Annotated in this window: 228 protein-coding genes, 1 other RNA gene, 4 pseudogenes and 1 riboswitch (1 of these 234 only partly in view); of the genes and pseudogenes, 39 read left to right on the plus strand and 194 right to left on the minus strand. The window is 56.4% G+C overall.

What is annotated here, in order from left to right:
• Window positions 1–294 precede the first annotated feature (294 nt).
• From ACTUHY_RS00005 to ACTUHY_RS00075, 15 genes and pseudogenes are all read left to right on the plus strand, one after another.
• Entirely contained in the window at window positions 295–1,563 is a 1,269-nt protein-coding gene (locus ACTUHY_RS00005; RefSeq protein ID WP_442826075.1) for a nickel-dependent lactate racemase family protein, read from the plus strand.
• Between the two features lie 17 nt (window positions 1,564–1,580).
• Window positions 1,581–2,849: an SLC13 family permease gene (locus tag ACTUHY_RS00010; RefSeq protein ID WP_442826076.1), complete on the plus strand. Its 1,269-nt coding sequence runs from the start codon at window positions 1,581–1,583 to the stop codon at window positions 2,847–2,849.
• 215 nt (window positions 2,850–3,064) lie between these two features.
• Complete coding sequence (locus tag ACTUHY_RS00015; RefSeq protein WP_442826077.1) at window positions 3,065–4,111, plus strand: DUF362 domain-containing protein; 1,047 nt, start codon at window positions 3,065–3,067, stop codon at window positions 4,109–4,111.
• A gap of 12 nt (window positions 4,112–4,123) precedes the next feature.
• Window positions 4,124–4,348, plus strand: coding sequence for a twin-arginine translocase TatA/TatE family subunit (tatA, locus tag ACTUHY_RS00020; protein ID WP_442826078.1), 225 nt, complete (start codon window positions 4,124–4,126; stop codon window positions 4,346–4,348).
• A gap of 4 nt (window positions 4,349–4,352) precedes the next feature.
• Window positions 4,353–5,036, plus strand: coding sequence for a twin-arginine translocase subunit TatC (gene tatC / locus ACTUHY_RS00025; protein ID WP_442826079.1), 684 nt, complete (start codon window positions 4,353–4,355; stop codon window positions 5,034–5,036).
• A gap of 164 nt (window positions 5,037–5,200) precedes the next feature.
• Window positions 5,201–6,028, plus strand: coding sequence for an ATP-dependent sacrificial sulfur transferase LarE (gene larE, locus ACTUHY_RS00030; RefSeq protein WP_442826080.1), 828 nt, complete (start codon window positions 5,201–5,203; stop codon window positions 6,026–6,028).
• A 2-nt stretch (window positions 6,029–6,030) separates the two neighbouring features.
• Window positions 6,031–6,795 carry a nickel pincer cofactor biosynthesis protein LarB gene (gene larB, locus ACTUHY_RS00035; RefSeq protein ID WP_442826081.1) on the plus strand — a complete coding sequence of 255 codons (765 nt, stop codon included), beginning with the start codon at window positions 6,031–6,033 and terminating at the stop codon, window positions 6,793–6,795.
• Window positions 6,788–8,194, plus strand: a complete 1,407-nt coding sequence (gene larC, locus ACTUHY_RS00040) for a nickel pincer cofactor biosynthesis protein LarC (RefSeq protein WP_442826082.1) — start codon at window positions 6,788–6,790, stop codon at window positions 8,192–8,194. Before larB ends, larC begins: the two co-directional genes overlap by 8 nt.
• 2 nt (window positions 8,195–8,196) lie before the next feature.
• On the plus strand, window positions 8,197–9,216 hold the full coding sequence (locus tag ACTUHY_RS00045) for an energy-coupling factor ABC transporter permease (protein WP_442826083.1): 1,020 nt from the start codon (window positions 8,197–8,199) through the stop codon (window positions 9,214–9,216).
• Window positions 9,191–9,976: an energy-coupling factor transporter transmembrane component T family protein gene (locus tag ACTUHY_RS00050; RefSeq protein WP_442826084.1), complete on the plus strand. Its 786-nt coding sequence runs from the start codon at window positions 9,191–9,193 to the stop codon at window positions 9,974–9,976. Before ACTUHY_RS00045 ends, ACTUHY_RS00050 begins: the two co-directional genes overlap by 26 nt.
• A gap of 105 nt (window positions 9,977–10,081) precedes the next feature.
• Window positions 10,082–10,756: pseudogene (locus ACTUHY_RS00055) on the plus strand (energy-coupling factor ABC transporter ATP-binding protein); the annotation flags it as partial.
• Between the two features lie 71 nt (window positions 10,757–10,827).
• Complete coding sequence (locus ACTUHY_RS00060; protein ID WP_442826085.1) at window positions 10,828–11,565, plus strand: NifB/NifX family molybdenum-iron cluster-binding protein; 738 nt, start codon at window positions 10,828–10,830, stop codon at window positions 11,563–11,565.
• Between the two features lie 101 nt (window positions 11,566–11,666).
• On the plus strand, window positions 11,667–12,197 hold the full coding sequence (locus ACTUHY_RS00065) for a TlpA family protein disulfide reductase (protein ID WP_442826086.1): 531 nt from the start codon (window positions 11,667–11,669) through the stop codon (window positions 12,195–12,197).
• Window positions 12,197–12,883, plus strand: a complete 687-nt coding sequence (locus ACTUHY_RS00070) for a cytochrome c biogenesis CcdA family protein (RefSeq protein WP_442826087.1) — start codon at window positions 12,197–12,199, stop codon at window positions 12,881–12,883. The genes ACTUHY_RS00065 and ACTUHY_RS00070 overlap by 1 nt, the downstream gene beginning before the upstream one ends.
• Window positions 12,884–13,042: 159 nt before the next feature.
• Window positions 13,043–14,266, plus strand: coding sequence for a dicarboxylate/amino acid:cation symporter (locus tag ACTUHY_RS00075; RefSeq protein WP_442826088.1), 1,224 nt, complete (start codon window positions 13,043–13,045; stop codon window positions 14,264–14,266).
• Window positions 14,267–14,484: 218 nt separating this feature from the next.
• On the opposite strand, the gene ACTUHY_RS00080 is transcribed toward ACTUHY_RS00075, so the two are convergent.
• The 3 genes from ACTUHY_RS00080 to ACTUHY_RS00090 form a co-directional block, all read right to left on the minus strand.
• Window positions 14,485–15,084 carry a TIGR04100 family radical SAM protein gene (locus ACTUHY_RS00080; protein ID WP_442826089.1) on the minus strand — a complete coding sequence of 200 codons (600 nt, stop codon included), beginning with the start codon at window positions 15,082–15,084 and terminating at the stop codon, window positions 14,485–14,487.
• A complete protein-coding gene (locus tag ACTUHY_RS00085; RefSeq protein ID WP_442826090.1) occupies window positions 15,059–15,625 on the minus strand; it encodes a TIGR04002 family protein in 567 nt (188 codons plus the stop codon). Before ACTUHY_RS00085 ends, ACTUHY_RS00080 begins: the two co-directional genes overlap by 26 nt.
• 94 nt (window positions 15,626–15,719) lie before the next feature.
• The gene (locus ACTUHY_RS00090; protein ID WP_442826091.1) at window positions 15,720–16,589 is read right to left on the minus strand and encodes a bifunctional hydroxymethylpyrimidine kinase/phosphomethylpyrimidine kinase; all 870 of its coding nucleotides are present in this window, start codon (window positions 16,587–16,589) and stop codon (window positions 15,720–15,722) included.
• A gap of 505 nt (window positions 16,590–17,094) precedes the next feature.
• On the opposite strand from ACTUHY_RS00090, the gene lexA reads away from it, so the two are divergent.
• Entirely contained in the window at window positions 17,095–17,739 is a 645-nt protein-coding gene (gene lexA / locus ACTUHY_RS00095; RefSeq protein ID WP_442826092.1) for a transcriptional repressor LexA, read from the plus strand.
• 158 nt (window positions 17,740–17,897) lie between these two features.
• Here the strand turns inward: lexA and ACTUHY_RS00100 are convergent, their stop codons facing one another.
• The 36 genes from ACTUHY_RS00100 to ACTUHY_RS00275 form a co-directional block, all read right to left on the minus strand.
• A complete protein-coding gene (locus tag ACTUHY_RS00100) occupies window positions 17,898–18,026 on the minus strand; it encodes a hypothetical protein (protein WP_442826093.1) in 129 nt (42 codons plus the stop codon).
• A 152-nt stretch (window positions 18,027–18,178) separates the two neighbouring features.
• Window positions 18,179–19,420, minus strand: a complete 1,242-nt coding sequence (locus tag ACTUHY_RS00105) for a methionine gamma-lyase family protein (protein WP_442826094.1) — start codon at window positions 19,418–19,420, stop codon at window positions 18,179–18,181.
• A gap of 24 nt (window positions 19,421–19,444) precedes the next feature.
• On the minus strand, window positions 19,445–21,256 hold the full coding sequence (hflX, locus tag ACTUHY_RS00110) for a GTPase HflX (protein ID WP_442826095.1): 1,812 nt from the start codon (window positions 21,254–21,256) through the stop codon (window positions 19,445–19,447).
• 18 nt (window positions 21,257–21,274) lie between these two features.
• Window positions 21,275–22,897 carry a DEAD/DEAH box helicase gene (locus ACTUHY_RS00115; protein WP_442826096.1) on the minus strand — a complete coding sequence of 541 codons (1,623 nt, stop codon included), beginning with the start codon at window positions 22,895–22,897 and terminating at the stop codon, window positions 21,275–21,277.
• Between the two features lie 62 nt (window positions 22,898–22,959).
• Window positions 22,960–24,204 carry a competence/damage-inducible protein A gene (locus ACTUHY_RS00120; RefSeq protein WP_442826097.1) on the minus strand — a complete coding sequence of 415 codons (1,245 nt, stop codon included), beginning with the start codon at window positions 24,202–24,204 and terminating at the stop codon, window positions 22,960–22,962.
• A 6-nt stretch (window positions 24,205–24,210) separates the two neighbouring features.
• Complete coding sequence (gene rimO / locus ACTUHY_RS00125) at window positions 24,211–25,539, minus strand: 30S ribosomal protein S12 methylthiotransferase RimO (protein ID WP_442826098.1); 1,329 nt, start codon at window positions 25,537–25,539, stop codon at window positions 24,211–24,213.
• Between the two features lie 22 nt (window positions 25,540–25,561).
• Complete coding sequence (locus tag ACTUHY_RS00130; protein ID WP_442826099.1) at window positions 25,562–26,989, minus strand: helix-turn-helix domain-containing protein; 1,428 nt, start codon at window positions 26,987–26,989, stop codon at window positions 25,562–25,564.
• 66 nt (window positions 26,990–27,055) lie between these two features.
• Window positions 27,056–29,377: an FtsK/SpoIIIE family DNA translocase gene (locus ACTUHY_RS00135; RefSeq protein ID WP_442826100.1), complete on the minus strand. Its 2,322-nt coding sequence runs from the start codon at window positions 29,375–29,377 to the stop codon at window positions 27,056–27,058.
• 35 nt (window positions 29,378–29,412) lie between these two features.
• The gene (locus ACTUHY_RS00140; RefSeq protein ID WP_442826101.1) at window positions 29,413–31,086 is read right to left on the minus strand and encodes a ribonuclease J; all 1,674 of its coding nucleotides are present in this window, start codon (window positions 31,084–31,086) and stop codon (window positions 29,413–29,415) included.
• Between the two features lie 204 nt (window positions 31,087–31,290).
• Window positions 31,291–32,268, minus strand: a complete 978-nt coding sequence (locus ACTUHY_RS00145; protein WP_442826102.1) for a TAXI family TRAP transporter solute-binding subunit — start codon at window positions 32,266–32,268, stop codon at window positions 31,291–31,293.
• Between the two features lie 30 nt (window positions 32,269–32,298).
• Window positions 32,299–33,216, minus strand: a complete 918-nt coding sequence (locus tag ACTUHY_RS00150) for an NAD-dependent epimerase/dehydratase family protein (protein ID WP_442826103.1) — start codon at window positions 33,214–33,216, stop codon at window positions 32,299–32,301.
• Complete coding sequence (locus tag ACTUHY_RS00155; protein WP_442826104.1) at window positions 33,213–34,217, minus strand: lysylphosphatidylglycerol synthase transmembrane domain-containing protein; 1,005 nt, start codon at window positions 34,215–34,217, stop codon at window positions 33,213–33,215. Before ACTUHY_RS00155 ends, ACTUHY_RS00150 begins: the two co-directional genes overlap by 4 nt.
• A 144-nt stretch (window positions 34,218–34,361) precedes the next feature.
• Complete coding sequence (locus ACTUHY_RS00160; RefSeq protein WP_278675986.1) at window positions 34,362–35,270, minus strand: Asp23/Gls24 family envelope stress response protein; 909 nt, start codon at window positions 35,268–35,270, stop codon at window positions 34,362–34,364.
• A 58-nt stretch (window positions 35,271–35,328) separates the two neighbouring features.
• The gene (locus tag ACTUHY_RS00165) at window positions 35,329–36,162 is read right to left on the minus strand and encodes a PHP domain-containing protein (protein ID WP_442826105.1); all 834 of its coding nucleotides are present in this window, start codon (window positions 36,160–36,162) and stop codon (window positions 35,329–35,331) included.
• Between the two features lie 128 nt (window positions 36,163–36,290).
• Window positions 36,291–37,679, minus strand: a complete 1,389-nt coding sequence (locus tag ACTUHY_RS00170; RefSeq protein WP_442826106.1) for an MATE family efflux transporter — start codon at window positions 37,677–37,679, stop codon at window positions 36,291–36,293.
• Between the two features lie 95 nt (window positions 37,680–37,774).
• The gene (locus ACTUHY_RS00175; RefSeq protein WP_442826107.1) at window positions 37,775–40,189 is read right to left on the minus strand and encodes a ribonucleoside triphosphate reductase; all 2,415 of its coding nucleotides are present in this window, start codon (window positions 40,187–40,189) and stop codon (window positions 37,775–37,777) included.
• A 120-nt stretch (window positions 40,190–40,309) separates the two neighbouring features.
• Window positions 40,310–41,020, minus strand: coding sequence for an anaerobic ribonucleoside-triphosphate reductase activating protein (locus ACTUHY_RS00180; protein ID WP_442826108.1), 711 nt, complete (start codon window positions 41,018–41,020; stop codon window positions 40,310–40,312).
• 198 nt (window positions 41,021–41,218) lie between these two features.
• Window positions 41,219–42,460 (minus strand): sodium/glutamate symporter, encoded by a 1,242-nt coding sequence (locus ACTUHY_RS00185; RefSeq protein WP_442826109.1) that lies wholly within the window; start codon window positions 42,458–42,460, stop codon window positions 41,219–41,221.
• A 351-nt stretch (window positions 42,461–42,811) separates the two neighbouring features.
• Window positions 42,812–43,672, minus strand: a complete 861-nt coding sequence (htpX, locus tag ACTUHY_RS00190) for a zinc metalloprotease HtpX (protein WP_278675768.1) — start codon at window positions 43,670–43,672, stop codon at window positions 42,812–42,814.
• Window positions 43,673–43,693: 21 nt separating this feature from the next.
• Window positions 43,694–44,599, minus strand: coding sequence for a site-specific tyrosine recombinase XerD (gene xerD, locus ACTUHY_RS00195; protein WP_278675769.1), 906 nt, complete (start codon window positions 44,597–44,599; stop codon window positions 43,694–43,696).
• Window positions 44,574–44,843, minus strand: coding sequence for an RNA chaperone Hfq (gene hfq, locus ACTUHY_RS00200; RefSeq protein WP_347567805.1), 270 nt, complete (start codon window positions 44,841–44,843; stop codon window positions 44,574–44,576). The genes xerD and hfq overlap by 26 nt, the downstream gene beginning before the upstream one ends.
• 86 nt (window positions 44,844–44,929) lie before the next feature.
• Entirely contained in the window at window positions 44,930–45,889 is a 960-nt protein-coding gene (gene miaA / locus ACTUHY_RS00205; protein ID WP_442826110.1) for a tRNA (adenosine(37)-N6)-dimethylallyltransferase MiaA, read from the minus strand.
• Window positions 45,886–46,677: a class I SAM-dependent methyltransferase gene (locus ACTUHY_RS00210; protein ID WP_442826111.1), complete on the minus strand. Its 792-nt coding sequence runs from the start codon at window positions 46,675–46,677 to the stop codon at window positions 45,886–45,888. Before ACTUHY_RS00210 ends, miaA begins: the two co-directional genes overlap by 4 nt.
• 22 nt (window positions 46,678–46,699) lie before the next feature.
• Complete coding sequence (mutL, locus tag ACTUHY_RS00215; RefSeq protein ID WP_442826112.1) at window positions 46,700–48,670, minus strand: DNA mismatch repair endonuclease MutL; 1,971 nt, start codon at window positions 48,668–48,670, stop codon at window positions 46,700–46,702.
• Window positions 48,670–51,279: a DNA mismatch repair protein MutS gene (gene mutS / locus ACTUHY_RS00220; RefSeq protein WP_442826113.1), complete on the minus strand. Its 2,610-nt coding sequence runs from the start codon at window positions 51,277–51,279 to the stop codon at window positions 48,670–48,672. The genes mutL and mutS overlap by 1 nt, the downstream gene beginning before the upstream one ends.
• Window positions 51,276–52,604, minus strand: a complete 1,329-nt coding sequence (gene miaB / locus ACTUHY_RS00225; protein WP_442826114.1) for a tRNA (N6-isopentenyl adenosine(37)-C2)-methylthiotransferase MiaB — start codon at window positions 52,602–52,604, stop codon at window positions 51,276–51,278. The genes mutS and miaB overlap by 4 nt, the downstream gene beginning before the upstream one ends.
• Before the next feature lie 266 nt (window positions 52,605–52,870).
• Window positions 52,871–53,206 (minus strand): hypothetical protein, encoded by a 336-nt coding sequence (locus ACTUHY_RS00230; RefSeq protein WP_442826115.1) that lies wholly within the window; start codon window positions 53,204–53,206, stop codon window positions 52,871–52,873.
• A 13-nt stretch (window positions 53,207–53,219) separates the two neighbouring features.
• A complete protein-coding gene (locus ACTUHY_RS00235) occupies window positions 53,220–53,450 on the minus strand; it encodes a hypothetical protein (RefSeq protein ID WP_442826116.1) in 231 nt (76 codons plus the stop codon).
• A 38-nt stretch (window positions 53,451–53,488) separates the two neighbouring features.
• Window positions 53,489–53,743: a hypothetical protein gene (locus ACTUHY_RS00240; protein WP_442826117.1), complete on the minus strand. Its 255-nt coding sequence runs from the start codon at window positions 53,741–53,743 to the stop codon at window positions 53,489–53,491.
• Window positions 53,744–53,931: 188 nt separating this feature from the next.
• Window positions 53,932–54,507, minus strand: a complete 576-nt coding sequence (locus tag ACTUHY_RS00245; RefSeq protein WP_442826118.1) for a DUF7338 family protein — start codon at window positions 54,505–54,507, stop codon at window positions 53,932–53,934.
• A gap of 4 nt (window positions 54,508–54,511) precedes the next feature.
• Complete coding sequence (locus ACTUHY_RS00250; RefSeq protein WP_442826119.1) at window positions 54,512–55,093, minus strand: hypothetical protein; 582 nt, start codon at window positions 55,091–55,093, stop codon at window positions 54,512–54,514.
• Between the two features lie 5 nt (window positions 55,094–55,098).
• The gene (locus ACTUHY_RS00255; RefSeq protein WP_442826120.1) at window positions 55,099–55,695 is read right to left on the minus strand and encodes a peptidoglycan recognition protein family protein; all 597 of its coding nucleotides are present in this window, start codon (window positions 55,693–55,695) and stop codon (window positions 55,099–55,101) included.
• Window positions 55,655–55,882 (minus strand): hypothetical protein, encoded by a 228-nt coding sequence (locus tag ACTUHY_RS00260; protein ID WP_442826121.1) that lies wholly within the window; start codon window positions 55,880–55,882, stop codon window positions 55,655–55,657. The genes ACTUHY_RS00255 and ACTUHY_RS00260 overlap by 41 nt, the downstream gene beginning before the upstream one ends.
• A 110-nt stretch (window positions 55,883–55,992) precedes the next feature.
• A complete protein-coding gene (locus ACTUHY_RS00265) occupies window positions 55,993–56,277 on the minus strand; it encodes a hypothetical protein (protein ID WP_442826122.1) in 285 nt (94 codons plus the stop codon).
• Window positions 56,278–56,293: 16 nt separating this feature from the next.
• On the minus strand, window positions 56,294–56,434 hold the full coding sequence (locus ACTUHY_RS00270) for a hypothetical protein (RefSeq protein WP_442826123.1): 141 nt from the start codon (window positions 56,432–56,434) through the stop codon (window positions 56,294–56,296).
• Entirely contained in the window at window positions 56,431–56,868 is a 438-nt protein-coding gene (locus ACTUHY_RS00275) for a hypothetical protein (RefSeq protein ID WP_442826124.1), read from the minus strand. The genes ACTUHY_RS00270 and ACTUHY_RS00275 overlap by 4 nt, the downstream gene beginning before the upstream one ends.
• 115 nt (window positions 56,869–56,983) lie before the next feature.
• On the opposite strand from ACTUHY_RS00275, the gene ACTUHY_RS00280 reads away from it, so the two are divergent.
• Complete coding sequence (locus ACTUHY_RS00280) at window positions 56,984–57,937, plus strand: tyrosine-type recombinase/integrase (protein ID WP_442826125.1); 954 nt, start codon at window positions 56,984–56,986, stop codon at window positions 57,935–57,937.
• Between the two features lie 791 nt (window positions 57,938–58,728).
• Here ACTUHY_RS00280 and ACTUHY_RS00285 read toward each other — a convergent pair.
• The 56 genes from ACTUHY_RS00285 to ACTUHY_RS00560 form a co-directional block, all read right to left on the minus strand.
• A complete protein-coding gene (locus ACTUHY_RS00285) occupies window positions 58,729–59,199 on the minus strand; it encodes a hypothetical protein (protein WP_442826126.1) in 471 nt (156 codons plus the stop codon).
• Entirely contained in the window at window positions 59,196–59,501 is a 306-nt protein-coding gene (locus ACTUHY_RS00290) for a hyaluronate lyase N-terminal domain-containing protein (RefSeq protein ID WP_442826127.1), read from the minus strand. Before ACTUHY_RS00290 ends, ACTUHY_RS00285 begins: the two co-directional genes overlap by 4 nt.
• Before the next feature lie 12 nt (window positions 59,502–59,513).
• Window positions 59,514–60,563, minus strand: coding sequence for a hyaluronate lyase N-terminal domain-containing protein (locus ACTUHY_RS00295; protein WP_442826128.1), 1,050 nt, complete (start codon window positions 60,561–60,563; stop codon window positions 59,514–59,516).
• Window positions 60,564–60,848, minus strand: a complete 285-nt coding sequence (locus tag ACTUHY_RS00300) for a hypothetical protein (protein ID WP_442826129.1) — start codon at window positions 60,846–60,848, stop codon at window positions 60,564–60,566.
• A 119-nt stretch (window positions 60,849–60,967) separates the two neighbouring features.
• On the minus strand, window positions 60,968–61,174 hold the full coding sequence (locus ACTUHY_RS00305; protein WP_442826130.1) for a hypothetical protein: 207 nt from the start codon (window positions 61,172–61,174) through the stop codon (window positions 60,968–60,970).
• A gap of 6 nt (window positions 61,175–61,180) precedes the next feature.
• Entirely contained in the window at window positions 61,181–61,753 is a 573-nt protein-coding gene (locus ACTUHY_RS00310; protein WP_442826131.1) for a phage tail-collar fiber domain-containing protein, read from the minus strand.
• The gene (locus tag ACTUHY_RS00315; RefSeq protein WP_442826132.1) at window positions 61,746–62,390 is read right to left on the minus strand and encodes a phage tail protein I; all 645 of its coding nucleotides are present in this window, start codon (window positions 62,388–62,390) and stop codon (window positions 61,746–61,748) included. Before ACTUHY_RS00315 ends, ACTUHY_RS00310 begins: the two co-directional genes overlap by 8 nt.
• The gene (locus ACTUHY_RS00320; protein WP_442826133.1) at window positions 62,387–63,508 is read right to left on the minus strand and encodes a baseplate assembly protein; all 1,122 of its coding nucleotides are present in this window, start codon (window positions 63,506–63,508) and stop codon (window positions 62,387–62,389) included. The genes ACTUHY_RS00315 and ACTUHY_RS00320 overlap by 4 nt, the downstream gene beginning before the upstream one ends.
• Window positions 63,495–63,815: a GPW/gp25 family protein gene (locus tag ACTUHY_RS00325; RefSeq protein WP_442826134.1), complete on the minus strand. Its 321-nt coding sequence runs from the start codon at window positions 63,813–63,815 to the stop codon at window positions 63,495–63,497. Before ACTUHY_RS00325 ends, ACTUHY_RS00320 begins: the two co-directional genes overlap by 14 nt.
• Complete coding sequence (locus ACTUHY_RS00330) at window positions 63,808–64,224, minus strand: phage tail protein (protein WP_442826135.1); 417 nt, start codon at window positions 64,222–64,224, stop codon at window positions 63,808–63,810. Before ACTUHY_RS00330 ends, ACTUHY_RS00325 begins: the two co-directional genes overlap by 8 nt.
• Window positions 64,225–64,226: 2 nt before the next feature.
• Window positions 64,227–64,517 (minus strand): PAAR domain-containing protein, encoded by a 291-nt coding sequence (locus ACTUHY_RS00335; protein WP_442826136.1) that lies wholly within the window; start codon window positions 64,515–64,517, stop codon window positions 64,227–64,229.
• 12 nt (window positions 64,518–64,529) lie between these two features.
• Window positions 64,530–64,934, minus strand: a complete 405-nt coding sequence (locus ACTUHY_RS00340) for a phage baseplate assembly protein V (protein ID WP_442826137.1) — start codon at window positions 64,932–64,934, stop codon at window positions 64,530–64,532.
• Window positions 64,924–66,000 (minus strand): phage late control D family protein, encoded by a 1,077-nt coding sequence (locus ACTUHY_RS00345; protein WP_442826138.1) that lies wholly within the window; start codon window positions 65,998–66,000, stop codon window positions 64,924–64,926. Before ACTUHY_RS00345 ends, ACTUHY_RS00340 begins: the two co-directional genes overlap by 11 nt.
• A 2-nt stretch (window positions 66,001–66,002) precedes the next feature.
• Complete coding sequence (locus tag ACTUHY_RS00350) at window positions 66,003–66,206, minus strand: tail protein X (protein WP_442826139.1); 204 nt, start codon at window positions 66,204–66,206, stop codon at window positions 66,003–66,005.
• On the minus strand, window positions 66,199–68,439 hold the full coding sequence (locus ACTUHY_RS00355) for a phage tail tape measure protein (protein WP_442826140.1): 2,241 nt from the start codon (window positions 68,437–68,439) through the stop codon (window positions 66,199–66,201). The genes ACTUHY_RS00350 and ACTUHY_RS00355 overlap by 8 nt, the downstream gene beginning before the upstream one ends.
• A 176-nt stretch (window positions 68,440–68,615) precedes the next feature.
• Window positions 68,616–68,942, minus strand: a complete 327-nt coding sequence (locus tag ACTUHY_RS00360; RefSeq protein WP_442826141.1) for a hypothetical protein — start codon at window positions 68,940–68,942, stop codon at window positions 68,616–68,618.
• Window positions 68,943–68,993: 51 nt separating this feature from the next.
• A complete protein-coding gene (locus ACTUHY_RS00365) occupies window positions 68,994–69,515 on the minus strand; it encodes a phage major tail tube protein (protein ID WP_442826142.1) in 522 nt (173 codons plus the stop codon).
• A 14-nt stretch (window positions 69,516–69,529) separates the two neighbouring features.
• Window positions 69,530–70,990, minus strand: coding sequence for a phage tail sheath family protein (locus tag ACTUHY_RS00370; protein WP_442826143.1), 1,461 nt, complete (start codon window positions 70,988–70,990; stop codon window positions 69,530–69,532).
• 3 nt (window positions 70,991–70,993) lie between these two features.
• Window positions 70,994–71,242: a hypothetical protein gene (locus tag ACTUHY_RS00375; RefSeq protein ID WP_442826144.1), complete on the minus strand. Its 249-nt coding sequence runs from the start codon at window positions 71,240–71,242 to the stop codon at window positions 70,994–70,996.
• Window positions 71,229–71,687: a hypothetical protein gene (locus ACTUHY_RS00380; RefSeq protein ID WP_442826145.1), complete on the minus strand. Its 459-nt coding sequence runs from the start codon at window positions 71,685–71,687 to the stop codon at window positions 71,229–71,231. Before ACTUHY_RS00380 ends, ACTUHY_RS00375 begins: the two co-directional genes overlap by 14 nt.
• Window positions 71,684–72,250, minus strand: coding sequence for a hypothetical protein (locus ACTUHY_RS00385; protein ID WP_442826146.1), 567 nt, complete (start codon window positions 72,248–72,250; stop codon window positions 71,684–71,686). The genes ACTUHY_RS00380 and ACTUHY_RS00385 overlap by 4 nt, the downstream gene beginning before the upstream one ends.
• Window positions 72,251–72,261: 11 nt before the next feature.
• Complete coding sequence (locus ACTUHY_RS00390) at window positions 72,262–72,597, minus strand: hypothetical protein (protein ID WP_442826147.1); 336 nt, start codon at window positions 72,595–72,597, stop codon at window positions 72,262–72,264.
• Window positions 72,594–72,833, minus strand: a complete 240-nt coding sequence (locus tag ACTUHY_RS00395; protein ID WP_442826148.1) for a hypothetical protein — start codon at window positions 72,831–72,833, stop codon at window positions 72,594–72,596. The genes ACTUHY_RS00390 and ACTUHY_RS00395 overlap by 4 nt, the downstream gene beginning before the upstream one ends.
• 3 nt (window positions 72,834–72,836) lie before the next feature.
• The gene (locus ACTUHY_RS00400; protein ID WP_442826149.1) at window positions 72,837–73,892 is read right to left on the minus strand and encodes a major capsid protein; all 1,056 of its coding nucleotides are present in this window, start codon (window positions 73,890–73,892) and stop codon (window positions 72,837–72,839) included.
• A gap of 13 nt (window positions 73,893–73,905) precedes the next feature.
• Entirely contained in the window at window positions 73,906–74,244 is a 339-nt protein-coding gene (locus ACTUHY_RS00405; protein ID WP_442826150.1) for a hypothetical protein, read from the minus strand.
• Between the two features lie 5 nt (window positions 74,245–74,249).
• Complete coding sequence (locus tag ACTUHY_RS00410; protein WP_442826151.1) at window positions 74,250–75,356, minus strand: head maturation protease, ClpP-related; 1,107 nt, start codon at window positions 75,354–75,356, stop codon at window positions 74,250–74,252.
• A complete protein-coding gene (locus ACTUHY_RS00415; protein WP_442826152.1) occupies window positions 75,340–76,980 on the minus strand; it encodes a phage portal protein in 1,641 nt (546 codons plus the stop codon). Before ACTUHY_RS00415 ends, ACTUHY_RS00410 begins: the two co-directional genes overlap by 17 nt.
• 21 nt (window positions 76,981–77,001) lie before the next feature.
• Window positions 77,002–77,223: a DUF6148 family protein gene (locus ACTUHY_RS00420; RefSeq protein WP_442826153.1), complete on the minus strand. Its 222-nt coding sequence runs from the start codon at window positions 77,221–77,223 to the stop codon at window positions 77,002–77,004.
• 12 nt (window positions 77,224–77,235) lie between these two features.
• Window positions 77,236–79,131, minus strand: a complete 1,896-nt coding sequence (locus ACTUHY_RS00425; RefSeq protein WP_442826154.1) for a phage terminase large subunit family protein — start codon at window positions 79,129–79,131, stop codon at window positions 77,236–77,238.
• A complete protein-coding gene (locus tag ACTUHY_RS00430; protein ID WP_442826155.1) occupies window positions 79,118–79,642 on the minus strand; it encodes a hypothetical protein in 525 nt (174 codons plus the stop codon). The genes ACTUHY_RS00425 and ACTUHY_RS00430 overlap by 14 nt, the downstream gene beginning before the upstream one ends.
• Window positions 79,643–80,103: 461 nt before the next feature.
• A complete protein-coding gene (locus tag ACTUHY_RS00435) occupies window positions 80,104–80,556 on the minus strand; it encodes a hypothetical protein (RefSeq protein WP_442826156.1) in 453 nt (150 codons plus the stop codon).
• Between the two features lie 78 nt (window positions 80,557–80,634).
• Entirely contained in the window at window positions 80,635–81,276 is a 642-nt protein-coding gene (locus ACTUHY_RS00440) for a DUF3310 domain-containing protein (protein ID WP_442826157.1), read from the minus strand.
• Complete coding sequence (locus ACTUHY_RS00445) at window positions 81,273–81,458, minus strand: eL24 family ribosomal protein (RefSeq protein ID WP_442826158.1); 186 nt, start codon at window positions 81,456–81,458, stop codon at window positions 81,273–81,275. The genes ACTUHY_RS00440 and ACTUHY_RS00445 overlap by 4 nt, the downstream gene beginning before the upstream one ends.
• A complete protein-coding gene (locus tag ACTUHY_RS00450; protein ID WP_442826159.1) occupies window positions 81,455–81,679 on the minus strand; it encodes a hypothetical protein in 225 nt (74 codons plus the stop codon). The genes ACTUHY_RS00445 and ACTUHY_RS00450 overlap by 4 nt, the downstream gene beginning before the upstream one ends.
• Window positions 81,676–82,050, minus strand: coding sequence for a hypothetical protein (locus ACTUHY_RS00455; RefSeq protein WP_442826160.1), 375 nt, complete (start codon window positions 82,048–82,050; stop codon window positions 81,676–81,678). Before ACTUHY_RS00455 ends, ACTUHY_RS00450 begins: the two co-directional genes overlap by 4 nt.
• 5 nt (window positions 82,051–82,055) lie before the next feature.
• Entirely contained in the window at window positions 82,056–82,277 is a 222-nt protein-coding gene (locus ACTUHY_RS00460; protein ID WP_442826161.1) for a hypothetical protein, read from the minus strand.
• A 2-nt stretch (window positions 82,278–82,279) separates the two neighbouring features.
• Window positions 82,280–82,513: a hypothetical protein gene (locus ACTUHY_RS00465; RefSeq protein ID WP_442826162.1), complete on the minus strand. Its 234-nt coding sequence runs from the start codon at window positions 82,511–82,513 to the stop codon at window positions 82,280–82,282.
• 115 nt (window positions 82,514–82,628) lie between these two features.
• Window positions 82,629–84,005, minus strand: a complete 1,377-nt coding sequence (locus ACTUHY_RS00470; protein ID WP_442826163.1) for an SNF2-related protein — start codon at window positions 84,003–84,005, stop codon at window positions 82,629–82,631.
• Window positions 84,002–84,331, minus strand: a complete 330-nt coding sequence (locus ACTUHY_RS00475; RefSeq protein ID WP_442826164.1) for a VRR-NUC domain-containing protein — start codon at window positions 84,329–84,331, stop codon at window positions 84,002–84,004. Before ACTUHY_RS00475 ends, ACTUHY_RS00470 begins: the two co-directional genes overlap by 4 nt.
• Window positions 84,332–84,645: 314 nt before the next feature.
• Complete coding sequence (locus ACTUHY_RS00480) at window positions 84,646–87,084, minus strand: virulence-associated E family protein (RefSeq protein WP_442826165.1); 2,439 nt, start codon at window positions 87,082–87,084, stop codon at window positions 84,646–84,648.
• A gap of 37 nt (window positions 87,085–87,121) precedes the next feature.
• Entirely contained in the window at window positions 87,122–89,092 is a 1,971-nt protein-coding gene (locus ACTUHY_RS00485) for a DNA polymerase (protein ID WP_442826166.1), read from the minus strand.
• A gap of 54 nt (window positions 89,093–89,146) precedes the next feature.
• Entirely contained in the window at window positions 89,147–89,743 is a 597-nt protein-coding gene (locus ACTUHY_RS00490) for a DUF2815 family protein (RefSeq protein WP_270441164.1), read from the minus strand.
• Window positions 89,744–89,748: 5 nt separating this feature from the next.
• Window positions 89,749–90,915, minus strand: a complete 1,167-nt coding sequence (locus ACTUHY_RS00495; RefSeq protein ID WP_442826167.1) for a DUF2800 domain-containing protein — start codon at window positions 90,913–90,915, stop codon at window positions 89,749–89,751.
• Complete coding sequence (locus ACTUHY_RS00500) at window positions 90,912–91,382, minus strand: hypothetical protein (protein WP_442826168.1); 471 nt, start codon at window positions 91,380–91,382, stop codon at window positions 90,912–90,914. The genes ACTUHY_RS00495 and ACTUHY_RS00500 overlap by 4 nt, the downstream gene beginning before the upstream one ends.
• Window positions 91,383–91,466: 84 nt before the next feature.
• Entirely contained in the window at window positions 91,467–91,769 is a 303-nt protein-coding gene (locus tag ACTUHY_RS00505; RefSeq protein WP_442826169.1) for a hypothetical protein, read from the minus strand.
• A gap of 59 nt (window positions 91,770–91,828) precedes the next feature.
• Window positions 91,829–92,167, minus strand: coding sequence for a hypothetical protein (locus tag ACTUHY_RS00510; protein ID WP_442826170.1), 339 nt, complete (start codon window positions 92,165–92,167; stop codon window positions 91,829–91,831).
• A 16-nt stretch (window positions 92,168–92,183) separates the two neighbouring features.
• On the minus strand, window positions 92,184–92,576 hold the full coding sequence (locus ACTUHY_RS00515) for a hypothetical protein (RefSeq protein ID WP_442826171.1): 393 nt from the start codon (window positions 92,574–92,576) through the stop codon (window positions 92,184–92,186).
• Window positions 92,563–92,835, minus strand: a complete 273-nt coding sequence (locus tag ACTUHY_RS00520; protein WP_442826172.1) for a hypothetical protein — start codon at window positions 92,833–92,835, stop codon at window positions 92,563–92,565. The genes ACTUHY_RS00515 and ACTUHY_RS00520 overlap by 14 nt, the downstream gene beginning before the upstream one ends.
• Window positions 92,836–92,837: 2 nt before the next feature.
• On the minus strand, window positions 92,838–93,104 hold the full coding sequence (locus tag ACTUHY_RS00525) for a hypothetical protein (RefSeq protein WP_442826173.1): 267 nt from the start codon (window positions 93,102–93,104) through the stop codon (window positions 92,838–92,840).
• Between the two features lie 2 nt (window positions 93,105–93,106).
• A complete protein-coding gene (locus ACTUHY_RS00530) occupies window positions 93,107–93,400 on the minus strand; it encodes a hypothetical protein (protein WP_442826174.1) in 294 nt (97 codons plus the stop codon).
• 3 nt (window positions 93,401–93,403) lie between these two features.
• Window positions 93,404–93,691 (minus strand): LysM peptidoglycan-binding domain-containing protein, encoded by a 288-nt coding sequence (locus ACTUHY_RS00535; protein WP_442826175.1) that lies wholly within the window; start codon window positions 93,689–93,691, stop codon window positions 93,404–93,406.
• On the minus strand, window positions 93,675–93,896 hold the full coding sequence (locus ACTUHY_RS00540; protein WP_442826176.1) for a hypothetical protein: 222 nt from the start codon (window positions 93,894–93,896) through the stop codon (window positions 93,675–93,677). Before ACTUHY_RS00540 ends, ACTUHY_RS00535 begins: the two co-directional genes overlap by 17 nt.
• Window positions 93,896–94,366, minus strand: coding sequence for a hypothetical protein (locus tag ACTUHY_RS00545; RefSeq protein WP_442826177.1), 471 nt, complete (start codon window positions 94,364–94,366; stop codon window positions 93,896–93,898). The genes ACTUHY_RS00540 and ACTUHY_RS00545 overlap by 1 nt, the downstream gene beginning before the upstream one ends.
• The gene (locus tag ACTUHY_RS00550) at window positions 94,363–94,668 is read right to left on the minus strand and encodes a helix-turn-helix transcriptional regulator (RefSeq protein ID WP_442826178.1); all 306 of its coding nucleotides are present in this window, start codon (window positions 94,666–94,668) and stop codon (window positions 94,363–94,365) included. The genes ACTUHY_RS00545 and ACTUHY_RS00550 overlap by 4 nt, the downstream gene beginning before the upstream one ends.
• Before the next feature lie 27 nt (window positions 94,669–94,695).
• Window positions 94,696–94,863 (minus strand): hypothetical protein, encoded by a 168-nt coding sequence (locus tag ACTUHY_RS00555; protein ID WP_442826179.1) that lies wholly within the window; start codon window positions 94,861–94,863, stop codon window positions 94,696–94,698.
• Complete coding sequence (locus tag ACTUHY_RS00560; RefSeq protein WP_442826180.1) at window positions 94,860–95,105, minus strand: DUF739 family protein; 246 nt, start codon at window positions 95,103–95,105, stop codon at window positions 94,860–94,862. The genes ACTUHY_RS00555 and ACTUHY_RS00560 overlap by 4 nt, the downstream gene beginning before the upstream one ends.
• 142 nt (window positions 95,106–95,247) lie before the next feature.
• Between ACTUHY_RS00560 and ACTUHY_RS00565 the strand changes: the two genes are divergently transcribed.
• From ACTUHY_RS00565 to ACTUHY_RS00580, 4 genes are all read left to right on the plus strand, one after another.
• Window positions 95,248–95,646, plus strand: coding sequence for a helix-turn-helix domain-containing protein (locus tag ACTUHY_RS00565; protein WP_442826181.1), 399 nt, complete (start codon window positions 95,248–95,250; stop codon window positions 95,644–95,646).
• A gap of 3 nt (window positions 95,647–95,649) precedes the next feature.
• Window positions 95,650–96,465 (plus strand): ImmA/IrrE family metallo-endopeptidase, encoded by an 816-nt coding sequence (locus tag ACTUHY_RS00570; RefSeq protein WP_442826182.1) that lies wholly within the window; start codon window positions 95,650–95,652, stop codon window positions 96,463–96,465.
• Window positions 96,466–96,477: 12 nt separating this feature from the next.
• Window positions 96,478–97,032 (plus strand): hypothetical protein, encoded by a 555-nt coding sequence (locus ACTUHY_RS00575; RefSeq protein WP_442826183.1) that lies wholly within the window; start codon window positions 96,478–96,480, stop codon window positions 97,030–97,032.
• Window positions 97,033–97,256: 224 nt separating this feature from the next.
• A complete protein-coding gene (locus ACTUHY_RS00580; protein ID WP_442826184.1) occupies window positions 97,257–98,324 on the plus strand; it encodes a site-specific integrase in 1,068 nt (355 codons plus the stop codon).
• 149 nt (window positions 98,325–98,473) lie between these two features.
• Here ACTUHY_RS00580 and rnhA read toward each other — a convergent pair whose 3' ends face one another.
• The gene (rnhA, locus tag ACTUHY_RS00585) at window positions 98,474–99,169 is read right to left on the minus strand and encodes a ribonuclease HI (RefSeq protein ID WP_442826185.1); all 696 of its coding nucleotides are present in this window, start codon (window positions 99,167–99,169) and stop codon (window positions 98,474–98,476) included.
• A gap of 141 nt (window positions 99,170–99,310) precedes the next feature.
• Between rnhA and crcB the strand changes: the two genes are divergently transcribed.
• The 3 genes from crcB to fba are packed head-to-tail and all read left to right on the plus strand — an operon-like array spanning window position 99,311 to window position 101,523.
• Entirely contained in the window at window positions 99,311–99,670 is a 360-nt protein-coding gene (gene crcB, locus ACTUHY_RS00590; RefSeq protein WP_278675633.1) for a fluoride efflux transporter CrcB, read from the plus strand.
• The gene (locus ACTUHY_RS00595) at window positions 99,670–100,548 is read left to right on the plus strand and encodes an RluA family pseudouridine synthase (protein ID WP_442826186.1); all 879 of its coding nucleotides are present in this window, start codon (window positions 99,670–99,672) and stop codon (window positions 100,546–100,548) included. Before crcB ends, ACTUHY_RS00595 begins: the two co-directional genes overlap by 1 nt.
• Window positions 100,549–100,593: 45 nt before the next feature.
• On the plus strand, window positions 100,594–101,523 hold the full coding sequence (fba, locus tag ACTUHY_RS00600; protein ID WP_278675636.1) for a class II fructose-1,6-bisphosphate aldolase: 930 nt from the start codon (window positions 100,594–100,596) through the stop codon (window positions 101,521–101,523).
• Window positions 101,524–101,549: 26 nt separating this feature from the next.
• Here the strand turns inward: fba and ACTUHY_RS00605 are convergent, their stop codons facing one another.
• The 4 genes from ACTUHY_RS00605 to ACTUHY_RS00620 form a co-directional block, all read right to left on the minus strand.
• Window positions 101,550–102,239: a TetR/AcrR family transcriptional regulator gene (locus ACTUHY_RS00605; RefSeq protein ID WP_442826187.1), complete on the minus strand. Its 690-nt coding sequence runs from the start codon at window positions 102,237–102,239 to the stop codon at window positions 101,550–101,552.
• A 213-nt stretch (window positions 102,240–102,452) separates the two neighbouring features.
• Window positions 102,453–103,001, minus strand: a complete 549-nt coding sequence (locus ACTUHY_RS00610) for a ferritin family protein (protein ID WP_012938354.1) — start codon at window positions 102,999–103,001, stop codon at window positions 102,453–102,455.
• Window positions 103,002–103,175: 174 nt separating this feature from the next.
• Window positions 103,176–115,982 (minus strand): YadA-like family protein, encoded by a 12,807-nt coding sequence (locus tag ACTUHY_RS00615; RefSeq protein ID WP_442826188.1) that lies wholly within the window; start codon window positions 115,980–115,982, stop codon window positions 103,176–103,178.
• 24 nt (window positions 115,983–116,006) lie between these two features.
• Complete coding sequence (locus ACTUHY_RS00620; protein ID WP_442826189.1) at window positions 116,007–118,157, minus strand: ESPR-type extended signal peptide-containing protein; 2,151 nt, start codon at window positions 118,155–118,157, stop codon at window positions 116,007–116,009.
• Window positions 118,158–118,551: 394 nt separating this feature from the next.
• Between ACTUHY_RS00620 and ACTUHY_RS00625 the strand changes: the two genes are divergently transcribed.
• The 4 genes and pseudogenes from ACTUHY_RS00625 to ACTUHY_RS00640 all read left to right on the plus strand — a co-directional run.
• The gene (locus tag ACTUHY_RS00625) at window positions 118,552–119,076 is read left to right on the plus strand and encodes a sugar phosphate isomerase/epimerase family protein (protein ID WP_442826190.1); all 525 of its coding nucleotides are present in this window, start codon (window positions 118,552–118,554) and stop codon (window positions 119,074–119,076) included.
• A gap of 16 nt (window positions 119,077–119,092) precedes the next feature.
• Entirely contained in the window at window positions 119,093–119,761 is a 669-nt protein-coding gene (locus ACTUHY_RS00630) for an extracellular solute-binding protein (protein WP_442826191.1), read from the plus strand.
• A complete protein-coding gene (locus ACTUHY_RS00635) occupies window positions 119,709–120,113 on the plus strand; it encodes an extracellular solute-binding protein (protein WP_442826192.1) in 405 nt (134 codons plus the stop codon). Before ACTUHY_RS00630 ends, ACTUHY_RS00635 begins: the two co-directional genes overlap by 53 nt.
• 249 nt (window positions 120,114–120,362) lie before the next feature.
• Window positions 120,363–120,461: pseudogene (locus ACTUHY_RS00640) on the plus strand (hypothetical protein); the annotation flags it as partial.
• A 134-nt stretch (window positions 120,462–120,595) separates the two neighbouring features.
• On the opposite strand, the gene ACTUHY_RS00645 reads toward ACTUHY_RS00640, so the two are convergent.
• Window positions 120,596–120,769 carry a hypothetical protein gene (locus ACTUHY_RS00645; protein WP_442826193.1) on the minus strand — a complete coding sequence of 58 codons (174 nt, stop codon included), beginning with the start codon at window positions 120,767–120,769 and terminating at the stop codon, window positions 120,596–120,598.
• Between the two features lie 80 nt (window positions 120,770–120,849).
• On the opposite strand from ACTUHY_RS00645, the gene ACTUHY_RS00650 reads away from it, so the two are divergent.
• From ACTUHY_RS00650 to ACTUHY_RS00665, 4 genes are all read left to right on the plus strand, one after another.
• Window positions 120,850–121,467 (plus strand): ABC transporter permease, encoded by a 618-nt coding sequence (locus tag ACTUHY_RS00650; RefSeq protein ID WP_442826194.1) that lies wholly within the window; start codon window positions 120,850–120,852, stop codon window positions 121,465–121,467.
• Window positions 121,412–122,542, plus strand: a complete 1,131-nt coding sequence (locus ACTUHY_RS00655; RefSeq protein ID WP_442826195.1) for an ABC transporter ATP-binding protein — start codon at window positions 121,412–121,414, stop codon at window positions 122,540–122,542. Before ACTUHY_RS00650 ends, ACTUHY_RS00655 begins: the two co-directional genes overlap by 56 nt.
• Window positions 122,539–122,688 (plus strand): PHP domain-containing protein, encoded by a 150-nt coding sequence (locus ACTUHY_RS00660; RefSeq protein ID WP_442826196.1) that lies wholly within the window; start codon window positions 122,539–122,541, stop codon window positions 122,686–122,688. Before ACTUHY_RS00655 ends, ACTUHY_RS00660 begins: the two co-directional genes overlap by 4 nt.
• 93 nt (window positions 122,689–122,781) lie before the next feature.
• Window positions 122,782–123,021, plus strand: coding sequence for a PHP domain-containing protein (locus tag ACTUHY_RS00665; protein WP_442826197.1), 240 nt, complete (start codon window positions 122,782–122,784; stop codon window positions 123,019–123,021).
• A 39-nt stretch (window positions 123,022–123,060) separates the two neighbouring features.
• Here the strand turns inward: ACTUHY_RS00665 and thrS are convergent, their stop codons facing one another.
• From thrS to ACTUHY_RS00750, 17 genes are all read right to left on the minus strand, one after another.
• Window positions 123,061–124,971: a threonine--tRNA ligase gene (thrS, locus tag ACTUHY_RS00670; RefSeq protein ID WP_442826198.1), complete on the minus strand. Its 1,911-nt coding sequence runs from the start codon at window positions 124,969–124,971 to the stop codon at window positions 123,061–123,063.
• A 391-nt stretch (window positions 124,972–125,362) separates the two neighbouring features.
• Entirely contained in the window at window positions 125,363–125,998 is a 636-nt protein-coding gene (locus tag ACTUHY_RS00675; RefSeq protein WP_442826199.1) for a vWA domain-containing protein, read from the minus strand.
• 77 nt (window positions 125,999–126,075) lie between these two features.
• Window positions 126,076–127,065, minus strand: coding sequence for a macro domain-containing protein (locus tag ACTUHY_RS00680; protein WP_442826200.1), 990 nt, complete (start codon window positions 127,063–127,065; stop codon window positions 126,076–126,078).
• Between the two features lie 45 nt (window positions 127,066–127,110).
• Window positions 127,111–127,449, minus strand: a complete 339-nt coding sequence (locus tag ACTUHY_RS00685) for a 7(1) septoil knot domain-containing protein (protein ID WP_442826201.1) — start codon at window positions 127,447–127,449, stop codon at window positions 127,111–127,113.
• Window positions 127,450–127,553: 104 nt separating this feature from the next.
• On the minus strand, window positions 127,554–128,252 hold the full coding sequence (locus ACTUHY_RS00690; protein WP_442826202.1) for a C40 family peptidase: 699 nt from the start codon (window positions 128,250–128,252) through the stop codon (window positions 127,554–127,556).
• Between the two features lie 22 nt (window positions 128,253–128,274).
• Window positions 128,275–128,397: riboswitch (cyclic di-AMP (ydaO/yuaA leader) on the minus strand.
• A gap of 42 nt (window positions 128,398–128,439) precedes the next feature.
• A complete protein-coding gene (locus ACTUHY_RS00695) occupies window positions 128,440–129,381 on the minus strand; it encodes a glycosyltransferase family 2 protein (RefSeq protein WP_442826203.1) in 942 nt (313 codons plus the stop codon).
• 18 nt (window positions 129,382–129,399) lie between these two features.
• Window positions 129,400–129,717: a thioredoxin gene (trxA, locus tag ACTUHY_RS00700; RefSeq protein WP_442826204.1), complete on the minus strand. Its 318-nt coding sequence runs from the start codon at window positions 129,715–129,717 to the stop codon at window positions 129,400–129,402.
• Window positions 129,718–129,758: 41 nt separating this feature from the next.
• Window positions 129,759–130,101: RNase P RNA component class A (gene rnpB / locus ACTUHY_RS00705), an RNA gene on the minus strand.
• A 32-nt stretch (window positions 130,102–130,133) separates the two neighbouring features.
• On the minus strand, window positions 130,134–131,057 hold the full coding sequence (locus ACTUHY_RS00710; RefSeq protein WP_442826205.1) for a 3'-5' exoribonuclease YhaM family protein: 924 nt from the start codon (window positions 131,055–131,057) through the stop codon (window positions 130,134–130,136).
• Between the two features lie 13 nt (window positions 131,058–131,070).
• Window positions 131,071–131,889 carry a Nif3-like dinuclear metal center hexameric protein gene (locus ACTUHY_RS00715; RefSeq protein WP_442826206.1) on the minus strand — a complete coding sequence of 273 codons (819 nt, stop codon included), beginning with the start codon at window positions 131,887–131,889 and terminating at the stop codon, window positions 131,071–131,073.
• Window positions 131,825–132,574: a tRNA (adenine(22)-N(1))-methyltransferase gene (locus tag ACTUHY_RS00720; RefSeq protein ID WP_442826207.1), complete on the minus strand. Its 750-nt coding sequence runs from the start codon at window positions 132,572–132,574 to the stop codon at window positions 131,825–131,827. The genes ACTUHY_RS00715 and ACTUHY_RS00720 overlap by 65 nt, the downstream gene beginning before the upstream one ends.
• Complete coding sequence (locus ACTUHY_RS00725; RefSeq protein WP_442826208.1) at window positions 132,571–133,314, minus strand: BUD32 family EKC/KEOPS complex subunit; 744 nt, start codon at window positions 133,312–133,314, stop codon at window positions 132,571–132,573. Before ACTUHY_RS00725 ends, ACTUHY_RS00720 begins: the two co-directional genes overlap by 4 nt.
• Window positions 133,315–133,333: 19 nt before the next feature.
• The gene (gene ptsP / locus ACTUHY_RS00730; RefSeq protein ID WP_442826209.1) at window positions 133,334–134,968 is read right to left on the minus strand and encodes a phosphoenolpyruvate--protein phosphotransferase; all 1,635 of its coding nucleotides are present in this window, start codon (window positions 134,966–134,968) and stop codon (window positions 133,334–133,336) included.
• Window positions 134,969–134,981: 13 nt separating this feature from the next.
• Entirely contained in the window at window positions 134,982–135,239 is a 258-nt protein-coding gene (locus ACTUHY_RS00735; protein ID WP_012938187.1) for an HPr family phosphocarrier protein, read from the minus strand.
• A 73-nt stretch (window positions 135,240–135,312) separates the two neighbouring features.
• Entirely contained in the window at window positions 135,313–137,232 is a 1,920-nt protein-coding gene (locus tag ACTUHY_RS00740) for a PTS fructose transporter subunit IIABC (RefSeq protein WP_442826210.1), read from the minus strand.
• Between the two features lies 1 nt (window position 137,233).
• Window positions 137,234–138,136: a 1-phosphofructokinase gene (pfkB, locus tag ACTUHY_RS00745; RefSeq protein ID WP_442826211.1), complete on the minus strand. Its 903-nt coding sequence runs from the start codon at window positions 138,134–138,136 to the stop codon at window positions 137,234–137,236.
• Between the two features lie 28 nt (window positions 138,137–138,164).
• Window positions 138,165–139,016 carry a ChbG/HpnK family deacetylase gene (locus ACTUHY_RS00750; RefSeq protein ID WP_442826212.1) on the minus strand — a complete coding sequence of 284 codons (852 nt, stop codon included), beginning with the start codon at window positions 139,014–139,016 and terminating at the stop codon, window positions 138,165–138,167.
• A gap of 244 nt (window positions 139,017–139,260) precedes the next feature.
• Between ACTUHY_RS00750 and ACTUHY_RS00755 the strand changes: the two genes are divergently transcribed.
• Both ACTUHY_RS00755 and ACTUHY_RS00760 read left to right on the plus strand, forming a co-directional pair.
• Window positions 139,261–139,866 (plus strand): ECF transporter S component, encoded by a 606-nt coding sequence (locus tag ACTUHY_RS00755; protein ID WP_442826213.1) that lies wholly within the window; start codon window positions 139,261–139,263, stop codon window positions 139,864–139,866.
• A 133-nt stretch (window positions 139,867–139,999) separates the two neighbouring features.
• A pseudogene (locus ACTUHY_RS00760) lies at window positions 140,000–140,964 on the plus strand (lactate/malate family dehydrogenase).
• Between the two features lie 276 nt (window positions 140,965–141,240).
• Here the strand turns inward: ACTUHY_RS00760 and ACTUHY_RS00765 are convergent.
• Entirely contained in the window at window positions 141,241–142,521 is a 1,281-nt protein-coding gene (locus ACTUHY_RS00765; protein WP_442826214.1) for a M18 family aminopeptidase, read from the minus strand.
• A 129-nt stretch (window positions 142,522–142,650) separates the two neighbouring features.
• Here ACTUHY_RS00765 and ACTUHY_RS00770 point away from each other — a divergent pair, with 129 nt between their 5' ends.
• A complete protein-coding gene (locus ACTUHY_RS00770) occupies window positions 142,651–144,096 on the plus strand; it encodes an amino acid permease (RefSeq protein ID WP_442826215.1) in 1,446 nt (481 codons plus the stop codon).
• Between the two features lie 50 nt (window positions 144,097–144,146).
• Here the strand turns inward: ACTUHY_RS00770 and ACTUHY_RS00775 are convergent, their stop codons facing one another.
• Window positions 144,147–145,802: an ATP-dependent nuclease gene (locus ACTUHY_RS00775; RefSeq protein ID WP_442826216.1), complete on the minus strand. Its 1,656-nt coding sequence runs from the start codon at window positions 145,800–145,802 to the stop codon at window positions 144,147–144,149.
• A 106-nt stretch (window positions 145,803–145,908) separates the two neighbouring features.
• Here ACTUHY_RS00775 and ACTUHY_RS00780 point away from each other — a divergent pair, with 106 nt between their 5' ends.
• A complete protein-coding gene (locus ACTUHY_RS00780) occupies window positions 145,909–147,282 on the plus strand; it encodes an SGNH/GDSL hydrolase family protein (RefSeq protein ID WP_442826217.1) in 1,374 nt (457 codons plus the stop codon).
• 37 nt (window positions 147,283–147,319) lie between these two features.
• Here the strand turns inward: ACTUHY_RS00780 and ACTUHY_RS00785 are convergent, their stop codons facing one another.
• From ACTUHY_RS00785 to ACTUHY_RS00855, 15 genes are all read right to left on the minus strand, one after another.
• Entirely contained in the window at window positions 147,320–147,580 is a 261-nt protein-coding gene (locus tag ACTUHY_RS00785; protein ID WP_012938234.1) for a stage V sporulation protein S, read from the minus strand.
• A gap of 172 nt (window positions 147,581–147,752) precedes the next feature.
• Window positions 147,753–148,310: an NUDIX domain-containing protein gene (locus ACTUHY_RS00790; RefSeq protein ID WP_442826218.1), complete on the minus strand. Its 558-nt coding sequence runs from the start codon at window positions 148,308–148,310 to the stop codon at window positions 147,753–147,755.
• Window positions 148,294–150,015, minus strand: coding sequence for a DNA repair protein RecN (gene recN, locus ACTUHY_RS00795; protein ID WP_442826219.1), 1,722 nt, complete (start codon window positions 150,013–150,015; stop codon window positions 148,294–148,296). Before recN ends, ACTUHY_RS00790 begins: the two co-directional genes overlap by 17 nt.
• Before the next feature lies 1 nt (window position 150,016).
• Entirely contained in the window at window positions 150,017–150,472 is a 456-nt protein-coding gene (gene argR, locus ACTUHY_RS00800; RefSeq protein WP_442826220.1) for an arginine repressor, read from the minus strand.
• Window positions 150,473–150,487: 15 nt separating this feature from the next.
• Window positions 150,488–151,366 (minus strand): NAD(+)/NADH kinase, encoded by an 879-nt coding sequence (locus tag ACTUHY_RS00805; RefSeq protein ID WP_442826221.1) that lies wholly within the window; start codon window positions 151,364–151,366, stop codon window positions 150,488–150,490.
• Window positions 151,367–151,386: 20 nt separating this feature from the next.
• A complete protein-coding gene (locus ACTUHY_RS00810; RefSeq protein ID WP_442826222.1) occupies window positions 151,387–152,190 on the minus strand; it encodes a TlyA family RNA methyltransferase in 804 nt (267 codons plus the stop codon).
• Window positions 152,187–154,070: a 1-deoxy-D-xylulose-5-phosphate synthase gene (gene dxs, locus ACTUHY_RS00815; protein ID WP_442826223.1), complete on the minus strand. Its 1,884-nt coding sequence runs from the start codon at window positions 154,068–154,070 to the stop codon at window positions 152,187–152,189. The genes ACTUHY_RS00810 and dxs overlap by 4 nt, the downstream gene beginning before the upstream one ends.
• 24 nt (window positions 154,071–154,094) lie before the next feature.
• Window positions 154,095–154,970 carry a polyprenyl synthetase family protein gene (locus ACTUHY_RS00820; protein WP_442826224.1) on the minus strand — a complete coding sequence of 292 codons (876 nt, stop codon included), beginning with the start codon at window positions 154,968–154,970 and terminating at the stop codon, window positions 154,095–154,097.
• Window positions 154,970–155,218, minus strand: a complete 249-nt coding sequence (gene xseB, locus ACTUHY_RS00825; protein ID WP_278674074.1) for an exodeoxyribonuclease VII small subunit — start codon at window positions 155,216–155,218, stop codon at window positions 154,970–154,972. The genes ACTUHY_RS00820 and xseB overlap by 1 nt, the downstream gene beginning before the upstream one ends.
• Entirely contained in the window at window positions 155,215–156,429 is a 1,215-nt protein-coding gene (gene xseA / locus ACTUHY_RS00830; protein WP_442826225.1) for an exodeoxyribonuclease VII large subunit, read from the minus strand. Before xseA ends, xseB begins: the two co-directional genes overlap by 4 nt.
• Window positions 156,426–157,385, minus strand: coding sequence for a Kae1-like domain-containing protein (locus ACTUHY_RS00835; protein WP_442826226.1), 960 nt, complete (start codon window positions 157,383–157,385; stop codon window positions 156,426–156,428). Before ACTUHY_RS00835 ends, xseA begins: the two co-directional genes overlap by 4 nt.
• Window positions 157,375–157,794: a transcription antitermination factor NusB gene (nusB, locus tag ACTUHY_RS00840; RefSeq protein ID WP_278674069.1), complete on the minus strand. Its 420-nt coding sequence runs from the start codon at window positions 157,792–157,794 to the stop codon at window positions 157,375–157,377. The genes ACTUHY_RS00835 and nusB overlap by 11 nt, the downstream gene beginning before the upstream one ends.
• Window positions 157,795–157,811: 17 nt before the next feature.
• A complete protein-coding gene (locus tag ACTUHY_RS00845) occupies window positions 157,812–158,036 on the minus strand; it encodes a DUF2273 domain-containing protein (protein WP_278674068.1) in 225 nt (74 codons plus the stop codon).
• A 14-nt stretch (window positions 158,037–158,050) separates the two neighbouring features.
• Complete coding sequence (gene amaP, locus ACTUHY_RS00850) at window positions 158,051–158,572, minus strand: alkaline shock response membrane anchor protein AmaP (RefSeq protein ID WP_278674067.1); 522 nt, start codon at window positions 158,570–158,572, stop codon at window positions 158,051–158,053.
• Window positions 158,569–159,162 (minus strand): Asp23/Gls24 family envelope stress response protein, encoded by a 594-nt coding sequence (locus tag ACTUHY_RS00855; RefSeq protein WP_442826227.1) that lies wholly within the window; start codon window positions 159,160–159,162, stop codon window positions 158,569–158,571. Before ACTUHY_RS00855 ends, amaP begins: the two co-directional genes overlap by 4 nt.
• 256 nt (window positions 159,163–159,418) lie before the next feature.
• On the opposite strand from ACTUHY_RS00855, the gene ACTUHY_RS00860 reads away from it, so the two are divergent.
• Window positions 159,419–160,552 carry a hypothetical protein gene (locus tag ACTUHY_RS00860; RefSeq protein ID WP_442826228.1) on the plus strand — a complete coding sequence of 378 codons (1,134 nt, stop codon included), beginning with the start codon at window positions 159,419–159,421 and terminating at the stop codon, window positions 160,550–160,552.
• On the opposite strand, the gene ACTUHY_RS00865 is transcribed toward ACTUHY_RS00860, so the two are convergent.
• From ACTUHY_RS00865 to ACTUHY_RS00920, 12 genes are all read right to left on the minus strand, one after another.
• Window positions 160,549–161,064: a hypothetical protein gene (locus ACTUHY_RS00865; protein ID WP_442826229.1), complete on the minus strand. Its 516-nt coding sequence runs from the start codon at window positions 161,062–161,064 to the stop codon at window positions 160,549–160,551. The genes ACTUHY_RS00860 and ACTUHY_RS00865 overlap by 4 nt on opposite strands.
• Before the next feature lie 27 nt (window positions 161,065–161,091).
• Window positions 161,092–161,892 carry a right-handed parallel beta-helix repeat-containing protein gene (locus ACTUHY_RS00870; RefSeq protein WP_442826230.1) on the minus strand — a complete coding sequence of 267 codons (801 nt, stop codon included), beginning with the start codon at window positions 161,890–161,892 and terminating at the stop codon, window positions 161,092–161,094.
• Window positions 161,892–162,902: a hypothetical protein gene (locus tag ACTUHY_RS00875; protein WP_442826231.1), complete on the minus strand. Its 1,011-nt coding sequence runs from the start codon at window positions 162,900–162,902 to the stop codon at window positions 161,892–161,894. Before ACTUHY_RS00875 ends, ACTUHY_RS00870 begins: the two co-directional genes overlap by 1 nt.
• A 12-nt stretch (window positions 162,903–162,914) precedes the next feature.
• Window positions 162,915–163,676: a TPM domain-containing protein gene (locus ACTUHY_RS00880; protein WP_442826232.1), complete on the minus strand. Its 762-nt coding sequence runs from the start codon at window positions 163,674–163,676 to the stop codon at window positions 162,915–162,917.
• 10 nt (window positions 163,677–163,686) lie between these two features.
• Window positions 163,687–164,796 (minus strand): TFIIB-type zinc ribbon-containing protein, encoded by a 1,110-nt coding sequence (locus ACTUHY_RS00885; protein WP_442826233.1) that lies wholly within the window; start codon window positions 164,794–164,796, stop codon window positions 163,687–163,689.
• 18 nt (window positions 164,797–164,814) lie between these two features.
• Window positions 164,815–166,257, minus strand: coding sequence for an SPFH domain-containing protein (locus ACTUHY_RS00890; RefSeq protein ID WP_442826234.1), 1,443 nt, complete (start codon window positions 166,255–166,257; stop codon window positions 164,815–164,817).
• Window positions 166,258–166,325: 68 nt separating this feature from the next.
• Window positions 166,326–167,354, minus strand: a complete 1,029-nt coding sequence (locus tag ACTUHY_RS00895; protein WP_442826235.1) for a hypothetical protein — start codon at window positions 167,352–167,354, stop codon at window positions 166,326–166,328.
• 226 nt (window positions 167,355–167,580) lie between these two features.
• A complete protein-coding gene (locus ACTUHY_RS00900) occupies window positions 167,581–169,179 on the minus strand; it encodes a bifunctional metallophosphatase/5'-nucleotidase (protein ID WP_442826236.1) in 1,599 nt (532 codons plus the stop codon).
• A gap of 18 nt (window positions 169,180–169,197) precedes the next feature.
• Window positions 169,198–170,298 (minus strand): nucleoside hydrolase, encoded by a 1,101-nt coding sequence (locus ACTUHY_RS00905; protein WP_442826237.1) that lies wholly within the window; start codon window positions 170,296–170,298, stop codon window positions 169,198–169,200.
• 369 nt (window positions 170,299–170,667) lie between these two features.
• Window positions 170,668–171,285: a response regulator transcription factor gene (locus ACTUHY_RS00910; protein ID WP_012938209.1), complete on the minus strand. Its 618-nt coding sequence runs from the start codon at window positions 171,283–171,285 to the stop codon at window positions 170,668–170,670.
• Window positions 171,260–172,672: a histidine kinase gene (locus ACTUHY_RS00915; protein WP_442826238.1), complete on the minus strand. Its 1,413-nt coding sequence runs from the start codon at window positions 172,670–172,672 to the stop codon at window positions 171,260–171,262. The genes ACTUHY_RS00910 and ACTUHY_RS00915 overlap by 26 nt, the downstream gene beginning before the upstream one ends.
• A complete protein-coding gene (locus tag ACTUHY_RS00920; RefSeq protein WP_143025737.1) occupies window positions 172,666–174,255 on the minus strand; it encodes a hypothetical protein in 1,590 nt (529 codons plus the stop codon). The genes ACTUHY_RS00915 and ACTUHY_RS00920 overlap by 7 nt, the downstream gene beginning before the upstream one ends.
• 319 nt (window positions 174,256–174,574) lie before the next feature.
• On the opposite strand from ACTUHY_RS00920, the gene ACTUHY_RS00925 reads away from it, so the two are divergent.
• A complete protein-coding gene (locus ACTUHY_RS00925; RefSeq protein ID WP_442826239.1) occupies window positions 174,575–176,032 on the plus strand; it encodes a class I adenylate-forming enzyme family protein in 1,458 nt (485 codons plus the stop codon).
• 88 nt (window positions 176,033–176,120) lie between these two features.
• Here the strand turns inward: ACTUHY_RS00925 and tyrS are convergent, their stop codons facing one another.
• The 30 genes from tyrS to dprA form a co-directional block, all read right to left on the minus strand.
• Complete coding sequence (gene tyrS / locus ACTUHY_RS00930; RefSeq protein WP_442826240.1) at window positions 176,121–177,347, minus strand: tyrosine--tRNA ligase; 1,227 nt, start codon at window positions 177,345–177,347, stop codon at window positions 176,121–176,123.
• 75 nt (window positions 177,348–177,422) lie between these two features.
• Window positions 177,423–177,863, minus strand: a complete 441-nt coding sequence (gene mscL / locus ACTUHY_RS00935; protein WP_442826241.1) for a large conductance mechanosensitive channel protein MscL — start codon at window positions 177,861–177,863, stop codon at window positions 177,423–177,425.
• A gap of 12 nt (window positions 177,864–177,875) precedes the next feature.
• On the minus strand, window positions 177,876–178,241 hold the full coding sequence (locus tag ACTUHY_RS00940; RefSeq protein ID WP_278675259.1) for a VOC family protein: 366 nt from the start codon (window positions 178,239–178,241) through the stop codon (window positions 177,876–177,878).
• Window positions 178,242–178,260: 19 nt separating this feature from the next.
• Complete coding sequence (locus ACTUHY_RS00945; protein ID WP_442826242.1) at window positions 178,261–179,190, minus strand: DMT family transporter; 930 nt, start codon at window positions 179,188–179,190, stop codon at window positions 178,261–178,263.
• A 34-nt stretch (window positions 179,191–179,224) separates the two neighbouring features.
• On the minus strand, window positions 179,225–180,136 hold the full coding sequence (gene murB / locus ACTUHY_RS00950; protein WP_442826243.1) for a UDP-N-acetylmuramate dehydrogenase: 912 nt from the start codon (window positions 180,134–180,136) through the stop codon (window positions 179,225–179,227).
• A complete protein-coding gene (locus ACTUHY_RS00955; protein WP_278675255.1) occupies window positions 180,136–180,471 on the minus strand; it encodes a YlbF/YmcA family competence regulator in 336 nt (111 codons plus the stop codon). The genes murB and ACTUHY_RS00955 overlap by 1 nt, the downstream gene beginning before the upstream one ends.
• A 333-nt stretch (window positions 180,472–180,804) precedes the next feature.
• Window positions 180,805–181,827, minus strand: a complete 1,023-nt coding sequence (locus ACTUHY_RS00960; protein WP_442826244.1) for a M15 family metallopeptidase — start codon at window positions 181,825–181,827, stop codon at window positions 180,805–180,807.
• Window positions 181,820–183,469, minus strand: a complete 1,650-nt coding sequence (locus ACTUHY_RS00965; RefSeq protein ID WP_442826245.1) for a sensor histidine kinase — start codon at window positions 183,467–183,469, stop codon at window positions 181,820–181,822. The genes ACTUHY_RS00960 and ACTUHY_RS00965 overlap by 8 nt, the downstream gene beginning before the upstream one ends.
• Window positions 183,466–184,164 (minus strand): response regulator transcription factor, encoded by a 699-nt coding sequence (locus ACTUHY_RS00970; RefSeq protein ID WP_278675252.1) that lies wholly within the window; start codon window positions 184,162–184,164, stop codon window positions 183,466–183,468. Before ACTUHY_RS00970 ends, ACTUHY_RS00965 begins: the two co-directional genes overlap by 4 nt.
• 179 nt (window positions 184,165–184,343) lie before the next feature.
• Window positions 184,344–185,009 (minus strand): metal-dependent hydrolase, encoded by a 666-nt coding sequence (locus tag ACTUHY_RS00975; protein WP_442826246.1) that lies wholly within the window; start codon window positions 185,007–185,009, stop codon window positions 184,344–184,346.
• A 16-nt stretch (window positions 185,010–185,025) separates the two neighbouring features.
• Window positions 185,026–185,952, minus strand: coding sequence for a homoserine kinase (gene thrB, locus ACTUHY_RS00980; protein WP_442826247.1), 927 nt, complete (start codon window positions 185,950–185,952; stop codon window positions 185,026–185,028).
• A gap of 18 nt (window positions 185,953–185,970) precedes the next feature.
• Entirely contained in the window at window positions 185,971–187,281 is a 1,311-nt protein-coding gene (locus ACTUHY_RS00985; protein WP_442826248.1) for a homoserine dehydrogenase, read from the minus strand.
• Between the two features lie 114 nt (window positions 187,282–187,395).
• Window positions 187,396–187,848, minus strand: coding sequence for an ACT domain-containing protein (locus tag ACTUHY_RS00990; RefSeq protein ID WP_278675247.1), 453 nt, complete (start codon window positions 187,846–187,848; stop codon window positions 187,396–187,398).
• A gap of 73 nt (window positions 187,849–187,921) precedes the next feature.
• Entirely contained in the window at window positions 187,922–188,914 is a 993-nt protein-coding gene (locus ACTUHY_RS00995; RefSeq protein WP_442826249.1) for an NAD(P)H-dependent glycerol-3-phosphate dehydrogenase, read from the minus strand.
• 105 nt (window positions 188,915–189,019) lie between these two features.
• The gene (plsY, locus tag ACTUHY_RS01000) at window positions 189,020–189,622 is read right to left on the minus strand and encodes a glycerol-3-phosphate 1-O-acyltransferase PlsY (RefSeq protein WP_442826250.1); all 603 of its coding nucleotides are present in this window, start codon (window positions 189,620–189,622) and stop codon (window positions 189,020–189,022) included.
• A 15-nt stretch (window positions 189,623–189,637) separates the two neighbouring features.
• Complete coding sequence (der, locus tag ACTUHY_RS01005) at window positions 189,638–190,969, minus strand: ribosome biogenesis GTPase Der (protein ID WP_442826251.1); 1,332 nt, start codon at window positions 190,967–190,969, stop codon at window positions 189,638–189,640.
• A 15-nt stretch (window positions 190,970–190,984) separates the two neighbouring features.
• On the minus strand, window positions 190,985–192,037 hold the full coding sequence (gene fni, locus ACTUHY_RS01010; protein ID WP_442826252.1) for a type 2 isopentenyl-diphosphate Delta-isomerase: 1,053 nt from the start codon (window positions 192,035–192,037) through the stop codon (window positions 190,985–190,987).
• A 20-nt stretch (window positions 192,038–192,057) separates the two neighbouring features.
• On the minus strand, window positions 192,058–194,100 hold the full coding sequence (locus ACTUHY_RS01015; protein ID WP_442826253.1) for a bifunctional 4-hydroxy-3-methylbut-2-enyl diphosphate reductase/30S ribosomal protein S1: 2,043 nt from the start codon (window positions 194,098–194,100) through the stop codon (window positions 192,058–192,060).
• A 9-nt stretch (window positions 194,101–194,109) separates the two neighbouring features.
• On the minus strand, window positions 194,110–194,700 hold the full coding sequence (locus ACTUHY_RS01020; RefSeq protein ID WP_442826254.1) for a lysophospholipid acyltransferase family protein: 591 nt from the start codon (window positions 194,698–194,700) through the stop codon (window positions 194,110–194,112).
• A gap of 1 nt (window position 194,701) precedes the next feature.
• Window positions 194,702–195,367: a (d)CMP kinase gene (gene cmk, locus ACTUHY_RS01025; protein WP_442826255.1), complete on the minus strand. Its 666-nt coding sequence runs from the start codon at window positions 195,365–195,367 to the stop codon at window positions 194,702–194,704.
• Entirely contained in the window at window positions 195,364–196,626 is a 1,263-nt protein-coding gene (locus ACTUHY_RS01030) for a BaiN/RdsA family NAD(P)/FAD-dependent oxidoreductase (protein WP_442826256.1), read from the minus strand. Before ACTUHY_RS01030 ends, cmk begins: the two co-directional genes overlap by 4 nt.
• A gap of 1 nt (window position 196,627) precedes the next feature.
• Window positions 196,628–197,359, minus strand: coding sequence for a pseudouridine synthase (locus ACTUHY_RS01035; RefSeq protein ID WP_442826257.1), 732 nt, complete (start codon window positions 197,357–197,359; stop codon window positions 196,628–196,630).
• A 15-nt stretch (window positions 197,360–197,374) separates the two neighbouring features.
• The gene (gene scpB, locus ACTUHY_RS01040) at window positions 197,375–197,923 is read right to left on the minus strand and encodes an SMC-Scp complex subunit ScpB (protein WP_442826258.1); all 549 of its coding nucleotides are present in this window, start codon (window positions 197,921–197,923) and stop codon (window positions 197,375–197,377) included.
• Window positions 197,901–198,629, minus strand: a complete 729-nt coding sequence (locus ACTUHY_RS01045; RefSeq protein WP_442826259.1) for a segregation and condensation protein A — start codon at window positions 198,627–198,629, stop codon at window positions 197,901–197,903. Before ACTUHY_RS01045 ends, scpB begins: the two co-directional genes overlap by 23 nt.
• Window positions 198,630–198,648: 19 nt before the next feature.
• Complete coding sequence (locus ACTUHY_RS01050; RefSeq protein ID WP_442826260.1) at window positions 198,649–199,275, minus strand: site-2 protease family protein; 627 nt, start codon at window positions 199,273–199,275, stop codon at window positions 198,649–198,651.
• Between the two features lie 184 nt (window positions 199,276–199,459).
• A complete protein-coding gene (codY, locus tag ACTUHY_RS01055; RefSeq protein ID WP_278675872.1) occupies window positions 199,460–200,236 on the minus strand; it encodes a GTP-sensing pleiotropic transcriptional regulator CodY in 777 nt (258 codons plus the stop codon).
• Between the two features lie 11 nt (window positions 200,237–200,247).
• The gene (xerC, locus tag ACTUHY_RS01060) at window positions 200,248–201,183 is read right to left on the minus strand and encodes a tyrosine recombinase XerC (protein ID WP_442826261.1); all 936 of its coding nucleotides are present in this window, start codon (window positions 201,181–201,183) and stop codon (window positions 200,248–200,250) included.
• A 62-nt stretch (window positions 201,184–201,245) separates the two neighbouring features.
• Window positions 201,246–202,562: a methylenetetrahydrofolate--tRNA-(uracil(54)-C(5))-methyltransferase (FADH(2)-oxidizing) TrmFO gene (trmFO, locus tag ACTUHY_RS01065; protein ID WP_442826262.1), complete on the minus strand. Its 1,317-nt coding sequence runs from the start codon at window positions 202,560–202,562 to the stop codon at window positions 201,246–201,248.
• Window positions 202,563–202,580: 18 nt separating this feature from the next.
• A complete protein-coding gene (gene topA, locus ACTUHY_RS01070; RefSeq protein WP_442826263.1) occupies window positions 202,581–204,656 on the minus strand; it encodes a type I DNA topoisomerase in 2,076 nt (691 codons plus the stop codon).
• Between the two features lie 12 nt (window positions 204,657–204,668).
• Complete coding sequence (gene dprA / locus ACTUHY_RS01075) at window positions 204,669–205,775, minus strand: DNA-processing protein DprA (RefSeq protein WP_442826264.1); 1,107 nt, start codon at window positions 205,773–205,775, stop codon at window positions 204,669–204,671.
• A gap of 282 nt (window positions 205,776–206,057) precedes the next feature.
• Here dprA and hydF point away from each other — a divergent pair, with 282 nt between their 5' ends.
• On the plus strand, window positions 206,058–207,278 hold the full coding sequence (gene hydF, locus ACTUHY_RS01080; protein ID WP_442826265.1) for a [FeFe] hydrogenase H-cluster maturation GTPase HydF: 1,221 nt from the start codon (window positions 206,058–206,060) through the stop codon (window positions 207,276–207,278).
• A 45-nt stretch (window positions 207,279–207,323) separates the two neighbouring features.
• On the opposite strand, the gene ACTUHY_RS01085 is transcribed toward hydF, so the two are convergent.
• The 17 genes and pseudogenes from ACTUHY_RS01085 to ACTUHY_RS01165 form a co-directional block, all read right to left on the minus strand.
• Entirely contained in the window at window positions 207,324–208,430 is a 1,107-nt protein-coding gene (locus tag ACTUHY_RS01085) for a hypothetical protein (protein ID WP_442826266.1), read from the minus strand.
• 4 nt (window positions 208,431–208,434) lie between these two features.
• Window positions 208,435–208,950 carry an HD domain-containing protein gene (locus ACTUHY_RS01090; RefSeq protein ID WP_442826267.1) on the minus strand — a complete coding sequence of 172 codons (516 nt, stop codon included), beginning with the start codon at window positions 208,948–208,950 and terminating at the stop codon, window positions 208,435–208,437.
• Between the two features lie 95 nt (window positions 208,951–209,045).
• Window positions 209,046–209,441: an OmpA family protein gene (locus ACTUHY_RS01095; protein WP_442826320.1), complete on the minus strand. Its 396-nt coding sequence runs from the start codon at window positions 209,439–209,441 to the stop codon at window positions 209,046–209,048.
• A 39-nt stretch (window positions 209,442–209,480) separates the two neighbouring features.
• Window positions 209,481–210,101, minus strand: a pseudogene (locus ACTUHY_RS01100) (outer membrane beta-barrel protein); the annotation flags it as partial.
• A gap of 177 nt (window positions 210,102–210,278) precedes the next feature.
• Window positions 210,279–211,448, minus strand: coding sequence for a hypothetical protein (locus tag ACTUHY_RS01105; RefSeq protein ID WP_442826268.1), 1,170 nt, complete (start codon window positions 211,446–211,448; stop codon window positions 210,279–210,281).
• Window positions 211,449–211,455: 7 nt separating this feature from the next.
• Window positions 211,456–212,844: an NADPH-dependent glutamate synthase gene (gltA, locus tag ACTUHY_RS01110; RefSeq protein WP_442826269.1), complete on the minus strand. Its 1,389-nt coding sequence runs from the start codon at window positions 212,842–212,844 to the stop codon at window positions 211,456–211,458.
• Window positions 212,841–213,683 (minus strand): sulfide/dihydroorotate dehydrogenase-like FAD/NAD-binding protein, encoded by an 843-nt coding sequence (locus ACTUHY_RS01115; protein ID WP_442826270.1) that lies wholly within the window; start codon window positions 213,681–213,683, stop codon window positions 212,841–212,843. The genes gltA and ACTUHY_RS01115 overlap by 4 nt, the downstream gene beginning before the upstream one ends.
• A 90-nt stretch (window positions 213,684–213,773) precedes the next feature.
• A complete protein-coding gene (locus ACTUHY_RS01120) occupies window positions 213,774–215,051 on the minus strand; it encodes an amidohydrolase (RefSeq protein ID WP_442826271.1) in 1,278 nt (425 codons plus the stop codon).
• A 9-nt stretch (window positions 215,052–215,060) separates the two neighbouring features.
• The gene (gene mtnP, locus ACTUHY_RS01125; RefSeq protein ID WP_442826321.1) at window positions 215,061–215,888 is read right to left on the minus strand and encodes an S-methyl-5'-thioadenosine phosphorylase; all 828 of its coding nucleotides are present in this window, start codon (window positions 215,886–215,888) and stop codon (window positions 215,061–215,063) included.
• A 5-nt stretch (window positions 215,889–215,893) separates the two neighbouring features.
• Window positions 215,894–216,565: an HAD-IA family hydrolase gene (locus ACTUHY_RS01130; RefSeq protein WP_442826272.1), complete on the minus strand. Its 672-nt coding sequence runs from the start codon at window positions 216,563–216,565 to the stop codon at window positions 215,894–215,896.
• A gap of 148 nt (window positions 216,566–216,713) precedes the next feature.
• Window positions 216,714–220,037, minus strand: a complete 3,324-nt coding sequence (locus tag ACTUHY_RS01135; protein ID WP_442826273.1) for a UvrD-helicase domain-containing protein — start codon at window positions 220,035–220,037, stop codon at window positions 216,714–216,716.
• Window positions 220,038–220,041: 4 nt separating this feature from the next.
• Window positions 220,042–223,062 carry a PD-(D/E)XK nuclease family protein gene (locus ACTUHY_RS01140; protein ID WP_442826274.1) on the minus strand — a complete coding sequence of 1,007 codons (3,021 nt, stop codon included), beginning with the start codon at window positions 223,060–223,062 and terminating at the stop codon, window positions 220,042–220,044.
• A gap of 118 nt (window positions 223,063–223,180) precedes the next feature.
• Window positions 223,181–224,221 carry a hypothetical protein gene (locus ACTUHY_RS01145; RefSeq protein ID WP_442826275.1) on the minus strand — a complete coding sequence of 347 codons (1,041 nt, stop codon included), beginning with the start codon at window positions 224,219–224,221 and terminating at the stop codon, window positions 223,181–223,183.
• A gap of 98 nt (window positions 224,222–224,319) precedes the next feature.
• Entirely contained in the window at window positions 224,320–224,850 is a 531-nt protein-coding gene (locus ACTUHY_RS01150) for a hypothetical protein (protein ID WP_442826276.1), read from the minus strand.
• Window positions 224,837–225,643: a hypothetical protein gene (locus ACTUHY_RS01155; RefSeq protein ID WP_442826277.1), complete on the minus strand. Its 807-nt coding sequence runs from the start codon at window positions 225,641–225,643 to the stop codon at window positions 224,837–224,839. The genes ACTUHY_RS01150 and ACTUHY_RS01155 overlap by 14 nt, the downstream gene beginning before the upstream one ends.
• Before the next feature lie 91 nt (window positions 225,644–225,734).
• Window positions 225,735–227,348 carry a hypothetical protein gene (locus ACTUHY_RS01160; RefSeq protein ID WP_442826278.1) on the minus strand — a complete coding sequence of 538 codons (1,614 nt, stop codon included), beginning with the start codon at window positions 227,346–227,348 and terminating at the stop codon, window positions 225,735–225,737.
• Window positions 227,345–227,844 carry the 3' portion of a MuF-C-terminal domain-containing protein gene (locus ACTUHY_RS01165; protein WP_442826279.1) on the minus strand. It continues 190 nt past the right edge of the window, so 500 of the gene's 690 nt are visible here — the last part of the coding sequence; its start codon lies off the right edge, out of view — the gene reads right to left on this strand; the stop codon is at window positions 227,345–227,347. Before ACTUHY_RS01165 ends, ACTUHY_RS01160 begins: the two co-directional genes overlap by 4 nt.

Genomic DNA, 227,844 nt, shown 5'->3' on the forward strand with positions numbered 1-227,844 from the left:
TATTCTCCTTTCAGTTCTTCGTGGTGGTTGAGGTGAAATGTAGCTTAGATATGTCTTTATTTTATCGTAAGACAAGGGGTCTTGTGAACAGGAGTGTCCACAAGACCCCAACATTTATTATAGAACCATATTTCAGTTCGCGCAGTTCCATAGGATACTCCTTAGTAGTGATTTTATCAATACTTGATAGTCAATATTATTTATGGTTACGATGATAAATCTAGTATATCATAAAACATGCAAGAAGCGAATAAACGGATTGCTTTGAATAATAAAAAAGGAGCGGACAGTATCATGAAAATCAAAGTTCCCTATGGCAACGACTTTCAGGAAGCGGAAATCCCAGATTCCGTCAGCACGGAGATCATCGACCCAGCTGTAGCGCCTGTAAAGAAATCGGTCGAGGCGTTTATCCAGGAAGCGCTGGATTATCCCATCGGGACCCCCAGACTGGAAGAAATGGTGGTCCCGGAAGACAAGATCACCATTGTGGTCAATGATCAGACCCGGCCCGGTCCTACGGCGCAGATGACGGCAGAAATCGTGAAACGGCTGAAGGGGGCAGGGGTGCCCAAAGAAAATATCACTTTTGTGATTGCCACGGGAAGCCACAAAGGTCCCAATGAAGAGCAGCTCCATACCATTTTGGGTGGCCTGGAAAAACGGATGAAAGTCCATGTCCACGACTGCCAGGATGGGCATCATCTTTACATGGGCCGGACTCAGACTTATGATGTCCCCATCTATCTAGATGAATTCGTGGCCCATTCTGATTTCATCGTCACCACTGGGCTGATTGCGCCCCATCACTCTGCCGGTTTTTCAGGTGGAAGAAAAAGCATTGTTCCGGGGGTTGTGGATCTGAAGACCCTGAAAGTGCATCATTCTCTTCCCATCCGTCCCTATGAACCTGCCATCAATTTCTTTGAAGGCAATCCTTTCCATAAAGTCGCCTTGGAAGCGGCTCGCCTGGTCAAGGTCCGTTTCATCCTGAACATGGTCCAGGATGTGCACAAGCAGATTGCCGGCGCTGTGGCAGGGGATCTGGAGGAGGCCCATAATGCGGGAGTGGAAATCTGCCGGAAGATCAATACCGTTGAAATCAACGGCCGGGCCGATTTGATCGTCACCAGCCCCGGTGGGGCCCCCAGAGACATCGATCTGTGGCAGAGCCAAAAAGCACTGTCGGTAGCAGAAATGCTTGCTTATAAAAAGGGAACCACTTTTATCCTGGTGGCAGAAGCCAAAAACGGCATCCCCCAGCTCTTCGTCGATTGGATGACGGCAGCCAAGTGCCCGGAAGAAGTCATCGAACGCTACCGCCAAGAAGGGTTCGATATCGGGACCAATAAGGCCTTCATGTATGCACGGGCCATGACCAAAGGGAAAATCATCCTGGTCACCCAGGGCATGACAGAAGAAATGGCTCACCGCTGCATGCTGGATTGGGCTCCTGATCTCCAGTCCGCCATCAACAAGGCTCTGGCAGAAAAGACGCCCAAGAAGGCCATCGTACTGCCCAGAGCCGTCAACATCATCCCTAAGATCAAAGTGACTGAATAACAGAGAAAGGGGAAACTATGTCACCGGCAATTATTACCTTAATCATCCTAGTCCTTGCTATCGTGATTTTTGTTACAGAAATCGTACCCATGGGAACGGCTGCATTGATTGTAGCGATGGCACTGTATTTCACCGGAGTCATTGATGCAAAGACTCTTTTTAGTCAGTTATCCAACCAGAATGTCATCCTGGTTGCGGCCATGTGTGTCATTGGCCACGCATTTTTGAAAACGGGAATGGCTTTTAAAGCCGGAAGTCTGATTACACGCTTTGCCAAAGGCAGGAAAGCTGTCATGGTTGCCGTCATGATTGTGGGCGGTGTGATGTCCGGATTCCTTTCCAATACGGGAACCGTTGCTGTGTTGATGCCTGTTATCCTGGGCATTGCAACGTCCACCGGCATCAGTCCCAGCAGATTGCTGATGCCCCTGGTCTTTTCTGCCACCATTGGAGCTGATCTCAGCATCATTGGTTCTCCTGGGAACCTCATTGCCAAAACGACGGTGGAAGCCTTGAGCGATAATACCCTGACTTTTACCTTCTTTGAATATGCAAAAATCGGGATTCCGCTTTTACTGGGCATCATTGTTTTTATGTATTTCTTTGGCGCAAAACTAATACCCGACCGTTCTGCCGGTTTCTATCACAACAAACTGAATTACAGCAATATACCAAAATGGCAGCAGAATATATCTTTATGGGTACTGGTTGTAGTAATTGTAGGTATGGTTGCTTCTAGTTCTTTTAAAGTTCTGCCTCCTTTCCATATCATCGCTTGTCTGGGAGCCATTGTGTTGGTTGTCACTGGTGTCCTGTCCGAAAAAGAAGCCATGCAGCATTTAGAGATGCTGGCGGTATTTTTAGTAGCTTTCATGCTTCCGTTGGGATCATCACTGAATAAAACTGGGGCAGGAAAAATGATGGCGGATGCGGTCCTCAGTGTTACAGGTTCCTATGGACCCTTTGTCATTATGATGAGCTTGTATTTGATCACCTGGGTCATGACTCAATTTATGTCAAATACGGCAGCATGTTCTTTGCTGTGTCCCGTAGCCTATACCTTAGCATCCGGTATCGGCGCTGATCCAAGAGCAGCTGTAATCGCTGTGTTCATTGGTAGCAGTGTAGCGGTTTGTACACCTTTAGCAATCCCGGCAAATGCCATGATTATGGAACCCGCAAACATCAGCTTCAAAGATTTCATCAAACCGGGTCTCGCCGTTTCATTTGTTTGTTTTGTGATCAGTATGATCATACTGCCGATCCTATATCCGTTTTACCCCTGATTCTCAACCGTTGCAGCATGTTTTTATTTCTCCTACCATACAATCCCCGCATAACAACTCATAAAATCTAAGCATTTTTCATATCCAATCCTTCCTGCTATACTGCAGACGAAGAGAGCCGGGAGCTGTCCCGACCTGTCACAATATGTTTGCTTGACCGATTGTGCACTCCCGGGTGTACAAGGTCCTAAAGGTAAGAAACAGGAGGGATTGGTATGAAAGAAATATCCAGACGAGATTTTTTGAAAGTTATGGGCGGGGTGGCTGCTGGAGCTATTTTGGCCAAAAGCGGTCTGTCCCATGTAAGTGCCCAGGCCCCTGTGGTGGGGTCTGAGGACGAAACCGGCAAAAAAACGGCGGACGGGGAAGGCTCTCGGGCCAAAGTGTACTACACCAAGCACATCGATGCAGCCCATCTCATTGCCCTGTACGATAAAATCAGCGAAGGAATCTATGGGAAAGTGGCTGTGAAGCTCCATACAGGAGAAAAGCACGGCCCCAACATCCTGCCCCGGGAGATGGTGAAAGCTCTGATTTCGCATATCCCCAACAGCAGTATCGTGGAAACCAATACTATGTATAATGGAGACCGGTATACCACGGCTTCTCATAGGGAAACCCTGAAGGTCAACGGCTGGGACTTCTGCCCGGTGGACATCATGGATGAAGAAGGGGATGTGAACCTGCCGGTCCGTGGTGGCAAGCACCTGAAGGAAGTGGCCATGGGCGGCCATATCGTCAACTACGATTCTATGGTGGTGCTGACCCATTTCAAGGGCCATGCCATGGGCGGCTACGGCGGTTCCCTGAAGAACATCGCCATCGGCTGCGCTTCCGGCCAGCATGGGAAGCGCCAGGTCCACGGGTATCTCACGGGGGCCATGCCTCCTTCCGGGGCGGACTGGGGGAAAATGCCTATGCAGGACACTTTCATGGAACTGATGGCAGATTCTGGGAAAGCCACGGTGGACTATTTCGGCAAGCATATCGTATTCCTGAACGTGCTGCGCCGGATGTCCGTGGACTGCGACTGTGCCGGGACTTCCGCCGCCGAACCCAAGATCGCCGATTTGGGAATGCTGGCTTCTACGGATATCCTGGCGGTTGACCAGGCCAGTGTGGATCTGATCTACGACCGGCAAAACGATGACAAGAAGGATCTCATCGAACGAATCGAATCCCGTCATGGGCTCCATCAGCTCCAGGCCATGCGGGACCTTAAGATGGGCAACGACAAATACGAACTGATTTCCATTGACTAAGGAGGCTGGATTATGTTTGGATTAGGTGTACCGGAACTGTTGCTGATCTTGGTGATCGCCCTGGTGGTCTTTGGACCGGGGAAGCTGCCCTCCATCGGGGCCGCCTTGGGCAAGAGCATGCGGGAATTCAAAGATGCGGTGAATGCGGTGGAAACCATTGAACCAGCGGAAAAGAAAAAGGAGGGGACGGAGCCGGCTGAGGCCCAAAAAAATCCCAGCCGGGGGAGGCCCAAGTAGAGAAATGACCTTCACGGAGCACCTGGGGGAACTCCGCACCCGGCTGATCCGCTGCCTCATGGGACTGGCTGTGGGAGGGGCCCTCAGCTTCTGGCAGATTGACCGGATCGTGTCTTTCCTCACAGCTCCGGTGCCCCAGCTGTATGTGATGAAGCCGGCGGAGGCCTTCATGATTTATGTGAAGATAGCCCTTTGGAGCGGGGCCATCCTGGCTTCCCCTCTTTTGGCCTGGGAATTCTGGGCCTTTCTGGTGCCGGCTTTTACGGAACGGGAAAAGCGGACCCTGCTGCTGTTCGTGCCGGCATCGGTACTGCTGTTCCTGGCGGGACTGGCTTTTTCCTACAGTCTGATCCTGCCTCAAGGGCTCCAGTTCCTGCTGGTCTTCAGCCAAGGGGCTGTGCAGCCTCTCTGGTCATTGGAGTCTTATCTGGATTTCGTGGCTCTGATGGTGCTGCCGGTGGGGCTTTTCTTCGATCTGCCCCTGGCACTGCTGCTTTTGGCTAAAATGGGTTTGGTGACTTCAGATGGGCTGAAAAAAGCCCGGCGGTATGTAATTGTGTTGGCGTTCATCGTGGCTGCAATGATCACTCCTACTACGGACATGGTCTCCCAGACCCTGCTGGCTCTACCGCTGCTCTTGCTCTATGAAATCAGCCTGGTGCTGATCCGGGTTTTCCTGAAACGGTAGAGCAGACGAAGGGAACTTTTCCCAAGCACCCCGACCTATGGTATAATAAGTACAGACTTTCAAAATCCTGAGACAATTCCATATATACTTTGCAAATAGAGTCTTTTTTTCTGAGACTCTATTTCTGTAAGGATCTAAAATTCCAGTAAGAAAGGAACGAAAGAATGGCTGATGCAGTGAATCGATCAAAATTGGAAAAATTGAAAACCATCCTCCGCCAGCTGGGCAGTGTGGCCGTGGCATTTTCTGGCGGGGTAGATTCCACCTTTCTCCTGAAGGTAGCCCATGATACCCTGGGAGACAAAGTACTGGCGGTAACCGCCCGGTCCTGTTCCTTCCCGGAACGGGAGCTAGAGGAAGCCAAAGCCTTCTGCGCCAAAGAAGGAATCCGCCACCTGGTAGTGGATTCGGAAGAACTGTCCATTCCCGGTTTTTCCCACAATCCCACCAACCGATGCTATCTGTGCAAGCATGAACTGTTCGAAAAGATCCTGGCCGTGGCCAAGGAAAACCAGCTGGCAGCGATAGCGGAAGGTTCCAACCTGGACGATGAAGGGGATTACCGTCCTGGGCTCCAGGCCATTGCGGAACTGAAGATTGCCAGCCCCTTGCGCCAGGCAGGACTGTACAAAAAAGAAATCCGGGCTTATTCCAAAGAACTGGGGCTCCCCACCTGGAACAAACAGTCCTTTGCCTGTCTTTCTTCCCGATTCGTCTATGGAGAAGAAATCACCCCTCAGCGGCTGGGGATGGTGGACAAAGCAGAACAGTTCCTGCTGGATCTAGGGTTCCATCAGTTGCGGGTGCGGATCCACGGAGGGAACCTGGCACGGATCGAAGTGATGCCGGAAGAACTCCAGAAAGTGCTGGACCACCGGCGTGAGATTGCGGAAAAACTGAAGGGATACGGCTTTGCCTATGTGACCATGGATCTTTTGGGCTACCGGACTGGCAGTATGAATGAAACCCTGTCCTCGGAAAAGAAGGCCTGATCATGGGAACCAAGGAGATCCTGGAAAAAGTCCGGAACGGAGAGATTTCTGTGGAAGCTGCAGAAAAATATTTCCGGAAGAAACCTTTTGACGACCTGGGTTTTGCCAAGCTGGATACCCACCGGAAGATCCGCACCGGGTTCGGGGAAGTGGTGTTCTGCAGCGGCAAAAGCGATGACCACCTGGAACAGATCTTCCAGAAGCTGGCGGAAGACGAAGGCAATGTGCTAGGCACTCGGGCCAGCAGGGAACAATTCGAGCTGATCCGTTCCCTATGCCCAGATGCAGTGTACGACCCCTTGGCCCGACTGGTGAAGGTAATCCGGAAGCCAGTGGAGCTCCAGGGGTCTGTGGCTGTCTGCACAGCAGGTACGGCGGATATCCCGGTGGCGGAAGAGGCGGCCCAGACGGCGGAATTCTTCGGCAGTAAAGTGAACCGGGTCTATGATGTGGGGGTCAGTGGCCTCCACCGGCTCCTGGCCAGTCTGGACCCAATCCAGGAAGCCAACTGCGTCATTGCGGTGGCCGGGATGGAGGGGGCACTGCCCAGCGTCCTGGGCGGCCTAGTGAGCAATCCGGTGATTGCGGTGCCCACTTCCATTGGGTATGGTGCCAGCCTCCAGGGGATTTCAGCCCTCCTCACCATGCTCAATAGCTGTGCCAACGGCATTGCGGTGGTAAATATCGACAACGGATACGGTGCCGGGTATCTGGCCACCCAGATCAACCGGCTGGCCGGCAGAAAGGATACGGAAAATCATGGATAAACTGCTCTATCTGGAATGTAAAAGCGGCATCAGCGGGGATATGACCGTAGGGGCCCTGCTGGACCTGGGGGCGGACGAACAGGTGCTCCGGAAGGCATTGGCTTCCCTGCCTCTTACCGGGTATACAGTGGAAATCAGCCGGGTGAAAAAGGCAGGATTGGACTGCTGCGATTTCCTGGTACGGCTAGATGCGGAACACGAGAACCACGATCACGATATGGACTATCTGTACGGCTTTGCCAGGACCCGGGCTGAGGCAGAAATCCCGGAAGGGACGGGCCATCACCATCATCAGGAGCATCATGGGCACCAGCATGACCATGAGCCCCTGGAAGTAGGAGCAGAAATCTCTCACCCGCATCACCACCATCATGTGCACCGGGGCCTCCGGGAAGTGCTGGATATCCTGTCTCAGGGAGACCTGACGGAAGGGGCCCGTACTCTTGCGGTGAAGATTTTCACCATCCTGGGAGAAGCAGAAGCCAAAGCCCACGGTATTACCATAGAAGACGTCCATTTCCATGAAGTGGGGGCGGTGGATTCCATCGTGGACATCGCCGCTGTGGCGGTGTGTCTGGACAATCTGGGGATCCGGGAGGTGGTGATTCCGGTACTCAACGAGGGGACCGGCAGCGTCCGCTGTGCCCATGGCATCCTGCCCATCCCGGTGCCGGCGGTGGCCAACATCGCCGCCGCCCATCAGCTTCCCCTCCATATCATGCCTTTTGCCGGCGAATATGTGACACCGACGGGAGCCGCCATCGCTGCCGCCATCCGGACCCGCAGCCAGCTGCCAGAAACCTTTACTGTGGCCAAAGTGGGCTTGGGAGCGGGGAAACGGGAACAGGCTATGCCCAGCCTGCTCCGGGCCATGCTTTTGGAGGTGCCGGAGAGGAAAGCCGCGGAACCTTGGGATACGGATACAATCTGGAAATTGGAGACCAACCTGGATGACTGCACCGGAGAGGCTCTGGGCCACGTGCTGGAACGTCTCCTGGCTGCCGGAGCCCGGGATGTGCAGTATGCTCCCGTTTATATGAAAAAGAACCGGCCTGGATGGCTGGTCACGGTGCTGTGCAAGGAAACGAAACGGAGAGCCCTGGAAGCCCTGCTCTTTGCAGAAACCACCACCATCGGCATCCGCCGCTGCCAGATGGAACGGAGCATCCTGAAGCGGCAGGATCGGATCGTGGAAACGGCGCTGGGCCCGGTACCGGTGAAGGAAGTCCAGGTACCGGAATTTTCTCCGGAAGGACGCCCCACTGGAAAAAGTGAAATCCGTCTGTATCCTGAATATGACGGTATCGCAGCCCTGTGCCGCAGCACCGGACGCAGCTATCAGGCTATCTGGCAACAGGTACTGGGAGAACTGACAGCTGCCAGAGAAAGGGAGGAGTAATTATGCATATGGCAGATGCCCTGCTGTCTCCTGGAGTGGCGGGGACGATGTATGCCGTATCCGGCATGGCGGCCTGGTATGCGGTCCGGAAGGTCAAAGAAGAAAAACAGGACGAGATCATTCCGGAGATGGGAGTGCTGGGGGCCTTTGTGTTCGCTGCCCAAATGATCAATTTTGCTATTCCCGGCACTGGGTCCTCTGGCCATCTCTGCGGGGGCATGCTGCTTTCTGCGGTGGTAGGACCCTATGCCGGTTTCCTGACCCTGATCGGCATCCTGACTCTCCAGTGCCTGGTCTTTGGAGACGGAGGCCTGCTGGCACTGGGGGCCAATGTATGGAATATGGCTTTTTACGGCTGTTTTGTAGGGGGCGGTATCCTCTGGCCACTCTTGACCCGGCAGGGGCTGACCAAAAAGACCATTACGGCTGCCAGTGTGATCGGCAGTGTGCTGACCCTCCAGCTGGGGGCGTTTTCCGTTGCAGGAGAAACCTATCTTTCGGGGATCACGGAGCTGCCTTTTAGCGCTTTTCTGCTGATGATGCAGCCCATCCATCTGGCCATCGGGTTGGGGGAAGGGCTGATAACTGCGGCGGTGCTGAGCTTTGTCTATGAAAACCGTCCGGAGATCCTGTGGCAGCCAGCTCCTTTTGAGACGGTGGGACAGAAAGGGACTTGGAGTCGAAAGAAACTGCTGGGGGCTTTGGGCGCCCTATCCCTTGCAATCGGCGGAGGCTTATCCCTGCTGGCTTCCGAAGATCCAGATGGGCTAGAATGGTCCATTGCCCGGCTGACTGGCTCTCCGGAACTGGAAAGCTCGGAACAGGGAATCTATGGAATCGCAGCCCGTATCCAGGAAGTGATGGCCCTATTCCCGGATTATCAGATACCGGGGCTCGAGGGTCCTTTGGGGACGGCCCTGTCCGGGATCATCGGCACCCTCTTGGCTTGCGGGATCATCTGGTTCCTGGGCAGGAATTTACGGAAGACAGGGCATCATGAAGTCTCTACACCGCGCCATTGAGACCATCCATCTGTTGGATGATCTGGCAGGGGAAGATACATTCTTCACCCGGCTGTCCCCCCTGGCCAAGCTGGGGTCCTTGTTTGTCTTCCTGGTGTCTCTGGCTTCTCTGGGCACGGACCAGCTGGCCAGTGCTTTCCTGCTACTCCTGGTGCTCCCGGCAGGATACCGGCTGGGACGTATCCCCTGGAAGCAGCCTCTGCGCCAGCTGGTCCCGGTGCTGGGCATGGTGGGAGCGATCGGCCTTATGAACCTGTTCTGGTTCCAGGGACCGCCTGTTCCCCTGGGACCGGTTGAAGTACCAGGAGGAATCGGAGTACTGCTGCTCCTTGTGTTGAAAGCCATAGGCTGCGTACTGGGGGCTTACCTGCTCCTAGCTACCACCTCCCTGGAAAAGCTGGCCTGTGCCCTCCAGAAGCTGCCGCTGCCTCAGGTGCTGATCATATCCCTGCTGCTGACCTGGCGGTATCTGGTGCTGCTGCTCCAAGAGGGGGACCGGATGGCGTCTGCCTGGCGGCTCCGGGCTCCGGAAAACCGAGGGATCCCTTGGAAAATCAGTGGCAGTCTCCTGGGCCTGCTCTTCCTCCGGAGCCTGGAGCGAGCCCAACTGGTTTATGAAAGCATGAAGCTCAGAGGTTTCCAAGGCCGTTTCCCGGAACAGGGAACCATAGGATCCCTGAAAGGAAACCTGCTGCTTTTCGGGGGCACCCTGGCCTGGTGCCTGTTCTGCCGGGTCTGGCTGCCATCTTTTATTTTTTGATGCCATGATATTCACATCAGGGAGGTCCTTGTGGCTGCTATTTTGACTCTTTCCCAACTGCAATTCCAATATCCATCACTCCGTCCCGGCCAAGATCCGGTCCCCGTCTTCCATGACCTTTCTTTTGTTCTGGAAGCAGGAGAAAAAGTGGGCCTCATCGGCAGCAATGGGGTGGGGAAGTCTACTCTGCTGAAGCTGCTGGTGGGACTCCTTCCCCTTCAGGGAGGATACCTGAGTGTGTGCGGCCTGCCTCTCACCGAACAGACTCTCCCCGCCATCCGTCGGAAGACGGGGTATGTTTTCCAAGATTCCGAAAGCCAGCTGTTCATGCCCACGGTGGAAAGCGATGTATCCTTTGCCCTTAGGAATGCCGGCCTGCCGGCAGAAGAAGTGGAACAAAAGACGGAGAAGGCCCTGGCACAGGTAGGGATGGAAGGTCTGGCCAGGCGGCAGATCTACAGGCTTTCCGGAGGACAGAAAAAGCTCACTGCCATTGCCGGCCTACTGACCCAGGAACCGGACCTGCTGTTGATGGATGAACCCTCTGCTGCCTTGGATCCCCGGAACCGTCGGAAACTTGTGGAAATCCTCCGGCAGCTGTCCTGCGTCCAGCTCATCGCTTCTCACGATTTGGATTTCATCTGGGATACCTGTGATCGGGTGATCCTGTTGGCGGATGGCAGACTCCAGGAGGATAGCTCCGCTCATGATGTATTGTCCAACCAGTCCCTGCTGGAAGCCTGTGGATTGGAACTCCCTCTGCGGCTGCAGAAAATATGACCCTTGACAATAAATGGCATATACCATATACTAACAATAATGGTATATGCCATTTATAAAGGAGGAATGAGATGCCAAGACCTGTACGGAAACGGACCATCTACCAGAAACCAGACTGCACTTTTTTTGCGGCTGAAGGCTCTCAAAAAGAGACTGTGCAGCTGACTCTGGATGAATTGGAAGCCCTGCGGCTGATGGATGAAGTGGGGCTGGATCAGGCTGGCTGTGCCCTGCGGATGCATGTGGGACGCAGCACATTCCAGAATATCCTCAACGGGGCACGGAAAAAGGTAGCCGGAGCGCTGGTCCATGGACGTGACATCGAAATCTACGGGGGCCAGGTGGAAGTTTCCGACGACGCAGAGCTGGGCTGCTGTACGTTTGCTCTGCGGACCCTGGACCGGGTCGGCGGCATCTCCCAGAGGGAGGAAAAAGAAATGAAACTTGCCGTAACCTATGATCCGAAAAACGGAGAAATCTTCCAGCATTTTGGCCGGACCGAATATTTTAAAGTTTACGACCTGGCGGACGGGAAAGTGCAAAAGTCTGAAGTCTGCAGCACCCAGGGACAGGGCCACGGAGCTTTGGTGGGGGTGCTCCAGCAGCTGGGCGCAGAAGCTGTGATTTGCGGGGGAATCGGAGGAGGCGCCCAGGAAGGCCTGAAAAAAGCCGGCATTGCCTTCTACGGGGGATGCAGTGGCCAGGCTGACCAGGCGGTAGCCGATTTCCTGGCGGACAAACTCCAGTACCAGGAAGATATCCAGTGCGACCATCATGGAGACCATCACGAGGGCGGCTGTCATCACTGAGGAAAAATGACAAAAGACGAGGAGATGTTGCCAAGCAGCATCTCCTTATGATATTATAAAGAAAAATTCCTGATTAATATTTTTTCTACAGGAGGAACTTCATGAAATCCAAGTTGATTTTTTCCGCGCTCCTTACTGCAGCAGTTCTCTTTGTCACCGGCTGTGGCGGCCCTGCCGGCAGTTCCCAGGGCAGTGCTCCGGCAACTGCTTCCCAGGCTTCTGCCCAGAAGGCCCAGGCACCGGGATTTTCCCTCAAAGATACCGCCGGGACTTCTCATTCCATCCAGCCCGGCGACGGCAAGATCTATGTAATCAATTTCTGGGCCACCTGGTGCCCACCCTGCCGGAACGAAATGCCGGAGATGAACGCTTTTGCCAGCAAACACAAGGACAAAGTGACTTTCTATGCCGTAGATCTCCAGGAAGAAAGCAGCAAAGTCCAGGCCTTCCTAAAAGACAACGGCTATACCCTGCCAGTACTCCTGGACCAGGAGGGGAAAGCAGCAGCCCTGTACAAGGTCCGAGTGGTCCCCACTACAGTCATCCTGGATGAAAAAGGGAACATCCTCCAGCGCCACGAAGGCATGGCTACCGCCCAGCAGCTAGAAGACTTCCTGAAAGGGAAACGGTAATGGGTCCCCTGACCCTGGGGGCCGCTTTTGGAGCAGGGCTCCTGTCCTTTATTTCGCCCTGCGTCTTGCCCATGCTGCCCACTTTCCTGCTGCTCCTGGCAGGCTCCAGCCAAGAAGGGAAAGAGGGGAGAGAGCGTCTATTGGGCAATACCCTGGCTTTCCTCGCTGGCTTTACCCTGGTTTTCCTGGCTATGGGGGCCACAGCGACGCTTTTAGGCCAGTTGGTGCTGAACTATTGGAAAGTACTGGAAAAAGCAGCTGGAGTGATCCTGATCCTTTTGGGGCTTTTTATGAGCGGATGGTGGACGCCTCTTTTTCTCCTCCAGGACAGGAGGCCCTTCCTCCAGCAGAAAAAAGAGGGGATACTGGGTTCTTTCTTTTTGGGAGCTTCCTTCACCCTGGGCTGGACTCCCTGTACCGGTCCCATCCTGACCGCCATCCTTATGGCCGCCGGCAGCCAGCAGACCGCCCGGCAGGGCATCTTCCTGCTGCTGGCCTATGCCCTGGGCTTCTGCCTCCCATTTCTTTTGGCAGCGCTCTTCTGGCAGAAAATCGGTTCCACCCTGCGCCGGGGCTACAGCTGGCTGCCCCGGATCCAGAAAGCTGCAGGTCTCTTTTTGATTATCTTCGGGATCCTCATGCTCAGCGGCATGACGCTCCGGATCATGGCCTTCCTGGCAGGCTAGGGACTGCTATCTGGGCAGCAGTCCCTAGATAATATTTTAAATATTCTGGACTTTCAGACGAATATCTGGGAGTCTATATGCTATAATGGATGCAAAGAGGACTGTAGACGAATTCAATACAGTTCTATGTCCCAGATGATCTAAAGGAGGCTGATTGCAATGGATGGAGAACAAAAGAAAAAGAAGATCCCTCTGGCCGGACAGATTTTCATCGCGCTGATCCTGGGGATCATGGCAGGGCTGGCCCTGCAGGGGAATGTAAAATTTGCTGTAACGTACATCAAACCCTTTGGCACAATCTTCCTGAATCTGGTGAAATTCATCGTGGGTCCCATCGTCCTCTTTTCCATCATGGCAGGAGTCGTTTCCCTCAGCGATATCCGGAAACTGGGATCCATAGGCGGCATCACCCTGGTCTATTATTTCATTACCACCGCCATTGCTACCACCATCGGGCTATTCATCGCCAACAGCTTCAAGCCTATATTTCCAGCCCTGTCCGTGGCGGAACTGTCTTTTAAGGTCAAAGGGGGATCCACAGGTCCTATGAAGATGCTGGTGGATCTGTTTCCCTCCAACTTCCTGGCGCCCTTGACCAGTGCCAATATGCTCCAAGTCATCGTCATGGCGCTATTGATCGGGATCGCTATCATCGCCCTGGGGAAAAGGGGCGAAAAAGCCGCTGATTTCATCAATACCTGGAATGAAGTCTTCATGAAAGTCATGGAAATGATCCTGGCTCTGTCTCCTATCGGGGTATTCTGCTTGTTATGTCCAGTGGTCGCCCAGAACGGGCCTGCGGTCATTGGCTCTCTGGCCAAAGTCATCCTTTGTGCCTACATCGCCTATGCTCTCCATGCTATCCTGGTCTATTCCATGGCGGTCCGGGCCGTCGGCGGAATGAGTCCGCTGAAATTCTTCAAGGGCATGATGCCGGCTATGCTATTCGCTTTTTCCAGTGCTTCTTCGGTAGGGACCCTGCCCATCAATATGGAATGTGCCAACAAACTGGGAGCCTCTAAAGAAGTCACCAGTTTCGCCCTGCCGCTGGGGGCCACCATCAACATGGACGGGACGGCTATCTATCAGGGTGTCTGTGCCGTATTCATCGCATCCTGTTATGGGCTGGACCTGACCCTGTCCCAGATGCTCACCATCGTGGTGACCGCTACCTTGGCTTCCGTAGGGACGGCGGGTGTGCCCGGTGCTGGGATGATCATGCTGGCCATGGTACTGGCCTCTGTCAATCTGCCGGTAGATGGTATTGCCCTAGTAGCCGGTGTGGACCGGATCTTCGATATGGGCCGTACCACCCTGAACATCACCGGTGACGCCTCCTGCGCCATCATCGTGACCCATTTGCTGGAGAAGAAGAAGAAATAGAAAGGGGGTATTGCACGTTTGGTGCAACACCCCGGTCTCGGGTCTCGAACCGTGAGTCGCGGGCTTGTTGGCACAGGCCGAAAATTCCGCTTTGCAGATTCCATTGGATTTTGCTTTATTATCCTATAGAAAAAGGACAAATGGCTTAAAACGTACAGGCTCGCAACCCGCGACCCGTGACTCGAGACGGAGAGTGTGAATTTTTCACACTCTCTTTTTCACGCAAAATGTCTCACCCGCAGCTTGATGCCGCAGCTTTCTGCTACTTTCCGGCTGGCTTCGATCTGTTCTGGAGGCAGTACGTCCACCACCGTCATCCGGGTGTCGGGTATCTTCTTTTTGCATTCCCGGGCAAAATCCAGCATGGCCTGATAAGCTCCGGGCAGGGTAGGGCGGGTCACCTTATTGTAATCCGCTTCATCCGGCGCATTGAGACTGATAGATACGGCATCCAGCACCTGGGCCAGTTCCGGTACGATATCCCGGCCGTTTTCCAGGGAACCCAACCCATTGGTATTCACCCTCAGCTTCAGTTCTGGATGGGTCTTCCGCACATACCGGGCCGTCTTCAGCATCAGGTCCAAGGCACAGGTCGGTTCCCCGTACCCGCAGAAGACCAGTTCTTTGAATCCGGTGAAATCAAAGGCGTCCACTGCGGCTTTTATCTGGTCCCAGTTGGGATTCGCTTTGTGCCAGAGGGTAGGAGCATCCCCGATCCCTTCATGCTGGAACCGGACACAGAATGTGCACCGGCAGTTGCACAGATTGGTCAAATTGGCATATACACCATCTTTATAAGTATAAAGAATCTGAGCCATGGTATTTCGTCATCCTTTCTGTTTTTACGAAAATCTTGTTTTTCACGTCCTGTTTATCCAGTACACCGGCCACCAGGTAATAGAACAGCAGGCTCCCGCCAGACTGGATGGCACTTCCCAAGATGGAAGTGACCAGGGCTGCATAGGACCCGAAGATCAGCCTTTCGGCCAGATAATAGCCAATGGTAGAAATGATCCAGGACAGGAAGGGGGCGATCCGGTTCCGGGTACAGAGCAGTTTCTGGGCTTTCCAGGTAAAAGGCAGGGTAATCAGGGCTTTGATGATAAGGGTAGACGATGCCCACATGGGAGAAGTCAGGAGATCCGCCAGCCCTCCGCCGATGGCTGCCGCCAGGAGTGCGTAAGGCTGGGGCAAGAGGGAAGCTGCCACATAGATCAGGGTATCCCCGAAATGGAGATAGCCCCCGTTGGCGCCCATGGGGATATGGCAGATATAAGCCGTAAAGAGACAGATAAGACCTGCGAACAAGCCTGTCAGGACCAACAGCCGAAGCCGTTCCTGTGGATTCCTTTGTTTCATGAGCAATCAATTCCTTTCAATATGATTTATCATAACAACGCCAATAAAGCACAACAGCGGGCCCTCCCTATTTTTACTTCTGCCAGGTTCCACTTCATCCCAGAGGTTGGAAAGAGGAGGGGGAGAGGAGACCCAGATAGGGTTCATAATTGATTCCTTCATTCCAGGGAGTCTGTTCTTTTTGGGCATCGGCAATCCCTCTTACGATCAGCTCTCCTGCCAGGTGTACACCTTGTTCCAGGTTTCTTTTCTGGAGCTGGCTGCCCATCAGAATGGCTGCAAAGATGTCTCCCGTGCCAGAGTAACTGCCTTCCAGACGGGGCGAAGAAATGGCTACCGGTCTTTTCGTGTGGTCGATGATCAGATTCGCTAAGAGCTGTTGATCCCGGATCCTTATGGGGATCCCTGTGATGACCAGTGCCTGATCTTTAAAGAGATACGCTCGGCCTTTCAGGAGACGGTACAGCTCTTCCGGGTCTTCCTGTCCCAGTTTCTTAAGAGGCTCCATCTCTGTATCTGTAAGGATGCAGAATTCCGTCAGATTGGGAGTCAGGATATCCGCCTGGAAAGCCAGCTGGCGGACCGCCTGGATGGAAGCAGGGGTAAAACCTCGATATGCTTTGCCATTGTCGCCCAAGACGGGATCGCAAAGGTACAAGACACCAGGAGTATGGAAATTTTCCAGGAACTCCTGTACGTGAGAGGCTGCATCCGGAGTGGCCAGATAGCCGGACAGGATGCCCTGGAAAGAAACCTGCATTTCCTGCCAGTGCTCCGTATAGCTGTACATCTGTTTGGTGAAAGGAACACAGCGATACCCAGGATATCCGGTCTGTGCAGTCAGTACTGCCGTAGGCAGCGGGCAGGCTTCGATGCCCATAGCGGCCAGGACGGCGATATCGACAGTCAGTGAACAGCGTCCCAATCCGGACAGATCATTGATGGCGGCAACGCGCTGGTGCATAATGAAAATCTCCTTTGTGGATTGATTTATCCGTACTGGATCGGATGATTCTTGTTATAGCACAGAAGGAAACAGAAAAAAAGGAACGGTTTGGGAAAATCCTAACGCAAACCGTGTCGGTCAAAGGATATTTCAGAAATTCTCATGGTGCGGACAGATTCTGAAGTCAAGTTATCCACAATATTTTACATAATATATATTATCGGACGTATAATTTTGTTGAAAATCGACTGTCCATGGCAGCTGGATTGCTGGCTCCACTTTCTTTCCCTATCAAAACCCGGCTCATCTGCAGTTGCGTTTCCTTTTAAATCGTTCTTCAAATCCGTGGACCATTTCTGGGATCCAGGCTGTCGCTATTTTTGATTGGGTCTCAGTGTCCTTATCCGATAAAATCTCCTTCATCAAACGCTTGTTTGACACACAGCTGTTTTCTTGTTATACTAAATTAACGAAACTGGATCTGTGTACCGCTCATCCATCCTATATAAAGGAGTCTGATCCTATGACTGAACCTGAAATGAATAAAAAGAATCCTCGATCCATCAATGCTCGCCAGAGCCAGATCCTGGAATATATCAAACAATACATCTTTTCCAATGGATATCCCCCCTCTGTCCGTGAAATCGGCAAGGCAGTCGGGCTTTCTTCCAGTGCTTCTGTCCATAACAATCTCAAGAAGCTGGCGGAGGCTGGCTTTGTCAGCTGGGATCCAGAAAAGCCTCGTACCTACGGCCTGACCGATGAGATCAGCTGGCGGAAGAAAAGCATGGTTTCTGTGCCTTTAGTTGGCGCTGTCCATGCCGGTGATCCGATCCTCGCAGTGGAGAACATCGAAGACACCTACCCCATCCCTTTGGATCTGATCGGCTGCAAAGAAGATGTGTTCATGATGGTCGTCGAGGGCGACAGCATGAAAAATGCTGGGATCCTGGACCGGGATTATGTGTTCGTCCGGAAGCAGAATTATGCGACCAATGGAGATATCGTAGTGGCACTGATCAATGGTGAGGAAACCACCATCAAGCGGTATTTCCGGGAGCTAAAACAGATCCGTCTCCAGCCGGAAAATGATTCTTATCCTGCCATTGTGGGTACGGACAACATTGAAATCAAGGGAAAAGTGATCGCGGTGTTCCGGACTCTCTAAGTTGAGCTACCCAAAACCGGCAATTCTTTCTAAGACGCTCAAATTTTCGATTTGAGCGTCTTTTCCCATTTCTGCTATTCCTTACTTGCGGGCTATATAAAAACAGCCTCTGAAATAGAATTCAGAGGCTGTTTTTCTAGCTTCATAGCTACTGTGCGTCATTTCTCCATTTTTGCTTCCAGCCGGGCCAAAGCTGCTTTCAGCGCACCGATTTCCTTATCCTGGGCCGCCAGTTTTTCTCTCATGACAGCGTTCTCCATATCCTGGGCGGCCATTCTTTCTTTCATAGCTGCATTTTCTCCCGTATTGTCATTTTACTAAATATTCAAAATAAGCACACTGTACTAAAGTACAGGTTTTGGACTTTTTTGACAAATAGGAAAAATAGGGGGATGTTGCACGTCCTGTGCAACATCCCCCAACCTTTGCCAAAGGACCTTTATTTTTTGGCCATGATCTGACGGGCTGCTGCCATGACGGCGATCCGGCCATGTTCGAAAGTCAGCCCTCCCTGCATGAAAACCTTGTAAGGAGCCCGCATCGGTCCATCTGCACTGAGTTCGATGGAAGCTCCCTGGACGAAGGTCCCTGCAGCCATGATGATGTCGTCCTGATAGCCAGGAAGCGGCGAGGGAACCGGCGTCACATGGGAATCGATGGGAGAATGGGCCTGGATGGCTTCACAGAAGGCACAAAGGTTCTCCGGTGTATCCAGGGTGATGGTCTGGATGATGTCGCTCCGGACGTCATCCGGGAGAGGAGAGACTTCAAATCCCAGGGACTGGAACACGGAAGCGGCGAACAGAGAGGTCTTCACTGCTTGGAGGGCCACATGGGGAGCCATGAACAGCCCCTGGTAGAATTCCCGTGCCGTATCCCCCAGGGTGCAGCCCATCTCGCCGCCCAGACCGGGGGCGGTGAGCCGATAAGAAGCCTGTTCCACCAGATCCTTTTTCCCTACGATATAGCCGCCGGTGGGAGCAAAACCGCCTCCCAAGTTCTTGATCAGAGAACCGGCCATCAGGTCGGCACCCACTTCCGTAGGTTCCTTGTCTTCAATGAATTCGCCGTAGCAGTTGTCCACGAAGCAGATGATATCCGGACGGACGGCTTTCACGGCCTGGAAGATCTCCCCAATCTCTGCCACGGTCAGGGTCTTCCGTTTGCTGCTGTAGCCACAGGAACGCTGCACATGGATCAGGCGGGTCCGGGGCGTCAGGGCTGCCAGGAGGGAAGGGATATCCGGATGGTCCTCTTCCATAGGGATCTCTTTATAGGCAACGCCCAGGTCCGTCAGGGACCCAGGAGTCTTCACCGGATAGCCGATGATGGTCTGCATGGTATCATAGGGTTCTCCCGTAGCGCCGATCATTTCGTCTCCGGGATGCAGGTTCCCCAGGAGTGCCACGGCCAGGGCATGGGTGCCGGAAACGAACTGAGAACGGACTAGAGCGTCTTCCGTCTTGAAGATATCGGCGTAGATCAGATCCAGTTGATCCCGACCGGTATCGGAATAGCCGTAGCCCGTGGTGGGTTTCAGGTAATAATCTGCCACCTGGTACTTGGCAAAGGCGTCCAGCACCTTTTTGGTATTGGCCAGGGCGGCTGCTTCATGGCTTTTGGTATGCTGGGCAACGGTGTCCAGTGCTTTCTGTTCGATTTCGTCCCATTGGATGGTCATTGGGTTCAAGTTCCTCCTTTGTTACTACTGGATATATTTTTTCAGCTGATCCGCCAGCGTTTTTTTCAGTTTGACCTTCATCAGGATCCCGGTTTCGCCGTAGTTTTCTTCCAGGACCTTGGCTTCTTCGTGGAGCCGAGCGGCCAGGCGGCTTTCTCCATAAGGAATGGAGAACATTGCTTCTGTTATATCCTGGCCCAGGAGCCGGGCCAAGGTCTCCAGGAGTTCCGGGATCCCTTCCCCGGTCTTGGCCGAGACACAGAGGCTGTCTTCCGTCTGTTCCAGGCGATGGCGCAGCCCTTCATGCTGCCGGAGCCGATCCACTTTGTTGTAGACGGTCAAAATGGGTTTGTCCGTGACTTCCAGTTCCCGGAGCACCTGATACACGGCCTCGGTCTGCTCCTGATACAATTCATGGGAACTATCGATCACATGGAGCAGCAGATCCGCATCTTTGACCACTTCCAAGGTGGATTTGAAGGCTGCTACCAGCTGATGGGGGAGCCGTTGGATGAATCCTACGGTGTCCGTCAGGGTACAGCTGCTGCCGTCGGGCAGACCCAGCTGCCGAGTGGTGGGGTCCAGGGTGGCGAACAGCTGATCCTGGGCATAGATGTCCGAATGGGTCAGGGTATTGAGCAGGGTGCTCTTGCCTGCGTTGGTATAGCCTACCAGACAGATCTGCTTCACTTCATTCTTGTTCCGGGCCCTTTGCTGTTGCTGCCGGCTGCCCTTCATCCGGCGGATCTGTTCTTCCAGGAAGGCGATCCGGTCCCGGATCCGCCGCCGGTCCATTTCCAGTTTGGTTTCCCCAGGGCCCCGGGTACCGATGCCCCCGCCCAGACGGGACAGGCTGGTCCCCTGCCCCATGATCCGGGGCAGCATGTACTGGAGCTGGGCCAGCTCCACTTGGAGCTTCCCTTCGCTGGTCCGGGCCCGTTTGGCGAAGATATCCAGGATCAGCCCGGTCCGGTCGATGATCCGGACGCCTAAGGCCCGTTCCAGGTTCCGCTGCTGAGCCGGGGAAAGTTCATCATCGAAGAGGCACAGGTCGATGTCTTCCTGCTGGGCAAAGAGGGCCATTTCCTGGACTTTCCCCTTGCCGATGAAGAACACCGGATCAGGTTTCGGCCGAGACTGGATGAATTTCCCTACCACTTCGGCCCCTGCTGTTTCCGCCAGCTGGGCCAGTTCTTCCACTGAATCTTGGGCACTCCAGCGGGAAGCAGTGTCTCCCCAGGCCAGGGAAATCAGCATGGCCCGTTCCGGCCCCTCCGCCAGGTTATGGCCTCGGGACCGTTTGGCCAGGATTTTCTCCACTGTGTGGACCACATTCCCGAAAGGCATGGCAGCCACATCCTTCACTTTGAAAGGGCCGAATTCCTGGAGCACGGGCTGCTGTTCCTCATCCAGGTCCGTGATCATCCCGAAGCTCAGGAGCGGTTCACTCTGGGGTGTTTCCCAAGCCATGGCAGCCATGGCATCGAAGCGCAGGTCCCGGAGAGCGGACAGATCCACCCCGCTGAGACGGGGAGCGCCCGAAGGATGGGTATGGATGCAGGCCGCTCCGCAGAGCCGGTTCTGGCTCCTCCGGGAATCAGTACGGGGCAATTCCACATAGCAGTCGCTGCCCACGGCCACAGCCGTCACCTGCCCCTTCCGGTCGATATACAGGGAGATTTCCCGATTGATGGCTTCGGTCAGGTCCCGCAAAAGGAGGGCCAACTCCTGACTGATCAGTTGGCCCTCGTCCACTCTCAGCTCATAGATCGCTTCCAACTGGGTGAGGACCTGTTTTTTCAGGCCCTCCGTCCTTCCGTAGATCATTTGAGTCATAAGAGAACTCCTTTATGTTTATTCCCGTGCTTTCGCCGGTTCCATATTTACCCGGCAGCCCCGGATGGTGTTCCTGTGCATGACACCCAGGACTTTTTCCGCATATTCCATGGGCACTTCCACAAAGCTGAACTTGTCATAGATGCTGATCCGTCCGATGCTCCGAGCGGGAATCTCCGCTTCGATGGCAATGCTCTGGATGATATCCCGGACGGTGACCCGGCTGGAACGGCCGATATTGATGAACAGACGGACCATGCCCGGTTTGGCCCCGGTATTAGCCAGGGAATCCGGCAGGGTTTCCCCTTCTGCTTCCGGCTCTTCCAGGGCTTTGGCCCCTTCCTGCATGAACTTCAGAGCGGCGGCTGCGATATCCTGGATATCGTAGTCTTTTTCCAGGGTCTCCACAATGGGCAAGTAATCTTGATACCGGTCCTGTTCCAGGATGGTCTGCATCTTGGAAACGATCTGTTCCCGCTGCCGTTCCAATACACTGGCATCTGTGGGCAGGGTGCCACGGATGATCTTGGTCTTGATGCTCCGTTCGATCAGTTTCAGCTGACGGAATTCCCGGGGCGTAATGAAGGTCAGGGCCACGCCGGTATTCCCAGCACGGCCGGTCCGGCCGATCCGGTGCACATAGCTTTCACTGTCACTGGGCACGTCGAAGTTCACCACATGGGTGATGTTATCGATGTCCAAGCCTCTGGCCGCCACATCCGTGGCCACCAAGATATCCACCTGGCCGCTGCGGAATTTCTTCATGACCCGGTCCCGCTGGTTCTGGCTCAGATCCCCATGGAGACCTTCGGCTTCGTAGCCTCGGGTGGCCAGGGCGATGACCAGTTCATCTACACCTTTCTTGGTCCGGCAGAAGATGATCATCTTGCAGTCATCGGTGGTATCTAGGATCCGGCACAGGCCGTCCACCTTGTCCCGGGTCTCGTAATAGTACTGGTCGATAGTAGGCGCCGTCACCACTTCTTTGTGGATGGCCACCACCTTGGGGGCCCGCATATACTTTTTGCTGATGCTCAGAATAGGACGGGGCATGGTGGCAGAAAACAGCATGGTCTGCCGTTCCGGAGGCACGTTCTTGATGATGTCTTCCATATCATCCACAAAGCCCATATCCAGCATCTCATCGGCTTCGTCCAGCACCAGGAAATTCACGTATTCCAGATCGATAGTGCCCCGGCGGATGTGGTCCAAGAGCCGGCCCGGCGTCCCGATGACCACTTGGATGCCCCGTTTCAGGCTGCGGATCTGCCGTTCGATGGGCTGGCCACCGTAGACCGGCAGCACCCGGACCCGTTTGGTCCGTCCGATCTTGCTGATCTCATCGGCCACTTGGATGCACAGTTCCCGGGTAGGGCTCATGACCAGGGCCTGGATATGCCGATCTTTTTCATTGATCTTCTGGATGATAGGGATCCCGAATGCGGCAGTTTTCCCAGTACCCGTCTGGGCCTGACCGATCAGGTCATCACCTTCCAGTGCCAGGGGGATGGCCCCTTTCTGGATGGGGGAGGGTTCTTCGAAGCCCATTTCCTTCAGGGCAGCCAGGATCTTCCGATCCAGATGGAGATCTTCAAAAGAAGTGATCTCCTGGGTGTTTTCTGTTTGTAACGTTTCTGTCATAATTTCTCCTTCAGTCTATTGCAAGGGGAGCATCCCACGGAGTGCCCCCTCCAGGTTCCGTTTTACAGCGCTTTGACCCGGTCCATGGCCAGGGACAGTGCGTTCATGGCCGCCCGGAGTTTGATGGTGGTCCGGGCTGCCTTAAACCGGCATTCCAGGACTTTCGTTCCGTTTTTGTCTGCTGCACCGATGTACACCAGACCTACAGGCTGGGTGGGGGTTCCGCCCCCGGGGCCGGCAATGCCGGTGATGCTGATGCCCAGATCCGTTCCGATCTTTTCCCGGATCCCCTGGGCCATTTCCCGGGCCGTCTGTTCGCTGACGGCAGTGTAAGTGTCCAGGGTTTCCTGTTTCACCCCCAGCAGCCGGTGCTTCACATCATTGGTATAGGAGACCACCGAACCCATGAGATATTCCGAGCTGCCGGGGATATCGGTGACCAGGCTGGATGCCAGGCCCCCGGTGCAGGATTCGGCAAAGGCGATGGTCAGGTGCTTCTCTTTCAGCCGTTTCCCCAGGGCTTCCGAAAGGGTCTCGTAATCTACTCCATAGATATACTGTCCCAGGATGGCCCGGATCTTCTCTTCGATGGCCAAATTCATGGCCTCCGCCTTTTCCAGGGTATCGTTCTTAGCCGTGATGCGGATGATGATCTCCCCTTTGCGGGCGTACAGGGCGATGGTGGGGTTGGTCTGAGCCATGATGATGGCATCCAGTTTTTCCGCCACCATGGATTCCGTCAGTCCCCGCAGATGCAGCACCCGGGAATGGATGATTCCCTGGGCTGCATAGCTCTTCCGCAGGTAGGGCATCACCTGCCGGCTGAACACATGGGTGGTTTCCGCCGGGGGGCCCGGCAGCATAACAATCAGTTTGTGATCCGGGGTCCAGACACCCACTCCCGGTGCCGTTCCCACATCATTGTTGAAGACCACCGCCCCTTCCGGGATCATGGCCTGTTTCTTGTTGTTTTCCGTCATGACCACATGCCGGGCGGCAAAATACCGGGTCAGCTTATCCAGCCAGAAGGCGCTGGGCACCAGGGGCAGATGGAGTTTCCTGGCCACCATTTCCTTGGTGATGTCTCCCCGGGTGGGCCCCAGGCCCCCGGTGGTGATGATGATGTCCGCCCGCTCCAGGGCAATGGACAGGGCTTCCAGCAGTCGGTCCCCGTTGTCCCCGATGGTGGTCTGGTACAGCACATTGAAACCCGCATCGTTCAGGGTCCGGGACAAGTACTGGAAGCTGGTGTTCACAATATCCCCCAGCAGCAGTTCCGTACCTGTATTGATGACTTCTACGTTCACGGCTGATCACTCCTTTACGATCTGTCCCACAGCTTCGTAGGTGAAGCCCTGGCTGATCTTGACTTTCACAAAATCCCCAGGCTGGAGGTCCGCCGCTTCTTCCACATAAATCTTCCCGTCGATGTCCGGGGCTTCCGCATAGCTGCGCCCCAGGGCCAGGTTGGGATCTTCCTCATCCTTGCCTTCGATGAGCACTTCTAGGGTACGGCCTTCCCGTTCCTGCTGGATTTCTTCGGAAATCTCCGCCTGGAGACTCATCAGGGCATGGTACCGGTCCTGTTTCACTTCGTCCGGGATCTGGTTGGGCATGGCCCCGGCTTCGGTGCCGTCTTCCTGGCTGTAGGGGAACACCCCGGCACACTGAAACCGTTCTTTTTGGACAAAATCCAGCAGCTCCTGGAACTGTTCATCCGTTTCTCCTGGGAAACCCACGATGAACGTGGTCCGCAGGCAGATATCCGGCATCCTTTCACGCAGCTTGGCCAAAAGGGCTTCCACCTGTTCCCGGGTATCCCGCCGATGCATGGTATGGAGCAGGCTGTTGCTGGCGTGCTGGAGGGGCAGATCCACATAGTGGCAGACTTTGCGGCACTGGGCCATGGTCTCGATCAATTCATCCGTAAAGGAATCCGGATAGCAGTACAGTACCCGGATCCATTTCAGATCCGGCAGGGTATCCAGATCCCGCAGCAGTTCTGCCAGCCGCAGTCTGTGGTACAGATCGATGCCGTACTGGGTGGTATCCTGGGCCACCAGGATCAGTTCCCGGACCCCCTGGCTCACCAGTTCCCGCGCTTCCTGGAGGATCTCTTCATAGGGACGGCTCCGGTACGGTCCCCGGATCTTAGGGATGGCGCAGTAGGAACAGCGGTTGTTGCAGCCTTCCGCGATCTTCAGGTACGCCGTGTACTGCGGGGTGGCCAGCACCCGTTTGGCTCTCTGGGTATATTTTTGCGGCGGCTTCAGCAAGGTGAAACGTTCCCCCGCTTTCACCCGGTCGATGACGCTGCCGATTTGATCATAACATTCTGTGCCGATGATGGCATCCACTTCCGGCAGGTCCGCAAACAGTTCATCCGCATACCGCTGCCCCAGACAGCCGGTCACGATCAGTTTCCGGCGGGCATCCGTCTTCTTGTATTCGGCCATCTGCAGGATCGTATTGATGGATTCTGTCTTGGCACTCTCAATGAAGCCGCAGGTGTTGACGATGATCACATCGGCATGGGTGGGATCATTGGTGATGGTCCACTGCCGTTCCCGGATCAATCCCATCATGACCTCTGAATCCACCAGGTTCTTAGGACACCCCAGGCTGACTACTCCGATTTCCAAAATATTCTCCTTCCTGTGCTCGTTACTTCGCTTTGAAGGTCCGAGTCACTACGCCCCATTCTTTGGAACCATAGGGCACTTCTTTCCCGTTGACGGTGATGACCACATCCCGGATGCTGCCGAAATTGACAGAAACGCTCTTATCTCCTTTGTACGTACGGGTAGAGCCTTTGGCCACCGTAGCCGCTTCCACCTGTCTGCCGTCAATGGTGGTCTGGGTCCAGACCGGCTTCTTATAGGTGACCACCACCGTCAGCCCGCTGCCTTTGCCCAAGGTCTTCGTATCCCCCTTGGGTTCTTCCTCTTTTTTGGGAGCTGCGGCTTCCGTTTCCTTCTTACTTTTCTCGCTTTTTTCCGAAGAATGGTCGGATTTGACCCCATCGGTGATGGTATTGGTGGTCTTCAGTTCCGGCGAAGTCTTTCCGCCGAAGACGAAATAGGCCATGACGAGGGTGAAAACAGCCAGGCAGACCACAAAGACCGTGGTGAATACCTTGAAGCTGAAAGCGGGGGCCTTGCTATCCCCGGCGGAAGTAGCACCGAATTCTTCTCCCGCTTCATCCTCGGGTACGGTTTCATAGAGATTCTCATCGATGAAATCCCGGATCCGGTCCAGCCAGCTTCCCTTGTGAGCTTTTCCGGCATCCAGGACTTCCTCCATTTGCTCCCGGTCCAAGGCCTGTTCCGTTGACTCCAGCCCTTCTTTCTGCAGGTGAGAGGGCTTTTCTTTTGGGATATCCGAAGGCTCTTCCTTGCCTTTGGGCTGTGCTCCCTGGGACGGCTGATCCTGGTGGGCCTGTGTCTTTGCTTTCCCGCTCGCCGCCTGTTTCTCCTGGTCCAGCTGCTCGGTCGGCAGCACTTTCTGCTGAGGAGGTACAAGTTTCTCTGTCTTGATAGTTTCTTTGGCTCCAGCCAGGGACGGTCTTACAGGTGCCATGATCCGGGTCGCATCCATGGACGCCTTTTCAGCAGCAGGTTCCTGCCTGGCGGCTGGGACTTTGTCCTGGTTCGGCCGGTGGGCTGCTCCATGGCCCACTGGTTCCATCTGTTTCAGGGCCGTCACCTTATCGAAAGGTTCCCCACCCGCTTCTGAGGGAGAAACCGCTTGTTTCGCCGGAACTGCCGGGGCAGCAGGTTCCCGGCGGAGGATCAGGGTGTCCGTGCTGGGAGACGGAGAAGGAATAGATTCCTCCACTGCCTTCAGGATTTTTTCCGGTTCGCTTCCGGTCCGGTATGCCTCCACCAGTCCGTTGCCGTCCAGCCCCAGATAGTTCCCATAATTGCGGAGGAAACCCCGGATAAATACATCCCCTGGGATCTTGTGGAAATCTCCCTCCTCCAAGGCAGCCAGATAAGGTTCCCGGATGCCGGTCTCTTCCGCAGCCTGCTGCAGGGTCAGCTTCCGGTTTTCCCGGTGCTGCCGTAAATAGCTTCCAATTTTATTTTTCATGGTTCGTCCTCTTTCTTAGGCGGTGGGTATCGATCGTGCCAGCCAGGGAATCCCGGCCTTCCGGCTTCAGACTCCCTCCTGCTTCAGTCCTTTGGTGAAGAACTTCTCCTTGATGGTGGTAGGGCTCATAAGGAGCGGCCTGGGTTTGCTGCCGTCCGCCGGCCCTACGATGCCCTTTTCTTCCATAGCATCCACCAGCCGGGCAGCCCTTGTATAGCCGATCCGGAACTTTCGCTGGAGCATAGAAGAGGAAGCCTGCTGGGTGGCCATGACCAGTTCCACGGCATCCTGGAACAGTTCATCCTCTTCGCTGCCTTCTTCCTTCTTCTCCTCATCCGCTCCATTGAGCTGCTGAGTGGTCACTTCCTGAGTATAGGACGTGGGGATGGCTTCTGCCTTGATGAAATCTACCACCCGGTTCAATTCGTCGTCTGCGATATACGCTCCCTGGACACGGATGGGCTTGTTGGCTCCCGTAGGGAAGAACAGCATATCCCCCCTGCCCAGGAGTTTTTCCGCTCCGCTGGCATCCAGGATGGTCCGGCTGTCGATCTGGCTGGATACGGCAAAGGCAATCCGAGAGGGGATATTGGCTTTGATGGTCCCGGTGAGTACGTCCACCGACGGCCGCTGGGTAGCCAGGATCAGGTGGATCCCGGCCGCACGGGCCTTCTGGGCCAGCCGGAGGATAGCATCTTCCACGTCCACCGCCGCTACCATCATCAAATCGGATAATTCGTCGATGATGACCACGATGAAGGGCAGTTTCTCCCCGGGCTGGACCAGGGCATTGTAATCGTCGATCTTCCGCACCTGGGTCTTGGCAAAGAGACTGTAGCGCCGTTCCATTTCCACCACCGCCCAGTGGAGGGCGGAAGCAGCCTGTTTGGGCCCGGTGACAACAGGGGTCAGCAGATGGGGGATGCCATTGTAATTGGTCAGTTCCACCACTTTCGGATCTACCAGGATCAATTTCACTTCATCCGGAGCCGCTTTGTACAGCAGGCTGCAGATGATGGTGTTGATGCATACGCTTTTCCCGGAACCGGTGGATCCGGCGATGAGCAGATGGGGCATCTTGGAAAGATCCGCTACCACCACATGGCCGGAGATGTCCTTCCCCAGACCGATGCAGAGCTTGCCCTTGGCATTCTTCACTTCCGGACAGTCCACGATGGACCGGAAAGAAACCGGTTCCGATGTCTTGGAGGGGACTTCGATGCCGATGGCCGCTTTCCCTGGGATGGGTTCGATCCGGACGCTGGAAACTGCCAGCTTCAGGGCAATGTCTTCTGACAGGTTCTGGATCTTGTTCACTTTGACCCCGGGGGCCGGTTCCAATTCATACCGGGTCACCGACGGTCCCTTGGTCACGTTCACCAGGGTGGCATTGACTCCGAAATCATGGAGGGTCTGTTCGATGGTCCCTCCCTGGGCTTCGATCTCTGCCTGGAAATTCTTCTTGTTCACCGGTTTATCCCGGTTCAAAAGATCCAGAGGAGGGAATTCGTAGGGAATGACTTCCCCCGTTTCTGCATTCTCCAGCTGGGCTGTCTGGGCTTCCGGGCTGGGGGCTTCCCACTGGGGGTCCTCTTTAGTCCGGGCATCGTCCGCCGTGGTAATGGTGAATTTCCGGGGCGGTTCCCCCGTCCCTACCTGTTCCTTCTGGAATTTCAGGAGAGGCGCAGTACCGGCCGCCGTCACCTTCTCTTTCAGCCGTTCTGCCAGTGTCGGTTTCTTTTCCGGCTCCGGTTTCCGGTTGTAATAGCCGTCATCTTTTTCCTGGTCATAGAAAGAATCGTGATGTTTCTTCCGCCGTTCCTGGTAGTCTTCCCATTTCTGGGCTACGGTCTCCGCGCCTTCTCTCACCCCATCCTGGGCCGTGAGCAGCGGACTGCGCAAGGAGAATTTCCCGGAAAGGACCAGGGACACAAGGGCAGAAGTCACCAGGATGATCCCAGAGCCGATCCGGCCGACGGCCTTTGTGAAAACAAACACGATGGCGCCTCCCAGGAGGCCGCCACCGGTCATCAGATACTCAGGGATCAGTTCCTTTCCTTCCGGAACCTTGTGCATATGCCACAGGCTCAGGACAGAAACAAGGAACAGCAGGAGCGTAAAGAACTTCTTGGAAAACCGCAGATGCTCGTGATTCAGGATATACCCCAGGCCCAGCACCAGCACATACAGGGGAAAGAGGAAGGCCCCCATCCCCAGCGCATAGCGCAGCACCTTATTGAGGTAATCCCCGGCACTCCCTGTGGGGAGCCCGGCCAGGGCGCAGAGCATGAAGAGGGCGAAAGCCGCCAGCAGGATGCCCAAGACTTCCCGGTTAAAGGTGAATTCGATTTTCTTGTTATTTCTGCGAGTCCGTTCTTTTTTTTCCACGCTGTTCCCTTCCTGAAGATTTTTTGTCAGTCAGATCAGATTTCCATGATCAGAGGGAGGATCATGGGACGCCGTCTGGTCTTTTCGAACAAGTACCGGCTCAGGCTGTCCCGGACGGCACTCTTCAGTGCGGACCATTCGGTGATGTTGTTTTCATGACATTTATCCAGTGTGCTCAGCACCCGGTCCCGGGCCCCTTCCATCAGTTCTTCGGATTCCCGGACATAGACAAAGCCTCTGGATACGATATCCGGACCGGCTGCGATCCGGTAAGTGCTGTGGTCGATGGTCACCACTACGATGAGGATCCCATCTTGCGACAGCTGGCGGCGGTCACGGAGCACCACATTGCCCACATCTCCTACGCCCAGGCCGTCGATGAGTACCCGGCCAGCGGTGACTTTCCCGGAGATTCCGATGGAATCTCTTGTCAGGTCCACCACGGAACCATTTTCAGCGATTACGATATTTTCCTTGGGCAGGCCCAGCTGCATGGCCAGCTTCTTATGTTTCACCAGATGACGGTATTCCCCGTGGACCGGCATGAAGAACTTGGGATGGACCAGCCGGTGCATCAGTTTGATCTCTTCCTGGCTGGCGTGGCCGGATACGTGGATCCCCTGTTCCCGGCCGTAGATCACTTCTGCTCCCTGTTTGTACAGGTTGTCAATGGTCCGGGCCACACCCTTTTCGTTGCCCGGGATCGGAGTAGCGGAAATGATCACCGTATCTCCAGGCATGATGGAGACTTTCCGATGGTCGCTATTGCTCATCCGGGTCAGGGCGCTCATAGGTTCGCCCTGGCTGCCAGTGGTGATAATGGCAATCTGCCGGGGAGCATAATTCCGACATTCATCGATATCGATCAACACGCCCTGGGGCACCTTCAGATACCCCATTTCAATGGAAATGTTCACCACATTCACCATGCTCCGGCCGATGACAGCCACTTTCCGGCGGGTCATCACAGCCGCATCGATCACCTGCTGGATCCGATGGACGTTGGAAGAGAAGGTAGCGACGATGACCCGGTTCTTGGCCAGCCGGAACTGTTCGTCCAGGGTCTTGCCTACGCTCTTTTCGCTGGGCGTGTACCCGGTCCGTTCGATATTGGTGGAGTCGCTCATCAGCAAGAGGACGCCTTTGCGGCCCACTTCTGCCAGCTTGGCATAGTCCGTGACCTGGCCGTCCACCGGAGTCTGGTCGAACTTATAGTCACCGGTGTGGACGATGACCCCTACCGGTGTATGGATCGCCAGGGCAACCGCATCGGGAATGCTGTGATTGACCCGGATGAATTCCACCCGGAAGGCGCCAGCCCGGACCGTAGCCCCCGGCTTCACCATCTTGCATTTGCTGTCAGAGACGCCGTTTTCCTTCAGGCGGCCGGACAGAATCCCCAGGGTCAGGGGCGTCCCATAGACCGGCACATCAAAGTCTTTCATGACATAAGGCAGAGCCCCGATATGGTCTTCGTGGCCGTGGGTCAGGAAGATGGCCTTGAACTTGTCCTTGTTTTCCATGAGGAAAGTGGTATCGGGGATCACCAGATCGATTCCCAGCATGTCATCATCGGGGAATGCCAGGCCGGCATCCACCAGGATCATGTCATTGCCGTACACGAATGCGGTCATATTCTTGCCGATCTCTCCCAGACCGCCCAATGGGATGATGGATAATTTCTTTTGCTGCCCTTTATTGTTATTCAAAGGGGCACCTCCTTTATAATTTTGCATATTAAAAGATTGGAGTATCTTTGCGTTCCATACTCCCTTTCGAAACTATGTTTTCAATTCCCGTATCCCCTACGAATCCGAACGATGCAGTCACAGTCAGATCCTGTAGGACTAGTCTCTTGTTCACCATTATACAGGTTTGATGCGTGTTTTGCAAATGGAGTTTTGCCAATGGTCTCAGGAACTGACCTTTCTTCCATCCCTGAATTGTTCGGCACCGGGTGCTAACGGCAGGACAGGCGCCTGGAAGAACGTTTTTTCTGCATCCCGGGGCAGCCAGGGATATTTCCTCTGGAGTTCCCCCCAATGGGGCCAGAACCGCTGGAGGATCCCAGCTAAGGACTCCTGAGAAAGCCGCTCCCGGGCTACCAGGAGGCACTGGACCCCTACGCTGCTGCAGGAACGGGTCTGGTTGGGATAGGTCCCTACGGGGATGGTCACCGGCTGGTACAGGGGATAGGCGCCCAACAGGCCATCCAGTGCCTGTCCCTCCACCGGGATGAGGACCAGTCTCCGCTGCCGGGCCAGCTCTTTCAGCGCCGGATGGGGCAGGGAGGAAGTCAGGAAGGCCGCATCCACCGTCCCTTCTTTCAAGGCCCGCACTGTATCGGTGACGGACAGGTACTGGACCCGCACATCATCCTCTGTCAGGCCGGCGGCTTCCAGGATCTGCCGGGCGTTCAGGGAGGAGCCGGATCCGGCTGCCCCCACAGAAACCGTCTTTCCCTTTAGATCCTGGAGCTTGCGGATCCCGGTCAGGTCGTAGGTGATGATCTGGACTGTTTCCGGATAGAGCACCCCCACCTGCTGGAGATCGTCCAGGGCCCTGTCCTGGTATATCCCAGACCCGGTCCGGGCATACCAGGCCACGTCGCTCTGGACTAGGGCCAAATCAGCCTTTCCCTGCCGCAGGAGTTCGATATTGGCCAAGGATCCGCTGCTTTCCAAAGCCTTGAGGGATGGGGTCCGGCCATCCTGGTCCACACTGGCTGCCAGGTCATTTCCCAGGCTCCCATAACTGTCCAGGCTCTGGCTGGCAGCCAGTGTCAATTCTTTTGCGATTTTCCGCCCGCCGGGTCCTTGGCCTGCTTTCCCTCCACAGCCTGTGGTCAAGAAAAAGAGCAGGGCCAGAACCGAAAGGACGATTTTCTTCATGCCGTTCCCTCCTTGTTCTCCCTGCTCCTGTCAGCGTTGGAAATAGTCCATGGTCTTCCTGAGGCCAGCTTCCAGATCAGTGTACTCCTGCATCCCCAAGGTCTCCTTCAGAGCTTTATGGCTCAACACCGAGGCATAGATATCTCCCGGCCGTACCGGACCATACTGGACTTCCATCCGATGGCCCAGGACCTTCTCCAATACGCCGATCAGCTGATTCAGAGAGACTTCCTGGTTGGTGGATACGTTCAGAGTGGCATTGCCGGCATAGCCCACGGCCAGGCACATAGCCCGGGCGATATCCCCCGCATAGACAAAGTCCCGGGTCTGGTTCCCATCCCCGAAAATGGTCAACGGTTCCTTATGGGCGATTTTCCGGGCAAAGATGGAAATCACGCCCCCTTCGCCGGTTTCCCCTTGTCGCTCTCCATACACATTGGCGAAGCGGAAAATCACATGATGGAGGCCGGACACCTGGCTGTAGAGACGGATATAGCTTTCTCCCACGGTCTTGGACAGGCCGTAGAAGGAAGTCGGGGCCGAGACTTCTGTTTCCGTAAGGGGCAGATGCTGGTTGTCCCCGTAAATGGCCGCACTGGAAGAGAAGATGATCTGTTCCACACCGCTTTTCCGACAGCCTTCTAAGAGATGGACCAGGCCAGCCACATTCAGATCCTCATCGGCTTCCGGATGCTCCATGGAATAAGGCACCAGCGTCTGGGCAGCCAAATGGATCACCGTCTGGAATCTTTCCCGCAGCAGGAACTCTTCCAGTTCCCGGGACCGGATATCCAGCAGATGGAAAGGCACTTCTTTCGGCACATAGGCCCGCTTGCCGGTGGACAGATTGTCCAGGACGGTCACTTCACAATCCCCCTGCTCCAAAAGGGCCGGGACCACATGGGAACCGATGAACCCGGCTCCTCCTGTCACTAAGATCTTTCTCATGAATCCATTTCCCTCCGATCACGGATCTTGGTCAGAATATCCAAGCCGAAACATTTGATGGTCACAATGGCGCCAATGGTGAACGGGATGTATTCACAGAAGAACCGCCACAGGACAGCCAGCACCCCGGAGACCCCGGGAGGAAGCAGCGAATTGAACAGGACCAGGAAGCCCCCTTCGGCTACGCCGCTGCCGCCGGGGGTAGGCGTGAAATACAGCACCAGATTGATCAGGCACATCCGCCCCATGATGATATAGTACGGCAGATTGATGCCGAAAGCCTTGATGAAGACGGGCACCACCGAATAGATGAAAAGCAGGCTGATCCCCGATTCAGCGAAGGCACGGAAGACCTGGCGAGGATTGTCCTTCAGCATGAACATGGCCTGCTGGAAATCCCGGTAGCCCAAAAAAATTGCTTCCTGGACACGGGGCGAGAAACGGCGGCTGAACCGGGCCAGCCATCGTTCCAAGCGGCCGCCCATGATCAAGTGCCATAGCAGCCAGGGAGCCCCGATGAAGAACGCACACACCAGGATGATGACACTGGTGGGCATCCAGCTGACCAGTTCCGGATCAAAGAAGAACACCACCGGCATCATGAGGAACAGGAAAAGGATGGAAAAAACGGTCCGGACGATGATGATCAGGGTGGATTTGGCCACCGGCACCCCAGCCCGCTTCATGAACATGAGCATGGCGATGCCGCCTCCCCCCTGCCCCGGTGTCAGCAGAGCCAGGAAGTAGTTGCTGAAGACCGCATAGAAAATATGGGCATAGTCCATCTTCTCGCCGGAAAGCCGTGTCAGGGTGATCAGCCGGGTGGCGTCGAAAAACAGCCCTACGGACAGCACGCCCAGTGCCAGGAGGGCATAATACCATTTGAAGGTTGTCAGATATTCCAGTGCCCGTACATCGAAAGTAAAATAAACCACGCCTGCTGATACGAGGATGATTACGACAAACAATACGCACAGCATGCGGAACAGAGTTTTATTCATAGAGTATGACCTGCCAGTGATTTTATAGTTTATGGATCCAGGGAATCGATTCTCAGGCTCCCGATGGAACATCATTTCATATTATAGCATAGGAGGGAGGGAAAAAGGGAAAACAAATGATAAATTGCCCAAGGACCGCCCTCTTTACAGGGCATCATCCACCTGTGCGGTCTTTTCCTTCTCTGTCTCCGGGACCGTTTCCTGGTCCAGGAGATCTTTCGGCAGATCGGCGGGACGCACCGTCAGGCTGCGGATGGACACGTCGATATTTTTCACCGGCATGCTGGTCATCCCTTCCACCTTCAGCTTGATCTTGGTCTGGAGGCTTTTCACCACTTCATAGATGGGCGCTCCGAAGAAGAGGATGATCTCCAGGAAAATGGTCATCCCCTTGCTGGTGTCCGAAGGACGGCGCACTTTGATGGATGTGATCCGGTCCACTTCCCGGTTCTTTTTGACCACGATGCGGACGATATCGCTGACCACATAATCGGACACAGTGATTTTCCCATAATAGCTGAAAGAGGGCCGGACGATGGACTTTTCCGGCAGGGCATGGTGCTTCTTGTTCCGGGAAAACAGCCGGTGCGGCAGATCCACCAGGACCCCGGAAAGATGGGGCTTTAGTTCGATGGTGGGTACCGGCACCACATGTTTCCCTTCTTTGATCCTCGTCTCCCGGGCTTTTTTCATTTCCCGGGTGGTGGAAATGTCCTGGATATAGACCGTCTCCGAAGGAGCCGGCACCTGGAGCCGTTTACAGATGGTCCGGACCATCTTATCCGAGGTCCCGATCACCAGGAGGGTCTGGATATCGCTCTGGGCAAGGGCTTCCCGGACAGCCTGGCAATGATCCTTTTCCATAAAGATGGCCCTCTTCACTGCCTGGACCTTGTTCTGTTCCGTCTTGGCGCTGGTCCCGGCCAGGATCTTGGTTCCCTCGATCAAGAGTCCGTCATCGATGATGCCGTCACAATGGTGGTCGTGGGCCACACCGATGGCCCGGAAACTCTTCCCGGTGCCGCTGGGTCCCACAAAGGCTACAACTTTCATGTTCAACACCTGCTTTTCAGGGAGATACGGCGCCGAGGCCGTTTACTAGGTACAAAGATCAAGGTCGCTTCCCGCCGACGATCCCTGCCACATCTTGGTATGGTACGGGAAATTCCCCCAGATGCCTAGGGAACCGCCCTGGATTCCCATGGAGATCGCTGCCACCGCTGGTCAAAAGGCCGTGGGCCCGGGCCGTCTGGAGCCAGTCATGATGGGGATGTTCCTGGAGGACGGAGGGATGCCACACTTCCAGGCCGTCAAAGGGCACCGTATCCAGCAGTTCTTCCGCCAATGCTGGATCTCCGATTTCCGCCGGATGGGCCAGGACGGCCAACCCGCCCGCCCCGTGGAGCAGTGCTACCGCCTCTCGGGGCAGGAGCTTCACCTGACGGCAGTAAGCGGGACGTCCGCTGGCAATCAGGGCATCGAATACGGCCTGGGTATGGGAGAACAGCCCCTTCTTCACCAGCACCCGAGCGATATGGGGACGGCCCAGGCTTTTGGATCCGTTGGCCTCCTGCCGGACTTCGGCAAAAGTCAGGGGATAGCCCAGTCCGTTGACTTTTTCGATGATCTTCCGGATCCGGGCGATCCGTCCCACCCGAGTCCAGGTCATGGCCTGGAGCAATGCCCGGTTCTCCGGATCGAAATGATACCCCAGCACATGGACATCCCTGCCCTTGTAATCCGTATCGATTTCCACCCCCCGGATCAGCTGCAGATCCAGATGGCGGGAATGGATGGTCCGGGACGCCCAATCATAGGCCTGGATATTGTCGTGATCCGTTATGGCCAGGGCTGTGATCCCGGAAGCACGGGCCTGGGCAATGATCTGTTCCGGAGTATACACTCCATCAGAAAACGTAGTATGGATATGTAAATCAGCCAGCATGGCAATTCTCCTTCATCTCTTCTTATCTTTTGATTATACCATAGAGGGAGAAAAAAGGAAAAAGGAGCTGCTAAGATGAAAGCCTTCCTTTTTACTAGTTTATAAAGGATCTTCCATTTTGCTGAAAACTATTTTACACGAAGGAGGGTCAGCCTCTGCTTCCTCATCTCTCGCCAGAACAATCCCCCGATCAGCACATCGGCCGTCAGCCAGCTCAGTGGATAGCAGTACATGATGTTCCGATAGGTGGGGTTGGCGGCGTAAAAGGTAGCCAGCCACAGCATCCTGACACCGACGATGCTTACCAGCATGGCCAGGGCCGGCGCCAGGGAATTGCCGAATCCCCGCAGGGAAGCGGACAGGCTTTCGTAGACGGTGGATAGGAAATAAAATCCGATGATGAGATGGATTTTTACAAGGCCCAGTTCCACCGCTTCTTCCTGGAGTCCAAAGATTTCCAGGAAAGGCCTGGCCATCAGGAAAACCAGCCCGATCAGGCCGCAGGTGAACAAGAAGTTCAGGCAAAGCCCCCGGCGTATCACTTCCCGGCAGCGTTCCTGGTTTCCGGCGCCGAAATTCTGGCTGGTGAAGGTGGTGATAGCCTGGCCGAAAGCGATGATGAAAGGATAGCTGTTGATTTCCAGTACATAGGCCGCAGCCGAGGCCGCCATGGCCAGGGCTCCTTCGCTGTTGATGGCGGACTGGATCACCATATTGGACAGGTTGAACACCATGCCCTGGATCCCGGCGGGCACCCCCACCCGGAGGATTTCCCGGATGTCATCCAAGCGGATCCGGATGGCCCCCGGGTAAAAATGGAGCACCCCATGTCCATAGCGCAGCATCCGGAGCAGGAGCCCGGAACTCACATAGTTGGCCACCGCCGTAGCCACCACCACGCCGGCCAGCCCGAACCCCAGGAATACCGCCAGGAAATTCCCTCCGATATTCACCAGGCTGGCAGTGACCAAGGACAGCAGCGGGGTGCGCACATTCCCATGGCTGCGGTAGATGGCGGAAAGGAAATCATACAGGGTCATCCCCGGCATTCCCAGCAGGTAAATGCGCAGGTAGAATTCCGAGGAGGCCCGCACTTTCTCTGGGACCCCCATCCAACCCATGAGGGGACCCGCCAGGATTTCCCCTATCACCAAAATGAAAAGTCCGGTCAAAAGGGCCATGAGCACTGTGGTATGGACGGCTCCCGACGCCTCTTTCAACTGCCGGCCTCCCAGCCGCCGGGCAATGAGCACATTGGCCCCCAGGGAGATTCCCAAAAAAAGATTGACCATGACCCCGATCACTGGGGCATTATTCCCCACCGCTGCCAGGGCTTCCGTTCCCACGTACCGCCCCAGGACCATGATGTCCGCCGTATTGAACATCTGCTGCAGGATCCCAATCAGGGCCACCGGGATGGCAAATTGAAACAAAGGCTTCGTCAGAGAGCCTTCCAGCATATTGATTTGAGAAGCAGCCAACGCACTGATTCCTCTCTTTCCAATGATTTCGAACAAATCTATTATACACATTACAATGAAGAAAAAGAACCCGTCCTTCAAAAGGGCGGGTCCTTTCCTTATTGCGTGCTCGGGACTGGCGGCTCCAGTCTTCACATCCCCTGCTCTTTGATGAAGGCCCGGATCGGTCCGAAGCCTTCGATCTTGCTCAGGGTATCTCCCTGGTTCACCAGCAGGGTGGGTGCACTCTGGACCTGGTATTTTTCTGCCAGTTCCGGATGTTCTTCGGCAAAGATCTCTTTAAAAGCCGCTCCATGTCTTTCCAGTTCCCGGACAGCCATCTTGCAGTTGGGGCAGGTATGGGTCCCGAAGAGGATCCAGGTATTTTCCTGATCCTGACCGCTCTTGGCCACACGCTTCCCTTCCGCCGGAACCGGCTTCACCGCCGGTTTCTGGAATGTCGTCCGTTCTTTCGGAGCTTCCCCCTTGCGAAGGTGGGACTGCCCCAGATCATAGACCTTCCGATCCTTGAATTCCTGGACTTTCCCATCATTCCAGTTCTGGACCGGCCGGTAATACCCGGTGATACGGCTGTAGACCTCCGTCTTCTGTCCACAGTACGGGCAGGTATACTGCTCCCCTGTCAGATACCCGTGTTCCCGGCAGATGCTGTAGGTGGGCGACAGGGTAAAATAGGGCAGCTTGTAGTTGTTGGCGATTTTCCGTACAAGCCCGGCGGCCGACTGCCAATCCGGCAGCTTTTCGCCTAAGAAGGCGTGGAATACAGTCCCGGAAGTATACAGGGTCTGGAGATCATCTTCCATATCCAGGGCCGTAAAGAGATCCTGGGTATAGCCCACCGGCAGATGGGAGGAGTTGGTATAGTACGGAGTCCCATGTTCATTGGCCGTGATGATGTCCGGATACTGTTCCTTATCATGCTTGGCCAGCCGGTAGGTGGTGGATTCCGCTGGAGTCGCTTCCAGGTTGTACAGATCCCCGTATTTTTCCTGGTAGTCCTTCAGCCGTTCCCGCATGTGGGTCAGCACTTCTTTGGTGAAGGCCAGGGTCTCTGGATGGGTCAGGTCTTTCCGGAGCCAGTTGGCGTTAAGGCCCACTTCGTTCATGCCGATGAGACCGATGGTGCTGAAATGGTTCTTGAAGGTACCCAGGTACCGTTTGGTATAGGGGTAGAGTCCGGCATTCAGCAGCTTGGTGATCACGGTCCTCTTGGTCTTCAGGCTCCGGGCAGCGATGTCCATCATATGGTCCAGCCGGTCATAGAAGTCCTGTTTGTCCTTGGCCAGATAGGCGATCCGGGGCATATTGATGGTGACCACCCCTACGGACCCAGTGGATTCCCCAGACCCGAAGAAGCCTCCGGATTTCTTCCGCAGTTCCCGCAGGTCCAGCCGCAGCCGGCAGCACATGCTCCGCACATCGCTGGGTTTCATATCGGAATTGATGTAGTTGGAAAAATATGGAGTCCCATATTTGGCCGTCATCTCAAAGAGCAGCCGGTTGTTCTCCGTTTCGCTCCAGTCGAAATCCTTGGTTATGGAATAAGTGGGGATGGGATACTGGAAACCCCTCCCGTTGGCGTCCCCTTCGATCATGTTCTCGATGAAGGCTTTGTTCACCATATCCATCTCTTTCTTGCAGTCGCCATAGGTGAAGTCCTGCTCCTTGCCTCCTACGATGGCAGGCACGTCCTTCAGATCGTCGGGACAGGTCCAGTCCAGGGTGATGTTGGAGAAAGGCGCCTGGGTGCCCCAGCGGCTGGGGGTGTTCACCCCGTAGATGAAGGACTGGACGCACTGCTTCACTTCCCTGTAGCTCAGGTTATCCTTTTTCACAAAGGGCGCCAGGTAGGTATCGAAGGAGGAGAATGCCTGGGCTCCGGCCCATTCGTTCTGCATGATCCCCAGGAAGTTCACCATCTGGTTGCACAGGGTGGACAGGTGGCTGGCAGGAGAAGAAGTGATCTTCCCGGGAATGCCCCCCAGTCCTTCCTGGATCAGCTGTTTCAGGCTCCATCCGGCGCAGTAGCCGGTGAGCATGCTCAGATCATGGATGTGCATAGCTGCGCTCTTATGAGCATCGGCCACTTCCTTGTCGTAGATTTCGTTCAGCCAGTAGTTGGCGGTGATGGCGCCGCTGTTGGACAGGATCAGCCCGCCCACAGAATAGGTCACCGTAGAATTTTCTTTCACCCGCCAGTCGTTCACCCGCAGGTAATTGTCCACCAGTTCCTTGTAGTTCAGCAGGGAGGAATTCACGTTCCGGATCTGTTCCCGCTGCTTCCGGTACAGGATATAAGCCTTGGCCACATCTGCATAGCCAGAATCGGACAGGACTTTTTCCACGCTGTCCTGGATGCTCTCTACACTGATCCGATCCTCTTTGATCTTGGGATCGAAGTCAGCCGTCACCTGCAGAGCAAGCATATTGATGATGCTGGGATGATAGTTCTTATGCAGTGCTACGAATGCTTTCGTGATGGCACTGCTGATCTTGGTCACGTCAAAATCAACGATCTGGCCATCGCGCTTAACCACGGAATACATGGCTCCATTCCCTCTTTCTCTCGAATTTACATTTCCATAATGCTCTTCCATTGTAGACCGGAATCTCCGGATTGTCAATATGTAGTGGTTCTATACAACGTTGTATACTAAATGTTGTGTCTACAAGCCACGTATCATGACACGGTCGGAAACCGCCGCCAGGCAGGTCCCGTACCGTTCCAAGGTCTTTTTATCCGGCGCCGTCAAACCAGCAAAGGGGACCGTTTCCCGATCCTTGAATGCCTGGAGATAAAAAGCGGGGATCTTTTTCCCAGTTTTGGCAACCAGCGGCTCCAGGAAATCCCTGATTTTTTCGAACGAGTGTTCATTATGCAGCTGCTCCACAACGGTTGTACGAAGCTCAAAAGGGGTCGTTCCCGTCAGCAGCTGTTCCAGGCTCCGGGTGATGGCCTCCACGGGGACATTCTCCCGTCCGCTGGTCACCCCATATTCATCGGGTGCATTTTTCCAGTCCATGGCTACGTAGTCCACCAGACCTTTCTGGAGGATCTGTTCCAGGAGATCGGGAAAACAGCCATTGGTATCCAGTTTCACCAGGAGGTCTTCTTGCTTCAGCCGTTCCAGGAACTCGGGCAGATCTGGCTGGAGACAGGGCTCGCCGCCGCTGACCACCACAGCATCCAGGATGCCCTTCCGGGCCTCCAGGTAAGCAAAGATCTCTCGGCTATCCTGGGAAGGGATCCGTCCTTCCAGCAGTTCGCTGTTGTGGCAATAGGGGCAGCGGAGATTGCACCCTCCCGTAAAAAGGGTACAGGCGACTTTCCCTGGATAATCCACCAGGGATACTTTCTGCCAGCCTGCAATATGCATCGTCTTCCCTCCCTTCTCCGCAAACTGTACTCATTATAACACCACAGAAAAAATAGAAAAGACTTGACAAAAACGTATGTTCATGGAAGACAAGGCAGGACGCGGGTTTGGAGAATTTTCTCAGATATGGAAAAAGAGGATCCTCTGGAGCAGGATCCTCTTTGTGTCGTTGGGATATTCTGTTGGTACCGTTTTCCCTTACAGTCCCATAGCCATCTGCATGGTATGGGCGATGTCCAGGAACTTACTGATGATGATGGCGTTGGTGATGTTGCTCAGGAACCCGCCGATCACCGGCACAACGAAGAAGGCTAGTTTAGAATACCGGTACTTCTTGCAGACAGCGGTCATGGTTACCATGGATACAGGCACAGCACCCAGGCCGAACCCGGTATGGCCCACGGCGATGACAGCCGCATCGTAGTTCTTGCCCATGCCGAAGAAGTCCACGAAGTAGGAGTAGAAGATGATGAAGATGGCCTGAGCCATGCACAGGATGAACAGCTGGACACCCATGCCGGCCAGGGTCCACAGTTTCATGGAAATGATGGACATGGAAACGAACAGACCCAGGGAGAAATCCCCGACGGTATCGATGCCTTCGTACAGGGCGGTATGGTCAGCGCCCTTCTTGGCATCGAAGAACAGACGGATCAGGATGCCGGCGAACATGCAGCATACGTGGATCGGGAAGGAAATGTGCAGGGCTTTCAATACGGTGAAGAAAGCGCCACCCACACCCAGGGCAAAGCACATCAGGTACATGGCTTGGACCACATCGCCTTTGTGCATCAGGTTGCCCATGGTGGATTTCCCGGATTCTTCTTCCATTTCACCCTTGCCATCCAGAGCCGGATCTTCCAGGTGATGTTTCCGAACGATGAAGCGGCCGAAAGGCCCGCCGATGATAGCCCCGGAGATCAGACCGAAGGTAGCAGCAGCGATAGCGGCTTCCATCGCATTGCTCTGGCCGAACTGGACGGCGATGGGAGCAAAAGCTGCCGCGTTGCCGTGGCCGCCGGTCATCGGGATGGAACCTGTCATCATAGACAGCAGAGGCGGAACTGCCAGGACCTTGCCCAGGCCCAGAGCGATACCGTTCTGGAGAGCGGCCAGGACAGCGGCGGAAATACAGAACATCACCACATATTTCCCGCCGGTCTTCAGCAGGCTCAGGCTGGCAGCTGCACCGCTGGCAGCAAAGAAGATGCAGTAGAACAGGCTGTTGGCCACCTTGTAATCGAATTGCAGTTCGCAGACACCGGCATTATAAAGCAGTAAACTGATGATAGCAAAAATCGTACCGCCGACAACTGCGCCCGGCAGGCAGTACTTTTTCAGGACGGGGAATTTGGACCGCAGCCAGTCACCGAACCAGATAGAAAGTACCCCCAAAGCCAGGGTGTGGAACATGGATAATTTGATAATCATCCTCTCCATTTAAGATCCTCCTCCAATAGATAAAATATAATATATAGAGCATGCAACGCGCTGTCCGTCTCCAGTCCGGACAGCCTTTGTTACGGAAACATTCTATCATACGAGTCCTTGAATAACAAGGAAAATATCAGAAAATTACCAACAATAATGGTTATCTTATTAATCACAAAAAATTATATATCTATATTATGTATACAAAATCAAACAACCGTGAAATATTTCTTGCAAATCCATGACATTTGATAGTCTATGTAATGAAAATGAGAGCATTACACGTCCGTCGTCCTGACAGATGGAATGCTCTCTTTTTGTTAAATACAATGAAAAATGTCAGCTGGAGCCGGACCGCTTTCAGACTAGTGGCTGGATCATCCCTGCCTGACGCATCTGCTGGGCTTCCGCCCGGAGCCGTTCGATCCGCTTCTCCGTAGAAGGATGGGTACTGAAAAGAGCCTGGGCATCCTTGGCAGAGAAAGGAGAGATGATGAACATATGAGCAGTCGCTTCCGTAGCCCGGGGCATGGTCCGGGTCCGGGCATAGCTCTCGATCTTGGCTAGGGCGTCTGCCAGGGCATCCGGGTCCCCGCTGAGCTGGCCGCCGGTATAATCGGCCATATATTCCCGGGTACGGGAAATGGCCAGCTGGATGATGGCAGCCGCCAGGGGCGTCAGGACCAGCATCAGGATCCCTACCACAGGGTTGTTCCGCCGGTCGTCCCGGTCCCCGCCGAACCAGAAAGCGAAGCGGGCCATGACGGAAATGATCCCGGCCATGCCGGCGGCAATGGTGCTGATCAGGATATCGCCGTGCTTAACATGGCTCATCTCGTGGCCCAGCACCCCAGCAATCTCCCGGGGTTCCAAGAGCTCCATGAGGCCCGTGGTGACACAGACCGCTGCGTGTTCCGGATTCCTTCCCGTAGCAAAGGCATTGGGCAGCCCTGTATCGATCACATAGACCCGGGGCATAGGGAGCTGGGCCCGCTGGGCCAGGCCCTGGACGATCCCGTAGAGCATGGGGGCGCTCTGGGCATCCACTGGCTGGGCGTTGTACTGGGAGATCACTAGCTTGTCACTGTACCAGTACATCAAAACGTTGGAGATCAGGGAGAAGGCCAGCATCACGGTCATGCCGCTGCTCCCCCCGATATAGTCACCGATCAAAAGCATCAGGCCCGTCATCAGGCCCATCAGTAAAGTTGTTTTCAGCATCGTCGTTCACCTCGGATTCTTTCACGCCCGGGGATGGCTCTTGTCAAAGACCGTCTTCAGGCGGCTGTTGGTCAGATGGGTATAGATCTGGGTGGTAGAGATATCCGAATGACCTAGGAGTTCCTGCACCGTCCGGAGATCCGCCCCGTTATCCAGCATATGGGTGGCAAAAGAATGGCGCAGGATATGGGGAGTCAGGGGCTTCTGGATCCCGGCCTTCACCCCATATTCCTTGATGATCTGCCAGAACCGCTGCCGGGTCATCCCCGTCCCTCGGATGGTCAGGAAGAGACTGTCATCTTCCCGTCCGTTCTTCACAAAGAGAGGCCGCACCTCCCTCAGGTATTTCTCCAGGAACTGGATAGCTGCCTTGCCCAGGGGAATCAGCCGTTCCTTGGCACCTTTCCCATAGGCGATCACATAGCGGGTCTCCAGGTTCACGCTGGCCCGTTTCAAGTTCAAGAGTTCTGAGACCCGCATGCCGGTCGCATACATCACTTCCAGCATGGTCCGGTCCCGGAAGCCTTCCGGCTGGCGGAGATCCGGGGCTGCTAGAAGCTGCTCCACTTCTTCCAGGCTCATCACCTTGGGCAGGACCACACCCCGGTTCCCCGCTTCGACCACTTCGGACGGATCTTCCTCCAGGAAACCCTCCGCCGTCATAAAGCGGAAAAAAGCCTTCAGAGCCGCCAGTTTCCGGGAAGCTGACGTGGGTGCATACTGCTGCTGCCGGAGCATCTTCATATACGCCAGGATATCCTCCCGGCTTACTTCCGTCAAGGGTTTCTTGATCCATCCGGCAAAGAGCCGGAGATCCCTACCATAGGATTCCCGGGTATTGTAGGCCAGTCCCATTTCCACCGTCAGATATTCCAAAAACAGATTGATTTCTTTTTCCAGCTTATTCCTTATTGACACCCTGATCATTTCCTTTTTTTAAGACTAGGATTGTCTCTGCCTCTAAGGGAGCAATGGTAGAAATTGCATGTTTGTAAATCAGCTGCTGCTTGCCTTCGCTTTCCATGATCACCGTGAAATTGTCGAAGCCCCAGACCTTGCCGCGAACCTGGAAGCCATTGAGCAGATAGACCACAATGGTCTTTTTTTCACTGCGCACCCGGTTCAGGAAACTGTCCTGCAGATTCAGTGGTTTGTTTGTACCCATTGTCATGATATTCCTCTCCTTGTCGTGTACGTATTACAGGAAAAACCCGAAAAATCTTCCTGCCTTGAACTTCAGTATCCGAAGAAGGATGCTTAGCGCCTCAGGGTTCCTGATTCCTGGATAAAATCTTTGGCCTGCAATGCGGCCAGCATGTCTGCAACACAACGCTGATACTCGGGAGGATCTTCCAGCTGGAACCATTGGATGTAGGGCATTTTCTTGTACCAAGTGATCTGCCGTTTGGCAAAATTCCGGGTAGCCTGCTTCAATTTGGCGATGCATTCTTCCTGGGTCCATTTCCCATGGAAATACTGCAGCACCTGTCGGTAGCCGATGCTCTTCATGGACTGGGCCGTTTCCGGCACCCCCATGGCCATCAGTTTCCGGGTCTCTTCGAACAGGCCCTGTTCCACCATCTGATCCACCCGCCGGTTGATCCTCTCATAGAGAGAAGCCCGAGGCATACTCAATCCGAAGACAACCGCGTCGTAGGGACTCTCTGCCGCCTTGGCTGCAGAGACCCGTTCCCCGCCAAGGGTTGTTTCGATGGCTCTTATTATACGCCTTCTGTCATTAATCTTCAATTCCATGGCTTTATCCGGATCCAGAGCTTCCAATTTTTGGTGGAGTGCCTCATTCCCCTCCCGTTCGGCAAAGGCGTCCAGTTCCTGGCGCAGGGAGGCAGATTCGTCCACCTGGGAAAAATCGTATCCTTCTAGGAGAGCCTTGACGTAGAGGCCGGTCCCCCCTACCAGGATGGGCATCTTTCCCCTGGCCTGGCAGTCCCGGATCAGCCGGTCCGCCTGCTGTTGGAAATCCACCACGGAAAATTTTTCTTGCGGATCCAGGATGTCCACCAGATGATGAGGCACCAGTGCCAGTTCCTCTGCCGTCGGCTTGGCTGTAGCGATATCCATATGGCGGAACACCAGCATGGAATCTCCGGAGATGATCTCGCCTCCCAGCTCCTGGGCCAGGGCGATACCGCAATGGCTCTTGCCCGTAGCCGTAGGGCCGATGATGGCGATGACTTTCGGTTTGCCCTTTATCACACTACTGCCTCCCTTTCGATGATTCCATACCGGATCCGGCTGTATTTGCCCCCCTGGATCTCCCGGGCACCCAGGCTCCGGAGCAGGTCTTCATCCCGTTCCTTCACCACCACACGAGGGGCCAGGCGCAGGGCAGCCCGGATCATGGACGGATCCAAAGATTTATGGTAGGAAGCCGGGCGCAGGGGCTGCATACTGGCCGAATTCCCTACCGGATTCCTGAACATGGGATCGAAATAGACCACATCGAAAGAATCCGCCGGGAACGCAGGTAGCAGGTCTTCTGCTTTTCCCAGACGGGCCTGGATGCGGTGGAGGCTCTCTGTGATATCCTGATCCTCGATGACATAGTGCTGGAGACCCTGGGAAACGGCCCAATACAGGACGGGAGAAGCTTCCAGTCCCACCACTTTCCCTTCCGGTCCCGTCACGAAGGAGGCCACCACCGCATCGGCGGCCAGGCCCAAAGTGCAGTCCAGCACCCGCATCCCCCGCTGGAGCTGGCAGGCCTGGACCAAGTGATCCGTGCCGCTCCGTTTCAGGTTCCGGATCCGTGGGACACCCATGGAGGGATGATACCGGAGGATCCCTTCTTCCGTACAGACCTGAGGGCCCTGATGGGTGGCCACCAGGACAGCCCTCAGGCCTTTTTCCTGCAGGAACTGCTCCATGGTCCCATGGAGGGGCCGGGGAAAGAAAGGAAGGCCCAGGGTACGGGCCCAGGTACGGGCTTCCTGATAGAGTTCGGTCCCGCATTTGCGGATGACCGTGACCCCGTAAATGGACATGGCTTCGGTTCTCCTTTCCTGTTCAAGTCCGCTTGAACATATGGTACAGTTCTTCGCTGGAAAGCTGAATCATGCAGGGCCGTCCGTGGGGACAAGTAAAGGGATGCTCTGTGTTCAGCAGTTCCAGGATCAGCTGGCGCATCTGGCGGATGTTCAGCACTTCTCCCGCCCGGATGGCACTGTGGCAGGCCGCATAGTGGAGCACGCCTTCCCGCAGGTCGCTGGTCTTGATTTTCTTGTTTTCCGACAGCAGCTTCAGGATATCTTCGATGAAGCCTTCCGCCTGTCCGTTTTCCACATCCGCCGGCAGTGCCGAGACCCGGAGGGCGGTTTCCCCGGCAGGTTCCACATCCACTCCCAGTTCCAGGAATTCCTGCCGGTAGCTTTCGATCAGTTCCACATCGGGCTTGGTCACATTGAGGAACAAAGGCAGGAGCAGCTGCTGGGAAGGGATCTTCTGCTGCTGACGGACGAATTTGTCATACATGATCCGTTCATGGGCCGCATGCTGGTCGATCAAATATAAGGCTGTCTCCGACTGGGCCACGATGAAGACCCGGTCCACCTGGCCCAGGGGCCAGATCATATCCACGCCGCTGTTTGACGCAGCGTCCCGGGCTTCCTCTGTCAGCGCTACATCGCTGATAGGGGCTTCCATCCCGGATCCCGCCGGGCTGCCAGTCATCTCCCCGGTTCCGGCTGCGGTTCCCGCCGGGATCGGTTCTTCCCGGCGCTGGGCCGCAAAGAATTTTGCCGTGGTCTCTTCAGAGATTTCCTCGGGCACCTTCCATACTGGCTGGCCGTAGCTGCCGGAAGGGCTGGACGCATAGCTCCGCCCAAAGGAACTGATCCGAGGCTGATATCCCCGGCCATCTCCCTGGAAGAGGGGCTTCTGTTCCGGCGCTGTCCCTGATGTCCGTCCCGGGAGCGCTGCCGTTTCCGGCTTCTGGAAGCCAGGCTGCGCCAGGGCAACGGAACCATCCCCTGCAGATTTCCCCGTCATGGGCTGGGTCAGGGCCTGGCAGAGGCCGTGGTATACCGCCCGGTACACGGCGCTTTCATCCCCGAACTTGATTTCGCTTTTCTGGGGATGGACGTTGATATCGATGAGATGGGTATCGATGCCGATGTCCAGCACGGCGAAGGGGAATCCGGCTTTGGGGATTTGGGACTGGTAGGCATGGTCGATGGCCTTGCTCACCATCCGGTTGTTGATGCAGCGGCCGTTCACAAAGAGGGTCTGCCACTGCCGGGTCCCCTTCAGCAGGGTGGGCCGGCTGATATACCCTTTAACGGAAATCCCGTCCTGGGCATAGTCCACCGTCAGCAGTTCTCGGGTCACTTCTTTCCCGTAAAGAGACCCGATGGTGTCCAGGATATCCCCGCTGCCCGGGGTATTGATTACTTCCTTGTCATCCCGGGTCAGGATCATATGGACATCCGGCCGGGACAGAGCGATCTTGGAGAGGATCTCGCTGATGTACCGGCCTTCTGTATGGGTCGTCCGGAGGAACTTCCGCCGGGCTGGGACGTTATAGAACAGATCTTTCACGGTGATGGTGGTCCCCACATCCCCGCCCATGGATTCCACTTCCATCTCTTCGCCCCCGTCGATGGTGATCCGGGTGGCGAAGTCCGATCCGGCTTCCCGGGTCAGCAAGGTGAAATGGGAGACAGAAGCGATACTGGGCAGGGCTTCCCCCCGGAAACCCAGGGTGTGGAGGGTGAGCAGGTCGTCTGCCTTGACGATCTTGCTGGTGGCATGGCGCAGGATGGCCATCCGGGCATTGGCTTCATCCATTCCGGACCCGTTATCCCGGACCCGGATGAATTCCGTCCCTCCGGCAAAGATGCTCACCTCGATCTGGCTGGCACCGGCATCCAGGGAATTCTCCACCAGTTCCTTCACCACGGAAGCAGGTTTTTCCACTACTTCCCCGGCAGCGATCTGGTTGGAAGTATTCTGGTCCAGCAGCTGTACTTTGGCACTCATCAGTTCCGACCTCCCTCCCGTTTGGCTTCTTCCTGGAGTTTATACAGGGTATTCAGCGCCTCCAGGGGCGTCATAGTTATCACATCCAGGCTCCGCAGGGTATCCCCGATCACATCGCTGAAGAGGCTGGGCTGCAGGTCTTCTTCCTGAGGTCTGGCCGCCTTCCGGGGGGCCGGAGCCGTCGGTTTCCCAGTACTCCCCTGGGCCGTATAGCCTGTCAGCAGCTCGTCCGCCCGCTTCACCACTTTTTCCGGCAGGCCGGCCAGACGGGCCACATGGATCCCGTAGCTCTTATCCGTGCCCCCAGGGACGATCCGCCGGAGGAAGACCACTTCCCGGCCTTTTTCCTTGACAGCCACCGAATAGTTCTTGATCCCCGGATCCAGCTGTTCCAGTTCGATCAGTTCGTGGTAGTGGGTGGCGAAGAGAGTCTTGGCTTTGATCTTGTCATTGATGTATTCCACCACCGCCCGGGCGATGCTCATGCCGTCGTAGGTGCTGGTGCCCCGGCCCACTTCATCCAGGATGATCAGGCTGCGGCTGGTGGCGTATTTCAGGATGTTGGCCACTTCGTTCATTTCCACCATGAAGGTACTCTGGCCCGTGGCCAGGTCATCGCTGGCCCCCACCCGGGTGAAGATCCGGTCCACCGGGCACACATCTGCTTCCCGTGCCGGGATGAAGCTGCCCATCTGGGTCATCAGGGTAAGGAGGGCCACCTGGCGCATATAAGTGGATTTCCCCGCCATGTTGGGGCCTGTGAGGATGATCAGCCTTTCGTCGGTGTTATTCAAGTGCACATCGTTGGGCACGAACAATTCCCGTTCCAACAGCTTTTCTACCACCGGATGCCGACCGTCTTTGATGGTGATCTCCTGGCGGTTGTTGAGCTGGGGGCACACATAATTCCCTTTGAAAGCTGCCATGGCCAGGGAATAGAGCACATCCAGCACCCCCAGGCCCCGGGCCGTTTCCTGGACCTCAGCAAGATGCTGGCGGATATCCTGGCGGATCCCGTCGAACAGGTAATATTCCAGCTGCTGGATCTTTTCCTTGGCGCTGAGGATCTTGTTCTCGAAATCCTTCAGTTCCGGCACGATGTACCGTTCTCCGTTGACCAGGGTCTGCTTCCGGATGAAGCTGTCCGGCACCTGGGAAATCTGTCCTTTGGACACTTCGATATAATAGCCGAAGACTTTGTTATACCCTACCTTCAGGTTCTTGATCCCGGTCTGGTCCTTGATCTTCTGTTCGAAGTGCAGCATCCACTGGTTGTTGTTTTCTGCAATGTCGTGGACTTCGTCCAGTTCCGCATTGAAGCCCCGCCGAATCATGCCCCCTTCCCGGACAGTGAAAGGAGGATCATCCACGATGCCCCGTTCCAGTTCATCCAATAGATCCTGGTGCAGGCTGATCCGGCCGTCCAGGGTATGGAGGAGTCCCGCCGGGATCCCGGAAAGCAGCTGCTTCACCTGGGGCAGGGCCCGGAGTGCCGTCCGCAGGGCCGCCAGGTCCCGGGCATTGGCAGACCCCACTTCGATCCGGGACAGGATCCGTTCCAAGTCGGTGATTTCTCCCAGGCCGTCTCCCAGGTCCGTGCGGAACCGGGCATGGTCCACCATATAGCCGATGGCCTGCTGCCGCAGCCGGATCCGGGCCGTATCCAACAGCGGGCTTTCCACCCACTGCCGGAGCTGCCGGGCCCCCATAGCCGTCCGGGTATAATCCAGCACTTCCAGGAGGGTCCCATGGCGAGTGCCGTCCTTCATGCTCTTCACCAGTTCCAGGTTCCGGATGGCCGTGGCATCCAGATTCATCACCGCATCCGTAGTGATTTCCCGGAGCCGGTTGATCTGAGCCAGGTCGCTCTTTACATTTTCATGGATGTACTGGAGCATATGCTCCACCGTCCCATGGACCAAAGGTTCCTTGGCTGCCGGGCAGTCTTCTCCGAAATGCTGGCGGAAGTAATCCAGGCCGGGCACCGGATCATACTGGTTCACCATGCAGTCCGGTAGTTTCTGGGCCATTTTATCCAGCAGGCCGCCCAAGGCCTCTTGGGGTTCCGTCAGCACCAGTTCTGCCGGCTGGATCCGATAGAGCTGGTCCAGCACAGCTTCCTCCCGGTCCTTTCCCCGGGCCAGGTACCAGGCACATTCCCCGGTGGACACATCGGCAAAGGCCAGGCAGAACCCGCTGTCATCCTGTTCCAGGCAGGCCAGGTACTGGTTGTGGCTCTCCTCCAGCACCGCATCGCTGAGCACCGTCCCCGGGGTCAGGATCTTGGTCACTTCCCGTTTCACGATGCCCACGGCTTTTTTGGGATCTTCCATCTGGTCGCAGATGGCGATCTTGTAGCCTTTTTTGATCAGTTTGGCCAGGTAGCCGTCCACCGAATGGAAGGGCACCCCGCACATGGGCATGGAGCTGGAAGCCCCTGCCTTCCCTCCGGCCCGCTTGGTCAGGGTCAGGTTCAGTTCCCGGGACGCCGTGATGGCATCTTCATTGAAGAGCTCATAGAAATCGCCCAGCCGGAAGAAAAGCAGCTCGTCTTTATGTTGTTCCTTGATCTCCAGATACTGCTGGAGCATCGGAGTTAACGTCGTCATAACACAGCACGTCCTTTGAGCAGCCAGGTCTGAGCGGTTTCAATGGCCACGGGGACGATGTCCCCAGGATTGAAGATCCGTTCCCCCACCGGCCAGAGCACCAGCTTGTTGCCGTCGGTCCGGCCGCTCCACATTTTTTTGTTGTTGTGGCTCAGGCCTTCCACCATCACCGGCAGGGTCCGCCCCACCAGTTTCTGGTTATGTTTCAGGCTGTGCCGGTTCTGGAGCTCCATGAGCCGGTTCAGCCGATCTTTCTTCACCTCTTCCGGCACCTGGGCTTCCATGGCGGCTGCCGGAGTCCCGGAACGCTTGGAGTAGATGAAGGTATAAGCCGCATCATAGCTGACTTCCTCGAAAAGGCTCAGGGTCTCCTGGAAGTCCTCCTCCGTCTCTCCCGGGAAGCCCACGATGATGTCTGTGGTCAGCACCGCTTCCGGCACGTAGCGCCGGATGGTAGCCACCAGCTGGAGATAGGATTCCCGGGTATAGCCCCGGTTCATAGCCTGCATGATCCGGGTGCTGCCGCTTTGGACGGGGATATGGAAATGCTTGCACACATGTTTGCTTTCCGCAATGGTCCGGATCAGTTCCTCGCTCATATCCCGAGGATGGCTGGTCATATAGCGGACCCGTTCCACCCCGGGGATGGCATCCACCTGGCGCAGGAGAGCGGCAAAAGCATCCTTGTCTCCCCGGTCTTTTCCATAGGAATTCACATTCTGTCCCAGGAGCGTGAATTCCCGGTAGCCCAGGTCCACAGCCTTCCGGATTTCCTCACAGCTGGCCTCGGCACTGCGGCTCCGTTCTCGGCCCCGGACATAGGGCACGATGCAGTAGGTGCAGAAATTGTTGCAGCCGTACATGATGGGCACCCAGGCCGCATAGCTGCTCTTCCGCACGAAATGGCCCTCGAATTCCCTGGGCATGACGGTGAGATCATTGAACATGCCAGATTTCCGCTGGGTCTGGTGCAGATAATCCTGGAGGATGGCACTGAAGTTATTCACATGGGCCGTACCGATGAGCAGGTCCACCTGGGGGTACTTCTTCAGGAAGTCCGCCCCATCTTTCTGGGCCATGCAGCCGGTGACACAGAGAACTTTGGAAGGATCTTCCCGTTTGATCTGCTTCATTTCCCCGATCTTGCCCAGGATCTTCTTCTCTGCACTTTCCCGGACACAGCAGGTATTGATCAGGATCACGTCTGCATCATGATAATCTTCGGTATAATGGTAGCCCAGGTCAGACAGCTGCCCGGCATAATGTTCTGAATCGCTTTCATTCATCTGACAGCCGTAATTCAGAATGGTGTAACTCTTGGTCATTGGTTCTCTGTTTCCCTTCTATCTTAAGATTCCAGCAATTGACAGTGAAAAGTCTCAATAGTTTATTTTATCACGGGTCCGGGAAAAATGATAGAGACAAGCTGTTTTGATAGGCTGTATGCAGGTTTTAGCCAAGGGCCACTTTTTTAAAAAACGCTCTGATAGGTACGTTTTGGCTTAAATTTCTGCCGTATTTTTGCCGGCAAAAAAATAGAGGGCCGTCACTGACGGTCCTCTTTGGCTATCCTTTTGAGCTTTCGGACGATTTAGTTTACAAGCTCTTCTATCATTTTGATTTTTTCGGCGGCTGTCATGCTGTCGATTTTTTTAGCAAGGGCTTCCCGGATTTCCGGCGTTTCCAAAACGCTGTCCTGGATTTCAAAGCCCAGGGAATGAATAAACCCCGCAGAAATCTTTGCGCCAGCAAGAACCTCGCCCAGGATGTGCATTTCTTCCGGAGAAAATTTTGGCGGTTTAGGTGTTAGCTTCATGATTGCGTCGTACCGCTCCACGATTTCACCCAGGCGGCGGGAAAACCCGCCGTCCGGGGTCTGCTCATTGAGCTTATATAACGGGTCGTTCATGTAAATGGTTTTTTTCATGGTTTTAACTCCTTCATTCAGCGTGGAGACTGAAAATTTCTTCGGCTCCATCCCTGACTATAATCAGCAGGGAATGGGATGCTCCAAATTTCTTGTCCAGGCGCTGCTGAGTTGGCTTCATTTCTTGAATTAAATCCTGGACCCATGTGTCAACCTGGTGTTCAGCTTCCGCCGGAACAGTCAGCACCCGATATGCGTCCTCCTCACCGTTGTCGCCATTAATAAAATTCACAAAACATTTCATGGTGTTCAGCTCCTTTCAAGTGGTGGCGGGGCTTAAAATCACTCCTCCCAGAAATCATCCCAGAAATCATCGTCTTTCGTCATCCACCTCCGGATTTTCCTCTTTGCGCTTTCGTCCGTCATACCATGGAGGGAAAAATCGCAAGTTCCGAGAACCTGGCTATTTTCGTTCCGGGAAAGGTCGATTCTGAAAACGCCATCTCCTCGATTATTGGTAGCCCAGTAAACATTATCATCGTCGTTCCATCTCCACATCCAACGATTCTCGTCTTTTTCATAACTTAATCTCTTCATGGTTTTTCCTCCTTTGAAGGCTTCCGTTTTTTCGGTGCCGTTCTCAAGTTCTTCAGGGCTTTCCTTCCTCCCTGTGACTATATAATACCATATGTACGCATATTTTGCAATAGTTTGTACGCATATTTTTTAAATTTTATATGTATACATAAAAATAGAGCCCCCAGGGGCTAGCCCTGGAGGCGTTTTTACTTGCGGCTGATCCACAGCCTGGTAGCGATCATGGCCCGGTAGTCCGTCTGCATGGTCCGCTGGAGCTTCCAACCCAGGTAGATCTTCCAGCACCACCGGCCCGTGATCCGGGCCTCGTTTTTGTAGGCCCAGACCAGGCCGGAGCGGCAAAAGTACCATCCGTCCCCGCTCTTGGTCTGGATCGGGTACTGCTGGGGCCAGACAGTGGCCCCCAAAAGGTAAAAGGCAAAGCCATAGGCGCAGTTGCGATACAGCCAGTGGACCCGGCAGCAGTAGCGCCGGAGCCGGTCAGCCAGTCCAAACGGCTTGATGAGCCTCTCCGTGTAGCGGATCTGTCCGCACTCCATCCTGTGCTCCTGGATATAGTGTGCGTCCCAGTCGTAGCGCAGGCAGGATGGCATCCGCCCCATGTCCGTCCGATTGTCCAGGGTGTCGTCCCAGGTCTGCCACATGCGCAGCAGGCCAGGCAGCTCTCCATGCTCGTCCGCAAAGAGCACCACCAGCCAGTTGGTGAGGTAGCAGAGCACCATGCAGATCAGCTGCAGGGGCAGGTAGATTATGTATCTTATCATATCGTCACCACTCCTTAACGGTATATGTGATGGAGCCAGCCTCCACCTTGCGGCCGGTCCTGGTGTAAAGCATGCCCTCCCACCGGCCGTACTGGTATCCAGCGCCGATGTATGTCTTGTCTCCGGTGGTCATGGCCCCCACCTTGATCTTGTGGGGCTTGCGCAGATTAACCTTGTACACATCCACCTTTTGACGGTCGTGGTCAGCCGTGACCACCGTGCGGTCCGCCTTTTCCCTGGCAGCTGCCGGGACGGATGGCTTATCCTCCTGGATGTCCCGGGCCACGGTCTCCGCTCCGGCCGTCAGATCCGGAGCCTGGACGTAGTAGGTCACCTGGGGCGTGGGCTGGGCCTGCTGGATCCGATAGATCTCCTTGGTCACCGCCCGGGCGGAGTCCTCGGAAAGCTTGAGCTGATTGGCAGCCTCGACCGGGTCCGTGGTATCCTGATACGGCATCACAGTTGGCTGGGCGGCCTTTTGCTCCTGTTTGCATCCATGGATCATCCCTGCGACGAGACAGAGCAAGCCAGCACCTGCCATGATAAGGACCGTCTTCCGGACGTCCGGGTCCTGCATATCTATCATAGGGATCACTCCCCCATCTGCTGGCGGTACCAGATTGCCTTACCCCGGAGCACGTTGCCCCCGGTCCGAGGATCATCATAGTCGACGGTCCACTCCGGGCTCTCAGCTGTGCCCAGGTACTGGAGATCCCAGCGCTCGCAGGTGGTCTGGGGCCCGTACTCATCTTCTACGGGCAGCAGGCCGTCGATGTTGTCCGCGGCCTCTGCATGGGTCAGTACCCGATCCCGGTCGATAGTCAGCCATAAGGCTTTGGCCAGGACAGCCACCACCTGGGCCATGGCCTCGATCTGGGCAGCCGTGGGCGGATAGTCCCCCAGGTCTGCCGTATCGGCTCCATAGCAGCAGCACAGTGTCACGCCTACAGAGCCCGTGTTACGATGCCATGTGTGAGCAAGAGTCTCGCTCAGGTCGTCTGTGCTGGCATAGATAGTCCCGTCCTGGTCGATGTTGAGATGGTAGTCATCAAAAAACTGGCCATAACGGCCAGCAGTCCAATGCAGATAGATTTTGACATCTCTCCGCATGTTCCGGGCATCCTCCCAGAGCTGGGCACGGGACGCCTCAGCCTGCGTCCGGATGTCGTCCAGAGTCACTTGTCTCATTTTTAGCTGCCTCCTTATCTTGCCCCTCCTGGTCTACGTCCGGCACCCCGTCCCCATTCTCGTCTCGGACCCGGGGAACCAGGTTGAGGGCTGCGGTCACGGCGGCCGGGGCAAAGATCTGACCACTGATCCGCAGGCAGCTGTCGATCATGGGGATCACCCACGGGTCGTGCCTGCCTGTCACCATGGACCACCCCCAGGCGGCGAGGGCCAGCACGTAGGGGGTGAGGCCCAGCAGGACGATGACCCTAAAAAGCCAGACGGACCGGATCTCAAACCGCAGCCGTTTGAGCTGTTTTAGTTGACTAAAGATTTGCTTATACATCTTTTTTGCTGCTCCTCCAGTCGGTCAATCCTGTGGCCATTGCTCTTACAGCGGTCCTCCACCCTCTGTATCCGGAGCTCCAGCTCCTGCCTGCGGTTTTGTTCCTCGGTGAGGAGGTCCGACAGGCGGTTGAGTGCCTGGATGGTGCGCTGGAGCAGGTCCTGGAGGGGCTTTGTAAAAGACCTGATTATAAAAAAGAGGACGGCCCCGAAAAAGCCCAGGACCGCCACCATGTCTCCGAGGGAGATGCTCTCCATACGGGGTCACCCCTCTCTACTTGGCTTCCGCCTCTTTGTCCGTGTCGATTTTGACCACCACCTGACCGCAGGCGATGCACTTGTCGTTGATGCATTTTCCCGTGGTCTGGTCAACCTTGTGAGCGCAGTAAGGGCACCGTTTTGCAACTCTGATCATTTTAATGCCTCCATTCCGTCTTTATAGCTCGCCTGCAGGTCTCTAAAGTCGCTCTGGATGCTGGCCTTGGCATCCGTGTCGCCGTTGAGCTCTGCCACCTGCAGGGCAGTGGTCAGCTCGGCCACCTGGGCTTTGTAATCGGCGGTCAGCTCTGCCTGCTGGGCCGCCTTTTTCTCGGCCTCCGTAGGCTCGGGGGCCACATACTTGACGGGCTTGCCGTCTGCGCCCCGGACGTAGTCGCCCGACAGATACAGGCTGTAGTCGTCGGCGGAGATCACCTCCACCACAGCAGCATCGGCAAAGGCTGCCTTGCCTTTGGCTACGGCGTCGGCCACAGCCTGAGTATCATCAGGGAGGCCGTCAAAGATCAGGCTGCCCACCCGCTTGCCGGTCGTATCAAACCCGGCCACATAGTAGTCAACGTTGCTTACCATGTCTTATCATCTCCTTATCATAGTCAAAAAAGGGGTTGTTAAAATGCGTAAACCTAACGGTTATGGGTCAATCAAACATCTGTCAGGTCGTCGGAGGAGGCCGTTTGTCTTTGTAGTGACGGAGCAGGGTCGGCAAAAGCCGGTTGAGTACTTTTCCTCCCAGGTAGAGGCTGAGATTTTTGCCGCTGACTACAACAAGATCCATCGACACACCTCCTTAGCCGGCCATCGGGAGACCCTGGCCGAAGTCTACTGCCGCTGGCGTGCGGCCCACATCGCTGATACGGAGCCATCTGCCAGCACCATCACAAGCTACGCCAACAGCTGGCGCCACCTGGAGAGTCTGGGGCAGGAGCCTATAGCTGAGCTCAAGCATCGGGACTACCAGGGCGTTTTGGATGGGATGAGAAAAAGCGGGCTGGGGTACAGCTCGCTCAAAAAAGTCCGGTCACTTATATCCTTGGTCGAAAAGTATGCCCTAGAGACTGAGGTCATCTCCAGGGCTTATGCACCGCTCCTCCGGATCGGTAAAAACCACCCGGTCCGTCCGCACCACGTCATCAGCCGCCAAAAGATCAACCGGCTGTGGGCCAATACGGACCAGCCCGGGGCGGATACCGTCCTGATCCTCCTCTACACAGGCCTGCGCTGCGGGGAGCTGCTGGCCCTCCGTAAAGCAGATGTCAGTCTCAGGCAGCAGGCCATCCAGATCACCCGGTCCAAGACACAGGCCGGGATCCGGACCATCCCCATCCACCACAGGATCCTGCCTCTCATAGCCGCCCGGATGGACGGCCCGGGAGAGATGCTGATCACGGATGCTGCAGGCAAGGGCTACAGCTACCCCCGATACTGCACTGTCTGGCACCGGGCCATGGCCCTGGTCAACGGCAGCAAGCACACCACTCACGACTGCCGCCATACCGTAGCCACTCTCCTGGACAATGCCGGGGCCAACGAGACCGCCAAAAGACGTATCCTGGGGCATGCTGGAGGCGATGTCACGGAGCGGGTGTACACGCACAAGGGACTGCGGCAGCTCCGTCGCTGTATCGAGCTGCTTAAATAGCGTGTTACTGATGCGCTACTGACCAGGTGTGTCAGATGGCGTCGAGGCTAGGTCTGCAGCCGTAGAGGCCTTGTTACTGATGATACCCGGGCAGATGGGCAAAACGGGCTATAAAAAAGGTTTTGCCCAGGGCTGTCAGACGGTCTTACCGGCATATAAGCCGGTAAGAAGGGCTAAAGACTGGCCTTTTTGGCCGGTATACAGTGGGGAGATAGCCACGAAGGCACTAGGCTCACTTTACCCTTATCAGCTTCTCTGCTGAGGACTGTGGGCATGCACGAAGGCGCTACAAAGCAAGTAGTCTCTTACAACATCATCAACGGGGAATGGGTCGGCCAAGATACAAATAGTGCGTTATGGTATATCGCTATTTGCAAATAGCAAGAAAGGAAAGCGTTTCATCTGTGTTAAGGCTAGATACGACCCTCGTCCCACTCAGACCGTTATACTGCGCTGAAACGCCGTAATGCTGGATATACCCATTAAGCATAGTGGAGGACAGCGGTAATGTGAAAGAACCAGAGCCATTGGTGATTTGGAAATTTCCCCACTGTGTCTACTTGCCAATGACAAGCCAGTAAATCTGACCTTGTGCACCAGTATCAGCATTTAGGTTGGATCCATCAGTAATCCTGACAAAGTATGGAAACCCAGTCATAAACTCAGACTCCTTGCCAGTTAGTTTGGGGATAATCAACGAATATCCACCGGACGCTAAGACGGTGAAGGCTCGGGTAAACGTTACTGGGTAGGCAACGCGTCGATTCGTCCCGTTGTATCTTCCCCACTGTCTATTTGAACAGGCCAAGCACGTAACCGTTTACATTTTTGGCCTCAGAGAACAGTATTTTACCGTTATACGACGGCCACATGTCATACCGGGTATCGCCACCATGGACGGATACGACGTTGAGCATTGTCGCGGTAAGCGGCCAGGGGATGGTGACAGAGTAACCGGACCCCATAGCCACATCTACCCACTGTATAATTAGGCCCCCAAAGAAGCTGCCCAGGCATACATATCCGTTGGTGTCAATGCTGTACTTCACACCGGAGGCATTGAGCACCAGCTTGAGCAGCTGGCCGAACCAGCTGCCCGTCTGCAGGGCGCTGATGACGGACTGGGCGGTGGTGGCGGCCAGCTGGTTGAGCAGGCCCTTGCCAAAGTCGGTGATCTGCCCCACCTCAGTTTCCGGGTGCAGGGTGTCGTAGGCCTTACTGGTGCTGTTCCAGTGGTGCAAAATGGATTTTAATACGCTCATGATTTAACCTCCATCCAAATGGCATTTTGGTCGGTGGGCTGAGTACTGCCCACCACCATGTTTTCCATGCTGACCTCGATCCAGGTGCTGGACCCGGACGGCAGGATCGATACGGTCACGTCGGCGGGCATGGACAGATACGGCAGGCTGGTCCATGCAGTCTTTCCATCTCCCGCCTTGATTCGGTGGGTATCAGACTCGATGCCCAGCTCTCCAGCCATGAGCACCGGGTTGACCGATGCCCACCGGGCCGACGTATCGATCCGGGTCATGACCCGGCCCTTGATGTTCTGGGTGGCCATTTGACCACCCCCTTAAGCGTTGCCGCAGTTGATGACCACCGTATCCGTGGTCTTGACGATGGTGGCCCCGTCCTTGAGCGCCGAGGATGCCTTGGCGGCAAAAGCAGCGTCAAACCGTGCCTGGGTCCAGTAGAGGCCGGACCCCTCATGGACATCACTGGTGGTCAGGGTGACCACCCCCGTCTTGCCGTTTACGCTGGTCACTGCGTCCGCAGGCGGGGTCAGCAGCTGCCAGTTGGCGGCCACGGTCGGGTCATCCTTGGTCAAGATATAAGACCTTTTGTCCCCACCCGTACTGATGACGCACACGTCCCCGGTCTGGGCGGTCAGCTTGAGCATGTCCGCCTTGCTGGTGGCTGTAAAGGTGTCGGTGATGGCCAGGGCAGGCAGGACTGCGGTGTCCAGCTTGCCGTCGCTCCCCAGGACAGGGACGTCGCCGGAAGCCGTGCCGGTGTTTTTGGTGGCCGCACTCCCCAAGCCGCTGATCTTGGCCACAGGGATCCCGCTGGGCATGTCGGAGGCACTGACGTTGGCCACCCCTGTCACGATGCCCTTGGTGTTGACCGTGACCTTGGTATAGGTGCCCGCCGTAAAGGCCTGCCCTGCTAAAGCGGTAGTGATGGCCAGGTTGGCGCTGCCGTTAAAGCTGCCGGACCCGGTCACGTCCCCGGACAGGCTGATGGTCCGGGAGGAGGACAGCTTATCCGCGCTGGCCACGTTGCCCACGGAGGCCGTGCCCGTGGAGCTGTCCACGGTGACCTTGCCGGTGCCGCTGGAGGACTTGATGCCCCCCAGGGCGTCGCTGGTAGCGGTAGGCAGGCTGTAGACCACCACCTCCGCCCCGTTGACAGTCAGGGCGCCGTTGGTGCCGCTCTGGCTGATGGCCGCTCCAGACCAGGGCAGGGCGGACCACAGGTTGGTGCCGTCTCCGATCTTGATCCGGCCGGAGTCGGTCTCCACGCCAGGCTCGCCCACGGCCAGGATCCGGGTGGATGCCGCCCATTGAGTAGCAGACCCAGTCCGCAGTTGTAAAATTACGTTTTTAAGCGTTTGTGTCGCCATTTAAGCATTACCTCCATTAATCACCTGGATCTGGTGCCAGTCCGATGCGATCGGTTTGTAGGTCAGGCTGTCCGCCTGCCACAGGTAGACGATGCCTGCGCTCTCGTCCACATACAGGCATCCGTCGTCCCCCAGGGAAGGAAAATCAGCCTTGCTGTGCATGCGGATGAGGCTCTTTCCGGGCAGCTGGCCGCTGCTCATCCCGTCTTTGATGTTGACCATGGGGGCTTTGACCTGGGCGGTCACCTGGATGGGCTCCAAGGTCACGTTTGCTTTGATCTCCATACCATCACCCCACATCCGGCTCCAGCAGGAAAGGATAAGGCCCATAGGTCATGACCTGGTCACCGGCGGTGATCTCTATGTCATACCAGTACTGCCCTGCCTCCAGGCCTGCCGTCATCTCATGGGTGATGCTGAGCACCCCATCCTTGAGAGGCGCCTGAGCCAGCAGCGGATAGCGGAGACCAGTGTTTTTTTTTGAGATGCCAAACCGCTTTATAGTCGGTTACAGCAGTGGCCCCCACCACCACCGTAAAGTTAAAGCCCATCTGCATGGTGTCACCCCGAGTCAGCTGGATAGTCTTGGTCTTGTCGTAGTAGTTGTACATGGGGCCTCACCCCACGATCTCCACCCAGAGCCCCCGGTCGGCCAGGCTGGCGGGCTTGTCCGCCGTGTTGGTCACCTGCAGCAGGTTAGCATGGGCATCGGCGGCCCGGTTGTGGGTCTGCAGGTCCTCCACGGACACCAGCCCGGAGGGGTCCAGGTTGGCCACCACAGAGTCAGCGCTGGTGATGGCGATCTGCATGTGGATGGCGATGGCCAGGGCCGTAGCAGAGCCCTTGGCCTGCCAGTAGTCCGGGTTGGGGTCGGTGCTTACCGCGTACAGGATCTCTCCGGCGTCTGGGTCCGTAGCAAAAAGCCCCAGCTCCCGCAGGTAGTAGCCGGCAGACACGTCAGCGTTGGTCAGCACCCCCTCTACGTCACACACCCCAGTGTCGCTGGGGGTGCAGGAGCTCAGGGTGATGGTCTGCTTAGGGCTCACCAGGTCGGTCAGCCCTTCCAGGGAGGCGGGTTGGCCGTCCCCCACTTTAAATTTCGTCAGCGCCAGCTTGCACTGACCGGCCTCGACCTTAGCGGCCAGGGCACGGCCTTTTGTGGTCAGGATGGCGCCTCTCCAGTTAGCCATGGATACGTACCTCCTTCAGGAGCACGGCGGCTCCGGTAAGATGTTTGGTGGCCGCCACGCTGGGCGGGGTCACCTTGGGGATGGGGATCACAACGGATTTGGTCATCATCAGCGGGATGGCCAGTCGCTTGCTGGTCTGGACCGTCCGCCCGAAGGTGATCCCGTCCAGCCAGGAGCGGACGTTTTTGACGGAGTCGATGGCCGCCACCAGCCGGGTCAGCTCATCGGCGCTCACCATGGCCCCGGCAAAACCGTTGACCCTAAAGTGATACGCCTCTCCGCCGTATTGGTACCAGTCCTGGAGCACCACGTCACCCCGGATGGCCTTGACCACGCTCTTGACCGCCCAGGGGGTCCCCTTGTACTTGTGGTCCTTGATGGCGGATTTCACCAGAGCTCTTTTCTGGGTAAGATTTAACCCAGTATCGTAAAAATCCACATGGAACTGCCAGGCCAGGTCATCAACGACGGCCTCGTCCAGCGCATCAATCCGACTGTAGATCAAAAGCCCGCTCATCCGGTCCACCACATCGTGGAGGGATGCCCCGCAGGCTTTGGCCACGTCACGGACTGTCTGGCTCCGGGCCAGGCTGGAGGGCAGCAGGTCCGCCACGCTGACGGTGCTTACCGTTTTCATCCTTCGGCCACCCCCTTAAACTTGACGTTTACAGCGTCAGCGGTGGCCACCTGGTCCGGACTGACCGTGGTCAGCACAGGGGCGGTCACCTGGACCCGGGCGGCTCCGGCGTCCACCATCAGCTGGTAGAGCTTGGAGGGGTCGATGTCACGGCCCAGACGGGCCTTTTGCCAGGAGATATAGTCCTGGACGGCCGCAGTGACCGCCGTCTGGATGGCAAAGGCGCTGGCCTTGTCGGCGCTGTCCACCATGTAGGATACGTCGATGCTGTAGCTGACCGCCGTGGGGGCCTTGACCACCACCTTATCGGTGAGCGGCCGGACCTTGTCGGCGCTGCACACCTTGTCCACCGCGTCCAGGATCTCCTGCCCGGGGATCTCTCCGCCCGTAAGGAGCGGGACGATCTGCACCGTGCCCGGCTCCGGGCTGCTGACGTACACATCAGCGATGTCCGCGGAGGCCGTCTTGCTCCAGTACTCATACGCCCCGGACGGCCCCGCATCACTAAACCGCTCGGGGGCCGTGTGGATGCGCTCCCGGTAAGAGCTGTCACTCTCCCGGTCAGCCCCGCCGCCAGTCACCGTACTGCTGACGGTAGCCACATAGGGCACCGGGTCCACCAGCACGGAGAGCGCTCCGGCGGACAGGCCATTGCCCTGGGCGCCGCTGACGGTGCAGTAGGCTTTGACCGTCCCGGTAAGGCTCCCCGCGGGGATCAGCAGGTCATCGACGGTGGCAAAAAAGAGCTGCTTGTCCTGGGTGGTCACCCGGGTCCCGGCAGGCACCGTCACCACGTCCTCCCGCTTTGCCGAAAGGGTAAAAGTCAGGGTGGTGCTGGCCTGGGCCGCAGGGGTCCGGTCCGTGTCGGTGAGGGCCCCCAGCTGGTCCAGGTAGTCCCCCTCGGCGTACTTGAGCAAATTCATCTTAGTCGCCCGATCGATGGCATAGTTTTGCTGGACCACCACCGCCGCGATGGTTAGCAGAAACAGCCGGATGGGATCGCCCTGAGCCAGGGTTCGCCCGGACACTCGCTCATAAGTGCTCACCAGGCCGTCCTTGACCTCCTGCACATCATAGGAGTCAAAATCCACATCCTGTAAGTCTTTAAGTGTTGCCATTGATTGTCACCTCGATCCTGGGCGTAAGAGCGCCGTTGTCGTCCCCGGTAAAAGTGATGCCCACCACCTGGCACCGGGGCTCATACTGCCGGATGGCGGTCATAAGCTCGCTGGCCATGGTGGCCTGGGCTACGGGCAGGGTCTTGTCCAGGTAGTCTGCGGAGATGCCAAACCCCCGATCCAGGGGCACGGTCCGCTGGTAGGTGGTAAGGATGGTCCGGACGTTTTGTAAGACCTCCGCCTCAACCGTTGCCGGGGCAAAGTCGATGTCCTGCCCATCGGCTGTGACCATAAGCGTCTTAGCCATACATCCTCACCGTCCCATCCACATACTCCTGGAGGGTCACCGTTACCTCCACGCTGTACAGCTGGCCAAAGCGGGTCCAGTGCTTGACCGTGTAGTCCAAACTGTCTATGACCCAAAAGTGCTGCCCGATGCTCTTAAAGCCGATCATCAGCGGGAGCACGGTGCCGCTGTCCCGGAGCCGCCGGAGCCGCTCCAGCTCGTTTGCCGGGTTGACCCCCAGGTCCGCCCGGAGCAGCATTTTAAAGCTGATCTTGTCGGTGTCCGGCCCCAAAAACTCCAAAACGGGTTTTTGGTTAACAAGATCGTGTTTGCTCCAGCGGCCGGCCCCGGACCGCTGATACTCATCAAAGGTCCTCACGGACCGGGAGGACGTGGCAAAGGGGATGGTCCCCAAAAATCCGATAAGCATATCTATCCTCCTATGGTTACATTGCCGGAGCCCTGGGCCACGGTGCCGCCGCAGCTCACCGGATCGCCCACCCGGGCGGCCGGCCTGCCGTTGATGGTGACGGACCCGCTCCCGCTGGAGATGACACCGCTGTGGCTGGGGTGGACTTTACAGGAGTGAGGCGCATAGCTGTCCCCCACCCTGCCAGCCCCCTTGCCGTTGATCAGCACATCTCCGCTGGCGCTGGTGAGTGCTACCGGCGGGCAGTCGTCGTGGCCGGTGCAGGTATCCCCCAGTCTAGTCACTGCTGGCATGGCTGCACCTCCTCAGTTAATGGCCACGGTGGCCCCGGTGATCACCACAGCACCGGTGGCGTGGATCTCCAGGGAGCCGTGGTCGTACCGGATGTAGGACCCGTCGGGAAACCGCACGCTCCGTACATCAGGATCCGACTCTGCCGGAGGGGACCCGCTGTCGTAGTAGGCCCCCAGGATCACGCCATCAGAGAGACCCGCCCCCGAGGGGTTCATTTGAAACAGACACACCACCGGGGTGCCCACCTCCGGCACCTGGTAACTTTTGCTCCCGCCCGTAAAAGGCTGCAGCACCGGGAGCCAGTCGGAAACCAAATCGTCGCAGTCTTCAAAGACTACTTTTGCCCGGCAGGAGGCTCCGTCCACAGAGGAGATTTTTCCTTTTCGGATAATGTTTTTCAGTTGATTAGTATCCATTGAGGCACCTCCTGACGTTGATGCTAGTGGTATAGCCGCTGCTCCCCACCTCGTGCTTGGCCTCTGTGATAAGGTATTTGCCGTCAAACTTCCCAAAGCCCCAAAGCTGGACGGTAAGGGAGGTCAGGAGAGCCAGGCAGCCCATGCAGTCGATAGACCCGGTCACTTCTTCCTGATTTTTCTCCCGCAGCTTTCGTTTGGCCAGCTTTTCTGCCTCAGCGATGCTTGCCACCTGCTCGTGGACCTGGAGGGTCTTGCCCTCTTTTTTATCGGGTGCCGTAAAGGTGGCCTCGATGACATCCTTGTCCTTGCCTGCCTTGTATTTGACATGACAGGCCTTGTAGGTATCCCGGATCTTGCTCTCAAAGCTCCACCCGGTCAGCCGACTCACATAGAGCATATCGGCAGTATCGGCCATGGCCACCAGGGATCCGGGCCGCACGATGGTGATCTTAGGCTCTGCCCGCTCGTAGTCCACCTCGTCAAACAAAATCAGCTGGTCCTTATAGATCTTGATGGCCACCCCGTGGTCGCTGCACAGCTTGTACAAAAACGCCAGATCAGACTCATCTGTCTGTTCGGCCCGGTCGATCTGAGGGTCATCGGGGGCGGTGTACTTGAGGGTCATACCGGCTCCCGTGGCCACGTCATTGGCGATGGTAGACAGCTTGGCCTTTTCCCAGCTCCGGCTGTGCTCCTCGCCCCGGAGCTTGTTGTTGTCCGGGATGGACACCGCCTTGACGGTCACTTCCGAGGGCATGCCCTTACAGGTGATGGTGTCCACTTCAAACTGCCCCAGGTCCAGGGCCTGCGGCCCTTCAAAAAGACTGTGCCAGTTGGTTGTGGTCAGCTGGGCCTTCAGGGTGGCGCCCTTGTCAGGCATCCAGTCGCCCTCCCAGAGCCCCTCCCGGTCCTCCAGGGTGAGCTCCAGGTCATCAGCCTTGCCGGACATGTTGTCTGTATAGCTCAGCTGCTTGAGATAAGGCAGGAGGCCTGCGCTGATGTCCTTAGCGTTGTACAGGACCACCGGCGTGGCCGTCCGTGCCTGCATGATGGTGTCCAGCATGGTCATCGCCTCCAGGGGGGCAGGCGGTCCGTGGTGGGCTTGGTATAAACCGGCACCGTGACCTCCAGACCTGCCGGGAAGACCACGATGGACGACAGCTCCGGGTTGGCCTCCAGGAGCGCCGCCGCACCAGTCTCCGCCCCGTACAGCTTGTAGGCGATCAGGTCCCAGGTGTCGCCCTGTACCGTGGTATAGGTCTTAATCATAAGCCAGCCTCCTTTGGTCTGCCTGCAGGTCCCGCAGCATCCGCTTGAGCCGGTCCTGGCTCATCTGCATCACACTCTCCAGGTCGCCCTTAGAGGCGCTCCCGGAAATGGTCACGATGGGGCTGTACTGCACAGTCACCGACCCGCCGCCGCTCCTGGTGGAGGGCATAAGGCCCAAACGCCGCCCAGTCTCAGCCCACAGGCCTCGGGCCCGCTGGCTGCCGTCGATGGGGATAGCGGCCTCAGGGCTGTCCTCAGCAAAGCTGGTCAAAAAGGCACCCCGATTAAAGATGCCCCCGCTAGCCAGCCCCGGAGGCATAACGCTGGATGCGCCGCCACCGCCCATTACGTTTTTAACAATATTGACCGTGCCGGTGATAGGGTGGCTCAAAAAGTCAGTGATTGCCGTCCACTTGTCCATCACCCAGTCGTAGGCCTTAGACAACTCGGACTGTATGTAGGCCACAAAGCTGGAGACAGCGCCCTTGGCGCCCTCCCACATGTCCTCAAAAAAGGCCTTGACGGCCTGCCAAAGGCCCATGACAAAGGCGTAGGCTGCGTCAAATTTGGCGCTGATCCAGGCTGTAAAGCTGGCCAGAGCTGCTTTGCCGCCCTCCCACATCTTGGCAAAGAAGGCGCTGATCTGCTCCCAGTGGGTATAGACCAGGTAGCCTACCGCGATGAGGGCCATAAAGCCCAGCACCAGAGGATGGGCAGAGGCCAGCATCATGGCGGTGCGCAGGACGTTAAAGGCAACCCGCAGGCCTTTGATGACCATGGACACCCCGGCAAAAGCCTGCCGCAGGCGGGTCACCACCATCAAGGTCCCCATGCCCACGGTCATAAAGGCCGCTGCACCCACTACCAGGCCGTAAATGCCTTTGACCAACCCGGGGTGTTCTTTGCCCCAGTTGGATACAGCTTTTGCTACATTGGCCATCCAGGAGGCCCCCTGAGCCAGATACGGCAGGAGGGAGCTCCCCAGGGTCACCGCCAGGGAGGACATGGCATTTTTGAGCAGCTGGATGGCATTGGCCGTAGTCTTGGCCCGCTCCTCATACTCCTTCTCCATGCTCCCCTCGTACCCGGGTTTGCTCACCAGGTCCATGTTGCGTTTGAGGTTGTCCAGGTTGGACAGGAGCGGTGCGATGGCTCCGATGGACTCCTTACCAAAGAGATTTTTGAGGACGGCTGCCTGCTGGACCTTATCCAGCTTACTGATGCTGTCCAGGACCATCAGGATGGTCCCTTTGGCGTCTTTTTGCATGGATGCCGCCACCTGGGTGGAGTCAAGCCCCAGCTCGTCAAAGGCGGCCCGCTGTTTTTTGGTGGCCGCCTCGCCGGCGGTCAGCCCCAGGATCAGGTTTTTGATGCCGGTAGCCGCCACCTCGGACGCGATACCGGACCCCACGATGCTGGCGCCCATAGCGGCGATCTCGCCAGAGGCCACGCCGCCTACGGAGCCCAAGGGCCCGATCCGGGTCACCACATCAGCGATGGCCGGGGCAGTGGCCGCAGTTTTGTTGCCCAAGTAGTTGACCTTATCAGCCAGCTCCACCACCTGGTCCTGGCCCATCTTAAAGGCGGTACGCCATTTGGCCATCATGTCCCCGGCCTGGTCGGCGGTGATGTCAAAGGCCACACCCATCTTGGCGGCGTCCTTGGTAAAGGCCACCAGTTCGTTCCGGGCGATCCCGGCCTGTCCGGCGGAGGCCATGATCTGGGCCAGCCCGGAGGCGGACACAGGGATCTCCTGGGACAGTTTGAGGGTGTCGTTGGACATCTCTTTAAACTGCTGCGGGGTGTCAAAATCGACTACTTTGCGGACATCGGCCATCACGGACTCAAACTCCATGGCAGACTGGATAGGCCCTGCCAAAAATTTGGTAGTTGCCCCCCAGGCCATCATCTTGCCCATGTAGACGGTCGCCTGCTGGTCAAGCTGGGCAAACTGCTGCCGGTCCTGGGCGATGCCCTGCATCAGCCCTTTGGTGCTCTGGTTGATCCGGATCTGGTCATGCAGCCGCTTCATGGCCTTGCCGTAGGTGTCGGCGGATACGGTGCCCTGGTTAAAAGCCTTCATCAGGCCCATCTGGGCCTGGACGGCCTGCTTGGTATCAGCGTCCATCCGCTTGATCTGCCGCTGGAGGCTGCTTACCTGGTTGGCAGCGGACGTAAAGGCAGACCCCAGGCTGCTGGCGACGGCAGCACCAATCAGGATCTGTACGCTCATGCTCTGGCCTGCCATTTACTCACCTCCATCTGCTTTAACCTCGTCCTGGACCTCCCGGAGCGTTTCCAGCCAGGCCCCCAGCTCGGGGAGCGGAAGGCTCAGATAGTACGGGATGGGTGTATAGGTCTCCCGGGCCAGAACAAGGACATTACGCCGGATTTTTTTTGGCGTTATTTTTATTTGTACAAAAAAGTGGCCACCGTGTTGATTAGCTTGGTAAAGACGGGGGCCGGCAGGTCCATCACGTCATCCAGCTTCATGTCCAGGGCCTTGGCGGCCAGTGCCGCCTGGTACTGCATGGACAAATTGATCATAGGGGTCAGGTCCCCTGCAGCCCGCACCTGCTGCTCAGCCGCGATCAGGTCGTGGCCGGACAGATTGGCCAGCTTGACCAGGACATCTGCTGTCTTTTTCAGCACGTCATCGGGTGCATTGATTCCAAGTTTAGGCGCCGTAGCGGCCAGCAGGGCTTCCGCCTGCTTTTTGTCTGTTTTCTTTTCCATTGGGGTTCTCCTTTCTAAAAAAGAGGGCCCTGCATTACGCAGGGCTCATACTCAGCTGAGGCCCAGGGCTTCTCGGACATCAGCCATCAGATCGGTGTCGCCGATCTTACAGACGCTGTTGAGCTTATCCAGCTCCATGACCACCTTGCCTCCGATGGTCAGCTTGAGATAGAGGCACTCAAAGCTGGTGGTGGTGTCAGTCATCTTAGCCACCTCAAATTTGCCCAGCTCAAAGTCTTTAGGCATTACCCGGCAGAACAGCTTGACGGCCTGGACCTTGAGGGCACCGGTCGCCGGATCCTGCGCCTGGAAAGCGCCCCGGCAGTCAATGTCGTGGCTGGTCTGGGTAAACAGCTTGGCCGCATTGGGGTCGATGGTCCGCCATTTGGCCTGGAGTTCGGTGGACTTGAAATTGCCCCGTACCGGGACCTCCACTTCCCCTGCAATCCCCGCGCCCTTAACCGTGTCGGTCATGGCGTTGAGCTTGGGCAGAGTCAGATCTGCGGTGCCCAGCATGTCGGTACCGTCTCCGTAGATCCGGAAATTGATTAACGTTTCAGGGATTTTGCTCATGCGTGGTCACCTCCTCAGGCCGCAGTGCCGCCAAACAGAGCGTCAAAATAGCTGGTATTAAATTCCAGTTCATCCTCAATCTTTTCCGCAGGAGTGGGCGGCGTGAAGTAGGTATGGAATTTAATATGCCCGTTCATCAGTTCGGTGTCCGGGTTTTCGTCCCTGCGGGCGGTGATTTCGGCCCCCAGCAGGTCCTGGCTGGCCACCAGAGCATTAAGACGGATTTGCTCGCTGTCAATGATGGAGTTGATCAAACGCCAGGTGATGTTCTGATCCAGCTTCTGCCAGTACGTCAGAATGAACGTCTGTTTCTGCCAGTTAAACATCCGCCGGATGTTGATAAAAGCATCCTTGGGATCCGTATTGCCCGGATAGCAAGCCATGCGATTCCCAAACAGCACCCAACCGCTCGTAAAGTTGAGCCCGGTGTTGATGCCCTGGCCGTTGAGGTACTCGGCCTGCTGCAAGTCCAGGACCACTTCCGTGCCGTCGTCCAGGCACAGGCCCGTAGCCTGGATGGCTTTATTGGACGGGGACTGGGACGGGATGTCGCCATTGGCAGCATCTGCCGTAGCGATGGCACCCAGCACATGGGTGCTCATGTGGTAGATATGGTCTCCCAGCTTGGCCCTGGGCCAGCAGACGTACTCCAGAGTGTTGGTGTAGTTGTTTTTGTTTTTCCAGGCCGGAGCATCGCTGTACTTGGCGATCTGGCTGTCCGCAGGCAGATCCACCAGAGCAATGGCTCTAAAGAGGCCGTTGATGTTGTCAGCCTTGGCAGACATGATGGCCGCCACCTCGGGGTCCTCGGACCAGCCGGGGGCCAGCAGCAGGCCCGGCACGATCCGGGTCAGCGGAAACACCTGGGAGATGCACTCCAGGCCCTTGGGGCTTCCGGTGGCGCTGTCGATGCCGCCGATGATGTCGTCTTTTTTAACGGCACTGGGATCCAGCTCGTCGTAGTCCAGCAGGACGGTGGCGGCACCTTTCAGGGCCCCGTCGTCCAGGATGGAGATGACCAGCTGGTAGTCGTCATTATAAGCCGCTTCGTAGTCCGTCCCAAGGACGGCCGCCTGAGCGGCTTCGGTCTTGTACACCTTAAGGGTATCCAGCAGGACCGGAGCGTCCAGCACCACCTGAGACTGGCTCACTGTAGCGGACTTTTTGCTGGTAGTCTTTTTGTGTTTGGCCGGGTCCAGCACGTTGACAAAGACCACTGGGGCGTAGCCGTACAGAGCGAACTGGCTGTACATGACCTCGCACAGGGTGTACTTGGACCAATCATCGCTGTAGCCCAGCTGCTGGACGGCCTCTGCGTAGGTATAGCACAGGATGGGCCGGTTGGCTTTGGCCGGGTCCGTGGCCAGGTGAATGGGTGCCGTGCCGAAGACCACCGGCAGACCCGCCGTGGTCTGCACAGGCGGGGTCACGGCCGTAGGCTTTTCGGAGACGTAGACTCCATGTTTAAATGCCATAGGTTAAACCTCCTTAGCACGTTGATAGTAGATATTAAGCAGACTCCCTTTAACCTGGGTCTGTTTTTGAGCTTCCGTAAAGTCAGACGGGCATACAAAAAGCCGGCGGAACCAGCTGTACTGGTCCACCAGCTCCTGCACCCCGGCCGGGAAGCCGTTGATAAAACCCTGGGCATGCTGCAGTCGGCCGTGGCTTAAGGTCGGGCCGACGTAGATCAGCAGGCCTGGGGCCTTCTTCTTAGAAATCGTCAAAATCAATCCCCTCCGTTTCCGGCTGCGCCACCAGATAGGTGGCCCGGATGATGCCCAGCCAGATGGGCGTGGGCTGCTGCTCCGGGAGCCGCCCTTTGAGAGGCAGCTGGAGCGAGGTCCGGTCGCACACCAGACGGTGCCGCAGCAGGGCCTGCCGAATATGCTCCATCAGGTTGTACAAGCTCATGCAGCCATCAGGCGCTTCGTCCCGGATGGCCAGACCGATCTCCACGGTACAGGCGCTGTAAGCGTCCGCCTCTTTGTCCGTCCAGTCCACCACAGCCGCATATACGTAGGAGGACATCTCCACAGATCGGTCCCGGACCGGGGGATAGCCGGCATAGACCGCGATAGGCTCCAGGCGCTCCTTGCCCTGGGCCCGGTATTCGGTCACCACCTCTTCCAGGAGAGCCTTGAGGCTCTCCATCACAGTGACTAAAGTCATAAGCTCACCTTCCCCAGCCGGTACTGCAGCTCGTGGATCAGACGGTCGTTGAGCATGGCGCTGGCGCTCTCGTCGATGGCCGCCCAGACCTCCTCGTTCTCGATCATCTGGGGCACGGACGGGCCGCCGGGGTTTTTGATAGGCAGCCGGGACGTGGTGTTGCCCATAGGATCCCGCCGGATGGCCAGCCCGGACCGCCCGCCCCAGAACAGACCGGGAACCGGGCCGCCGCCGCTCTTTTTAACCCGTACGTTGAGGGGCCTCCTGGCGCTATGGCTGATCATAAACATGGTCAGCGGCAGCTGAGAGCCCGTAGCACCCACCACCCCGCCGATCAGGTTGGCAGAGATGCTGGGGCGCTTGGTAAAGAGCGATTTTTTGACCACCGATGCTTTGACCGCGTAGTTTTTACGGACCTCCACGGAGATCCGGCTCTTGACATGAGTCACTACCCGGCTGGCGGCGGCCGCTGCGGCCTTACGGGCCTCCTGGGGGCAGGCCAGCAGAGCGCCTTTTAGCAGCTCTGCGTTTTTTAAAGTAAAGTTAACATTAACGATACTCAAGCCCTCACCCCCTACATGTCATTGGCCACCAGGATCAGGGTCACGATGCCCAGATCCGTCTTGGACTCCGCTACGGTATAGAGCTTGCCGTCCAGGCGGAAAGCCTGCCCGTAGACGGGGACCTCTTCCAGATCCTCCTCTTTGCAGTTGACTGTTACGTGGCTGCCGTACATCTCGTAGTAGCGCCGGGTCTCGATATTGGACCCGAAGCTATACTGATCATCGGCGCTCACCTGCTGGACCACGGCCACCCCCTGCAGGCCGTTAAGGTCGTGGACCTCGGCAAACTCGTCCGGGCACAAAAATACGTCCCGATCGGCGGCGATTGTGTCCCGAAATTTCCTCATTTCCGCTTGCGGACAGGCGGCTTGATGAGCTCCGGAGTAGCGTCCGGCAGGGTCATGGCTTCTTCCGGAGCTTCCGCCGCTTCCGCCACTTCCTTGGGCTGGGTTTCGTCCAGGGCGATCTGACCGGCAGCCAGGAGGTGTTTGGCTTCCTGGTCCTTTAAGTTCACATGGCCGCCCGGGCCCACCAGCTTACCCGCGTGCGCCACAAAGTTGCGCACAACCTTATAAGTGGTCATAAGTTATTCCCCCTTTACCTTAATCACAGCAAAGTCGGTAATGCATTCGGGGGCCACCAGGCAGCGGCAGTACATCGTCAGGCGCATTTCCTGGCTTTCCTTGTTGCCGTTGTAGTAAGGCACATACGGAGCGGCATAGGTGATATACCCGGTACCGGCGTCGTTGAGCAGGTTGACTGCCCCATGATACTGACGGCCACGGCCAGGGATGCCCAGGATGACATCATCGTCACCGATAAAGCCCTTCATCTTGCCGTCGTCGTCCATGTAGGATTCGGCGTAAGAATAAACTTCCAGGTTCAGGGCAGGGATGCGGCCTACAAAGGATACCTGGGGAGATACGATCCGGGGAGCGATGTTAAACATAGACAGGTTGGCCGTAGAGGGGATGCCCATCCATTTCATGATCTGGTCATTGCCCAGCAAGTAGCCGGCCACGTTTTTGCCTACGATCATCACGGTGGGCACCATGCCGGAGGCTTCCTGGATCTTCAGGGAGGCGGCTTTGATGTCATCGTAGATGGTGGCGCCGGCCTTGTCCCAGGTGGTGGTGGGGACCACTTTTTGTGTAAAGTTAAAGTCAACGGTGTCGATGATGGTCAGCTTGCCGTCATCGGCATAGCCTTTGATGTCATACTTGCCGGTGGTCAGCAGGTCGGCAGCCATCTTGTTTTTCCGGTTGATAATGCTGGCCTGCAGGTCCGCCAGGTCTCTGGCCTGGATTTCCGCAGCACGCTGAGCCGGAGTCTTGGTGGAAACAAAGTTTTCGCCGAAGCCTCTGTCGTTCAACATTTCAGGATCTACGACACGAGAAGGCGCCATCATAGGCGGTTTGTAAAAAAAGTCATCAAAACCGTTCCGGGCCAGTTCCACGGCCTTGCCGCCCCGGGTCACAAAAGGTGCCAGGTGGCGTTCACCGGTTTTCAGCTGCACTTCGATGGTGCTGGTGGTGGCAGTTTCAGGGATAATGGGGAAAAAGGTGTCCAGCAGCAGGGAGGCAGGAGCCTTAAAACGTTCCACTGCAGACATCAGGGAGACAGTATCTTTCAGTCCAATCATGTGTCAGTCCTCCTTACAGCTTTGCGGTCAGATGGATGCCGATTTTCCGCAGTTCGTCTTCATGAGCTTCCACGGTGTCATCGGAGGCCGCGATCAGGGCGGCCCGGTTAAACCGGCCGGTCACGTAGGCAGTGCAGACGGCGGCCTTTTCGTCCACGTCCCAAGCCAGGATGGCGGAGGCCACACCGGCTTTGGCGGTGGCGCTGGCGGCTCCTTCCGGGGTCACGGTCAGCAGGGTGCCCTGCTTCAGGGCCGTGCCCGGGGTCAGAGTGTAGTTTTTCGTCAGCACGGGGATTTCCGGGCCGGCAAAAAGGTTGTTAGGAGTAATGGTGTTCTTGTCAATGATCGCCATTTGCGTTAACCTCTTTTCTTGTTTACCAGGTTGACGATGTTGTCAACTTCGGCCTTGTTATCCTGAGCCGCAGGAGCGGGTTCGGTGACGTTGGCTTTGACACCAGCCGCGCCGGACTGCATCTGATCGGTGATCAGGGCCTTCAGTTCGTCCAGGGTCTTGTTTTCCACCTTCACAGCCGCCACTGCATCCACATATGGTTTCAGCTGTTTGGCGGTGGCCCCGTTGGCTTTGCCGGTTTCCACCAGGGCATTAACCATGGGGTTGTCCCCCTTCATGGCATCCAGGGCTTTCACCCGGTCCGCTTCGGCCGCAGCCTTCTGGGCGGCTTCTGCTTTTTTATCCTGACCGTCCAAAAAGGCTTTCAGACGGTCCATGATGCCTGCGTCATTCGTAGTCATCGGTTCTTTCACCTCGTTCTTTTCGCACAGTTGTTTTAAGAGCCGGACCCGGCTGGGATCCAGGCTCGCCATCATGACGTTGTTGACCATCACCCCGCCGCCGCTCATGGAGGCGCTGACGCCATAGTCGTCGACACTATCCACAAAGCCGTTGTCCAGAGCTTCCTGGGCGGTCATCCAGGTTTCCTCGTCCATCATCCGGGCAATTTCGTCCCGGGTCAGGGCATCCCCGCACCGGGCACTGTAGACATTGAGCAGGGTGTCCTTGGTCTTATCCATCTGCTCGATGCACTTGGCCAGATCATCCCGGGTCAGGGTCTGGTAGCCAAAGCACAGCATGGGGTTGTGGATCATGTACAGGGCGTTGGCCGGCATGACCACGTCATCTGCGGCACTGGCCACCAGGGTGGCCGCACTGGCACAGATCCCGTCGATATGGCAGTGGATTTTACCGGTATAGGCCTTTAAGAGATTGTAGATGGCCTGGGCCTGGAACACATCCCCGCCCGGAGAGTTGATCCGAAGGGTCAGGTCCTTGCCGCCCAGGTCCCTCAGATCCTGCTGCATCTCTTTGGCGCTGACCATGGGATCATCAGGCAAAAACGCATGCCAAAATTCAGCGTTCGGGCTGATTTCCCCATAGATCAGGAGCTCCGCCTCCTGGGAGTCGACTTCATTCTTGATGGTCCAAAAATCAGGTTTTTTCTTCATCTTGTTTCTCACCGCCTTCCTGGGCGTTCTCCTGGCCTCCGGACAGCACGTCCGGGGTCCCTACAGTCAGCCCCAGCTGCTTGATCAGGTCCTGCTCATAGGCCAGCTGCTCCAGATTTTCCTCCAGGTCGCTGCCGGTCATTTCGGCCGCTTCCCGCTCCCGGGTGGTCAAGCCGTACTTGACCCGCAGAGCAGAGCCGGTCACATCCTTGATGGGGTCCAGGATGCTCATGGTAGGGCCGAACCAGTCAGCGGAGGCCCAGGCCTTACGCTTGACCGGGTCCTCAAAGTAGCCCGGGCACTTGACTCGGCCCGTCACTACCGCCTCCAGGAGCCACTGCTCGTAGATAGGCTGGCAGAAATCTGCCGCAAACCATCTCCGGCGGGTCTTAAATTCGTCCTGGGCCTGGAGCAGGGCGCCCCGGCTGGCGGAATAGGAGGAGTTAAAGCACTTGAGCAGGACCTCGTAAGGGATGTTGAGGGACGCCGCCACGCTCTTTTCCAGATGCGTCATATAGCTGTCATAGGCGCTCTGGGCGTTGGAGCTGTCCACGGTTTTGACGTCCACGCCTTTGGGCAGGCTGTTGAGCTGACCGGGGCCCAGCTTGTACTGGGTGGTGTCAACTACAGGCTCGTCGGCGTGATCGTCGTCCGGCGCCCCGTAGGCGCTGGGCAGGATGTTGTCCAGGCTGTTGCTGGCCTGGGTCGTGTTAGTAAAAAATACAGACAAAAAGCTGCGGATAATGGCTGCCGTCAGCTCGGCGTTACAGTATCGCCCGATCTGCTTGAGCTGCTCCAGCACGGGGGCCAGGTACGGCACGCCCCGATACTGTTCGGCCCGGGTGTCATGGCACACCTGGAGGATGTTGGGCATCCCGGTGCGAGGCCCGAAGGCCTCCACCCGCTGCCAGGTGGTCGCGCCGTCAATGTTGACCAGGTCGCCAGGGACTTTGTTGGAGATCCAGTAAGCTTCCAGCCTGCCGTCGGGAGTGACTTCCACCCCGTTGACGATATGATTGCCGTTTTCCGGGTTGAGCTGTTCGATTCCGTAGGCGTTGGCCTCGCTGTAGCAGGCCTGAGGGCCCAAAGGGTTGCTCACCCGGTTGGCTTCCAGCAGCTGCAGTCGTAGTGTATATGGCATGTTATAGGAGGGCGCCGTCCGGCGGAACAGCGCGAAACTGTCTCCATCGGTCAGATAGGTTGCATAAGCGACATTCTGCAAATCGTAGAAGTTGTTCCGCCGGCGGAAATCGCACTCCTTGGATCCGGCCCAGAGCTCAAACTCTCTGACCGTATTCCTCTCCCAGTCTCTCGCTTCTTCTGCCGTCAGCCCCAGGATCTTATAGGGTATGCGGGGAAAGAGCCTGAGCCCGGCTCCCACAGCGTGCATGGTACTGGTGACAATGGCGGCACTGCCCAGAGGTGTGTTGATAGCCTGGTCAGCTGCCCGATTACGGAGCGTGATCAGATTAGCGTCGATGTCGCTCTTGGAGGACAGGCGCTGAGGCCTCCAGCTCCGCAGGGCATCCTTCTGCCAGGATGCGCCGCCGTCACTGTACCCGCTGTTGATCACAGCCGGGGACCGGATCCGGGATTTGATGAGTTTTCTTCGTTTCTTGCTCACTGGATTCTGCCTCCTCTCAGTTCAGTCCATCAGGACGACTCTCTTGGTGCTGCCTGCCGGCTCCAGGGGTTCCCCGTCCAGGGTGGCCCCTGCCGCGATCAGGTCATCGATGGCCGCCCGGATGGTGGCCAGGTTGGCCCGGGTCAGGGTCCGGTTGCCGATGGTGTAGCTCTGACCGGTCAGCACAGCCTGTTCTGCTTCCAGGTACATCTTTAGCCTGGCATTTTGGATCTTATTTCCCATTTTTCGTCCTCCTTACCAGATCTGGGTGCCGCTGGACGCCTTCACCAGTTTTTTCCGATGATTTTTCTTCCGTTTTTCCGCTCTAGCCACCGTTTCCGTCCCTTCCAGGATGTTCGCCCGGCCTCTGGCTGCCAGCCCGTCCCAGTCGGGATGCAGGGTCTGCATACAAGCCAGGTTGTAGTTCCGCAGGTCAAGAGGTTCGTTCCGCACCCCGGTGGTGGGCTCCCAGACCTCCCGGTATTCCCCGTTCTTTTTGATCGTTTTTCTATGTTCGGAGATAAGGCCTCGGAAGTACAGGGCGTCATAGCCCCGGTTGGTCATCACCCCGTCTTCGTCCAGGGGGAAATGGAAAAACATGGGCCCCGGCTGCTCGATGGTCAGCCGGTTCATGATCTGCTGCTTCCCATCATCAACCCCCAGCATCACCAGCGGGGCGTTGAGCCCTTTGGCCTTTCCCCCCTTATAGTCCAGAGGGATGCCGGGACCGCCCATGCCCTTGACGGCAAACCGCTGCTTGAGTATGTTCCGCTCGCAGTAGCGGTAGGCGTTCCCAGTAAAATGGCCGCCAGAGTCAATAAAGGTTCGGGTCACCCGGAGAGTGCAGCCGTCGGCAAACTTGTAAGCCCGGTCCAGAATCTTGTCCAGTTCGGCCCAGGTGCTGACCCGGTTGGGCGCGCTCAGGATGACCCCCTTCAAAATGCCCCAGCACTCTTCTCCGGCGCCCCAGCCGCAGATCTCGTATTCCAGCCGGTTATCCTGGACGTCCACGGCCGCCGTCAGGAGCAGCACCCCGTCCGGCAGTTCGGCCCCGTACTTTTCCCGGCGCTTAAGCAAAAAGTCATCGGACTCAAAAGCCCCGGTCACCCGGTAGGATTCCCCAAAACGAGTGTTCATGACGACTTTCTCCCGGTCTGGGAAGCCTTTGGCTTCCAACCACTCTTTCATGACCTGCTTCCAGCTGATCCAGGGGCTGGAGAAGGCATTTACATAAAAAGACCGGCAGCCCGTTTCCAGAGCTTCCGGGTGCTGAGCCACATATTTCTGTGGCGCTGCTTTCATTTGTTTTTCGGTAAAGGCAAATCCGCAGTCCGGGCACCGCCATTTGACGCCCCGGACCACATACCGCTGCATCCCCTGGACCTTGGCGCCTTTCTTGGCGTCCACCTCCATGTTGAGATAGGACAACTTGTGGTACTCCCCGCAGTTGGGACACCGGTGCTGCCACTCCTCCTGGGTGCCTGCGTTGTAGGCCACATCGATCCGGCTGTCCCCCTCATTGGTGGGCGTGGAGAAAAGGCCCATGACCCGGTTCCAGTAGGTAGTCATACGCTTGGCCGCCAGATCGATAGGATCCCCTTCCGTCCCGGCCGATGCCGGGAAGCGGTCCACCTCATCGCAGAGCAGGATCCGGATAGGACGGGACGCCAGCCCCGCAGGGCTGTTGGCCCCGCCCATGATCAACCGCCCACCGGGGAACAGCTTGGACAAGATGGTATTTCCCCGGTCCCGGCTCTTTACGTCTGCAAAGATGTCGGCGAGGACCTTGGTGTCCCGGATCATAGGCTCTATCCGGGATTTGGAAAAGTCTTCCGCCATATCCACCGTAGGCTGGACCATCATGATGGAACAGGGGTCCAGATGGGCAAACCTGCCGATAATGTTGTTCATGATGTCGCTCTTCCCGATCTGGCTGCAGCTCTTGACCACAACCTCATGGATCCCGGGCTGAGTAAAGCTATCCATGATGTCTTTCTGATAGGGCGCCCGGCTGGTCTTCCACCGGCCCGGCTCTGCTGCCGTACTGGGCAGCATCCGGTAGGCGTCGGCCCATTCAGAGACCGATGTCTTGGGCAGAGGCTTCAGGCCGTGTTCGGCCACATACCGCCAGAGGGCTTCAGCACTCTTCATCGGAGTCCACCCCCTCTGCCGCTTCCGCATCCATAAAAAGATCCGGGCTGTACGCTGACAGCTCGGACAGTTTTTCCTCGATTTCTTTGGTGAGGGTTGTATAGATTTCTTCTTTTTTCTGGCCTTCCAGGATGGGGGCCAGCTTGGCCGGTAGACCCAGAAGCTGGGTCCGCAGGTTGGAGGCCATTTCGGTCATGACCAGCTCAACCGTTTTTGCCGGGTAGACGCTCCCCTGGAGCTCGGCCAGCTTCAGTTCGGCGATTTCCCGCTTGGCTTTCTCGTGCCGGGCCCGTTCCTCGTTGAGGTCAGGAGCATCTTCGGGCGTGTCCATATGGGCTTTTAGCTTGTAATAATTCTTTAGACTGGGCACAACCAACACGGCCCCAGTAGGACTGCGCTGGACCGTACCTTCCTGGATGAGCTGGTGGACCCGCTGCTGCGTGACTCCGAGCACTTTTCCAAGTTCTGTTTGTGTCGTCGTGAGGGACATCAAATCTTTTGATATTTTCATCAGGTCCACCCCCTCTCTGTACGGCCCCGGAACAAACAAGGCCGAAAAAAATTTTGCAACTAGCACGTTTTCGGGGCTCGACAGACCCGCACCATTTTCATGGGAGCCAGAAGGACCCGCCAACTCCACAAATTCAACCCACCTTGCTGTGTGCTACTGGTGGACACTCGGCCTCCCGTGTCGCTGCTGAGACGCTCGCGCCCGCTGGCTGATGGCTGGCCGGAAAGGAGAGAAAAGCTGCACCGTCAGTCAGCAGTCGTCAACGCCCCACGCCGGCGGCCGGAAGAAGGCAAGAGAAAAGCCGCCTGATCTTAGGCGGCTTTGTCCCACTACAGAGGGGTCCTTGTTGAGTAGGCGTGTCGTAAAGGCTGCTGCGCCCTTGTGCTCCACACTGCTTACAGCTTACATGATATCACCCTTTAAACTGGTTATGTTGTGCTATTCCCGGTTATTTTGTGCTTTTATCCTGGAAAATCCACAGTATCCAGATACCCTGGGTATTCCTCAGCCACCCGGGCCTCAAATTCGGCCACCGCCACCGGATACAGGTGGCGTACATAGTCCTCGCTTTTGTTAAGCACCCCGGCCACCCGTTTCCAGCTCCGATGATTGACAATCCGGGTCATAAGGACGATCCGGTTCTGGTCGGTCAGCATCCGGCCGATCATGTCCCGGGCCACCTCCCGCCACTTGATAAGGGTGTCCCAGTCCCGGTTGAGAGACTCCTCCACCTCCATCAGCCGGGCCACCTTGTCTACCATGTCCAGGGGCTGGCCCCCGTCCACTCTATCCCGGGATGTGTCCACACTCTTGAGGTGGATCATATCCGCCTGGATCTTGCGGATCTCATCCTCCTTGCAGGCCAGCCCGTCCTCCAGCTCATAGATCCGTCGTAAAAACTCTGCTCCGGTCATAAGCAGCCTCCGACCACCCACAGCAAGGCCATGGCCACAAAAACGATCAGCCCCACCATAGCGGCGATCAGACACCAGTCATCGTGCATCCGTATCTCCTCCCTTCCTGGCCTCGATTGCCCGCAGCATGGTAAGACACTCGATAGCCTTATCCAGGTCCTGCAGACCGTTTTTCCGGGGGTACCGATAGATGTACTTGACGGCACAGCCTATCAGATAGGCGGCAATGCCGTCCGATCCCTGGCACAGCTCCCGGGCAATCTCGATGCACTCCAATCCGCCTCTCCAGGCATAGTGACCTGGATGGTGGACCGGGTCAGCCTCTGCCGTCTTGGGCTCCGGGGCGGGCATCTGTATCCCCAGCTCGACGAACTCCAGGGGTGCTTTTGGCCTATACACAGCAATCGGCCTGGCCTTCGGATCGGACTGGGCCTGTCCGAATCTGTCCGAATCTGTCCGAATCTGTCCGGATCTGTCCGGATCTGTCCGAGGGTCCGGCAAGGCAGCCTTGGTCTCAGGCTCTTTTGCCGTCTTAGGCTTTCGGCCCGGGCGTTTTTTGTCCGCCGGCGCCTCGGGAGTCACCCGATGTTTGGGGCAATCGTCGTCCGTCACGTCGTCGATCAGGGCGATGGGCTTGACACCCATGCACAGCATCTGGCCCCCATCCGGGATGGCCATATCACACTTATGGCACCGTTGTGCCGTCTCTTTACTTGTCATCTTTTCCGTCTCCTTTCTTGGGCTGCTTGCCACTTGTGCAGGCAGGTCCAGCAGCAAAAATAGTGGACGCCGGTCTTATCGTGGATCTTGTACAGCCACTTGGCCGTCATCGGTTTATAAAAGGTCATCCCGCACCAGGCGCAGGGATGGAACGTCCCAGGGAAATCCAGATGATAGCTCATAGGCTCATCAGATCCCGCCGGAGATCATCCTCCTGGTGCTTGAGGTACTCCCGCAGCCGGCTGATCCGATCCAGGGACTGGATCAGCACATCGTGGGCCCGGCTGTCCCTATAGGGAGGGGCCAACTTGGCAGAGAGATAGGACATATCCGTCTCCCCGCCGCCCAGCTCGTTACTGATGTTTTGCAGCTTGATTTTGATCCCCAAAGTCTTGTCGGTCATTTTTTGACTGCCTCCTTTGCAAAATCATTGATGTACCATAAAAAAGTCCGAAGTGTCACATTAGGATACCGATGGCCCTCGTAGCAGCTCCTGCCGGACGATATGTGACCGTTTAAAGCACATTTAAAGACCATGAACTCATACCCAGCATCCGGTGTCCAACGCAGGTCTGCCTTATAGTGCTGCCGGCCTACCAAAAGCTGGGCGGTCAGGAAATCTCCAGCATAAGCCCCCGGCTCGTGCCCAAACCTGCGCCCCAGGGACAACATCTCTTCCGGGACCTCCTGATGGCCGCCCCACATATCCACAATCTCCAGGCATCCGATTTTCTTGCCCCGATATTTCGGGATTGGATAAATCTGATTCGTCATACGTACTACTCCCCATCGCAATCAACAACAACAATTTCCAACTTCCCGTCAGACAGGTAGCAATCCACCGCCTCAAGCAGAATATCGTCCACGTAGCAGTAGGGCAGCCCTGCATATATCCCGCGATAAATTTCAGTCTCCTTGTTTCGGGAGTAGATTATGATTTGCCGTTCGGGGTGCACGCCTTCTAGTACGTCCACCAGAGATCCGTCATCAAAACTACCCAATTTCAGTCCTCCTTTGCAAAGGCCTCCATGGCCTGCTGAATGTGGTCAGTCATCCTCTTAAGCCGGGTCTCCCCAAAGCCAAACTCCGCCCGCAGGGCATCCCGGCAGTCGCTGATGCCCAGGTTGTAGATCTGGCTGCTGTACTCCAGCAGCCACAGCCTAAAATCCGGCAGGCTCATAGCCTTGATCTGCTTTAACTGCTGCCGACTCACGCCGGGGATCCGTTGTCCGTCCATCCGTCACCACCCCCTTACGCCAGCAGGATGTATTTCCACAGGGCGATGGTGGCCCCCAGGATCAGGGCCAGCCCTGCAAAAAGGCCGATTAGCACAACCGCTTTCACCAAACTGTTCATTTCGGCAACCTCCATTTCTTGATTCTCGCTTTCAGCGATTCCAGCACTTTCTCCTGGGAGGCGTCTTTGTCCCCCAGGGCTTCCACCAGATCTTCGTCCCGGGTGCCGGTACAGATCAACTGATGGATGATGACGGGTTCTTTCTGCCCTTGCCGGTGCAATCGTTTGTTAGCCTGCTGGTACAGCTCCAGGCTCCAGTTGAGGCCGAACCAGATGATGTGGTGGCCCCCGTCCTGGAGATTGAGCCCATAGGCCGTGCTGGCCGGATGGGCCAGCAGGACGTCAATCTTACCGGCGTTCCAATCGACCTCCTCTTTGGCTCCGGTAAATTCCCGGACCCGCAGCTTGCTCTTGGCCAGGGCCTCCATCAGCCGGTCCTTGTCGTGGCGGAAGTTGTAAAACACCAAGGCATGCTGCCCGTGCAGCTGCTCGATCAGCTCCATAAAGGCCTCGATCTTGCAGTCATGGACCAGATGGACCTGATGGTCATCGTCATACAGGGCCCCGTTGGCCAGCTGCTGCAGCTTGTTGGAGAGGGCCGCCGCACTGGCCACGTCGATGTCCCCATCCGGCAGGGACAGGACCATCTTTTTTTCCAATTCGTTGTAGGCCTTCTTGGCTTTGGCATCCAGCTCCACCGGGATGTCATGGACGATGCAGTCCGGAAGCTGCAGGTAGTCGGACGCTTTCACGCTGATACAGATGTCTGATATTTTGGATAGTACCGCATCCGCCGCCCCCTCCTTGGGATCGTACTGGTAGATCACGTCCCGCCCCCGCCTGCCCGGATCAAAGTAGCGATCCCGGAAGTGGGTATAGAACTTGCCCAGCCTCTCACCTCGATCCAGCAGATAGATCTGGCTCCACAGGTCCATCAGCCCGTTGGGGGATGGGGTCCCGGTCAGCTCCACGATCCGCTGGATATGAGACCTGATGGACGCCAGGGACTTAAACCGCTTGGCGCTGTGACTTTTAAAACTGGATGATTCATCGATCACCACCATGTCAAAGGGCCAGTCGTTCAAATAGTAGTCCACCAACCATGTCACATTCTCCCGGTTGATGATCCAGATGTCCGCCGGGCTCAAGAGGGCTTTGATCCGCTGCCGGGTGCTGCCCAGGACAGTGGCAAACCGCAGGTGCCGCAGGTTGTCCCATTTGGCCGCCTCCCTCTGCCAGGTAGCTTCCGCCACCTTCTTGGGGGCGATGACCAGGCATTTCCGGACGGCAAACCGCCCGTACCGCAGCTCGTTGATGGCGGTCAGCGTGATGGCTGTCTTCCCAAGGCCCATGTCCAAAAACAGTCCTACCGCAGGCTTGTCCAGGATAGCCTGGACGCAAAACTCCTGGTAAGGATGCGGGACAAACCTCATTTGACTCCCTCCTCGTCACCCGGATCCCAGAGGACCCGGGTCAGATAATGGGTGTCCAGCAGGTAGGCCGCCACAGCATCGGACCCCCGCAGCACCCGCACATTACAGCCCAGGCTCCGCAGGTGATCGAGTACGATCTTCTGCCGGGGACTCAGCACCCCGGTCTCCGTCTTAAGCTCGATAAAGTCCACCCGGCCCCCTGGCCACACCACGATCCGGTCAGGCACTCCGACGGCGCCAGGACAGACCCACTTATAGGCGGTACCGCCCAGGGCTTTCACCCCCTGGATCAGCCGCCTCTCTACATCCCGTTCCAATTCGTGCATAAGTTCTCTCCTTTCTGCATAATTATGCACTTCTTTTTCCGTGCTGTACCCTATGTACCCAAACTTCTCTATATATACCTAAATTAAAGGATGTAGGCGTCGTATACGTATGTACACGCTATAATATCCTTTATTTTTAACTATATATATAATGTTTGGGTACATAGGGTATATAGGCCATAACCCCAGTCCAGATGCGGCTTCAGCCGTACCCAAAGGGTGTACCCATTCAAAAAGTTTGGGTACGCCCCCTTTTCCCCGGGTCACGGTCTGCAAAAGGGTTTGGGTACACCTGGCTCCCGTATGGTTATACATTAACGGCGCCGTTCAAATCCTCTCTGGGTGCCGCAGTAACCATATCGGCGTTTGTCTTTGTTCCGGGTCCAACCAGGAGTATTTGCCAGGATCTGGTTGATCTCCATAGCATCCGCTCTCCGCATGGACCTGGGGTCGCCCCCGAAGCATTCGCACCAGATCTCCAGGGCACAGACCTTCTCACGGGGGCACAGGACCTCATTGGGGCCCAGGGTGTAATTGCCCGCCCAAAACATCCTACGGTTGTTAAGGCTCAGGCCGTCGTAGTTCCCGGGCACATCCTTTTCCACGAAGTCCTGGATCATGCCCTCTTTGACGCTGTCTTCCCGGTGCTGGGCCTGGGCCTGTTTGGCCAGGCTGTCCAGCTCTGGTGTATCCATATACAGGGGCTCTCCCTGCTTCCACAGCTGCACGGCTTCCGCCCACAGCTGGTCCACCTCTCCCGGGAGCTCCCGCCATATATCTTTGACCGGCGCCCGGGCCCCCACGTCCACCGGCCAAAAGCGCCGGCTCCCTGTGGGATCCTTTAAAAAATCGTGATTGTTGCAGGTGCCAAAAAACACACCCTTCCGGGGATACCGCCCTGTATGCCGGCCATACGGCTGTCGGTACACATCGTCGCACCGGCTCAGAAACTGCTTGATCACATCGTCTTCCGACTTGTTGTAACCAGTCATTTCTCCGATTTCATTGATCCAGATGCCCTGGATCATCTCTGCCGCCTCCTTGCCCTTAAAGCTCTGGAGGGAATCGGAGTGCCAGTCTTTGCCGATGGTCTTTAAAAACGTCGTCTTGCCGATGCCCTGGGGGCCCACAAAGACCGGGACATAATCATACTTGCATCCGGGGGTCTCCACCCGGGCCACGGCGGCGGCAAAGCTCTTCCGGGCCACGGCCCGTGTGTACGGGCTGTCCTCGGCCCCCAGGTAGTCCTGCAGTACGGTGGCAACCCGGGGCTTTCTGTCCCAGGTGAGACCGTCCAGGTAGTCCCGGACCTCGTTAAAGCGGTGCTGCTCGCTGACCAGCATCAGAGCTCCGGTCAGCTTGTCCCGGCCGGTGATGTGGTAGGCCAGCTCAAAATACCAGGCTACCCCCGCATCATCCGTATCCGTCCACAGCCGCTTGCCGGTCTCCGAGGACCAGGGCAGCTGCCCCAGGACAAGTCCTCGGGTCGAGAACTCGTCCACAGCGATCTTGCCTTTGAGCCGCGGGTCGTAGTTAAAGATCCGGATGATGTTGTCCATGGTCTTTTTCGGATGCCCTGTGTTGGGATCCATGGCGATCTTATGGGCCCGCATCCAATCCACATCGGTCTTTTCCGGAGCAGCCTCTGCCCCGCCCTCATCCGGCCCGGCGCCCATGTCGCTAAAGACATCGGCCACCTCCTGGGCGGACGTCCGGTTGAGCTCCATCAGCACGTCCTGGTCCTCCATGGCCAGGCGTTTCATGGCCTGGTAAGAGGGCATCTTGTTGACGGGCGTCCCCGGCTGGGCGTTGGCGTCCAGGTTTGCGAACCGGTGCAGGCGCACCAGGTCAAAAGCATTGACCAGTTGGTCGCAGCAGGGGTCTGTTGCGTGATGGCTGTACAAAAACTTGCCGTCATCGTAGAGCACGGCCCCGGCTACGGTAGAGCCGCCGGTGTATGTCATCCGGTCCTCGTGGTCTGTGTCTGCATAGGCGTTGGGCAGGTAGCGGGCCAGAGCCCGACGGATGTCGTAGACCCGGCAAAAGGCGCCTACGATGCCCGGCTTTTGTGTCGGGTCCGCCTGTTTGGAGAGGGCCACCTTGGCCTGGAGCTCCTTGCCCGGCACCGTCGGCCAGGTCTGTACGTCCCGCCAGTCGTCGTACTGGGCCAGGATGCCTGAGGCACTGGCAAAAGGCAGGTCGTCCGTGGCATAGACGTACTGGCTGTCGCTGGAGCATGACGGCCAAAACATCAGCCGGCTGGCCTCAAAGGTGGTCGGGTCGCAGTGGTCGATACCGATCACTGATGCCAGACGCCGGGCAATGGGCTCATACTCGTCCGCTGTCACCGTCCGGTCCAGGGGCAGGATCACCCGCAGCCGGGGCCGGATGGGTGCATGGCTCCGGGTGGAGTACACCACGTAGGCGATTCCCAGGGAGCCTACCCGCCGGAGGAGGCTGTCCGTCCCGCCGGCCTCGATTGTATCCATGTCGAGGGTGACCAGGTCACGGCCGGTCACCGCTGACGCCTTCCGCCGGGGGCCGTTGAGCGTGCCTCCCACGAAGCCGCCCACGTCCTTCAGGGCGCCTTGCTGGCCTTTAGGCATGTGGATGTATGCGTCGTAGGTTTCCTCAGTCCTGAGGGGCGTTTTGAGCTTGTCCACAAAAGCGGACCACATCATTTCCGTCCCCACCCAGTTGATGGAGTTCTTGGACGGCGCAACGCTGATCCGGATCCTACGGTCATTGATCATGCCTGGTCACCTCCTTTCTTTCGATTTTTCATAGACGTCAATCCTTTTTATAATACGGGCTCACAAACCCATCCGCGTTGAGCAGCAGGCCCGGGGCCCAGTCGATGGGGGCGCACATGAGGGCCACCACCCGGTCCAGCTCATCGTCATGGAGCTTGGCCTTGGGCACCTCCAGCACCACCTCGTCGTGGATATGCATGAGGGGTCGGTAGCCGTGCTGCACCAGGCGCCGGATGGCCGTGGCCAGGCAGTCCCGGGCTACTGCCTGGGTGATGTTTTCCACCAACTTACCGGAGTAAGTCCCGTTGTAGATCCATCGTGTCCCCACCCAGGTCTTGTACCGGATCTCCTCGCCGCCAAAGCGGTTGGGCCCGGTCATGGGCTGGGGATAGTAGAGCTTCCGCCCGCTGGGGAGCCGGACCGTCAGGTAGTCATAGCCATACTGCAGGTTGGCTTCTCGGGCAAAACACATCCCGTGTCCGATGTCCTGGGCCTCCGCTTTGGCCATGGCGTCCATGGCGGCTTTCTCCACCCGGTACCAGTAGGCCTTGATATTGGGATTAGCCTCCCGCCATTTTTGTACGATGCCCGGCAGCTCGTCCTCCGTGAGGCCCATCTTGAGGGCCCCCATGGTGATGAGGGCGTTCGTCCCGCCTCCGTAGCCCAGGGCCAGTTCGGCAATCTTGCCCTTTTGCCGGAGATGGCCGTTGATGCCGTGCTTGACAACGGGCACTTTAAACATGGCACTGGCGGAGGCGCAGTAGATGTCTCCATTGTCCTTAAAGACCTTTTGGCGCCATTCCTCCCCGGCCAGCCAGGCCAGCACCCGGGCCTCGATGGCGGAAAAGTCAGCCACCACAAAGACGCTGTCGGGTTTTGCGATAAACGCCGACCGGATCAGCTGGCTCAGGGTGTCGGACACCTTGCCGTAGAGCAGCCGCAGCTCCTCCAGGCTGCCCCGTTTGACCAGGGCACGGGCCGTATCGATGGCCAGGGGTACGTCGTGGGGCAGGTTTTGGACCTGCACCAGACGGCCGGACCATCGCCCCGTCCGTCCAGCGCCGTAGTACTGTAGGGTCCCCCGGATCCGCCCGTCCATACAGGTGGCCCGGTCCAGGGCCTCGTACTTGCTGACGCTGCTCTTGGCCAGGCGGCTCTGGATGTCCAGGACCTCCCGGACATCTCCTGTGGCCGTCTTGAGGGCCTCTTTGACCGTCTCCTTGGTCAGGTCCGGCAGGTCCGCCCCGTGCTCCTTGAGCCAGGGCAGCAGCTGCGCCCGGCTCCCCGGGTTGGGGAGTCCGGTCAGCGCTTTGGACCGGGTCAACAGCTCCTCCCGGTTGGCCTCGTTGATCTTAAGGGCACCGGCCACCAGGGCCCTGTCCACCTGGATGCCCCGGGCGTTGATGTAGTAGTCAGTCACCCAGTCATCCTGGACCTCCTGAGGGACCGGGAACGGCTGGAGCCGCTTGTAGTCCTCCATCTCGGTCACCACGTCCATGCGGTTGTAGATTTTAAACAATTCCCACTTGTCCGGATCGCCGTAGGGCTTGTTTCGGGTCCGCCCGCCGTTGGTGCGGGTGGGCTTGCAGGGTTTGCAAAAATAACTGATCAGGGACTTGCCCACGCTCATCTTTTGCTTGTCCTCCGGCAGGCCCAGTACCTTGCCCAGCCGGGCCAGTCCGGCCGGATAGCCCAGGTACATCCCATGGATCATGGTGCACCGCCACTGGTCCGCCGGTGTGTACATCCCCGCCCGGTTGAGGCAGGTGATCTCAAAGGCGGCGTTGTAGGCGTGCTTGATCACATCCTGGTTGTACAGGTCCTTGACGACCTGCTCCGGGATGGTCTCCCCCTGGGCCAGGTCCACCACTTTGACATCGCCGAAATCGTAGCTGTAAGCAAAGAGCAGGATCTCAAATTCCGGGGTGTCCACGTATTTAAAGACGCCCACGGCCCCGATGTCCTGGTCACTGTACGTCTCGATGTCGATGCTCAGATGATGCTGCATTGGTCGTCCCTCCTTTCATCAGAGTAAAAAGAGGGCCCTTCCGGGCCCCCTGTGTCACATCGGCTGCCCGGTCAGCGGGTTGATCTTTGGCGCAGCTCCCTGGTCGGAGCCTCCCATAGCGCTAAAGACGCTGGCTGCTGTAGGAGCACCGCCCCCGAAGCTTTCCCCGTCAGCGGTCTTTTGTACGGGCCCCAGCCCAAAGCCGATGCCCTTTTTGGCCACGTACACATACGGATAGACGTTGATGCAGACGTTGGCATACATCCCGCTGTAGATCTGGGTGGGATCCAGGATCTTATTGAGCTGCCGGTCCACTACTTCTACCGGCTGGTCGGCCTTGCTGGATGCAGTCATAACCCACATCCCTTTGCACTCCGGACCAAACTCCGTACCGTCTTGCTTGACTCCGTCCCCGTCATGGATAGGAGTGGGGCAGATAGGAGGGACCTGGCCGCCCCATTTCTTTTCCCGGCCCCAGTCTTTGGCGGCCTCGATGGCGGCATCCAGCTTGGCTTTGCCCGCCGTATCAGTCTTGGGCAGCAGGATGGTCACAGAGTACTTTTCCTCCTGGCCAGGCTGTGCAGCATAGGGTTTGGTCAGATGCACATAGGACAGTCTTACGTTTTCCAGCACTACTTGGGTGTTTCTCATGATTTTCATTCCTCCATTTTAGTAAACACTTGTTCTGCAGTCGGCTTGTTGGTGATGGCCGGCCGTTTGTCGGCTTCCGGGACAAGGGTGGGCTTGCCCGGTTTTTTGTCGATGTAGGAGCCTACCAAGGCGGCAAACTCCTTTTTGCCCACCACTTTTTCGGCTTGGGCCAGGGTCAGGGGCACCCGGTTGTACAGCATGGCCTCCTCCGTCCCATGATCCATCAGGACTTTAAAGGCGGCTTCCTGGTCCGTAAAGGCCCGGCTGCCTCGCCCCTCTACTGCTTTCCAGCCGGGGACCTCCTTGCCGTCCAGACAGAGGGTCAGGCCAAACTCTTGCATATCCTCGGCCCAGGCCTTAAGCAGTTTGGCGGCTTTGAGGTACCGCCCCAGGTCCTCGGGGGTCATCAGCCTTGGGTCCGAATGGGCCTTGGCGTCCTTGGCCATGGCGGCAAAGTACTCCGCTCGGGCCTTGCACTGCTGTTTTGCCCGGCAGAACCGGCACCAGTCTCCCGGCTCAAAATGCCCCTGCTCCCCTGCCGCCTCCTGGGCTGCCGGTTTGACCACCTTGTCCGCCCAGTCCAGGAGCTCCTGGTAAGGCATCTCGTCGGTGCTGTAGTTGCCCAGCCGGGGTTGGATGATGGTCATCCGTACCGTCCGGATTCGCCACAGCATCTTGTAGAGTTCTGCCGCCCCCAGGGCATACAGTCTCATCTGCGGATTGCCATGGGCGTCCACCTCTACTCCCTTGCCGTACTTAAAGTCCACGATGTGGAGGATGTCGTCCCCCACCACAATGCAGTCGGCTGTCCCGAACCCCCCGGGCACCCAGGCGGAAAAGTCCACCCGCTGCTCACAGGCCACATGGGGCTTGTGAGGATAGGCCAGGATGATGGCCTTGACCCGGTCCAGGTAGTCGTCGGTGTAGCCGTCCATCTCCTTTTGGTACTCCGGCTCTTTTTTGAGCTTGTTGAGTCGCCTGGTGTAGGTGGATTTGCCCATGGGCTCCACGGCAAACTTGCGCAGCTTTAACTCGCAGATGGCGTGGGCCAGGGTCCCCTCTTTGGCGTAGGCGCTGGTAGTGTCCGGGAAGTCCCTCTCCAGCTTGGGTGACCCGGTGCAGTGCATCCACCGGGCTGCCCCAGAGGCAGAGAGGAGGGCATGGGCTGTCATAAGGCCGCCCCTAGGGCCCGCAGATCAACAGCCACATTGCCGTACTGATCCTCGGGGATGTCGGTAAAGCTCTTGACACCATACTTGGCCGTCAGTGCGGACAGCTCCTGGAATTTACCCTGATCCATCAGCGGCGCTGCTGCCGTCAGCAGGTCGTTGAGGCTATAGGTCCGTGCCGGAGCCGTGGGCACTACTGGTGCAGGCTGAGGAGTAGGTGCGGGAGCCGGGGTTTGCTGTACCACCGGAGCCGGAGGGAACAAAGCCCCGGTCTGCTGCACGCTGGCGGCTTTTGGTGCAGCCTGCTGCGGTTGTGCAGCGAGAGCCGGTGCGGTAGTCGGTTTGGTTGCCGGGGCTTTGACCATCGGAGCTACTGCCCCGTCGATGGCATCCAGGCTCCGGACGACGGTGTCGACCAGACGGACCATATAGTCGTCACAGGTCAGCTTGATGTTGATGTTTAAATCCATGGTTTATCTCCTTTCGATTTGTGGTATAATCACAGTAGGTTTTCGATTTTTTTTTCGGCTGACCTGCTCTTATAAAAGGGCAGGTCATTTTTTGTCATCCCGAAGGGCGACCTCTATATCCTTTAGGGTCATCTCCCGGCCTTGGTCAAATTCCTCGTCGGACAGCCCCAGGTCCGTCGCCACCGATACCAGCATGGCCCAGAGTGCATGGCTGACAGTCAGTCGGCTCTCCCCTGCTTGCATTGCCTTGATCCCGGCCATCCCGGCCAGAGCGCTCGCCGCCTCCATACAGTCGTATGCATCGACGGTCTCATCAGCAGCCAGGACCATATCCCCGTCGTGTGGCTTGGACCAGCCCAGCTGGATGGTGTGCCTGAGCCCCACCATGTGCAGGGCATCAGCGGCCGTCCCGAGGGCCAGTATCTCCGCTTGATTTGCTTTCCTGATCATTTTTCCTCACCTCCTTTTGCGAGCATCTTTTCCAGTTCGCGGGCCCAGGGGAGCCCTGCGGTCCGCATCCCTCTGACGGCTATCGTAAGCAGGGTTTCGGCTAGGGTTTCCCGGTCGGTCTCTGTCTGCGCTTGTGAGGCTGCATGTTTGATCAGCTCGTCCGCACAGTCCAAAGCAACCCCGGGACGCATCTTAAACGAGACAGCGCCGGTTGGTGCACTATCGTCCTGCTTGGCAGCCAGGACGGCCCACTCATCAAAGCCGGCATCACTCAGTCCTTTGATGGCCCGGGATACCGCTCCGACCTCGGCTTTGTTTTTAAACACTCTCAGCATTTTTCCTCACCCCCTTTCAGTTCATCTTTTCCAGCTCAGCGGATTGGTCTTTACGATTGACGCGGTCCTCGATCTCTTTGGCCAGGGCGGGGTTGACCTCGGCCAGTGTTGCCTTAATGATTTTTGTCAGGTAGGCCAGCTGTTCTTTAGGGGCCTCCAGATGGGGCAGGACTTCCGAGAAAATGGTTCTGGCCGCGCAGGCGCTGAACCGTACGTCCATCCGCAGATCGGAGGCTACGCTCATGATCTTCCGGCTATCTCCGTCCTCCACAACATCCCTCGCTATGATGGCCCAGTAGGCAAATCCTGCTGCCTTTAGGGCATTCTTGGCTTTATCCAGGGCAGCCTTTTGGCGGGGCGTCGGCTTTTCCTCCCGCAGGAGGTCAAGATAGTTGTCATTCTTGGTCATGCTTCCTTCTCCTTTCCCGGTTGAGGTACGCCGCCATGGCGTCCGCCTCGCATCGGCAATGGTAGTCCTCTTTGTAGTAGTCCTTTAGGACCTTTGTGATCAGGACCTCCCGGAGCAGTCGGTACCGTCCTGTGGCAGGGTCCTTGACCACCTTCCAGGCCTTTTCCGTGATCCGGCAGTCAACTCCTGGCCGTGACAGATCCGTGGTTTGATCTCCAAAAAGATCCGCCATAAAAGGCTCTCTCTTTTCCTTGTCCATGGTCACGCCTCCGCTACCAGCTCAGGGCCGGCCTGCTTAAAGATGTCGTAGAGCATGGCCGCCGCGTTGTCCATGTGGACGTTGACCACGATTTCCGGTTTTGCGCTGTAACGGTTAAACATAATATGGACTGTCTCTGCATGAGGATCGTAGCTCAAAAACACATGGACATCAGCAGCGTTCAGGGCCGTTTCCAGATGACCCAGTACCCTGGCTTTTTGTTCGGTATCAATTTTCCGCAGTCGTGCCAGTTCTTTGTCTTTATCCATTTTTAATCACCTCTTTCAGACCCCTCGATAAACTCCAAATACTTGCGTAGTCGGTTATCGATTAGCAGACTCATCCAGCACTCGTGGCATTTATAATCATTTCCCCATTTTCCCGGATTGTTCATTGGGCACTCTTTAATGATTTCGATCATTGGCGCGAACTGAAGAGGGCACATTGTGTTGCTCCAGGCGATGACCATGTCTAGGTCATCGTCGCTAATGCCTTGGTTTTGCTTAACGTGGAGTGCCTTCCGGATACCGTCAAGCAGGTACTTTCGTCTTTCCCAGTTTTCCACGGCTCACCTCTTGTATCTGATCATGAGGACCTTCCCCGGCTGCAGGGTCCCCGGGTCGGCCACATCATTATCCACCCGGCAACGGTCGATGATGTCCCGGATGTCCTCTGAGCTATCCAGCTTGGAGCAGATGTCCCAGAGCGACTGCCCGGGCAGGACCACTCTGGCCACCGTATCGTACTCCGATGCCGGTCTCTCCGTCTGTGCTGTAAGGGCATCCGCCCCAGGGCTCAGTAGGGTCAGACCTGACACCACCAGCACGACGGCTGCGATTTTATCGGCTGTCCTCATCTTGATCACTCTCCTTTAGCTCCGGCACGTCTATGTCGTAAAAGCCATCGTCCATCATGTCCTGGACTTTTTGGCGCTTAGCCTGCAGGTCCGTCAGTGTGGATGTCAGCCCCAGCACGCTTGTACGGGGCAGGTCCCGGACCGCCTCCACCAGATCGTCGACGGCGTCCAAAAAGGCGTCATCGATAAGGTATCGTATCAACATCAGCTCTCCCTCCCTATCAGCCTGGCCAGGGGGATCCCGGTCTTGATCCCGATCCGGATCCATGTGGCCCTGCTTATCTTTTTGTGGCCCTTGACCACGTTTTGCCAGCCGGTCCGGCAGCGGTAGCCCAGCCAGTAGCCAAAGGCCGCCCGGGTCATGGCCTTGCGTCTCCGGAGCGCCTCCAGCTTGGTTACGGCCGTCCGCAGCTCTTTTTTGGACAGAGGCCACGGCACCTCCACCGGCTCCCGCAGGAGCGTCATGGGCGGCACCCCCAGTACATCTAAGAGTTTGTCCAGGGCCGCCGCTGGGATCTTGTGGATGTAGCCCATGATAAACTGCTGCAGGTAGTTTTCCGACATTCCCATCATCCGGCTGGCGGATACGTATGGGAGGCCTTGCTGGGCCAGGAGCCAGTCGGCGTTGGCCCGGATCCGGTCCCAGCGCTCCAGCTCGTCTGCTCGGTCTGTCATAGGCCCACCTCCACGGCCGCCTGGTTGGCGGCGATCACCAGCTGCCGGATCCGTCCCCGGAGCCGCTCGTTTTCGGCCCGCTCCCGGTCCAGGTCCGCTTTGAGCAGTCGGATCTGGCTGGGCCGCACATCCTGGTCCACCAGGTCAGCGCAGGCCAACACGTCCTTCCGGCTAAAGCGGATGCAGCCGGTGATCTTTTTGAGCCTGGGCAACGATCCGTCAGCCTCCATCTTGCGGATGGTGTCCACGGACAGCCCCAGGGCCTCAGCGGCCTCTTTGGTGCTGTAAGTCAGTCTCTCCATCTCAAAAGCTCTCCTTTCCCTCGGCCCCTACAGTCTCCTCATGAGCTTCCAGCCGCCCCAGACCTTGACGATCCGGTCGTCCGGCTCATGCCACAGACTGTACGCCCGGGCCGTCTCAGCATCTTTATAGTGCTTGAAGATGTGCCCATACCAGCAGGCGTTGTAGGCCTTGTAGTCGATGACCTTTCCTGTCATGCTTCCCGGCGGTAGTTCCGATTTTCTGAACTCAGCCGGCAAAAAAAATAGCTCCGGATCTCCCCGTCAGGAATGTGCAGCAGCTTGCAGGCCAGGTCGATTTCCGCCTGGCTGAAGTTGTTGACGTTGTTGAGCCGGGCAGAAAGCGCCGCAGAGCTCATGCCCATGGCCGCTGCAAAGGCTTCCTGGGTGCCAAAAATCTCTTTGATGCGGCCTTTCAGTTTGCTGTATTCGTAGGACATATAGCCTTTCACCCCCTTTCAGCTGTTCTGAAATTCTGAACTCATTATACAACAGGATTTTCAGCTATGCAATACTTTTTTCAGAAATTCTGAAAAAAATTCAGATTTTCATGGTATAATAGGAACATGAGAGGTGATGTATATGAAGAGATCTACCTTTGACCAACGATTTAAAGAGGCTCTGGCAATCCGCCGGATGACCCAGACCGAGCTCCACGAGCGGACCGGCATCAGCAAAGGCTCCATCAGTACCTATCTTAAAGGCACCTGGAAACCCAAGCAGGACAAAGTGGACCTGATCGCCCAGGCGCTCCGTGTGGACCCGGCCTGGCTGATGGGGTACGACGTGCCCATGGATGCCGGGGAGCCTGACTATATAGATGAGGACGAGGAGGATAGTCTGGATGACATCATCAGCGCCCTCCGGTCCAACGAGGACCTGCGGCTGCTGGCCCGCAAGGCCATCAAATCCAGCAATCAAAACATTAAAACCGCCACCAAGGTCTTATCCGCCCTGGACGGCGACGAGAAAGGAGATTGACCGATGGATCTAGACATCAAGCACCACTGTACGGAGGCCGCTATGGATACGTTGGCAGACCTGGGGATCACAGCCTTCCCCGTCTGCCTGCCGGACCTGGTCAGCCGGGTCCGGCACTCCATGGGGGTCCGGGTCTGCACCTACAGCAGGCTGGCCCAGCGTGCTGGCGTGGCTCCGGAGCAGCTCTCCCTGCGGCTCAACTCCGCAGACGCCGCCACGCTCCAGCTGAGCGGCCGCACGGTCGTGGCTTACAACGACTCCCAGGGGATTGTCCCGGGACGTAAGCGCTTTACGCTGGCACACGAGCTGGGGCACATCACTTTGGGACATTTTGATCAAGAGGCGTACTACCGGGAGCAGGGGCTGCTGACCCCTCCTGATGTGCAGCTTGAGATGGAGCGGGAGGCCGACTACTTTGCCAGTGTCTTTTTGGCCCCGCTGGAGGTGGCCATGGCCATCATTTGGCCCTACCGGATCAGTGTCTACAGTCTGTTTGCCCTGCTTCGGAGCGCCTTCCGGCTCAGTAAGGAGGCGGCCTACTACCGCTCCCGGGAGATCCTGGGCCGTGCCTCCCTGCTCCTGGCGCAGCCGGAGAGGGCAGAAAATTTTGATTCTTACGTCAATCACATCCGCGATCTCTATGATCAGCATGCCATGGACATCCTGACTGACCAGTACCGGCACGAGTACGATCAGACACAGACCCGCATCTGGGAGGCCAGAGGGGGCAAGGCTTATCTGCCCGTGCGTATGCTTGATCCTATGCGGCTGCAGGAGCCTTTGCGCCAGATGCAAAAGCTTTTCAAATATCATCAATAGGAGGAGATTATGATGACGAATACGATCAAAAAGGGACTGCTGGTGGCTATGGCCATCCTGATGCTGGTGGCCGCAGGCTGTGGGGACGATGACAAAAAGGCATCCGCCCCCGCCAAGCAGCCCAATGTGGTGACCGCAGAGGCCGGCACCCCGGAGGCCAAGATCCAGTCCAGCATAGCGGACGCCGTCAAGAGCTTTAAGGTGGATACAGCAGCCGTCTACCTGGAGCGTATCGAGATCAACAAAATCGACGACACCAAGTACAACGTCAACGTATGGGCCAAGTACACCGACGCCCCTACCGCGGGCCTGGCGGTAAAGGCTATGAAGCTCAAGGCCATCCCGGTCTTTGCCGGAGCCTTTAAGAGCGGCCAGCCTGTGGAGCGCGTGGCCTTTATCGTCAACGGCACCCTGGTCAACAAAAACAGCGGTAAGGAGTCCGAGGCCAAGATATTCCAGGAGGAGCTCCGGGCGGCCAAGGCTAAGGGTATCGACTGGAGCCAGCCGGAAAGTATTGATCCGGACTCCTTTGGTAAGCCCTGGATCCACCAGGCGTATCGTAACTAAATCAATTAAAATCATTTGATGATCATTTGATTTGTGAGTTAAATCGCGTTAAATCGAGTTAAAATGCGAGTTTTATCGAGTTAAAATCGTTTGAAACATAAAAAAAAACCTCACGGCAACGTGACTGCCGTGAGGGCTCTGCAAAACCTTACCCACTACCAGGGAGGCTGCACCTATATTGTATCACAGCCTCCCCTGGATTGACCAGCAAGGAGGCTGATTGTATGGATTATCATTTTAGCTACCGGACCAAAAACGGCAGCGTCTGCCTGATCTTGTCCTACAAGGTCGGCAAAAAATGGCGGCAAAAGACCCGTCAGGGCTTTAAGACCCAGAGAGAGGCCCGCCAGCATCAGGATGAGCTCCTGGAGGAGGTCAAAAAGACCGAGGGGCTGACCACGGATCCAACTCTACAGGACATCACTTTGAGGCAGTTTTGGGCGCTTTTTGCCAGGGATAAAAAGCGGGAGCTCTCCTGGAGCACCCTCAACGCATACCGCCACGGGCTGGATCTCTTTGGTGCTCTCTTGGATACACCGGTCCGGGAGCTGACTACCGCTGCCGTCGTCAACGCCCTCCAAGTGCCGGACCGGGCTCCTGCTACGCTCAACCTTGCCCTGGCGGCCCTCAAGACCGTCCTGGAGCACGCCCGCACCGTCTATAAGCTGATCCGCGTCAATCCCGCCCGGGAGGTGCGGAGTCTAAAGGCTAAGAAAAAGCACGCCATCCGGGCTTTTACGCGGCAGGAGGTTGATCAGCTGCTCACCCGGCTCAAGCCCCGCCCCTACTCCTGGCTCCTGTGCTTTTTGGCTGTCCGGACCGGGATGCGCCGGGGAGAGATACTTGGGCTTACCTGGGACGACGTGGACTGGACCCGGGGTACTCTTACGGTTAATAAGCAGTGGGCCAAAGCTCCCCAGGGCGGGTTTGCTTTTAAAACCTGCAAAACCCGCAACAGCTATAGGACCATCCACGCCTCCGCTGCCGTCCTCCAGGCTCTGACCAGATGGCGGCAGGAGCACCCTCTCTCCTTTGACGGTCGGATTCTGGGCGGCACCAGCACCTACAGTCTGATCTACTATACCAGCTACTACATCCGGGTCCACTATCCTGGCAGGTCCATCCACTCCCTCCGCCACACCTTTGCCACCCTTCTGCTCCAGGAGACCGGCGACGTCAACCTGGTGGCGGCCGTCCTGGGTGACACCGTGGCCACCGTGTCCAACATCTACCTGGACTACACCCAGGACGTGCGGGACCGGGCGGCAGATGGCATCGAAGCCATTTTTTAATTTTTGCCGTATTTTTGCCGTCTTACACAAAAACGGCTTAAAACCTAGAGTTTTAAGCTATTTACTCACAATAGTTTATTATACGATAAAAATATCGAAAAAGAAAGAGGGATGACGCTGCACGCTGCGCTCCCCCTCGTTCCCTGCCGTTATTTGGCTTTCAAGGCTTCCTGTTTGGCCAGTTCATCGCACCGCTCATTCAAAGAGATCCCCACATGACCTTTGACCCAGTGGAAGGTGACGGTATGGCTGCCATACAATCGATCCAGTTCCATCCAAAGTCCCTGGTTCAGCACCGGATTCCCGTCTGCCTTTTTCCAGCCTCTGCGTTTCCAGCCGGCTACCCACTGGGTGATCCCGTTCTTGAGATACTGGCTGTCCGTGTAGAGAGCCACCCGGGCTCCTTCCGGAGCAAAGGCCAGGGCCTCAATGGCAGCCGTCAGTTCCATCCGGTTGTTGGTGGTGGAGGGTTCCCCGCCGGACCGTTCTGTCACTTCCCCAGTGGCCGTCTTTTCCGCCACGAAAGCCCATCCCCCCGGTCCATCTGGGTTCCGCAGGCAGGATCCATCCGTATAGATCACATAATCTTCCTCTTCCAGGTTCCCTTCCTGGGCGGCCTGTTCCCTGGCTGCCTTCTTTCCTGCTGCCGTCCCGGGACAAGGGACAGTTGGCTTATTTCCGGCTGCATCATCGCCCTGGAGCCAGGCTTCTGCTTCCTCCTGGCTGGCGAATCCCTTGAAACGGGCTCCGGGAAATCCTGTCACCTGCTCCTGGCATTCTGCCCAGGTGCCGAACAAGCCGATTTTCCGTCCTTTGCGTACTGCGTAGCTTTTCTTTGCTGCCATCTGACTGTGCCTCCTGCTTATCTTTCCTTCTGGAAATATTGTATCATAGGATGAACAAATCCGTACAGGTGTTTTCCTCTGAGCATTTTTGCAGTCTGTGGTATAATACTTCCTAGTCCTATTGATAAAGGGGTCTTTTCTATGACAGAATGTTTGATTGTAGGCTTGGGAGGATTCATCGGGTCCGTCTGCCGGTATCTGATCGGCCTGGTCCCCCTGGAACACAGCAGCGGGTTCCCTCTCAAGACCTTTTCCATCAATATCATCGGTGCCTTCCTCATCGGCCTGGTGGCAGCCCTGGCTGCCCGGAACAGCCTCCATCCCCGGCTGGCCCTGTTCCTGAAGGTGGGCATCTGCGGCGGGTTCACTACCTTTTCTTCTTTTGCCTTGGAAAGCCAGCAGCTGGTGGATAAAGGAGCCCCGGTGACGGCGGCCCTGTACATGGTCCTGAGCCTGTTCTTCGGAGTCCTGGCTGCAGTCCTGGGCCAGAAGGTGATTTGATGGAACTCCAGCTGCCCCTTACAGAACGGCCCCAGCGGCTGAAGACTTTCCTCCAGAGCCGGGGCCTTTCCGGCACCTACTGGAAAAAGCTGAAAGCAGCCGGTGCCCTCCAGGTGAATGGAGAAACCGTCCAACAAGACCTGCTGCTCCAGCCCGGGTCCCGGATCCGCTGGGACTTCCTTCCGGAAGCCTGCACCCTGGAACCGGAAGAAAAGCTGCCTGCCATCTTGGAAGAAACGGAACTCTACTTGGCGGTGGACAAGCCGGCGGGTCTGGTGACCCACAATGCGGGAGCTGAACGGACCCCGGCTCTGAGCCGGCAGGTGGCCTGGTATTTCCGGCAGCAGGGGATCCCCAGTGCGGTCCATCCCGTTTCCCGGTTGGATCGGGAGACATCCGGAGTGGTCCTGTTCGCCAAGAATGCCTGTCTCCACCATATGCTGGCCCAAAGGAAGCTGGAAAAGACCTATCTGGGGATCACCCTGGGAGCCTGGAAAGAAAGTACCGGGCTCCTGGATGGGCCCATCGCCCGAAAACCCGGTTCCATCGTAGAACGGCAAGTCGCTCCCGGGGGGCTCCCGGCCAGGACCCGGTATCAGGTCCTGGCCGAAGAAGACGGTCTTTCCCTGGTCCTGTTCCGGCTGGAAACAGGCCGCACCCACCAGATCCGGGTCCATGCAGTGGCCGCCGGCCATCCCCTATTGGGGGACACCCTCTATGGGGCCCCCGGCGCACCGGGACGCCATTACCTCCATGCCTGGAAGATCCGGTTCCGAGAACCTTTCACGGAAAAAGAGGCAGAAATCACCGCTCCCCTCCCCCAGGATTTCCAGAGGGCTTGGGGGTGTCGTTCCAACATTCTCCCCATGTTGGGATGAGATATGATATAATGAAGAGCAAGAGAAATTCAAGGAGGTTTCAACATGCCATTTGTAACCACTAAAGAAATGTTCAAGAAAGCCTACGAAGGCCATTATGCCGTTGGTGCCTTCAACGTCAACAATATGGAAATCGTACAGGGGATCGTGGAAGCGGCCCAGGAAGAACAGTCTCCCCTGATCCTGCAGGTTTCTGCCGGTGCCCGGAAGTATGCCAAACACAACTACCTGCTCCACCTGGTGGAAGCAGCCATGGAAGATACGGGCCTGCCCATCGCCCTGCATCTGGACCACGGTGCAGATTTCGACATCTGCAAAGCCTGCGTGGACGGCGGATTCACTTCTGTGATGATCGACGGTTCCAAATATCCTTTTGAAGAAAATATCGAACTGACCAAACGGGTAGTGGACTATGCCCACAACAAAGGCGTGGTGGTAGAAGCTGAATTGGGGAAACTGGCCGGTGTGGAAGATGCTGTGAAAGTGAACACCAAAGACGCCACCTACACGGATCCGGACCAGGCCGTGGAATTCGTGGAACGGACCGGAGTGGATTCCCTGGCTATCGCCATCGGCACCAGCCATGGGGCCTATAAGTTCAAAGGCAAACCGGAACTGGATTTCCCCCGTCTGGAGAAGATCACCAACATGCTCCCTGGCTTCCCTCTGGTGCTCCATGGGGCTTCCACCGTCATCCCGGAATTCGTAGACGAATGCAACAAGTACGGCGGCAAACTGGCCGGTGCCCAGGGCTGCCCGGAAGATATGCTGAAAAAAGCCGGCACCTACGGGGTCTGCAAGATCAACATCGATACGGACCTGCGGCTGGCCATGACTGCTTCCATCCGGAAGTACCTGTACGAGCATCCGGAGGATTTCGATCCCCGTTCCTACCTGGGTAAAGGCCGGGAAGCCATCAAAAAGATGGTAGCCCACAAGATGCGGGATGTACTGAATTCCTCCCATCGGCTGTAAAGAATCATAAAAGAAGGTGCTGCACACTACCGTGCCGCGCCTTCTTTTCTTTCAATATGACCGTAGAGGAACCTGTCGATCATCCCTTTTACCGTTTCTTCCATATTATCTACATCCAACACGCCCTGATTGCTCAGCATGAAGATGCTGAAATAGAAATTCTGGGTCATCACAGGCAAATCATAGATAGGCAGGAGATAGGAATCATCCATAGCTCTCTGGAAGATATCCCGGAGAATGACGATTTCTGAACGGATCAGTTCTGCATACCGGCGTTTTACGGAGATATCCTTTTCGGAAGGTTTCTTGCCCCAACGGACTTCCAGCCTCCAGTCCCGCTTTTCCTCGTCCCAAATCAGCCGCCACCCAGCCTGTTCATTGAGCAGCTCGAACAAGATGACGGCCCAAAGGGTCTCATTCTTGTGGAGAAAACGTAAAAAAGCAAAGATATAGGCCTGGAACTGGTCCCCAAACGCCTCACAGCTCTCCACTGCCTGCTGCAGGTCTTTCACTAGTTTCCGGTTCTTGGCTTCCACCAGGGTGTAGAACAGATTTTCCTTATTCTTATAATATTTGTAGACGGTCCCCTTGCCCGTATCCGCAATCTGGATGATCTCATCCAGGGTGGCTTGGGAATAGCCCTTATGGGAGAATACTTTTTCTGCTGCTTTTAGGATCCTTTTTTCTTTGGAAAGAGAAGAATTGATTTTCACCATACCTGCCTGTTCCTCCAACTTCGTACTGTCTTGTCATTTATTATATCATTTTTTTGCCATAATTTACTTCATTTTTCGCAAAATTACTGATTCACGTAAAAAAATCAAGTATATCGTTCAGCAATAGAGTACCATAATTTACAAAAATCAGCAAATCGACAGTATGCAAAAAGAGGCTGCTGCATACGCAACAGCCCCCTTTTTTTGAAGGAATCATTTTGCAAAATACCGAGCCAGCAGTCCGTCGAATACACGGCCGTGACGGGCTTCATCCTTGGCCATTTCATGGACCGTATCATGGATGGCATCGTAGCCCAGCTGTTTGGCCAGGGTAGCGATTTCTTTCTTGCCGGCGCAGGCCCCCTGTTCTGCAGCCGCCCGCATTTCCAAGTTCTTCTTGGTGCTGTCGGTGACCACTTCACCCAGCAGTTCGGCAAACTTGGCCGCATGTTCTGCTTCTTCGAAAGCGATCCGTTTGTAGGCTTCTGCCACTTCCGGATATCCTTCCCGGTCAGCCACCCGGCTCATAGCCAGGTACATCCCTACTTCGGAGCATTCGCCGGTGAAGTGCTGACGCAGGCCTTCCAGGACCCGTTCATCCACACCCTTGGCAACGCCTACCACATGTTCATCGGCGTATTCCTTTACGCCTTCCTTCAATTCATCGAATTTATCTTTCGGAGCACCGCACTGAGGGCACTTTTCCGGAGCTTCTTCCCCTTCGTACACATAACCGCACACTCTGCAAATGAACTTTTTCATAAGAAAGCCTCCCCTTGTTGACAGGCTCTTTCAGAGTATTGTTCTGAAAGAGCTACTTTTTAATAATTTTTATTAAAAACTCTTTACATAGTTTATTATAGCAGGTTTTATAGGAAAAGCAAGGGGGAAAATGAGAAAAGAAGGGGGTGTTGCGCATGCAACAGCCCCTATCTTTTACATCCCCAGTTTCGCCATGATCAGGGCCAGCTTGGCCTTGGTATCGTCGTTTTCCTTCTTCAGGGCATCCACCTGATTCTGGAGGTCCTTGACCTGGGCATCTTTGGCCTTGTTGTCCTGTTTCAGGTTCCGGATTTCCCGGGCCATGGCCGCTTTGGTCAGCCCCGTCACAGCGGGATTCCGGTCCAGGGCGATGCTGAACCCGGCATTGATCATGTTCTCTCCGTTGCCCACGGTGGCACCCATGTTGAACAGGACGTTGTCCGAAGCCCGGTAGAAGGTCCCGAAAGCCAGGGAGTTGGCATTCCGGTAGCTGCCGAACCCGGCGGAAAGGCTCCACCGGCCGTCGGTTTCCACAGGATGGAGAGCTGCCAGAGCGGCTGCCCCGGCGCCCACCCGGTTGATCCGGTTGTCCATCCGGTTCAGATGGTTCCCCAGTTCATTGATGGCCTGTCCGGCAGAACCGGCGATCTTCTCCAGCTGCCCCACGGTGGCTACATCGTCTTTTTCCTTCCCGTCAGCCACGCCTTGGATCCGATTGCCCCCAGCGTTGATTTCCTCGCTGGAGACTTTCACCTTGCCGGCCTGGAGGCCGTCCTTATCCAGGGTCATCTTGCTGTCCCCGCTGCCGATGGTCACCTTATTGAAGGAGACATCCTTCTTGGTGGCAATCTTGATGGCACCGTTGTCGTTGGATAGTTCGATATTGTCCCCGCTGGTGAAGTTCTGGACGTCGCCAGCCTTGACCTTCTTCACGGTTTCCCCGTCGATCTGGCTCTCCCAGCTGCCATTGGCTGCATCCTTCACCTTCTGGTTCAGGTTGTTCAGGGCATCCACCACATTGTTGTTCTCCTTGTTCCGGATGTCTTCGCTGATTTGGGAAACATCGCCCAGATCCGAAGCCTTGGCCACATTGTCGATGGTGATATCCTTCACCTGGTCCGGATGCATCTGATCCTGGACATGGAGCTTCACCTGGTTGTCATCGGAAACCTTATAGTCCCCGGTATAGTTCCCCTCCTTGTCCTTTTCTCCCACCAGCTGGTAGTCCGTCTTGGAAGCCGTCTTATCCAGATTGCTCACCGAATCGGCCACCTGTTTCAGCTGTTCTTCCGTAGCAGCTCGTCCCTTAGTGGCAAAATCCGAAGCATCGATGGTCCTGTTGGTGAGACCGCTGATGGTACCGTCATTGCCGCTGATGGTTACCTTCTGGTGGCCGCTAGTACCGTTGCCGATGATCACCGTCCCGCCATTCCCATCGATGACGACGGAATTGTTCCCGGTGGAGCCGCTGCCCACCGTCACTTTTCCATTCTGTCCATCGATGAGGATGTTGGGATTGCTCTTGGAATCCTGGCCCAGCTTCAGGGTGTCGCTGAGCTTCACCTGATAGTGGTTGGGATTGTCTGCAGCAGGGGTCACCGTGATATTGTCATTGACGCCGCTCACGGTCACCCGTTTGGCTTCCGTTTCAGACTGGGCAACCGCCTGGGCAATGTTCTTCACATCCTGGATGGTAGCAGCGTTAGTCCCTACTTCATCACTTTCGTAATGGTACTTCTTATCTTCCTCGTTGTAGATACCACCGCTCTTCAGATGGGTGATCTGTTTCCCGTAGTTATTGATCCCGTCTTTGGTGATCATGGGACCATCGGTGATGACCACCCCATCCACGGTCTCCGTCTTGCCATCCCGGGTAACCGTCACCTGGCCCACATTCACCGGATAGACCCCCTGTGCATCGGGAGTCCCGGCATGGACCGTGGTGAAGCTGGGCGCCTTCTTCATCTGGATGATGAGGGCATCGCTCTTCCCATCCGGTGTCTTGCCGGCGATGACGTTGAGGTTGGATGCATCGAAATCTCCTGCCTCCCCGGTGCCGGTGCCGATGATCCGGACTTTAGAGCCCAATTCAGCCGTAATGCCCTGGCTTTCGTCCGCAGTCTTATCTGCATCGTGGTTCCCTAGGAAAGTGAGAGGATTGTCCCAGACCTGCTTTTCCAAATCGTTCAGCTGGCCTTCTGTAGCCGCCCGTTTGGGACTGTATCCCACATTCATCGGATCCCAGCTGGTATTGCTGAGGCCATCGATGAAGTTCCCGGTCTGAGACCCTTTTTCTTCATTCGTGGCCAAATCCAGCAGCGGAGCCGACTGCCAGCCGATGGTAAGCGGGTTAGCAATGACACTGCCGTCGGACGAATGCTGCCCACCGAACTGTACATAGCTGCCGCCGTTGATGGTATTGGCCGTCCCATCCAGGGTGATGGACTGGCCGGCACTGCCTACGGTCACCTTGTCGCTGAGGGCCACATCATAGGCATGATGGATGCCGTCCTTATCCAGAGTATCCGTCAGGGTCAGGCTGCCCTCAGGCTGGTTGTGGTTCACTGTCAATGTGGTAGCCACACTGGCTTTGGATTCCACTTCCTTCAGCTGCCCGTAAGTAGCCGCATCGCTGTCCTTCACCCCATCAGCCACATCATTGATGGTCTGGTTTCCAGCAGAGATCCCGTCATCGGCGGTAAACTTCGCCACATATTCCGTACTGCTCTTGGGGTTCAGATAGAGGCCGGTCTTGGTCAGATGGGACGCAATTTCCCGGTTGTTCCCCATGTAGATGTCGGTCATCCCATCCAGGACTTTAGCAAGCCGGATGCTGAGGCCGCCGTCTTCCGCCACTACCCCGATGTTCTTATCCGTCAGGGCTGTAAGCTGCTGGGTTTCGGTTTGCCCGCCAGTAATATGGAGGGTCTGGTCCAGCTGGGTCTTCACCACGTTTTGTTCCAGCGTGCTGCCGCTGGCTGCCACATAGTTGTCCCCGGCGAACCGCAGCCCGTCTTCCAAAATGGCGACTTCATGGGTATTGCCCACATTGCCGTTGTTGTAGGTCAGCCGGGTGGTGGTAGCGTCGGTGCTGGCCAGGGAAGCAGTACCCATCTTGGTCATGATATTGGCCTGGGCATTTCCCATCCCTTGCAGATGCAGCTGGCCGATGGAACCAGTCTCTCCATCCATTTTCACGGCGGTCAGAGAAGCGGCATCGCTGCCTTTCTGACCCACATGGAGCTCGTCCACCTGGACTTTCCGGTCCAGCTGGAGAGTCATCGTCCCATCCTTCACCGTAGTATGGATATTCTGGGCCCCATCCTGATCTGTGGCACCGGCGATCTTCAGGGTATCCCCCAGATGCACCGTAGCCGATGTGTTGTCCCCAGCCGCGAAGGTCAGCCCCTTGATATTTCCATCCGTATTGATGATGGATTTGATCTGGCCGTAATTCACCGCATCCAGGTCGGAAGTCCCGGCTTGCACATTGGTGATTTTATTCTTGCCATTGTCCAGGCCGTTGCTGGTCAGGCTCACAGGCGATTTGCCCTCCGCCTGGGCGTTCAGCGTCAGCTTCAGGTTCTTGGCATCGATCACTGCCGTATCGCCGTTGTCGTTGGTGAAGGTGGCACTGGTCAGGCCTGTCAGGTCCTTGGCCAGACGGATTTCCACTTCCCCACCCTGGGTAGAGCCGTCTTCGTTCAGGACCTTAGGCTTCGTCACCACGCCGATGTTGTTCTTCGTCAGATACGTGTTGGCCGTATCCGATGTAATCTGGGATGCATGTGAATTATCCATGCCGCGGAGCGCCACGGTGCCGTTCAGCTTTTCCGTCAGGTTCTTGTCCCCGTTGTCACCGGAGAAGACATAGCCGTCGTCCAAAGTAGCGATCTGGTGGGCCGTGTTGTAATTATCCCGATAGGCAAGACGCACAGGCTGATTCTTTGTCGTGGTACCAGAATTGTCGGTCTGGTACACTTCCTGCAGGAAAGGTGCTGCCGCATACGTCTGATCCGGATCGGCGCTGAGAACGGAAATATCCGCCTGGGCCCGAGGATAGGCGTCACTGACATGGGTGGCATCGCCCCGCAGGGTCAGGATCCCTGTCTGGTTGGCAGCATCGGCTGTCAAGGCCACACTGTCCACACTGGTACTGCTGTGGCTGGGATAGGTACTGCCGATGTGGATGCCCTTCACGTACACGTTATCCGCCAGGGAAACCTGCAGACTGCCATCTTTGGCCGTATCACTGCCAGAGGAACTGGTGCTGATATTGGGATCCCCGGAAATCTTCAGCGTGTTGCCGTGGTTCAGCTTCACCGCAGAACCGGTATCCCCAGCCACATTGATGGTCTGGTTCCGATAAGTGATCACTTCGTTCAGCTGTCTGCCCGTGACCGCATCGGTGGAAGTAGAACTGATGGTCCCGTCTGCCAGGTTGGTCAGTTTGACCGGCGAGGCTGAATTGCTGCCCCCCAGGGTCACCTGGGTCTTAGCATCACTGTCATAGACCACCGCATTGGACCCGCTCACATCGGCTCCCTGGAAGTCGGCGGCTACCGTATAGATGGCATGGCCGTCTTGGGCACTGGTCGTGTCTTTGCTCACGGTCACGTTCTTTCCGGCCTTCACTTCCGCAGAAGCGGCCGCCTTGGCCTCATCCAGCTGTTTCACGTTCACCGCATCGGTCTCTTCCGAACCGGCTGCTACCCCACTGATGGCCTTGCCACCGGCGTTGATCCCTTCCTGTCCAATGCTGACGGTGGAATCGGCAAAGCTGATCTTCTTCAGCCCCGTCAGGGTATCCGCCAGTTGGACCGTCAGGGTATCTTTCCCATCGGAGACCACACCGATGTTCCCGGCCGTCAAACCGGAGCCGGCCGTAGTATTCCCCTGGATCTTCAGGGTGCTGGTCAGCGGAAGGTCCAGGGTATTCCCCTGATTGGCATCCCCCTGGACGTAGAACCCGTCATCCAGGGTGGCCACAGCGTGATCCCGCTGGTCCACCCCATCCCGGTACATCAGCCGGGTCTCAGACCGATTTTTGTCGGTCCGATCGGACCCCAGGGCATCCTTCACATAGATGTCTGCAGAGGTCGAACTGGTCTGCCCGTCCTGGGTCTCTTTGATTCCGGTTAGTTTCAGGTGGCCGGTCAGGGTACTGTCCGTATCGCTGGCAGGCTGGGTGTACAGCCGGGCAGCCGGATCGGCTACCTTTCCATCGCTGCCGATCTGTCCCAGGTTCAGGGAGCGGCCCACCAGATCCTGCTTCATATATAGGCTGGTGGTCACAGAACCGTCACTGTTCCCCACAGTCCGGGCCGTCAGGTTGGCTTTCGAGTAGTCAGCGGCCAGGGCTTCCTCCAGAGTCTGGCTGCCCGTCAGGGCCACATCCGATCCCTGGAAAGCAGCCGTCTTACCCAGGGTCAGGGTGGCGGTGGTGCCGTTGTTCCCGGCGAACACGTCCCGAGCATCGCTGAGCAGGGTACGCACATCCCCGATGTTGGCGGCGTGGTTGTAATTTTCCTGGCCTGCCACCGTATCATCATAGAGATAGGAGGTATCAGAGATTTTCTTCAGGCCGCTGCCCACTTTCGTCACCTGTTGTCCGCCGGCGCTGATGCCGCTGCGGGTGAAACGGGCCGCCTCCTCTCCCTGCCCTAAGGACAGGCCGGTGGCATCCACTACAGCTGCCTGTGCATCGCTACCGGTCTTCCCGTTGGTGAAGGACGCACTGGAAAGGTCGGAAAGATCCTTGGCCAGGCTCACCTGGTAATCTGTCTTCTTCCCATCGGTGCTGGGCGTGCTGGAAACGGTGATATTAGAACCCTGGCTGACAGAAGTCAGGGCTCCGCCGGAAATGTCCCCGTTCTTGATCTTGCTGACCACATCCTGGAGCTGGCCTTCCGTGGCTGCCCGGGATTCGTGGATTTCATCCGCCTTATACGTTACATTGGAGAGACCGGTGAGGGTATCCTTATCCACCCACTGGGTCTTATCCTTATCCGCCGGATGGCTTTCCGCGCTGTTCAGGGTCATGCCGCCCACAGAGACAGAGCCGGCCGCCACATTCCCGGTGGTGCTGAAGGAAGCAGCAGTCACCTTGCCGGTTTCCCCTTCCAGGGTGATCTGCTGGCCCACAGAAGCTGTCCCATTTGCCCCATCCAGGGCAATCTGTTTGGCAGTCTCCGTCCCCAGGGTCACCTGGTCCTTCAGTTTCAGCTCATAATTGGTGGAACCGTTGGCGTTCGATGTGGTCTGGAGAGCCAGATCATCGCCGCTGACGGAGACGGTGGTATGTTTGGCCGCTTCTTTTTGGGCCGCTTCCGCTTTCTGCTGGACCTTGTACACGTCTCCCCCGTTGACTCCATCCGTAGAACCTTCTGCCACGGTGCCGGAGCCCACATTCTGGAGTTTCCGGCCGCCCAGATCGATCTGATCCGAAGTCAGGGTCAGGGCTTTGGCAGAAGACCCCGCATTGGGCGTCAGCTTCAGCCCGGTCCCATCCACCGTCAGGGAGGTGGTATCTCCGGTAAAGGCAGCGGAAGTCAGGCCCGTAAGTTTCTTAGCCAGACGCAGGTTCAAGGTATCCGTGCTGCTGTCGGCCACCACTCCGATGTTCCCACTGGTGAGCAGGGCATCCGCCGTTTGGCCGGTGCCGATTGTCAGACCGCCCTTCAGGTTCAAGGTCTTATTCAGCAGGATATCCGCTTTGCCACTATCTCCCGCCGCATAGAAGCCGTCGTCCATGGTAGCCAGGGCATAGGTATAGTTCCCTTCATCCTTATAGTAGATCCGGGTGACCGGATAATCCGGGTTCAGCAGGTCCCCCTTGGCATTATCTCCTTCCGCACCATCTTTCACGAAGAGATCTGCAGAAGTATGGGTAACGGTGGGATTCACAGCAGCTCCTGTCCGTTTTTCTCCCGCCAGGAACAGATGACCGGTCAGAGCCGTATCATCCTTTGCCTGGGACTGGGCTTGATACAGGGAGGCAGTCCTGTCGCTTTCCGCCACGTTCCCGTCCGAACCGATGGTCCCCAAAGTCAGGGAACGGCCCACCAGGTCTTTCTTCAGGTACACGGTGGTGGTCACATTCCCGTCACTGCCGGTGACCTGGGTGGTCACATTAGCAGAAGAATAGTCGTTAGCCAGTTTATCCGTCAGGGTCTCTGTGGACGAGAGGGCCACATCGGACCCTTTGACGGAAATGGTGCCGCCCAGGGCCAGTTTGGCCTGGGTGCTGTTGTTGCCGGCCACGTTGGTGCCGACAGCAGCCTTTTCCTGGACCAGTTTGTGCACGTCCCCGATGCTGGCCGCATTGTTGTAATCTGCCTGGCCGGTGATCGTGGTGTTGTAGGTGCTGACCGTCCCATCCGTACCGGTGATACCGCTGCCCAGATTTTTGATCTGCTGGGAACCGGCGCTGATGCCGCTGCGGGTGAACCGGGCCGCCGTGGTATCCGCATCCGTCCCCAAAATCAGTCCATTGGCATCCAGGACGCTGGTCTGGGTAACGTTCCCATCGCCATCCTTCTTTTCGAAGGTGGCACTGGCCATATGGGTCAGGGCATCATCCACATTGACCGTATAGGTGGTCACTTTATTCTCTGTTTTCGAAGACACATGGGTGTTGGTGCCGTCGGTCAGTTCCGTGGTCCCACCGGTCACCGTCCCGGAACTAATCTGATCCACCAGGCTCTTCAGCTGGCCTTCCGTAGCCGCCCGATTGTCCAGGATATTGTTCTGGTCAAAGGTGGTGTTGTTCAGACCAGTAATGGTGTTGGTCTTGGAGTCCAGGGAAATATCCTCGACATTGACCCCTCCATTGGCCGTAACCCGGCCACTGGTGGTCAAAGTTCCGGCGGTGATGGCTCCGGTACCGGCATCGAAGGAGATGGATTTCCCGAAAGAAGATTTCCCCGTATCGCTGCCGTCCAGGACCACCTGGTTATCCCCGGTCCCCAAGGTGACCTTATTGTTCAGTTTCAGGCCGTAGTCAGCCCCTTGTGTATCGCTTTCAACCGTAGGAGTCAGTACCAGGTTGTTGTCTCCCACGCTGACAGTGGAATGTTTCCTGGCTTCCGCCTGGGCCTGGTTGGCCACTTCCTGGACCGTGTGGAGCTGGCTGCCGTTCACTGCATCGGTGGAATCAGCCCCAATGGTGCCAGCCGTAAGGCCCGTGACCTTCCGGTTCCCAAGATTGATGCCCGTGCTGGCGTTGATGACTAAAGAGCTGGCCGCAGCACCGCTCCCCACCGGGGCGATGGTCATCCCGTCCCCTGTAAGGGTGGTGGCGAACTTCTCTCCCGTTACGGCGACGCTGGTGAGATCTTTCAGCTCCTTGGCCAGGGCAATGGTGAGACCCTGGTTCCCCTCGCTGGTCACACCGATGTTCCCTGCAGTGAGCTTGCTGGTATCCGCCCCGCCGGTCACGGTCAAGGTGTCGTTCAGCAAAACAGCCGAGGTATTCCCTTTATCCCCTTTGAACTTCAGCCCGTCTTCCAGGGTAGCCAGTTCATGGGTTCCGCTGCTTTCATCGGCATACATGACCCGGGTCATCTTTTTGCTGTCCGCCGGCTGTAGTTCATCACTGCCGTCCTGGATGTAGATATCTGCACTGGTCTGGGCCGCGGCCGTCACCGTATCCGCCGGTTTGGTTCCTTTCAGGACCAGATGGCCGGTCTGGGCAGCATCAGTGCTGCTGGCTGCCTGGGCTTTCAATACAGCTACGGGATTGGCAATGGCGCCATTTGTATCCTGGGTCCCCAAAGAGAGGGAACGGCCTGCCATATCCTTTTTCCCATAAATGGTGGTAGTGACCGTCCCGTCAGCAGCTTTCACCGTGGCTGTGGTCAGGTTGGCGGTGGTATAGTCCTCTGCTAGGGTGGTCCCAGCGGCCAGATCGGCCCCCTGGATCTTGGCCGTCTTCCCCAGGGCCAGGGTTCCCTCGCCCATATTCCCGGCAAAAACGATCCCCGTATCCGTCAGGGTCTGGTTCTGAGCCTTCAAGTCGCCGATGGTAGCTGCATTGTTGTCAGCTGCATCCGTATAGGTTGTACCAGTCAGTCCGCTGGCTACATGCTTGATCTGCTGGTTCCCGGCACTGACCTTCGTCCGGGTGAATTGGGCAGAAGTATCCTCGCTGCCCAGGCTGATCCCGTCAGAAGTCAGTACAGCCGTCTGTGCCTCCGTCCCGGTCTTGCCGTTGGTGAATTGGGCGATGGTGAGCCCGGTGAGCACAGGGCTCAGGCCGATGGTGTACTGGGTCTTGGAAGGATCCGACTGGTCATCGGCCACCACGCTGATGTTGGAGCCTTCCTTCACGGTGGTCAAAAGGCCCTTGACGATGCTGCCGTTCTGGATGCTCCCGATTACGTCGCTCAGTTCCCCTTCGGTAGCGGCCCGGTTGTCCACCAGCTGGGTGGTACTGGTATAGCTGGTGTTGGAAAGGCCGGTGATGGTGTTGGCAGCAATATTGGTGGATGCATTGGCCGTACTGTTCAGACGGATAGCACCCACAGCCACGCTCCCGGCCTTGACATTGCCGCTGACCTGGAGGGAAGAGCCTGCGATGGCCCCCGTCGTTCCGTCCACCGTAACCGCAGTGGTCCCGGTGCCAAAGTATGCCGTCCCTTTCGTTCCATCCAGGCTGATGGCCGTTCCGTTGCTGCCCAGGGTCACCGTATCTTTCAGGTTCACGGTGTAACCCTTGGATCCGTCTGTATTATCAGAAGGCGTCACGTCCACATTCCCGGATCCGCTGACGGTGGAATGTTTCTTGGCTTCCGTCTGGGCGTTTTCCGCAGTTTCTTTCACTGCATGGAGCTGGCTGCCGTTCACGGCGTCAGCAGAAGTGGCAGAGACATCTCCCGCCTGTACCCCGTGGAGCTGCCGACCGCCCAGGTCCAGCTTCTGGGCCGTCAGGGTCACGGCGTTCCCACCGGTCGGGGGAGTGATGGTCAGGCCGTTCCCTGTCAGCTGGGTAGTAAAGTTCCCATTGCTGAAGGAAGCACCGGTCAGGCCGGTTAGATTTTTGGCCAGCCGGACTTCCAGTTTCCCGTCCGTGTCTGCCACCAGGCCGATGTTCTTGTCGCTGAGCTGGGTCAGGTTATCGACGCTGGTTTCGCCCCCGGTGAGGGTCAATGTTTCGTTGAGTTTTTTGGTCACTGGCGTGCCGCTGTCCCCGGCAAAGGTCATGCCCGCCCCATCCAACCGGGTGGTCAGGCCGCTGATATTCGTTGTATTGGTGCTGACCTTCTGGTTGGTGGCAAAGAGCTGGCTGCCGTTCACCGCATCCGTACTGTCTGTGCTGAGCGCCCCGGCCTGGACAGCCGTCACTTTCTGGTTATTCGCATGGAGCCCATTGCTGTCGATATAGGTCTTTGTGCCTACTTGGTAAGCAGGGGCCGTCACCCCGCTGGCATCGATCTTCGTTTGGGAAGCCCCACTGTTGAAGGTGGCATCGGTCAGGCCCGTCAGGCTCTTGGCCAGCTGGACCGTCAAGCCGCCATTGCCGCTGGAGACCACACCGATGTTGCCGGTGGTCAGTTTTCCCGCATCATTGATGCCTCCAGTGATACTCAGGGTACTGTTCAGGGCCAGGGTGTTGGCCGTACCCGTATCCCCGGCAAAAGTATAGCCGTCACTGGTCAAAGCCACCAGATGGGCGTTGTTCTGGGCATCCAGATAGTCCAGGCGAGTGCTGCCGCTGGCATCCTGATCGGCCGTCAGGTAGAGCTGGGAACCGTTCTTCCCTTTGATGCCCACATAGCCATAAGTATCCGTCCCCACGGTGTTTTCGCCCAGGATGATAGGATAGTTCACCTTCCCCGTAGGACTGCTTTCCTTCGGGATCTGGGTCCCTACATAAATCTTGTTTTCCTGGATTTCCGGTGCCAGGGTCACGGTCAGTTCACCCTTATCGGTGACCTGGGTACTCAGGTTCTTGTGGCTCGTGTCACCGCCGGCCCCTTTCAGGATCACGGTGCCGCCGATGGCCACACTGGTGGGGTTGGTATGGGAGCCTGCTGCGCTTTCCGCCCCGAAGGAAATCCCCTTGGCGGACCCATCAGCGTTCAGGATATTCGTCAACTGGCTGCCGATGATGGCATCAGTGGATGTACTGGAAATATCTCCCGCCTTTACGTTGGTGATTTTTTTCCCGCCATTGTCCAGTCCGCTGGCAGTGAGGGAGATTCCCGTATTCCCCAGTTTCAGTCCACTGCCATCGATGGTGGTGGTCCCGAACTGGGCGCTGGTCAGATTCTTCAGTTCCTGGCTCAGTTTGACCGTCAGGGAGCCGTCCGCACTGCTGGCCTGGACCCCGATATTGCCGTCACTGAGTTTGGTGGCATCGGCCCCGCCTTTGACCAGGAGGTAATTGGTAGTAGTGTCTTTTCCATACTCTTTAGCCCGCAGTTTCCGGGAAATGACATTGGTCCCCGTCACGGTTCCGGATTCACTGTCGATCTGCACCTGAGAATTATCCCCCCCAAAGGTCAATCCATCGGTAAGGGTTGCCACATGATGGGTATGGCCGGCCTGATCCGTATATTCCAGGCGGGTCATCCGGGATTTTCCTTCGCTGTCCGTATAGTTAAAATCACTGCCCGGGATGGGGGAACCGGCATAGGACGTGATCACCGCCGAAGTGCCATTTCTCCCGTTGATGCCCACGTAGCCGATGGTGGCATCAGTATTGTCCGTTCCCAGGACCACAGGATGGTTCACCCGGCTGTCCGTAGGATTGGCCAGGGCCGAGCCCACATCGATCCGGTCTTCCAACAGCTCTTTATCCAGCAGGATCTGGAGTACGCCGTCCTGGTCCACGTAAGTTTTCAGGTTGGTGCCGGAGTACTTCACATTGTCTTTCGTACCCGCGCCTTTGATCAGGATGGGGTCTTCTCCCAGTTTCCGGGAAATGGTACCGCCATCATTGCCTCCCACCTGGATGGTTTTATTTTCAAAGGCAGACAGATCACTGGAAACGGCACTCAACTGACCGAAATTCACTGCATCTGTAGTGTCCGTCCCCTTGGCCAGGCCGGTGATCTTCTTGCTGCCCATGAAAAGACCGTTGCCGTTAAGGGAAATATCCGAAGTCCCGTCTGCTGTAGCAGCATTCTTTACGGTAATGCTGTTTTGGGCCGTCACGGAATCAAAGGAAGGCGTAGTGGTCATGACCACTTCCAGCCCGTCCCCGTTGACATTTTTCCGCACGCCCAAGTTGGCGGTGCTGGCTGCCCCGTCTTTCAGGGCATCCCCGGTGAGGCCGCCTGTGAGGTTGAAATTGCCTCCCAGGGACTGGGTGACTTTCTGGTTGTCGTTGCCCGTAAGGGAAAGCCCTTCCTGCTCTACGGCTTTCAGCTGGGCCACGTTCACGGCATCCGTATCGTTGGTGCCGGCAGCCAGGTTGGTGATCTGACGGGTATAGATTTTCTCCTCCGAATTGACCTTGAAGGTCCCTCCGCCTAGAGAGACGGATCCACTGGTAGATGTCCATACGGAATCAGCCTGGTTTGCCTTTTTGCTGCCACTGAGATAGCCTGCCAGGCCAGCGGCTGTACTGGCCTGGGAACCCGTACCCAAAGCCACGCCGCCGGTAGCCGTGGCACTGGAAGTGCCGCCCAGAGCCACGCCGCCATAACTGGAGACAGTGGCACCGCCGCCCAAGGCCACCCCACCGAAACCAGAGGAATTGGAACTGTTGCCAAAGGCAATGGCTCCTGTCCCCTGTGCTTTCGCGTACGGACCTATGGCTATGGAACTATAGAGCGTATCATCATTCGATGCACTCCCTGCCAAAGAAGAATAGCCGATAGCCAGGGATCCCACGCCATAAGCCTGGGCCTTATTCCCCGCTGCCAGGGAATTGAGCCCGTGGGCCCCGTCATTCAGGTAATTGCTGCCCGTGCCCGTATCGGTGGCATTGACGCTGTAATAGCGGGTAGCCGTCTTGGCCACATTTTGTTCCACTTTTTCGATGGACTGGGCCACCCCTTAGAGCTGGCTGCCGTTGATAGCGTCCGTAGAAGTATTACTTACCCGGCCGGCGGCCACGTGGGTGATGGTCCGAGTCTGTTCCGTCGTTCCGCTGCCAGACCCTACACTGACGGTCCCGGTAGGATTGGTTCCGGCAAAATTATACGTAGTGGAATCGGAGGCTTCCCCATAGGTGTCCTTAATAGCCATGGAGGCCGTGCCTGTCGTATCCCCATTGTTCACTTGAGAACCGGCACCCAAAGCCACACTGGTCTTATTGCCGTTTTCTGCAGCTACAAAAGCGCCGCTGCCCAGGGCCACGCCTTTATCGGCATTGACTTTCGCGCTGTACCCCAAAACCGTACCTTCAGCGGCATTGGCTTCCGCCGATGTACCTACAGCCGTAGCGTGTTCTTTATTGTTCGTGACTTTGGTCTGATAACCGATGGCTACACTGCCATTGCCCGTACTGCTGCTGTTCTGGCCCAGGGCCAAAGAGTCCGTGCCGCTGGCCACCGCACCGGTACCCAAAGAAGCCGCCCCGCTGGCCGTGGCTTTGGCATCTGCCCCGATGCTCACAGAAGCACTGCCGGTGGTGGTATTGGAATCAGTCATGGCCCCGATATGGACGGACCGTTCTGCCGTAGATCTGGCATTGCCGCCGATGGCCACGGAGTTGGCATAGGCTCCGGAACCATGGCCGATAGCTACGGCGTTATCGTTCTGGGCGCTGGCATTCTGGCCCAGGGCTACACTGCTGGTGCCATTGGCCACGGAACCGGTACCGATGGCCGTTGTCCCCGTATTGGAAGCATTGGCCCCATTGCCCAGGGCTGTTCCTTGGGTCTGTGCCTTGGCATTGACGCCCACAGCGGTAGACTGGGTTCCAGTGGCCCCATCGTTGTTGTAGTTGCCGGCATTTTTCAGGCTGTCATCATTATCCCAAGTATTATTTTTTGTAACGCTGACAAAATGGCCGCCGCTGCCAGAGCCAGAACCGCCGCTGGTGCTCAGGTCAAAAGTCCGGGACCCGTCATCGTTGTATTTGGGCGTGATCTTCACCGTGCCGTCCGTGGAAGATAGAGTGGTCATGGAAGCCTTCAGCTGGGCCACGTTGACGGCATCCGTGTCCTGGGTGCCGGCAGCGACGCCGCTGATTTGCCGGGTGATCCAGGTAGATCGATCCCCCGTAATATCCCCGATGGACAATCCGCCTTGAGTGGATTTCCAAACAGCAGAACCCAAGCTGTTTTTAAAGTTGGAATTACCGACGTTCCCTATATTTGTGCCTTCCCAGGGCGCATATCCCTGCTGGCCCGCATTGAGGCGCCAGTCGCTCTTGGAAAAGGCCCCCAAAGCAATGGCATCAGAACCAGAGGTATTCTGTGCCATATACCCGATGGCGATATTGCCGTTGCCCCCCTGGTTGGTTTCACTGCCTGTCCCGATGGCAATGCTGTTCGTATCCCCGGCCAAAGCTCCGTTAGTAGTAATATTCCCAGAATCATCAACAGCAGCCGCCCCGATAGCAATCCCATTGTTGCGGTAAGTCTTTGCACCATTTCCCAATACGATACTGCTGGATTCAGCCTGGGTATTGGGGCCCAGAACGACCGTGTACGGTTTGACACCGTTGGCACCGCTGCCGATGACCACGCTGTATTTGCCAGCTTGGGCCTGGTTCCCTGCTACAAAGCTATAGTCACCTCCACTAAAAGTCTCTCCTAAAGAAATTGTATAGTTGGATGTGTTGTCCTTGTGATACGTCTGACCTAAGCTAAAAGAATGGGAAGAATTATTGTAATCGATATGCATCCCATTGACCACCAAATCAGAAAATCCTTTGGCAAAGGTAACATCACCATTAAAGGTTACAGAACCCCAGAAATTTGCAGGGGAATAAGAAGTCAGATACCCCTGTGTCACATTGCTTTGTTCTCCAATCGTCAGGCCTTTGGTAAACATTCCATAGTCATTCCAGGTCGTCCCCGCCCAAGCTGTCCCGTTTCCCGTCAGCAGTCCCAACAACAGGGCCCTGGCCAAGAGAGAAATCCCTTTTCTTCCCTCATGGACGGATCTGCCCTTGGCCCCGTGGTTCCGGGCGATTTCCGATACGACGACCCAGGTGCAGCGGACTTTGCTCCAAATGACTTTGTAGATCTTGTTCATAGCTGGAAAACTCCTCCCCGTGTAAACAAGCAGAAAAAGCCCCTTTCCGGTCCTAGAGGACCAGAAGGATGCTTCTCATCAGTTTCCAAAATGAAAATGAATTTGTGTAACTGACCGGAAAGTCAGTGTTTCTCCTAGAAAAAGCAGCCGGAGCTGCTTACCGCAACCAGAAGAAGCCCCCGGAACTTCTCTCTGTTTGTTATAGATTTTGGTATATACACAAATCTTGAATGTATCTTTAATGATAGCATAACATGGGGTGGGTGACAAGTTCCACGTCCTCTATCAGCCAGGCTTCCCAGTCTAGCTTTTTCCCATTTTTTACGTTTTCCTGTCAGACCTTTTACATTGCCCTTTTACAATGATGGATAGAAGCATCAGCCATAAGGAGGCATTGCATGGACAAAATTTTTGTATCATCTACGCTGTTTTGGGGTTCCCACTTTCAGAAATCCTGCCGTTAGTCCATCAAAATGGACTGGCTGGTCTGGAGCTCTGGGCCCAGCAGTTCTTCTTGGAAAACTTCCAGGGAGCTGAATATCTCCGTTATGTGGAGAAATATGGTTTGGAAAGCACCGTCCACGCCTGCAGCTGGGACCTGAACCTGGCTTCCGCCAATGCGGGCATCCGGGAAGCTTCCGTCCAACAGGTGATCCGTTCCCTGGAACTGGCTTCCCGGATCGGGGCCCGGGAGGTCACGGTCCATCCAGGGCATATGACCATGGTCTGCTGGCGGGAAGAAAGCGTCCGACTCTTGCAGCAGTCCCTCCACCGAATCGCCGCCACTGCCCATTCCCTCCAGATGCCGGTTTCACTGGAAATCATGGAGAAAATCAAAAAAGAATTCGTAACGGATCCGGCTTCCATGGAGGAAGTCATCGGTTCCCTTTTCTCTTTCTTCTTCTTTTTACAAGAATAAGGAGGCATCATTGAACATGTGTAATTGGAAAAAGAAAGCGCTGGTTTTGGCTCTGGCTGGTTTGGCCCTGTTCTCTGCCGCAGGCTGTAGCGGTTCGGCGGACAAAAAAGGAGACGGGAAAGGCGGGGAGATCGTCCTTTATACCTCCCAGCCGGAAGCGGATGCCCAGAAGCTCATTGCAGCCTTCAATCAAGATCATCCGGATATCAAGGTGAAAGTCTTCCGTTCCGGTACGGAAGAAGTGGTCAGCAAAGTCCTGGCAGAGCAGACCGCCGGCAGCGTCCAGGCAGATGTGCTGCTAGTATCAGACAACGTCACCTTCGAGCAGCTGAAACAAAAGGATATGCTGGAAAAATATGCTTCTCCGGAACTGAAAGGGATCCCAGAAGCATACATCGACAAGGACCACACCTATACGGGAACGAAAGTCATCACCACCGGAATCATCGTGAATACCTCCAAGGCAAAAGGAGATCTCAAAGCCTTCGCCGACCTGGCCAAGCCTGAATTTGCTGTCAATGCCATCATGCCTTCTCCCCTGTATTCCGGGGCTGCCTGCCTACAACCTAGGCGTCATCACCCGCACCCAGGGCATGGGCTGGCCCTATTACAAAGCCCTGAAGAAGAACGGCATGACCGTCACCAAAGGCAACGGAGCCGTCCAGAAGGCTGTGGTGGCCGGTGAAAAAGCCTATGGGCTGATTGCCGATTACATGGCCAACAACTCCCGGAAAAAGGGTGCGCCGGTTAAATTCATCTACCCGGCAGAAGGTTCTCCAGATGTGACCGAACCCATCGGCCTCTTGAAGTCTTCAAAAAATAAAGACGCTGCCAAGGCTTTCATCGATTTCGTGCTGTCCAAGAAAGGCCAGGAGACTGCTGCCAAGATGGGCTATACCCCGGTGAAAGAAGGTGTCCAGCCGCCGGAAGGGCTGAAAGCCATCACCGATTTCAAAGCCCTGACCGTCAGTGTCGCCGACCTGTTCCAAAACCGGTCGGCTGATAAGGAGCGTTTCACCACGCTGTTCCAGAAATAAGGAGGCGTGGAATCCATGCAGCGACGATCATTCCTGAGGCAGAGCGGTACCCTGCTGTTCTATCTGCTGCTGTTCCTCTTTTTTGCAGCGCCTGTATTGCGGCTGATCTCTATGAGCCTCCGGATCCCCAGAGGCTGGGGATTGACCAACTTCCAAGTCCTTTTCCAAGATTCCCGGACCTTGGAAGCCATCCACAATACCCTGTTCATCTCTCTTTGGTCCGCCGTGCTTTCCACCTTCTTAGGCACGATGTTGGGCTTTTTGATGGCCTATACGGATCTCCGGCATAAGAAAGCCCTGGAACTCCTGATCCTTCTCCCCTTCATCATTCCTTCCTACATCATCACCCTAAGCTGGAGCGGCCTGTTCCTCCAAGACGGCAGGATCAATCTTTTCCTGCGAGGACTGGGCTTTGCAGGGGTCAACCTCTACACCCGGGGCGGGATCCTGTTTGTCCTGGGAATCGTGAATATGCCCGTGGTCTACCTGAGCGTCATCCATTTCCTGCGGAAGGTCCCGGTGGATCTGGACCTGGCCACCCGTTCCTGCGGCTTTTCCAGCTGGGAGACCTGGCGCCGCATAAACTTGAAGGAAGCCCTCCCGGCCACGGCTGATAATTTCTCCTGGGAGAATTTCCAGTTCGTCTTTTCCAGCACTGGGGTGATGGATGCCCTGGAAACCAGCCTGCTGCTGGCTTCGACGGCAGGGGCTATCTGCCTGGTGGCAGGGACGCTGATTGCCTATTGGAAACTGCGCCGGCACAGCCTGGCCGCCCTGCTGGCAGAACGGGGGGGGGGCAGCCCAGGCCTATGCTCTGCCTGGCATCGTCCTGGCCCTGGCAGAAATCTTCCACTGGGTGGAACCCCTGCCCGGCATCAAACCGGGAATCTACGGGACCATGGGGCTCCTTCTCATCGCCTACGTGACCCGGTACATGATCCTCCAAATCAAAGGGAGCACCAACGCCCTCCTGGCCATCAATCCGGAACTGGAAGACGCGGTGCTGGCCTCTGGGAGAGACTGGCGGACTCTTTGGTGCCAGGTGCTGCTGCCCCTTCTGCTGCGGCCTTGTGTGGCCAGCACTGCCCTGATCTTCATTTCCGCCCTGACGGAACTGACCCTCTCCTCCATGCTGGCCAGTGCCGGGACCCGGACCATCGGCCTTGCCATCTTCAATTTCCAGCAGGCCGGGGACTACAACCTGGCCGCCGCCCTTTCCACCCTGATCACGGCACTGATCCTGGGTGGCTATGGGCTCACCTGGCTGGAGAATCTGCATAAGAAAGGAAACCGAAAATATGAGTTTGTATCTGGAACACATCAATCAGCGGTTCGGGAAGACACAGGCGCTTAAAGACATCAGCCTGGAAATCAAGACAGGAGAATTCATCGCCATCCTGGGGCTTTCCGGCTGCGGGAAATCCACCCTGCTGCGGATCATCGGCGGCTTCCTGGAGCCCACCAGCGGCGTTGTCCGTCTGGATCAGCAGGTCTATTCCGGAGAGGGGACCATGGTGCCCGTGGAGAAACGGGATCTGGGCATGGTTTTCCAGTCTTTTGCCCTGTGGCCCCATATGACGGTCCGGCAGCACGTGGAATTCCCCATGAAAAGCCGCCGGCAGAAAGGACTCAGCGAAGAGGAGAAGGAAAAAGCCGTGGAACAGGCCCTGGAAAGCATGGGCCTGACGGAACTGGCCGACCGTTACCCTGGGAAGCTGTCCGGTGGCCAGCGGCAGCGGGTCTCCCTGGCCCGGATGATGGTAGGCCTCCCCTCCCTGATGCTCATGGATGAACCTCTCAGTGCCCTGGATGCCGAACTGAAACTGAGCATGCGCCGGGTGATCCAGGACGTCCACCGTTCCACCGGTTCTACGGTCCTCTATGTGACCCATGACCAAAGTGAGGCCCTGGCCATGGCGGACCGGATCATCGTCATGCAGAAAGGCCGGATCGAACAAATCGGCACACCTCAGGAAATCTACCTCCATCCCCGGACAGAATTCGTTGCGACTTTTGTCAGCAAATGCAACCTGATTCCCGGTGTGTGGATGCCAGATTGTTTCCAGGTAGCCAATACAGATATCATCTATCCTGCCGGAGACATCCCCAGCCTGTTCCGTACCCGTGGATATTATCCCGTCCGGCCGGAACAGTTCCGGATCTCCAGAAGGGAAAAAGGGAGAAAGAAGCAAGATGGAACTTTTGTTCGACCTGCACACCCATACGGTAAGCAGCGGCCATGCCTTCAGTACCCTGAAGGAAAATATCGAAGAAGCCCGGAAAAAAGGACTGCTGGCCCTGGGGACTTCGGACCATACCAGTGCCATGGAAGGAGCCCCCACACCCAAGTTCTTCAGCAACTATCGGGCCATCGGCCGGGAGATTTTGGGGGTCCGGATCTTTCGGGGGGGGGGTGGAAGCCAATGTGATGGATTACTCTGGCAGGCTGGATATGGAAGAAAAACTCCTGCAGGAGATGGATTACGTCATCGCCAGTCTCCATTCCGCCTGCATCCGTCCCGGCACCCAGGAAGAGAACACCGATGCCCTGATTGGCGCCATGGACAATCCCTGAGTCAAGATCATCGGCCACCCAGATGATGACCGGTATCCCCTGGATCTGCCCCGACTGGCCAGGGCCGCTAAAGAGAAAGACATCGTACTAGAAGTGAATAGTGCCTCCGCCTCCGGAAAGACCGGCAGGCTCCATGCGGACCATAACATCCCCCGGCTCCTGGAACTGTGCCGGCAGTATGAGGTCCGGGTCATTGCCGGCAGCGACGCCCATATCTGGTACGATGTAAGGAACTTGTCTCTCGCACGGAACTTCCTGGAAACAGCCCAGTTCCCCGAAGACCTGATCGCCAACACCAGCCTGGACCATTTGGAGTGGGTGGTGAAAAAATAAAAAAAGGGGGGCTGTTGCTCATGCAACAGCCCCCCTTTTTTACTTCCGATCCTTGATTTCTTCCTGGAGTTTGGCGATGAATTCGTCCACGGGCATAGCACCCTGTTCTCCCTTGTCCCGGCTGCGGACGGAAACCGTGCCGCTTTCCACTTCTTTTTCGCCGACGATCAGCATATAGGGAACCTTCTTCATCTGGGCTTCCCGGATCTTGTAGCCGATTTTTTCGTTCCGGTCATCCAGGTGGGCCCGGATCTTCTGGCTTTCCATCTTATCCACGATGGATTTGGCATAGTCGTTGTACTTATCCGTGATGGGCATCACCCGTACCTGTTCCGGAGCCAGCCAAGCCGGGAAGGCGCCGGCGTAGTTCTCGATCAAGATGCCGATGAACCGTTCGATGGATCCATAGACCACCCGGTGGATCATCACAGGACGGTGTTTTTGGCCGTCTTCCCCGGTGTAGGTCAGGTTGAATTTTTCCGGCAGCAGCATATCCAGCTGGATGGTGCCGCACTGCCAGGTCCGGCCGATAGAATCCTTCAGATGGAAGTCGATCTTCGGGCCATAGAAGGCGCCGTCCCCTTCGTTGATGGAATACTTCAGGCCGAAGTCATCCATGGCTTTCCGCAGGGCGTTGGTGGTCATTTCCCAGGTGGCATCGTCCCCCATGGAGTTGTCCGGACGGGTGGACAGTTCTGCATGGTAAGTCAGGCCGAAGGTAGCGTATACTTCGTCGAACAGACGGATGGTCTCTTGGATCACGTCTTCGATCTGGTTGGGCATCATGAAGATGTGAGCATCGTCCTGGGTGAAGCAACGGACCCGGAACAGGCCGTGGAGAGCGCCGGACAGTTCATGCCGGTGTACCAGGCCCAGTTCGCCTACCCGCAGAGGCAGTTCCTTGTAGGAATGGGGTTCGTTGGCATAGACCAGCATACCGCCCGGGCAGTTCATGGGTTTAATGGCGTAATCTTCCCCATCGATCTGGGTGAAGTACATGTTTTCTTTATAATGATCCCAGTGGCCGGAAGTTTCCCACAGCTGCCGGTTCATGATCATGGGGGTCATGACTTCCTGGTAGCCATATCTGCGATGGACTTCTCTCCAGTAGTCGATCAGGGTGTTCCGGATGATCATGCCGTTGGGCAGGAAGAAGGGGAACCCGGGGCCATAATCACTGAGCATGAAGAGACCCAATTGTTTGCCCAGTTTCCGGTGGTCGCGTTTTTCTGCTTCTTCCATCATGTGCAAGTAGGCTTCCAGGTCTTCCTTGCTGGCAAAAGCCGTGCCGTAGATCCGCTGGAGCATCTTGTTGTGTTCATCGCCCCGCCAGTAGGCACCGGCGATGCTCATGAGCTTGAAAGCCTTCACCCGGCCGGTGGACGGGCAATGAGGGCCGGCGCACAGGTCCGTGAAGTCCCCCTGGGTATAGGTGCTGATCACAGCATTTTCCGGCAGGTCTTCGATCAATTCCACTTTATACGGTTCATTTTCTGCCTTGAATTTGGCCAGGGCTTCCGCTCTGGGCAGTTCCTTCCGCACCAGGGGATAGTTGGCTTTGATGATCTTGCTCATTTCCTTTTCGATGGCCCGGAGATCTTCCGGCGTGAACACGTGGTCGCTGTCCAGGTCGTAGTAGAAGCCTTTTTCAATGGCCGGCCCGATGGCGAATTTGGTGCCCGGGAACAGGTGCTGGATGGCCTGGGCCATCACATGGGAAGCCGTATGGCGGATGGCATGGAGCCCTTCTTCGCTGTCCGGAGTCACGAATTCCACTTGGGCATCATGATCCAGCACATCGCTCAGGTCTTTGTTTTCCCCATCTACTTTGGCCAGGAGAGCGGTCTTCCCCAGTTTCTGGTTCAGGCTCTTGGCAATGGACAGCAGAGAGCTGCCAGCTTCGAATTCTTTCACGCTGCCATCGGGCAGACTGACTTTGATGTTGGACATAACTATTTCCTCCTTATATTCCCTGCAAGATCAGGACGGACATAGAAAAAGACCCGTCCCACAAAGGGACGGGCCATAAGCTCGCGGTTCCACCCTCATTGACCCGGAAATCCGGATCCTCTCGGCATCCTTTAACGCAGGACATACGATCTTGCCTACTTGGTTCAGCAGATGGCTCAAAGGTGGTTGGCTGTCATTCGTCTCCAGGCCCTTCTCAGCTGCCGGGCTTCTCTGTACCGTATCCTTGACAGGTTGTCCTTGTCATCACCATGGGTTCTTTGAAATTGTTTACATTATACCACCGGCAAAAACTTTGTCAAGGAAAATTTCCCCAAGATCGGTACATTTCAGGCTCCCGCCAGGAAGGTCCCCAGAGAGTCCTCTTACAGCGTCACTTCCCTTGATAGCTTTCCAGATCCTTCTTCCAGGACGCATCGGTCCTCCGGCCTCCCTGGCGCAGGAACTGGACCGTTTCCCCCACCGTTCTGTAAGCCATCCCGCTGCCCTTGGCGTCACTCACATAATTGGCTGCGTCATTGGCTTCCATGCCCATTTTGGCCGCTTCCGCCACCGCATCCATATTGGCTCCCAGGAACAGGAACTCCCAGCCGGCCTCTTTGCACTGAGCGATCAGTTTCCGTACCCGGCCCAGGGTGTACTCCCTGCTGGCATTTTCCATCCCGTCAGTGATCACCACCACAATGGTCCGCTCCGGCCGGTAGGCAGGGACCAGCCGACGCTGATTTTCCCGCACCCGGCGCAGGGTCCTGCCCAGGGCATCCAAAAGCGCCGTACATCCTTCTGGCTCATAATCCCGGCCCGTCAGGGAACGCACCCCTTTCACCGGACAGCGGTCATGGAGCACCTGGATGTCATCGGAAAACAGCACCGTAGTCAGGACGGCTTCCCCTTCCATAGCCTGCTGTTTTTCCAGGAACCCGTTGAAACCGCCCAGTGTCTCCTTTTCTAACCCACTCATAGATCCGCTCTTATCCAGGATGCAAACCAATTCTGCAAAATCTTTCATGATGAAGACCTCCTTGTTTTCTGCTGGTTCCAGTGTAACAGAAACAGGAGGTCTTCGGGTCGCCTGGCAGGCGACATTTACAGCTCAGGCTGGCCGTATCGGAACAGGGCTGCATTGATGGTGTAGATATCGTATTGGCCCTTCTCCAGGAAATACCGGACGATCACATCCGTTTCCCGGCTGGAAGAGAGGGCATAGCCGGCGCTTTCCAGGAACTTCTGGGTTTCTTCCACCGTCAGATGGAGAGCCACTGCCAGGGCCAGGACCGTTTTCTTTTTGGGCTGATACCCCCGGTTGCTGCGGATCTTGGAGAACAGCTTCCGGTCCATATTGGCCCGTTTGTACACTTCCACATCCCCATAATGCTTTTGGTCGATGAGCCGGAAGAGCTGCTGGCTGAAACTTTCCGCCAGGTGGTTCACATCGTCTTCCAGAGAGCGGGAAGCCTCGGAAGCCATGGCATGTTCCAGAGACAGCGCCTGGAAAGCCTGGATAACCGTTTCCGTCTGCCGTCTCCCCCTGCTTTCCGGCTGGCAGTAGATGTGGACATAGTGTTCCAGTCCCTTTTCCAGCTTTTCACCCAGCTCTACGGCGCTCCGGTCCAGGAGGGCCAGATAGACCTCCATTTCTTCATGGTCTTCCAGGAACCGGGTGATGGCTTCCCGGGCGACCAGGAGGGCTGCTCTTTTGGGATAGCCGAAGATGCCGGAAGAAATCAAGGGAAAGGCGATGGAACGGCAATGGGCTTCCCAGGCCAGACTCAGCGCAGAGCGGTAGCAGCTGGCCAGGAGGGCTGCTTCACCCTGGTTCCCGCCCTGCCAGATAGGCCCTACCGTATGGATGATGTACCGGGCGGGGAGTCCATAACTGCCGGTGAGCACCGACTGTCCAGCAGGACAGGGAGCCTTGGCCAGGCATTCTTTCTGGAGCCCCTCTGCCCGGCTGCCTGCTGCCCGGAAGATGGCTCCGCACACCCCGCTTCCCGCCAAAAGCTGGGAATTGGCCGCATTGACAATGGCGTCCGTATCCAATTTTGTGATATCTGCATGAATCAGATGGAATGGCATATCTCTCTTCCCTCTTTACTCGTTATTCGTTACGCTGCCTGCTTCTTACGGCAGCCCTGGGAAACTGGTCACGTACTTGATCCGGATATCCGGGAAGCTGGTGACGAACTGGATGGTGAAGTCTTCGCCGTATTCCACGAATTGCCATTCCCCGATTTCCGATGGGAAATGATCCACCACTTTCACCTTCAGATCCGGGAAGCTGGTGACCACCTGCACTTTGATATCCGGGTTATATTCCACCACCCGTACCTTGCCGGCCAGCCGGATACCCTTAAAGGTCCCGTCATCCCGGACCGCCGAAGAAGCCAGGGCGGCAGAAGCCCAGAACAGGCAGGCGATACAAGCCAGCAGCACCAGCAGTTTCCTCGTAGTCTTTTCCATCTCTCTCCCTCCTCTGCTGCGTGAATTTTCTGTCCTTATGGTCCCATTATACCATGGATGCAAAAAAATACCCACCAGGCTTTCCGTCTGGTGGGTCAACGGCATTAGAGGACTCTTGCCGCTCCGATATAGTGTGCGCCCCAATATCCGCTGAACACATTGGATACGGTGACACCGGTGCTGCTCCCTGCCTGGAGCATCTGGCCGTTGCCGATGTAGATGCCGCAGTGGGAAGGTCCCGGTTCGTAAGTTTCAAAGAAGACCAGATCGCCTGGTTCCAGCTCGCTGGAAGAGACTTTCGGGTACGCATAGTATTGGGCATCTGCCGTCCGGGGGATTTCGATCCCCATCTGCCGGAATACGTATTGGGTATATCCGGAACAGTCAAAGCCCCAAGGAGTGGTCCCTCCGAATACGTAAGGCACCCCCACATAATCATAGGCCGTACTGATCAGTGCTCTGGCCGTACTGCTGCCATATCCATAGCTGCTACCATAACTCCGGTTGGAATTCAATCTGCGGCGGGAAGGCATTTCCTTGCCCATGAGCTTTTTGTAGGTGAAGTTCCCGATTACACCGTCCGCTGCCAGGCCCATGCTGGCCTGATACTTCTTCACAGCCGCTACGGTCCGGGCTCCATACACCCCATCCGGGATCCCGATATCGTAGCCTTCCATCAGGAGCTGTTCCTGGATGGCCGCTACTTCCGGGCCTGACTGACCTTGTTTGAAACTGGCAAAAACGTTCTGCACAGGTAATGCGACTGCTGCGGTGGTAGCCGCTGCCAGCACTACGCCAAGCATGATCCTCCTAAATATAATAAACACATCCTCTCGATTACGCCTACGAAGTTAGCTGCCGGGTGCGGGTCGAGATGCCCTATTCCGAAGAAATTAACCCCACTTTGGTTCCCCCGTTCACATTGCTGTGATTCGGCTTTTTTTATTTAGTTTTGCCGTTTTTTATTATAACAATTCTCTTATTGTCTGTCTATTCCCTGTTACCACTTTTCACGATATGTTCACGAATGATATACAAAGGTCTTTGCTTCACTTCGTCGAAGATCCGGCCCACATATTCTCCCACGATGCCGATGCCGATCAGCTCCACGCCACCCAGGAAGAACTCTGCTGCGGCCAAGGTGGTCCAGCCGGGCACCGCATCCTGGACGATATATTTCACATAAATGACATGACCGATCAGGAGGATGCTCCCTAGCCCGGCAATGCAACCCACATATAAGGCCAGGCGCAGAGGGACCCGGGAAAAAGCCGTGATCCCGTCCAGGGCGAACCGGAGCATCTTCCGCAGATTGAACTTGGAATGGCCGGCGAACCGGGGCGGTGCCACAAATTCCAGGGTGGTATACCGGAACCCCAGGTTGTTCACCATGCCCCGGATGAACCGGGCCCGTTCCCGGAACCGGTTCAGCGCATCTACGGCTTTCCGGTCCATGAGCCGGAAATCGCTGCCACCGGGGGTGATCCGGACTTCGCTCATGGAATTGATCAGTTTGTAATATAAGCGGGACGTTATGCTCTTGAACCAGGTAGCATCTTCCGTGGACTTCCGGACGGTCTGGACGATTTCATAGCCTTTTTCCCATTTCTCCAGCAGTTCAGGAATCATTTCCGGAGGATGCTGGAGATCCCCATCCATGGAAATCACCGCATCCCCGGCAGACTGGTCCAGGCCGCAGGTGAGAGCCAGCTGATGGCCGAAATTCCGGGCGAACACATAACCCTGGACATGGGGATCTTTTCCCGCCAGTTCTCGGATCAAAGAAGCAGTCCGATCTTTGGAACCATCGTCAATGAACAGGATCTCATAATCGTAGGACAAAGGCGCCATTACTTGCGTAAGGCGCCTGTAGAATTCACGGATATTTTCCTCTTCATTGAAGACGGGCACGACAAAAGAAATCTTTTTCATGCAGCGTCTTCTCCTTTGTTACAACACGGCCAAGGCTTCTTCGTAGGCACTTTTGGGTTCTACCCCCACAAAGCGCTGGGTTTCTTTGCAAGCCTTGAACAGGACCACCGTAGGGATGGCCGAAACACCGAACCGCATGGCTACATCCGGTACCTGGTCCACATCCAGTTTGGCGAACTGGACTTCTGGATGTTCCGCCGCCAGTTCTTCGATGACCGGGGCCAGCATCCGGCAGGGACCGCACCAGGTGGCCCAGAAGTCCACCAGCACCGGTTTCTCGCTGCCCTGCACCAGTTTGTCAAAAGCCGCTGCACTGCCAATCTGTATCATATCCATGGTATCTCCTCCTCTGTGCCTCCGGCACAAGGTTCTCTGTCAGGTTGTGAGTGCTCAGTAAGCCGAGTTCTGTCTAGGATAATCATTTATCTAGCCCTGCAGTTGCCTGCAGGTTCAAGCGACGCTACCCGGAAGGATCAGCGGGCCGCTTCATCCCTTCCCTATTTGGTCTTGCTCCGGATGGGGTTTACCAAGCCGATCAATCACTTGACCGCTGGTGCGCTCTTACCGCACCGTTTCATCCTTACCGGCAAGCCGGCGGTTTGTTTTCTGTGGCACTTTCCTTAGGGTCGCCCCCACTGGACGTTATCCAGCATCCTGCCCTGCGGAGCTCGGACTTTCCTCATCAGCCATTGGCTGCCGCGATTATCTTTTGCACTCACATCTTGAAATCATATCATAGGATCGAGAATCCGTCAAACCTTCCACAGATACCGCTGCAGCATCTTGTCATATTCCCAGCTGCCGCTGCGTTCTTTCTGATGGAACTGGTTCATGATGGAATCTACTTCATCGGCATAGTGGACGATGAAGGCTTCCTTGGTGACGCAGACCACTGGAGAGCCCTTTTCCTGGTCCCCGTGATGGGACAGGATGATATGGAGGAGCTTCTCCCGTTTTTCCGCTGTCAGTTCCGGGATCTTCCTCCCAGCCCGATCCACGGCCATGGCTCCGATGGAGATATGGCCCATGAGACGGCCTTCTGTGGTATAGGGGAAACCCAGATCCGAAGAGATTTCCCGGATCTTCCCCAGATCGTGGAGCAGAGCCCCGGCGATCACCAAGTCCAGGTCCACCTGTCCGATGGCGCTGCTCATGGCCACGGCCAGCCGGGTGACACACACCGTATGGTGCAGCAGTCCTCCGGCATAGGCATGGTGCAGGCGCATCCCTGCTGGATTCTTGCAGAACTGCCGGTAAGTTTCCCCGGAAAAGACCGTCTCCACCAGTTTCCGCAGCCCCTCATCACCGATCCGGCCGATGAAGGTGTGGAATTCTTCCTCATATTTCGCCAGGTCGATATGGCCGCTGGGCAAAAGGCAGGACAGATCATCTGCCTCCGTGACGGATTGGACCTTTTGGACGATGATCTGGTAAGCCATGGTGGTGGAATATTTGTTCAGTTCCACTTTCCCCCCGATGATATACGGAGAGGGAGCTTCCATGGTCCGCAGCCGTCCGATGGGGCCTGCTTCGAAACAAATGAAGGGGATGCAGCCGCTGTTGTCTTCCAGCAGCCCCTTGGCATAGGCCTTGCCATTGGAAGAAGTGCCCACTTTTTGGAGTCGGACCAGGCAAGGCTGTTCCATGGCATTCCCCAACTGCAAATCCTTGATCATTGCAATCGCTCCCTTAGACCGTCTGGAGGATCCGGTCTTCTTCGGCCCGAATCACTTCGAAATGACGGCCGGATTCTTCGCACCAGACCTTCAGGACTTCTTCCAGTTTGTCGATGACGGGAGATTCTGTCAGCTGATGGGTGCCGTCTACCACATTGAGTCCCAGGTTCAGGGCCTTTTGGGCTACATGGTATTTCAAGTCGCCGGTCACCAGGGTATCGGCACCAGCCGCCAGGGCATCTTCCATGAAATCAGCTCCGCTGCCACCTACCACGGCCACTTTGTACACAGGTTCTTCCCCTCCTGCATAGGTCAGGTGTTCCGCCCCCAGATCGTCCCGGACTTTGGCCGCGAAATCCTTCAGAGCCATGGGTTCTTCCAGGACCCCGATCCGGGCCAGTCCCTGTTCCGGGCAATCCTTCCGGGGGATCTCCGTCACATCTTCCAGGCCCAGGCGGGCCGCCAGCACATCGTTGACCCCGCCTTTGGCGGCATCCAGGTTGGTATGGGCTGCATACAGGGCGATGTCGTGTTTGATCAGTTCATAGAGCACTTCCATCTTCGTATCTGTCACCGCCAAAGTCTTAGGCAAGCTGAAATAATAGGGATGATGGGTGATGATGAGATCACATTCCTGTTCGATGGCCTGTTCTGCCACTTCGGGGCTCAGGTCCAAGGCCACCATGATCTTATGGACGTGCTGGGCCAAGTGCCCTAAAAGCAGGCCGGGATTGTCCCAGCTTTCCGCATAAGCCACCGGAGCCAGTTCATTCATGAACAGGCAGATGTCCGTTACGGTGGTTTCTTTCGTTTCCATTTCTTCCGTTTCCACGTGCAATCGCCTCCAGTTGTTTCCAAAGGGTTTGGTATTCCTCATACTGCCGGCTGGCCCGGGCTCGCTCACTGCGTCCCATCTGTTCCAGCAGGCCATGGAGCTTCTTTTTCCGTTCTGCCAGCAAGTCCTCCAGGAGAGGATGGTGCCGCTGGATCAGATCGCTGCCGATCTCATAGCAGGTGCTGGGGTAGCGCCAGCCAGGTGAAGGTTCTAAGTGCAGCAGTTCGTACAGCCGTTTCCCCTCCCGGGCCAATTCTTCCCGGACGATGGCCCAGCCGTTGTCTTCCGCCCAATGCCGGAGACGGCAGGCATCGCTCATGGGCTGCAGGATCAGGTGCCGGAACCCCGGATGCTGCCACACAGTCGGTGCTTCTGCCAGGATCTGGAGCATGGTTCCCGCTCCCATCCCGGCCATCACGGCTGCTTCCGCCTCGCCCGGTGCCACCACCGTCAGGCCGCTGCCCTGCCGCACCGTGATCCGGTCTTCCAGGTGGAACGCCCGGACCGTATGCCGGGCCGCTTCACAGGGCCCAGGGACCACATCGCCGGCAATGGCCTGCTGGATTTTCCCCTGTTGGAGGAGCAGGACCGGCAGATAGGCATGATCGGACCCTACATCTACCAAAGTCTGGCAAGGGGGAACCAGGGACGCCACAGCCTCCAGACGCATACCGAAATTCATCGTGCCACTCCTTCTGATTCCCATTCCAAGATGAACTTCCGGGCATCATCCAGACTGGTCACATCCCGCCAGCCGAAGCACCGGAGTCTCTCACACAGGCAGAACGCAGTCCGGTACTTTCGGATCAAGGCCCGGGCCTGGCGGACGATTTCCCGGCCCACCGGGCTGTTGCAGTAGCTCTTCATAGCTGCTTCCAGGAGGGAACGGTCTTTCCAGCTTTTTTCCCGGAAACAGCTGTGGACGAACAGGAACAGATCCAGGACCCGGGGATCGGCTTCGATGAACCGCTTTTCATTTTCCCAGTCCAGGAAAGTGATCCGGTCGTTTTCCTTATCGTAAGCGATATCCCGCAGGGCCGGACGGCCATGATGGAGACCGGCCTGGTGCAGCCGGGCCAGCCCTTCTCCGGCTTTCTGGAACGCCCGGACCCGGCAGTCCGCCCAGGGAGCTTCCTTGGCGACCCCCTGGAGGGTCTTGCCCACTGCCTTCATGACAAAATAGCCATCCTGGAGCAGGACGATTTCCGGTGCCAGGGGAAAATACTGGTTCACCGTCATAATTTTATAGACTTCGCACCAGAAAGCCGCCTCCACGCTCTGTTTGGCAAAGGCATTCCGGTGGTTGGACACTTTCCGTTTGATGAACAGGGCCTGGTCCCGGTACAGGAACGGCAGGACCCGTTTCTCCGGCTGGAGGGCGATGGCCTTCTCCACCGCCTGCTGCAGATCCAGATCGATCAAATGGCCTGCGCCTCCTTTCTCAACGGGATCTCAGGGTACTGATCAGCTTCCTGGCTGCCAGGATCTTCCCCGGTGCCATGCTCAGCTCATCCACCCCCATGGCCACAAAGCTGGGGATCAGGGTCGGATCCGCTGCCGCTTCCCCACAGATGCCCACCCAGCAGCCTGCTGCGTGGCCATTTTCGATGGTCAGCCGGATCAGACGCAACACAGCCTTGTGGCTGGCCTGTCCCAAATCTTCCAGGCTGGCATTCTGCCGGTCCACCGCCAGGGTATACTGGACCAGGTCGTTGGTCCCGATGCTGAAGAAATCCACTTCCTGGGCCAGTTCATCACTGATCAGGGCCGCCGCTGGAGTTTCTACCATGATCCCCACTTCCAGTTCCTCATCGAAGGGGATCCCTTCTTCCCGGAGCCGGGCTTTGGCTGCTTCCAGCAGCTTCTTCGCCGCCCGGACTTCTTCTGCTGAGATGATCATGGGGAACATCACCGCTACTTCTCCGTAAGCGGAAGCCCGCAGGATGGCCCGCAGCTGGGTATAGAAGATCTCCGGACGCTTCAGGCAGATCCGGATGGCCCGGAAGCCCAATGCCGGGTTCTCTTCTTCCGGCAGATGGAAATACTCCACCTTTTTGTCCGCCCCGATATCCAGGGTCCGGATGATCAGCTTCCGGCCCTCTAATTCCTGGGCCGCAGTGCAATAGGCTTCGAACAGTTCTTCTTCCGTGGGATAATCTTCCCGGCCCAGATACAGGAATTCACTGCGGAAGAGGCCGATCCCTTCCCCATCGTTCTGGAGGACCAGATCCACATCTTCCGGCTGGCCGATATTCCCATAAAGAGCGATGGTCCGGCCGTCAGCTGTACAGGTGGGCTTTCCCCGATACTGTTCCAGGGCGTCTTCTGCCGCCCGGTGCTGCTGCTGTTTTTCCTTCAGGGCTTCCAGCACCTGGGGTTCCGGATCCAGATAAAAGACGCCGGCGCCTCCATCGATGGCTCCCAGGGTCCCGTTCCAATCCTCTGACAGCACTTTTTCCGTATGGACCACCGCCGGGATCTTCATGGTCCGGGCCAGGATGGCCATATGGGAATTGGCACTGCCGCCGCTGGTCACAAAGCCCAGGATCAGGGATTTATCCAGCTGCAGGGTTTCACTGGGGGTCAGATCATCGGCACAGATGATGGAAGGCCGGGTCAAAAGTTCCGTCCAGTTCCGTCCCTCGGCAGACAAGGCCTCTTCCAGCTGGCCGCAGATGGCCCGCACATCGGCCCCCCGGGCCTGCATATATTCATCGTCCATGGCTTCCAGCATGGCTGCGAACTGGCTCCCTGCTTCCCGGACAGCAGCTTCCGCTGTGAAATGCTCTCCCTGAATCAATCCTTCGATGGCTTCGCACAGATCCGGATCCTGGACCATCAGCTGGTGGACTTCAAAGATCCCGGCTTCCTCTTCTCCTACTTGTTCCCGGGCTTTTTCCTTCAGGTTCTCCAGGATCTGGAGGACCTGCTGCTGGGCAATCTGGAACCGTTTCAGCTCCTGCTGGGGATCCAGGCAGGTGTCCAGCTGGAGTTCCGTTTTCCGTCCAGCTGGTTTCACCAGGATGGGGCCAGCTGCCACACCGGCGGAAGCCCCTTTTCCTTCCACGAACTTCATGGATATCCCCCTTTTACAGATTGGCTTTCAGGAAGGCTTCCAGGGCAGCCGCCGCTTCTTTTTCATCGGGGCCTTCCACGGACACCGTGAGTTCCATGCCGGCTTTGATGCCCATGCCCATGAGAGAGAAGATCCGTTTCAGATCACCAGTCTTGCCATTTCCGGCCACGCTGCATTTGGACTGGAATTTAGCTGCTTCCTTCACCAGCATGCCGGCAGGACGGGCGTGGATCCCCTGAGGATCTTGGATCGTATACGTAAATTGAATCATGGAAATTCCTCCTTATAGTTGTAACTTATTTTTCATTATACCATAAAAAGACAGGGCCGGAAAACGCCAATCCCTACCGGTCTTTCTTCAGCAGTCCCAGCAGCACGGCTCCTACTGCCGTCCCCGCAGCCAGGGACAGGAGGTACATGGGCCAGTTGTGCACCACACCCAGGACGAAGATGCCTCCATGGGGTGCCGGGATGGTGCAGCCGAACACCATGGAAAGGGCGCCGGCCACAGCTGCTCCGATGGCACAGGCCGGAATCACTCGGGAGGGATCTTCCGCCGCAAAGGGGATGGCCCCTTCTGTGATGAAGCTGAGGCCCATGATGAAATTGGTCAGGGAAGAGCTCCGCTGCTGGACCGTAAACTTCTTCGGGAAGAGCCGGCAAGCCACGGCAAGGGCCAGAGGCGGCACCATGCCTCCGATCATCACAGAAGCCATGAAGGGGGAAGAAACAGCCTGGCCGTCAGCTCCGGCCAAAGAGGCAGTCCCGAACACGTAGGCCGCCTTGTTGAGGGGGCCCCCGAAATCGATGCTCATCATACCACCCAGCACCAGCCCCAGCAGCACTTTGCTCCCGCCGCTCATAGCCGTCAGGCTACCGTTGACCCAATGGTTCACGGCTCCCATCACCGGGTTGATGAAAAAAACCATCAGGGCTCCCATGATCATCAGCCCCAGGACCGGGTAGAGCAGGATGGGTTTCAGGTTTTCCAGGGATTCCGGCAGGAAAGACAGGCACCGTTTCAGGGCCAAGATCAGGTAACCGCCTACAAAGCCCCCTGCCAGGGCTCCAAAGAAGCCGCTGCCTCCGTTGGCTGCCATGGCCCCTGCCAAAAAGCCTACCAAAAGGCCTGGACGGTCCGCGATGCTGGCAGCGATGAAGCCGGCCAGCATGGGCATCATGAAGCTGAAAGCCATCCCGCCCACATTCTTGAAGAAAGCAGCCAGAGGTGTACTGGAACCGAATTGGGCTGTCCCAGCCGCTCCCATATCGGACAGGAAGGCCAGGGCGATCAGGAGCCCGCCCCCGATGACGAAGGGCAGCATATGGGACACCCCGTTCATCAGGTGCTTATAGGCTTTCCGGGCCTGGCTCTCTTCTGCCCTATCGCCTCCTGCTGGGGCGGCATCCCTTTCTCCCGGATAGAGGGGAGCCTGGCCGCTCAGGGCTTCATCCAGCAGGGCATCCGCCTTATTGATGCCATCCGCCACTTTCACGATGACTACGGGTTTGCCCTTGAACCGATCCATGGGCACGTATTTGTCCGCTGCCACGATGATCCCCGTGGCACCAGCGATATCTTCGGCGGTCAGGGCATTCTTGACCCCGCTCTGGCCGTTGGTTTCTACTTTGATGGAGATTCCCCGTTTGGCGGCATGCTGTTCCAGGCTCTCGGCTGCCATGTAGGTATGGGCGATCCCGGTGGGACAGGCAGTGACGGCCAGCACCTGATATCCTTTAGGAGGTTCTCCTTCTGCTGCAGCCGTTTCTTGTGCCGGCTGTCCCTCCCCGGTTTCTTCCGGGAACTTCTCCCTTTCCGCCTTCCCGATCAGATCATACAAACCATCCACACTGTCCACCGCCATGATCCCGTCGATGAAGTCCGGGTCCATGAGCAGGGTGGACAAACGGCTGAGCACATCCAGATGCACATTGTCCTGGGTATCCGGAGCAGCGATCAGGAAGAACAGCTTGGCCGGCTGGCCGTCCAAAGAATCGAATTCCACCCCGTCGGCACACCGCATGAAGGCCAGGCCCGGCCGGGTCACGGCAGATGTCTTGGCATGGGGGATGGCCACCCCTTCCCCCACTCCGGTGCTGCCCTCTTCTTCCCGAGCAAAGACCTTTTTCCGGTATTCTTCCGGGTCCGCGATGTTCCCCTGTTTCACCATGAGCTGGATCAGTTTCTCCAGTGCTTCCTGTTTGTTAGCTGCGGAAGCGAACAGCTCCACGCTTTCCCGTTTCAAAAGATCTGTGATCTGCATGTCATTTCCCCTTTATCAATTCTTCAATAGATTCTCTCTCAGCCAGATGCATGGTGAAGGCTGTTGCGCTGCCGGCACAGATCCCCCAGTGGAGGGCCTCTCCATAGTCCTTATGCTGGAGATAGCCGGCCAGGAATCCGGCCACCATGCTGTCCCCCGCGCCCACCGTGTTCACCATGGTCCCTTGGGGTGCCTGGCGGCGGCTGGTCTTTCCGTTCTCGTCCACCAGCAGGGCCCCCTGGCCCCCCAAGCTGATCAATACATTCCGGGCTCCCTGCTGCTGAAGTTCCCTGGCGCCCTGGACCAGATCTTCTTCGGTAGGCAGTTCCCGCCCCAGCAGTTCTTCCAGTTCCTCCCCATTTGGTTTCACCAGGAAGGGATGGGCCCCCAGTGCCTCGCCCAGGAGTTTCCCAGTGGCATCCACCACACAGGGGATGTCCCGCTGGGTCATGGCAGCTGCCAGCTCTCCATAAAGAGAAGGAGCGCAGCCACTGGGGCCGCTGCCGGATAGCACCAGCATATCCCCATCGGTGAGCCCTTCCAGCTGGGACCGGAGCCGGTCCAGGTCCCTGGCAGTGACTTCCGGTCCTTTACCGTTCAGGGCCGTCTCTTCTTCTGCCCGGATCTTCACGTTGATCCGGGAAAATCCTTTTTCTATGGCCAAAAAGCTGCAGGGGATCCCCTGTTCCTCTACCAGGCGCTGGATCTCGTCCCCAGTGAAGCCAGCCTTGAAGCCCAGGATCCGGGTAGGGACTCCCAGGTTCTGGAGCACCCAGGATACGTTGATGCCCTTGCCCCCGGGGAAAATCTCTTCTTCCCGGGTCCGATTGATGGCTCCCGCCTGGAGCTGGGGCAGGGTCACAACATAATCCAATGAAGGATTGAAGGTAATGGTATAGATCATGACAGATTCCTTTCTCTTCCCGTTTTCTTCACAGATCCCTGAAGTTACCAATTTGGATGCCCTGATCCCGGACAAACTCCAGGATATCTGGATCCGTGGCTGCAGCCAGTTCGGCCTCGAAATCATGGTCCCATTGGGTGGCAGGGATCAGGATCTCATTGCTGGTACCCGGGTGGAGCATCACTTCCGTGGTGCCGTCCTTCAAGTTCAGCAGGATGGTCCGCAGGGCATTTTTGTCCACGGCTTCTCCCGCTACAATGCCTCCGAAACGGTCCGAGGTACGGATACCTGCAGCCTGGGCCTTCTTCCGGGCCCGTTCTGCCAGCACATGGAGTCCCATCCGTCCCACCTGTTCTCCCAGGTTAGACACCCGAGTCGCTCCCAGGCTCACCTGGATGGCCGGGATCCGGAGGGCCGGGATGCCATGATCCAGGCAGAGGTCCAGGATCACGTCGATGATCCCGGGCAGCACATGCATATGCTGGTGACTGTCCGCGTGGGTAGGCACCAGTCCCGTATCCAGGAAACGGTCCAATTGCGCTGTACATTCCCGCCGGACATCCTGGAGCCGGATCTTCCCCTGGAGGAAACGTTTGACGAAGGCCCCATGATCCGGAACCAGCTCCCCTGTCCGTGGATCCACCAGGGAAGGGATCTCGGATGGAGGCAGTACCGGTTTGGCATTGACCAGGGTGAAATGGATCCCCATCCCCAATCCTGGCATCCGGCGGGCCAAAGCTATTGCATCAGCAAATGCGGAACCGGTGACCATGACCGTAGCGGACCGGATCAGGCCCTGTTCCACGCCCTGGGCCACAGCCCGGTCGATCAGAGGATGCCGTCCGAAATCATCGGCATTGATGATCAGTTGTTTGGACATGGCAATCATCCTTTCCAAAAATAAGACAGCCAGTGAAGGCCAGAATGATAAAAGTTGTGACCATTTATTATATCAAATAGAAAAAGGAATTTGTAGGGAAATCTAGGCTCAGGAGGGACAGAGTCCGCTGTCTGCCATTCAGACAGTCCTGTCCGCTCCCCTTTGGGTCCTATCTTGTCCATTCGTTGACATCCACCCCTGCTTTTGCTACACTGACAGTGTTTTATCGGAAAGGAGTTTTCCCATGAACCGTACTCTCTCGCCCCGGGCGATGGTGTTCATCGCCGTCCTAGGGGCTTTGTCTTCTCTTTTGATGGCCTTTGAATTTCCCCTGCCTTTTGCTCCAGCCTATATGAAGTTCGAGATCTCTGACCTGCCGGCGCTGTTTGCTGGTTTCTTCCTCGGCCCTGCAGCTGGCGCCTTGACAGAGCTGCTGAAGATCCTGATCAAACTGGTCCTGGTCGGCAGCTCTTCCGCCTTCGTGGGGGAAGGGATGAACCTGCTGTGCGCCCTGGCCTATGTGCTGCCCTGCACGGTATCCTACCACTGGCACCGGACCCGGAAAGGCGCCTTAAACGCCCTGGTGCTTGGGAGTTTGGCGGCCAGCGTCTTTGCGGTAGCGGCCAACCGGTTTTTGGCCATTCCCCTGTATGTAAAGCTGTACAAGATCCCTCTGGCCACCATCTTGAAGATGGCCAGTGCCGCCAATCCCCTGGTCCACAGCCTGACGGATTTCCTGCTGCTGACAGTGCTGCCCTTCAATCTGCTGAAGTACGGGGTCGTATCCTGGATCACCTACCTGATCTACAAGAAAGCCAGCCTGGCACTGACAGAGATTTTGAAGAAATAGGATAATGGCTGATAGCACAGTATTTTCAGTATCCTGTATACATTCTCGGCTGAACTTCCAGCGTAAACAAAAGCATGTTACAATGATAAGAAAAGAAAGAAATTTGTTCCAATTTGAGTAAGGAGGTTCTGGAATGATTGAAAGACGGACCGTAGGCATCGTCGGAGTCGGCCATGTAGGGCCCATGTGGCTTATTCCCTGGGGATGATGGGCGTGGCAGACGAGATCCTGCTCTGTGATAGCGATGAAAAGAAAGTCGCCAGTGAATGCAATGATTTGAATGATGCCGTCCCTTTCATGCCCAATCGGGTGGTTTACCGCTCTTCTGATTATGCCGGCCTGAAAGACTGTGAGATCATCGTCAATGCGGTAGGAGACATTTCCCTCTGCCGGAATTTCAACCGGGATGACGAACTGAAGAACAGCGTGATCCAGGTATCCGACTTCATCCCGAAGATCATGGATTCTGGCTTCAACGGGATCTTCGTCAACATCACCAATCCCTGTGATCTGATCACCTGCGAGATTGCCAGCCTGTCCGGCCTTCCCCGGTCCCAGGTAATGGGCACGGGTACCCTGCTGGATTCGGCACGGCTCTGCCACGCCCTCAGCGATGCCACCGGTCTTGACAGCCGCAGCTTCAACGCTTTTATGATCGGCCAGCATGGCAATGCCCAGTTCGTTCCCTGGTCCCTGATCCGTTTCTCTGGCATGACTGTGGACCAGTACGAAAAGGAAAGCGGACGGCCCTTTGACCGTTCCAAGATCCAGGAGCAGACCATCAAGGGGGGCTGGGTCACGGTTTCCGGCAAATGGTGTACGGAGTATGGGATAGCGGTGGCAGCGGCCACTCTGATACGGACCATCCTCCGGGATGAAAAACGGGTGCTCCCCTGTTCAGTAGAACTGGACGGGGAATATGGCCAGCAGGACCTGTTCATCGGTGTGCCGGCCGTGATCGGCAAGGAAGGGGTGGAAAAAGTCCTGGACTTGCCCCTGACCCCGGAAGAACAACAGCAGTTCGCCCAATGCGCAGCGGCCATCCGGGAAAATGTGGCCAAAGCATACGATGTGATCTTGAAAGAGAAGGGGGTGTGAATTTTTTCACACCCCCGGTCACTGGTCTCATGTCACTGGTCACTGGCCGATGGAAAGAACCCGTGGCTGACGAGTTCTTTCGAATAAAAAATAGGACTATGCTTTTCTTTTAATCCGTTGCTTGTCTAGAGTTTTTCTAGAGAAGCAGGGACAAGCTAAAAGCGCGTCCGAGCCAGCATCATACAATGAAAGGCAGCCGCAACCCGGCTGCCTTCCATCGGCGTATGACGTATGACAGGCTGTTGCGCATGCAACAGCCTCTTTTCTTTTTGCTGCTTATCCAAAGAACACGGTGATCAGATCTTCCAATGCCTTTTGGTCGGCAGCGCCCATGGTTTCCCGGGCGCTATGCATGGCCAAAAGGGCCACGCCGATATCCATGGTCCGGATGGGAGTCAGGGCCGAGGCCATGGACCCCAGGGTGGATCCGCCCTTGATGTCGCTGCGGTTCACGAACAGCTGGCAGGGAATCTCATTGGCGGCACAGAGGCCCTTCACAATGGCCACCGCTTCCGCATCCCCGGCATAGGACTGGCTGCAGGCCTGTTTCAGCACCACCCCTTTGCCCAGGAGAGGCTTGTTGGTGATGTCGCATTTGTCCGTGTAATTGGGATGGAGGGCATGGGCCACGTCCACGCTGAGCATGAAGCCATTGGCCATATCTTGGTACAGGGCTTCTTCCGTCAGCCCCAGTTTGGCATAGATCCGGTGGAGCAGGTTGTTCAGCACCAGGGAATCCGCTCCCTGTTTGGTATTGCTGCCCACTTCCTCATTGTCGAACAGGCAGGCCACATGGAGGCCTTCCGTGCCCTTGCCGTTGATGATACCCTTCAGGCAGCCCATGCAGGAAGTCAGGTTGTCCAGCCGGCCGGAGGAGATGAATTCGTCCTGCAGCCCGAAGGTGCAACCTTCTTCCACCGGATAGGCGGACAGTTCAAAGGACAGGATGTCTTCCGGTTCCACCTGGAGCTCTTTGGCCAGGAAGTTGGTGAAGAAGTGCTTGTCCGCCGGGTCTTCTCCCAGCATGGTGGCCAGCGGCAGCACATCTTTCTGTTTATTCCATTTATACCCGTCATTCACTTCCCGGTTCATGTGGATGGCCAGGCTGGACATGCTCATGAGAGGCCGTTTGAAATCCACCAAGTGAGTCTCAGGTCGGAAAGGATCCTCAGTCCGGGTAACGATCTTCCCGGCCAGGGACAGGGGGCGATCCATCCAGGTAGACACGATCATGCCGCCATATCCTTCCACGTTTAGGGTGCCGTAGCCCTGGGTGTTGACTTCGGCCGCCGGTTTCAGCCGGAAGCAGGGAAAATCCGTATGGGCGGCTGCGATCTTCAGTCCCCGGGATCCCGCCTTGCCGGTGCGGAAGGCAAACAGGGATGAATCGAAGCAGGTGACAAAATATTTGCTGTCCGGGTTCAGGGTCCAATCCTCTCCCAGGGACAGTTCAGCAAAGCCGTTGGCCAGCAGCAAGTCACGGCTAGCCGCCACCGTATGGTACGGGGACGTGCTCTTGTGGATCAGGTTCAGTAATTCTTTCGTGGTTTGATTCATGGTGACACCTCCTGGGGCCATTGTATCATAAGATACAAAATTATTCAAAAATTGTTTTATTTAACTAGCCAACTAAGATCGGTACATGGTATAATGTCCCTATCATAGCAAAAGGAGGCATTCCAATCAATGGACAACCAAGAAAAAACACAAAATGGCAGCAACAAAGTACTCACCTGGCAGGCGTTGGGACTGATGACCTTCACCTCCGTATGGGGGTTCGGGAACATCGTCAACGGCTATGCCAACCAGGGTCTCAAGGCCGTAGTCTCCTGGATCCTGATGTTCTCCCTCTATTTCATCCCCTACGTACTCATGGTAGGTGAGATGGGCTCCACCTTTAAAGACAGCAAAGGCGGCGTCTCCTCCTGGATCCGCTCCACCTCCGGAGCCAAACTGGCCTATTTCGCCGGCTGGACCTACTGGATCGTCCACATGCCCTATTTGGCCCAGAAGCCCCAGAACATGCTCATCGCTTTCGGCTGGGCCGTATTCCAGAACGGGAGCCTGACCAAGATGATCTCTCCTCTTGTCCTCCAGTCCATTGCTCTTGTGATTTTCTTTTTCTTCCTATGGTACGCCTCCAAAGGAGTCAATGCCCTGAAACGGATCGGGGCCCTGGCCGGGAGCTTCATGTTCGTCATGAGCATCCTGTATATCCTGCTGGCCCTGGCAGCTCCTCACCTGACCACTGCCAAGACCTTCACCTACAGCCTCAACTGGGATACCCTGATGCCCACCTTCGATTTCGACTACATGACCACCCTGGGCATCCTGGTCTTCGCCGTAGGCGGCTGCGAACGGCTGAGCCCCTACGTGAACAACCTGCAGAAGCCTTCTTCAGAATACCCCAGATCCATGATCTTCATGGCCACCATGGTGGCGGTCACCGCCCTGTTGGGGACCTTTGCCATGGGACTGATGTTCGACCCTACCAACATCCCCAAGGACCTGATGATGAACGGGGCCTACTACAGCTTCTCCAAGCTGGGTGAATACTACGGCATCGGCCAGACCTTCGTGATCATCTACGCCATCTGCAATACCCTGGGACAGGCGGCCACCCTGGCCATTTCCATCGACGCTCCCATCAAGATCCTGCTGGCGGACGTGGATCCCCAGTTCGTTCCCAAAGTGTTCACCAAAATGAATGCCAAGGGCGTGCCGGTCACCGGTTACAAATTGACCGCCGTGCTGGTCTCCATCCTGCTGATCGTCCCGGCTCTGGGGATCGGAGACATGACCAGCCTGTACAACTGGCTGATCCGTCTGAACGCGGTGTGCATGCCGCTCCGGTACCTGTGGGTGTTCTTCGCCTACATGATGCTGAAGAAACAGGCAGACAAGTATGTGCCGGAATACCAGTTCGTTAAGAACCGGGGGCTGGGCATGCTGGCCGGGTTCTGGTGCTTCGCCTTCACCGCTTTTGCCTGCATCATGGGGATGTTCCCCCGGGGGGTCCAGAGCGGTACGGACACCTGGTACTTCCAGTTCGCCATGAACATCCTGACGCCACTGGTCCTGATTGGCATCGGATTCATCCTGCCGGAACTGGCGAAAAAGGAAAGGGCATAAAAACGAGGGGGTGTGAAAAAAATGATTCTTCATTTTTTCACACCCCCTTTTCATCCCTGCCTGATGGTCGCCAGTTTGCCTGCGGCCTGGATCACACGGACAAAGGCGGGAGGCACTTCTCCCGGCTGCAGTGCCTGTCCGATCAGCCGGCCCAGGATCACCCCTTTATTGCTGTAGAGCCAGGCAAAATAATAGACCCAGACCGACCCCTTGTGAGGCTTTGCCTTATACAGAGGCCCTGGCGGGAAATCCTGGGGATCCAGCTGGAGCTTGTGGCAGGCTTTTTTCAGCATATCGTAGCTGGTCCGTCCGGCTGATCCATAGACCCCATGGATGATCCGGTCCAAGGCGGCCCGTTTTCCCTGCTGCAGCATGGTCCGGGCCAGATCCATTTCAAAACAGACCCCATCGGTGAAATAGACCCCATGCTCTTTCAGATGGGCTTCTTTTACATCCGCATCATACAAAGCCACCACCGGGATCTTGAAATATTCCAGCAGTTTCTTGATCTTGGCAATGGAACTCTCTCCCCGGGCGTTGATGAGACAGATGCCATAATAGTCAAAAGGGATGCCCACCGTCTTTCCGAAAAGCTGGAAACAGCCATATTCCGTTTCCCCTTCTACCAAGATCACGCTCCGGGCGTAAAGGGCTTCCTTCACTTCCGGGAAATGCATGATCAAATGCTTCTCGATTTCCCGGCCTACGTGGAAACTAGATCCGCAGGCCGCTTTGACCGATCCCTTAGGATCCCGGTACAGCCGGAGGATGTTCCGGTAGTCATCGATCAGGGAGTCTGTGGAATGGGTGACCACGAACAGCTGCCCACGGAGCCCGTCCAGGCCGAACAGGTCCTTCAGCAGGGCACAGAACTGGGGATCTTCATTATGGAGCAGCTGCTGGTAGTATTGGAGGATGGAACGCTGCATGTACGGGTGGAGATGGATCTCCGGTTCGTCGATGGAGATGATCAGAGGCAGGAACCGCCGGCCTCGGCCATCTGTGATAATATTATGTTCCAACGGCACCACCAGACTGTGGGCCATCAGATAGACCTGGGTGATCACCCGCAGGGCTGCCAGGGAGACGAATTTCAGATTGTCCGCCCGATGCCGGTTGCTGCGGCACAGGATCCGGGACAGATAGAAGATACATTCATAATAGGAAGAATCGTAATATCCTACATTGACTTCGTGCTGGATGTATCGCTGTTCCTCCGGCGGAACCGTGCTGCAGTGGCTGGCTTCCCACTGGGAGAGGGATTTTTCCAGAGCCCGATAGACCTGGGGCCGCACGGACTGATCATCCCGGCTGATGGCAGAATAGCTGACGTACCGCAGCCGGCGGATGTATTCCAGAGGGAGTTCTTCATTGGTATCTGCATTGTAGAGATGGGGACAGATGTCCGTCACCTTCATTTCCAGACGTACCCGGATCTCCTGGAGATGATCTGCTGGAGCATCGGCAAAATATTCTTCCTCCCCTTCCAGGAGATGGAGGGCCAGGGTGATCCGGATGGGCTGTTTGGGATCATGATAGTCGATCTCAGGAAGGGTCCAGGCACTGGCCATATAGGAAAGGAGCCGCAGGAAGCCGCTTTTGCCGATATCATTTTCCCCTACCAGGTAATTGGCCAGAGGATGGAAGGCCATGGTGATATCTTTGAAATTCCGATAATTCTGGATACGCATATGGGTTATATACATGTACACACCTCCCGTCCACAGCATAACAGGTTTTCACAGAATTGCAAAGAGCTTTTGTGGTACAATACAGTAAGAATCCAACAATCTGAAAGAGAAGGTATCCCGCATGTTTCCTATCATCCCTCCATTGTATCGTTCTCTCGCTGTTCTGCTGCTGGGCGCCGGTCTGTGCACCGGGACAGCTTGGGCGGCTCCTGTGCTGCCTCCGGCCCACCGTCCAGCGGTCCGGTCCGCCGTCCGGAAGGCCCCGGTCCTGCGCCGGAAACCCATTCCCCAGTTCACCACCCATTTCACCCAGGACCGCCCGGCTTCACTCCATCCCACCCTGCGCTGGAAGCCCATCCTGGGAACGGTCTATTACCGGATCCAGGTCTGGCTCCCCGATGGCTCTGCCTTGCCAGAAGAGCGGACCTATGTAGCAGGCTGCAGCCTGTCCCTCCCCCAGGGGACCCATGGCAATGTAAAGATCCGGGTCCAATCCTTCAATCTGGATGATACGCCCCTTTCAGAGCCCTCCTCCCTGGAAAATGTGTATGTGTCTCCCCAAAAAAGAGAAGCCCTGTTCCCCGTGCCCCTCAGCCGGTTCAACAGCGGCAACGGCACCACGCTCCTGTATCCTGTCTACAACTGGATTCCCCTCCACGGGATCCGGAACTATGAAGTGGAAGTGCTGAACACTGATGCAGTCTCTCCCGCCCGGGAAGCCTCCGACAGCCAGCTCCTGGAACGGGGCCGCTCCACGGGTTTCGACTGGTATGATGATGTCTCCCACTATGCTCCCTACACCATGTACTGGCGGGTCCGGGGCTTAGATGACAAAGGCGCTCCCGTGGGCCAATTCTGCCCGCCTCAGCCCATGACCGTCAATCCGGAAGCCGGCTATGAAGTCGGGACCCTGGGAGACAGCATTTCCCATGGCGGCGGAGACCTTTCCTATTCTCCCAGTGATTTTGCCTACAGCTACCAGTATTACCTGCCCTTCGACAGCATCAATCTGTCCCAGAGCGGAGATACCAGTGAAGCCACTCTGGAGCGGTTCGACCGGGATGTGCTGCCCTTCCATCCTCGGTATCTCATCATCATGACCGGCAGCAACAGCCTGCGGGGCTGGATCAGCGGAGAGAGCGTCATCGGCGATCTGAAGGGCATCCAGGACAAATGTGAAAACAATGGCATCACTCCGATTTTCATGACCCTGCCTCCAGTGAACCCGGCCAACATCAAGCTAGCTTTTGACGAACCCACGGCAGAAGGCTGGCGGGAAGAAATGGCCAAAGTGAACCGTTGGATCCGCAGCCTGCCTTGGTACATCGATTTGGGGACCCAGTTCGACGAAACCAGGGATCTTCCCACCCGGTATGCCCTGGACGGCCTCCACCTGAACTTCCGGGGAAAACGGCTGATGGCGCAGGCCATCACAGCACAGTGGGACGGGATCATGGCCAAGATCAAAGAAGCAAAGGAAAAAGAAGAGGAATAAAAAAACTGCTGCGTAAACGCAGCAGTTTTTTTATTCCTCAGCGAGGTTCTACCAATAATTTGATGGCGGTCCGTTCTTCCCCATCGATGTTGATGTCGATGAATGCGGGGACACAAACCAGATCCATCCCATGGGGAGCCACAAACCCGCGGGCAATGGCGATGGCCTTGACAGCCTGGTTCAAGGCACCGGCTCCAATGGCTTGGATCTCGGCTTTGCCGTTTTCTCTCAATACTCCTGCTAACGCACCTGCTACAGAATTCGGATTGGATTTTGTCGAAACCTTTAGTACATCCATGTTCGTTCCCCCTCATCTTATTGTATGAAATTTGGAAAATGTTCATTCCGTTGTCTTTCAATTACACCTGTTAAGAGAAGAACGTTTCCAAAATTCAATTTATGGATATTATAACATACTTTTAAAGTTTTGTTACAGATTTTTTTATTTTCACAAAGTTTTTACCTGTTTTTTAACAGGATTCCTTTTTGAGGAAGTATAGAAGAAGCGCTGCAAGAGTTTTGGCATCAAAAATATCCTCTGTAAGGACCATTTGCTTCACTTTGTCCTCGGGAATCGATACCACTTCCAGGAATTCATCCGGGTCCGGATGCATTTTCCCCTGCTGCAGCCCTTCCGCCAGGAAAAGGTGGATAGTCTCGTTGGTGAATCCCGGTGTCGTCACAGTGGAGGTCAGTTTGGTCCAGCGGTCTGCCGTCAGCCCCGTCTCTTCAGATAGTTCCCGTTTGGCACTGGGCAGGATCTCTTCCCCTTTTTCCAGTTTCCCCGCCGGGATCTCATAGATCACCGAATGGACCGGATACCGGTACTGTTTCACAAAGACCAGGCTCCCATCTTCCTTCACCGGCAGGATCCCCACCGCTCCCTGGTGCAGGATATATTCCCGGGTGGATTCATGGCCATTAGGCAGTTCGACTCGATCTACGAATAAATGGAGCAGCCGTCCTTCAAATGCCGTCCTGCTGGACAGCTGCTGTTCATCCAACTGTTTGTCATGCATGGTTTTCATGGACACAAGACTCCTTCATCTCTTTGAATTTGGCGGCCATGGCCAGGAGTTCCCTGGCATTTTCCCGGGCGGAGCGGGAGGTATTGGTGCCGCCGGTCATACGCATGATTTCCTGGATCCGCCCCTCTTCATCCAGCACATCCACCTGGCTGACGGTACTGCCTTTGTCGGCACTTTTGTGGATGTACAGCTGATGGTCTGCAAAACAGGCGATCTGGGCCAGATGGGTGATGCAGAGTACCTGGCGCTGCCGGGCGATCAGGGCCATCTTTTCCGCCATCTTCTGGGCAGTGACCCCGCCCACCCCAGTATCGATCTCATCGAAGATCATGGTGGGCACCCCGAATTTCTGCATCATGACCGTCTTCAGGGCCAGGGCGAACCGGGACAATTCCCCGCCAGAGGCGATCCGGCTCAGAGGCTTCAGGTCCATGCCTGCATTGGCAGAAAAAAGGAACTGGACACTGTCCTGGCCCCGTCCATGACATTCCGGCAAACGGGTGAACTGGAGATCCACCCGGCCCTCTGGCATAGCCAGGTCCCGGATATGGGGAAGCAGCTCTCTCACCAGACGGACTGCTGCCTTTTTCCGGGCTGCCGTCAATTTATCTGCCTCCGTCTGCATCTCCGCCTTCAAGATGGCCTCCTGTTTCCGCAGACGGCTGAGCGTGGATTCCAGGGACAGGAGCCCTTCGTATTCTGTCTGGGCCCGATACCGATAGGCCAGTACCTCTTCCAGGCTGCCCCCGTATTTCTGTTTCAGCCGGTACAGAGTATCCAGCCGTTCCTGGGCTGCTTCCAAGGTTTCCCGGTCTTCATGGTCTGCTGCCAGGATATCTCCCAGAGACTGGCGCACATCTTCCAGGGTTTCCCAGGCGGAATCCATACTATCTGAATAGGCTTTTAGTTCAGGCGCATAGTCCAAGACCCCTTCCAAAACAGACCGGGCGGTATTGATGGCATCTAGGGCACTAGGCAGGCTGTCATCTCCCCCTTCCAGATAGTGATGGGCTTCCCCTACGGCCTGGAGGATCTTCTCCTGGTTACTCAGTTTCCGGACCGTTTCCCGGAGCTGTCCATCTTCGCCCGGCTGGATCCGTGCCTCGTCGATTTCCTGGATTTCCTGTTCCAGCCGTTCCAAGTCTTCCGTCTGGTGAGCATCTTTCAACAGCCATTTCTTCACGGTTTCCCGGGCCTTGTCATAGGCTACGAATTTCTCCTGGTACTTTTCCAGGAGGGACGGCAGTTCCGGATCCAGATGATCCAGGATGGTCAGGGCTGCCCCAGGAGCCAGGAGAGTCTGGTTTTCGTGCTGGCCATGGATATCCACCAGATGGCTGGCCAGGCGGCTGAGCACATAGACCGGTACCTGACGTTCGTTCACAAAGGCCTGGCTTTTCCCAGCCGCCGTCACTTTGCGCCGAAGGAACAGGGTTTCTTCTCCCAGATCCAGATCCAGTTCCCGGAGGATGTCATGGACGGTCTCCAGCCCTTCGATATCGAATACAGCCTGGATCCAGTAAGCATCCGCCCCTTTCCGCAGGTAATCCACACTGGCCCGGCTCCCCAGCACGATGCTGAAGGCATCGATGAGGATGGATTTCCCGGCGCCGGTCTCCCCGGTGAACACATTGAAGCCCGGTGTAAAATCCACCCGCAGGTGATCGATCAGGGCAAAATTGTCCACTTCCAAGGAATTCAGCATGTCAGCGTCCTTTCTTGGCCATGAGACGGTTCTTCACAGTCTCCACATGATCTTTGCTGTCCACGATCAGCAGCACCGTATCGTCGCCGCCCACCGTTCCCAGCAATTCCTTCCAGTTCAGATGGTCCAGGGCATAAGCCACCGCCTGGGCCGTACCGGGCAGGGTGTGGAGGACGATCAGGTTCTCAGCAGAACTGATGGTCAAGGTATAGCCTCGGAGGGTATCTTCCAGCCGCTCCATGGTAAAGATCTTGCTGTCGTCTGAAGGGAAAGAATATTTATACCGGCCATCCTCATCCGGGACCTTGATCAGCATCATTTCCTTGATGTCACGGGAAACGGTTGCCTGGGTCACATTGAAGCCCGCTTCTTTCAGCGCTTCGGCCAAATCGCTCTGGGTCTCGATCTGCTGGTTCTTGATGATATTCTTGATGGCTTCCTGCCTGGATAATTTCATGCTGTTCTCAGCCTCCTATAAAATGGTCTGACCTTCATTCTTCAGCATCCTGTCCTGCCAGGTCGTATAGTAGGACAGGGGATTGATGCGCACGAACCGGGCATCGTTGGGACTTTTCTCGATCAAGGCCCGCTGGTTCCAGGCCAGTTGGCTCACCGTCATCCCGTCTGCAGAAATCAGGATCGTTTCATAGGGAGGACGGGGAGCGATTTCGATGGGGTGCGCCATGGGGATCACCAGGGGGCGGGCATGGAGGGCATGGGGGCAGATGGGGGTGATCAGGCTTACCTCCAGGCTGGGATGCACCACGGGGCCCCCGGCAGAAAGGGAATAGGCCGTGGAGCCAGTGGCCGTCGCGATGATCAGTCCATCCGACGGAGCGTTGGCCGTAGGTTCCCCGGCAATCTTCAGGCTCAGCCGGGTAAGGCGGGAGCGGTCGCTGCTTTCCAGCACCATGTCATTGAGGGCATGGGCTTTGCAGGTCATCCTGTCCCCCTGCCAGACCGTCAGCTGGAGCATATTCCGTTTTTCCATGGCATATTCCCCGTTTTTCACTTTCAGCAAGGTCGGGAACAGATCTTTGGCCTCTACCTCTGTCAAAAAGCCTAGTTTTCCCATATTGACACCCAGCAGGGGAATGTCCATAGGGGTCACATATCGGGCCGCCCGGAGGATGGTTCCATCCCCGCCCAGAGTCAAAGCCAGAGAGAGTCGGCTGAGGCTGGCAGGATCTTCCTGGTTGTAGGCAGAGACCCCGAAAGAGGCAGCGATTTCCTGGGGAAAAGCCAGAGGGATCTCCTGCTCCCGGCAAAATGCCGCCAATTTGGGCAGCCAAGCCCGTACCTTCTCTTTGGGCAGATTGGGAAACACCCCGATCCGCAGTTCCTTATCCATGCTGATTCCCCTCCATGCTGTTATTTCTCCAGGGTCTCATGGGATGCGGCGACCACTTCCCGGATCCGTTCCGGGCTCACAGCATCCTCTCCCTGTTTTCCCATGTAAAACAGATATTCGATATTCCCTTCCGGACCCCGGATCGGTGAAAAATCCAGTCCCAGGGGGATGAACCCTAGTTCCCGGGCCTGGCTGATGACTTTCTCGATGACTTCCAGATGGACCTCCGGATCCCGGACCACCCCTTTCTTGCCTACTTTTTCCCTTCCGGCCTCGAACTGGGGTTTGATCAGGGCAATGCCGAAACCGTCAGCCTTCAATATCTTGAAAGCACTGGGCAGCACTTTATCCAAAGAAATGAAAGCCACATCGATGGTGAACACATCCACCAATTCCCCCAGGGAATCGGCTTCCAGGAACCGGACATTGGTCCGTTCCATATTCACCACCCGGGGATCCTGCCGGAGCTTCCAGGCCAGCTGCCCGTAGCCCACATCGATGGCATAGACTTTGCTGGCTCCGTGCTGGAGGGCACAATCCGTAAAACCGCCGGTAGAAGCTCCCAGGTCCGCCACCACTTTCCCTTCCAGGGAAATGGGGAAAACTTTTAGGGATTTATCCAGCTTATAGCCTCCTCGGCTGACAAAAGGCATCTTTTTCCCCAAGAGGGTGATCTTGGCATCGGGTTTCACCATGGTGCCGGGCTTGTCGATCTTCTGGTCATTCACCAAGACTTCCCCGGCCATGATTACCGCCTGGGCTTTGCTCCGGGATTCAAAGAATCCCTGTTCTGTCAAAAATACATCCAACCGTTCTTTTTTCATAGTTCCTCTTTCCAGGCTTCCAGGATGGTCCCGGCAGCTCCTGCCGGATCCAGTTTCAGATCCTGGAGCAGCCGGTCCCGTTTTCCGTGGGGCACGTACAAATCCGGGATGCCCAGGTTCAATACCCGACAGTCTCGGAGACGGCGGAGCCGGTTCAGGAGATCCAAGACCCCTTCCCCGAAGCCTCCCGCCAGGGCATTTTCCTCCAGGGTCACCAGCAATTTTACCTGATGGCTGGCCGCTTCCAGGGCTTCCCGGTCCAGGGGCTTGATGAAGCGGGCATTGACCACCCCGACAGAAAGGCCCTGCTCTGACAGGAGATCTGCCACTTTATAGGCGGTATCCACCATGGTCCCCACAGCCCACAGATCAATCTGGTTCCCCTCCCGGAGGCGCTGGCTCTTCCCGATGGGCAGGGTGTGGATTTCCGGATCCAAGGGAACCCCCAGCCCGGAACCCCGGGGATACCGGAGCATGGAAGGTCCGTTGTATGCCAGAGAAGTCTTCAGCATATGGCGCAGCTCATTCTCGTCTCCCGGTGCCATGACCACCATGTTGGGCATCAACCGCAGGAAAGAAAGGTCATAGGCCCCATGATGGGTGCTGCCATCGTCTCCCACCAGGCCGGCCCGGTCCAGGCAGAGGGTAAAGGGCAGGTCCTGCATGGCTACATCATGGAGCAGCTGGTCGAAAGCCCGCTGGCTGAAAGTGGAATACAAGGCCACCAATGGATGGTACCCGTTGGCTGCCAGACCAGCGCCCATGGTCACGGCATGCTGTTCCGCGATCCCCACATCGAAGAACCGGTCCGGGTAATATTTGCCGAACACATCCAGCCCGGTTCCTTCCGGCATAGCCGCTGTGATAGCCACTACCTTCCGGTCCTTCTCTCCCAGTTCCACTAACGCATCGCTGAATACTTTGGTGTACGTGGCCGGAGCCTTGGGATCACTGGATTTCTTCCCGGTGGCGATATCGAAAGGTCCTGTCCCATGGTAGGCATTGGGCCTCTCTTCCGCCGGCTTATACCCTTTTCCCTTGGTGGTAAGCACATGGATGAAGACTGGTTCATTCAACTGCTTGGCCTTTTCAAAGGTTTCCATGAGAGCGGGCAAGTCGTGGCCGTCCACCGGTCCCAGATACTTGAAACCGAAATCTTCGAAAAGCATCCCGGGCACAAAGAAGTATTTGAAGCTGTCCTTCAGCCGTCCCACTGCCCGGGCCACGCTGCTGCCGATGGAAGGCAGGCTCTTCAGGAACCCTTCCACCTCTGTCTTCACCCGGGAGTACGTAGGATCTGTCCGGAGTTCTGTCAAATAGGACGAAAGGGCTCCTACATTCTTGGAGATGGACATTTCATTGTCGTTGAGGACCACGATCAGTTTCTTGTGCAGGTCCCCTGCATTGTTCAGTCCCTCCATAGCTTCCCCGCCGGTGAGGGCTCCGTCTCCGATGACGGCGATCACGTTGTAATCCTCCCCTGCCAGATCCCGGGCACAGGCAATGCCCAAAGCAGCGGAAATGGAGGTGCTGGAATGGCCAGTCCCGAAGCAGTCATACACACTTTCTGTCCGTTTGGGGAAGCCGCAAAGCCCCCCATACTGACGCAAGGTGGGGAACTGGGCCAGCCGGCCGGTAAGGAGTTTATGGACATAGGACTGATGCCCCACATCCCAGACGATTTTATCCCGGGGCATGGAAAACACTTTGTGAAGAGCCACGGTGAGTTCCACCACCCCCAGATTAGGGGCCAGATGCCCGCCATTCTTACTGGTCACCTGCAGGATTTCCTCCCGGATTTCCTGGCAGAGTTCCGGCAGCTGTTCATTGGGGATTTTCTTCAGGTCTGACGGGGCATGTATGGTTGGTAAAAGTTTCATAAAAGTCCGTCCTCCCCGTTCGTTTCATTTCTTCCGGTTGTACAGATACCGGGTGATTGCAATCAGGGGTTCCGCCTTTTCACCCAAAGGTGCCAGAGTCTCTTCTGCTTCCTTCAGGGTCTGGGCTGCCATTTCCTTGGCTTTTTCCAGACCGAACAAGGACACATACGTGGATTTGTGGAGTTTTTCGTCACTATGGGCCGGTTTGCCCATGACCTTGGCATCCCCTTCCACATCCAGGATGTCATCGGTAATCTGGAAGGCCAGGCCGAAGAGAGTGGCAAAATGTGTCATGGTCCGGAGGGTGTCCGCATCGGCCCCGCCCAGCATAGCCCCGCCTCGTACAGCTGCCACGAACATGGCGCCGGTCTTGGCTTCGTGGAGTTTCTTCATCTGTTCCAGGGTCAGCTGCTGGTTTTCCGAAGTGATATCCAGAGCCTGGCCGCCCACCATGCCGGTGGGTCCGGCACTCTTGGCCACCAGACGGACCACATCCAGGAGTACCTGGGGATCCACACCCCGCTGTTCCAGCATCACTTCAAAAGCTTGGGTCAGCAGGCCATCCCCGGCCAAAAGGGCCATGGCATCCCCGAATACCTTGTGGTTGGTGAGCCGGCCCCGGCGGTAATCGTCATTGTCCATGGAAGGCAGGTCGTCATGGATCAAAGAATAGGTATGGATCATCTCCAAACCAGCTGCCACTGCTACAAAATCAGTCCCGTTGGCCCCCACCGCATCGGCCGCCGCCATGAGCAGGATGGGCCGGAGCCGCTTGCCCCCGGCTGCCACCGAATACATCATAGCCTGGTCCACGGTGGAAATACTCCCCACTCCCAGCCGTACCTGCAGATATCCATTGACCAAAGCCCCCCGGCTCCGCAAATAACTTCTCAGTTCCATTATTCCTTCTCCTCCGGAAACAGGGCCAGGGCAAAATCATCCTGGCTGGTTTCCACGATTTTTTTTACGTCCTGCTGGACTTTCTTCAGCTGGGCCGCACAGTTCCGGCTCAGTTCCATGCCTTCTTTATAGAGAGCTACTGTCTGGTCCAGGGAAAGATCCCCGCCCTCCAGCTGTTCCACAATGGTTTCCAGCCGTTTCAGGCCCTCTTCAAAGGAAACCGTTTCTGCTTTTTTTCTGGGCATCATTCTATTCCTTCCTTGACCGTTTTCACCCGGGAAGCCACAACTCCCTGGGCAAAATGGGTCACCAGGGTATCACCAGGGCGCAGGTCCGACAGCTGCCGGACAGCCTGCCCCTGTTCATTTTCTGTAATGGTATAGCCCCTCTGGAGCACCGCAAATGGATCCAGGGCTCCCAGCTTGGCTGCCAGGAGGTCCAGTTTCTGCTGCCGTTCCTCCAGACGACGGCTGCCTGCCTGTTCCAGCTTCTGGCTCAGGCTGTCCAGGGTCTGGCCGGCGTTTTCCCACAGCCGTTCCGGATGGGTGAACACCCATTCTTCCTGGAGTTTCTCCAGGGCCCGGCTGCTGTCCATGAGTCGGCTCTCCATGGTCCGTTCCAGGCGCCGGACCAGCTTGGCCAGGCTTTCCCGGTCTCCGCTCCGTTCCGGCACCGCCAGTTCTGCTGCTGCTGATGGGGTAGGAGCCCGGAGATCCGCCGCAAAATCGCTGAGGGTGAAGTCGATTTCATGGCCCACCGCAGAGATCACCGGGATCTCTGATGCGGCAATGGCCCGGACCACCCGTTCATCATTGAAGGCCCAGAGATCTTCCATGGATCCGCCGCCCCGGCCTACGATCAGGATATCCGCCAGTCTGTGCCGATTGAGGAACTGGATGCCATGGACGATTTCCGCTGGAGCTTCCGTCCCCTGGACTTTTACCGGGTACAGCCGCAGCTTCACCGAAGGATCCCTTCGCCCGGCCACGTTGATGATGTCCCGGACCGCTGCTCCCGCCGGAGAAGTGACGATACCCACCACTTTGGGATAGGCGGGCAGGGGCTTCTTCCGGCTTTCGTCGAAAAGGCCCTCCCCTGCCAGCTTTTCCTTCAGCTGTTCATAAGCGATCATCAGGTTCCCAGCCCCCAAGGGCATCATCATATCCACATAGAACTGGTAGACCCCGTCCCGTTCATAGAGATCGATCCGGCCCACCCCTAGCACCCGGTCCCCATTCTTAGGAAGCTGTTTCAGGCGCCGGGCTGCTCCGGCGAACATGACGGCTTTCAGCAGAGTCTTGCCGTCCTTCAGGTTAAAATAGCAGTGTCCAGAAGGATACTGGCGGAAGTTGGACACTTCTCCCTGGATCTGGAGATTGGCGAACTCCGGTTCCTGCCGGAACAGCCCTTTGACGATCCGGGTCACTTCCGACACCGTGTAGATCTTTCCTGCAATCATGGTTCTCCCTGCCTTTCCCGGAGCACCGCTGCCCAGGCATTGCCTACGGCTCCGTCCACACTGTACCGGGGATCCGGGGCCCACAGGCCGATCTGCCGCCGGGCCAGATAGCCTTCCAGCTGCCGGCGGATTTCTCCGTTGGCGCTGACCCCTCCGGCCAGGAGTACTTGGGAAAGGTGCTCTTTTTCGCACACCCAGCCAATGGTCCTCGCCAGGGCTTTGCCGATGGCCCGTTCCACACCCAGCGCCAGCCCGGCAGGATCCGCTCCCTGCTGAATGGCCCGGAGAGCCTGGCTGCAAGGGCCGGACAGGGACAGTTCCCCGGCCTGGCTCCACACCTTCAGAGGATAGGCTTCCGAAGCGGTGTCTGCCAGTTTTTCCAAGGGAGCCCCTGCCGGAAACGGCAAACCCAGGGCCACTCCCACCCGGTCGATGAACTGGCCGGCGTGGAGATCGATGCTGGTACCCCGGGGTTCCAGGGCAAAAGTGCCTTCCGGCTGCCGCTCACAAAGGAGCAGATCCGTGGTACCTCCGGAAATATGGACCAAAAGGAACCGGTCCGGAGCCGTTTTCCCCACGGACCAAAGACCGGCAAACATATGATTATGCTGATGGGTGAATCGGTGGACCGGCACATCCAGCAGTTTCCCCAGGCTCCGGGCCATCCCCAGCCCAACCAAAAAGGCAGGCATGTAGGATTCTTCCCGGGGCCGTGGTTTGGCACTGACCCCGATGGCTTTTACCCGCACCCCGGACAGGTCCAGAGCTTCCAGCAGATCCGGCAGGTTCCGGGTATGCTGGAACACCATTTCCGACTGAGCCAGCCCCCGCCGTCCCGATTTCACAACAAGGAGACGGCGCTGATCAGCCAGGAGCTTTCCCTCCCGGTCCATCAAAGCCGCCGAAGTGGTATAGCAGCTGGTATCCAGCCCCAGCACCACTTCTTCAGCGGCCATGTTTCTTCACCAGGCTCCCCAAAAGGCCGTTGATAAAAGCGGGAGAATCATCTCCCCCATAGATTTTCCCCAGTTCCACAGCCTCATTGATGGCTACTGCCGGAGGCACCGGTTCCGGACTGCAGAACATTTCCCAGGCGGCGATCCGCAGCAGGTTCCGGTCGATTCCGTTCATCCGCTGGAGGGTCCATTTGGCGTCCAGGCCGTCCAGTTCCCCATCCAGTTCCGCCAGATGCTCCCGGACCCCGTTCACCAGATCCAGGGCATATGCCAGGTCCTTTTTCCGGGCATCTTGGATATCCTCTTCTTCCGCCATGGTTCGGACGGTTCCTTCCGGAGACTGTTCCGGAGAAAATTCCAGGGCAAACAAGCTTCTCAATGCAATGGTACGTGCTTCTCTTCTACTCATAGGGTTCTTGAACTCCTTTATTTATGATACGGAGGCAGCAGGTTGTCCAGCAGATCCACCAGATCTTCCCCTGCATCCATTTTATAGCCGATATAGAATCCCAGGCCGATACAGAACAGCAGGAACACCGTCCGGAAAAAGCCCAGGATCAGGAACAGGATGCCCACTACCAGGCCCACCGAGGCGCCAATGATCCGCCACCGGCTGGTTTCAAACAATTTGCGCAAAATTTCCTGCCACATGGTCCATCCTCCATCTATTCCTTCGCCTTGATATGCTTAAAATAGACTGCCACATCGGCTACATCCACGCCGATGACATTCATGATGTTTTTTTTCACCGTCCGTTTCACCTCGTCGGTAGTATCTGGGATATTGATCCCCGGTTCGATGGAAGCGTTGATCCGGACACTGAGCTGGTTCTCCTTCAAGAGCTTCACCCGGCATTTGGAGCCGAATACCCCATACACATCATTGGTGAAACCGGAAATGTAATCTTCCATGGCCCGCTGGCTCACATGGATCTTCCCATCCCGCTCATTCTCAAAGGTCAGGTCGTTGCTGCCGCCCCGGCTCCAGCTGGCAAACAGCAGCCGAAGGCTCACCAGCAGGATGACCGCCCCGCCGATGGTATATTCCCAGCGTCCGGGCACCCGGGCAGCAAATTCTGTCAGGTCGTGGACAGGGATCAGATTGATGCTGACGATGATGATGAGCACCGCCACCGCTGCCATGATGAGGGTATACAGGGTCAAGATGATCCGATCGAATATGCTCATGGTTCCACCCCCGCAGTCTCCTGGCCTCTGGGATCAGGTTCCTGGGCAGGTCCCGTTCCAGATTCCGTTTTTCCTTCTTCCGGCGGTTCCGGACGGTTTTCCCCGGCGGCAGTCCCTTCCGGCAGTGCCGGGCTCCCGGCCGGTTCTTCCTCCCATTTCTTCATCAGTTCATCCGTATCGTCTTTCTCTGCAAAGGCCTTTTCTTTTTTCTTCTTCACGCCTTCCACATGGATGTCCACCCCGGTGACTTCGTAGCCAGTCATGTTCTCCACGGCTTCCTTGACCTTTTCCTGGAGCTTGATGGCCACATCCGGAATGTTGAACCCGTAGGTAATGATCACATGGACCTCCACCCGCACCGTATGGCCTTCCGTATAGACCTTGATGCCCTTGGAGAAATTCTGTTTGCCCAGCATGTCCGTGAGCCCTTCCCGGATGCCCCCGCTCATGCCGTAGACCCCGTTCACCTCCGAAGCAGCCAGCCCCGCCACAATGCTCAGGACTTCGTCGGCCACCTTGATGGCTCCCATATCGTCCGTGTCCGGACTGTTTTCCAACTGCGCCTGCTGTTTTACTTCTTCGTCGTTCATAGGCTTCTCCTCAAACGCAAGTTTATTCATTTTAATTATTTTATTATACCATATCCCGGGGAATGTGGGTAGGGAGCGAGTCAGGGGGATTAAGTGGTTAAGTGGTCAGGTACAACCGTAGGGGGCGCAGGCCCGGCGCCCCGCTGTGGTCAGGTGGTTTTGGCATCAGAAATCCCACCTGGTCAGCCCGCCGCTCTTTACTCCCTGCCCATGCATCTGTTATGATAAAAGAAACAGCAGAAAGAAGGTGCCTGTCATGGCTTTCCCGTTCTGGCTTGCTTTCGTATTTTTTCTGGCTCTCCCGGTTTCTCTGGGCGAAGTGGCCCCGGTGGACCCTTCCCAGGCCGATCCTCCGGAAAAACAGGAACAGCGGAACACCCCCTGGCTGGAACTCCACGGGGACTACCGGTATCTCTACGGCAAGGGCCGGTTTGCCGCCCGGACCCCCGCCAACCTGAAAAAAAGCCGCTGGCCCCGGACGGATCAGGATGTGTTCCTGCTCCAGCGGCGGCTGCGGCTGTTCCCGGTGGTCCATACCAGCCAGGATACCCAGTTGAAATTCATGATCGAAGACAAACGGAACGACAAGGACCACACCCAGGACCACCATCCCACCCTGTCCCGGGCCTATCTCCAGCACGAAAACCGCCACACCAAATGGGAACTGGGCCGGTTCAACCTGTATCTCATGGACGGGAATGTTATCGACAAACGGGTGGACGGGATCCGTACCAGCTTTGGGAAGAATACGGATCCAGGCGGCCGGATCACCCTGTTTGCCGGCCAGACCACCGGAAACGACAACCTGCATCGGAAGACCGGCTGGTTTGCCCTGGAAGAAAAGCAGCTGGGAAAGCTGAACCTCCGGTCCGCCTTCCTGGATTTCCGGACCCGCCAGTCCCTGCCTGCCAGCCTGCCGGCCCTCCAGCAGCCGGGACTGGAACCAGGGGCCAGTGGCACCGGGTTCGACCGGCAGCAGATCTGGACCACCCGGCTGGAATACCAGCCCCGGGACCGGTGGCTGTTCGACCTGGAACTGCTGGGGTCCAAAGGCTCCCAGGGCCGGGACGGATACCGGGAGCGGAAAACCGGCTTTGTGGCCGCCGTAACCTACGGGGAACTGGATGAGCGGAAGGGCGGCACCTGGGAAACCTGGCTCCGGTATTACGACCAGCCCCAGTCCAGCATCCTCTACCACACCATGGACGGGGATACGGGATTCTTCCAGCGCCAGGGGTTCCGGGGCTGGGGCGCCCGGATGGACTATGTGGTATTTCCCGGACTGGTCTGGGCCATAGAAGGATTCCGGCTCCAGAACAGAAAAACAGGACCCTTCACCCGGGATTTCCGGGAGTGGGTCCTGGGGACCAGCGTAACGGCGTATTTTTAACCAAACCCTTCTTTGAGCCCCGCATAGTTCTCATAGCTGTCCCGCAGCATATGGATCACGTGGGCAGGGTCTTTTTGCAGCCAGTCCTGCCGCTTTTCCGGCATGATGGTGAACCAGGCCGGAGCTCTCAGGAGATTGTTCAGGGATCTGTACAACTGCTGTTCGGGGATTTTCTTCAGTTTCCCGGTCTCTGGCTGTACCTCATAGCCCTGGTCCCTGCCCTCTCCTTCGGCATTGACCAGGATTTCCAGCTGCCCGTTCCAGTCCATATCCAGCACGGCGATGTTCACCAGACCGTCCCATTGGGGGACCCGGTCCCACTGGTCCCGGTTGGCCAGAAGGATCTGGAGCTGGTACCGAAGAGCACCGGGGGCCAGGGGCCGGGGTTCGGAGACACCGCCGGGCCACTCATGTCTGTGGGGAAGGTCCCGTTCACAGGCCAGAGCCGGAGCTGCTCCCAACAACAGAACGAGCAGTCCCCAGGCGGCACGTTTTTTAATGGATCCATCCATTGTTCCCCCTCCCTTCTTCGGCTCTCTTTACCTTTCAACCATCTGGCTCACGGTTCCTCCTGCCAGGTCCATATCATTGATCCTTCCCTGGACATTCTTGAAGGTACAGTCGGTCAGTTCCACCCGGGACTGGCCCACGGCGAAAAGGGGGAGATTGGTGCTGGTGTCTTTGAACAGGGTCCGGATGATTTTCATATCCCTGCACTCGATGGCATTGATCAGGCCATAGGTGCAGCTGCGGATCACACTGTCCCGGAGGGTAACGCTTTCGCAGCCCAGGGCTTCGTACCCATAGGTCCCGCACCCGTACAGGTCCAGATTTTCCAGCCCTGCGTCCTGCACCAGATCCAGTTTCAGTACGGCTCCGCTGCAGCGGCCAGCCTGCAGGGAATGGCCGACCCGGAGATGGGCCAGCCGGAAGTTCTGACAGTTCCGGAAATGCAGCACCGGAGTATAGGGATCCTCTGTTACGATTTCTGCCGTGATCTGCTCCGTATCCTGGCCCCGGATGGTGAGATCCTGGAATCCGGCCAGCTCCAGGTCCTCATAGGCCATATACAGGCCTGGAGGGCTCATGGGATTCCAGGGGAATCTGTGGATCACCTGGTCCGCAGCGGTGCTGGCCAGCCAGGTGGACAGGTTATAGCGGCCCGGTGCCAGGATGACTTCCGTATGGTCATCCAGGGCCTCCATCATTTCCTTGACATTGTGGACCAGGACGGTTTTCCGGGGAGCAGCAAAACCCCCGGCTGTCAGCCCCAGAACCAGGACCAGACACAGCAGCAGAGCCCGTATCAGGTCCGTCCATAATTTACCGATCCGTTTCATCAACTGTCACCTCCCTGTTCCTCCCGCACCACCAGGCTGCCGTCTTCTCCGCTGAGCTGGAGGATCTTTCGATGATACCCCTTCCGGTCGTAATAGGACAGGCCGGTGGCCCGGGCCGTCCCTTCCAGATGTATGGGATAATTGTACCGGCTGCCCGGTTCCAGATTTCCCAACGGTTCATCCGTTTCCACCTGCCAGGTCACCTGACCGCTGTCACTGACCTCCGCCACCTGGAGGGTGAGCAGGTGCACATCCTCCAATCTCTCTCTGGGAGTCACCGCCAGCATGGGTTCGCCAAACTCGCTGTCCTGGGTCAGGGACAGCTCCACACTCCCTTTGCCCCGGCGGGCCAGGGACTGCCAGGACAGTTTTTCCACCTTGCCCATCAGGTTTGCCTGCAGTTGCTGGAACTGCCCCGGTGTCATGGGCTGTTTCTCCGACAGGGCCCTGTCCGGGACGCCAAGGGTGTTCCAGTACACCTCCACTTTTTCCACAGCTGGATCCCAGTGGGTGAAGTAATAGCTTTCACACACCAGATTCCCATCTCCATCCAGATGATACTCCCCCAGTATGGCAAGGCCCACACCCCCGGACCCCTGGTTCAGGAACCGTCCCTTTCCCAGAGGATACCAGGCGTTCCGGTACAACCCGCTGAACACCCGGTGGAGCCGGCCATCCCGGAGGGTGAACAGGTTGGTGATCCGGTTGTTCTGGCCCGTCAGCAGTTCCGGCTCCCCGTCCCCATTGCAGTCCAGCAGCTGGTACTTCACCTGTTCCAGCCCCTGGGCCGGGGAAAGTTCCCGGATTCCCTCCCAGACGGCCACCAGGTCTTCCTGTTCCTCCCCATAGGAGTCAGGTCCTCTGCCTCCCTGGATCATATCATACAGGGTGTCCAGTTTCCGGCCATAGATTTCTTTTCCGCCGGAAGCTCCGGCCAGGACCGGCAGGCCAGTAAGAAAGGCTATGAGACACAGACAAGCCAGCTGACTCCAGACATCCTTTCCTTTCATGGCTCCTCCTTTTCAGAACTTTCCGCCACCTCCGCCATGATCCTCGTCGGTACTGTCGGCCTTGGCGTTTTCGCGGCTCTTCTTCGGCTTACGAAGGACCGTCATGTACAGGTAGTTGTCCGCATTTTCTTCCAGCTGGAAGCTGTCCCGGTCCAGATAGACCCCGGCTTCCAGAGCCGGCATCACATTGTTCATCTGGCCGATGAGGATCCGGCGCACCAGGAATCCGATGCCCAGGGACACCGCTGCCGCAATGGCCAGAGCCAGGGGGTTGAAGGCATTGGCTGGATCGTAGGGTTTGCCTTCTTTCTGGTAGTAGGCCAACAATTCATCCGCCCCTTTGGCAAACTGTCCGAAAGCTTTCGGATAGTTGTTCTTTTTCAGGGCCGGCAGGAATTTTCCGCTGAGAGCCTTGATACCGGCTTTGTCGGTGATCATTTTCCGCATATTGTTGTCGGTGGAAATGTACCAGTCCCGATCCTTCATGGACAGGAGCAGCACCATATTCCCCTTTAACCGGCTGTCTTTGATCTTGTCCAGCATCCCATTGGCGAACTCTCCGGGTTTCACGTTTCCGGTGTTTTTTACCGTGACCACTGCCAGACGGACCTGGTATTTCTGGTTCACCTGGTCCAGGGACTGCTGGAGGACTTTCTCTTCCTGGGGCCGCAGGAGATCTGCCTGATCCAATACCAGGGCAGAGGCTGCCGATCCGGGAACCGCCATGCCCACCAGCAACACCAGGAGGGCCAGGATGCGCAGGTACTTCTTCATGATGACCTCCTTACGTCAAGAACATCTTTGCCACAAAATACAGGGCCGGTGTGAGGATGGCCGCCACAGCCCCCATGACCATCAGGGATTTCTGGTTGTCATAGGGCAGTGTCCCCACCATCTTCCCGGTCTGTCCGTTCATCATAAAGGTGTAGGGTTTGTCCTGATACCGGGTGGTCAGGATCCACACCGGAGCCAGGGCATAGGCCACCTGGTCTTCATCCTTCCGGACCACGCTGTCCTTGAGGATGGTCCGGTCATGGCCCCTGGCCTTGACGGTTTCTTCCAGCACCCCTACGGCGGACCGTTCCACCCGTTCATCAGCCCGGGGCACGGAAGCTTCCGCATCCACATCGTATTTGTCCGCCAGGAAACCGGTGAGATAAGCCGGGCTGAAGGGCACCATCTTAGAATAATCGAAAGGTTCGATGCTTTCCATATAGGTATCGTCCATTTTGCTGGACCCGTCCACCGGAATCTTGTGGAAACTCATCCGGCCACTGCGGATGCACTGGAACACCCGGGTTTCCGTAATGATCTCATCGCTGGTTTCCATTACATTGTCGTCTTCCCCCTGGAAGTCGGCACTGGCATGGATTTTGGAATCGAAGAGCCAGAAGGGCACGTACATGGGCTGGATGTCCTGGACCCGGTTGTTGGCCGTAAAGGCCGCCGGCAGCAGGCGCTTGCCCTTGTAGAATTCCTTCAGGGCCGCCACCGCATCGTCCTTGGTCTTGGTAAAGGGGATCACGTAATCCGGCTTCAGCATGCCGCTGAAACGGTTGGGCATCATGGTGGGATTCCCGCAGTAGCAGCATTCCGTGGCCAGAGTGTTTTCGTCACAGACGATTTCCGCACCGCAGGCGGAACAGGTAAAGGCTTTCAGGACGGAAGCTTCTTCCGTGCTCCATTCCTTGCCGGCCATCTCCGTATTCCAGCGTTCTTCCTTTGCTTCCTGGGCGGCTGCCGCCCGTTCCTGCTGCCGGGCAAAGAGGGCTTCCATCTGGGCCACGTCCAGTTTGGTATCGCAGTAGGGACAGACCACCTGGCTTGCCCCTGGCTGGAATTCCAGGGGCCCGCCGCAGTTGGGACACTTGTAGGCAACAGAGGTATCGGTCATTTTCACTCACCTCCTGTTTCAGCTCTTGTCGTTGTCGTCAAAGGGATCTCCGCACTGAGGGCAGAATTTGGGGGGATGATGGGGATCGGGGGGCTGCCAGCCGCATTTGTCACAGCGGTACAAAGGCGCATCCTCCGGTTTTTTGGCTCCGCAGTTCATGCAGAATTTCCCCTGGTTTACCGTGCCACAGCCGGGACAGGTCCATCCCTGGGGCTGGGCTTTCGGCTTAGGAGCGCCACATTCCATACAGAACTTCCCGGTATTCCCTTTGTGGCCGCAGGCGCAGTCCCAGGTCCCTGCCGGTTCCGGCTTTTTGGCGCCGCAGGCCATGCAGAACTTCCCGGTATTGCCCTTCTGGCCGCAGCTGCAGTCCCAGCCATTGGGAGCCGCCGCTCCTGGGGCAAACCCATTGGGCTGACGTGGTGCTTCTGCCGGCGGTGGGGCCGGCTGCTGGGCCGCCGCCTGGCCTGCCAGGGCCTGGAACATGTTCGCCCCGGCATTCCCTGCCATATTCATGCCCATGAACCCGAAGGCGGCTCCGGCGTTCTGGTTTCCTGCCGCTATCCTCATGGAATCGGTGCTGGAATCCACTACGGCCCCCATGGCTATCCGGGGATCGCTGCCCATGGTCATGCCCATCTGGACCTTCTGGATCTTTTCTTCATCCGCTTCATTGGCTTTGATATTGCTGATCCCGAAGGAAACGATTTCAATGCCCCGGAGATCCCGCCATTTTTTGCTCAGGACATCGTTGAGGGCTTCCGCCAGTTCAAAGGTATGGGCCATGATTTCCGTGTAGTCGATCCGCTGAGCGCTGAGCTGGGCAAAAGCCGGTGCCAGGGCCATGAGCAGTTCGCTTTTCATCTGGCTGTCCAGGGTTTCCCTGCGGTATTCGTCGAAATCGTTCCCGGCCACGTGGGTATAGAACAGGATGGGGTCCGTGATCCGGTAGCTGTATTCTCCGAAGCACCGGAGCCGGATGGTCAGCACCTGGCCAGTGGTATCATCCTTCACCTTGAAGGGGATTTCGCTGGGGGTCCCGTATTTGTTCCCGATCAGTTCCTTGGTATTGAAATAGTATACCCGCTGATCCTTACCGGTATCCCCGCCGAAGGTGAACCGTTTCCCCAGCTGTTTGAAGATGTCCTTCACATTGTCTTTCAGATCCCCGGTGAAGATGGAAGGTTCAGTGCTTTTGTCGTAGGTGTATTCCCCCGGTTCTGCACACAGATCCACCACCTTGCCGTTTTCCACGATCATCATGCACTGGCCGTTGTTCACAGCGATCCGGGATCCGTTGCTGATGATGTTGTCGTCGCCCTGGTTGGAGCTCCGGCTCCCGGTCCGTTTCTGGCCTTTCATCATCAGGATGTCCGGTGCCATCTGGCAGTAGAAAAACTCTTTCCATTGATCGGCCAGCACGCCGCCTACAGCGCCCATCCCTGCTTTGATCAGTCCCATAATTTACCTCTCTTTCTTCAATCCGTTCCTATTTTCCATATCTTCTACACTCTTCCCTCTTTTCTCCCCTACAGATCCATCCGGTACAGTTTGGCTTCGCCTTTCTCCCGGCTGATCCGGCGGTAGATCAGGATGGAATCGTTTTTCATGGGGGTGAGGATTTCCATGGTCAGTTTGGGTTCTGTCTTGAATTTCCCCAACAGCTTTCCATCCTTCTTGCGGAAAATCCAGTAGATGCCGCCTTCTTGTCCCAGCACCACCCGGTGCTCTGTGACCACGTACCCACGGCCTTCTTTGGTAAGAGGTCCCTCAAAGGACTGGATCAGCTGTCCGTCCTGCAGACTGTACTGCCGGACCACATTTTGATTTTCACCCTTGTCGTTTTTCATATACCCCATCAGGTATAATCCGTCCTTGTCCGCCCATTGTTTCTTGATGTTCAGCCCAGCCTTCCTTATCGCCTCTACGGTAAGGAGTTCCTTCCCCTTGGTAAGGGTCCCTTTGTCCAGGATCCCGGTCCAGTAGTCCCTTTTTTGGGTAAAGACCACATCCTTCCCCTGATCGATGGGAATCAGAGTCGTGCCGGTGAAATCGGTGGGCACCATGGTCTTTCCGTCGTAATAATGCCAATAGGAAGCTTCATTTTTCTTTTCACGACTTTTATAGTCCCCTTGTTTGTGCCAGTCATAGACAGTTCCGTTGGATACCACCAGTTTGTCCCGCCAGTAGGCCCGTTCATCCAGCACCTTCAGGTCACTGAGCGTCTCATCCTTGAAACTGACAGACCGGAGTTTGGTCCGGTATGTTTCGTCCTTGTTGTCGAAGCCGAAGAAGTAAATCCGGTCCCCGTCCACCGCCAGGGTGTCCGTCCACAGGATCTGATCCTTGAAGGTCAGCCCGGTATATTCATAGATGTTCACCGTCCGGCCGTCTACTTTAAAACTGGATGCCACCGGGGTGCTGATTTTCTTCCGCACCGGCAGGTCGGCGTTGGGGTCTTCAGGGGTTCCCCCGCCCCCGTTTCCCCCACCGCAGCCGGATGCCAGGACACACAGTGTCAATGCTCCCAACAGAATTTGTTTCCATGTCTTTCTCATCATGTGCTCCTTTCTCCAGATATCCGTTCGTTCTCTTTCTGCTTTTATTGTACAGAATTTTCAGAAGAAACGCACTGTACTAAAGTACAGGTTTTGGTAAAAAAGGGGGTGTGAAAAAATACTTTTTCACACCCCGTCACTAGTCACTAGTCTCTAGTCACTAGCCGATGGAAGCCAGCTGACGCTAGCGAAATAAAGGCGCTGGGGATGATTTTTTCACAGCGCCTTATTTCCTGTCTATCCGAATCCTCCCCTGCCCTTCCGGCTTCCTGTATGCCTCGCTGACGCCCTGTTTCTGGACGTAATCAGCCAGGATGTCCACTTCGGACAGGCCCGGTTCCGCTACCAGGGCGGTGTCCCGGAACATGGTATAGCCGTTGCCCCCGTCACTGAGGATGTAGCTGGTCCCGGCCACCAGATAGTCTTCCGCCGGATCCAGGAGTTTGCCGCCGATCATCACCTGGCGGACCCTCCGTTCCCCTTCCACCCGGGCGAAATTTCCCTGGTCATCCAGTTTCACCGGTGAGGGGATGGCCGGATCGTAGACAAAGGTCAGACCGGATACCTGAAGGAACCCGCCATTTTCTTCCGGTGCGTGGGATACGCTCAGTTCCAGGGCATCCAGCAGCTGCTGGCCGGAAACGCTGCGGAGCACTGCCTGGTTCCCAAAGGGGAACAGGGTCAGAAGGGTCTTCCGGGTCCAGGCGCCCCGAGGCAGACCGGACCGGAAGGAGCCCCCGTTGATCAGGGCCGCATCCGCCTTGAAACAGGTCCGGAAAGCATCTGCGGCAAAATCCCCCAGATTGGTTTCCTTCTGGCGCACGGCCCGCTGGCCCTCCAGGGAATCCACCAGTTCCACAGAGGATTCTCCCACCTTCTGGGACAGGGCCCGGTCCACTTTGGCCATTTCTTTCCGGACCAGTTTCTCCACCTGGGGATCCGGCTCCATCAGTTCCCGGACCAGTTCGCCCCGGATGGTACCGTCATCTTCGATGACCATACGCCCCAGGCTTTGGAGTTTGGTGCCGGTCTGGGCCACCGGGATCATTTTCCCGTTCCGGTCCGGATAGAACACTTCGTACTGTTCGTGAGAATGGCCGTCGATGAGCCCGTCCACGCCGGTTACATGGGCCAGGAGTGCCCGGCTGCTCCATACGGGGATGGAACCGTCACTGCCCAGATGCGCCACCAGGATCACCGTATCCGCCCCTTGTTCCCGTGCTTCCTCCACCGTATCCTGGACCTGTCTGTAAAGCTTCACCCCTGCTTTGTCCTCACAGAATCCATAGATAAAATGGCCTTTTTCGTCCTGGAAGAACCGGGGCGTGGACGACACCAGGGTACCGGGGGTGGTGACCCCGATAAGCGCCACCTTCCGTTCTTTGAAGGGAAAGATCCGGTAGGGGGCCAGGACGGGTTTCCCGGTATCCAGCCGGACGAAGTTGCAGCTGGTGTACCCGCAGTCCAGTTTTTTGGCCAGGGACAGGAATTTGTCCATGCCGTAATCGAATTCATGGTTGCCGGGAATGGCAAAATCATAGCCCGCCCCATTCAGGATCCGGACCATGGCCCGTCCGTCGGTGAGTTTCCCCAGGGGTTCCCCCTGGATGGCATCTCCGGCGTCCAGGAGCAGGGTCTGGGGATTCAGGGCTTTCTGTTTCTTTTTATAAGCCGCCACCCGGGCCAGGGTCAGGTTCCTGTCCACCCCGCAATGGATGTCGTTGGTGTGGAGTATCACCACCTGGGCCCAGGCCTGGAGAGGCAGCAGAAGGGCAAAGAGGGCGGCAGAAGCGCCGGCCCGCAGGAATTTCTTGCGGTTGAGCATGGTTTTCTCCTCTCTTTTTTACAGCCGGTCAAAGACTTTTTCCACCATGGGCCACAGCCGGTCCTGATCCACGGCAAAGACGATCCGGGCCTTCTGGGTACCTTCCGGTCCAACGCCCCGGTAAGCCAGCGTATCTCCATAGCCCGGTCCGTACTGGTCATTCACATCCACCGGCAGGGTTTCTTCCCGGGTGATCACCAGGGGATCGATGACCACGGCAGCGGCCAGCACATCCCAGATATAGCTGGAAAAGCCCGGATCCTGCTGGAACAGAGGCCCTGCCCAGTAATCCTTCCACATGGCACGGGCCCAGGGCTGGGTGATTTTCCCCGTAAGCACCTGATATTCCTGCCGGCTCAGTTTGGCCGTATTGCATACATCCAGCGGCAGGAACACCTGTTCCGTCCAGGGTGCCCGGTACACTTTCCGGGCCGATTCCGGATCGATCCATACATTGAATTCTCCGTGGGGCATCACATTGCCTTCCACCATGAAGGCTCCGGCCATGTACACCACCCGTTTCACCTTTCCGGCAATGGACGGATCCCGGTCCAGGGCTGCCGCCAGGTTGGCTCCACTGCCAATGGCCACCAGGGTCACCTCTCCAGGATTCTTCCGGATGGTCCGGACAATGAAATCGGCTGCCGCCTCCTTCCGGGGCTGCAGTTCCGGTTCCCGGTGGTACCGTTCCCGGTATACCTGCTGCCAGGAAGCCGGACGGGGATAGCCGGCGGCTCCTTTATGGCTGTCGAAATTCTGTCCGTACAGGCGTTTTTCTTCCGCCATATGGGCAAACCGGTCTTTCCGGGTGGGTTCATTCACCCCCATGAACACCGGGATATCCTTCCGTCCCATCCCTTCCAACTGACGGATGGCCGCTGCGGTCCCGGTTTCCACCCAGGTGTTCCCAAAGACGATGGTCACCCCTTCCAGCTGGATGTTGGGGGCCTGGGCCAGCATCATCATGGCCACCCCGTCATCCAGCAGTTCCACCATATCCGTATCCAGGATCACCTTTTCCTTCTCAGCCGCCAGCCCCCGCCCCAAAGGGGCCAGGACCGCAAGCGCCAGGATCCCCACAATACGAAAGAATTTTCTGAAATCATTCTGTATCTTCATTGTCTTCACCTCCTGTCTCCAGTATACCGGAAGCAGGAGATTTCCGCACTGTACTAAAGTACAGGGTTGAGAAAAATGGAGGGGTTTTGCACAAAAAGTACAACACCCCTCCATTTTGTCAGCTGTCAACGGTCAGCGGCCGATAGAAATCAATTTTCAAATTGATTTTAAAACAGCATAAACCGTAGGGGGCGCAGGCCCGGCGCCCCGCAGAACACATGGTCAACTTCTGATTTGGCGGGCAGCCGGGCCTGCTGCCCCTACAGGTACGATTTATCCAATTGTTGCCCTTGTTCAAAGCCAGTTTACTGGCTTCCTTCGGCAGTTGACAGTTGACTGCTGACAGGGTCTGTTGCCCCAGCAACAGACCTACTCCCTCCCTGCATACCCCTTCTCTGCCGCTTCCACAGCCAGTCCCACCAGGCTTTTGTGGCCGGTTTTGCTGAGCATGTTGCTGATGTGGAAGCTGACGGTCCGGCGGGTCAGCTGCAGCCGGTCGGCGATTTCCTGATAGCTCAGATTCTGGCAGACCAGGTGCAGGATCTGGATTTCCCGCTGGGTCAGGGTGGCGTTGTAAAATCCAAAGGTGGTCCGTTCCTGTACATCCGGGAACAGATGCTCCCCCTCCATGGTACGGTGGATGCAGTCCACGAACTGGTCTGCAGCACTTTCTTTGTAGATGAAACTGTCCGCCCCCGCCTCCTGGGCCAGTTCCACAAAATGCACATCCTGGAAACCGGTCATGATGATGACTTTGATCTGGGGAAAATGCTTTTTGATCTTCCGGGTACATTCGATGCCGCTGGTCTTCCCTTCCATGCAGATATCCATCAGTACCACATGGGGCTTCAGCCGGCCGCAGGCTGTTTCCACCATTTCCGAAAAGGGCAGCTGCCCCACCACCTCCAGGTCTTCATAAGGTTCCAGCAGCCTGGCCAGCCCATCCAGCAGGATTTTCTGGTCATCCACCAGCAGAATACGGATCATCGTTCGTCCCTTCCTTTTCTTCCATCCCAAAACGGATTTTCAGTATAAAATGAGGGGTCCCGGAAACGTCCAGTTTCCCGCCCCGGCTTTCCACTTTTTCCCGGATCCCGGTAAGCCCGCCTCCTGCCTGGACGGGTCCGGTGCAGCCCAGTCCATTGTCCTGGATCAGAAGGTTTTCTTCGTCCAGGACCAGAGCCACCTGGCTGGCCCGCCCATGGCAGACGGCATTGGTCAGGGCTTCCCGGATGATCTGCACATACAGTTCCCCTTTCCATTCCTTCTCCGGCAGATTTCCCCGCACGGTGACCAGTACCCCCAGCTTCCGGTACACAGAGACCAGTTCAGCCAGCCGCACCTGGGGTTTCACCCGGATTTCCTGCCGCACATCAGAAAGCATGCTGACCAAAAGGGGCATGATTCGCTGGTAATCCGCAAAATTCCTGTTGTTCAATACCTGCTGGAGCAGGCTGATCCGCATCCCCATCAGATCATGGATCCGGATCCGGATTTCCCGGAGGGTTTCCCGGCTCTGGATTTCCTGGACATGCTGGAGCAGTTCCTTCAGCTCGGCATTTTTCTGCTGCAGCTGCCGGTTCTGCTGGTCCAGGGACTGGTTCAGCCGCTGGAGTTCCGTGACATCACTGGCAGTCAGCTGCCAGTGGGACTGCCCCTGGAAATAGATCTTGACCCGCTGGAACAGCAGCCAGCGGCCGTCCGGCAGCCGGAAAAGCAGCCCACTGCCCTGGTTTTCCCGATGCAGCCCGGGCCTGCGGACTTCCTGGAGCAGGTGCCACAGCATATTGCCGTTCCGGATCCCCACCCCCAGGACACTTTCCGTATACCGGAACAGGGCCCGGTTCATCAGCACCGGTTCGCCGCTAGCCAGCGAGATCAGGACCCCTTCCTCTAAAGAATCAATGGCTTCCTGAATGGAATACTCCGTGATCTGCATCCGTTTTTCCTGGATGGTCTCCGGCAGGAGATCCAGGGACCGCACCAGAAAAAGCCCCAGGGCCAGGCCCATCTCCCAGGGATAGCTCCCGTCGAAAAAGGGCAGAATCGCCATTCCGGCCAGGCACAGGGACAGACACCCGATTGAATCTCCCTGCTGCCACAGGGTCAGCACCAGGAGACTGCCGCCAAGGACCAGACGGAACCCCGTACCATAGGGCTCTTCCCGGCCCAGCTGGATATCCTGGATCAGATCGCTTTCCAGGAGGATCAGGAGGACCAGGATCACCCCTTCCAGCGCTTTCCGGTGGCGAAACCGGAACCGGGGAAGGGGCTGGAGGAAATAGATCAGGAGGCTCTGGCTCATCAGCCCCACAAAGCCCAGCAGCACCAGCACCCGGTGGAACAGGGGTCCCAGCTTCACAAAATCTACCATGATCCGTCCCCCTTCTGGTGCTGAAGAACCAGACTGCTCCCGTATTCCAGTTCCCGGCAGAACAGGCCCCTGCCATAACGAGATTGATGCTGCGCCACAAATTCCCGGACCCAGGGCCGGGGATCCCAGAGCAGGGACAGCTCCCATCCCTTCTCACTTTCTTTGAAGCAGCAGATCTGGGAACTTTCTCCCTGGCGCACCGCCTCTTCCGAAGCCTCCTCCAGCAGCTGGAAGAAAGCCAGGGCCGTTGTCACCGGCAGCTGCCCCTCCAGACGATCGTCCACCAGCGTCTTCACCCCGGTCCGTTCCAGGTAATGGCAGAGTTCCCGGACCGCCAGCTGCAGTTCCCGGACCGGCAGACAGTTGTCTTCCCGTCCCCGGAGCAGCAGCACACACTGCTTCTTCAGGTAGCAGGCCAGCACATTGAGCCGGGCCACCAGCTGCCGGGCCTCAGGGCCCCCTTCCGCCTGTGCCAGGGCCCGGGCATATTGTTGGAAAAGAGGACCTCTGGTCTGGAGGATGCCCTCCACTTCCTCATAGATCCGTTGCCGGGTCTGCTGATGGATCCGTTCTCTCCGGATTTTTTCCCAGTTCCGCCGCAGCCGGTAGACCCGTTGGAGGGTCAGGGCCGTCAGTTCCAGTTTTTTCTTCTTCTGGCGCAGTTCTCCCATATCCTGGTACCATACCACCTGCCCTCCGGAAATGGGCATGGTCCGCCGCTGCCAGTCTCCGTCCGGAGGGACGGGCAGCTGTTCGCACTGGTACACCACACGTCCCTGCCGGTCCAGGATGGTCAGCCCCAGGCGGGAATGGAGAAAGCAGTCCCGATACTGACTGTTCCCCGGCAGCAGCCGGGAACGGAGCAGGGCTTCCATCCAGAGGAAACCGAAAAATGCCGTCCACAGGACCAGTTCACTCCGGAAGATCCATGAAACCCGCAGGATATAGCTGGCAATGTATCCTCCGTACAGCAGGATGACCGTAAAGGGCTGCCACAGCCTCTCCAGACTGATTTTTTCCCGGAAAGCCCTCCAGCACAGCCATCCATTGGCCAGAAGCAGCTGGGCCAGATAACTGAACAGGATCAGGTAATACACAAAGCCATAGGTATAGATATCCTGGTGGGGATTGGTACTGGGCTGGATCTGGAACACCAGCTGATGCCAGTCATTGGTCAGGGCCAGCCCGGCTAAAAGAAGGTCAACAAGCAGCAGGCCCTGGAGCCAGCGGGGAAGAGCCCTGTCTTCCGGGGTCCGGTTGCTGGCATAGCTGATCCAGACCACCAGAAAAGCCAGCAGCCCCATGCAGGGATAATAGCCGTACCAGAGCAGGCGGGCCAGGGCAGCCCAGCCGGTAATCAGGGTCAGCCGCAGCAGCCGGATGGTCAGCCAGACCAGCCACACCCAGATGCTCCAGCCCACCGCCTCCCGGGCCCCCAGCTGGAAGATCCGTTCCCGGAGGGACCCACCCCACAGGATCACCCCGATCATTATGATCAGATACAATACAGGCAGAGGAATGCCAAACCGGGGTTCCTGCAGGAACGGCAGGAGCTCTGTCATTTCCTGTAAAAATTGCTCCATGGTCCCCTCCCTCCTGTCAAGCTAAGTGATTAGCATGACTTTTTCCTCATTATACCATGAAGGAAAGAGAAAGAAAAAGGGACTGCTGCCTGCGGTATGCGGCAACCAGTTTTTGCAGCATATTCAAAAATTTGCCTGCAAATTCAACATTTGGCTCCAGCCATCAGGCTCCAGACTTAAGCCGCTATGCGTCTCTACGACCAGGGGGTTGTTGCACAGAACGTGCAACAACCCCATCCCGGCCTCCCTCTTCACTCTTCCCTATTTTCTTTTTTCACGGTACAATAGAAAGAGAAATCTGATAAAAGGAGGCCTTACCATGCTCGTCCACCATCTGTTGTCCTTTGGTGAACCAGACCGGCTGGCGGTCTTTGACCAGGGCCGTTCCTATACCTACCTGGATCTCCGTACTCTGGTCCGTCAATGCCGGAATGCCCTGTATGCCCAGGGGATCCGGCAGCAGACCCGTGTTGCCATTTTTTCCCGGAAAACCGTCCACTATATCGTTGCTTATCTGGCCCTGGCTTCCCTGGGCGCCATTGCCGTACCCATCAACAGCCAGCTGAGCCAGCGGGAAGTGGGATTCATCCTCAGGGATTCTGAGTCCAGTTTACTGCTCTATACCGGTAATCCTTTTGCCTGGAACGCCCTGGAAGCCACGGCGGATCTGGAGGGATCCATCCGCCAGCTGCCTCTGGACGGGTATCTGGACAGCCCGGCCCCGGAAGCGCCGTCTCTTTCGGAAACCTTCACGGACCAGGAGCCTTTCCTCATCATCTATACTTCCGGCACCACCGGCCGGCCCAAAGGGGCTCTGCTGTCCCACGCCAATGTGACCTGCAACGCCCGCCAGTTCCAGGAAATCCTCCGCATCACCCCAGAGGACCGGGTGCTGGCGGTGCTGCCCCTGTACCACTGTTTCTGCCTGATCACCGCCTTGATCAATCCACTGCTGGTGGGAGCCTCCATCTTCCTGTATGACAGCGTGAACCTGAAGGACATTGTCCATTTCATCCGGGACCAGCAGCTGACGGTGCTGTACCTGGTGCCTTCCCTCTGTTCCCTGCTCATCCGCCGGGGACAGCCGGAGGACCTGACCTCCGTCCGGTACACCGTGGTGGGAGGCACCGCCATGCCACTTTCCCTTCTCCAGGCTTTTGAAGCCCGGTACCATCAGCCCATCATTGAAGGATACGGCCTTTCGGAAGCTTCGCCGGTGGTGTCCGTCAATCCCCCGGAGAAGGTGAAAAGCGGCACCATTGGCCTGCCCCTGCCGGAGATCCAGGTGAAGGTGGTGGATCCGGGGGGCCGGGAAATGCCCCAGGGCAGCCGGGGCGAACTGCTGGTCAAAGGCCCCAATGTAATGCTGGGCTACTGGCATCTGCCGAAAGCCACGGCAGATGCCCTGGTGGACGGATGGCTCCACACAGGCGATGTGGTGGTGGAAGATCAGGACGGATACCTGCGGCTCGTGGACCGGCTGAAGGACATGATCATCAGCATGGGGGAAAACATCTATCCCCGGGAAATCGAAGAACTGGTCTACGCCTACCCGGGCATCGACGAAGCGGCGGTCATCGGCATCCCGGACAAGCTCCGGGGCCAGGCCGGATGCTGCTTCTACACGGTCCGGGAAGGGGAAACCGTGGACCCCAGGGCCCTGAAAAAATACCTGCAGCAGAATCTGGCCATCTACAAAGTCCCCCGGGTATTCCGTCAGCTGGAAACCATGCCCCACCTGGCAACGGGGAAAATCGCGAAGAAGGAACTTAAATGAAAAAGGAGTACTGCACATGAGCGTGCAGTACTCCTTTTTTGTCAGCTGACCGTTGACAGGGCTGTTGCTCACGCAATAGCCCCATTTTTTATCCCCTTACCAACCGGTAGTACTTCTTCTTCCCTTTCCGCAGCATCAGGCTTTCTTTGTCTGCGAACAGGGCGTCGTCCACCAGGGTATCCACGTCGGTGACTTTGGCATCATCGATGGAAAGGCCGTTCTGCTGCATCAGCCGGCGGCCTTCGCTCTTGGTGGCGATCACCTTGTTTTCTGCCAGGAGGTCCAGCAGACGGCAACCCCATTCATCCTTCCGGACGGTGATGGTGGGCACATTGTCCAGGTTGCTGCCGGATCCGAACAGGGCTTCCGTGGCGTTTTTGGCCTTTTCCGCTTCGGCTTCCCCGTGGACGATCTTGGTCACTTCGTAAGCCAGCACTTTCTTGGCTTCGTTGATTTCCGCTCCCTGGAGAGCTCCCAGACGGCGCACTTCCTCCATGGGCAGGAAGGTCAGCAGGGCCAGGCATTTTTCCACATCTGCATCATCGATATTCCGCCAGTACTGGTAGAAATCGTAAGGAGAGAATTTCTCCGGATCCAGCCATACGGCGCCGCCTACGGTCTTGCCCATTTTTTGGCCCTGGCTGTTGGTCAAGAGGGTGTTAGTCATGCAGTAAGCCGGCTGCCGGTCTTTCCGGCGGATCAGTTCCACCCCGGCGATCATGTTGGACCATTGGTCATCCCCGCCCAGCTCCATGACACAGTTATAGTTTTTATGCAGGGTATAGAAGTCGTAAGCCTGCATGATCATGTAGTTCATTTCAAAGAAGGTCAGTCCGTTGTCACTGGCCAGACGGGACTTGTAGCAGTCGGCAGCCAGCATCCGGTTCACGGAGAAATGGACCCCCACGCTCCGGAGCATATCCACATAGTTCAGCTTCAGCAGCCAGTCAGCATTATTGGCCACAATGGCCTTCCCTTCGGACAGGTCGATGAACCGGCCGATCTGCTTCTTGAAGCATGCGATATTGTGATTGATGAATTCGGGGGTGAGCATCTTCCGCATCTCGTTCTTGCCGCTGGGGTCCCCCACCATGCCAGTACCGCCGCCCAACAGGATGATGGGACGGTGGCCGGCCCGCTGCATATGGGCCATGACCATCAGGGCGATGAAGTGGCCTACGTGGAGGCTGTCCGCGGTGGGATCAAAGCCGATATAGAAGGTGATCTTTTCCTTTCCCAGCAGTTCTCTGATTTCATCCGGGTGGGACATCTGTTTCAGGTATCCCCGTTCTTCCAGTACATCCAATACGTTCATGGAACATCCTCCTGTAGTGATTGTTACGCAAAAAGCCGGCTGGCCCGGCAAAAAACGCCTGACCAGCCCGGCCGATCATTTCTTGGGAATTTCAGACGTGCAGTGGGGGCACCGGGTCGCTTCCGGGTCCACTGGCATTTTGCAGAACGGACACAGGGTAGGTTCTGCCTTGGGTTCTTCTTTCTTGAAACGGTTCAGCAGGGAGATCAGACAGAAGATCACAAAGGCCATGATGATGAAATCGATGACATTGGTGATGAAGCTGCCATAAGCGATCACTGGCAGTTTGGCCGCTTTGGCTTCTGCCAGGCTGCTGACTTTCTTGCTGGACAGGTTGATGAACAGATCGGAGAAATCCACCCCGCCGATGAGGATTCCCAGGGGCGGCATGATGATATCATTCACTGCAGAAGATACGATTTTTCCGAATGCACCCCCGATGATGACACCGACGGCCATGTCCACTACATTGCCCCGGAGGGCGAAGGCTTTAAATTCTTTCAAAAAGCTCCCCATTATGTTCTCCCCTTATTTTTTCGGTGGCAGGATTTCCAGCCAATAGTTGTCCGGATCCGTGATGAAATAAATCCCCATAGCCGGATTCTCGAAGCAGATGCAGCCCATTTTTTCGTGCTTGGCATGGGCAGCCGCAAAATCATCGGTTTCAAAGGCCAGATGGAATTCGTTGTCCCCCAGGTTGTAGGGCTCCTTCCGGTCTTTCAGCCAAGTCAGTTCCAGCCGGTGACTGGTCTGGTGGTCCCCCAGATACACGATGGTGAAATCCGGTTTTTCGATCCGCCGGGTTTCTTCCAGGCCCAGAGCTTCTTTGTAAAAAGCCAGGGATTTCTGGAGATCCAGCACATTGAAGTTGTTGTGGACGAATTTAAAGTTCATAGCAGGTTTCCTTTCTCTGTCATGATGCCTTTTTCCGCTTGGAAATGATGGAAAGGCAGGAGCCGAACAGGATCAGGGCAATGCCCACGATCATATTCACCGTTATGGGTTCGTCGATGACCAGCCAGGCCATGAAGGCCGTCAGGATGGGTTTGATATAAAAGGCCAGAGAGGCCGTAGCTGGATCCGTATATTCCATGGCCAGGAAATAGCTGGCATACCCCAGGCCAGTGACCCCTACGGCAATATAAGCCAGGGGCGGGATATGGGCTGCAGTCAGCCCGCTGAGGATGGGGATATCGGTGAACACCTTGAGACCCAGGCTCAGCATCAGGCTGCGCACCGGCTGGAGAGTGGAAAGTCCGATCAGCAGCAGCATCTCCAGGGACCCGCAAACAAAGCTCAGGCTGGTCATAGCGATGCCCCCGTAGCGCTGGGCGTGTTTCCGTCCGGCGATCCCGTAGAGGGCAAAGGTCATAGCGGACAGCAGGATCAGGATCACGCTGAGCTGGCTGCCGGTCATATTGGCCGGATCCACGATGCAGATGATCCCAGCAAAACTGGCCATCAAGGAAAAGATGGTCAGCTTATCGATGGGCTCCCCTAAAAGGAAATAGGCAAAGAGCACCACGAACACTGGGTTGCAGCTGAATATGACCCCGTTGACGGAAGCCTTGCCATAGACAATGGCCATCTGGTAGAGGATCATGCTGACCACGACCCCCAGGAACCCAGAGAACAGGAAGAATTTCAGATCCTGCCCATTCAGCTGCACATTTTTCTTCTTCAAGGCATTGAAGGCCATGGGCATCAGCACCAAGCCGCCGATGAGGAAACGGAGGAATGTGATCTGGATGGGATGGAACATGTTCCCGAAAAACTTCAGGGCCGTTTCCATGGTCCCAAACAAAAATGCCGTGACAAGGACGAAAATATACCCCTTATTCATATAACCAATAGACTCCTTCCAGGATACAGTCCCCTTATTTTTCTCCGATGATCCGGACTTCCGGTTCCAGCCAGACGCCGCTGGCTGCATGGACCCGTTCCTTCACATCGTCCATCAGCTGCAAGATTTCTGTCGCTGTAGCATGGCCCCGGTTCACCACGAACCCCGTGTGTTTTTCCGATACCTGGGCATCACCGATCCGATAGCCCCGAAGGCCCGCCTGATCGATGAGCGCTGCTGCAAAATATCCTGGAGGTCTCTTAAATGTGCTTCCCGCGCTGGGGAAATTCAAAGGCTGTTTGCTGACCCGTTTCCGGGTAAATTCACTGATGCGTTCCCTTATAGCATCCGGATCATCCTGAGTCAGTTCCAATGTGGCGCCCAGGATGATGTCTCCGCTGTCCATGACAGCGGAATGACGGTACCGGAATCCCATTTCTTCCTGGTCCAGGACCCGGAGTTCTCCCCGGCTGTCCGCCACCGTGACCGAACGGACCAGATCCCCGATTTCGCCTCCGTAAGCCCCCGCATTCATGAGGACAGCGCCTCCCAGGCTGCCAGGGATCCCGGAAGCGAATTCCAATCCCGCCAATCCTCCTTCAGCCGCCGCTGAAGCCAGCCGGGACAGGAGCACCCCTGCCTCCACCCGGATGGTGCAGCCATCCAGGATCAGCTGTTTCAAGGAGCTGCCCAGTTTCACCACACAGCCTCGGATCCCTTTATCCATGACCAGGAGATTGGATCCGTTGCCGATAACGGTCAGGGGGACCTTTTGGGTATGGATTTCCCGGAGCAGCTGGCAGACTTCTTCCTGGCTTTCCGGTTCCACCAGCAAATCTGCAGGGCCGCCCACTCGGAAGGTGGTATACCGCTCCATCGGGGCATTGATCTGGTATTTTCCTGGCAATTCCTTTTCCAGGAAAGAAAGCAATGCGGATATGCCCATTATTCCAGAGCTTCCTTCAGGGTATCGCTGAGGGTCTTGGACAGGTCCCCGATCATCATCTGGAACCGGATGTAACCCTGGATGTAATCAGCGGCCACAGGGTTCAGCTGGAGCACATTATACAGGTCCTGCATTTTCTTGACTTTGGCATCATCTGGTTTCTGGCCCTGGTACTGCTGGAGTTCCAGTTCCTGTTTCTGCTTCAGGAAATCCTTTACCATAGATTCTGCAGAAGAGTCCTTGGCCAATTTCCCTTTGGCTTCCACCAGCACTTTATATTCATGGGATTCCTTGATGGCTTTGCAGAGATTGTTCATTTCATCATAGACATTCATGGTTTGAACCTCCTAAAAATCGATTCATATCTTATTAATTTTACCATAAAAGGAAAAAAGTTGCAGACAAATTTTAAGAACGGGGAAGGGGATGTTGCGCGCGTAAAAACCACACACGTGCAACATTCCCTTTGTCATAGGTCATAGGTCATATGTCATACGTCATACGTCATACGCTTTTAGAAATCAATTTTTTCCAAATTGATTTTGAAATTTCAAAACCTACTATGGAATTCAATAGATTTTCTTGCATTCGTCCCCAGCACCAGCTGGCTTCCATCGACGTAGGACCTATGACGTATGACGGGGGTGTGAATTTTTTCATGCCCCCATTCACTGATTCAGCACCTGATACCGGTTCCCAGCATCATAGTCGAAATGCCACCACTCCATGTCGCTGGCAGTGAACCCCTGGAGAGTCATCTGCTGCCGGAGCAGGTCCCGCAAGCAGCGCTGTTTCTGGGTTCCTCCAGCAAACTGAGCGTACTGAGCCGGGGAAGGTTCGTCAAAATCTGAGATCATGGCCACTTCTTCCCCGGTATCCAGCTGGTACAGGCTCACATCGATGCTCCGGCCGGAGTTATGGGAATAGCCTGCTTCTGCCTTGGGCAGCATCGCGGCATGCTCTTTGCCCAGGGCCAGGGCAGCCAATTTAAAATCCTGCCAGGAACGGTAGGCTTCCCAGACCACCAGGCCATATCCATAGGGCCGTAGTCCCGCTTGGACCCGCGCCAATGCCTGGGCTGCATTCCGGTCCAGCAGAGCCTGGGTGCTCAGCACCAGAGGCGCCCCGAACAGGTTGTTGTCCGTGGTGTACCGGAGATCCAACTTCAGTCCTGGCACTGCCTGGGCCAGGTCCACCAGTTCTGCGGTCTTGTCATAGGGCAGGCTGGGGGGCACAGCCACAGCCGCTTCTTTCCGCAGTTCTTCCAGAGGCCTGGCCGGCGTCACCCGGATGGGCTTGCCATTCTCTCCCCCCACGAACCTGCGGGTATAGCTTTTCTGTCCCAGGTTCAGGCTGATCCCCAGACCGTTCTTGTCCCGATCAAAACGAAGGGTACTGTCCGCATCCGTATTGGGACCCACTTCCCGGAGCTCGTAATTGTCATAATGGTTCTTGACCAGGGTATACACATTGCTGCCGGTATAATCCCGGTCCTTGGGCTGGAAATGGTACAGCAGCTGGAGCTGTCCTTTGTCCTCCCGTACTGCCACCTGCTCTCCATTGCCCTGGTAAAACCCGATCAGTGCCGCTTCTTCCCGGTTCAAGTCCTCCGGTTCCCAGGCACCAGCCCAGGCCGTCAGGGAAAGGCCAAAGGCCAGCCAAACTGATAGGATCCCTGTTTTCTTACCCATTTCTCTCCTCCTCTTCCTGCGCAACGGTATCATCTTCCGCCAGAGGCTGGATATTCTCCACCACTTCGGCTTCATGGGCACCATCTTGGGTCACTTTCGGTTTTTCCTGGAAAGGAGGGAAGGTAATCACAAAAGCCGTCCCCTTGCCCACCTTGCTCTTCACCTGGACCTTTGCCTTGTGCATCCGGATGATTTCTTTCCCGATGGCCAGTCCCAGGCCCGTGCCGGGGATATGGCGGGAATGGGATTTATCCGCCTTATAGAACCGTTCCCAGATGTAGGGGATGTCCTCTTCGGGGATCCCGTATCCCTGGTCCACCACCGTAAGGATGACACCGCCCTGCCGGTTCTTTATGACCTGGAAGCGGATCACAGAGCTGTCCGGGGAATATTTGATGGCATTGTCCCCCAGGATCATTACCAGCTGGTACAGCCGGTCCCCATTGCCCAAGACCAGGAGGCTGTCGTCCACATACTGTTCCAGCCGGATATCCCGTTTCTGGGCCCGGCCTTCCAGCATGTTCACTACACTTTCTACCACTTTCCCCAGGGGGATGGGTTCCACTTCCTCTCCTTCTCCCCTCTGGAGCCGGCTGATATCCAGCAGTTCGTTGATCAGCCGTTCCAGCCGCTGGGTCTCATCGTTGATCAGCTTCCGGTATTTCTTCACATCTTCCGGATCGGTGATGGTCCCATCGGACAGGGCTTCATTATAGCCCTGGATGATGGTGATGGGAGTCCGGAGTTCATGGGACACATTGGCTACGAAATCCCGGCGCATCTTTTCCATCTTCCGGGTCTTCCGGACAAACTGTTCCAGGTCCCGTCCCAAGGAATTCAGGCTGCGGCCCAGATCAGCGATTTCATCATCTCCGTCCACCGCTACTTTCAGGGAGTAGTCCCCTAAGGCAATGGCTTTTGCGGAGTTCTTCATAGAAATCAGCGGTTTGACCATCCGACGGGTCAGTCCGCTGACGATGATCACGCTGATGCACAGGGCAATGATTCCTACGATGATGGTATAGATATAGATGTCCTTCAGGACACGGTTCAGTCCGCCCAAGGGGGAAGCCAGCAGCATAGCCCCAGAAACCGTGCCATGGTTGTCCTTCAGGGGGATCCCCACCATCAGGACCTGCTCCTTGTAGTAAGGATGGTAGATCCGTTCGTTGACCCGTTCTCCGCCATATACTTTGGTAAGGATCTTCTGGAACCGTTCGTGGCCGTTCCCGCTCTGCCGGATCTGCTTGTCGATGGCAGCCACGCTCTGCATCCATTTTTCCCGTCGGCGTGCTTCCCGTTCCTGCTTGGAATCGTTTCCTTCCCGACCCTGCTCGTACTCGGTCCCGGTTTCCGAGGCCGCGATCAGATCGAACTGCTTGTTGAACACCCAGATCCGGGCCCCTACCAGCTGGTCCATGGACGTGAGATATTCCCGCAGGATGGCCTTATCCATGCTCATGGCATCGAAATACCGGATCATCATGGCCACCTGGCCGCCCTTATCATTGAGTTCCAGTTCCTTGGTCCGGAAGAAATAATCGGTGATCAGGTAACTGAGTCCGATGGAAATCCCTACGATAATAGCCAGAATCAGGCCCATGTAACTGTACATGAGCCTGGTGCTTAATGACTTTTTCACTTTTTGACCTCGAATTTATACCCTACACCCCATACGGTCATGATGTCCCAAGTAGAATCCGGGGGGATATCCAGTTTATGCCGGACCCGTTTGATGTGGGTATCCACGGTCCGGGTATCGCCGTAATAGGTATAGCCCCAGATCTTTTCCAGCAGCTGGTTCCGGCTGAACACGATCCCGGGATTGGAAGCCAGGCACCAGAGGAGTTCCATCTCCTTGGCTGTAAAGGTGATTTCCCGGCCAAAGGCTACGACCCGGTATTCACTGAGGTTGATCATCAGGTTGGGATATTCCAGCACCTGCTTATTCTGGCTGCTGATGGAGGCATTGGTCCGCCGGAGCACGGCTTTGACCCTGGCTACCACTTCTCTTGTATTGAAAGGTTTGGAGATATAATCATCCGCCCCGATCTCCAGCCCCAGGATCCGATCATCATCCGAATCCTTGGCTGTCAGCATGATGATGGGGATATCAGAGATCTTGCGGACCTGTTTGCAGACTTCCAGCCCATCCAATACCGGCATCATGATGTCCAGCAGGATGATATCCGGTTTCCCGGCCTGGACTTGGACCAGGGCTTCCGCCCCATCGGCCGCCTCGATGACCTTGAAGCCTTCTTTCTTGAAATAAATGCTTAAGATTTCGCGGATCTGCGGTTCATCATCCGCAATCAATACAGTCTGTTGTTTGTTCATAGACAGCCCTCACTCTTCTGGCAGGGAACCTGCCGGGTTGCAGGATCCTTTCCCAAGGATCCCAAGTACCAGAGCGCTTATCGCAGCGTTCTATTTTATCTATTATAGCATAAATCCCAAAAAAGAGTAACGAGGCCGCCGCTTCCGCAACAGCCCCGTTTTTTATCCCAAGGCCCCTCTTACAAGTCAAGCCGGCTCCCTGGCTCTACTACAGCCACTCTGCTGTGTGTGGTAGCTTCCACCTCTTTTTTGAAAGCTTCCGGATCCTGGGCGATGATGGGCCAGGTATTGTAATGGATGGGGATGACCAAAGGCACGGCCAGCAGTTCTGCCGCCAGACGGGCATCTTTCGGCCCCATGGTATAGTTGTCCCCGATGGGCAGCAGGGCCACATCGATCTTTTCCAGCCGGGACAGGAGAGCCATATCTCCGAACACACTGGTATCCCCGGCAAAATACACGGTCTTCCCGCCAAATCCTACGATGAATCCGCAGGCATGGCCACCGGCGATCCCACTGCCGTGGAAAGCCGGGGTGATCCGTACCCGTCCAAAAGGAAAGCTGTGGGTCCCTCCCAAATGCATAGCATGGGCTCGGACCCCATGGGAAGCCGCATCGTTAGCGATTTCTGCCGTAGAGATGAGCAAGGCATCATTGGCTTTGGCAATGGCATAGGCAGACCCCAGATGGTCGCCATGGAAATGGGAGACAAAGATCACATCAGCCTGGATATCTTCTGGGGACAGTCCTTCCGGATTCCCGTCCAGATAGGGATCGAACAGGAGCGTCGTGGTCCCATCACACAAAGTAAAACAGGCATGGTGGATATAATGGAACTGCAGCATAGCTTTTCCTCCTTCTTTACCGGATCACCCTGGCCCCTTCCGGATCGATGTCCAGGAAATGCAGGGTGGTCTCCATCTGGCGCTGGGCAAAGGGCTTTTTCATGGCTTCCCCGATCTTTCGGGCATCGGCCTCAGCAGGGACATAGGCCAGCAGCGTTGAACCAGCTCCGGAAATGATGCCGTTATAGGCCCCGGCCTGCCGGGCTGCTTCCAGGGCTTCCGCCGCTCCAGGGATCAGGGGCAGCCGATAGGGTTGGTGGAGCCGGTCCTCCAGCGCCGTCCCCAGGAAATGGTAGTCCCCGCTCATCAGGGATCCAACTAAAAGCGCTGCCCGGCTCACATTATAGACAGCATCTTTATGGAGGATCTTTTCCGGCAAGGCTGCCCGGGCTTTGGATGTGGGCAGGGGCAGGGCAGGTACCAGGACCACCAGTTTCAGCGGTTTGGCCAGGGACAGCTTCAGGCTTTCCACTTTTCCCTTCTCCATCACATTCACGGTGATGCCGCCCAAGATGGCCGGAGCCACATTATCGGGATGGCCTTCGATCCGTGCTGCTTCTGTCACCAGCTCTTCTTTGGAAAGAGGATTCCCTGCCAGGGCATTGGCCGCAGTCAGGCCAGCTACAATGGCCGTGGAGCTGCTGCCCAGGCCCCGGGAGACAGGGACCTGGATCTTACAAGTGATCTTCAAACCTGTATCCGGCTGCTGGAGTTTCTCCCAAAGGGTGTAAAAAGACTGGGCGGCCAGGTTGTTCCGGCCCTGGGGCAGATTGGACGCTCCTTGTCCTTCGGCGGTCACATGGATGCCTTCGGCTTCCGATACCAGTTCATAGGTGAAAACATTATAAAGGGTACAAGCCAGCCCCAGGCAGTCGAAGCCCGGTCCGCAGTTGGCGGATGTGGCTGGCACCTGTACCGTGACTTTTCTGCTGTTTCCTGCCATGGTACGCACCTGCTTCCTTTAGTCCAAGGTGCTGTCTTCCACACGGATGATGTTGCAGATCCGTGCCACCACAGCCAATTTGGACAGAGCCTCTGCTGCCTTCCGAAGGGCAAATTCCGAGACGCCGTAGGTGATCACGACGATTTCCGCCAACGTGCCCAGGGAACGTTTCTGGACGACGGTCTTCAGGCTGACCTTGTTCTCCCCGAAGGCCGAAGCGATGGTGGCCCAGACCCCGGGCCGGTCTTCTACCAGCATCCGGATGTAGCAAGGAGAGATGATCTCTTCTGGCGGCAGGATGGATTTCATTTCATAGCAGGTACAGCCCACCCGTCCCGTGCAGCCGGCCAGGATATTCCGGGTGCTTTCGATGATGTCCCCGCAGACAGCGCTGGCTGTGGGCATCCGTCCGGCGCCCCGTCCAAAGAACATGGCTTCCCCGATGGGCTGGCCTTCCACATAGACGGCATTGAACACGTCATTGACCGTAGCCAGGGGATGGTCTTTCCGGAGCATGGTGGGATGGACCCGAGCGCTCACGCCTTTCCCTTCCTTCTGCTTGGCAATGCCCAGCAGTTTGATCACATACCCCAGTTCGTCGGCGTATTCGATATCCCGGGAAGAGATCTTATCGATGCCTTCCACATACACATCGTCCAGGTTCACCCGGCTGTTGAAAGCGATGGAGGCCAGGATGGCAATCTTCCGGGCCGCGTCGAAGCCTCCCACATCGGCCGTGGGATCGCTTTCTGCATACCCTTTTTCCTGGGCTTCTTTCAGCACTTCAGCAAAATCCATATGGTCCTGGGTCATCTTGGTGAGCATATAGTTGGTGGTCCCATTGATGATCCCCATGATTTTGCTGATTTTGTTGGCTGCCAAGCTTTCCTTCAGTGGCCGGATGATGGGGATCCCCCCGGCCACAGCTGCTTCAAAGAGGAAGTCCACATGATTGGCAGCGGCCAGTTCGAAGAGTTCTTTCCCGTGGGTGGCCACCACATCTTTGTTGGCGGTGACTACATTTTTCCCGGCTTTCAGGGCCGCTTCAATATATTCCAGTGCTGGATGCTCCCGGCCCATCAGTTCCACCACCACATCGATTTCCGGATCCTCCACGATGTCTTCGATCTTATCCGTCGTTGCCAAGCTGGCATCTAGAGCCCGGACTTTTTCTGGATGGCGGGCCAGGACTTTTTTGATGCAGATTTCTGCCCCTACCCGTTCCGTGATGAGCGGCCGATTCTGGTTCAGTACCAGGATCACACCGCCGCCTACCGTTCCGGCTCCCAGCAGTCCGATATTGATCTTTCTTTGTTTTGCCTTAGCCAATCCCCTCATCCTCCTCGTTGTAAAGGGGCTGCCGGAATCGACAGCCCACAACAATCCATCTTTTCCAATTGTCAACAGACCCGGCAAGCGACCTTCCAACCGGCTGCCAGTCTCTCAGTCCACCTGTCCCAGTACGTCCAGGCGCTTCACTCCTTCGATCAGCCGGAGTTTGTCCAGCAAAGCTTCCATATCGATGGTCAGGTATTTGGTCTCTACAGAGATGGTGGTATTGGCTACTCCCTGGAGAGGCACGCCCTGGTTGATGGTGATGACGCTCCCACCGTCACCGGCAATAGTATTGAGCACACTGGAAAGGACACCGGGTTTGTGTTCCAGCAGGAGAGAAATGGTGATGACCTTTTCTTTGCTGGCATCATAAAACGGGAATACATAGTCCTTGTATTTGTAATAGGCACTGCGGCTCAGCCCTACCTTGCTCACCGCTTCATTGACCGTCTTCATCTTTCCTCGTTTCAGGATTTCTTTGACCAGGATGGTTTTTTTGATTGCTTCGGGGAGAATTTCTTCTCTGACTAAATAAAATTCGGATTTCTTCTCATTGGCCATGTGTCATCTATCCTTTCCATAAGAATCTTAATCCTTCCTAGGAAGACATTATATCATACTGTTCCCTGAAATTCTACTCTTTCTTTGCAGTTCTTTTCATCAAATCGGCAATGGCCTGCTGGACTTGCTTTCCCTGGAACAGGACCTGGTAGAGCTGTTCGATGATGGGCATCTCTACCTGATGGCAGGCTGCCAGCTCCCGGACCACCGGGGCAGCGTTGATCCCTTCGATGACCATCCGAGTCCCCCCGGTAATTTCTTCCAGTGTCTTTCCCTGAGCCAGGGCATAGCCGGCTGAGCGGTTGCGGCTAAGGGGACTGGTGCAGGTCGCGATCAGGTCCCCAACCCCAGCCAGGCCGAAAAAGGTGGCCCGCCGAGCTCCCATCTTCACTCCCAGCCGGGTGATTTCCGCCAGGCCTCTGGTGATGAGGCCGGCCTGGGCGTTTTCCCCATACCCCAGACCGGAGAGCATCCCTCCCACCAGGGCGATGCAGTTCTTCACACAGCCGCACAGTTCGACTCCGATGAGATCCGTAGAGGTGTAAGGACGGAAATATCCATTCAGGAAACATTGTTGGAGGAATCGGGCCTCTTTCATCTCCCGGCAGGCGATCACCGTAGCCGCCGGCTGTTTCTGAGCGATTTCCCGAGCCAGATTGGGACCGCTAAGAGCAGCGATAGCCCTGGCCCGGGGGAAGGTCTCCTCCAGGATATCCGTCATCAGCTTATGGCTGGCAAGATCAAACCCTTTGGTACAAGTCAGGACCACCTGATCCTGACAGTCTGTGAATCTGGCTGCCTGCTGGGCAATAGCCCCCATCCCTTTGGAAGGGACTACAAAGACCAGGACTTCCGCCTCTGCCACAGCTTCCTGGAGGTCGGAGGTAATGGCAAGGGCCGGAGACAGCCGGAGATCCGGCAGATAGTCCTCGTTGCACCGTGTCTCTTGGATCTTTTTTGCCTTTTCCGGATTCCGGGCCCAGAGGACCGTCTCATGCCCGTTCTCCGCCAGGATCTGGGCCAGGACGGTCCCCCAGCTCCCGGCTCCTATGACTGCAGCTTTCATGGTTTCAACTCCTTTGCATTAAAAAAAGGACTGTTGCTTGGGCAACAGCCCCTTTGGCCGCGGGTCGCGAGTCGCGACCGGGGTGTGAATCCTTTCACACCCCTATCATTTCTTCCAATGCCCCTGACGGATCTTGCTTTCTGTGCCGTTCTTCAGGCGGATCAGGTTCTGATAGTGCCGAGCCACTACCACCACCGCGCAAAGAGCCACAAAGGCTACCAGACGCCAGTCATAGCCCAGATACCAAGCGGTGAAGGGAGCCGAGACCGCAGCCACGATGGATCCTAGGGACACATACCGGGTAACGAACACAGTCGCCAGCCAAATGGTCAGAGCGAATACGGCCACTTCCGGCATGAAATACAACAAAATGCCCAGCCCGGTGGCTACTCCTTTGCCTCCTTTGAATCCGCACATCCAGGAAAAGCTGTGTCCCAGGATGGCGCAGGCGGCACAGACTAGGAGCACGGACAGATCCGGGGAAACGAAACGATCGACCAGGCAGAGTGCCAGTACCCCCTTCAGCAGATCTCCCAAAAGGACGAAAGAGGCCATCCGCGCGCCCACAGTCCGGAACACATTGGTGGCTCCGATATTGTGGCTCCCATAATCCCGGATATCGATCCCGCAGACCAGCTTCACCAGCAGCAGCCCGCAAGAGATGGAACCTAGGAGATATCCGATCACTGCACTCAACACATAGTCCATAGTCTGTTTCCGTCCTTATGCCTCGTCCTCGTTCTTGCCCCGGACGATGATGTTGATGGGGGTTCCCTTGAACCCGAAAGCTTCCCGCAGCTGGTTTTCCAGGTACCGCTGATAGGAGAAATGCATGATTTCCGGTTCGTTGCAGAAAATCACGAAGGTAGGCGGTTTCACTTTCACCTGGGTGGTATAGAGGATCTTCAGCCGTTTGCCCTTTTCCATAGGGGGCTGGTTCATGGCTACAGCGTCAGTCACGACCTGGTTCAGGACACTGGTAGAGATCCGCATGGCGTTGGCTTCTGCCGCATCTTTGATCATTTCCGGCAGTCGGCTGATCCGCTGCTGGGTCAGGGCCGACACGTACACCACATTGGCATAGGGCATGAAGATCAGTTCATGGCGGATCTGTTTGGTGAATTCTTCCGTGGACATGACGGTCTTGTTGGGATACAGATCCCACTTGTTCACCACGATGACGATTCCTTTGCCCGCTTCGTGTGCATAGCCAGCGATCTTCTTATCCTGTTCCGTGATCCCTTCCACAGCATTGAGTACCAAGAGCACTACATCACTGCGGTCCACAGCCCGGAGGGTCCGGATGATGCTGTATTTTTCGATGGGTTCATCGATCTTTCCCTTCCGGCGCATGCCGGCTGTATCGATGAACAGATAGGTCTGGCCGTCTTTTTCTACCGGGACATCGATGGCATCCCGGGTCGTCCCGGCCACATCACTGACGATGGAACGGGTCTGCCCGATAATGTCATTGAAGATGGAGGATTTGCCTACATTGGGACGGCCGATGATGGCCACCTTGATCACGTCTTCGCTGTCCTCTTCGTCATCGTCTTCCGGCGGGAATTTTTCTACCACTGCGTCCAGCAGATCCCCCAGATTCAGCCTGTTGGATGCAGAGATCAGGAAGGGCTCCCCGATCCCCAGATTATAGAATTCATAGGCTTCCGCCTCCTGTTTGGGGGTGTCCGCCTTGTTAACTGCCAGGACCACCGGTTTCCGGGACTGCCGGAGCATCTTAGCCACTTCCAGGTCATCTGTGGTGATCCCCGTCCGGGCATCGCACACGAATAAGATCACATCCGCTTCCCGGACAGCTATTTCTGCCTGCTGCCGGATGGAAACAGCAATGGAATCCGTGTTCTGCATTTCGATGCCGCCCGTATCCACCATGGTGAACTTCCGGTCCAGCCATTCTGCATCAGCATAGAGACGGTCCCGAGTTACGCCTGGAGTATCCTCCACGATGGAAATCCGGCTGTCAGCAAATATATTAAATAGTGTTGATTTGCCGACGTTAGGTCTGCCGACAATGGCAACTATGGGTTTGCTCATGGAAATGAACCTCTTTCAATTGTATTTATGATCCCCGTAGGGAAAGGAGCGGACTGCTGCAGCCAGGTCCCCGGTAAAATAATACCGTACCTGCCGCAGCTCATCCTCTCTGGAACACCCGGTCAGGGTGTAGAAATCTTTCACTGCTTCCAGCAAGTTGTGGATCCAGTCGATGGCACTCTGGGTCCCGCCGGCCTGGATCAGCCGCAGGATATTGCCAGCCATCCCCACTGCATTGGCTCCCAGCATCCGGGCCTTGAATACGTCCAAAGCCGAACGGATCCCGCCGGAAGCGATGATACCTTTCTGCCAGCCTTTTGCTTCTACCACTTCCAAAAGGGAAAGGGCCGAAGGAATCCCCCATTGAGCGAGTTCCCGGTTCCCTTCCGGATAGCGGCAGCCTTCGATGGCTGGGAAATTGGTCCCGCCGGCACCGCCGGTATCCAGGATGGACACTCCGCAGTCCAGCAGGCGTCTGGCATCTTCCCGGGCCATGCCGCAGCCTGTTTCTTTGACGATCACAGGGACTTCTGACACGGCACAGATAGCTGCAATCTGTTCCAGCCAATGGGAAAAATCCCGGTCCCCTTCTTCCATGGCCAGTTCCTGGGCACTGTTCAGATGGATCTGGAGTGCCTGGGCCTGGATCATGTCCACCGCCCGCCTTGCTTCGTCAGGAGTCGCCAGGGCACTGACATTGGCAAAGAGCAGCCCCTGGGGATTCACCTGCCGGGCAATAGCAAAAGTGTCTTCATACAGCCCCTTCCGCACAGCCCCGTACTGGGACCCTACCGCCATGGCACAGCCCGTTTCTCGAGCTGCCACGGCCAGTTCTCCATTGATGGCTTTCACCGCTTCTGCACCGCCAGTGATGGCATTGATCACCAAAGGCTGGGGCAGACGGCCGATCCCAGGCAGGGTGGTAGAAAGGTCAATGGCCTTCCGGTCTGTCTGAGGCAGGCACCGGTGGAATACCCGTATATCAGAAAAGCCGGTGGCGCAAGGACCATCCTCAAGGTGCAGGGCATACTTGATATGATCGATTTTACGGCTCTCCCGGCTTTTCATCTATGACAAACCTCTCTTACTTATTTATGGGCTTCTGCTTCAGCTTCAGCCAGTTTTTCGCCCAGGCCTTGGGACAGGGTGCTCTTCTTGCCCAGATACTGACGCATTTCAGCTTTTTCCGCATCTTCCTTGGCTTTGGTGATGCTCAGGGCGATCTTCTTGTGTTCGGTATCCACACGCAGGACTTTGACTTTCACTTCTTGACCGATTTCCAGGACATCTTCCGGTTTTTCGATCCGCTGTTCAGCGATTTCGGAAATATGGATCATGCCTTCATTCTTGTCATTCAGTTTCACAATGGCGCCGAAAGGCAGGAACCGTACAACGGTACCGGTCACCACATCACCTACGCGGAATTCCTTGGCGGCAGCCACCCAGGGATCTTCCTGGAGAGCCTTGACGGACAGGCTGATACGGCCTTTTTCTTCGTCCAGGCCTTTGATGTAGACGTTGATCTTTTCGCCCACTTTGTACAGGTCAGCCGGTTTCACGCTGCGATCCCAGGACACTTCGGAAATGTGTACCAGGCCCTGGACCATGGGAGCGATTTCCACGAACATACCGAAATCCACGATGCTCTTGATGGTTCCTTCCACGGTTTCGCCTTCATGGAAGGTCTGGAAAGCCTTTTCCAGGGCTTCTTTCCGTTCTTCTTCCCGTTTGGCTCTTTCTTCTTTATAGGCAGCGTTCTTGGCAGCCCGTTCTTCCCGCAGGACATTTCTCCGGGAGAATACCAGGCGTTTCTTTTCCGGATTGATTTCCAGGAGAGAAACTTCCAGGTCTTTGCCTTCATATTCTTTCACATCATCCACATGCTTCAGATCCAGATGAGAAGCAGGGATGAAGCCAGTCAGTCCTTCGTAGGAAACCGTCAGGCCGCCTTTGACAGCCCGCAGGCCCTTGACCTGTACGGTCTTTTTGTCAGCCAGTTCTTCCGGCAGTTTCAGCCAAGCCTGATCAGCTTCTGCTTTGGTCCGGCTCAGGACCACCAGGCCATCCTGGTTTTCGCTAGCAATGACCTTCAGGGTCACTTTGTCGCCCGGTTTCACAGTGGGGGCTACGGTGTCCTTGGTCCCACCCAAAGTCCATTGGTCGAAGGCCACAGAACCTTCACTCTGATACCCGAAGTCTACCACGACCTCATCATCGGTCACTTCTACCACGGTAGCCTCCACAATCATGCCAATGTGCAATTTCATGCATTCCTGTTCGCCCAACAAACTTTCCATCGTTTCCATAGTTCCAATAGCCTCCTCAATAATTTCCTGCGGCGTCGATGCGCCAGCAGTGATGCCAATTTTTTGTGCTCCGGCCAGCATCGGTCCAGTGATCTCGCTGGCGTCCTGCAAAAGATAGGAACGGGGATTGATTTCCCTGGCCAGTTCCCACAGATGTCTCGTGTTCGCGCTGTTCTTGCCGCCAAATACGAAGAAAGCATCTGTTTTCCCTGCCAGCTGCCGTGCGGCAGCCTGTCGTTCTGCGGTGGCAGTGCAAATGGTTCGCACGACTTTATAGTCGCCCGGACGTTTCTCCTGAGCCATACGAAGCAGAAGGTTAAACTTCTCAGCTTCAAAAGTCGTCTGACTGACTACCCCAAACTTATCTTTTTCAGGAAGAGATCCAAGGTCATCAGATGTTTCGATGACCACAGAATCGCTGCCTGCCCAAGCCTTGATACTTTGCACCTCAGGATGACGCTTCTCCCCAATAATGATGACGAAACGGCCTTCTTCTGCCAGTTCAGCAGCCGTTTTCTGTGCCTTTCGCACATGAGGACAAGTGGCATCGATGACTTCCAATCCTCGCTGCCGGGCCTCTTCATACAAAGCGGGCCCCACGCCGTGGGAACGGAATATGACTATATCACCAGCCGCGAAATCAGCCAGCTTCTCCTTGCATTCTACACCTTGCTGTTTCAGTTTTCCTACAACACGGGGATTATGAACCAATTCACCCAGAGTGGCAATACTATCATTATACCCTTTTGCTTGCAGTTCTGCAACGTGTATTGCTCTTTTTACACCATAACAAAAACCGCACGGGTCTGCAACATAGATTTTCATCCGCTGTCTTTACTTGTGAGCGTCCATGAGAGCCTGTATTTCTTGCATCAGCTCTTCGCTCAACTCCTCCACTTTCAGTTTATTTCCCTCTTCGTTCTCCAGCTTCATCGGCTTCCCGAACACCACAGTGATTTTGGGCCAGAAGCTGGTCCGGTGCTTCAGATCGCTGCCCAGGATACAGGCAGGCACCACTTCTGCTTTACCCTTCAGGGCGATGGCCAGGGCACCCGGCTGAGCCTTGCCCAGTTTCCCGTCTTTGCTCCGGTGCCCTTCCGGGAAGATCCCCAGCACTTCCTGGTGTTTCAGGATGGTGAGGGCCGTCCGGATGGCATGGGCATCCCCCGCTCCCCGATGGACGGGGAAAGCTCCCAGGCTTTTATACAGGGTCCCCAGGACGGGAACGAAAAGTTCACTTTTGGCCATGAAATGGACAGGCCGGGAAGAGGCCGTCCCCACCATAGGGGGATCCAAGAGGCTCACATGGTTGCAAGCGATCACCACAGGCCCCGTCTTAGGGATATTCTCCCGGCCGATGACCGTGAGCCGGTAGATGATCCGGAACAGGATGGAAAACAGCAGCTGGACAAAACGGTACCACATCTTACAGTACCTCTTTCGCCATGGCAGCGATCTTTTCCGTCACCTGGTCGATGGTCAGGCTGGTAGAATCCAGATACCGGGCATCTTCCGCACAGCGCAGGGGAGAGATTTCCCGGTTCTCATCCAGGGCATCCCTCTGGGCGATCCGTTCTTCCAGTTCTTCCAGGGACACCTCCGTCCCCTTTTCTTTCAGTTCCAGGTGCCGTCTCCGGGCCCGTTCTTCCACAGAAGCTGTCAGGAAGACCTTCAATTCTGCCTGAGGGAACACCACCGTCCCGATATCCCGGCCGTCCATGACCACACCGCCCTGGGCGCCGATCTTCCGCTGGGCTGTCACCATGGCTGTCCGCACGCCGCCTACGGCCGACACCTGGGAAACATTCTGGGAGACTTCCAGGCTGCGGATGGCTTCGGTGACTTCTTCCCCATCTGCGAACACCCGGTTGGTCCCTTCCCGATACTGGAAGGTGATCTGGATCCGGTTAGCGATAGCTGTCACGAGGCTCTCACTGAAAGGTTCCCCGCTTTCCAAGAAGCGCAGGGTCACCGTCCGATACATAGCTCCCGTATCGATGTAGGCATAGCCCAAAAGAGCTGCCACTTTCTTGGCGATGGTGCTTTTTCCGGCTCCAGCCGGTCCATCGATGGCAATGATGATCTTTTTCACACAGATTCCTCTTTTCCGTCCAAAGCGGCATGGGTCCCAGCCACGTAGCCCGATGAAAAGGCTGCCTGGAGGTTGTAGCCGCCGGTATATCCATCCACATCCATCACTTCTCCCGCAAAGTACAGGTTGGGCACTTTTTTGGAAGCAAAGGTGGAAGGGTTGATTTCTTTGGTACTGACGCCCCCGGCTGTCACAATGGCTTCAGACAAGGGACGAGTCCCAGTAAGGGGGACCATGAAGGCTTTCAGGGTCCGGACCAGGCGCTGCCGTTCTTTCCGGGTGATCTGGTTCACTTCCTGCTCCGGCTTCAGGCAGGCTGCGTCAATGAGCACCGGTATCAGGCTCTGGGGCAGCAGGTCGTGGAGACCGCTTTTCAGCTGCTTCCGGCTGTACTTGGCGAAATCCCGCCGGACCCGGGCATCCAGCTGTTCCTCCGTAAGGGCCGGTTTCAGATCGATGGACAGATCCAGCACCGCCTGGGGGTCGTTCTGCCAGGCGGCCGAAGCCACCCGGGAAAGGGTCAGGATGATGGGACCGCTGACTCCGAAATGGGTAAAGAGCATTTCCCCGAATTCCTGTCCCAGGACCCGGTCTCCCTGGAGCAGGGTCCCCCGTACATTCCGCAAGCTCAGGCCCTGGAGGGACTGGATGGCTTCATCATCACTTTCCAGGGGCACCAGAGCCGGCTTGGGAGGGACGATGGTATGACCGGCTTCCCGGGCCAGGGCATAACCGTCCCCCGTAGAACCAGTGCGGGGATAGGAAGCCCCTCCGGTGGTGATGATCACCGCATCGGCCGGAAACTTCCGTCCGTCTCCCGTCACCACCCCGATGACTTTCCCCTGGGCCATTTCCAGACGCTGCACCCGTTTTTCCAGAAGGAGCCGGACGCCCAATTCCCGGAGGATCTTTTCCAGGGTCTCCACTACGTCCAGAGCCCGGTCGCTCTGGGGGAACACCCGGCCTCCCCGTTCGACTTTCACCGGGAGCCCGTGCCGTTCCAACAGTTCCATTATATCCCGATTGGTGAAGGAATGGAAAGCCCCAAATAAAAATTTTCCATTGCCCGGCAGCATGGGGATCATGGCCTCCATCTCGCAGGCGTTGGTGATATTGCAGCGTCCTTTGCCCGTGATCATCAGCTTTCGGCCGGGCATGGCCATCTTCTCCAATAGGGTCACCCGAGCCCCGTTCCCAGCAGCTCCGATCGCTGCCAAGAAACCGGCCGCTCCAGCCCCTACGATCACCACATTTTTCATCTCATTCCCCCTGCCCGTCCAGGGAGGCGATCTCTTCCGGCGTCAATTCCCGGAATTCCCCCTTTTTCAAGCCTTCCAGGGTCAAGGTACCTACCTGGATCCGTTTCAGGGATTTTACCGGGAAGCCGATGAAATCACACATCCGCCGGACCTGCCGGTTCCGTCCTTCATGGATGGTCACGGTGAACCGGGTCAGATTCTTTTCCGGATCCCACTGCTTCACATAGACCACTGCCGGTGAAGTGAGTCCGTCTTCTAAGGGCACGCCCAGCCGCAGCACATCCAATTTTTCTTCCGGTACCCGGCCATGGACTTCCACCTCATAGGTCTTGTCCACGTGATGGCTGGGATGGGTAAGATGCTGGGCCAGCTCCCCGTCATTGGTCATGAGCAGCAGTCCTTCCGTTTGGTAATCCAGCCGTCCCACCGGATACAGCCGCTGATGGAGACCCGCCATGAGATCCGCTACCGTCCGCCGCCCTTGGGGATCTTTCATAGTGGTCACAACGCCCCGAGGCTTATACAGCAGATAGGTATGCCGGACGCTTTTCCGATGGAGGGCTTTGCCGTCCACCATGATCCGGTCTGCCTTCCCCACCCGGGTGCCCAGTTCCGTCACCGTTTTCCCATTCACCTGGACCCGGCCGGCCAGGATGATCTTTTCACATTCCCGGCGTGAAGCTACGCCGGCCGCTGCCATGACTTTCTGCAGCCGTTCCTTGATCTGTTCCATACTCTTCCCTTTCTATCAATCAAACAAAGGCTCTGGTCCTTCCCCTCTGCCCTCCAGGATCTCCTCCGGGAGCTGGGGCAGATCTTCCAGGGAATCCAGTCCGAAGGTCTGGAGGAATCTATCCGTGGTCCCATAGAGGATGGGGCGTCCCAAGGCTTCCTTCCGTCCGACTTCTGCAATCAGCCCCAGTTCCACCAGGTTCCCCAGGACGCCATCTACTTTCACGCCCCGGATAGCTTCCATTTCGCTTTTGGTCACAGGCTGCCGGAAGGCCACGATAGCCAAGGTTTCCATCGCTGCATTGGACAGCTTCACTTCCTGTTTTTCCTGGAGCCGGCGGATCAGCCCTGCCGTCTCTTTCTTGGTCACCAGCTGCCAGCCCCCGGCTGCCTTCCGCAGTTCGATGCCCCGTTCTGCCGTCCGGTACTGCTGCTGGAGTTCTTCCAACAGATCGGCTACCTCACCCGTGGAACAGTACAAGGCCCCTGCCGCCCGTTCCAGGGTCAGCGGGTCTCCACTGGCAAAGAGCAGCGCCTCCAATTCAGCGGTCTTCTTCAGTTCCATGTCCGTCCTCCTTCCGGCTCTCCAGGGTAATGGGCCCGAAGGGAACCGTCTGTCTAATGGTGATTTCTTTCAGCCGCAGCAATTCCAATACTGCCAGGAAGGTGGAGATGATTTCGCTGTGGTTCTTCCTGTCCTGGAGCAGCCGTCGGAAATCCAGTTTCTTTCTTTTTCCTCCCAAAGCCGAACGGATGGCATCCATCCGTTCCTGGACAGGGAATTCCTGCCGAGGGATCACTGTATCTTCCTCTTCCGGTTTGGGCAGCAGGGCCGCCAAAGCCCGGAGCAGATCTCCCAGCCCGTACCGCTTCACCTGCTGGAGGATTTTCCCTAAAGGAAGAGGGGGCCGCGCTGTCTGGAGGCTGGCCCGCTGGAGACATTCCCGCAGCGCCTGGGCCTGTTTCTTCGTTTTCCGATATTCTACCAGCATGGAGACCAGCATCTGCCGGGGATCCGCTTCTTCCTCCCCCTCTTCTTCCGGTTCCCGGGGCAGCAGCATCCGGGATTTGATCTGGAGCAGCATGGCCGCCATGAGGAGGAATTCACTGGCCACATCCAGACTGTATTCCTGCATGGTGTCCAGGTAGGCGATGTACTGCTCTGTCACAGATACGATGGGAATATCATAGATATCGATTTTGTCTTTTTCGATAAGATGGATCAAAAGGTCCAAGGGGCCTTCGAAATCCGCCAATTTCACTGGGTACACGCTTCGGCCTTCTTCCCTCTCAGAACAGCACCAGAGACAGGACCGCCCGGCACAGACGGAGGTACAGCGTGGAAAGGGGCGAGATCACAACGCCTACGATGCCGGTGAAGCACAGGACGATGAGGATCAGATTGGAGTAAGGCCCCACCAGCCGTTCATAGGCCAAGCTCTTTTCCAAAGGCAGCGCCATCCGCAGCACATTGTATCCGTCCATGGGCGGGATGGGAAGCAGGTTGAAAAAGGCGAACCAAACATTATAGAGCATGAGCCAGTTCAAGAACAGCAGTACTCCTCTCCCTGCATTGAAATACCGGGCCAGTACCAGCTGGAGCAGCATTGCCAGGAAAGTCACGAACAGATTGCTGCCCGGTCCAGCCAACGCCACCTCCAGCATCCCTTTCCGGAGATCTGGATAGTACCGAGGGTCCACCCGGACCGGTTTGGCCCAGCCGAACCCTACTAAAAGCAGCATCAAGGACCCGATCAGGTCCAAATGGGCCAGAGGGTTCATGGTCAGACGCCCATCTGCTTCCGGAGTCGGGTCTCCCAGACTGGAAGACATGGCTCCGTGAGCATATTCATGGACGGTGATGGTAAACAGCAGCGCCGGGATCCGATAGATCAGGGACGCATCCAGATTGAGCATAGGGAAAATTTCCTTTCCATAGGTTTTCTTCTATCAAAGCCGGCAGCGCCGGCCTCTTTCGGCCGCTGACCGCTGACGGGGCCGCTGCCAGAGCAGCAGCCCCATATCCCTATCATACTACCATAAAGCAGAAAAAGGGTCAAACTGCACCTGGCAGTCCGACCCTTTCCTGAGAAGTCCTTTATTATTTCTTATGTTCTTTCAGCCCATCCCGCAGGTATTCGTTGAGGATCCGGACATAGGTCCCTTTCATCCCCAAGGATTCAGTCTCCAGTACCCCGGCACTTTCGAATTTCCGCAGGGCGTTGACGATCACGCTCCGGGTGATGCCGGCCTGGTCAGCGATCTTGCTGGCCACCAGCAGCCCTTCGTCTCCTGGCAGCGCCTTAAGGATTTCAGAGATGGCTTCCAGTTCACTGTAGCTCAGGTTAGAGAAAGCGATTTGGACCATAGCCTTCTTCCGGCTGGCTTCTTCGATGTGCATGGCCTTATCGTGGAGCAGCTGCATCCCGATGACCGTAGCAGCATATTCCGACAGCAGCAGATCAGAATCCACGAACTCTTTCTTGAATTTGCCCAGGATCAAGGTCCCCAGACGGACACCGTTCCCGAAGATAGGCACAACGGTAGTATATTTGCTTTCAAACAAGCATTTGGTGCCTTCGCTGAAAGCGCACATGTTCTTCACCAGGCGGTAGTTGGAAGAAGTCTCCCGGATCCCTTCCAGCCATTTGACATATTCGGCAGGGAAATGACCCACATCCAGTACTTTCTTGATCATCAGCTCACATTCGAATCCGTCCAGGATGGAATATCCCAGCAGATCCCCATCGCAGGCTACGATGTAGATGTTGGCTTTGATCACATCTTTCAGCACTTCTGCCATTTTCTTGTAGCTGACCGTTTCCGTGTTCTGCAGCAGTTTGTTGATCATTCTCGTTTTTTCCAGTAATGGTAACATAATAGTCCCTCCTAGGCCCTTGGATGATGTTTCTCATAGACAGCAGTGAGACGTTCTGCCGTCACATGAGTATAAATCTGTGTCGTCGATAAACTCACATGTCCCAGTAATTCCTGTACAGCCCGCAGATCCGCCCCGTGGTCCAGCAGATGGGTAGCAAAAGTATGCCGGATCGTATGGGGACTCACATGTTTCTGCATCGCTGTCATTTCTACATATTTGTCCAGGATCCTCCGTACGCTCCGTGCACTCAGTGGAGTCCCCCGGCTGTTCACAAAGACAAAGGTGTGTGGCGGCACATGATACTTCCGCATCAAGACGCCCCGGCTCCCGGCGAGATAGGCCTCCAAAGCCTCAACGCAGGGATGGCCCAGCGGGACCAGCCGTTCTTTATGGCCCTTCCCCATGAGCACAGCATACCGGTTGCCCAGATCCACGTGGGTCATGGTAAGTCCCACCAGTTCCGAAACCCGGCAGCCTGTAGAATAGAGGAACTCCAGGATCGCCCTGTCTCGCCGTCCCAGGATGGCAGTGACATCCGGCATCCGGAGGAGCAGGTTGATTTCGAACTCTTCTAAAAACACAGGCAGTTTCTTTTCCAGTTTCGGGGTCCTCACTTTGGTGAACGGATTGGTCCGGACGATTCCCTCCCGGCGCAGATACCGATAGAACGAGCGGAGCGAGGATATCCTCCGGGCAATGGTCCGCCGCGAAAGTTTTTTGTCATGCATCAGTGCCAGGTAGGAACGGATATCCAGGACCGTAATCGAAGGCCAGGCGGCATCATCTGAACGGGTTTCCATGAAATCCGCGAAATGACGGATGTCCGCCTGATAATTGGCAATCGTCAAGGGAGAATCGTCTTTTTCCACCTCCAGATAGGTGGCGAACCCTTCTACCAGCTGCCTATTCTTCAACTTCGGTTCCATGTTTTTCGTCCGTTCCATGGCACACCTCAAATTGTATGAATTGTATTGAATTCCCGACAATTCATACTACCATATTCAGACTAATCATGCAAGTCATTTTTTATACTTTCAAGAAAGTTTAGACTTCTATCCGCTATGGCTGCATTTTTTTCCTTTTTGCCCCGGATCCTGGGTCCATCCCAGGGGGCAATCAGCCCAAAATTGATATTCATGGGCTGGAAATGCTTCACTTCTGGATTGCTGATGTAATGGCTGAGGGCACCGATGGCGGTTTCCCGTGGGAACAGCAGCCGAGGCTTCCCTGCCATGGCCCGGGCCGCATAGATGCCGGCAGCCAGTCCGGAGGCAGCGCTTTCTACATACCCTTCCACCCCGGTCATCTGGCCGGCGAAATAGAAATGGGGCCGCTCCCGCAGGGAGTAATCTGCCTCCAGCAGCAGTGGGCTGTTCAGATACGAATTTTTATGCATCACTCCATACCGGACGAATTCCGCCTGTTCCAAACCAGGGATCAGTCGGAACACCCGTTTCTGTTCCGGCCATTTCAGATGGGTCTGGAAGCCAACGATATTGTACAGGGTCCCGGCTCCATTATCCTGGCGCAGCTGGACCACCGCATAGGGGTCTTCCCCTGTCCGAGGGTCGGGCAGCCCCACCGGTTTCAGAGGCCCAAAGCGCATGGTATCTTCTCCCCGCAGGGCCATTTCCTCGATGGGCATGCAGGCTTCGAACACATTATGTTCAAAATCTTTCACTGGGGCCGTTTCTGCCTGGCACAGTTCCTGCCAGAACCGGAGGTATTCTTCTTTATTGAAAGGACAGTTGTAATAGGCGGCTTCCCCCTTATCATACCGGGAAGCTTTGTACACCTTGTCCTGATCCAGGGAATCCACCGTCACGATGGGCGCCGCCGCATCGAAGAAATGGAAATAATCCTTATGGACCAGCTGCTGGATAGCTTCTGAAAGAGCACCGCTGGTAAGGGGGCCGGAAGCCGTGATCACGTAATCTTCCGGGGTGAAGCGGCTGTAATCTGTGACTTCTTCTTCCACTATCGTGATCAAGTGATTTTCCCGGATAGCTTGGGTCACAGCCTGGGCGAATCCTTCCCGATCCACGGCCAGGGCACCTCCAGCCGGCACCTGATGGGCATCGGCGGCAGCGATGATGAGGGAATCCAACCGCCTCATCTCTTCTTTCAGGAGGCCTACTGCATTCTCGATGTTGTTGGCCCGCAGGGAATTGCTGCAGACCAGTTCACTGTAATAGGGGGTGTGATGGGCTGGGTCGCTTTTGCCCGGACGCATTTCATGGAGGATCACCGGGATCCCCCGCCGAGTCAGCTGCCAGGCTGCCTCACAGCCGGCCAGTCCAGCCCCGATGATATGGAGAGCCATATGAGTTTCCTTTCTCTTCTATTTCTTTTTCAGGGAGGCGTTGGGACATTTCTCGTTGCTGCAGTGCAGCACAGTCTTCCCGTTGCGTTCCTTGTGTTCCACCATCATGCTGCCGCATTCTGGACACTTTTCATGGGTGGGTTTGTCCCAGGAAGTGAAGCGGCAAGTGGGATAATTGGAGCAGCCATAGAACAGCCGTCCCGTCTTGCTGTGCCGTTCGATCAGATCCCCGCCGCACTGGGGGCATTGTACCCCTACCTTTACTAGAATGGGTTTCGTATTCCGGCATTCCGGGAATCCAGGGCAGGCCAGGAACTTTCCGTGGCGGCCCTCTTTCACCACCATGAAACGGCCGCATTTCTCACACTTCACATCGCTGACGATCACCGGCTGTTCCACCACCGGGATCTTCTCATCCGCTACTTTCAGAGCTTTTTCAAAAGGACCGTAGAATTCACGCAGTACGGTCTCCTTATCGGTCTTATGTTCACTGATAGCATCCAGCTCGCTTTCCATATGGGCACTGAAAGGCACATCGATGAAAGGAGAGAAATATTGGGTCAGCATGTCGATGGTGAGTTTCCCCAGCTCGGTAGGCAGGAGTTTCTTCCCTTCCTTGGCCACATATCCTCTGGCCAGGATGGTCTGGATGATGGGAGAGTAGGTGCTGGGCCGGCCGATACCTTTTTCTTCCAGCTCTTTGACCAAGGTGGCTTCGGTGAAATTGGCTGGCGGCTCTGTAAAATGCTGCACTGCATCATTGAGTCGGATCAGGTCCAGCGCCGTCCCTTTTTCCAGAGCAGGCACCTTCTTATCTTTTTCTTCATCCTTCCGGTCCGCCAGTTTCAGGAATCCGTCGAACTTCACCACGGAGCCGGTGGCTTTCAGTTCGTACTGATCTCCGCTGATGGTCAAGGTGGTCAGGGTGCTGACGCTGCTGGCCATCTGGCTGGCTACAGTCCGCTTCCAGATCAAGGTATAGAGCCGCAGCTGATCCCGGTCCAGATAGGGTGCCACCGCTTCCGGAGTCCGCTCCACACTGGTGGGGCGGATGGCTTCATGGGCTTCCTGGGCATTTTTACGGCTGCTGTATACATTGGGTTTCTTGGGCAGGTAGTCCTCGCCGTAATTCTCTCCCACATACCCCCTGATCGCGGCTACTGCCGCATCGGCTAGATGCACCGAGTCGGTACGCATGTACGTGATCAGGCCGATGGAACCTTTCCGGCCCAGGGTGACCCCTTCATAGAGCTGCTGAGCCAGCATCATGACTTTCTTGGTGGAGAAATTCAGCCGCTTGTTGGCTTCCTGCTGGAGGCTGCTGGTGGTAAAGGGAGGAGCCGGCTTCCGCAGCCGGTCCCGTACGGAACAATCCGTGACCTGATACTGGGCTTTTTTCAAATCTTCCCTCACCTGCTGGGCTTCAGCCTGGTTGTGGATCTCCAGTTTCTTCCCAGCTTTCTTGGTCACGTCCGCCGTGATCTTAGGCGTCTTCCCGGGAGCCAGGACTACAGAGACCGTCCAGTATTCCTCTGGTTCGAAGTCGTCGATGAGCTTTTGCCGGTCGCAAATGATCTTCACCGCCACGCTCTGGACACGGCCGGCGCTGAGGCCCTTCCGAACCTTCCGCCAGAGCAGGGGGCTCAGCTGGTACCCTACGATCCGGTCCAGGATGCGCCGGGTCTGCTGAGCATCCACTTTATCCATATCGATGGAATGAGGTTCTTTCAGCGCCCCTTTGATGGCCGTCTGGGTGATTTCATGGAACGAGATCCGACAGGGATCTGCTGGGTCCACCCCCAGGATATAGCTTAGGTGCCAGGCAATGGCCTCCCCTTCCCGGTCCGGGTCCGTTGCCAGATAGATCTTATCCGCCTTTTTGGCTAGGGTCTTCAGTTCTTTGATCAAAGGCCCCTTGCCCCGGATATTGATATATTTGGGAGTGAAATCATGCTCTACGTCGACCCCGAACTGGCTCTTGGGCAGGTCCCGCAGATGCCCCATGGAGGCGCGGACTGTAAAGGTTTTACCCAGGAACTTTTCAATGGTCTTGGCTTTCGTAGGGGATTCCACAATGACCAGTTTATTTGTCATGATTTTCTCCTCCTATACTGCATTATAGCGATTCCGGCTGGTGCGCCGTACCTGACCCAACAGCTCCAGCTCCAAGAGGAGGGTACTGAGGACGGCCAGCGGCCAGGGAAAATGGTCAGCGATTTCTTCCAGGTTACAGCCCTGGTGTTTCTGGAGCCAGCTCCAGAGAGCTCTGGCTTTTTCCTGCTCAGCAGGGGACAGCTCCCGGAATAGATCAGTTTCTTCTGCCCAGGGAGAAGTCTTTTGCCGCCAGTTCCCCAGCAGGAAGGACAGGATTTCTTCCGGATCATCGGCCAGACGAGCACCCTGTTTCAGCAAGCGGTGTGTCCCCTGGCTGGTCTCAGAAAAGATAGGACCCGGTACGGCAAAGAGTTCCCGGTTCTCATCAGCTGCTGCGTGAGCCGTGCTCATGGCTCCGCTGCGGATACCAGCTTCCACCACCAGGACTGCTCGGGACAGCCCCACGATGATGCGGTTCCGCAGGGGAAAGTTCTGAGGCAGCGGTGGCGTCCAAGGAGCATATTCCGTCACCAGGGCTCCCTCCTGGCAGATCCGGTCGAAAAGCCGGAAGTGCCGGCGGGGATACAATTCTTCCAGCCCGCTGCCCAAGACAGCCACGGTCTTCCCGCGCCCATCCAGCGCTGCCCGATGAGCGGCCGCATCGATACCATAGGCTCCGCCGCTGATCACCGGGACACCCGCCACCACCACTGCCCGAGCAAAACGGCCGGCTGCCGCCAGCCCATAATCCGTGGCTTTCCGGGAACCCACGATAGCCAGGCCAGCGCTCAGATCCGGCAGCTGCCCTTTGCAGTAGAGCACCGGAGGAGGAGCAGAAAGCTGCGCCAGGAGAGCCGGATACTCTGGATCCCAGCGGCTCAGCAGCCGTACCTGGTGTCGGCAGCAGTAGTCATAGATCTTTTCCGGCAGAGCCTCTTTCTGAGAAGATTCCCAACAGGAAGAGAGCTCCCGGGACAGGAGCCCGGCTCCGCTCAGATCCTTCCTTCCAGCCTCCCAGGCTGCCCGGAAAGAGCCGAAGCGCTCCCGGAACCGTGGCACCCAAAGGGGAGCATCATAACTGAGGATACAGGCCAGTGCGGCACAATAGATCTGTTCCATATTTCTTTCACATCCCTTGCTGCAGTCCATGCTGACTTAAATTATATCTAATAGAAAAAGAAGATGCCATGAAAGAAGCGATTTCCTAAGCGGTCCTGCAAAAACCAAACAGGCGTCCGCCTACAAACGATAATAAGTATACATGGAAACTATCTGAAAAATCAAGGGGTAGGCAAAACTTGCACCGATCTTCCGTTTATTGTATGATATCCATAAACAATATTTGTCTGTATTTTATCTAATGTTCGGTAAAAGCTGTATTCCTGAAGGAGGGACCCTTGTATGCCTGCATCTTTGAACGCCACCCCATCCGGGGAGCGTACCCATATCGGCCTGTTCGGCTGCCGGAACGCCGGAAAATCATCTCTGATCAATGCCATCACTGGCCAAGACCTGGCCATCGTCTCTGATTTTAAAGGAACCACCACGGATCCAGTCTCCAAAGCCATGGAAATCCTGCCCCTGGGACCGGTCCTGCTCACGGATACCCCGGGCATGGACGATGACAGCGACCTGGGCCAATCCCGGATCGATAAAGCCCGTCTGGTACTCCGGAGCACCGATATTGCGCTCCTGGTGGTGGATGCTGCCAGCGGGCTGAATGATTTCGATCGAAAACTGCTCCAGGAAATCCAGGCCCGCAAAATTCCCTATCTTGTGGTATTCAACAAATGCGACCTGGTTCCCTCTTTCACCCTGCCGGAAGAGCTGAAGGACCACAGCATGCTGGTAAGTGCCAGCGCCGGCACCCGGATCTGGGAACTGAAGGAACGGATTTCCCAGGCCCTGGGCAAAGAAGAAAAGAAGACACCCCTGCTCCTGGACCTGTTGGAACCCCATGCCCTGGTGGTGCTGGTGGTCCCCTGCGACGAAAGCGCCCCCAAAGGGCGGCTGATCCTGCCCCAGCAGCAAACCATCCGGGAGCTCTTGGACGGCAACTGCAAGGCCGTAGTGGTCCAGCCCCAGGAACTGCCTTCGATGATCGACCTCCTGGGCAGCAAGATCAGCCTGGTGGTCACTGACAGCCAGGCCTTCCATATGGTCAACCAGATGGTGCCGCCGGAAATCCGGCTCACCAGTTTCTCCATCCTGTTCGCCCGGTACAAAGGACAGCTGGCCTCCTTCATCGAAGGAGCCCTCCAGCTGAAAGGGCTGAAAGATGGGGATCCAGTGCTGATTTCCGAAGGCTGTACCCATCATCGTCAGTGCAACGACATCGGGACCGTGAAACTGCCCAACTGGATCCGGAAATTCTCCGGCGTAGAACCGGAGTTCCACTACAGCAGCGGCAAAGGGTTCCCGGATGATCTGACTTCCTTTAAATTGATCGTCCACTGCGGGGCCTGCATGCTCAACGCCCAGGAAGTGGCTTACCGGCAAAGTGCCGCTCAGAAACAAAAGATCCCTATGACCAATTATGGCATCGCCATCGCCTATATGAACGGGATCCTGCCAAGGGTCCTGGCTCCGTTCCCGGACCTATTGGAGAAGGTGAAAGGGTGAGAAAAGGGGGGGTGTTGCACGTTTTATGCAACACCCCCCCTTTTTTCATTGCAGATATCTCGCCGCCAGGTCCAGGATCTTTCCGATGGTTCGGAGCTGGTCCTGGTACTTGCCCATTTCCTGCTGGATGGCGGCGCCTCCCTGACCGTTCTGGGCGGCTTGGGCCAGTTGTTCCAGTTTGGCCAGGATCTCGTCCTGGTGATCCACCAGCTTCTCCACCAAATTTCCCACAATAGGGCTGTCCAGAGCCTTCTGGAGGGCCTGGCGCTGCTGCTGCAGGGTCTCGGGGCTGGTGGTGCTGCTGGGCACTGCCAGTGCCGGAGGCAGGGAACGGCCTGCCCCTGACGATTTCTTCCGGGTACCGGGAGCCGGTGTATCCGCCTCCCCACTGTCTGTGGCTTCCTGGACCTTGTCCCGGACCACTTCATAAAGGGGAGCCAGTGGCGTCTCTTCCAACCCTTGGGCGGCCTGGAGCACCGCTCCGGCCACTCCTACTGCCTGTCTGGCCTGTTTTTTCTTCGTCCCCTTCTGGAGGATTTTCCCGTAATACCCTTTCAGGTTGGTGATCTCCACGAGCTGCCAGTTCCCCTTGTCATTTTTGTGCATATGGAGCACCAGGGTAGCGGCGCCCACCGTAGGGTTGTCCATCTGGACGTTCACCAGGGCATCCTGGGGGTACCTGGCCCCGGGCTGGATGTCCTTCACCTTCAGGGCGGTCCATTCCACCGGCAGCACCTTGTCCGGGTTGGTTTTCCGGTAGGAATCGGTCCAGTCCCCGGTGAGCACCCCGTTGTGGATCAGTTCCTCCAGGTGACGGGAGATTTCGTCCTTTTCCCCTTCCGTGTAGCCATCTTCCACATCGTTCTCTCCCTGGGCGGTGAGGATGGCGTCATAGCCCTTTTCCACCACCCGGGTCAGATCCGTGTGGTCCTGGAAGGTGACGATGTCGTGCTTGTTCACCGATTCCCGGATCAGCTTCACCGCATACTGGGGGGTGCGGGTATAGTACAGGAAATACCATCCGGAAACAGCCCCCACAAGGACTGCCAGGGCCGCTCCCAGGGCGATCTTTTTCCGTTTTTTCTTTTTCAGCTGTGCCTGCTCCTGAGCACTCGGTTCCGGCGCCTGCGGCCGGGTCTGCTGTTCCGGCATGATCTCAGTCCTGCTTCCCCGGTGCCCAGTCCGTCAGATACAGTTCCCGGAACAGATTCTTTCCAATCTCCGTTTTGTACAGACGCTGATACAGGGCTTCGTTCTGAGGCCGGCCGGTGCCGTCCTCATAGGGATTCACCAGCATGTCCGCTTCGGCCAGGATCTGAGCGTCAGGTCCATCGATGCTGGCGTAGGTATGATGGTGGCCGATGAGCCAGAGGATCCGTTCTGCATCCTCTCCCATAACGCCGGCTTTGTCTAACATGGGGCGGGCTACATCCGGCCCCAGTTCTTCCTGGATCTTTCCGTCATTCCGGCCGAACCGGCGCTCCCCTTCATGGATGCCGATATCGTGGAGATAGGCGGCGGCTTCCAGCCGGAACTGAGTCCGGGTATCCAACCCCTCCCCCAGCCCGATGAGCCGAGCAAAAGCGTGGACTTTCAATAAATGGTGGATCCGTTTCGGGTCCCCCGCATCATAGGCAATGGCTGCCTGGGCAATTTTTTTCAAAGGTTCCATAGTAGAATCACGACCTTTCTGATAGGGATATTATAGGGGATGGAGGGGGAAAAGGAAAGGGGCTGTTGCTCGTGCAACAGCCCCCTTTTTCTTAATTATTTATGTTCCCAGATATCCACCCGACGGTTGTCGGCTTTGCCGGCTTCGGTGGCATTGGAGGACACAGGGTTGTTTTCACCCTTGTAGTTCAGCTGCATCCGGGAAGCAGCCACGCCGTTGTCGTTGGCGTACTTGGCCACGTTCAGCACACGGCGTTTGGACAGGTCTTCATTGTAGGCGTTGGAAGCATCAGAGTCGGTGTTCCCTACCAGTTTGAAGGTGGAATCCGGATGGGCCTTGGCCACAGCTACGAAGTTAGCCAGTTTAGCCGCTTCGGAAGCTTTCGGGGTATCCACGTCGGAATCGAAGTGGATGCTGTCCAGATAGTAGTCGTTGTATACATGAGCCGGAGCCACAGGTTCAGCTACCGTCGGTGCCACCGGTTCTTCCACAATAGGAGCCGCTTTCTTGTGACCGCCGAACCGATAGGACAGACCTACCAGGAAGCCCCGGTATTTGATGTTGTTGTCATCATCCAGTTTGGTATCCACATACCGATAGCCAGCGTTCAGATCCCAGTTGTCAGCAAAGGTGTAAGCCAGGCCGGCATCCCACTGGCTGGTCTTCTTGGTGCCCAGGGCGCCTTCTGCATAGAAAGCCAGGTTCTTAGCCAGGTCGTATTTGGTCCGTACCCCGAACTGAGCCACATTGTTGATCACGCTGTCAGCGGTCCCGGTGTGAGTTCCATGGTAGCTGCCATCAAAATCGTTGTTGATCCGGTTCCAGCCGCCGAACAAAGCTCAGTTCTTGTTCAGGCTGTAGACCAGGTTCACTTCGTTCTGGTCCCCGTCGGTCTTAAAATCCCCGGCTTTGGTCTTCAGGCCCCGATAGTTGTATTCCAGAGCCCATTTGTCGGACAGGCCATAACCCACGCCACCGTCAAAGTTCCATTTGGTGCTGGATTCCTTGCCTTCGAATTTGGCTTTGGGAGCCCAGGCTCCGGCATTCAGCTGCCATTCCCCCTGTTCCCAGCTGGTCTGGGGAGCCGCAAAACCCATGGAGGCCACAGATGCCAGTACAGCCAGCGTCACTGCAAACATTTTCTTCTGCATTGGAGATTCCTTCTTCCCGTATCAATTTTTTACCAAAAGAAAAGAGACCGGACTGGCCAGTCACTTCTTACTTTTTATTTTACACCTTTCAAAATGAACGGTTCATGAAGGATTTGTGACGGAAATGTAAAAAATGAACTGTCACATCTGTGGCAGTCCATTTTTAGGTCACTGGTCCTATATATCTTTTCCCGGCTTCAATCTGCTGCCGTCGTTGTCCTGGAGCAGGCTGAAGCTTTCTACCGACTGTTTGAAGGCTTTCAGTTTCAGATCGTAGTTGATGGTATCATCAGTCTGGTAACGGATCTGGTAGCCGTTCCCCTGGGGATTCATCAAATAAGTGTTTACGATGAATACCTTCTTCAGGTCCCCGCTGTCCGTACATTCCGCCATACTGCCGTTCAGGGTGCCCACAGAAATGGGTTCATGGTGCAGGATCGTGATATTGGGGGTGTACCGGATCACTTTCTGGATGAAGGCTTCTTCCGCCTCTTTCAGCCCTTCCGGAGTAGAATTCCCCAATTCCGCAAAGGTATCATCAGAAAACTCCCGGATCATGAGCCCGTCTGTATGGACGCTGCTGAGAGACCGGCCAAACAGCACATTGTCCGCTCGGAGGGTATACATCCGCCAGCCACTAGGGATTTCCATCTCATAGCCCATCCCCGGCACCGTCAAAAGGTTCACGTCCGTATACTTCACCCGGCTGAGGGTCAGATCGGAACACAAGGACTGGAGCGCAGAACGGGCTGCGGCTTCCAGGTTTTCCGGAGCGCTCACGTTCACGACCAACAGCACGTTCTTTTCCGGCTGGTAAGCCCGGCCGATGAGGAAAGGCCGGTGGGTCCGCAGTTTCTCTTCCGGTACCGCCACATAGGTATAACTGTCCTTTCCCTTTTTGCTTTCCTTTTCCTTAGGTTCCAGTTCTCCGGCAGTGGCCCGGTATTTCCGGAGCTTTTCTCCCAGGATTCCTTCCAGTGACGGATGGCTGCCGAAATTCCGGGAGCTGCCCTCATCCTGGATGGTGTCGTTTTCCTGGTCCTGGATCTTTCCCAGGAACTTCTTGAATTCTTTTTTTTGCTCTTGGGAATACTGTTTCATAGGGACGGAGACAAAACTGGGCAAGGTATACAGATCCGCGCTGACCAGGAAGTCTTTCCCCACTGTGAAACGGATCCCAGTAGAGGTATGATAGATTTCTTTGCTGCCAGGGGGCACCGTCAGGGTATAGCCCCCGCTGGCAGGTTTGTAGGTGTTTTTGGGCGCAGCAGCTGCCTCTCCCCGTGCCTGAAACATCCCCAGGCATAGGAGCACCGCTGCCAGGCCCCAGCATTTCAGTTTGTTCATTCCTGTGTTACTTCCCTAGTTTTTCTTTCAAGTAGGCGTCGATTTCCAGAGCTGCCTTCTTGCCGGCTCCCATGGCAGAAATCACTGTCGCCGCCCCGGTGACGATATCGCCTCCGGCAAAGACCCCAGGAATGGAGGTTTCTTCTTTTTCGTCCACAGTGATCAGCCCTTTCCGGTTGGTCACCAGGTCCGGAGTGGTATGCTTCAGCAGGGGATTGGGACCCTGGCCGATAGCCATGACCACCATGTCCACATCGAACACATGGTTGGACCCAGGGATCTCCACTGGGCTCCGGCGGCCAGAGGCATCCGGTTCACCCAATTCGGTCCGGACACATTCGATACCGGTGACCCAGCCGTCTTCGTTCCCCAGGATCTGTACCGGATTGTTCAGCATATGGAGCTCGATGCCTTCTGCCTTGGCATGTTCGATTTCTTCCTTCCGGGCAGGCATTTCCGCTTCGCTCCGACGATACACCACATAGACATTCTCTGCCCCCAGCCGTTTGGCGGTCCGGGCCGCGTCCATAGCCACGTTGCCGGCCCCTACTACGGCTACGTTCTTCCCTACATAGACCGGGGTGGCCATCTTCGGGAATTTCCAGGCCCCCATCAGGTTCACCCGAGTGAGGAATTCATTGGCCGCATAAACCCCATTGAGAGCTTCCCCAGGGATCCGCATAAAGTGGGGCAGTCCAGCCCCGGTGCCCACATACACAGCTTGGAAACCTTCTTCTCCCAGGAGTTCATGGAGGGTAAAGGTACGGCCGATCACCACATCGGTCATGATCTTCACACCCAGCTCCTTCAGCTGCTGGATTTCGTGCTGGACGATGGCCTTGGGCAGACGGAATTCAGGGATGCCGTACATGAGCACCCCACCCACCTTGTGGAGGGCTTCGAACAAGGTCACATCATAGCCCATCTTGGCCAGATCTCCGGCAGCCGTCAGGCAGGAAGGGCCCCCTCCCACTACAGCCACTTTGATGCCATTCTTGGGAGCCAAGCCTTCTTTCACTATATCGGTGCCCTCTTCCCGGGCCCGGTCCGCCACGAACCGTTCCAGACGGCCGATGGCTACGGGTTCTCCTTTGATGCCCAGGATACAGTGTTTTTCGCACTGGTTTTCCTGGGGACACACCCGGCCGCACACGGCGGGCAGGGAATTCTTGTTTTTAAGGATGTGGATAGCACCGTCAAAATCCCGTTCCGTCACCGCATGGATGAACTGGGGGATGTCCACGTTCACCGGACATCCTTTGACGCACTGGGGATTCTTGCAGTTCAGGCAGCGCTGGGCTTCATCCACCGCTGTATCTTCCGGATAACCCAAAGCAACTTCTTCAAAATTATGGTTCCGTACATCCGCCGGCTGTTCCGGCATAGGATTTCTCATTCCTCCACGCATCTGCAATGCCCCCCGCAACTGTATTCTACTGCTTCCTGGTCCTTATACATCTTGGAACGCTGCATCAGGTTCTTGAAATCCACCTGATGAGCGTCGAATTCCGGCCCATCGCAGCAGGTGAATTTGCTTTCGCTGCCCACCTGCACCCGGCAGCCGCCGCACATGCCCGTGCCGTCCACCATGAGGCAGCTGAGGCTGGCAGTGGTCTTCACGTTGAAAGGCTTGGTGACCCTGGCCACGTTCATCATCATGATGATGGGGCCGATGGCTACTACCAGATCCGGATGGTTCCCCTCTTCCAGCATCTTCTGGAGAGGATCGGTGACAAAGCCCTTGATGCCATCGGAACCGTCGTCCGTGGTGATGATCACTTCATCGCTGATTTTTTCCATCCGGTCCCGCCACAGGATCAAGTCCTTGCTGCGGCCTCCGATGATGGTGATCACTTTATTGCCCAATTCGTGATAAGCCCGGGCGATGGGATGGACCGGCGCCACACCGATGCCCCCGCAGACCATGACCACCGTGCCGAATTTGCCCATTTCAGAAGGTTGGCCCAGAGGTCCCAGGATGTGCTGGATATCATCTCCCTGGGCAAAATCTTCGCAGAGATGGCGGGTAGTATTCCCAACGGCCTGGACCATCAGGGTGATGGAACCTTTCTCCCGGTCGAAATCACCGATGGTCAAAGGGATCCGTTCGCTGGTCTCATCGGCCAGTACCATGACGAACTGTCCCGGTTTGCATTTGTGCGCAATCAGAGGCGCATCCACTTCGAATTCCCAGACTGCAGGAGCCAGCTGCAGTTTCTTCAAGATCTTTGCCACACCAAACACTCCTTTATTGTCGTTGATTGTTGCGGGGCTGCTGCAGGAGCACCAGCCCTTTTTAGGGGTCTCGAGACACGAGACCAGTCCTTATTTCCCCATCATGTCCTTCAGGCACTGCCCCACTTCCGCCGTGACTTTTTCCAGGTCGATGGTGGTCAGTTCCCCTTTGCGCAGCAGGATGTTTCCGTCCACCAGCACCGTATCTACATCAGCTGAAGAAGCGGCATATACCAAAAGAGATGTCCGGTCATGCCGAGGATACCAGGCAGGAGAATCCATGTTGTACAAGACGATATCCGCCTTCTGGCCTACTTCCAGTTTCCCCACGCCGGAAAGCCCAACGGCCTTGGCCCCCATCCAGGTTCCCATAGCCAGGGCTTGGGACGCTGGCACCGCTTTGGGGTCCCCTGATTGGACCTTGGCCAGCATAGCCGCCAGCCGTACTTCTTCCAGCATATCCAGGTTGTTGTTGCTGCTGGCTCCATCGGTGCCCAAACCTACGGTGATGCCCTTCTGGAGCATCCGGGCCACGGGAGCGATGCCGCTGGCAAGTTTCAGGTTGCTCTGGGGATTGTGGGCCACCCGGACCCCATACCGGGCCAGGATGTCCATATCTTCCTCATCTACATGGACACAGTGGGCTGCCAGGGTCCCCCCGTCGAACATCCCCAGGCTTTCCATCAGGGCGATGGGGCTCTTGCCGTATTTTTCCCGACAGTCTGTCACTTCTCCGGCGGTTTCCGAAAGATGCATATGGATCTCCGCCCCCAGTTCCCGGGCCCGGGCGATAACAGATTCCAAATAGTCCAGACTGCAGGTATAAGGAGCATGGGGTCCCAACATCACGGTGATCCGGCCGTCCTGGGCGCCATGCCAGTTCTTGTACAGCTCAGTATTCTCCTCCAGACGGGCTGCTCCGTCCTCCGCGCTGCTGCCGGTAAGCCCCCGGGAAAGCACCGCCCGGATGCCGCTGTCCGCTGCCGCCTTGGCCGTTTCTTCCATAAAGAAGTACATATCCGCAAAACAGGTAGTACCCGTACGGATCATCTCGGCAATGCCCAACAGGCTTCCCCAGTATACCGCCCGGCCGTCCAGCTTGGCTTCCAGGGGCCAGATCCGGTTCTGGAGCCAATCCATCAGCGCCATATCGTCGGCATAACTGCGGAACAGGGTCATGGCCACATGGGTATGGGCGTTCACCCATCCAGGGACTGCCAGATGGTCCCGGCCCTCCAATACAGTCCGCCCTTCCACCGGGTCTGTGCCCACATAAGCGATGGTGCTGCCGTTGATCCCGATCTGGAACCGCTTCCCGTCGCCGGGTTCCGTCAGCTCCACATCTTTCAGTACAATGTCATAGATCATAGTGCCCTGTCATTCCTCCTTTTTGTCCCCGCCGAACGCCTCCAGCCGGAAACCTCCATATTCCTTCAGGGCTTCGCGGCAATGGCAGGTCTGGTTCAGGGGACCGTCATCCTGCACATAGGCTTCGATGATGGACAGGATCTGTTTTTCCCTCTTTTCCATAGCTTCCGTCACTTCTTCGTGAGACAAGGCCCGGACCGACAGTCCCGACCCCATATTGGTCACCACGGAACAGTTGGCGTAGCAGATTTCCGCTTCCCTGGCCAGGACGGCTTCCGGCATATTGGTCATGCCAGCCACATCTCCCCCTAGACAGGCATACATCTTCACTTCCGCCGCCGTTTCGTAGCGGGGGCCTTCTGTCACTACATAGGTCCCCTGCTTGCTGTGCCGGAGCCGCAGTTTCAAGAGACAGCGGATCAGCCGTTCCCGGAGTGCCGGACAATAAGGCTGGGCAAAATCCACATGGGCTACCTGGCCGTTCTCTCCATTGAAAAACGTATTCACCCGGCTCTTGGTAAAGTCCAACAGCTGGCTGGTCACTACAAAGGTGCCAGGAGGCAGCCCCTGGTTCAGGGACCCCACTGCTGTAAAGGAGAGGATCTCCGTGACACCCAGCTTCTTCAAGGCAAAGATATTGGCCCGGTAATTGATCTTGTGGGGCGGGACGCTGTGGTCCAGGCCATGCCGAGCCAAGAAATAGATTTCATGGCCAGCAGCGGTTCCCTTCAGGCAGTGGGCCGGGCCGAAGGGCGTCTCCACCGTAAGCGGGGCCAGCTTCCCGAAAGCAGAAGCGTCCTCCACCCCAGTGCCGCCGATGATCCCGATGGTACGCAATGCAATCACCTCTCTGGTTTTGATGGTTCTACGAAAGAAAGCAGGTCTTTCAAGGTCCCGATGGTGTAGTCAGGCTGGATGAACCGGTCAAAGAACTCTTTCCGGAAAGAGGTCCATCCCACCTTCACAGTCCGGCAGCCAACCTTTTTCCCGCTGACCAGGTCATAAGGACTATCCCCTACGCAAAGACATTCTTCACCCCGGAGCCTTAAAAGCGCCAGTCCTTTTTCCATGGGTTCCGGATCCGGTTTATGGGCGGTGCATTCCTGGCACCCGATGATGCCATCGATGGAATCCTCCAGTCCCAGGCACCGGAGTCCCCTCTGGCAGCTGGCTTTGAACTTGCTGGTGACAATGGCCATGGGCACCCCGGCTTTGCGAAGAGCCGCAAGACCTTCCTTCACCCCGGGAAAGGGCCGGATCATCGCATCATGCCAGGCGGTATTATACTGACGGTAATAGGCCGTCATCCGGTCCAGCTCTGCCGGGTCGGTACAGCCGGTGAGCCCAGCCAGTCCCTCCCGCAGAGGAAGGCCGAAAGTGCTGATGATGGCATCATCTTCCACCTGCCGTTCCGGAACGAAATGGTCCAAAGTCTGGTGGAAAGTCGCCAGGATCAAGGGCGTGGTATCGGCCAGCGTCCCGTCAAAGTCAAATAAGATTCCCCGTACTGCCACAGAAAGCCTCCTTCGAACATACTACATCGGTCATTTTATCATGAATGGACAGAAAATTAAAGGATTTTAAAGGGGGCCGCCGCAGACGCGGCGGCCCTGTCAACGGTCAACGTCCAAAGGATGGATTTGCCAGCAAATATCTTGAATTTCATTCCGTGCAGAAGTACCGGTAGGGGCACCACTGGCATCCCTCTTTCCTGGCGGGGAACTGGTCTTCTTTGTCCCAAGTGAGGAGATTTTCCAGCAGGGCTTCCAGTTTCTCTTCTTCCTTCTTCCTGTCCTTCAGTTCCCAGCTGGAACAGTCCTGGAGGAAATGGAGCCTGGCCCAGGCCACTTTTTTCCCGGGATACAGTTTTTCCGCTGCCAACGCATAGATGGCCAGCTGCCGGGTATAGCCCTGTTTCTCTTCTCCATCCGCCGGAGGATGGCCGGTCTTATAATCCACGATCCCTAGCCGCCCGTCTCCCAGGGTCACCAATCTGTCCATACTCCCCTGGAACATTACCTGGCCTTCTTCTATCTGGAATAGGGGCAGTTCAAACTCCCTTTCCGCCTGGGCAGGCAGATCTTTCAGTGCCTGGTACAAGGGACTGGCACAGTACCGATCCACCAGCTTTTGGCCTTCCCGGCGGAACACCTGCTTTTCGGCGTCCGGATGGTCCAGCACCTCCAGGGCTTCATCCAAAGCCGTTTCTTCCGGCACTTCCTGGAGCCGTTCCAGCACTTTATGCACATAAGTCCCCAGTTCGATGGCCGAGATCCGGTGGTTCCCGGTGCCATAGGTTTCCTGTTCTATGCCGGGCATATGCTGGAAATAATGGTAGTAGAAGCTCCGAGGACAGGTATCGTATTCCAAAAGGGCGCTGGCAGACAGTTCCAGGTACCGGGGTACGGTCACCGGCTGGATCCTTTCATAGATTGCTGGATCCAAGGTAAAGACCTCCTTTTCCGCTTCCTGTCTTTCTTCCGGTGCTGCCAGGATCTCCGCCACATCCAGTTCTTCCCAGTCCATCTGGTCCCCGTTGGTTCCTTCCGGGGCGAACACCCGCTGGAGAGCCTGGCCCCACTTTTCTTTTTCCGGATCGCTGTCTTTTTTCTTTCCTTCTTTGGTTTCGTCCACGTTCACTAGGTACAGGAATCGTTCCGCCCGGGTCATAGCCACATACAGCTGCCGGTGTTTTTCCGCCTTTTCCAGACGGCTCCCTTCTTCCTTCAGCCGGGCATAAACCGAAGTTTCCCAATCGTTCCCTTCCTCATCCAGCACCTTTACTCCGAAACCTTCTCCTGGCAGGAACTGGATTCCCACAGTGTCGGGAGGATCTTTTCTGGAGAGATCCGGTAGGAATACCGCCGGGAATTCCAGCCCTTTGGACTTGTGGATGGTCATGATTTTCACCGCATCCGGATCCGCTTCCTGATTGGCCGCACTTTCCCGGGCAGAAAGCTGGCGCATGAGATTCAGCCGGTCTAGGAAATCCCGGGCAGTGCTGCCCTCCTCCATGGCCGCCTTGACTCCCAGGGCCCGCAGCTTCCGGAAGTTAGCCAGTTTCTCCCTACCTCCCCTCTGGGCCAATAGAGTAGGTTCCACGGCGAAACTTTCCTGGAAGCGATCCATCAGTTCCGGCAGAGACTGGAACTGGGCGGTCAGGCGCAGTTTCTCCAGTTTCTGTGCCAAGATGCTGTAAGGCTCTTCCAGGCTCTGCTGGAGGCTTTCCCACAGGCTCAGTTCCGGCCAGGGCTTCAGGAGGTCTGTCAGCTGCTGGTCGCTGAGCCCTGCCAAAGGAGAGCGGAGGAAGCCGGCCAGGGCCCAGTCCTTCCGGGGATTCAGGAGAAAAGTCAGCAGGTTGATCCAGTCCACCACTTCCTGCCGGTCGTAGAAGCCTTTACCGTCGCTGACCTGGCTCTTGATACCCAGGGCGGACAGGGCTTCTTCATACTGTCGGGAAAGATGGATGGCCGGCAGCAAAATGGCCATCTGACCGAAAGGCAGATGTTCCTCTTCCCCCAGCTGCCGGATGGCCTGGGCCACATACCGGCCTTCCGCCTGCTGGCATTCTTTCGAGCTGCAGTCTCCTTTCTTCAGGACGGCGAACACCGGCTTCCGGGAAGGGGGCTGATGGGCATGGAGGGGCTGGGCCGTCACATCGGAATCCTGATCCGTGCCCAGAAGATCGTCGAAAAGAGTATTACAGGCGCGGATGATTTCTGGAGCGGAACGGAAGTTGTCATCCATGACGATGTTCCGTCCCCCGGTGGAATCGATGGCATCCCGTACCTGCTTGAACACGCTCACATCCGCACCCCGGAACCGGTAGATGGACTGCTTGGCATCTCCCACCACGAACAGGTTCCGGCCCTGGAGGCTCCGACTGCTGCCTCCGCTGAGGAGATAGACCAATTTCTTCTGTTCTTCATTGGTATCCTGGAATTCGTCTACCATGAGGAATTTGAACCGATTTTTATACCGGAAGAGCACATTGGGCCGCTTTTCCAGCAGATCCACTGCCTTGGCAGAAAGATAGCCGAAGCTGTAGATTTCCCGGTTTTCCGCCGCATCCAGCAGAGCCTTGCGGAAACGGACGAGGACCTGTTCCCAGTGCCGTACCTGGTCCGCTCCCTGGGCATCCAAGGCAAGGGCTGCCAGCTGTTCCAGGGCGGCTTTAGCTTCCTTCACCAGATCTTTCACCTTCCCGGCAGCGGAAATAGGCTTTAACGCTGCGGCGGCCTTATCATAGCATCCGTCGGCGATCCACTGGTGGATTTGTTCCCGCTGGTCTACCAGGATTCTCAGTTTTTCCCGACTTTTGGCACCTGCCTGATCCCAGGCCCCCAGAAGAACATCCAGGGCCACTTCCGCGGCAATCTTTCCTTCCTCTTCTCCTGCCAGGCTGGCTTCATAGGGGGCGGCCAGCCCTCCCGGCAGGTCCAGGATCTCCGGCAGCTGGTCGATGAGAGCCACCAGGATCCTGGCCAGGCAGTCCGCCGGATACTGTTCCAACAGAGCCGTGAGATCCGGATCCTGCTGCCGGATTCCTTGCTGGAGAAAAGCACTGGCCGTCTCTTCCCGGAAAGCCCGGATCTGGTATTCTTCCTGGACGGTGAAATTGGGGTCCAGCCCCGCTTCCACCGGATTTTCCCGGAGTACCTGGGAGCAGAAGCTGTCGATGGTGGTGATGGGAGCCTGATCCGCTAGCCGGAGCTGTTCCTGCCAGTAGGTTTTGTCAGCCGGTTCTTCCGTAGCTCCCAGCCGGTCCAGGATCCCTTTCTGGACCCGTTCCCGCATTTCCCGGGCTGCTTTCCGGGTAAAGGTGATGGCCAGGATTTCCTGGGCGGTGGCCTTCCGGTCTCCCAGGATCTTCAGGAACCGTTCCACCAGGACCCGGGTCTTGCCGGAACCGGCACCGGCAGATACCGAAACGTTCCGGTCCAGGGTCGAAATGGCTTCCTGCTGTTGATTGGTAAAACTGGCCATGGCTTCACTCCTCTCCTTTCTCTTTGTCGGCAGTCCCGTAGGGATTTTCCCGGATCCGGCACAGATCCCGAGCCGGACACCAGTCAGGACAATTCCCTTCCGGCCGGGCGGGGAAATGGCCGCTTCGGATTTCCCGGACCGCCTCTTCCACCGCCTGGGCAGCTGCCTGGAGTGCCTTTTCCTTTTCCGGAGGCTTTGCTCTCTGCATCCAGGGGAAGGCCTTCTTCACGTCCTCGTTCCAGGTCCCCCCCATCCGTTCCCCGCTGCGAATCTGTACATAGCCGGCCCCCAGGATCTGCTCCTGGGAAATCGTCCCCAAAGTTTCCAGTGCTTCCAAGTAAAGGGGCAGCTGCACCGCTTTGCCCTGGAGGATTTTCTTGCCGGAAGGGGGCTGTCCTGTTTTATAATCCAGGAGGGCCCATTTCTGTCCGTTGGTGTCGATCCGGTCGATCTGACCGGAAAAGTACACTTTTTCCCCATCTATGGTTTTCGCCAGCTCCGGCCAGGAGCTGAGCTCCCGTCCAAAGCTCCATTCCACCCGGTCCGGCTTCAGTCCCAGCTGGTCGCTCTCTTCATAGGCGATTTCCTTGCGTAGCCAGTTCTGCAGCCACTTTCCATACCGTTCCCGGAGATGGCCCACAAGGGGGCTGGCAGCGATTTTCCTTTCCTGATACATCTGGTCAAAGACGGTTCCATAAGTCTTTGCCAATTCTTTTTCCAGATCCGCCGGGGAAAGGCCCGTCAGCCCTTCCTGCAGATGGTTCCCCAGAAAAGCCGCCAGGGTCTGGTGGATCAGGTCCCCTACGATATCCGGGGTGGGAAAAGCGGTCCGTTCCTGCCAGGGAGCCATTTTCCACAGCCGGGAAGCCAGATAGGCAAAAGGACACTGGAGCCAGTCATCCAGGGCGGAGGCGGACAGATGGAGGGGCCTTCTGACCAGATCCGGTACCGTCCCATTCCAGGGGCTGTCCGGTTCTTCCCACCGGCGCTGTTCCGTCTGGGATCGTTCCAAAAAGTCTGGCCCAGCCGCATCCAGTAAGAAGGCTTGTTCCCGTGGCCCCAGATGGGGCTGTTCGGCCAGGAAATCCACCAGCTGTGCCCGGCTGGCACAATGATCCGGAGCGTTCTCGTACACGGTCACCGGCAGGCAATCTTCTCCAAAGAAATTTCTAAGGTCCGTGATATAGGCGCTGGCTCCTCCTTCCTCATCGCTGTACCAGCTGAGATGCAGTTCCTGAGCGGCCAGAGCTGCTGCGGAGCTGAAAAAGTACCGGTCCGTATCCATAGCCCGGGCCGTAAGGTTCAGCTCCAACCCCAGGCTGTTCAGTTCCGCCCGTTCCTGGTCATTGTAAAGCCAGCTTTCCCGTTTCACCGCCGGGAACATCCCTTCCCGGATTCCCAGCAGGTACACATAGGGAAAAGAGGTCCCCTGGATCTCAGCCGCTTCCAGCACCGGTATGCCCTGAGATTCCCCGGGAGTCAGGACCAGGGGACCTCTGCTCAGAGAATCCTCCCAGAAGGTCCTGACCTCTTTTAGAGGCAGGATGGCCTCCTTCTGCCCCCACAGTTCCCAGGTGTGGACCATATCCTCCAGGGTTTCCCGGACAAACTGCTCGGTCCGGGTCAGCAATTTCACCTGATCCAAGTCCACCTTCCCGTCCTGATGGAGCTTGCCCCAAGCCTGGGGAAGCTGCCACTGGGCTAGATGATCCAGGAATCCATCCCGCCATTCTGCCGATGTATGGTCTTCCTGGAGGAAATCCACCAAGTCCCAGAACCTGGTACTCACCAGGTCCTTCCGCTGGAGGAAGGATTGGAAATCATCTGCCGTGGAAAAATACTGCTGGGTATATAGCAAATCCAAATTTCCCCGGTCCACATGATAGAGCACTTCCATGAGGGGGCACCGGAACAGAGCCTGCCACCGGGAAAGGTCCCCTTTTTCCCCGACTGCTGCCATGAGCTTGGTAAGGAAATCCGGCAAAGGCTGGCTCCGCTGGTCCACCACCTGGGGCAGCTGGCAGGGAATGCCGTATTCGGCGAAGGAACGGACCAGGCCCTGATAATCCGCCAGTTTGCGGACCAGGACCAAGATTTCTTCCGGCTTCACCCCTTGTTGGAGCCGTTCTTTGATGGAGGTGAGGGCCAGACGGATTTCCTGCTCCTGGCTCACCCCTTCTCCCAGGTGGATGTGGGGGGCGCCTGTATCAGTCCGGGCTCCCGGCTTCCAGTCCCTGGCAAGGGCCGTCAGGTCTGTCGGTTTTGAACTCACCGGTTCTTCCCGGACGGAATCGAACCCGTCTGCCAACAGATCCCCATAGATCTTTTCCGTCACCTGGCTCAGTTCCGGCCGTTTCGGATCGTAAAACAGTCCCACTTCTACTGAGCAGCATTGGCCCAAGGCCCGGATCAGCCGGAGCTGGACCGGATCGAACTGGTAAAATTCGCTGAAATAGCATTTTTTCCAGGGGACGCCCCCTCCCTGTTCCAGGATTTCCGCCGCCCGAGTGTAAATCCGTGGCAGATCTTCCAGCCCCAGTTCCCGAAGTTTGAAACAGTAGGCCGTATAGAGCCTGGCCAGATCCATATCCTTGTTTTTCAGGGCTCCCTCCCGATTCCAGGAAAGCAGCACCTCTTTGAAAATCTCCGGTTCCAGGCCATCCCGGGAAAATTCATCGAACAGGCCCAGGAGATTATCCTGAAAGCCTCTTTTCTCCATCAAACTGGAAAAATAGTCCAGCTGGTGTTTCTCTTTCAAATACGCCAGGACTTCCTGGATAATCTTTTTCTGGGCAGCCCGGTTCACCTGCTGGAAGCCAAGAGTCCCCCCGTTCCAGCGGAGGATCTCCTGGGGCAGGAAATCGATGGTGGCAGCCCGGATCACTCCTTTTTCGCGGATCCGACGCTGGAAATACCTATTGGGCACCAGGAACAGGGCGGAGCCGTAGGGAAAAGACCGGGCTTCTTCCAGGAACCGGTCATCCATGGTCTCTCCCAGCTGGAGACAGTGAAGGATATTGGACATAGTTGCTCCTTTCGTGTAAAAAGGGGGGTGCACGTGGGAAACTCCCACACGTGCACCCCTCGTCATAGGTCAGATGTATGACCTATGACGTATGACAGGCAGTCGCTCATGCAGCAGCTCACCGCGGGAACGTCAGTACGAAGATCTTGATTTCCACCAGCCGGGTCTGGGCATTCCGGACGAAAGCCAGGATCCCCAGGGTATTTCCATCGATGGGAGCCAGCTTGACACAGTTCAGATTGTCCCCCAGCATCTTGGAACTGTTCAGGTTCCCCAGATACTGCCCTTCCCGGGTCCAGAATTTCAAGGTGAACCCGTCGATGACCACCAAATAATGGTCCAGCACTGCCATATCGATCAAGTTATAGATAGAATCCTTATCCGTCTGGATGGGGCTGCCGAAGCTCCGGAGAGCCTTCCCTTTGTTAGTGAAGGCTTCCACCATGTTAAGGCCATTGGGCTTGATCCGCCCGCCCCCGAAGATAGTCCCATCCCGGGTGATCCGCACCTGAGTCAGGCCGCCAGCAAAAGGTTTGGCCCGATTGTGGAGAAAAGAAGGATGGTTCTTTTCAAAAGCCCCGTCCCGGTAATTGGCCAAGGTAAAATTATCATTCCCATAGAGATAGGCTTGTCCGAAAGAAGGCAGGAAAGCCACCCGGGTGGCAGTGGTATTTCCCTTCAGGCTGATGATATCATTCCCATCCCGGAGGGTATGGAGCCCTTTCTTCACATAGACCACATCCCCGTTACCGGCAATATTCACGCTGAGTACCATTTTTTCAGGAATCGTATAGATGCCTTTCTTGCCGAAGCTCCGGAGAGGAAACAGGCTCCCTTCCTTCCGCTCATAAGCCTGGACCGCCGTGCTGTCCCCATCCTGGCTCCGCAGTGCCAGGTAGAATTTATCATCCCGAACCACAAAACTGAGGATCTTGTCCACATCATAGCTGGTAATTTCCGGTGTATTGAAACGCTGGAGCTGGAGCCCTATTTTCCCCAGTTCCACCTTCTGCACCGGCTGGGGCTTCAGGTGGATGATGCGCATCTCGATATCCGTCCGATAATTGTATCCCACCACCCCCAAGATCACCAACAAGGTCAGGAGCAGGAACGTGATTTTGGACCGAAGCCAGGATTTTTTCTTTACATTCTCCGTCATGGGCAAAACAGCCACCCTCCTTTGGTTCATTCTTAACAGTATACCATGGGGTCAAGGCAGGGGCAACAGGGCCATATTCTAAAATTTGTGTCAACATTTCAAGCCACGCCCCCTTGCGGGGGCGACCAGTCCCGTTTGCCCAATTCTTTTAGCACACCGTTGAAAAGGTCCGACACTACAGCTTCTCGACGTTGCAAAGACGCAAACTCCTGCCCTATAGGTTCGTTGTCAAGAACCCTCTTGTAGCCGGATTCCGTGCCGCTGGTGAGGGCCATGCACATGATTTGTTCTTTCGTCAGCAGACGGTTGCCAAACCTATAGATACACTTGTTCCGCATATCGTCCAGTTCTTCCCCAGTGTAGGCCCCGAACGCATCTTTCAGGCCGGCCGCAAATTCTGCCTGCAACAGGATTTCCCTGTTCGTTGCCCTCATAACAGGGTCATACAACGTCTTGATTGCAAGTCCGGTCCGGTTCTTCCCCAGCTTGCCAAAGTACCCGTCCGTGCGCTGGAAAATGGTCAACGGTGCAACAAGTTTTTCAAAGGAATTGCCAAGGAACTTCTGCACATCAGCAAGGTTCCGCTTGTCCGGCCAGTGGTTTACGTCATACGAGTCACTCTGGGTCACTCTTGATATGCACGCCGTTGTGCTCAATCATATTGTGAACGAGCCCATCAGCCGCATCATCAATGGTAGCGCCCTTTTGCCCGTCTAAATCTACCACCAGCAGCTTGTCTTTCTGCCTGCTCATTTTGTACAGCGCTTCCAGCTTCGGGATTCCATTGGCCGGAGGAAGTCCGTCATTTCTGGCCAGCCCCAGTATATAGGCTAAATGCTGATACCAATACCGTTCCGCCGCCGGCATCCGTTCGTTTCCCTTTTGCAGGGTTTGGATGTTCTTCTGGATTCTGGTGGCCTGCTGGTCAATGCGCTTCTTGAATTTGCCGGATTCTGTGAGCATTGCGGCGAGCAACAACTGTTGTTGTTTTGCGTTGGCGGCTTTCGACCATTCTCCTTTTTCCATCAGACGGAACACTTCATATTGCTTCTGGCCCAGCTTTTTAGCCCACAGTGCCACGTTAGTAGCCTGGTTGATAGGCAAACTGGAAAAGGCCTGCCGGGCCATTGCCCGCCGTTCAGAAACGGTTTTCAGCACCGTTTCCCGTACAAGGCGGATCCCTGCTTTCTTTTTTGCTTTTTCAGCAGCTTGTGTCGCTTCTGCATTAGCTTTCGCCTCAGCCTTAGCTACGGCTTCATCTTCCCCCGCAATATACGCTTTTGCTTTTGCGGCCAGGGCTTCATATTCCAAAGCGTGGAGCATTTCTTGATATTCGGAACTCTGGACGGCCTTCTTAGCATCCTCGTAAAGAGTTTCCGTGTCTATCCGGGATTCTTGCATTTCTTCAGTGAACCCCTTCATCTGAGTATCCAGGGCCGTTTAGAAACTGCCGCCCCGCTTGTTCAGCTCTTCCCTGTATTCCTCTGGCGTCAAGTTAAAATCAGCCAGAATATCAAGATTTCCCAAGATTTCCGCCGTTCATCCTGACCATCTCATCAGCCCGCCAGAAATTGTCCCGCCCCATCTCAGCGGCGACTAATTCCCGTTTAACTTCGATAGCATCTGCAATGTCTTTTGGGTCAGCTTCTTCGAGGTCCTTCATGGCTTTTTCAAGCACCTTCGTTTCCGCTTCTTCCTTGACTTTCTGATACCACCTCTCCCAGGTTCTGGCGTTTTCATCCAGCATGGGTTTCATGCCACCTGCCCGCTTGAAATCGTCGACCATTTGTTCTTTCATGGCTATGTCGATTTCGTCTTGTGTGGCCAGCATCCGGTCCATGACTGCGCTTACTTTCTTCGTAGGCTTTCCACCCAACTGCTTGAAATCACGGTAGATGGAGGTCAGCCAGGACTTAAAACAGTTGAAAATCCCGTGCAACTGGGGAGCCAGAGCCTTGCCAATCCGGAGATATGCTTCGAATCCACGTGCGAACTTTTCATGCTGTTCTACAGAAATATCTGCATCAATTTTCTTGTTTCCGAACCACTGTTGCAGGGTCATGAAATCTTCGACGAACTGCCGGGAAGCCTTTTCATTAAGCGCCAGTTGCCGCATATTAATCAAGTACCAATGCGCCGTTTCGTGCATGAACGTGGACTGGTCAGCCTCATCGAATAGGGAAATCATATCGCCGGTTACTGTGGTCTGTCCTTGAATCTGGGCCTGTTGTTGGTTGTATTTGTCGATGATGGAAATAGCCTTGTCGTTAAAGACCACGAAACAGCGTCCATCCTTGTTCCCTTCGTAAGTAACGCCCTTAATGCCCAGAGAATTGAGAAGCAGAGAAGCATCCCGTTTCGGGTTAGTGCTTCCTTCTCTTTTCATTTGAAAAACTACGTCTTTGTAGAAACTTTCTCCTGTAGTTGTTGACCCTTTAAGGCTATCGTCTTCTGGAGCGCTATAACTGTCTAGGCGGCTTCTATAATAATCCGCAATAGCCTTTTTAACCTTTTTCGGCTGGTCTTGTAGGAACTTATCTTCATCTAAAAGAACATCATTGTCTGGAATATCAACTTCGTACAGTTTCGCTTCTGGGCGTTCTACGGAAGCGGTTTGCGAATCTTTTAATATTTTTAAAGCACCTGCGTAATCTTCTTCAAATCCAGTCCCCTTGCTAGTGCGTGCCAGTTCGGAAACCCTTTGAATCGCCTTTTCCCTACTGCCTTCCAGAGAGAGATTGAGTAAGGCGAAACGCAATTTCTTGTCAGACGGCCGATTTCCGTCTTCATCTCTAAAGCCGTTTTTATAACCGACAAACTTTTTCCCATCAATGACCACCGTACTGCGGAGGTTCTTTAAAAAGTCCTTATACCCTTCGGAAATTTTTCTGTCTTTTGCAAAATAAAGCCCCCAGCCATGCACCTGATTGCCTTCGCCGCTACCCATTGCGCCAAGGTCAAACTGCTCAAAGTCGTAGGGAGAACCGTGCCAAGCGGTTTGATATAACGGCATATGAGTATTTCTATAATTCTTCAAATCATTTTCCGTCTTGACGTTTTGCGGAGGATTATTTATAATATTCGTAATAGAAGCATTCAATTTTGCTTGACCACTGGACGGTTTCAAGTGTCCAAGCCCAGCAATCCATTGAATGCTTCTTTTTTATTTATATAAAGCAACTTTCCGTTTGCAATTTCATCTGCAAACCATCCATATTTAGGAGCCGGATTTTTACTTCCTTTAGTTTTTGCATATAAAGAAGGAACTCTGTTTACAACGCTAATTACACCGGCACTGTCCTTAATAGATTCGTTAATTCGAATCGGAACAATCACTGTTGCGTTAGAACTGGTTTGAATATCTACCACAGATATAATGCCATTCCCGGTTTGAAAAATCATCAACGGATTAGACAAGTAATTTGGGAGATTCTTTAAATCATCTGCAACTAACCCTGCGTGGTTATTAACGTTAAGTACATGTTTGAAAAAACTATTATAGGTTTTTAACTCTTTGGGCGATTTTCCAAGCATTAACATAACAGACGGAGTGTCCATTACTTTGAACATTTTACTTTGATAATAACTGTTCCAGCCGTTACCTTTTTCTTGCCAATCTTTTA

Origin of the sequence: Acidaminococcus nyctereutis, from assembly GCF_052216985.1 — a bacterium.
GTDB lineage: Bacteria > Bacillota > Negativicutes > Acidaminococcales > Acidaminococcaceae > Acidaminococcus > Acidaminococcus fermentans_A.

Bases quoted from the DNA above. Each gene is read 5' to 3' on its own strand.
- tatA (WP_442826078.1), top strand. From the start codon at position 4,124: ATGTTTGGATTAGGTGTACCGGAACTGTTGCTGATCTTGGTGATCGCC.
- ACTUHY_RS00395 (WP_442826148.1), bottom strand. From the start codon at position 72,833: ATGACCACTTATAAGGTTGTGCGCAACTTTGTGGCGCACGCGGGTAAG.
- fni (WP_442826252.1), bottom strand. From the start codon at position 192,037: ATGAAAAGCCGGGAGAGCCGTAAAATCGATCATATCAAGTATGCCCTG.
- ACTUHY_RS01090 (WP_442826267.1), bottom strand. From the start codon at position 208,950: ATGGAACCTTTGAAAAAAATTGCCCAGGCAGCCATTGCCTATGATGCG.
- ACTUHY_RS00940 (WP_278675259.1), bottom strand. From the start codon at position 178,241: ATGAACTTTAAATTCGTCCACAACAACTTCAATGTGCTGGATCTCCAG.
- ACTUHY_RS00990 (WP_278675247.1), bottom strand. From the start codon at position 187,848: ATGGCCAATGAGAAGAAATCCGAATTTTATTTAGTCAGAGAAGAAATT.
- mscL (WP_442826241.1), bottom strand. From the start codon at position 177,863: ATGGGGAGCTTTTTGAAAGAATTTAAAGCCTTCGCCCTCCGGGGCAAT.
- ACTUHY_RS00955 (WP_278675255.1), bottom strand. From the start codon at position 180,471: ATGAATGTCTATGATGAAATGAACAATCTCTGCAAAGCCATCAAGGAA.
- ACTUHY_RS00455 (WP_442826160.1), bottom strand. From the start codon at position 82,050: ATGACGAATCAGATTTATCCAATCCCGAAATATCGGGGCAAGAAAATC.
- ACTUHY_RS00405 (WP_442826150.1), bottom strand. From the start codon at position 74,244: ATGGCGATCATTGACAAGAACACCATTACTCCTAACAACCTTTTTGCC.
- ACTUHY_RS00080 (WP_442826089.1), bottom strand. From the start codon at position 15,084: ATGGCTCAGATTCTTTATACTTATAAAGATGGTGTATATGCCAATTTG.
- ACTUHY_RS00490 (WP_270441164.1), bottom strand. From the start codon at position 89,743: ATGAGAAACACCCAAGTAGTGCTGGAAAACGTAAGACTGTCCTATGTG.
- xerC (WP_442826261.1), bottom strand. From the start codon at position 201,183: ATGGAACGGACGAAAAACATGGAACCGAAGTTGAAGAATAGGCAGCTG.
- ACTUHY_RS00265 (WP_442826122.1), bottom strand. From the start codon at position 56,277: ATGGAGAGCATCTCCCTCGGAGACATGGTGGCGGTCCTGGGCTTTTTC.
- ACTUHY_RS00005 (WP_442826075.1), top strand. From the start codon at position 295: ATGAAAATCAAAGTTCCCTATGGCAACGACTTTCAGGAAGCGGAAATC.
- ACTUHY_RS00305 (WP_442826130.1), bottom strand. From the start codon at position 61,174: ATGTACAACTACTACGACAAGACCAAGACTATCCAGCTGACTCGGGGT.
- ACTUHY_RS00595 (WP_442826186.1), top strand. From the start codon at position 99,670: ATGGAACTCCAGCTGCCCCTTACAGAACGGCCCCAGCGGCTGAAGACT.
- ACTUHY_RS00380 (WP_442826145.1), bottom strand. From the start codon at position 71,687: ATGACTTTAGTCACTGTGATGGAGAGCCTCAAGGCTCTCCTGGAAGAG.
- ACTUHY_RS01120 (WP_442826271.1), bottom strand. From the start codon at position 215,051: ATGATCTATGACATTGTACTGAAAGATGTGGAGCTGACGGAACCCGGC.
- ACTUHY_RS00070 (WP_442826087.1), top strand. From the start codon at position 12,197: ATGGGTCCCCTGACCCTGGGGGCCGCTTTTGGAGCAGGGCTCCTGTCC.
- ACTUHY_RS00925 (WP_442826239.1), top strand. From the start codon at position 174,575: ATGCTCGTCCACCATCTGTTGTCCTTTGGTGAACCAGACCGGCTGGCG.
- ACTUHY_RS00450 (WP_442826159.1), bottom strand. From the start codon at position 81,679: ATGACCGACAAGACTTTGGGGATCAAAATCAAGCTGCAAAACATCAGT.
- ACTUHY_RS00755 (WP_442826213.1), top strand. From the start codon at position 139,261: ATGAACCGTACTCTCTCGCCCCGGGCGATGGTGTTCATCGCCGTCCTA.
- ACTUHY_RS00960 (WP_442826244.1), bottom strand. From the start codon at position 181,827: ATGGGTAAGAAAACAGGGATCCTATCAGTTTGGCTGGCCTTTGGCCTT.
- ACTUHY_RS01085 (WP_442826266.1), bottom strand. From the start codon at position 208,430: ATGCCGGAACAGCAGACCCGGCCGCAGGCGCCGGAACCGAGTGCTCAG.
- ACTUHY_RS00910 (WP_012938209.1), bottom strand. From the start codon at position 171,285: ATGATCCGTATTCTGCTGGTGGATGACCAGAAAATCCTGCTGGATGGG.
- ACTUHY_RS00435 (WP_442826156.1), bottom strand. From the start codon at position 80,556: ATGACCGGAGCAGAGTTTTTACGACGGATCTATGAGCTGGAGGACGGG.
- ACTUHY_RS00075 (WP_442826088.1), top strand. From the start codon at position 13,043: ATGGATGGAGAACAAAAGAAAAAGAAGATCCCTCTGGCCGGACAGATT.
- ACTUHY_RS00580 (WP_442826184.1), top strand. From the start codon at position 97,257: ATGGATTATCATTTTAGCTACCGGACCAAAAACGGCAGCGTCTGCCTG.
- ACTUHY_RS00905 (WP_442826237.1), bottom strand. From the start codon at position 170,298: ATGAAGATACAGAATGATTTCAGAAAATTCTTTCGTATTGTGGGGATC.
- ACTUHY_RS00610 (WP_012938354.1), bottom strand. From the start codon at position 103,001: ATGAAAAAGTTCATTTGCAGAGTGTGCGGTTATGTGTACGAAGGGGAA.
- ACTUHY_RS00235 (WP_442826116.1), bottom strand. From the start codon at position 53,450: ATGAAATGTTTTGTGAATTTTATTAATGGCGACAACGGTGAGGAGGAC.
- ACTUHY_RS00180 (WP_442826108.1), bottom strand. From the start codon at position 41,020: ATGCATATTGCAGGCTGGCAGAAAGTATCCCTGGTGGATTATCCAGGG.
- ACTUHY_RS01030 (WP_442826256.1), bottom strand. From the start codon at position 196,626: ATGAAAAATGTGGTGATCGTAGGGGCTGGAGCGGCCGGTTTCTTGGCA.
- nusB (WP_278674069.1), bottom strand. From the start codon at position 157,794: ATGAGTAGAAGAGAAGCACGTACCATTGCATTGAGAAGCTTGTTTGCC.
- ACTUHY_RS00870 (WP_442826230.1), bottom strand. From the start codon at position 161,892: ATGAAACGGATCGGTAAATTATGGACGGACCTGATACGGGCTCTGCTG.
- ACTUHY_RS00160 (WP_278675986.1), bottom strand. From the start codon at position 35,270: ATGAAAGTTGTAGCCTTTGTGGGACCCAGCGGCACCGGGAAGAGTTTC.
- ACTUHY_RS00250 (WP_442826119.1), bottom strand. From the start codon at position 55,093: ATGATAGATATGCAGGACCCGGACGTCCGGAAGACGGTCCTTATCATG.
- ACTUHY_RS00085 (WP_442826090.1), bottom strand. From the start codon at position 15,625: ATGAAACAAAGGAATCCACAGGAACGGCTTCGGCTGTTGGTCCTGACA.
- ACTUHY_RS00295 (WP_442826128.1), bottom strand. From the start codon at position 60,563: ATGGCGACACAAACGCTTAAAAACGTAATTTTACAACTGCGGACTGGG.
- miaB (WP_442826114.1), bottom strand. From the start codon at position 52,604: ATGACCAAGAGTTACACCATTCTGAATTACGGCTGTCAGATGAATGAA.
- ACTUHY_RS00365 (WP_442826142.1), bottom strand. From the start codon at position 69,515: ATGAGCAAAATCCCTGAAACGTTAATCAATTTCCGGATCTACGGAGAC.
- ACTUHY_RS00780 (WP_442826217.1), top strand. From the start codon at position 145,909: ATGTTTCCTATCATCCCTCCATTGTATCGTTCTCTCGCTGTTCTGCTG.
- ACTUHY_RS00690 (WP_442826202.1), bottom strand. From the start codon at position 128,252: ATGCTTGGCGTAGTGCTGGCAGCGGCTACCACCGCAGCAGTCGCATTA.
- ACTUHY_RS00245 (WP_442826118.1), bottom strand. From the start codon at position 54,507: ATGATAAGATACATAATCTACCTGCCCCTGCAGCTGATCTGCATGGTG.
- ACTUHY_RS00865 (WP_442826229.1), bottom strand. From the start codon at position 161,064: ATGGATGGATCCATTAAAAAACGTGCCGCCTGGGGACTGCTCGTTCTG.
- ACTUHY_RS00845 (WP_278674068.1), bottom strand. From the start codon at position 158,036: ATGTGGCAGGAAATTTTGCGCAAATTGTTTGAAACCAGCCGGTGGCGG.
- ACTUHY_RS00270 (WP_442826123.1), bottom strand. From the start codon at position 56,434: ATGATCAGAGTTGCAAAACGGTGCCCTTACTGCGCTCACAAGGTTGAC.
- ACTUHY_RS00260 (WP_442826121.1), bottom strand. From the start codon at position 55,882: ATGGTGACAGGCAGGCACGACCCGTGGGTGATCCCCATGATCGACAGC.
- ACTUHY_RS00440 (WP_442826157.1), bottom strand. From the start codon at position 81,276: ATGACAAGTAAAGAGACGGCACAACGGTGCCATAAGTGTGATATGGCC.
- hfq (WP_347567805.1), bottom strand. From the start codon at position 44,843: ATGACAATGGGTACAAACAAACCACTGAATCTGCAGGACAGTTTCCTG.
- ACTUHY_RS00880 (WP_442826232.1), bottom strand. From the start codon at position 163,676: ATGAAGAAGTACCTGCGCATCCTGGCCCTCCTGGTGTTGCTGGTGGGC.
- murB (WP_442826243.1), bottom strand. From the start codon at position 180,136: ATGGGCATATCCGCATTGCTTTCTTTCCTGGAAAAGGAATTGCCAGGA.
- tyrS (WP_442826240.1), bottom strand. From the start codon at position 177,347: ATGAACGTATTGGATGTACTGGAAGAACGGGGATACCTGAAACAGATG.
- ACTUHY_RS00885 (WP_442826233.1), bottom strand. From the start codon at position 164,796: ATGACCGATACCTCTGTTGCCTACAAGTGTCCCAACTGCGGCGGGCCC.
- ACTUHY_RS00995 (WP_442826249.1), bottom strand. From the start codon at position 188,914: ATGAAAGCTGCAGTCATAGGAGCCGGGAGCTGGGGGACCGTCCTGGCC.
- ACTUHY_RS00720 (WP_442826207.1), bottom strand. From the start codon at position 132,574: ATGAATTTCGGTATGCGTCTGGAGGCTGTGGCGTCCCTGGTTCCCCCT.
- ACTUHY_RS00710 (WP_442826205.1), bottom strand. From the start codon at position 131,057: ATGATCAAGGATTTGCAGTTGGGGAATGCCATGGAACAGCCTTGCCTG.
- ACTUHY_RS01035 (WP_442826257.1), bottom strand. From the start codon at position 197,359: ATGGAACAGATCAAGGAACGGCTGCAGAAAGTCATGGCAGCGGCCGGC.
- xseB (WP_278674074.1), bottom strand. From the start codon at position 155,218: ATGATGCCCAGAAAAAAAGCAGAAACGGTTTCCTTTGAAGAGGGCCTG.
- rnhA (WP_442826185.1), bottom strand. From the start codon at position 99,169: ATGGCAGCAAAGAAAAGCTACGCAGTACGCAAAGGACGGAAAATCGGC.
- ACTUHY_RS00860 (WP_442826228.1), top strand. From the start codon at position 159,419: ATGGCTTTCCCGTTCTGGCTTGCTTTCGTATTTTTTCTGGCTCTCCCG.
- ACTUHY_RS00155 (WP_442826104.1), bottom strand. From the start codon at position 34,217: ATGAATAAAACTCTGTTCCGCATGCTGTGCGTATTGTTTGTCGTAATC.
- ACTUHY_RS00255 (WP_442826120.1), bottom strand. From the start codon at position 55,695: ATGAGACAAGTGACTCTGGACGACATCCGGACGCAGGCTGAGGCGTCC.
- ACTUHY_RS00680 (WP_442826200.1), bottom strand. From the start codon at position 127,065: ATGCCATTCCATCTGATTCATGCAGATATCACAAAATTGGATACGGAC.
- pfkB (WP_442826211.1), bottom strand. From the start codon at position 138,136: ATGATCTATACCATTACCTTCAATCCTTCATTGGATTATGTTGTGACC.
- ACTUHY_RS00115 (WP_442826096.1), bottom strand. From the start codon at position 22,897: ATGACAGAAACGTTACAAACAGAAAACACCCAGGAGATCACTTCTTTT.
- codY (WP_278675872.1), bottom strand. From the start codon at position 200,236: ATGTTACCATTACTGGAAAAAACGAGAATGATCAACAAACTGCTGCAG.
- ACTUHY_RS00575 (WP_442826183.1), top strand. From the start codon at position 96,478: ATGACGAATACGATCAAAAAGGGACTGCTGGTGGCTATGGCCATCCTG.
- ACTUHY_RS00975 (WP_442826246.1), bottom strand. From the start codon at position 185,009: ATGCTGCAGTTCCATTATATCCACCATGCCTGTTTTACTTTGTGTGAT.
- ACTUHY_RS00535 (WP_442826175.1), bottom strand. From the start codon at position 93,691: ATGAGGACAGCCGATAAAATCGCAGCCGTCGTGCTGGTGGTGTCAGGT.
- ACTUHY_RS00345 (WP_442826138.1), bottom strand. From the start codon at position 66,000: ATGCTGGACACCATCATGCAGGCACGGACGGCCACGCCGGTGGTCCTG.
- mutL (WP_442826112.1), bottom strand. From the start codon at position 48,670: ATGAGTGCCAAAGTACAGCTGCTGGACCAGAATACTTCCAACCAGATC.
- htpX (WP_278675768.1), bottom strand. From the start codon at position 43,672: ATGCTGAAAACAACTTTACTGATGGGCCTGATGACGGGCCTGATGCTT.
- ACTUHY_RS00360 (WP_442826141.1), bottom strand. From the start codon at position 68,942: ATGGAAAAGAAAACAGACAAAAAGCAGGCGGAAGCCCTGCTGGCCGCT.
- ACTUHY_RS00770 (WP_442826215.1), top strand. From the start codon at position 142,651: ATGGACAACCAAGAAAAAACACAAAATGGCAGCAACAAAGTACTCACC.
- ACTUHY_RS00485 (WP_442826166.1), bottom strand. From the start codon at position 89,092: ATGCAGCATCATCTGAGCATCGACATCGAGACGTACAGTGACCAGGAC.
- ACTUHY_RS00560 (WP_442826180.1), bottom strand. From the start codon at position 95,105: ATGTCCTACGAATACAGCAAACTGAAAGGCCGCATCAAAGAGATTTTT.
- ACTUHY_RS00325 (WP_442826134.1), bottom strand. From the start codon at position 63,815: ATGGCTAAGACGCTTATGGTCACAGCCGATGGGCAGGACATCGACTTT.
- ACTUHY_RS00210 (WP_442826111.1), bottom strand. From the start codon at position 46,677: ATGTCCATTTACGGGGTCACGGTCATCCGCAAATGCGGGACCGAACTC.
- ACTUHY_RS00420 (WP_442826153.1), bottom strand. From the start codon at position 77,223: ATGGGAAATAAGATCCAAAATGCCAGGCTAAAGATGTACCTGGAAGCA.
- ACTUHY_RS00515 (WP_442826171.1), bottom strand. From the start codon at position 92,576: ATGACCAAGAATGACAACTATCTTGACCTCCTGCGGGAGGAAAAGCCG.
- ACTUHY_RS00340 (WP_442826137.1), bottom strand. From the start codon at position 64,934: ATGGATACTAATCAACTGAAAAACATTATCCGAAAAGGAAAAATCTCC.
- ACTUHY_RS00875 (WP_442826231.1), bottom strand. From the start codon at position 162,902: ATGAAAGGAAAGGATGTCTGGAGTCAGCTGGCTTGTCTGTGTCTCATA.
- ACTUHY_RS00320 (WP_442826133.1), bottom strand. From the start codon at position 63,508: ATGGCAACACTTAAAGACTTACAGGATGTGGATTTTGACTCCTATGAT.
- ACTUHY_RS00835 (WP_442826226.1), bottom strand. From the start codon at position 157,385: ATGGCCGCTGAAGAAGTGGTGCTGGGGCTGGATACCAGCTGCTATACC.
- ACTUHY_RS00630 (WP_442826191.1), top strand. From the start codon at position 119,093: ATGTGTAATTGGAAAAAGAAAGCGCTGGTTTTGGCTCTGGCTGGTTTG.
- ACTUHY_RS00945 (WP_442826242.1), bottom strand. From the start codon at position 179,190: ATGAATAAGGGGTATATTTTCGTCCTTGTCACGGCATTTTTGTTTGGG.
- ACTUHY_RS01140 (WP_442826274.1), bottom strand. From the start codon at position 223,062: ATGTCCAATATCCTTCACTGTCTCCAGCTGGGAGAGACCATGGATGAC.
- ACTUHY_RS00330 (WP_442826135.1), bottom strand. From the start codon at position 64,224: ATGCTTATCGGATTTTTGGGGACCATCCCCTTTGCCACGTCCTCCCGG.
- ACTUHY_RS00065 (WP_442826086.1), top strand. From the start codon at position 11,667: ATGAAATCCAAGTTGATTTTTTCCGCGCTCCTTACTGCAGCAGTTCTC.
- ACTUHY_RS00390 (WP_442826147.1), bottom strand. From the start codon at position 72,597: ATGAGGAAATTTCGGGACACAATCGCCGCCGATCGGGACGTATTTTTG.
- ACTUHY_RS00130 (WP_442826099.1), bottom strand. From the start codon at position 26,989: ATGAAAAATAAAATTGGAAGCTATTTACGGCAGCACCGGGAAAACCGG.
- mutS (WP_442826113.1), bottom strand. From the start codon at position 51,279: ATGACGACGTTAACTCCGATGCTCCAGCAGTATCTGGAGATCAAGGAA.
- ACTUHY_RS00505 (WP_442826169.1), bottom strand. From the start codon at position 91,769: ATGGTGGGGCTCAGGCACACCATCCAGCTGGGCTGGTCCAAGCCACAC.
- ACTUHY_RS00495 (WP_442826167.1), bottom strand. From the start codon at position 90,915: ATGACAGCCCATGCCCTCCTCTCTGCCTCTGGGGCAGCCCGGTGGATG.
- ACTUHY_RS00045 (WP_442826083.1), top strand. From the start codon at position 8,197: ATGCATATGGCAGATGCCCTGCTGTCTCCTGGAGTGGCGGGGACGATG.
- ACTUHY_RS00785 (WP_012938234.1), bottom strand. From the start codon at position 147,580: ATGGATGTACTAAAGGTTTCGACAAAATCCAATCCGAATTCTGTAGCA.
- thrS (WP_442826198.1), bottom strand. From the start codon at position 124,971: ATGTCCAACATCAAAGTCAGTCTGCCCGATGGCAGCGTGAAAGAATTC.
- ACTUHY_RS00550 (WP_442826178.1), bottom strand. From the start codon at position 94,668: ATGGAGAGACTGACTTACAGCACCAAAGAGGCCGCTGAGGCCCTGGGG.
- crcB (WP_278675633.1), top strand. From the start codon at position 99,311: ATGACAGAATGTTTGATTGTAGGCTTGGGAGGATTCATCGGGTCCGTC.
- ACTUHY_RS00050 (WP_442826084.1), top strand. From the start codon at position 9,191: ATGAAGTCTCTACACCGCGCCATTGAGACCATCCATCTGTTGGATGAT.
- dprA (WP_442826264.1), bottom strand. From the start codon at position 205,775: ATGGAACAGATCTATTGTGCCGCACTGGCCTGTATCCTCAGTTATGAT.
- ACTUHY_RS00475 (WP_442826164.1), bottom strand. From the start codon at position 84,331: ATGCACGAATTGGAACGGGATGTAGAGAGGCGGCTGATCCAGGGGGTG.
- ACTUHY_RS01145 (WP_442826275.1), bottom strand. From the start codon at position 224,221: ATGACGGAGAATGTAAAGAAAAAATCCTGGCTTCGGTCCAAAATCACG.
- fba (WP_278675636.1), top strand. From the start codon at position 100,594: ATGCCATTTGTAACCACTAAAGAAATGTTCAAGAAAGCCTACGAAGGC.
- ACTUHY_RS00805 (WP_442826221.1), bottom strand. From the start codon at position 151,366: ATGGATAAGGAACTGCGGATCGGGGTGTTTCCCAATCTGCCCAAAGAG.
- ACTUHY_RS00090 (WP_442826091.1), bottom strand. From the start codon at position 16,589: ATGCACCAGCGCGTTGCCGCCATCAATGATCTGTCCGGATTGGGACGC.
- ACTUHY_RS00300 (WP_442826129.1), bottom strand. From the start codon at position 60,848: ATGGAGATCAAAGCAAACGTGACCTTGGAGCCCATCCAGGTGACCGCC.
- hydF (WP_442826265.1), top strand. From the start codon at position 206,058: ATGCCTGCATCTTTGAACGCCACCCCATCCGGGGAGCGTACCCATATC.
- ACTUHY_RS00275 (WP_442826124.1), bottom strand. From the start codon at position 56,868: ATGGTAAGCAACGTTGACTACTATGTGGCCGGGTTTGATACGACCGGC.
- topA (WP_442826263.1), bottom strand. From the start codon at position 204,656: ATGACAAATAAACTGGTCATTGTGGAATCCCCTACGAAAGCCAAGACC.
- ACTUHY_RS00430 (WP_442826155.1), bottom strand. From the start codon at position 79,642: ATGAAAATATCAAAAGATTTGATGTCCCTCACGACGACACAAACAGAA.
- ACTUHY_RS00165 (WP_442826105.1), bottom strand. From the start codon at position 36,162: ATGCTGGCTGATTTACATATCCATACTACGTTTTCTGATGGAGTGTAT.
- recN (WP_442826219.1), bottom strand. From the start codon at position 150,015: ATGCTGAATTCCTTGGAAGTGGACAATTTTGCCCTGATCGATCACCTG.
- ACTUHY_RS00100 (WP_442826093.1), bottom strand. From the start codon at position 18,026: ATGAAAGAAAGAATGGCCGCCCAGGATATGGAGAACGCTGTCATGAGA.
- ACTUHY_RS00350 (WP_442826139.1), bottom strand. From the start codon at position 66,206: ATGATTAAGACCTATACCACGGTACAGGGCGACACCTGGGACCTGATC.
- ACTUHY_RS00315 (WP_442826132.1), bottom strand. From the start codon at position 62,390: ATGAAAACGGTAAGCACCGTCAGCGTGGCGGACCTGCTGCCCTCCAGC.
- ACTUHY_RS00525 (WP_442826173.1), bottom strand. From the start codon at position 93,104: ATGGATAAAGACAAAGAACTGGCACGACTGCGGAAAATTGATACCGAA.
- larC (WP_442826082.1), top strand. From the start codon at position 6,788: ATGGATAAACTGCTCTATCTGGAATGTAAAAGCGGCATCAGCGGGGAT.
- amaP (WP_278674067.1), bottom strand. From the start codon at position 158,572: ATGAGCATATTCGATCGGATCATCTTGACCCTGTATACCCTCATCATG.
- ACTUHY_RS00740 (WP_442826210.1), bottom strand. From the start codon at position 137,232: ATGCAGATCACAGATCTTTTGAAACGGGAAAGCGTGGAGCTGTTCGCT.
- ACTUHY_RS01015 (WP_442826253.1), bottom strand. From the start codon at position 194,100: ATGAAAATCTATGTTGCAGACCCGTGCGGTTTTTGTTATGGTGTAAAA.
- ACTUHY_RS00555 (WP_442826179.1), bottom strand. From the start codon at position 94,863: ATGACAGGAAAGGTCATCGACTACAAGGCCTACAACGCCTGCTGGTAT.
- ACTUHY_RS00285 (WP_442826126.1), bottom strand. From the start codon at position 59,199: ATGAGCGTATTAAAATCCATTTTGCACCACTGGAACAGCACCAGTAAG.
- larB (WP_442826081.1), top strand. From the start codon at position 6,031: ATGGGAACCAAGGAGATCCTGGAAAAAGTCCGGAACGGAGAGATTTCT.
- ACTUHY_RS00015 (WP_442826077.1), top strand. From the start codon at position 3,065: ATGAAAGAAATATCCAGACGAGATTTTTTGAAAGTTATGGGCGGGGTG.
- ACTUHY_RS00820 (WP_442826224.1), bottom strand. From the start codon at position 154,970: ATGGAACTGAGAAGTTATTTGCGGAGCCGGGGGGCTTTGGTCAATGGA.
- ACTUHY_RS00060 (WP_442826085.1), top strand. From the start codon at position 10,828: ATGCCAAGACCTGTACGGAAACGGACCATCTACCAGAAACCAGACTGC.
- ACTUHY_RS00510 (WP_442826170.1), bottom strand. From the start codon at position 92,167: ATGCTGAGAGTGTTTAAAAACAAAGCCGAGGTCGGAGCGGTATCCCGG.
- der (WP_442826251.1), bottom strand. From the start codon at position 190,969: ATGAGCAAACCCATAGTTGCCATTGTCGGCAGACCTAACGTCGGCAAA.
- ACTUHY_RS01155 (WP_442826277.1), bottom strand. From the start codon at position 225,643: ATGAAGGGGTTCACTGAAGAAATGCAAGAATCCCGGATAGACACGGAA.
- xseA (WP_442826225.1), bottom strand. From the start codon at position 156,429: ATGATTGCAGGAAAGATCTACACGGTGTCGGAAGTGACCCGGATCGTC.
- ACTUHY_RS00545 (WP_442826177.1), bottom strand. From the start codon at position 94,366: ATGACAGACCGAGCAGACGAGCTGGAGCGCTGGGACCGGATCCGGGCC.
- ACTUHY_RS00445 (WP_442826158.1), bottom strand. From the start codon at position 81,458: ATGAGCTATCATCTGGATTTCCCTGGGACGTTCCATCCCTGCGCCTGG.
- trxA (WP_442826204.1), bottom strand. From the start codon at position 129,717: ATGGATATGATACAGATTGGCAGTGCAGCGGCTTTTGACAAACTGGTG.
- ACTUHY_RS00620 (WP_442826189.1), bottom strand. From the start codon at position 118,157: ATGAACAAGATCTACAAAGTCATTTGGAGCAAAGTCCGCTGCACCTGG.
- ACTUHY_RS00920 (WP_143025737.1), bottom strand. From the start codon at position 174,255: ATGGAGCAATTTTTACAGGAAATGACAGAGCTCCTGCCGTTCCTGCAG.
- ACTUHY_RS00605 (WP_442826187.1), bottom strand. From the start codon at position 102,239: ATGGTGAAAATCAATTCTTCTCTTTCCAAAGAAAAAAGGATCCTAAAA.
- plsY (WP_442826250.1), bottom strand. From the start codon at position 189,622: ATGGACTATGTGTTGAGTGCAGTGATCGGATATCTCCTAGGTTCCATC.
- ACTUHY_RS00465 (WP_442826162.1), bottom strand. From the start codon at position 82,513: ATGGACGGACAACGGATCCCCGGCGTGAGTCGGCAGCAGTTAAAGCAG.
- ACTUHY_RS00175 (WP_442826107.1), bottom strand. From the start codon at position 40,189: ATGTATTCCGTGGTTAAGCGCGATGGCCAGATCGTTGATTTTGACGTG.
- ACTUHY_RS00335 (WP_442826136.1), bottom strand. From the start codon at position 64,517: ATGCCAGCAGTGACTAGACTGGGGGATACCTGCACCGGCCACGACGAC.
- ptsP (WP_442826209.1), bottom strand. From the start codon at position 134,968: ATGAAGTTCGTGGAAGGAAAAGGGGCTTCCGCCGGTGTGGCAGCTGGC.
- ACTUHY_RS00105 (WP_442826094.1), bottom strand. From the start codon at position 19,420: ATGACCATCCAATGGGACGAAATCGAACAGAAAGCACTGGACACCGTT.
- trmFO (WP_442826262.1), bottom strand. From the start codon at position 202,562: ATGGCTCTCCATATCATCGGGGCTGGACTGGCCGGCTGTGAGGCAGCC.
- tatC (WP_442826079.1), top strand. From the start codon at position 4,353: ATGACCTTCACGGAGCACCTGGGGGAACTCCGCACCCGGCTGATCCGC.
- ACTUHY_RS00480 (WP_442826165.1), bottom strand. From the start codon at position 87,084: ATGATCAATGACCGTAGGATCCGGATCAGCGTTGCGCCGTCCAAGAAC.
- ACTUHY_RS00410 (WP_442826151.1), bottom strand. From the start codon at position 75,356: ATGAAGAAAAAACCTGATTTTTGGACCATCAAGAATGAAGTCGACTCC.
- ACTUHY_RS00185 (WP_442826109.1), bottom strand. From the start codon at position 42,460: ATGGAGAGGATGATTATCAAATTATCCATGTTCCACACCCTGGCTTTG.
- ACTUHY_RS00570 (WP_442826182.1), top strand. From the start codon at position 95,650: ATGGATCTAGACATCAAGCACCACTGTACGGAGGCCGCTATGGATACG.
- ACTUHY_RS00635 (WP_442826192.1), top strand. From the start codon at position 119,709: ATGACCGTCACCAAAGGCAACGGAGCCGTCCAGAAGGCTGTGGTGGCC.
- ACTUHY_RS00290 (WP_442826127.1), bottom strand. From the start codon at position 59,501: ATGGCCACCCAGAACATCAAGGGCCGGGTCATGACCCGGATCGATACG.
- ACTUHY_RS00765 (WP_442826214.1), bottom strand. From the start codon at position 142,521: ATGAATCAAACCACGAAAGAATTACTGAACCTGATCCACAAGAGCACG.
- ACTUHY_RS00685 (WP_442826201.1), bottom strand. From the start codon at position 127,449: ATGGAAAAGACTACGAGGAAACTGCTGGTGCTGCTGGCTTGTATCGCC.
- ACTUHY_RS00895 (WP_442826235.1), bottom strand. From the start codon at position 167,354: ATGAGAAAGACATGGAAACAAATTCTGTTGGGAGCATTGACACTGTGT.
- ACTUHY_RS00230 (WP_442826115.1), bottom strand. From the start codon at position 53,206: ATGAAAAAAACCATTTACATGAACGACCCGTTATATAAGCTCAATGAG.
- ACTUHY_RS00915 (WP_442826238.1), bottom strand. From the start codon at position 172,672: ATGGTAGATTTTGTGAAGCTGGGACCCCTGTTCCACCGGGTGCTGGTG.
- ACTUHY_RS00890 (WP_442826234.1), bottom strand. From the start codon at position 166,257: ATGGGACTGATCAAAGCAGGGATGGGCGCTGTAGGCGGCGTGCTGGCC.
- ACTUHY_RS00400 (WP_442826149.1), bottom strand. From the start codon at position 73,892: ATGATTGGACTGAAAGATACTGTCTCCCTGATGTCTGCAGTGGAACGT.
- xerD (WP_278675769.1), bottom strand. From the start codon at position 44,599: ATGATCAGGGTGTCAATAAGGAATAAGCTGGAAAAAGAAATCAATCTG.
- ACTUHY_RS00240 (WP_442826117.1), bottom strand. From the start codon at position 53,743: ATGAAGAGATTAAGTTATGAAAAAGACGAGAATCGTTGGATGTGGAGA.
- ACTUHY_RS00790 (WP_442826218.1), bottom strand. From the start codon at position 148,310: ATGAAAACCATGCATGACAAACAGTTGGATGAACAGCAGCTGTCCAGC.
- ACTUHY_RS00855 (WP_442826227.1), bottom strand. From the start codon at position 159,162: ATGAACGACGAAGAAGTAAAACAGCAGGCGCAGTTGGAAAACAGTCCG.
- ACTUHY_RS00520 (WP_442826172.1), bottom strand. From the start codon at position 92,835: ATGGACAAGGAAAAGAGAGAGCCTTTTATGGCGGATCTTTTTGGAGAT.
- thrB (WP_442826247.1), bottom strand. From the start codon at position 185,952: ATGGCAGGAAACAGCAGAAAAGTCACGGTACAGGTGCCAGCCACATCC.
- lexA (WP_442826092.1), top strand. From the start codon at position 17,095: ATGACTGAACCTGAAATGAATAAAAAGAATCCTCGATCCATCAATGCT.
- ACTUHY_RS00695 (WP_442826203.1), bottom strand. From the start codon at position 129,381: ATGAAAAAGATTTCTTTTGTCGTGCCCGTCTTCAATGAAGAGGAAAAT.
- ACTUHY_RS00750 (WP_442826212.1), bottom strand. From the start codon at position 139,016: ATGTCCAAACAACTGATCATCAATGCCGATGATTTCGGACGGCATCCT.
- ACTUHY_RS01050 (WP_442826260.1), bottom strand. From the start codon at position 199,275: ATGCTCAATCTGGATGCGTCCCTGATCTATCGGATCCCGGCGCTGCTG.
- ACTUHY_RS00970 (WP_278675252.1), bottom strand. From the start codon at position 184,164: ATGAACAAACAACAGACTGTATTGATTGCGGATGATGAACCGCAGATC.
- ACTUHY_RS01135 (WP_442826273.1), bottom strand. From the start codon at position 220,037: ATGGCCAGTTTTACCAATCAACAGCAGGAAGCCATTTCGACCCTGGAC.
- ACTUHY_RS00900 (WP_442826236.1), bottom strand. From the start codon at position 169,179: ATGCTCAACCGCAAGAAATTCCTGCGGGCCGGCGCTTCTGCCGCCCTC.
- ACTUHY_RS01020 (WP_442826254.1), bottom strand. From the start codon at position 194,700: ATGTGGTACCGTTTTGTCCAGCTGCTGTTTTCCATCCTGTTCCGGATC.
- ACTUHY_RS00675 (WP_442826199.1), bottom strand. From the start codon at position 125,998: ATGAAAGATTTTGCAGAATTGGTTTGCATCCTGGATAAGAGCGGATCT.
- argR (WP_442826220.1), bottom strand. From the start codon at position 150,472: ATGAAATTATCCAGGCAGGAAGCCATCAAGAATATCATCAAGAACCAG.
- ACTUHY_RS00010 (WP_442826076.1), top strand. From the start codon at position 1,581: ATGTCACCGGCAATTATTACCTTAATCATCCTAGTCCTTGCTATCGTG.
- ACTUHY_RS00500 (WP_442826168.1), bottom strand. From the start codon at position 91,382: ATGGATTTAAACATCAACATCAAGCTGACCTGTGACGACTATATGGTC.
- ACTUHY_RS00310 (WP_442826131.1), bottom strand. From the start codon at position 61,753: ATGGCTAACTGGAGAGGCGCCATCCTGACCACAAAAGGCCGTGCCCTG.
- dxs (WP_442826223.1), bottom strand. From the start codon at position 154,070: ATGAAACTTTTACCAACCATACATGCCCCGTCAGACCTGAAGAAAATC.
- ACTUHY_RS00470 (WP_442826163.1), bottom strand. From the start codon at position 84,005: ATGAGGTTTGTCCCGCATCCTTACCAGGAGTTTTGCGTCCAGGCTATC.
- ACTUHY_RS00355 (WP_442826140.1), bottom strand. From the start codon at position 68,439: ATGAGCGTACAGATCCTGATTGGTGCTGCCGTCGCCAGCAGCCTGGGG.
- ACTUHY_RS01105 (WP_442826268.1), bottom strand. From the start codon at position 211,448: ATGAACAAACTGAAATGCTGGGGCCTGGCAGCGGTGCTCCTATGCCTG.
- ACTUHY_RS00150 (WP_442826103.1), bottom strand. From the start codon at position 33,216: ATGAGAAAGATCTTAGTGACAGGAGGAGCCGGGTTCATCGGTTCCCAT.
- ACTUHY_RS00775 (WP_442826216.1), bottom strand. From the start codon at position 145,802: ATGTATATAACCCATATGCGTATCCAGAATTATCGGAATTTCAAAGAT.
- hflX (WP_442826095.1), bottom strand. From the start codon at position 21,256: ATGACTCAAATGATCTACGGAAGGACGGAGGGCCTGAAAAAACAGGTC.
- larE (WP_442826080.1), top strand. From the start codon at position 5,201: ATGGCTGATGCAGTGAATCGATCAAAATTGGAAAAATTGAAAACCATC.
- ACTUHY_RS00655 (WP_442826195.1), top strand. From the start codon at position 121,412: ATGAGTTTGTATCTGGAACACATCAATCAGCGGTTCGGGAAGACACAG.
- ACTUHY_RS00370 (WP_442826143.1), bottom strand. From the start codon at position 70,990: ATGGCATTTAAACATGGAGTCTACGTCTCCGAAAAGCCTACGGCCGTG.
- ACTUHY_RS00540 (WP_442826176.1), bottom strand. From the start codon at position 93,896: ATGTTGATACGATACCTTATCGATGACGCCTTTTTGGACGCCGTCGAC.
- ACTUHY_RS00565 (WP_442826181.1), top strand. From the start codon at position 95,248: ATGAAGAGATCTACCTTTGACCAACGATTTAAAGAGGCTCTGGCAATC.
- ACTUHY_RS00425 (WP_442826154.1), bottom strand. From the start codon at position 79,131: ATGAAGAGTGCTGAAGCCCTCTGGCGGTATGTGGCCGAACACGGCCTG.
- gltA (WP_442826269.1), bottom strand. From the start codon at position 212,844: ATGAGAAATCCTATGCCGGAACAGCCGGCGGATGTACGGAACCATAAT.
- ACTUHY_RS00735 (WP_012938187.1), bottom strand. From the start codon at position 135,239: ATGATTCAATTTACGTATACGATCCAAGATCCTCAGGGGATCCACGCC.
- ACTUHY_RS00810 (WP_442826222.1), bottom strand. From the start codon at position 152,190: ATGAAAAAAGAACGGTTGGATGTATTTTTGACAGAACAGGGATTCTTT.
- scpB (WP_442826258.1), bottom strand. From the start codon at position 197,923: ATGGAACTGAAGAAGACCGCTGAATTGGAGGCGCTGCTCTTTGCCAGT.
- ACTUHY_RS00145 (WP_442826102.1), bottom strand. From the start codon at position 32,268: ATGAAGAAAATCGTCCTTTCGGTTCTGGCCCTGCTCTTTTTCTTGACC.